We start from the raw sequence: 230,686 nt of genomic DNA, 5'->3' as shown, positions 1-230,686 counted from the left end.
TGCTACCTGTGGGTCACCCGTATCGCCGCCGCCGTTCATTGCCGGGTTTGCCAAGGTTGAAGTTGATCCGGAGACCGGCAGCGTTGATCTGATTGATTATGTTGCTGTAGTTGATTGTGGCACTGTGCTTAACGCCAATTTGGCCAAAATCCAGGTGGAGGGCGGTATTGCCCAGGGAATTGGCATGGCGCTATATGAGGATGTCCGTTACAACGAATATGGCAAAATGCAGACAAATTCCTTCATGCAGTACAAAATCCCCTGCCGGAAAGATGTGGGCAAAATTACAGTAGCCTTTGAGGCTAGCTATGAGCCCACTGGCCCGTTTGGTGCCAAATCCATTGGCGAGGTAGTTATCAATACACCGCCGCCGGCCATCGCCCATGCTGTCTATAATGCGGTAGGGGTCAGCGTAACGGCTTTGCCGATTACGCCGGAAAAAATATTCATGGGAAGTAAAAATTAACCTGTTTGGCAAAGCCGCTTACTGGCGTTGAGATATATTTTAAGGAGAGTATAAGGAGGAGAAATTGTGCAAAACAATCAACTGAAACATCCTGTTGATGAGATGTTGCCGTTAGGACAACTATTTACCTACGGACTGCAGCATGTCTTGGCAATGTATGCCGGGGCCGTAGCGGTGCCGCTCATTGTTGCCAATGCGCTTGGCTTGAGCCAAGAACAGCTCATCTACCTTATTAATGCTGATTTATTTACTTGTGGTCTTGCGACCTTGATTCAGACTCTTGGTTTTTGGAACATGGGTATTCGTATTCCTGTTATTCAAGGTGTAACTTTTGCAGCAGTAACCCCGATGATTATTATTGGTAAGACCCATGGTTTAACGGGTATTTACGGGGCGGTTATTGTTGCCGGTATTGTAACATATTTAATGAGTCCGTATTTTAGCAGGCTTATCCGCTTTTTCCCGCCGGTTGTAACCGGCACCATAATTACCGTTATTGGTGTTACTCTGATGCCGGTAGCTGTTCGCTGGGCGGCAGGCGGCAATCCGGCGGCCAAGGATTTTGCAGCTTTCCCTTATATCTGTATGGCCCTGGTAACGCTAGTCATTGTATTATTCTTTTATCGCAAGTTTACCGGCTTTTTAAGCAACATTGCCGTACTTTTGGGGCTTATCTGCGGCACGGTTATTGCTTATTTCTTTGGTATGGTTAATTTTTCCCAGGTCTCTACCGCCGCGTGGCTGGGAGTTACCACACCGTTTGCCTTCGGTATGCCAACCTTTGACCTGGCTTCGATTGCAGCGATGGTCCTTGTTATGCTGGTAGTTATGACCGAGACGACCGGCGATTGTATTGCGATTGGAGAAATTATCGACAAGCCGGTTACTCAGCAAGACCTGACCCGTGGTCTCAGGGCTGATGGATTTTCCACAATCCTGGGCGGAGTTTTGAATAGTTTCCCATACACTGCGTTCGCGCAAAATGTCGGCTTGGTTGGCCTGACCAGAGTTAAGAGCCGTTTTGTTGTGGCTGCAGCCGGCGCTATTCTTGTTATTTTGGGGCTTTTCCCCAAAGTGGCTGCCGTAATTGCGGCAATTCCTAATCCGGTTTTGGGCGGTGCCGGCATTGCGATGTTTGGCATGGTAGCGGCCAGCGGTATCAAAACCTTATCCAAGGTTTCGTTTGACGGTACGCATAATATCATGGTGGTAGCTATCAGCTTGGGAGTGGGTATGATTACCTTGGCAGTACCTAATTTTTATCATAACTTCCCCAGTTGGGCGCAAGTAATTCTTCACAGCGGTATTACGGCAGGCAGTGTGACTGCTATTCTACTCAACGCTGTTTTAAACGGTACGGACAAACCAGCTGAAGCCGCTATAGGCAAGCAGGAATATATTGGCTAAGTGGCGAAACCTAAAGGCGACAGCCGTGTAACGCGGTTGCCGCCTTTTTTCTTTTTAATTGGCATAATAATGGTAAACATGAGGACGATAAGTTGTGCAGGCCGCTTCTCATAAAGTTGCGGGCTATTGCCGGCGGAATTTTTGGAATAGTTGCGGAATTGGGGGTAGAAAAATGAACAGAGAAATTTTTGCTCAGTTAGCGGAGTTGTCTGCGCAGGCAAAGCCGGCGGAGTTTGTTACCTTAGTTTCAGCTCCGGACAGTCAGGCTGGGTACATTGGACAAATGTTATTGTTAACCGCTGGAAAGCACCTAGGACAGTTGGTTGATGAAGAATTTACCCGCCTGGTTATTGATAAAATAGCGAGTCTTGTGTGGAAAAAGCCAATAACTTTGGATTTAGAATATGAAGGAGCAAGTTACCGTTTCTTTTGGGATAGGCTGTCCAAGCGGCGTTCGGCGCTCATCCTGGGGGCAGGCCATATCAGTCAGCCACTGACGTCGCTGTTGGCCATGCTTGAGTATTCTGTTACTGTTGTAGATGACCGTCCGGATTTTGCCAATACAAGACGGTTTCCACAAGCTGAGACCGTAATTTGTAAGGAGTTTGGCCAAGCGCTGGCAGAACTGAATTTATCTAGTTTTGGTGCAATTATTGTTGTTACAAGAGGACACCGCTCAGATATGGAATGCCTGCGGGCCGTTATTGATCAGCCTGCGTTGTATGTCGGGATGATTGGCAGCCAGGGGCGGGTTAGAATTGTTATTAACACATTAATGGCTGAAGGCATTGATAAAGATGCTCTGGCACGCTTGCACGCACCCATTGGGCTGGACATCGGTGCCGAGACTCCCACTGAGATTGCTTTAAGTATTGCCGCCGAAGTTGTAGCTGTCAGCAGTGGCGCTAACTTTTTACCGTTGTCTTACAAATGGAGGTGTAAATAATGGACGAGGCTATGGTTAAGGCTATTTGCGCCGTGCAGCAGGAAGGCGGCCAGGCGGCGCTTGCCAGTATTATCGCTACCAGGGGTTCAACGCCGCGTAAAGCCGGTGCCAAGATGTTGGTTTACCGTGACGGACGGGTGTTTGGCACCATCGGCGGGGGGTGTGCTGAAGCCGAAGTTCGCCTGCAGGCTTTGACTGCGCTCGATGAAAACCGTTCGTTTACTTATAAAGTGTCGATGTCAGGCGATACGGCGGCGAATGAAGGTATGGCCTGCGGCGGCATAATGGAAGTATTAATTCAGGTTGTATAATATGCTTTGGTCTGCATTAGGGTTTGAACCTGCCGGTGTATTTGCCTGTGTAGGAGCCGGCGGCAAGACTTCGCTGATACAGTCGCTGGCGGCCGAGGCCGTCCGTAAGGAGCGGCCTGTGTTAGTAACGGCTACTACCAAAATGTTTTATGACCAGATTGCCGGTTATCGCCTGCTGCTTTCTCCTGTAGATACCGAAGGGACAGGTACTATAGCCCTAAATCTTCAACCAGGGGAGACGGCGGCGTGGTTTGCCGGGCAGGAGGGCAGCAAGGTGGTGGGTGTTTCACCCCAGGGCATTGACAAGGTGGCGGCTAGCGCTCCCAATGCCTGTATCTTGGTAGAAGCCGACGGCGCCCGCCGTTGTCTTATTAAAGCGCCGGCAGTCCATGAGCCGGTAATACCTGATAGTACGGTAATGACTATTGGCGTATTAAACCTTACTTCTCTTGGCCGGCCGCTAACGGAAGATAATACCCACCGTTTGGAGCTGGTGACTAAGATTGTTGGCAAGCAGGCTGGCGCGATCATTGAGTGGCAGGATCTAGCCAAATTAGCCATACACCGGCACGGTATTTTTCAACATGCCCGGGGAACCAAGGTTCTGCTGCTGAGCGGCGCGGCGAAAAGCGGCTGGGAAATCGCGGCAAGACAAGTGGCCGGGTATGTTAAGATAGCGGGAACTGCAATCGAGCGTGTTGTAATAACCGCAGGTTTTGGCAACTCAATGCAAGTGAATGAGGTATACCTATTATGAAACAAAGAATTGCGGCAGTTATCTTAGCGGCAGGGATGTCAAGCCGGATGGGTCAGCAAAAACTATTGCTGCCGTTAGGTGGCAAGCCGTTGCTTTCCTATGTGCTCAGTCTTGTGCACGACAAAATTTGGGCTGACAGTATAGTTATTATTGGCCAACCCGAAGACGAATTGGCTGAATTGTGCCGACACTACAATTTGCGATCTGTATATAATGCCAACAGGCAGAATGGGCAAGCTACGTCAATTGCTTTGGCGATGCAGCAACTGCAAGGTGAGTTTGATGGTTTCATGTTTTTTATGGGCGATCAGCCGCTGTTGTCACCGGCTTTGATTGAGGCTGTCCTGATTCAGTTTGCCCAGATGGCGGATAATAGGTATGTCATCGTACCTTGTTATCAGGGACAGCGTTACAGCCCGGTATTGTTCGGCAGTCACTGGCAAGCCGATTTAGCTGCCTTGGCAGGAGATACCGGCGGCAGGCAGATTATGCGGAAAAATCCAGAATGGGTGCATGAGCTGGCCTGGCCGGATGCCGGCCCTTTTTATGATGCCGATACCTGGGAAGAGTATCAAGAGATGCGTAAGCTAGTAGAAGAGTGAAGATAGAGGGGGAGGCCAATTATGAGTTTTATTGAAAAACTGGGGAAATCATTTGTTTTTTCTACAGAACTTGGCGGTATTAATGGGGTAGATATTGCGGAAAGTATAGCGAAAGCCCGGGAATACCGGGGGCTGGATGCTATCAACGTTCATGACTGCCCCAACGCCCGCCTGCGGATGAACTCGGTAATGGCGGCAGCAATCCTGCAGCGGGAACTGAACACTACCACAATTCCTCACTTTACGTGCCGGGACCGGAGCTTGCTGGGAACTCAGGCGGATTTGCTGGGAGCCTGCGCACTGGGAATCAGGGCTTTGCTGCCTACTACCGGTGACGGACCACAGCACGGCCCATATGCTTCGTCGGCTGTATATGATTACAATTCAGCAAGGTTGATGGAAATCATCCGTGGTCTCAACCAAGGACGCGACGCTGTCGGTGAGGAAATCAAAGGGCAGACACAGTTTACTATTGCCGCAACAGCCAGCCCGGCCGCTGTTAACCTCGAGGCGGAGCTGGGGAATATGACCCGCAAAATAGAAGCCGGCGCCGGCTTCTTCCAGACTCAGCCGATATATGACGCCGAGCAGGCGCTGACTTTTCTTGCTAGTGCCCGGAAACTAGGTAAGCCCATGTTACTAGGGATAATGCCGCTGAAAAGCCTGAAGATGGCCGAGTTTGTCAACAAAAACGTCGCTGGAATCACCGTGCCTGACGCAATACTCAGAGAGCTGGCGCAAGGCAAAACCGGCTTCGAAGTAGCCTGCGAATTTATCCAAAAGGTACACAAGGAAGCCGACGGCCTGCACATTTTTGCCATGGGCGACATTGCTGTGACCAATCGTATAGTAGAATTTACCCGGTCATTAAAGTAACGACAGGGAAGGGGTATTTTAAAGCCGGTTTAGTACGGAGATTATCCGACTAAACCGGCCTTTTCTAGATTAATACATCTATTGATTGAGATTTACTGCTATGTTTTTTTTGTTTTTCGTCTGGCGTTTCTTCAGGAACTGTATTACTTGTGTTAATAGATTCAGCATCCTGTTCTGATGCAATCTTATCAGAGTTATTAGGCACTTCAGGATTTTCTTCCTGGTCTTTTTTTACTTTGTTCTTATTCTCCCGCGATTTTTCTGCGTCGTGTATCCCAGTCTTAACAGAGTTTTTCAAGTCTCTTTGTATCTCGTCGGCCTTCTCACCCATATCTCTTGCAATTTTGGCAAGTTTGCCGTCGGTACTGCTGACAACATCTGACTGATATTTTGTACTGCCACCGCGGTGCCCTATGTTTATCTCAGCTTGGGCTACGTTTTTCTCTCCAATTAGTTTATTGCGTACTGCATGCAGACTATTAAACTCGGAGCTGCACTTATTGACTGAAAGTAATTTATTTAAACTAGAGGATAATATGACCCCCTGGTTCTCATCTTCTTTTTCTTGCTCACTTTTTTTCATTGCTTCTTTGGCAGCAGCTTTTTCCTGGGCTTCTTCCATCTCTCTTTTTCTTGCGTCTGTTTGCGCCTTCATGATCTGTTGATCGATTTCCGCTATTTGGGCATTTAGTTCAGCAATTGTTTTTGTTTTTGTTTTGGGATCCTGCTCGCTGGCCCGGACTGTCTCAATTTGTTTTTGTACATGTTCTTTTTGCTTTTGTAGTGATGCAACTAAACTATCACATTTGCCGCTGACAGCCATATTAGTACTTGCGGATGCTTTGGAAATATTCATATGACTCCCCTCCCGTAAATATATCGTAAATATTTCCAATTTTGTTAAGTGTTTGCCAAAAAAATGAAAAAGCAAAATAACATTTTGTGGTAATACTAGTTTTTTGGCAGAAAACGTTAAAGATGAACCGCAGGTATTCTATGATATGTCCGGGATGTCGCTGGCCATTTATGACCAAATTGGCAGGTAAGCGATTATGTCCTTGTTTCTGATTAACGTAGAATAAGAGCCTAAGGAAACTTGGGATTACTTTGGAATGTTTACGGTTAACTGTTTTTGCGATAATCTAGAAGGCTAAAAAAGCTTAACTTCCGGATGGGAGTTAAGCTTTTTATCTTCCGGGCTCTGGATCCATCAATTCAGTTGTTGTTAAATCGCTAAATTTTTCGGTTAATAACTACTGATGTTAGTGCACTTTAATCATTTTGTGGTAATACTGGCTTTTTGGTATAATATTATTATTGTTCATGGAGCTTGATAATTCATGGAGGGTTTAGTTTGGGACATATAGTAAATCAAGAACGCGAGTATCGACTGCTGCAGCAGCGTCTGGATAAAAATATTACCGGAGCACCTTATTCACCGGTATTTATACAAATATTAAAATTGTTGTTTGTCCCGGCCGAGGCGGCAATTGCCAGGCAAATTCCGCTAAGGCCCACTTCCATTACAGCGTTGTCGCGGAAAACCGGGGTTCCTTTGCCGGAACTTAAGGAAAAGATACTCTCCATGGCTAAAAAGGGTTTAGTATTTGATTTCGAGTATAAAGGCGAGTGTCATGTGGTGTTGGCACCTGTCGTTATTGGCTTTTTCGAGTTTGTGTTTATGCGAACCCGGGATAACTTGGACATGACTGAATTAGCACATTTGTTTCATCAATATATGCTTGAGGACGATAAATTTGCCCGTGATATTTTTCAGGAGTCTACTCAAATTGGCCGTGCTTTGGTCAGGGAGGAAGCAATTCCAGCCGGTGACTATTCCGAGGTGCTGGACTGGGAAAAGGCCAGTCAGGTCATTCAATCGGCAAAAACTATCGGTATCTCATTATGTGCCTGCCGCCACAAAGCCAGCCATTTGGGACAAGCATGCGATGCGCCGCTTAGAACCTGCCTGACCTTTGGCAGCGGGGCGCAAATGATGATAAGCAAAGGAATCGCCGAACTGTCGAATGTAAGTGAAGCAATGGCGGTGCTTGAACAGTGTAAGCAGGCAGGCTTGGCGCAAATTGCTGACAATGTAAAGCACACTGTAGGCTATATGTGTAATTGCTGCGGCTGTTGCTGTGGCATGTTTCAGGCTGTCCGGACCTTTAACATTCAAAACGCTATTGTAACTTCCAGTTGGGTCGTTCATACAGACACTGCTAAGTGTACAGGCTGTGGTTTGTGTGTTAAAGCCTGCCCGGTGGAAGCCTTTTCTTTAGAAAATGACAGCGTTACAGGTAAGCCGAAAGCCGTGTGCGATTCTGAATTATGCGTAGGCTGCGGCGTGTGTTATTCAGCTTGCCGGCGGGGCTGTATTGTTATGGAGAAGCGCGAGCAGCGAGTAATGGTTCCCGAAAATACTTTTGACCGGATGGTAAACATGGCTATCGAGCGGGGTAAACTTAGTAGCTTCCTGTTTGACGATCCGTCTCGGTTAAGTCACCGGGCGCTGGGGCGTGTTGCTTCCGCTATCGAAAAATCCGCTCCGGTTAAAGCACTGCTGGCGGTTAAACCGCTTCGTTCGGCTTTTCTCAGGACACTTGTCGCCGGCGCGCAAAAATATACTAAGTAACAGTTTGCACAATTTTTATTTATTGAAACTATTTGAATAAGGGGAGATAAATTTGTATTTTGACAATGCCGAAGGGCCTGTATTTCGTCCGCCTAGCGAGGCATATAGTTTTATTTTGCGGGTAACGATAGGGTGTTCTCATAATGCTTGTACCTACTGCAATATGTACAGGTCTATTTCCTTTCGCACCAGGCCGATGCCCGAAATTGTGGCACAAATTAATGCCGCTAAACCTTATGCCAACCATATTCGCCGTATATTCCTGGCAGATGGCAATGCTTTGGTGTTGGCAACAGACAAATTGCTGGAGATACTGAATTTATTATCTCGAACCTTTCCCCGGCTACAGCGGGTATCCTGTTATGCCGGCCCCAAAGATTTGCTGCGGAAAACTCCGGACGAGCTGGCTGCTTTGCGGGATGCTGGGCTCAAACTTGTCTATTATGGCTTGGAATCCGGTGATGACGAGGTATTAAGAAGGGTTAATAAAGGCGTGGGGGCAGCCGAAGCCATCGAAGCCGGACAACGTATAGTCGCTGCCGGTATTAAGTTGTCTGTTATGGTGATTGCCGGTCTTGGCGGCAAAGAGCATTCCCTAAACCATACCCGCAATACTGCCAAGGCTGTAAATGCTATCCGTCCTCACATGCTGAGTGCGTTAACGCTAATGTTGTATCGTGGCAGCGAGTTATTAGCGCAGTTTGAACGGGGAGAATTTGTACCGTTGGCGCCAGCTGAAATCATGGGTGAGCTTCATGAACTAATAAGCGGCGTCGAATTGCCGGCAAACAGTCATTGTCTGTTTAGAAGCAATCATATATCCAACCACATAGCCCTGGCAGCCACTTTGCCCAAAGACAAAGATAAACTTCTTGACGACATCCGGACTGCAAAAATCCAACTGGCGAAAGTAACTGATTGGGATCCTTATAATAACGTTGAATAGGAATTTTTTTGTTGTAAGTAAGGAAACAGGCTCAAATCTTTGATTTGGGTCTGTTTTTTATGGATATCTGTAGAACATTAAAAGAAAAGAGGAAAAAAAGTACAAATACGGAACTGTATATAGGAGGAAAATTCTAACGCGGTGTGTACGCCGTGTTTTCTTAATAACCACTTATTAGTTGTGTATAACTTAATTAATTGCCAGGAGGAAATGATATGCAAAATTTAATAAGAGTATTTGTTTTTTTACTGCTAACTTCTATAGGGGTTACCTGTAATGCTGCTTCCGCTCCACAGCCGGTAGTAAGATTTGAAAACATCATGTATTTAGATAACCCTATCGCTCAATTTGACAAAGATACTATTAAGTATGCGAAGGATCCATATCGGGATGAACTTTTACTCGATGTTTGGATAAAAACAATTCCTGATGCCAAGGGGAACTATAATATGAACCGCTATTGGTTTAGGCTCAAAGAACGGGAAATGATGCCTGTTATTGAATGTAACCTTGATGCTGAAGGGAATGTGGTATCTCAAAAAATGCATACTTATGATGTTGCGTTATGGAAGCCAATTCTGCCGGAAACGATGATTGAAAAATGGTATTCAGCTACATTAACTTATGCTCACACAAACAACAAGAAGCTAAAAAGGGATTTGAACAAACGCAGCGATTCTGATTATGAAGGAGCGTCCACAAAGTCCGTTAAGCCTAAGGCTAAGGCAAAACAGAGCTAATATCGTTTTAATGACAAAAGGGTTGCAGGATAACTTATCTCGAGTTTTCCTGTAGCCCTTTTCTAATAGGATTATGTGACGGTAACTCGCAGAAATTGAAACTGTCTTGATTGCGGATGCTTTTGAATTTTTAACAATTTTGATTTATTAAGAAAATGAAGGATTTGTGGCTAATTTTAACAAATATAATATCAATAGAACAAAACAAAAGTGTTATCGCCAGCAGAACCGGTGAATTTTACTTACAAATAGATATAATGCAGCTTTATCAAATTGGAATAAGCCAAAGTCTTCCTGAGATAGTTTGGGGTTCTTGGAAAATCGCGAATCTATGGTTTTAAGTAAATTAACGGAGATGATCTATATGCCAAAAAAATTAGCAATAATACAGGGCCTTTTAATTTTACTCATATCTTGCTTTTATTGCACGGGAAACATAGCCCATGCCGAAGTGAAGACTATAATTTCGGAAGGGACAGCCCGGGTTGGCGAAAATGAAACTGAAGTTCAAGCCAGGCAGCGTGCTTGGCTTGATGGAGAGCGGAAGGCGTTAGAAGAAGCCGGAGTAGTAATTGCCAGCAGTACAAATGTTACTAACTTTGAAGTTGTTGAAGATTGGATTCAAAGTACCGCTGTAGCGAGAGTTCAGACTAAATTACTGTCGGAGACCCGAAGCTTCGAAGACAACTTAGTTGTATTCCGGGTTACATTGGAATGCAAGGTGGATACAGATGATATTGCGCTGCTAAATAAAGAACTTCAGAATTTAATGACAAGCAAAAATAAAAAATATGCACCCGGTAATCCGACTCCTAAACCGACAACACCACTAGTCGAACAAGTAAGGGACTTAATTTTATCTGATGGCTCCGTTTACACGGGCACAATGCTAGAAGGCTTCCCGGACGGCCAGGGGGTAAAACGCTTCCCTGACGGCGGAAAATATGAAGGAGCTTTTCGCAAGGGATTACGCCAAGGCTCAGGCACTATGATTTGGCCTAATGGTGATTGCTATCGCGGGCATTGGCTAAGCGACATGCGGTCAGGCCGAGGTGAGTTTATAACTGCCAACGGTGAAAAACAGATTGGTCGCTGGTTGAATGATATTTTTTATGGGGAGTAAATGATTGGTAACACTGAAAAAATCCTGCCGAAATTTTAAAATTTGGCAGGATTTTTGTATGTTTACAGGAAAGTTAATCTATGGTAAGTTAGCGTTTTTAACAGGTCAAATTGCATACTGTATTAGGAGGAAAATTTATGAAAGTTAACAACCGGATTTTTGCGCTGACGTTTGCTCTTATGCTTTGTTTTACATCTATCGTATTTGCCGGCGCAGATGTTAGCAGCGAAGATGTCAAATGCATAAAGGTTAGCGTAATGGAGGGAGAAAGATACGGCTACATTTTACGCAGCAGCGGAAAATGGGTAATACCGCCCCAATTTTCTGCCGCGCGGGATTTTCAGCCCAATGGACTAGCTGTTGCAGGTGACGATAAGAAGGTAGGTCTCATTGATTTACAGGGACGGGCGGTTGGAGCGCAAGATTTCCAGTCCATTTCCCCCTTTGAAGACGGCTATGCTGTTGTCATGAAAAATGGCAAGTTTGGTGCTATTAATGAAAAGGGAGAAATAGTCTTAGCTCCCAAATATGACTATGGCAGTATCACTTTTAGTGAACAATTGGCAGCGGTAAGTGTAAATGGCAAGTACGGTTTTGTTAGCAACAAGGACCAGCTGGTTATTGCGCCAGAGTTCGATAAGGCTTTGCCTTTCCACGAAGGACTCGCCGCAGTAGCAGTACAAGGTAAGTTTGGGTTTATTGATGCAACAGGACGTTTTGTTATTAAACCGCAATATGAAACGGCAGGTTCCTTCTCAGAAGGTCTGGCTCAGGTCAGCTTGGGAGGCAAGGTCGGTTTTATTGATAAAGCGGGTACCGTTGTAATCCCTACGCAGTATCAAAGCGCTTCTGATTTTAAGGAAGGGTTGGCAGCAATAGAGAGTAAGGACGACTATGGTTACATTAACAAGGCCGGGAAAAAGGTTGTTGATCCCAAGTATGAAATGGCCTTGCCTTTTAAGAACGGCGTGGCTGCGGTTAGTATGAAAGATCAGTTTGGCTATAATCGGTATGGACTTATTAACAATCAGGGCTATGAAGTAGTACCTTACCAGTTTAATTATGAACCCGTATGGGAAGGCGACCTCATTAAAGTAAGAACGAGCAAAAAAACCGGGTATATGGATGCTAAAGGCAGATGGATTGTTAAGCCCGAACTCTTCTCAGGGGTTGTTTCGGACTACTGGCATAAGCAGGGAATTGTTGTCGCCAACGATGTGTACTATGATCGGCAAGGTAAGAAATTAAATTATTATCTCAATTACATACATGATGCTTATGATGAAATGAGACAAAACCACTATGACGCTGCCATGAATCTATTTATGATGGCTGCGGAAATTAACCCGAAAGATAAGGTTGCTGCCTGGGGTATGGCTTTGGCGACTGCGAACAAAGATGCCCGTAATCAATATAAACCGGCAGTACCTGGCGCGGCAAAGCAACAGGATGCGCAGCTTTCCAGCGATAAGGTCGTTCCCTTTCCGCTGATTACTGAAGACGGGACTAAGTTCGGTTATATGCAACTGGATACCGGCCGCTGGGTTATCCTCCCCCGTTTTGAAGAAGCTAAAAGCTTTAAAGACGGTTTGGCTCAAGTTAGGGAAAAAGAAAAATATGGGTTTATCCGCCTTGATGGCACATACGCTATTATGCCTGAATATGATTCGACCTGGTATGGTTTCGAAGAAGGGCTTTTAGCGGTAAAATCCCGCGGACAATACGGTTTTGTCGATAATACCGGAGCTATGATTATTAAACCGCAATTCACCTATGCCGGTCGTTTCAGCGAAGGCTTGGCACCAATTTATTTTAATGGTAATTACGGATATATCAACAAACAAGGTGTAGTTGTCATTTCTTCAAGCTATCAGTTTGCTTCTGATTTTGTTGACGGTATGGCAGCAGTTGAACTGGATAACAAATGGGGATTCATTAATAAATCCGGTCAATTGGTCATTCCCTGTCAATATGAGAATAGTCAGTCCCAGTTCTCTGAGGGTCTGGCGAGTGTCAAGCTTAATGGAAAATACGGGTTTGTTGATAAGAACGGCAAAATGGTTATCGTCCCGCAATATGATAATGCCGAAGCATTTCATGAGGGCCTAGCCGTTGTTCGAATCAATAATCAATATGGCGTGATTGATCGCGAAGGTCGATATGTAGTTAAACCTGGGTATGATAAGATTTCAGATTTTAATAAAGGTGTTGCCGAAGTCAAACTAAAAGGCCGTTTTGGCTACATCGACAAAAAAGGCCAAGTCGTTGTTCCTGTCCAATTTGAAAAAGTCGGCTACTCCCCGGAAGATGGCCTGATTGGCGTGTATGGCAACAGCCAATGGGGTGTTATGAATACAAGTGGTAAATGGGTTAATGCCCCTATAACACTTAATGCCCCGTTAGAAAAATATTGGCCGGTACAAAAAATCTTGGTGGCTGATGGCTATTATTACAGACAGGGTCAGGGTGCTTTAGTCCAGCTTGATCACTATCTTAACCACTTAAAGAACGGCTCCGTGTATTTACAACAGGGAGATGACCAGAAAGCAAAACGTTCGTTTGAAGCTGCTATTGCGATAAACCCCGGCGATGAAACAGCACTATGTGGATTAATCCAGATAATGGCGAAAGAAGTTTATTTGCAAAAAGGCTTAAATTAATAATTAATAAATAGTTTAAAGAGGTTACGAGAACCGTCAGTTCTTGTAACCTCTTTTTTGTGTGCCGAGGATATCTCAAAATGCTCTTTTTATAAAAAAATCAAAAAAATATTTTAAGACTATACTTTAGTATAGTGCGTTTTTTTACAAATTATGGTAAGATTATTTAAATGGAAATATAAGGAATTAATAGATTTAACGGTATTGGTGGGGGGATCACATTGTATTTCCAAAGAGCTGTAACGGCAGAAGATGATGCATTCTTATTCGGTTTGTATGCAAGCACCAGGCGAGAAGAACTTGCACAATGGGGCTGGGAAAAAGAACAACAACTAAAATTTTTGCGCATGCAATTTCAGTGTCAGTCGCGATCTTATCAAATGCAATATCCAAACTTAGAAACTAAAATTATTCTTACCGGTGATGCCAAAGTTGGACGTATTATCACAGCTAAAAACAATAGTGAAATGGTATTGGTGGATATTAGCTTGTTGCCGGAATTTTATAATCAAGGGTTCGGCACAGCTTTATTAAAAGACCTGCAGCAGAAGGCTCACACTGAAGGGATACCGCTTCGCTTGAGTGTATTGACAAATAATCCTGCTAAGCGGCTTTATGAAAGAATGGGCTTTAAGACCGTTGAAACAAAGGAAACTCATACAATCATGAGGTGGATAAAATAAAGTTTTAGGAGAGAGACGGATGGTTTTATCAAAGAGAATATCTAAGTTGTTATCAGTAATACTGTCTGTTTTAATGCTGCTAACAAATTCACTCTATATTTTGCCAGCTTATGCAGAAGAGATTAATAACTCTTCTGCACATTTAAGTGATAGCGAAAAGGTCAATCAATTTGTGAACCAACTTGTTCCGTATTTTTTTAAGAACGGAAAATCGCAGGGGCCGGAATGGCTAAAAACCACGGATTTTAATTTGACATTTACCGAAGACTACAAACCTATATATTCGCTGGAGACGATTCAGCCCTTCGGCAAAGTAAATGATAACGGCGAACTATGGTTTTGGCAGGGACGTTATGCCCATCAGTCTGATAACAACACTGCTAACCTCGGAATTGGTTGGCGCAAAATCTCGGCAGATAAAACCCGGATAGTTGGTGTGAACACTTTTTATGACTATGGATTTAAATATAATTTATCGCGGGTTGGCATCGGTACCGAATATTTTAAAAATCTGGCCGAATACCGGTTTAATTACTATCTTCCTCTGTCTGGTGATAAGCAGACAGACGTGAGCTATACAGATGCTGGTATCTTACGCTCTTATATTCGTGCAGTAGAAGGCTTTGATTATGAAGTGGGAACAGCTTTGAAAAACGCCCAATGGCTAAAATTTTATGCATCCGGATTTTATTATGATAATAAATATCATGAGGATGAGACTGGGTACCGGTTGCGGAACACTATGCAAATAACACCCCGGTTTTCCGTCGAGTTGGGCTATATCAAATCAAATCAAAACGGCGGAGATTTTTACGGCAAGTTTAGTTACCAACTGGCAGATAAACTTGGCCCTTCTTTGTATGGAACGAATAAAGAAAATAAAAAGCAGGATATCGACCTTTCCTACAAGTTGTTACAAAAGGTTGAACGGAATAATACCATTAAAACCGAAACATTCACTAAGCTAGAAGCCTATACAGGCAGTATAAAAGTTAGTGTTACTAACTCCGGTAATAAGGCTATTCAGGGAGTGCTTTTACAAGCCTATCAAAATGGCAGTCCGGTAGGGAGCGCAGTACGGACAGATGCTTCAGGTACAGGCGTACTCAGCGGTCTTTCCGTTGGTACATATACAGTAAGAGCTACCTACTTCAACAATATGGAAGATAAAACGGTTACTGTTCAAAAAGACCAGACGGCGAGTACTGAGTTTAAATTACCAATCGTTGGCGGCAGTATGGTAGTTAATGTTCTTAATGCTCAGGGGCAGCCTGTAGCCGGAGCAACAGTTACCGCTCATGTTGGTAGTGGGCTAATAGTACAAGCAGAGCGAAGCCTTTTTGACCGGCTCCTGGGTGTAAAAACCGCTTATGCAGCAGATTCAAGTTTTACATTGACAGGAACTTCCGGAGCTGACGGCAGAGTAATATTTACCGATATGCCTGCGGGAGACTATCGATTTACGGTTATGTTTAATAATCAAGCTGTACAAAGCAATCCAGTTAATGTGCCACCAAGCGGGGGTACGGGCAACGTTGACGTAATAGTAGATTCTGGCGCCGCAAATAACGGCTATGCCGTTATTTCGGTACAGGATGGAAGCGGTGTATTGAGCGGAGCAACAGTCAGTGTAAATGTAAACGGCAGTACACGAACAGCTACCACCGATTCAGCCGGTAAGGCAATTTTTAGCGATTTACCCGCCGGAAACTATACTTTTACTGCAAGTAAAACTTACTATAATAATAATTTCACTAAAGTAACAATACATAATAAAGAAACCGCAGTCGGTGCAATAACCTTAACTCCCAGCGGAGGTAGTGCTCAGGTGACTGTTGCAGTAATGGGAGGCGCGGGCATTATACCGAACTTCACGGTGGACGGTGCGGCCCGCACGGCGGAAGCGGTGAGCGGGAATGTATATATCTTCCGTAACCTAACGGCAGGCAACCATACTATTGACGCATGGTATACCGGGTATAGCGGCAGCGGTGCCAAGACGGTCAGTGTAGTGCAGGGGACAACGGTTGATGGTGGAACGATAACCCTGACCGCCGATACCGGCAGCGCCAAGGTGACGGTTGTCTTTGCGGGAGGCAGCGGCACGCCGAGCTTTACGGTTGATGGTGCGGCTCGAACACCGGATATGACGAGCGGCAACATCTACACTTTCAATAACCTAATAGTAGGCAGTCATAGCATTGATGCCACCTGCACAGGCTTTACCAGCAACGGCGCGAAAACGGTCAATGTGGCGAAGAACGGAACGAGCGACGGCGGGATCATCGCGCTGACTCGGGATACGGGCAGCGCTACGATAACGGTAAAAGACGGCAGCGGAGCGGCGGTAGCGGTAGCAACGGTCAGCATAGATGGCACAGCCCTAACAGCAACAACTGATGCTTCAGGAGTAGCAACGTTCAGCAACAACATACCAACCGGAACCTATACCTTCACTGCCATTAAGATTGGTTACACTGTCGGAAAAGTCAGCAATGTAACGGTAAGCAAGGGAGCGACGGCAACTCCGGCTATAACGATAACCCGGGATATGGGTAGTGCTGCGATAACAGTAAAAGACGGCAGCGGAGCGTTGGTAGAGGGAGCAACAGTCAGCATTGACGGCACAGGCCTAACAGCAACAACTAATGCTTCCGGAGTAGCAATGTTCAGCAACAACATACCAACCGGAACCTATACCTTTACTGCCAGCAAGACTGGTTACACTGCTGGAACAGTCAGCAATGTAGCGATAATCAAAGGAGCGACGGCAACGCCGCCGGCCATAGAGATAACTCGTGACACCGGCAGCGCCAGCATAACGGTAAAAGACGGCAGCGGAGCGGCGGTAGCGGTAGCAACGGTCAGCATAGATGGCACAGCCCTAACAGCAACAACTGATGCTTCAGGAGTAGCAACGTTCAGCAACAACATACCAACCGGAACCTATACCTTCACTGCCAACAAGACTGGCTACGCTGCCGGAACAGTCAGCAATGTAGCGATAAGCAAGGGAGCCATGGCAATGCCGCCGGCCATAGCGATAACCCGTGACACCGGCAGCATTGTGGTGACAATCGTAGGCGGCAGCGGCCCGGTGAGCTTCACGGTGGACGGGGTGCTCCGGATCCCGGATGCGGCAAGCGGGAACGTGTATACCTTCCATAATCTGACGACCGACAGCCATAGCATCAACGCTACCTGTGCCGACTATACCAGCGACGGGCCTAAGACGACCAATGTGATGAAAGATACGGCCGCAGGTGTCACTCTCAACTTCGTTCACGATACCGGCAGCGCTAAGATAACGGTTGCGCTGGTGGGAGTCACAGGCATCACCCCGAACTTTACAGTGGACGGGACGCCGCGGACCCCAGATGTAACGAGCGGAAACGTGTATACCTTCCATAATCTGATGACCGGCAGCCATAGTATTGCCGCGTCATATCCGAACTGCACCAACGATGGCGCGAAAAATATCAATGTAACGAAGGGGACAACGGTTGACGGCGGGACCATTACCCTGACCGCGGATGCCGGTAGCGCTAAGGTGACGGTATCGTTCGCGGGCGGCAGCGGTACGCCGAGTTTCCTGGTGGACGGTACGCCCCGGACAGCGGACTTGATAAGCGGCGGCACCTATACCTTCAATAACTTGATGGTAGGAAGTCATAGCATTGATGCCGCCTGTACGGGTTTTACCAGCGACGGAGCAAAAACGGTATGTGTGACGAAGAACGGGACGACTGATGGCGGGACCATTACCCTGACTCGCGACACAGGCAGCATCGCGGTGACAATCGTAGGCGGCAGTGGCCCGGTGAGCTTCACGGTGGACGGGGCGAATCGCGCACCGGATGCGACGAGCGGGAACGTGTACACCTTCCATAGCCTGCCGACCGGCAGCCATACTATCAATGCCACCTGTGTCGACTATACCAGCGACGGGCCTAAGACGACCAATGTGATGAAAGATACGGCCGCAGGTGTCACTCTCAGCTTCGTTCGCGATACCGGCAGCGCTAAGATAACGGTTGCGTTGGTGGGAGCCACGGGCATCACCCCGAACTTTACAGTGGATGGGACGACCAGCACGGCATATGTGAAAACCGGCGACGACTATATGTTCCATAACCTGACGACCGGCAACCATACCATCGCCGCATCGTATCCGGGCTTTACCAGCAGCGGGTCAGTGCCAGTAACTGTAAGCAAACCTACCCCTGGGACTGGAATCATCACCCTGACGCGTGATACCTTCAACGCAAAAATCACGGTGACGGACGGAAATAGCGTAGTGAAAGGGGCGACGGTGACCATAGATGGCATCGGGTCAACGACCACGGACAATTTGGGTGTGGCGACGTTCAGCGGCATACCGACGAACACAACGGCAAACCCGGCCTATATGGTTAGGGCAACTAAAGACGGTTATGGCCAAGTTAGCCAAGGGCTCAGTATGACTACCAAAGACGGGAATGTTAATCTAACGCTTGCAATGCCGGTAACTAAGGCCATTGTCACGGTAGCGGTATATATGGATGATACTTTGACCCAGTTGGATCTCGCTCCGAAGGCACTTACAATAACACGGGATGATAATAGTACTGTGGTGGCGAGCGGCACTACATCCAACGGCACATATACGTTCACGCTGGAGCCAGTGGCTACCTTCTATTGCGTTTATTTGGGTCCTATCAGTAATGGTTGTTATCATATAATCGCGGATGATATTAACACTCCTGCCGGACTTACCCCAGGAAATCACCCCGTATATAAGATATATCCCTATTGAGTTTTACTTGATTGTCATGCAGGCTTTTGCCGGCAATAAGTCTAGCGGCAAGAGTCTGCATAGCTGATAATAGTTAGAAAAAACAAACAGGAGGAGGAAGAAGATGTCAGAATGGTATTTAGGCGAGATTCGTATGTGGGCGGGAATACGCATTCCCGACGGATGGCATGTCTGCGACGGAATTGCGTTGCCGATTGCAGGGAACGATGCGCTTTATGCATTGCTTGGAACAACTTATGGCGGTGATGGCATAACCAATTTTGCGCTGCCCGATCTTAGGGGGCGGATAGCCGTCGGCCAGGGCGCGGGTCCCAATTTGACTCCGCGCGCAATTGGAAGTTCCGGCGGTAGTGAAACAGTAACGTTGAGTAGCAGCCAGATTCCTGCACATACACACGCAATTAAGGCTAGTACGGCTAACGGGACCACTAATGATCCGACCAATACTGTTTGGGCAAATACCGGCAGTACTGCTATAAAGCAATTCTCTACCACGGTAACAGATAGTACTTATGGCGCTATGGATGCTGCCGCGTTGAGTAACAATACCGGCGGCCAGCCGCATAATAATATGATGCCTTCACTGGCAATCAACTTTATTATTGCGTTGAACGGTATATTTCCTACACAGTCTTAAAGTATGAAGATGGATGGAGGAGGAACATATGAGTGATTGGTTTCTAGGGGAAATTCGGGTATTTCCCTATGGTTATGCGCCTAATTATTGGCTGGACTGTGATGGCCGGCTGTTGAAAATTAATCAGTACCAAGCCTTGTATTCTCTGCTTGGCAACACTTATGGCGGAAGTCAGGCAGCCGGTACGTTTGCCTTACCGGATTTACGGGGACGGGTTGCACTCCACCCTAATAATATAGCGGATACTACAAGAGTAACGCTTAACTCGGGGAACTTAATCGGGGAAGAAAATCACACCTTGACTACAGCTGAAGTTCCTAGTCATACTCATGTTCCGAGGGGAAACAATACTGCGGGTACGAAAAACACGCTGGCAGGCAACGTTTGGGCAGCAGGTGCAACTGGTCAGAACCTCTACGGTGCTTTTCCTGCGTCACCTGTTGCTATGAATACTGCTAGTGTTCAGCCTGCGGGGGATGGGCAAAGTCATCCCAGCATGCAGCCGTTTCAGGTTCTGAGATACTGTATTGCCGTAATGGGAGTATATCCCCCACGACCATAATAAAGGAGGTTGAAAACAATGGATGCATTTACTGGCGAAATTCGCTTGTTTGCGGGGCCGTTTGCTCCGCTGGATTGGTTGTTTTGTGACGGGCAATTACTGCCGGTTAACCAATATACAGCTTTATATTCGTTAATAGGAAATACCTATGGTGGTACTGCCAACGTTAATTTTAATCTACCTGATTTACGGGGCAGAGTACCAATGGGAACCGGAAATGGTCAGAACCTGACTCCCAGATATTTAGGCTCAGTGGCCGGAACTAATAGTGTTACCCTGACCAGTGGCCAGATGGCGGTACATACTCATACCGTTCAAGGGAAAGCAACCGGTGGTGTTGCTACTAATGACCCGGCAAGTAATACTTGGGCAAATGTTCCGCCAACTGTAAAAATCTATGCTGCTGATCCTAATATAAACATGAGTCCGCAAGCAGTTGAGCCGGCTGTAAGTGGTGGTTTGCCGCATACTAATATCCAGCCAAGTGTTGGTATAAATTACATAATATGTGTAAATGGATATTATCCAGCATTTCCCTAAATGGCAATTTTGGCCAGTGTAGTTAGTCTACTAAAGCATGAAAACAGTGAAATGACGCATTGTCGCCATTTCACTGTTTTCTTTTAAAAAGAGGGTCAGGCTTAAGTTATACCAATAATTGACTTAATTGTAATCGGAAACAGGTAGTCCGAGTTCTTGGGATTGACTGAACTACCCTTTGACGTTAGTTGAATCTGCAAGACGAGTTGTTACGTAGTTTTGGTTGCTGTTTTTACAAACGATTCCACGACAAATTCTTTAAAGCGTTTGGCTACGGGCGGAACATAACGGTTTTTATTCCAGCCAATGGCTATCGTACGAAAACACTTCGGAGCCGAAATCGGAATGAACACGATATTCGGATTGTTTAAGCCTCCGATATGAGGGATAAGTGCGACGCCAAGCTGGGCTTCGGCAAGACCGGCCACGGTCATGATTTCATCGCCTTCAAACGTGATATAAGGATGAATATCTGCGATCTGAAAATAACGGTCAGCTAAAATACGCAGTCCATAATCTTTCTTAAAGGTAATAATCGGTTCTGCCGCAATTTCATGGAGTTCAATCTGTGCCCGCGCAGCCAGCCGGTGATTGCGGGGTACACAGATAAACAGCTCTTCGGTGAACAGTTCTATCCATTCGATGAAGTCCGGACTCTTCATTGGCGAGCAAAGGCATAAGTCAATTTCGCCGGTGATCAGTTGATGCAATAAAAATGATGTGGCGTTTTGTGATAACTTAAAATCAATTTTAGGATACTGCTGGCGGAAGGTGCCTAGCAGGTGGGGGACAATGTTCGAACCCAACGAATGTAAAAAGGCTAACGAAACACTGCCGTATTCCGGATTGATTAAATCGAGGATCCTTTGCTTGCCGTTAGCGATCTCCAACAAAGCCCGTTCCACGTGGCCGAGAAAAATTTGCCCATGCGCATTTAAAGAAATTTTTTTCCCACAGCGTTCAAATAACGGAAAACCGAGTTCTTCTTCCAGTTTGGCAACAGAGCGGCTAAGCGCCGATTGGGAGATTGCCAGTTTTTTTGCTGCAAGCGTAAAGTGTTGCAGCTCGGCAACTGTTTTAAAATACTCCAGTTGATTCCACTCCATGTAACTACCCCTTTGGTATTGTAATAGTTAATTGTATGATAATGCATACGATGTATTATTGCAATGCTAATTATGCATTGGACGTATTAAGAATTATGTACTACTATAAAGGAAAGAGAGTTTTATATCACTTTCCTGGAGGAGTACCTGAATATGAATGATTATATACAGAAAGGAACAGGTCAGTTTTGGCGGGCTATTTCGGCCTTGTTTTTGGGGACACTGGCATCCTTTGGCATAATTTATTGTACCCAGCCCTTGATACCGGTATTTTCGCGAGAATTTCATTTAACGCCGGCAACCGCCAGCTTAGCCATGTCCTTTACCAGCGGCGGGATGGCAATATCGATGTTTGCCATTGCCTGTATGGCCGACTATTTAAACCGGAAATTAACCATGGTTATCTCGTTTCTTGGGGCGGCGCTATTTATGATTCCCATTGTTTACGGTAACGACTTTACCACTATTCTTGTCTGCCGGGCCGCTCAGGGGATATTGGTAGCGGGATTCCCGGCCATAGCCATGGCGTATATAAACGAAGAGTTCGCCCCGGAGATTAGAGGCTTGGTTATCGGAATATATATTAGCGGAACCTCAATTGGCGGCCTGTGTTCACGCTTGCTGGTTAGTACCGTTACGGATTATTTCACCTGGCACATTGCGTTAGCTTGTGTTGGTGTGTTGGGTTTTTTAATCAGCGGCTGGTTTTGTCTGGCTATCCCTAAATCCCAGCATTTCTTCTCTCAAAGGCATTCGCTGCGGACTATTGCGGGAGATTTGCTAGAGAACTTGCAGGATCAAACGATTATTCGGCTGTATATCATTGCCTTCGCTTTCATGGGCTGCTTTATGGCAATATATAACTATATCGGTTATCCGCTCATGGCTCCGCCCTACAACCTTAGCCAAACGGCGGTAGGCGGCTTATTCACCCTTTATTTAATCGGAACATTCAGTTCAACCTTTATGGGGGGAATGTGCGACAAGTACGGTAATGCCAAAATTCTGTCGCTCTCAATCTTCCTGATGCTTTGTGGCGCACTAATTACTCTGTTGCCGCTCCTGACACTTAAGATTATTGGTCTTGCAATATTTACTTTTGGTTTTTTCGCCAGCCACTCGTCTGCCTGCAGCTGGGTGGGTAAGGCTTGTCCTGGGGATAAGGCGCGGGCTGCTTCGCTGTATTTACTTTTCTACTACATTGGGGCCAGTGTTATTGGTACCTCCGGTGGAATATTTTTATCCGAATACGGCTGGCCTGGCGTAGTTTTCATTGTTGGAGTTATTTTGTCAGTCGCATTAGCGCTTTCCCATGTGCTATGGCCTGCTAAGGCGGCTGTGTTGAGTCAGTCACATTAATAAGAGAAAATACCCATTTCCATTAGCGGGATGGGTATTTTTTGTAATGATTGAAAAACAAAAATAGGTGAGTCAGAAGGGATCTGACTCACCTATTTAATTTAGTCAATATAGAATTGCAGGGGATACGCAAGATAGTGCACAGGCTCCATCTTTTCTACTGTGTAGAAACCGGCAGGGGCTTTGAGCACCGTTGGAATACGGTTAACAATAGTTGCGCAGGTATGCTCAACTGTCGCAGGTTTTTTTACAAAGAATTCAGTATTAGGCTCGCCGGTTATTTTCCAGTCGCACATATCGCCATCGTCCGGGCCGTATACTTTGCCAATGCATTGTGTTTCAATAATTGGTCCCTGGAACGTTTCTGTTGTAACGACTGCGCTCATACCAATGCAGTGGCCTTTAGGAATGGTTCTGCCGAGTGTTGATGAGTAAAGTTCAGTGTCATAAAAGTAGGGTACGCATTTTTGGGTCTGGGATTTGATTGTCCAACCCATTTTGGAGCAAAGGCCTTCGTTTGAATTCCAAACATATGAGGGTTCAAGAACTTCTGGGTGAGCGATTTGCTCTTCAAATTCCTCCGGCGTTAAGCCAACCCCATGGGCTTTGGCCAGGGCAAGACCATAGTCTTCGACATTGTAGCTGACAGCCCCTTCGATCTTTTGGATATTATGGATGCCGCCAGCAACGCAGTCAATCATATTGATCCAGTAAATATCCTGCATGCCTGAACCGGCTATTGTGCAGTTGTACTTTTTAGCGATCTTATCAAGCTTGTTGGTAATAGACGCGCCGGTTGTCCACGGATAAATAGCTTCTTCACAAGTGGTAATCACATTTATGCCGCGTTTTACAATTTTCTCAAAGTGTGGGTATACATCATTCATAAAACTAAAAAGGGTAACGACGGCAATATTGGCATCACACTCGTCAAGTACGGCATCGGCGTCACTTCTGATGGTTACGCCAAGCTTCACCCCTAACCCGGCCCAATCGCCGACATCCATGCCCACAACAGCAGGATTAACGTCAATTGCTCCAACAATTTCGGCACCTTTTTCATATAAATACCTGAGGGTGTATTTGGACATTTTGCCGCAACCATATTGTACTACACGGATTTTTTCTTTAAACATACCAACAACACCTCTTATTTTAATTGATAGAATCAAGTAGTAGATTCTTCAATTTTAGTGTACAGATTGTTATCGGTATAAGGTCAAGCGGTATTAACAAAATTTTATAGGAACTTGTAAACGTAAAAACATGCCCCGCTCGTTGCTTTCAAAAATGGGTAAGTCTGTTAAGACTTCGCAAATATAATCGCCGACAATTGTATAACCTCTTTCCATAGCCGTATCTAACAGGCGAGTAGCATATTCTTTTTCTTTATCGAACTTATTGCAGTATATACAAAGGTAGGTATTAGAAGGAAGCGTGTAAATAAGATTCTCGGCAATATCTTCGTTATCAACAAACACAAAAACTTCGGTAGAAATAAATTTACGGTTTTTGAAATTGTCCTGTCGTAAAATTGTACCGGCATTGCAAAAATAAATTTGTGGTAAGTTGTTGGTAATTAGGTTTTTCTTAAATTCGCGTAATATTTTTTCATATACTTCAATATCATAATCATAAAAATTGATGCCAACATCGACGGAATAGATAAAGCGTTTACTGATATATTCAACTAAGATGGTTCCGTCGGGCGGTGAGTTGGCATACCGGTCATAGCTTTCAATGGTACGCTGGATGGCGCGTTTTTGATAATTTAGCTCTTTAATTTGTGTATCAATGCTATCACTTTTTCTTGTTAAAATACTCTTGATAAGCGAAAAGTCAGTTTGGTCTAATTGCTCTTTAATGCTTTTAAGACTCATGCCCAGCGACTTCATATGTTGAATCATATCCAGCCGGGCGCTTTGTTTGATGTTATAATACCGGTACTTATTTTTTGTGTCTGTGAGGTAGGGTTGTAAAAGTCCCATTTTATCATAGAGTCGCAAGGTCTGCTCTGAAATGTGATTTAATTTCGCCATCTCCCCAATTGTTAGTTTTTCCATTGCAGCACCTCTTTCTATTTTTTCCTATATGTACAAGTCAAGAGTAAGGTAATGGCGACACAAACTTTATTGTAAGAATAAGGTTTGCGTCATCATTAGGTAATGACATTTTGCAATGGGAAATCAATTGCTTAGAAATATTTTTATCTCATTATCATTGCAATTCGACGTTATCTTCCGATTTCCTAGGAATTTTTTTGTTGTTTTAGTATGCAAAACAGACTGCACCAATATAGAGCAGTCTGTTTTATCTATGTCTATCAAATTATTTGGTGCCAAATCGTTTTATTCTATATACGAGCAGCAGTAATCAACAACTGTATTTACTTTGAGCTTGAACTTTGAGTTAGCAGGGACTTCGAATTGTTCACCGCTTTTATAAGTACGCCATTCTGATTGTCCGGGAAGCAGCACAGCCATTTCGCCTGCCAGCATTTCCATGACTTCAGCTGCGGCTGTACCGAATTCGTAGTCGCCAGGCAGCATGATTCCCAATGTTTTCCGGCTGCCATCGTTGAATAAGACGGTACGGCTTGTTACTTTGCCCTCAAAATATATATTAGCCTGTTTAATCACCGATACATTCTCAAAATTTTTCATAAAGAATTATCCTCCTAGCAATATTTTTGCTGACTTTTTGTTACCTGCGCAACAGTGGGATATGAGTAATTATCATTCGCCTAATTCTAGATTTTTCCTGCAAAACCGAAGGGTCAGGCTTGAGTTATACATTGAAATTGACTTATTTGCATATGTCACTACATTGTTGTTTAACAGGCGGAATATCGATATGTTCGAATATTTTGATGATTTTAACGCGGTTTGCCTGTATAATAATAGTACAAGTATACTGATATTTTTTGCCTGCAAGGGTCTTGATTACAGAGAAGCCAATCTGAGTTTGTCAGATTGCAGGCGTTGGGCGTAAAAATATCGAAGTAATTTTAAGGTACTGCATTTTTAATACTCTTGGTTTTACAAAAGGATCCTTATAGGTTCTGCAGGATCATTTTGATTTTACTATCGGACAAATAGTAAAGGAGTCTAACAATATGAAATTAATTAAAACTACCGAAGCAGTCGGGCATGTGCTCTGCCACGACATGACTCAGATTATACCGGGCATAGTGAAGGATGCCGTATTTCGTAAAGGGCATGTTGTCAGGGAAGAGGATATCCCGGTACTGCTGTCAATTGGCAAAGAACATTTATATATCTGGGAAAAAGATGATACCAAATACCATGAAAACGAAGCAGCAGAAATTCTGTGTGAAATATGCAAGAACGAATATATTGACGCTACCGAGGTTAAAGAAGGGAAAGTTGAGTTGATCGCGGCAGCAGACGGACTGCTAAAAATTGACGAGGACAAGGTTAATGCGATCAATGCTTTGGGGGAAATGATTATAGCCACCAGGCACGGTAATTTTCCTGTGAAAAAAGGAGACAAGCTTGCTGGAACCCGTATCGTTCCGCTAGTTATTGAAAAGGAAAAAATGGCAAAGGCCCAGGAGATTGCCGGCAGTACACCGTTATTAAAGATTTTGCCGCTCAGACATAAAAAAGTAGGTATCGTAACAACCGGTAATGAAGTCTATCACGGCAGAATTACCGACGCTTTTGGACCAGTCATCCGCGAAAAACTGGGCGAGTATGATACCGAAGTTTTGGGTCAAACGATCATGAATGATGACCCGCAAAATATTGCCAACGCGATTCAGGAGTATATTGACAAGGGTGCTGAAATGGTGGTTTGTACGGGCGGTATGAGTGTTGATCCGGATGATACCACACCTACAGCGATAAAGAGTACCGGAGCCGATTTGGTCTGCTACGGTGCGCCGGTACTTCCCGGCGCTATGTTCTTACTTGCTTATACAAAAAGCGGCATTCCGATTTTAGGATTGCCAGGGTGTGTTATGTATGCCAAACGGACAATTTTTGATTTGGTATTGCCAAGGGTATTGGCTGACGAACGGCTGACGGCAAAAGATGTAAGCACGCTTGGCATTGGCGGCTTATGCCTGAACTGTAATACCTGTACTTTTCCTAATTGCGGCTTCGGCAAATGATTCCCAGAACGTCGCTTGACGTCTGGGCCAAGAAAAAAATCGGGGCAGGCACTGCGTCTTTGACCCGTGAACTGATTAGCAGCTACCAATTGCATAAATTGCAGGAAATAGTCCGTTGGGCTTATTATCACAGTTCGTTTTATCGCAGATTATTAGCGGGTTTTGTTGAAACAGAAATGGTTTGTTTGGACGATCTGTGCCGGCTTCCATTTACGACTGACGATGATATAAAGCAGTATGGCTTACAATTCCTTTGTGTATCGCAAAGTGATATCAGCCGCGTCGTCACTTTGGAAAGCTCGGGTACGACAGGCCCGGCTAAACGTCTATATTTTACTCCCGCCGATCAGGAATTAACAGTTGAGTTCTTTCAATATGGTATGGCTACTTTTACCGCTGTTGGCGATAAGGTACTCATATTGCTCCCCGGCGAACGTCCCGGCGGTGTCGGAGCATTATTGGCGACTGCCGTTAGCCGGTTAAATGCTCAACCCATTCACTATGGTCTTGTCCATAGTATTCCGGAAACACTGGCACGCATAGAATGTGAAAAGATTGATTGTTTAGTAGGTATTCCGGTGCAAGTACTGGCATTAGCCCGTTATACCGGCGCTGACGCCTTACCATCTTTTCGGCCGAAGAACGTATTGTTAAGCACCGACTATGTTTCCAAACCAATTGTTGCGGAATTGAGAAATAGTTGGGGCTGTGAGGTTTTTGAACATTATGGAATGACCGAAATGGGGCTTGGCGGCGGAACCGGGTGTGCGGCGCACGCCGGTTATCACTTGCATGAAGCGGATTTTTATTTTGAAATCATTGACCCCTTAACCGGTCAGGTTGTGTCTGACGGACAGGAAGGCGAAGTTGTAATTACAACCTTAACCAGACAGGGGATGCCGCTCATCCGCTACCGCACCGGTGATATATCCCGCCTCTTGCTTGAACCCTGCAGCTGCGGATCGGTGCTGCGGCGGTTAGCGCCAATAACACGACGGAAAGAGGGCAGCATATCACTTGGCATATACGGACAGTTTACCATGGCGGATTTGGATGAAAATCTATTTGCCGTTGCTGAAGTTGTCAACTTCACGGCTGCCGTCGACTGTGCCCACAACGCAACAAGTTTGAAGATCGCCGCTTTGACAACAGGTCAACCTGGAACCAGTGTTGTAGAGAAAATTCATAGAGCCCTGGCGGCAGTTCCAGCGATATTTTTAGCACGGCAGAATGGTAACCTGACGGTGAATGTTAAGGCCGAGTGCTGCGGAGACTTGCTTACACCCAGTGCGGCGAAAAGAGCAATAACGGAGTGGAAGTAGCCATGGTAAACAGAACGGTATATTTGCTGCGTCATGGCAGAATTCAACTGCCGGATAGTCAACGGCGGTTTATTGGGCAAGTTGACTTGCCGCTGAATGAAGAAGGTATAAGACAGGCTTACTTATTGCAGCAGATATTTGATAAAGTCCATATTGATGCAGTATTTTGCAGTGATCTTACACGCTCATGCCAAATGGCAGAAATAATTGCCGCCAATAAAGATATACCCATTACCGCTTGGCGTGGTTTCCGGGAAATATCAGTTGGCGAGTGGGAAGGCTGCACTTTTGCTGATATTGCGCAGCGTTTTCCGGACGAGTTTAAAGCCAGAGGCGCAGATATTGCTAATTATCGTGTTCCTGGGGGGGAAAGTTTTGCCGAATGCGCCACGCGGGTAGTGGCGGCGTTTGACGAAATGCTGGAGGCTGCAAGCGGTGACATCCTGCTTAGTGGGCATGCCGGGATTAATCGGCTGCTGTTGTGTCATATACTGGGGATGCCTATTAGCAACCTGTTTCGGATAGATCAGGATTATGCGTGCATCAATGTCATTAAGTGTGCTAAGTCTGAGTATCATGTAAAAACACTAAATGCAAGTAACCATTTATCTAATTGAACTAATTTTATTTGGTATGTTTGCTAAGGAGGGGCGTTCAGTGGCTGATGAAACTATGCGCATTATGCAACTTCAGATGCAGGGGTTTAACTGCAGCCAGATACTGCTAACATTAGGTCTTGAGCAGCAGGGGAAAAGCAATCCTGATTTGGTGCGGGCTATGACCGGATTGGCCGGGGGATTGGGATTTACCGGGAAGATCTGCGGGGTATTGACCGGGGCTGTCTGCCTGCTTAGCTTGTACGCGGGCAGAGGAGAACTGGAGGAGCAGGAAGACCGGCAGTTAAACATTATGATCGAAGAACTAGTTATCTGGTTTGAGGAGAAGTTTGGCAAGGAGTACGGTGGCATTGATTGTCAGACCATCTTGAATGATGATCCCTGGAACCGCAAGCTTCGTTGTCCGACTATGGTGATTGAAACATATGCAATGGTTAAAGAACTTCTTGCAGATAAAGGCTATATCTCTCCGGCGGAAGAGGATATTTTTTAGAGACGATTTAGCATATAGTAATTGAGCCTCTGATAGGGGTACTTGTATAAGTATCCTTATCAGGGGCTTTGTATTGCTGATAGAAACAAAATCAAGGCACTCCAGATGTTTGGCAAGTAGTTTATTATTTGTAAGCATTTAATTTTATCTTTTTCATTTTATTTTCATAATTGATTGTTATAATCTTCTAGTATATAATGCAATAGTTATGGTCATTTACAGGAGGAGAGCTTTGATGAAGTGGAATAAGCATGTGTTTGGTCGATTTTCTTCGGCTATTTCGCTCGGTTTACTATGGGTTATTATAGGTATGTTTTTGCGCATACGGCTGGCGTTATTTTCTTACGGGCAGCTTACAATAACACCATGGGAAATAGTTAAGGTGTTTGCAGTCGGCAGTTTTTTTGATCTCATAGTTATTGGACAAGGATTGTTACCGTTAATACTTTATTTGGTACTTGTACCGCGTCGCTTTTTTGCCAGTAAAATTAACAAGGTTGCGATTACTGGTTTGATCTGGGTTTCCTCAGCGGTTTTGCTGTTGCTCACGGTTACTGAGTTTTATTTTTGGGATGAGTTCCAGGCGCGCTTTAATTTTATTGCCGTTGATTATCTTGTTTACTCCCAAGAGGTAGTGGGGATGATTCGCGAGGGTTACCCGCTTAAGCTGCTATTTAGTGGTATTAGCTTTGGTGCCAGTATCTTAACGTTTGGTATCTGGAAGAAAGGCTTGTGTTGGGATACAACGCTTTCATTCAAGCGCCGGTTAGGTGTAATAGGGCTAGCCTTGGTTTTCCCGGTTGCTGTGTTTTTTTCGGTCACCGGTAACATGAAGAATATTAGTACAAATGTTTTTAATAATGAATTGGCCGGTAATGGCGTATACGAATTTTTATCGGCGTTTCGGAATAATGAGCTTGATTATGTTCGCTATTATAAAACTATTCCTAATGACGAGCTTGAGCCTTCGCTCAGACGACTTCTGCAGGAACCAAATAGCCAATATGTTAGTGCAAATCCGGGAGAACTGACCAAACTTGTTACTGCATCAGGCCCGGAAAAGCATCCTAATATCGTATTTATTACTGTAGAAAGTCTGAGTGCTGATTATCTGGGGGCCTTTGGTAATCAACAGGGGCTAACGCCAAATTTAGATAAACTGGCAAAAGAATCGCTTTTTTTCACCAGGGTTTATGCAACAGGAACGCGGACTGTCAGGGGGTTAGAGGCTCTGACGTTATCCATTCCGCCGACACCTGGACAATCTATTGTGCGCCGGCCGGATAATGCCGACTTGTTTACTTTGGGTTCGGTACTAAACAGCCGTAATTATAAAAGCCGGTTTATTTACGGTGGCTATGGTTATTTCGATAATATGAATGATTTCTATGAAAAAAATAACTACCAGATTCTTGACCGTACCAGTATCCCAAAAGAAAAAATTATGACTGAAACCGTGTGGGGTGTGGCCGATGAGGTAATTTTTGGCGAGGCCGTAGAAAATCTTGACAAGGCTTATGCTAAGGGGGAGAAAGTATTTCAGATGATTATGACCACTTCTAATCATCGCCCCTATATTTATCCGGATGGCAGAATTGATATCCCTTCACCTGGCGGTGCCAGCGGTGCTGTAAAATACACGGATTGGGCCATCGGAAATTTTTTGGCTGAGGCCAAGAAACACCCTTGGTTTAACGATACCGTATTTGTTATTGTTGCCGATCATCAGGCTGCCAGCGCCGGAAAGACGGAAGTGCCTATCAAGAAATACCATATTCCGCTCATCGTCTATGCCCCCGAGCTAATTGCCCCAGGACGCGTTGATCGTCTAATGAGTCAAATTGATGTTGCACCAACGCTGTTGGGTTTACTTAATTTCTCTTATACTTCGCGGTTTATGGGCTATGATGTTATGAAGCTGCCTCAGGAAAAAGAACGTATTTTTATTAGTACCTATCAGAATATCGCTTATGCCAAAGGGGACAAACTGGTCATCTTAAAACCCAAAAAGCAGTTTTCTTTTTATCAAATTAACTATCAGACAGGGGAATATACGGCGCAGTCGCCTGATGATGATTTAGTAAAAGAGGCTATTAGCTGGTATCAGGGAGCCAGTATGTTGTATAAAGAGGGAAAGTACAGTTCTGTTAAGTGACCATAGGATAAGATTCTTTAATTAAATGGTGAGTTTGTATTCAAGGGGTGACGTTGCTGTGTGGTTTTTTCAAAAATATCGTGCTATTTTGGTGACAATGGCGTTATTTATTTTGAATTTGCTTGTTCTCCAGTACACTGATTTCGATTTATTTGTCCAAGACTATGCCTACAACTTTGAAACCGGTAAATGGCTGTTGGAAGACGTGCATGCCCACTATGGCTGGTTATTATATACAGGCATTAAAGTGGGGTTAGTAGTGTTTGCGATACTGCTTATAATTCTACTTGCATTATCGTATAAAGCGTCATTTGCTTTTCTGAAGCAATTTCGCCGTGCGCTGGCCTGCGTGCTCATTAGCATGATGGTTTGTCCGTTACTTATCGGTGCGGGTAAGCAGGTATCTAATGTCTATTGTCCTTACGAAATTGAGCGTTATGGCGGATCAATGCCCTATGTTAAACCTTTATCGCCGTATCCTGCTAGTTTTAAGCAGGAACACAGGGGGATGGGTTTTCCTGCCGGTCATGCGGCAGGTGGATTTGCTTTACTATCTTTGTTCTTTGTTTCAAGAGATAGAAAAATACAATTATTATTAGGTGGGGCTGGGCTCAGTGTCGGTGTTTTTATGGGCGTGTACCAAATCTTGCGGGGACAGCATTATATTGGGGATACGATGGTAACAGTGCTAGGCTGTCTACTATTTAATTTAATACTTTTCCGTGTGTTTCCGGGTAAACAACGCAGACCTACGTATTATAAGACAGTATAAAATTCTTGTTCTTTAGAGCATCTGTAAATTATGTTGTGGTTTGACAGATGCTCTCTCAGCTATTAAAAATAGTAGCCATAGATAAAGTGATATTTATTGACATATAATATTTAATGGCATAAATACCTAAAAAGGAGAATGGATAGCATATGTTGTTGTTTATTGCAATCGTTTTAGGAATTGTACAGGGCTTGGGTGAGTTTTTGCCCATATCCAGTTCGGCACACTTAATTATTGTGCGTTGGCTTTTTGGCTGGGATCCGATTATAGCTCAAGTCGGTGGGAATATTGATATTGCTCTGGATGTGGCGCTGCATGTCGGAACACTGCTGGCAGTACTTATTTATTTCTTTCAGGATTGGCTGGAGCTTGTTATTAACGGATTAACGAAAGGACTTAAATCTAAAGAGGGAAGAATGTTCTGGTATTTGGTGTTAGCTACAATTCCCGGCGGCGTTGCCGGATTGTTGTTTGAGTCGGTTATCGACAAGTATATTCGGTCAGAGCCCCTTATCATCGCGGGGGGGCTCGCTGTGATGGGTATTGTTCTTTACTATGTAGATAAAAATTCGCCTCAAAGAATAAAGTTTGAAAACATAACGTTCAAACAAACTATGTTGATTGGTTTTGCCCAGGCTCTGGCGCTGATTCCAGGGGTTTCCCGTTCTGGCATTACCATGACAACAGGCCGTTGGCTGGGACTTTCACGGGAAGCGTCCGCTAAATTTTCCTTTCTGCTGGCAACGCCAATTATTGCAGGTGCGGCGCTAAAACATACACCGGATATCATTCATAATGTGACCAGTCCTTTATTCATGGTCGGCACAATTACTTCCGCGATCGTAGGGCTTTTGTGCATTAGCTTATTGCTTAAGTATCTTCAAAGGAACAATTTTGCTATATTTGCGGTATATCGGATCCTGTTGGCAGTAGTTATTGTTTGCGTATACTTTGTCAGAGGTGCATAAAATTATCCAAAACCCTATCTCTTAACGAATAGGATGCTTCCTAAACTGGGAGTTTATATATGTAAGAGGTACGAACTATTACTTATGTTCGAAAGGGTTTTTATGCGTATACGATCAGTTTATTTATCACTCGGGGCGCTTATATGTTTTTTGCTTCTGTGTTTTGGTGTTTACAATATATATTTTTACTATCAGGAAAAACCTGAAGTAGGCCAATCATTACCGGAAATCTCATTTGTACCGGGACAGACCCGCCTGCTGGTTATTGCGCCGCACTGTGATGATGAAACTTTAGGGTGTGGGGGTATAATTCAGGAAGTAGTAGGTGCGGGTGGAGAAGTCATGGTCGTGGCGATGACCAATGGCGACGGTTTTACTTTTGCGGCTGAAGAACAGTTTCATCATCTTTTTCTTACGCAGGATGACTACATCAAATCGGGCTATTTACGCCAAAATGAATTTATATGGGCCTTACAAAGGCTGGGGGTAGCACAAAACCGAATTATATTCCTTGGTTACCCTGACCGGGGGCTTGGGTCTATTTGGGCGGAACATTGGGACAGCAACAGCCCTTATCAATCCCGTTATACAGGTAAAGCGTATTCCCCCTATAGCAATAGCTATAGGCTCAATACACCTTATTCTGGGAAAGCCGTTATGGATGACCTAGAATCAATTATACGCAAGTTTAAGCCCAGTCTGATTTTTTTGCCACACCCGGATGACGAACATATTGACCATGCAGCGACTTGGGCTTTCACATCGGCGGTTGTTATTAAGGTCGCTAATAACGGTATTTTACAAATACCAAGGTTATATACATATCTCGTTCACCGTGGCGGTTTTCCAATTCCTCATGGATATAGGCCGGAGGCGGCATTGCTGCCGCCCAAACCCATGTATCAGAAAAATAGTTGGCAATGGGAGCAGTTTACGTTAACTTCAGACCAGGAGTCTGTTAAAGAAGCTGCCCTTAATGAATATGTGAGCCAATTGCGGGTTCCAATCATGTCTAAACTCTTGCGCAGTTTTATCCGGAGAAACGAGCTGTTCGAACAAGTAGACATTCCACTTATCGTACCCCGGACTTCTGCAGTAAATTTAGCAGACGCTACTGCCTGGGAGACGCAGAAGCCGGAACTAGTTTATCCGAAAACGGTCAGTGCCCTTGGCGCTTTAGAACATAAAGCGAGGGTACGGGCGCTGGCCTGTGCCGTTCAGGATTCATCGTTATGGCTGCATTTTTACATACCTGATTTCTCAATGTACTTTAATCAATATCAGGTGTCTGTTATCGGCTTTCGGGAAAATCAAAATATGCTTAACCGTACGAGAAATATATTTTCGTTTAGTATGATTGGCGCTGATGTAGCACCTGAAAATATTAAGAGATTCAATGATGCTGTAATTATTAATGTTCCATTTTCGGAGCAAGGCCTGCCAGACTATTTTTTTATTAGAATACAGATGAAAGATAGATTTGGGGCAATGATTGACCATACGGCCTGGCAGCCGGTTAAGATTCAGCATGTGGCGAATAAATGAAAGATCCGCTTTCTGGCCTTTCGGCGAGAAAGCGGATTTTATTTTAAGATAAGAAAGTATAAGTTTTCAGAGGCTGAGGCGGGAGGAATGGCGCAGGTTTGAGGAATCTTACTTTTGGCAATTGACCCAAAAGTAACAAAAGGTCTAGGCCCGAAGCCTCCAAAAGCTGAAAAGCCAGGCGGTACTCCTAAAATCCGTAAACTCGCTGTGCTCAAACAGTACGGATTTCTTTACGGAATACCGCCTAGCTTTTCTCCTGCGGAACGCTTTCTCCGGCAAAGGGCCAGGGGTTACGGGAGTTGCCGGGGTTGTCGTGAACTCCGCAACTCCCCCAAAAAAAAGGGGTTAATGGATTTAAGTGCCTAATTTCGGATGGGAGCGCGTTAGCGGTTTTTCTTATTGAGCAACTTATGTTTTAATGGAGTGCTTGCGACTGACATTGACACCAAACAGGAAGGGGCTGGTCTAAGTGCCAAATTTCCGCGGCGTACTCTGAGAAGGTACGGTCGCCGGCGAACCAGCCGGAATTGGCGATGTTTAACAGGCACATTTGTTGCCAGAGAGACTTGCTAAGATAGGTTTCGCCTACTTGCTGCTGGGCGCTGACATAGGAAGAGAAATCTTTTAAGAGGAAGTATTCATCACCATGGTAGAGTAAGGCATCATGAATGGTACGGAATTCATTTTGATCAACAGGGAAAAATCCATTTACTAATTGGTCAACAACTGTTTTGATGCGGGGATCACTATTATAAACATCCCAGGGATTATAGCCGCCATGGCGATAGTAGTTAAGAACTTCTTCAGCAGATAACCCGAAAATAAAAATGTTGTCTGCATCGGCGGCTTCGCTGATTTCAATATTGGCACCATCCATTGTACCTAAGGTCAGTGCTCCGTTCATCATAAATTTCATATTGCCTGTGCCGGAGGCTTCCCGGCTGGCGGTAGAAATCTGTTCACTGACATCGGAGGCGGGGATAATGAGTTCGGCGAGGGAAACATTATAGTTTCCCAGAAAGAGAACTTTTAGTTTGCCATTAATGGTCTTATCTTTATTGATTTTATCGGCAAGGGTAGTAATCAGCTTGATAGTTTTTTTGGCTTTGTAGTAGCCCGGAGCTGCTTTTCCGCCAAAAATAAAGGTACGGGGTGTCATTTTGATATTGGGGTTTTCCCGTAACATGTTATAGAGGTGCATAATGTGCAAGGCATTCAGGCATTGCCGTTTATAAGCGTGGATGCGTTTAATGTGTGAGTCAAAAATGGAGTTTGTATCGACAATGACGTTATACTTGTGCTTAATGTATTTAGCTAAATTAAGCTTGTTTTGTAATTTGACCTTTGCCAAATCTTCCAAAAAAGCGGCATCTTTGGCAAAGGGCGTTAACTTGGTTAAATCGCAAGGATAATCAAGCCAACTGGGGCCAATCGCATCTGTGATAAGTTTTGCCAGCAGCGGGTTAGCCATTAACAACCAGCGCCTATGGGTAATTCCGTTGGTGACATTGGAAAATTTGTTCGGAGTGTGGGTATAGAAATTGTTCATAACCGAATTTTTGAGAATTTCGGTGTGAATTTTGGCTACTCCATTGACAGAATGGCTGCCGGCAATGGCAAGATGCGCCATATGGACCTGCCCGTCGGCAATTACGGCCATACTTCTGACGCGATCCCAGTCACCCGGATTTTTTGTCCAGATATCACGGCAATAGCGCTCATTAATCTCATGAATAATCATGTAAATACGCGGCAGAAGCTGTTCCAACATGCTGACAGGCCACTTTTCCAATGCTTCCGGCAGTACCGTATGGTTAGTATAAGATATGGTTTTAACCGTGATGCTCCATGCTTCTTCCCAGTCTAGGCTATAATCGTCGATAAGGATGCGCATAAGTTCGGGAATCGCCAGTGCGGGATGGGTATCGTTAATATGAATGGCGACTTTGTCGGGAAGTTCGCTTAGCTTGCTGTGATGAAGCCGGAAGGAGTGAATGATGTGCTGTAAACTGGCAGATACCAAAAAGTACTGCTGCTTGAGCCGCAGCACCCGGCCCTCATAATGGGAATCATCAGGATAGAGGATATCTGTCAACGACTCGGCACCATGTTTATAACTAATTACGTTGTTGCAGTCTTGACCGTATATACTGCAGGTATGGCTTGAGATATCTACTTCGGCACTCCACAATCGCAGGGTGTTAACGATTTCGTTTTTATAGCCAACAACTGGTACGTCGTAAGGAACGGCCCAAATGTGCTCGTAGTTTTCGTGAATAAACTTAGTTCGGCCGTTAGTATGGACCCGAACGGTACCGCCAAACCTAACAGAGGCTTTTTCTTCAGGGCGGCGGTATTCCCAGACATACGAACGATTCTTCAGCCAATTATCGGGATATTCATGCTGATAGCCGCCTACGATTTTTTGCTCGAACAGCCCGTAGCGGTAACGCAGGCCGCAGCCATGCCCGGCCAGGCCCAGCGCAGCCATTGAATCAAGATAACACGCGGCCAGGCGCCCCAGACCACCGTTACCCAGTCCGGCATCTTCTTCCTGGGCCAGTAGAGTATTAAGTTCGATACCTACTAGCGAAAGAGCTTCTGCACAAGTATCTCTGATACCAAGGTTAACAAGGTTGCTTTCCAAAAGACGCCCAAGAAGATACTCAATAGAGAGGTAGTATACTTGTTTAGGTTTATCATGGGCTCTTTGTTTTCTGGTTTCAATTAAATTTTTACTGATTATTTCTTTAGTTAATGCCGCCAGGGCAATAAACTTCTCCTGGTCCGTGCTTTCTGCCAGAGATTTGCCGTGCAGGTTTTGTAGTGTTGCAACAAAGGCATCACGGAAATCGACGACGCTAACATGTTCTGGTTTGGAAGACGGCATGGGAAAGCGGGTGGGACATTCCTGGTTAGTTTTAGTGAGCATACAAAATCTCCTTTGCGGGAACAAATTGCGTATAATCCGGAACGAATTCATCTAAATCAGGTGGAACACTAATTTTAGGTGATGCTGTGGCTGCTTTATAAACATGTTCTTCCATAAATAACGAATGATATAACTGCCGGTATTTTTTTGCAGAATTAGTCCAGCTATTGTCTGTCCGCATAACGCGTTGGACAAGCTTTTGCCAAAGTTGTTTGTCATGGTAAAAAATGAGGGCCCGCCTGATGGTATACAACATATCGTGGGCGTTATAGTTGGTAAAACTAAAACCATTTCCTTCGCCGGTAAATTCATTGTAGGATTGAATGGTGTCTTTCAGTCCGCCTGTTTCGTGGACAATTGGCAGGGCGCCGTAACGCATGGCAATTAGTTGACCGAGACCACATGGCTCGTACCGTGAAGGCATCAACAATAAGTCGGCGGCGGCAAACACTTTGCGGGAGAGACTTTCGCGGTAGGGAATGATTACTGAAAGGTTGTTATGATGAATCCAGGAAGCTTGCCACAAGGTATGATGATAGTCTTCGTCACCTTGCCCTAAAATAACCATTTGAACATCGCCGTCTAAAATTTCGTTTAGAACCCGTAATACGAGGTCGATGCCCTTACCTTCTACCAGCCTTGTGCACATGGCCAATAGCGGTTTGTTAATGTCAGGCGGTAATCCCAGCATCTTCTGCAGTTCCAGTTTATTTTTATTTTTGCGCTTAGCCGTCTTCCCGTCGTAATTAATGAATAAATTAGGGTCGGTAGCCGGATTATAGATCTCATAATCAATACCATTTATAATACCTGAAAGATCGTTATGACGGTTCGCCAGAACGCCTTCCAGTTTTTCGCCAAAGTAGGAGTGTTGAATTTCATTTGCATAGGAAGGACTAACTGTAGTGACTAAATCGGAGAAAGTAACGCCGCTTTTCATAAAGTTAATCTGATCGTAAAACTCAATGCCATTGACTGTGAAATAGTCCCAGTTTAAGTCAAGTAAGTTGATAAGTATGTCCTTAGGGAAAACTCCCTGATATTTGAGATTGTGGATGGTAAATATAGTCTTCATTCTTTCGTAAAAGGGATTACCCCGGTAATGAGCGTGAAGGAATACGCTAACCATTCCGCTGTGCCAATCGTGACAATGCAGGACGTGTGGCTGAAAATCTATATGGGGCAGTACTTCCAGCACGGCCCGGCAAAAAAAAGCGTACCGTTCGGCATCATCGTAATGACCATAGAAGCCGGCGCGTCTGAAGTAATATTCATTGTCGATAAAATAAAACGGAACACCATCGTGCTCAAGTTTTTCAACTCCACAGTATTGCAGGCGCCAGGATACGGGTACCTGGACTACTGTTTCCGGTAGTAGTCTTCGTTTGTACTCTTCGGAGATATCACTATATTTGGGAATTATGACTCTGGCGTCAAGTCCCTGGTTTCTAAGTTCTTTAGGCAGAGAAGCGATAACGTCACCGAGTCCGCCAGTTTTGGCAAATGGAGCCGCTTCGCCGGCAACAAACAGTACTTTGACCATTGCTAGAGCTCAATCCTTTCTATATGTACTACTAAAACTAAAGTATAGCCGCTTTCTCTAATTGCAATTCCTTGCAAATTTATCCGATGACTAATCTTCGGGTGGAGTTAAAACCCCATCTGAAGATTAGTCTGCTAGTTTGAGTAGTACAACCAAGGGTTGTGAAATATATTGAAATATAAGTGTTTCGAGGAATGAGGCGATCCGTTTGGAAGAGATTAAAAGTTTAATTGCGTCAATACAGCCTTTGAATTATAAGGCGATGGCCACAACGTTGAAACGGCTGGATGACTTGACAAAACCTGTCGGCAGTCTGGGAGGTTTGGAAAAGATGGCATGCCAACTGGCCGGTATCCGAGGAACTTTTCCACCGGCTTTACCCCGGAAAGCACTTGTTTTAATGGCTGCCGATCATGGTGTTACCGCTGAAGGCGTGGCTGCTTCTCCGCCTGCAGTTACCGAGCAAATGATATATAATTTTATTGGCGGCGGTGCGGCCATTAATGTTTTGTCACGACATGCCAATGCTGATTTAATCGTGGTTGATGTCGGTGTAAAGTGTGACTTTCCGCCGGATTTACCGATTATGCATTGCAAAATCAGGCGCGGTACTGACAATATGCGGCAGAAGGCAGCGATGTCGAGAACGGATGCTATAGCGGCAATCAAAGTCGGTATAACGATGGTTGAAACCTTAGCTTCCCAGGGTTACGCTGTTATAGGCCTTGGTGAAATGGGGATCGGCAATACTACGGCAAGCTCTGCTATAGCCAGTGTTCTTACGGGCAAACCCGTAAGCGAGGTAGTCGGAAAAGGGGGTGGCATCCCTAGTGAACGTGTCTCTCACAAGGTCCAAGTTGTCGAAGAGGCCATAGCTCATAATAAACCCAACCCCCAGGATGCAATTGACGTTCTGGCAAAAGTTGGTGGACTCGAAATTGCCGCTATGGCGGGGGTAGTGCTGGCTGCGGCCGCAAACCGGATTATGCTTGTTATCGACGGCTTTATTTCCTCCAGTGCGGTATTAGCAGCTTACAAGCTAAGCAATCGAATAAAGCCCTACTTGTTGGCCACACACTTATCGGAAGAGCCCGGCCATCAGGCGATACTTGATATAGTCGGTCTTACACCTTTCTTACAACTTAATATGTGTCTGGGTGAAGGTACAGGTGGTGTGCTTGGTATGACAGTACTGGATGCGGCGGTAAAAATACTGCACGAAATGGCAACCTTTGAAGAAGCCAAGGTGTTTCCGGTGAAGAGCAATCTATAGTTTTGCCGAATGGATCGGTGGTATTGAGCGGAATTCCTTGTTGGAGAATTCCGTTTTTGTTTTTCTAGAGTTAGGCATTTTAGTTGTCTATTTTAGATGTTTGTTGCTTTTTGTCGGATAGACAAGTAGACTTTGGATGCTAAAATTAAATTAGAATATGGATTCGTATGGGAGGAAAGGGAATGAAGCGATTCAAAAAGGCAATGGCTATCGTGCTCGCTGGATCATTAATGGGTGCATTACTGTCAGGTTGTGGTTCCAGTACCCCCGATAAACAAAAGGCAGCACAGGAAGAAAAAGTACTTACGGTCTATACGGCTCGCAGTGAAAGTCTCAATAATCTTGTTATACACAACTTTGAAAAGGATACCGGTATTAAGGTAGAAATGGTTGTTGCCGGAACCGGAGCCCTGCAGAAGCGGGTTGCTTCGGAGAAGAACAATCCATTGGGTGATATTTTGTGGGCTGCCGATCAGACTATGTTGGATTCCTCAAAAGATTTATTTATGGAATACGTTTCCACGGAAGATGCCAACATGGGTGACGCTTTTAAAAACAAGTCAGGATATTTTTCTCCGGCATTTGCTGATCCAACTGTAATTATTGTTAATAAGAATTTAACTGCGGATATCCCGGTGGAAACTTTTGATGATCTGCTTAATCCGGCGCTTAAAGGTAAAATTGCTTTCGGCGACCCGGCTAACTCCAGCTCGGCCTTTCAGTCGTTGTTGGCTATGCTGTATGCCAAGGGCAAAGATGGCGATCCGATGTCTGATGAAGCGTGGGTTTTTGTCGATAAATTGATCGCCAACCTTAACGGGAAGCTGATTAACAGTTCCGGTGCAGTACATAAGGGAGTAGCCGACGGTGAATATGCAGTTGGTTTGACCTGGGAAGATCCAGCCGCAAACTACGTTAAAAACGGAGCGCCGGTTCGGGTAGTCTTCCCGAAAGAAGGCGCAGTTTTCCCCGGTGAGTCGGTACAAATTATTAAAGGCTGCAAGCACCCTGAAAATGCCAAAAAATTCGTTGACTACATGCTTTCGAAAAAAATTCAGGAGCAAGTTGGCAAAGAGTTAACCGTTCGCCCGTTACGTAAAAATGTACAACTTGCCGATTATATGACGCCAACCGCGTCTATCAAATTATTCAGCAATTATGATGAGAGCTGGGTAGCCAAAAATAAAAATGCAATTACCGCCAGATTCAATGAACACTTGGAAAAGTCAATGAAATAGTTGTAACAGTAGAGTACAGGAAATAGCATGTGATGCTAATACAAAAGGGCCCCTTGCGACATACCCGTCATATAGCCGCAGAGGCCCTTTTGCCTATGAACATGGACAGCTAAGAAAGTCGGAGGGATTACAATGAGTGTTTCGATAAGCATTGAAGAAGTAGTTAAAAAATATGGCAATGATATTATAATCAATGAGCTATCGCTCCAGATAAAACCGGGTGAATTTTTTACTTTGCTGGGGCCGTCGGGCTGCGGAAAAACAACGCTATTACGCATGATTATCGGATTTAACTCGATTGAGGGTGGGCAGATCAAAGTTGACGATCGGGTGGTCAATGACATTCCTCCTAATAAACGCAACATGGGAATGGTGTTCCAAAATTACGCCATTTTTCCGCATATGTCGGTGAAGGAAAACGTTGCTTTTGGCCTTAAGATGCGCAAACTTCCTGAGAATCAGATAGAAAAGCAGGTTGATGAAATCTTGAAGATCGTCAAGATCGATCACTTAAAAGACCGGATGCCTGTAAAACTTTCCGGCGGACAGCAGCAACGGGTGGCGTTGGCGCGGGCTATTGTTATTCATCCTGAGGTTCTCTTAATGGATGAACCGCTTTCCAATTTGGATGCCAAACTGCGGGTAGAGATGCGTAATGCCATTAAGAATATCCAGCGGCAGATTAATATCACCACTGTATATGTTACGCACGATCAAGAAGAGGCTTTGGCAATATCTGACAGGATTGCAGTTATGCACAATGGTGTTATTCAACAGATTGATACGCCACAGAATATTTATCAGCGGCCTGTTAATACCTTTGTGTCTACCTTTATTGGCTTGTCTAATATTTTGGCTGCCGAGATTGATAAAGAGGATAGTTCGGTAGTTGTTTTTGAAGGTGGCTACCGGGTGCGCATGGAAAACCTACGAGATACCGTTAAAGCCGGACAGAAGATGCTGGTGTCTGTACGGCCGGAAGAGTTTACTGTCAAGACTGCCGGTGAAGGCCTAAAAGCGACTATCATGAGCAGTGTGTTCCTGGGGCTGACGACTCATTATTTCGTCAAACTTGCGAATGGTCAGGAAGCTCAGGTTATTCAAGACCCTGATGTCAAAGATATAATTCCGGATGGTACTGAAATCGTTCTTGGTGTAAAGACCGAGAAGATCAACGTGTTTGACCACGAAAGCAAGGCTACGGTAATCAGAGGTGGTAAACAATGAACTGTGCCGGGGAAAAACGCTTTTCTGTATGGACATCCTTCAGTCTGATAATCCTAGCTATTTTTGCAGTATTTATCATATATCCGTTGCTTTTGGTTTTGTGTAAGAGTGTGATTGACCCGCATTCGGGCAATTTTACTTTAAATTATTTAACTAAATTTTTCACCAGGAAATTTTATTGGATTACCCTTGTAAACAGCCTGCAAGTTACTGCTTGCTCCACACTACTGGCGGCGGCGCTTGGCCTGCCCATGGCCTACGTCATGCGCAGTGTTAAAATCAAGGGAAGCAACTGGCTGGATATCCTGATAGTTATTTCCTACCTGTCACCGCCCTTTATCGGCGCTTACGCCTGGATTCAGCTGTTAGGGCGCAACGGTGTGGTGACCCAGTGGATTAATGCTGCCTTTAATATTAAGTTTGACGGTATTTACGGTTTCGCCGGTATAGTGCTGGTATTTACCCTGCAGTCATTTCCACTGGTATATATGTATGTTTCGGGTGCGCTCAAGAATCTTGACAATTCGCTTAATGAAGCGGCAGAAAGCCTGGGTTGCTCCAGCTTTGGGCGGATAACTAAAATTGTTGTTCCGTTAGTAATGCCAACGTTGCTGGCCAGCTCACTCTTAGTCTTCATGCGGGTATTCGCCGACTTTGGTACGCCAATGCTGATTGGTGAAGGCTTCAAGACCATTCCGGTACTCATCTATACCCAGTTTATGAGTGAGGTAGGCGGGGATGATGGTTTTGCCGCCGCCTTGTGTGTTATCGTTATAATGTTGACTATTCTGCTGTTTTTCGTGCAGCGTTTTTTTGCCGATCGCAGCACCTATGCGATGACGGCGCTTAAGCCGATGGCCGCCCAGCAGCTGTCAGGCATAAAAAAAATTTTGTCCCATGCCTTTGTTTATCTAACGGTAGGATTGGCCATCCTACCGCAAGTTATTGTTATTTATACTTCATTCCTGAAGAGCAATGGCGGACAGGTATTTACGGGCGGTTTTGCGCTGCAAAGCTATGAGGCCACATTATTTACCAAAAATAATGACTGTCTGTGGAATACCTATGTGCTTGGGCTTGTAGCCATTAGTATAATTGTGGTTCTGGGTATTCTGATTTCTTATCTCACTGTGCGAAAAAGAAATCTCCTAAACAGTACACTAGATACCATTACGATGTTTCCCTACATTATCCCCGGATCAGTACTGGGCATTTCTTTTCTCTTTGCCTTTAATCATCCGCCCCTGCTTTTAAGCGGCACGGCGTTAATTATGATTATTGCTTTTGCTATCCGCCGGATGCCGTATACTGTCAGGTCAAGTACAGCAATTATTGGACAAATTAGTCCAAGTGTGGAAGAAGCGGCTATTTCGCTGGGCGCTTCGGAAATGAAGTCGTTCACCAAGGTGACGGTGCCGATGATGATGCCAGGAGTCCTGGCCGGTGCGATTATGAGCTGGGTAACAGTCATAAGTGAATTAAGCTCTTCCATCATTCTCTATACAAACAGCACACAGACGCTGACCATTTCTATCTATACCGAGGTTATTCGCGGCAACTACGGCAATGCGTCCGCTTATTCGACTATACTTACTCTGACTTCGATTCTGTCCTTGCTGTTATTCTTTAAACTTACCGGTAAGCGTGACATTAGTATTTGATAAGTAAAGCTAACAGGGTTCCCATTCGTTGGAACCCTGTTTTATAATGTAATTAAGACAGTAATCTTCTACTTGGTATTGCATGCGGGGAAAGAGGCGTAAAATGGGTAAAGCTGCAACTTTTAAAGATTATATGAAGCGTCTGTTTGTTGGGTACACAATTGCACTAATCCTGGTGATGTTTATTTTGTTTATCCTTTTGCTGTTTTTTAATTTCCGGTTATTTATTATGAAAGCCAACGAGGACTGCAATCAGACAGTGAGCAGCTTTATCAGCAGACATTATGCTGGTTATCAAAAGAGCATTGAAGATCTTTCTCAAAACGAGGAAGTCAAGGAAGTACTGCTGGATCGGGGCAATCTTCGCAAAGTAAATAATTTGCTATATGAGTCCTGTCTTGGACAAGAATTTAAAGCTAACTTTGTTTTGCTGAAAAGTGATGGCAGTATTGTTTCGACTAACTTATATAAGACGAATCAAATCCTATTTTCGGCTAATAGTGCAATAAAGGACGTGCTGGTCCGGTTACAAAGTGATTCCTCTGCGACCTACAGCGGCGCAGTCCGTCTTCCTTATGATAATGGTCAAAAGGCAGATTTACTGTTTGCCAGAGCCGTTTTATCGAATAGCGGACAGCTTCTGGGATACCTGTTTTTCGGCTTGCAGGAGGAAAGTCTCAGTGCCTTTTTGCGCAACCGGGATGCGGATATTATTGTTGTGACTGACCGCTTTAACAATGTCATTTTTTCTACCGACAGCCTGGTAATTGATACTTTGGGCAAATACAAACCGGAAAACGAAGGCCAACTGACGGCGGTGATCGATCAGAAACCTTATTATGTTACTACCGGAGTTTTGCCGGAAGGCGGCGTTAAGATTATTACGATGACTTCTGTTGCCAAACAACAGCAGTTTATTAAATTTGGTGTGATTTTTCTGTGCGGTATGAGTTTTTTCTTACTTATACTTGTAAAAGTACTGGCAGATAAGGTGACAGCTCGCAATCTCCGGTCTATTGATGAAATGCTTTATGCTGTTAGCGAGTGTAGAAAAGGCAATATAAATTATCGGATTAAGTCCCGGACTTTTGCTGAGTTCCAGACAGTGTACGATGAACTAAACAACATGATGATCAAACTTCAGCAGTTGATAAAAAATAACAATGAGCTTGCTGAACGCAAGCGTTTGATGGAGGTCAAACATCTCGAAGGGCAGTTTAACCCCCATTTTGTGTTCAATGTTATGGAAACGCTGCGGTATGAAATTATGATTAATCCGGAGCAGGCGGCGCAAATGGTAGTGTCCTTTGCCAACCTAATGCGCTATAGCATTAACTACGGCAGTATGCAGGTGCCGTTAAAAACGGACATCGGTTATGTTCAGGATTATCTTATGTTGCAAAAAATGCGGTACAATCAGCGATTGGCGTACACTATTGAGATTGAGGAGGCTCTTTTACACTGTCCTGTGCCGAAGCTTTTGATTCAGCCGATTGTCGAAAATAGTATTGTGCATGGGATGGAACACACCAGGAAACTGACCATACATATTACCGGACAGGCGTATGAAGACTGTTTGGCTCTTTGCGTGGAGGATGACGGACCGGGAATGAGTGCGGAGCAATTAGCTAAACTTAAGAGGTTGCTTGCCGACGAAAATGCCATGCCTAAACATATTGGTTTGTACAATGTCCACCGGGCGGCGCAGCTCTTATATGGCAAAGAATACGGCCTGACCATTGAGAGCCGTTCTGGTCAGGGGATGCGGGTTGTATTGAAGATACCGGTTATGCTGGAGGAAGAACATGTATAAAATCTTGATTGTCGAAGATGAGGACACTATCCGTAAAGGCTTACTGTTTATGGTAGATTGGCTCAAAGTAAACTGTGTTGTGGCCGGAGAGGCCGTCGACGGCGAAGAAGGCTTGGAGAAAATTAAGGAAATCCGGCCGGACATTGTGATAACAGATGTTAAAATGCCGTTTAAGGATGGACTGCAAATGCTGGAAGAAAGTATTGCAGAGTACGGGTATGAGGCAATCATTATTTCCGGTTTTAGTGAATTCGAGTATGCGAAAAAGGCAATTACGCTTAATGTTACCGAATATCTGTTAAAACCCATCGATTTTGGACATCTCTATCAGACTATTGAAAAGCTAACTGACAAGATTGAAGCCAACCGCAAAATGCGCGAATACATGGAATCACGGGAACTGGCATCTTCTGAATCTGTACTTGCCCCACAACTTCTTACAACCACTAAGAGTAAATATGTCAGCAACATGCTGGAGTATATCAAAGCCCATTACAATCAAAAAATTTCCCTGAACAGTTTAAGTAAGGAATACGGCTTTTCAACAACCTATTTGAATGCCAAATTTAAACAAGAAACCAATTACACCTTTAATGACTTTTTGAATCGTTACCGTGTATTACAGGCGGTTGAATTATTAAAGCACGATAAGATGAAGGTATATGAAATTGCCAAAGAAGTCGGTTTCCAGGATTATAAATACTTCATATTGGTATTTAAAAAGTACATTGGTTGTTCACCCAGTAAGTTTTTAAATGCACAAGGGATTAGTGAGACCGCGGGTTTATCAGATGACTAATCTTCATAGCCTAAGCTTTTGTAAGTTGAAAGCTTGGTACCAGGGGGTAAACAGACAGTAAATTTGTAGTTTGGGTATTTTTGTATTAGAATGTTATTATAAGAGAAGATGTATCTCTGGTGAATTAGGAGGCAGTGTTTTGTTATTTGATACACATATACATACACGGTATTCGAGCGATTCCCATATGACGATAGAAACAGCTATGCAGCGGGCGGATGAGCTAGGTATCGGCATGATTCTCACCGAGCATATGGATTGGGCCTGTCCGGAGCCGGATTTTACCTTCGATATCGAGCAATATTTTAAAGACTATACAAAATATCGAAGTGATAAACTGCTGCTAGGGATTGAGGTTGGCATGCAGCCCGTGTGTCTCGAGGAAAACAGGCGGCTCGTACAGGAACATCCTTTCGATTATGTTATAGGTTCTATTCATTTTGTTGACAATGAGGATGTCTATGCCGAGTCATTTTATCGTTCCCGCACTAAGCGTGAAGCCTATGACCGCTACTTTAATGCCATGCTGAATTGCATGAAGTCATATGATTTTGTAGACAGTTTGGGACATATTGATTATATCGCCCGATATGCCAGGTACGAAGATACTGAGGTCTATTACCACGAATTTAGCGACTGGATTGATGAAATACTGAAAACGGTGGCTCAAAAGGAAAAGGCCATGGAGATTAATACCCGCCGTCTGATCGATTCGGAAGCAGTAGCCAGATTGCTGCCTATCTACAAGCGGTTCTATGAACTGGGAGGGCAGATGGTGACACTTGGCTCAGATGCCCATCATCCTGAGCATGTTGGCCGCCGGCTGGATGTCGCGAGGGAGATGGCGGAGGCCTGCAAGTTGAAAGTGGTATACTTTAAAGAGCGTAAACCTGAATGGGGGAGATAGTAATATGAAAATAAAACGGATAGATGCTACAATTGGCACTGAAAAACTGGTAGAATCCAAGGAGTTTTACTGTAAGCATTTTGGGTTTGAATTAGTGTATGAAAGCGACTGGTATATTGAGTTAATCGCCCCAGATATGCCAGCGGGTATTAGTTTCATCAAGCCGCAGCGTGATGCCGGGGAGTTTTTCGGCGGCTCAGGCATTATTGTTTCGTTCGAAGTTGACGATGCCGATGCCGAATTCCGGCGGCTTACCGGCGAAGGCGTTGAGATTTGTCAGGACCTCCAGGATAAGCCGTGGGGAGAACGGAGCTTTGTTGTAAATGACCCGAATGGAGTTCATGTCTATGTCTATAAATCAATCCCGCCGACACCGGAATATAAGGCTGTTTACGATTCATTTAAAAAAGTTTAATAAAATTTCCCAATTTCCCATTGTCAGGAAAAATGATTGTGATATAATCATTCCGAAAGCATAATTTTTTATATACTGGAGGAATGATAATTGGAGGAGAAAGACACTGAGAGACAATTAAACCGGGGTCTTAAAAACCGCCATTTGCAGATGATTGCCTTGGGTGGAATTATCGGCAGCGGCTATTTTTTAGGCAGCGGTTATGTGGTTGGCAAGGCTGGCCCGGCGTCAGTGCTGGCATATTTGCTGGGAGGCCTGATTGTCTATGCAGTTATGGTGTGTTTAGGGGAGCTGGCTGTCGCCCGGCCAATCGCCGGTTCGTTTATCAGCTACACCCGTGACTATATATCACCGGCCTGGGCCTGCGGTGTGGGCTGGTGTTACTGGTTAACCTGGGTAACCTATGTCCCCTCAGAAATGATTGCAGCCGGGATCATCATGAACGATTTCTTTCCGCAGGTAAGTGCCATGTGGTGGGCCGTTCTGTTTGGTCTGGCAATTACAGTAATTAATTTGTCCCGGGTACATTTGTTCGGGGAAATGGAGTTCTGGCTGGCCCTGTTTAAAATTTCCGCCCTTATTATGTTTTGCGCCTTGGCTATAATGATTTTCTTTGGCGCCATCGGCGGCGGCGAGGTTCTTGGCACCAGTGTGCTGCTGTCAAGAGGCGGCTTTGCACCGGAAGGGTACTGGTCAGTGCTGTTGACTATGGTTATTATTCTGGTAAATTTCCAGGGATCGGAAATCATCGGATTGGCCGCCGGGGAAAGTAAGGAGCCGGCGAAAACTATTCCAGCCACTATTCGGCAGATTACGATTCGCATTATCGCGCTGTATATTATCCCCATGTTGCTCTTAGTGACGATTTTTCCCTGGGATAAAGCCAGCCTGGCAAGCAGTGTGTTCGCGGCGGCGTTGAGCGCATATGGTTTGGAATGGGCGGGTGCGATTTTCTCCTTTGTTGTTTTAACGGCGGCGATATCCTGTTCCAACTCAGGCCTGTACGGTTGCACCCGCGCCTTATATGCACTGGCACAGGAGGGGATGGCACCAAGTTGGTTGGGGCGTTTAAATAGCCATGGCGTGCCTCACAATGCCACGACAGGGTCTATTGTGGTGTGCTGGCTGGTTGTCGTGTTATACACTCTTGACCAGGATAAAAACATTTATACTTATTTGCTGGCATTGTCCGGATTTGCCGGCGCTATTGCCTGGATATCGATTTGTTGGAGCCAGCTTAACTTCCGTCGGCAGCTAAGCCCGAAAGAAGTTTCTGAATTAAAATATAAAGCTCCTCTGTTTCCGTATATTACCTATTTCGGGATATGGGTCCAGGTGGCGTGCCTGTTTATGGTCGCTTTTACGGAAGAATTACGAATTTCGTTTTACATCGGAGTTCCGCTCCTGGTAATGCCCATTATTATCTACCGGTGGTTGGGTATGCGCAAACAGCCGGCTATCGAACAGTAAATACGTAATAGCAGCATGTCGGCCAGGTAAATGCCGGCATGCTTTTTTATTTTTCTTATGTAAAAGTTTTGGACGTACTTTTCCAAGGAGCAAAGTGGAACTCTGCGCGGGCAAACAATTCGATCCTCTTCTCTTGGTGGCATTTAAGCATGTTTCATTATGTTAAAGTAGATTAACGTAATTAAATATTGTTAAGCGGGAGAATCTAGTAGTAGATTCTCTTTATTTATTTTTGCAGGAAAACTGTCCCATTTTGCCGAAAGCCAAACTAAGGCTAGTTATTTACTGAGCATGCGGTAGATAACCGCCTATTAACTTTCTGGCATGGCACTACATAGGATAAATAAATTTTAAAAAAGAGAGGTAAACATATGTCCTTTAAGGTTGGTCAAACAGTTCATGGTTTTAAGTTGCTTGACGCGAGAAACGTAGCTGAGATTAACTCCGATGCCAAGCTTTTTTTACATGAACAAAGCGGCGCCCGGTTGTTATACTTGGGAAACGACGATGATAATAAAGTGTTTTCCATTACCTTCCGTACCCCACCGGAGGATTCTACCGGGGTACCGCATATTGTAGAGCATTCCGTACTTTGTGGTTCGCGTAAATTTCCCATCAAAGAACCGTTCGTAGAACTTGTTAAGGGTTCGCTTAATACATTTCTTAATGCCATGACTTTTCCCGATAAAACCATGTATCCTGTTGCTAGTCGTAATGATAAAGATTTTCGCAATCTAATGGATGTTTATCTAGACGCAGTGCTATATCCCGTTATGTTGGAGACGCCCGAAATTCTAATGCAGGAAGGCTGGCATTATGAGCTGCCGGATAAAAAAGCCGAACTTACTTTTAAAGGTGTCGTCTATAATGAAATGAAAGGCGTTTTTTCCTCTCCCGACGCACTGTTGGAACATCAAATTTTTGCCGCGCTTTTCCCTGATACTACGTATGGCGTAGAGTCCGGTGGCGACCCTGAATATATCCCGGATCTTACGCAAGAACAGTTTGTGGCTTTTCACAAAAAATACTATCACCCATCCAATAGCTATATCTTCCTTTATGGCGACATGGACTTAGAAGATAATCTTAAATTTATCCATGAAGAATACCTGAAAGATTTTACCGCCAGCAAAGTTGATTCCGAGATTCCGCTGCAACAACCGTTTACTGAAACTGTGGTGAAAATTGTTGATTACCCGGTATCGCCTGACGAGTCCAAGAAAGATAAAACATTTATTACCCTCAATATTGCCGCAGGTAAGGCTGTTGATCCGGAAAGCTATCTGGGGCTAATGATACTCGAACATATTCTTTTGGAAACACCGGCTGCGCCGCTTAAAAAGGCCCTTCTGGATGCCGGGTTGGGTAAAGAGGTTTTCGGCAGCTACAGTAAGAGCATTCTGCAGCCAACAATGACTTTTGGCGTAAGCGGTGCGAACCCCGACCAGGTAGAAACTTTTAAAACTACAATTGATGCTGAATTGAAAAAGCTGGCTAACGAGGGTTTGGATAAAAAACTGGTCGAATCGTCTGTTAATATTTTTGAATTCCACTTAAGGGAAGCCAACTATGGCAACCGCCCTAAAGGGCTTGTCTATAACATGAAATGTTTAGACAGCTGGCTGTACGATGAAGATCCTTTAATTCACTTGGCCTATGAACCCGTGCTTGACAAAATAAAGCGCAATTTCAAAAAAGGGTATTTTGAAAAACTAATCAAGACTTGTCTTTTGGATAACCCTCACCAAGCGTTGGTGGCGTTACAGCCCAATGGTGAGATCGGCGGGCAAAAAGCGGTTGAACTCAAGGATAAACTGGCTAAGTATAAAGCCAGCCTCAGCAAGGAGGAGCTTGGGATACTTATTAAACAGACCCAGGCACTTAAAACGCGTCAGGAAACTCCGGATGCTCCGGAAAAGCTGGAGTTAATTCCTCTTCTGGATTTAAAAGATATTGATCCCAAAACGGAAGAATTGGTAATAAGCGAGCAGAAAGAACAAGGACTGCCCGTACTTCTGCATCCTATGTTTACCAACCAAATTGCCTATGTAAACCTATACTTTAATACCGGTGCGATATCCGAATCCGATTTACCCTATCTGTTTTTACTTGCCGATATCTTAGGTAAGGTTGATACCGAAACATACCCATATACCGAGTTAGCTAAGGAAATTAATATTCACACAGGCGGCTTTAACTATGATGTTTTAGCTTTCTCCGAAAGCGGCGACGACCAAACGTTTACACCGATGTTTAGGGTCAAAGCCAAAGCACTTGTTAAGAAACTGCCGGAAATGTTTAGCTTGCTCGGCGATATAACCGGCGGCAGCTTGTTTAAGGATGCCGGACGTCTCAAGGAAATCATCCGTGAACTCAAAGCGGTTTGGGATACGGCTATATTCCGCCGTGGTCAGCAGGTAGTCGCCAGCAGACTGTTATCCTATATTTCTCCCGTTGCCAAGTTTAACGAAGTCGGTCAACTGACGTACTATAAATTTATTGCCGAACTCGAGCAAGACCTCGATGCTAAGGTACGGGAGATTGGCCGGAACTTAGCGACTGTGGCCCAAACCGTGTTCAACCGCGATAACTTGCTTGTCGGTATAACCTGCGATGAAAAGGAGTATAAAACCTTTGCGCAGAGCTTCCCAAAATTGTTAGAAAAATTGGGAACAAGACAGTTTAAACCGGTAAAATACAGCTTTCAGCCCGATATCCGTAATGAGGCTCTGTTGACTTCCGGCAAAGTGCAGTATGTTGCCAAAGGTGGTAATTTCCGCCGGCTAGGCTTTGATTTTCACGGCAGTATGAAAGTGCTTGAGACTATTTTGCGGTATGACTATCTCTGGAATCGAATCCGGGTGCAGGGCGGAGCGTATGGTGCGTTCGCTCAGTTTGACCGCAGCGGCAATGTGGTATTTGGCTCCTACCGGGATCCCAATCTGGCAGATACAATTAAGGTATATGATGAAACGGTTGACTATCTGAACGACTTCACTAACCAGAATGTAAGTAAACGGGAAATGACCAAATATATCATTGGCACTATGAGTAGCATGGATACGCCGTTAACACCCCAGATGAAAGGCGAGCGCGCCGATGTCGCATATATTCGCAATATCAGTCAAGCCGATCTGCAGCAAGAACGCGATGAAATTTTGGCAACCAAGCAAAAGGATATTAAGAAACTGGCTGATATTGTCGAGGCTGTTATGAAGGCCAATTGTCTGTGTGTGATGGGCGGAGAACAAAAAATTAAAGCCAACAAAGATTTGTTTGGTAAGCTAATTACTGTAATTGATTAACTAAGAAATAAACAATTGCCACGCAAACCTGCGTTAACGAGAATTTTCGTTATTGCAAAACGGCGTGGCAATTGTTGTTCGCATGAGGGGACAGGCAGTCCGTACGACTTACTCCGCAGTCAATAGTCCTTGTGTTGCCAGAGATTCATCGCTTTCCCAAGACTCTACAATTGCTTTTGCGGTACGATAATCAAATCCCATACCCATTAAATAGGTTATAAGCGCAAGCTCGGTCATGGCGTGACGAGGACTGGTTTCTTCGATTTCTTTCAGTCCCTGCCGGATGGCTGGCTCAACTTGGATCAGAAAATAACATGGAGATAGCGTCTGTCCGGGAACAAATTGAATTATTGGGGCTTGCCGTTTCTGGCGGTTGGAGAGCATTTGTTGAAAACTGGCCATTACGTTGCCTCCTTTTGGGTTTTACTATAGTTTATGTATTGTCTGGATATTGTGTGTTATGTTAAGGTTAAATAATGAGTAAACGTAAAAGTAATAGTTGTAGCAGGAAAGCTGCTGGAAGAGCGGAATAATAGCAATAATGGAGATTCTGTGTATACCTGGAAAGGGAGGACGAAATAACCATGGATGTTAAACCAATCGTTGCAACTGGCAATACTTCGGCAGTAACGCCACAAAATACAGAGACGGGGGAAACTCAGCCTATAATCCAGCCTGCGGTCCAGGCGGACAATCAGGCGGCCGCTCAAACGGACAATCAAGCAGCCACTCCGCAACCTGCTAGACCGGCCCAGACCGCGGGAAGTCAAAGCAATGCCGCGACTCAGGCCGTGCTGGTTGCCCTGGAAGGAGCTATTAGCAGTGAGCTGAGTGAGCTTGCCAAAATGCTTGCTAACCGGACTGAACTTGTGAACAAGTTGCCAACTGAAATAAAAGAAATGGTTAAAATGATTTTTACCCAGGTGCAGGAGACGCAAGTTGCGTTGCCTGCCGGTTTAGCTGAGCTATTGAAATCGCCCAAGGCAACAACTGAAAAATTGGATCTATTGGCCTCTCTGTTAGAAGAAGCCGCAGGTTTACCTACCAAGGATAAACAAACTACCGTAATGACAGCGGGTAAACAGCAGATTCCTAAAGACCTTATTGATATTTGGCGCAATAACCAGCCTGAGGAGCTAAAAACGGCGGTTAAAGTCTTGCAGGAATTGGTACAGTCAGCCTCCCGGCCAACTGCCTCGGATCCGGAAGTCCGGGATGTACCTGGTGCTGCTAAGAACGGTCAAACAGCAATTGTGCCGGAGGATGTTCAGGCGTCTCAGCCAGGGCAGAATGCCGGACAGAAAGGCATGCCGGCAGCAACGCCACAGATGGAGGCCGGCACAAATGAAAATCCGACTGCTCAGGCGGCATCTAAGCAGCTAGTGGAAGAAGGAGGACAGCAGGAAGCAAACACTGCTGGATCTGTCAATAATAAACCAATTAATCAATCAGAGGCTAAACAAGCCGCCGGCCAGCAACCACCGGTTGCTGGGGCGGAGGGTAAAGACCAGGTTGTCGCTAAAGCTGCGGTAGATAAGCAACAGCAGGAAGGCTCCGCTGCCAAGCCTCAAAACCAGTCTGAATCTGCCGTTAGACCAAGCAGTACTATGGTTAGCGAGCAGGATCGCACAATGTTGTTGAAAACTATGGCCAGCAGGCCGGATTTAGTAAAAAGTTTGCCGCCCGAGATCAAAGAGATGATTCAAGCAATCTTGCGGCAGCAGCCAAATCCGAAGGAAACTGCCAATTTACCGGAACCTTTGGCTAGGTTTATTTCAGCGCAGCAACCGGCGTCCGAGAAACTTATCTTACTTGCCACCGTGTTAACAGAGGCTGCCTCGCAGCCACGGACAGGACGGCAGCAAGGTGGCCAGCAGGAGCAGGCGTTAGCTGAAATTATTAACCTGTTGCAAAACAAAAATCATGAAGATGTTAAATTGGTGGCCAGGGTAGTTCGCGAGTTGGCTGACACCATGCCCAAACCGGGCGGTATGGTGGCGGAACGCCAGGATAGCCAGAGCATTTTGTCTTTTACGCTGCCCTTATCATTCGGCGATGGGCAAACGGTTTATCCTGCGCATATTCATGTATATCATCAACAAGAAGAAGATAAAAAAAATCCCGGACAGCATGTTACCGAGACTTGGCTTAGGGTTTGTTTGGAAACTGAGAATATCGGCATAGTGGAAACGGCGTTTCATTTGTATGACGGCGAGAACCTTGATGTCAAAGTGCGGTTTGCCGACCAAGAAGCAGCAGATGGATTTGCCGAAAGCGTGGATGAGGTAAAAGCGCAACTGGAACAACTGCCGTTTACCTTAGGTGAGTTTTTGGTGCGGTAGCGATAAGGTTTGTTTTGGTGTAAGGGATTTTTTTCAATTATGTGGAAAATACTATTAAGTGCTGATAATAGCGTTACTTATTTACGGCAGTAACGTTAAATATTATGTACAGACAAAGTGTGGTGACAAGGATTGCCTCAAGACGAAAACCGTATAATTGCGAAAGCCAAGGCGGGGGACCGGGAAGCGCTTAATGAATTAGTTACAAGCCATTGGGCGTACATCTACCGGCTGGCATTAGCGAAAACCGGCAATCCGGACGATGCGCAGGAAATTGCCCAGGACACATTTGTGAAAGCGCTGGCCGCACTGCCTCGATATAAAGAAACCAATGCCACATTTAAAACTTATTTATCACGAATCGCCCTTAATCTGATTATTGACTATTATCGTAAACGCGGCCGCGCACCGCAAGTCGTGGACATTACTGAGTATACAGAGCCTATTGTTGATAAAAGCATCAGCCCCGACCAAACGGTTGTTCAGGCCGAACGGCGGGAAGAGGTTGCCAAAATGCTGGCGCTGCTGCCGGAAGAACAGCGGCAAGTTGTGGAACTGCGTATAGTTCAAGGGTTGGCGGTTGCCGATACCGCCCGCATAATGGGTAAAAGCGCTGCTGCCGTTAAAATGCTGCAGCAGCGGGCTTTGAAAAAATTAAAAGATTTGTTTGAGGAAAACGGCATTACAGGAGGTGAAGCAGGTGCAGGATAATACCAATATAGAAAAAAGACAAGCGGAAGTGTTGTCAGATGCTATTGATGCTCTTAATAAAGGAGAGCAGCCGGAAAAAAGTCAGGACGCGGCATTAGCCGAGCTTATTCGTACGGCAAATATAGTGAAAAATGCCGCTCAGCCGCAGATTGTACCACCTCCGGCAATTCTTGACGATATTGTTACTCAGGCAGCCGCTAATATACACCAAAACAAGAAGAAAAAACGCCTGACTTGGGGATTTGCGAGTTTGTCAGGAGCTGCTGCTGCGGTATTGTTGTTTTTCTTTATCCATGCTTTTCACCCTGGTGCCCCGGAGCAGCAACTAGCTAAAACACCTGAGCCTGTACCCGCTCCTGTTACAGAAGCGCCGCAGCCGCCGACTATCGCGAAAGCCCCGCCAGACTTAATCACACCACAGGAAAAGACCAGATTGCCCGCCCCTTCTGTCAAGGAGAGACGGGAGAGAGCTAATAATGTTGGTCAGCCGGAAACTGGCGCTCCCAGTCAGGAACCGCTTGGGGCGCTTGTGCCGCCAACTTCTACTGTTCCGGCCGACAGTGGTACAATGCTGGCGTTACGTGACCGAAAGGCCGATGTTGTTACTATTGATGCTGCTAGTAAAATTATCCGGCAAGTCTACCATCAGGGTGCTCCTGATGAAATTATTATCACTCAAGCCCCTAAACGGCAGACTTTTGCCCGCGCTGCCATGCCCAAGCAGGCCGCAACACAGTTCAAAGCATCTGCCAAGTCGGCTAATGAATCCAGCGACATAAAGCCACCTAACCGCAATAAAGTGACAGTCACGGTTGAGGATTCTGAAGTTACCCTGGAAGGTTCGGCTTCGGAAGATGAACTTCTCAATCTTGCCAAGACAATGACTAAGGTCAGTGTTGCTAAGTGAATAAAATAAGGTTATCTGACAGGCTGTGCAAAAACGTAACAGGTTTTTGCACAGCCTGTTTTTTGTGTCATAGACAAATGCATTGTTTAGTAAACGCAGTAGGTTTGTTTTCCTGATAGAAAGTATAACTTTCGCCTGGATAAGGGCAACATCGGCCTCCGCTTTCGCCAAAGGCTCGGCGCAAGCCGTGTTTTCTTTATCATTTTTTACCACTAAAAATAGCGTTACTTTTGCGATATGGACACGTTTAAGTATATGAATGACTTAACAGTCAGTTGACATAGATTTTTAACATAGAAAAGAGGAGCAACAATGAATACTCACAAGAAACAAACTAAGTTTATCTCAGCAGTTACCGGCATAGCAGTATTGACAGCAGCCACCGCTTTTGCCGCCTTGCCGGATGAAGCTTCTGCCAAGTGGTTAAATTGGACAAGACCTGCGGTAACGCAAACCGAGGTTGAAGCAAGCCAAACCCAAGCCGCTGCTTCCAACGTTGCACCCGAAGCTAAACCTGTCATCAACGGCGACCTGGAAATAGCCCCTGATGCCCCAGCAAAAGCACTAAGTAGTATAATCACTGTGGGAGCAGAACCGGCGGCGAATAATGATAAACCGGTAATAGAGCTTGAAGATACGGCTAGCAAGGCGGGTGTCATTGGGACGGTTGTCAGCAGCAAGGTTGTTATCGGCAGCTCTCGCACACCCTATCATAATATTGACGTTGGCCCAGGGGTGGAAGGCTTAGATTATGCTAAAGTCATCAAATGGCAGCAAAATGTTGACGCCGGCTATGAACGCTGGCGGCTTGACCCCATGCAGGTCGCCCGCAAAGAAGGCAAAAACTACGGCTTTACCGATAAAGATACTTTTACCATCGTTAAGCGCTTAGAAAAGAGCAGCCTCTCACGGCATGGCGAGATTCATATCAAAGTTAACCATAACGATAAAGAATATACGATGATCCTGGTTAAACCGTTTGGTGGCGGCGATGCCATTTGGACAACCTATAAGGTGATTGGTCAGTATAAACCAGTGCCACCGGTTGAAACAGAAGGCAAAACTATATTTGCGACCGACAAATTTAATGGCTGGAAATGGTACAATAATCGTTATTTCAAAGATATGGCTTTTGCTACCATTGTTAATTATGACGCACAGCTCAAACAAGACTCGCGCATCCCGGAAAATGTTTTAAACAGGGTTAAAGATGTAGACTATAATAAGAAGGTAGTTTTATTCGCTTATCTTGGTACTGCCCCTACAGGCGGTTATGGTGTTGGAATTGAAAAGGTGACCATGAATGCAAATAAAATGACAGTTACTGTTCACACCCGGAGTCCGCAGCCCGGTGCGCCGGTTACGCTGGCGATGACCCAGCCGTCCGATTATTTGGTAATCGACAGAGTAATTGTTGATATCTGGGGTGGGGTAGATATCACTTTTATCGACCAAAAAGGACAAGTTTTAAGCAAAAACAAGCTGACAATTATCCATAGAAGCTAACAGCAAAAAAAAGAGAGATGGCCGGTTTTGTCCAGGCCATCTCTCCTTTGTTACTTAGATTCCAGCAGAAAATCTCTGGCTACAGCCAGGGCTTGCCGGATGCCAGCAATATTAGAGCCGCCGCCCTGGGCAGCTTGAGGGCTGCCGCCGCCTTTGCCATTGATATGGGGCAGGGCGACTTTGAGGGCTGCATTCATATTAACGTCAGTAAGGGTGGGATTGGCGCCAAAAACTAAATGCGCCTTGGTATTATCAGCATTACTCCCGGCTAATAGTGCAACAGCAGCAGGATGTGTTATTAGTTCCCGGGCCAAGTCGTTAAGTGCGGCGGGAGAGATATTGGTTTGCGTATAGGTGATAATGTGCCAGTCGCCGGACACTTGGGACTGGGAGTAGAGTTTATGCGCCAAATGTTGGGTTAACTCCTTTTGTGCTGCGGTTAATTCTTTATTAAGTGTATCCAGCCGGGCCGCCTGTTTATCGTAGGCGGAGCTTAATTCAGCCGGAGGAACGGATAATTTGCCTGAGAGATCTTTTACTGTTTCGTTCTTTTCCTGATAATCGGCTAAGGCCCGTAAGCCACAGACAAAATCAATGCGAATACCGCTTTTCTTGCGTTCCCAGCTGCGGATTTTAATTAGGCCGATTTCTCCTGTTGAGGCAACGTGAGTGCCGCCGCAGGGGCAGCAATCAAAATCTGGGACTTCAATCAAGCGCAGGTTATCGTAATGCTTGGTAGGCTGCTTACGCAAAGGGAATTTGTTTAAACCCGAAGAATCTATAAAATGAATGTGGATAGGCGTATTCTTAAACACTATAGTATTGGCGGCACGTTCTACCTCGGCTGCTTGTTCGGCAGTAAGGACTTCGATATCCAGATCAATTTGACTGGACGTTTGCCCTAAATGAAAGCCTATATTGCTGGCATTCAAAACTTTGCCAAAAGCACCTGTTAGTACATGTTCGCCGCTGTGCTGCTGCATGTGGTCAAACCGTCGGGCCCAGTCAACAGTTCCGGTCACTTTCTCTTCTTTAGGGCAAGTGTCTAAGATATGCAGTATTTCGCCGTTTTTTTCCTGTACGTCCAGTACCCGGAACCCATCAATTAGTCCGGTGTCGGCCGGTTGGCCGCCGCTTTCAGGATAAAAGGCGGTACGATCTAAGATTACGGCAGATTGGCCTGATGGCAAAGCGACGGAGGAAACAATTCGAGCCGTAAAATTTGTTACATAGGAATCAGAATAATATAGTTTATCGGTGGGCAAAGTAATCCCCCTTTTTTATCTGCGAAAAGAAATAATGTATAATGAAGTTAATCATTTCGGTAATTTAGCACTCAAATGTAATACTTCATCCGGTGTGAAAATTTTATTAATAAAGAGAGTCAGCTCTTTAGTTAAATCAATTTCCCGTCCGTTGGTCAAATGATATCCATTTTCATCAAAGATAATTCGTAACGTTGGTCTCGTCTGCAATCCGGGGAGGACTTTTACTACGATAGCAATTTCGCCGGTATTAAGTTGGACAATGCTCTCTAACGGATATATAGCAATCTGATTGAGGAATAGTCGCAGAATAAACGGATCAAAATGAGTATTAGCAAGCGACATCATGATTTCGTATGCTTCGTACGGTAAATTGGCTTCCTTGTACGGCCTGTCCGAAGTAATGGCATCATAGACATCAGCAATAGCGACAATTCGGGCATACTCGTGGATATCGGCTCCGCCAAGATTGCGGTTATAGCCACTACCGTCAAATTTTTCATGGTGCTGAAACGCAATATGCGCAGAAACCAGGGGGATTTCCTCTTGCCGGCGGAGAATATCAAAACCGAAGTCTGGATGTTGTTCCATAATTTGTCGTTCTTCAGCGGTCAGCGGCCCTGGTTTTAGCAAAATATCTTTAGGAACAAGCATCTTGCCGGTATCGTGCAGAAGAGCACCGAGGGCCAGTTCCCGCAGCTTAAACATATCATAGCCTAGCTTCATTCCGGTTAAGGTAGAAAGTACACAGACATTTACCGAGTGGCCAAAGGTATAGCCGTCACGGGCGCGCAGATCTGTTAAATGAATCATGGCGCCACGATTCTCAATGATTTCTTTGATAAGAAATTCAGCTGTTTCTTTAAAAGGCTGTGTATCAAGCTCTCGGTTGATTACAAAATTCTGAAATGCGGAATGTACAACTTGTACAGCTTGTACCCGTGTTTCCTCACGGACGACTTCCGGGATAGTATCAAACAGATCGTTAGCGGTTACGTGGTCCGTAAATGGATTTTTTATGTAAACGCTCGTTAAGTCAAACTGCTGCAATCGTTCAATATGCGCAGGGGCCAGCACAGTATCCGCGCTTAGCAACAGTACACCATCTGTACTGTAAATATTGCGGGCAACTGCCATTCCTGGTTGTAAATGAATTGCTGCAACTTTTTGCATGTTGTCAATGCCTCCAGACGTTTTACCAGGAGGAATTATTCGACATTTCATGCTGTAAATTCCTTCAGACAGAAAGCAATCTATAAAAAAAATTCCCGTGTTTTAAAAATATAGTTGGGGGGTATCGAAAAATGTCTGTTTTTACTGTTGGAATTTGTCAAATGGGGGTTGTTACTGATAAACAAGCCAATATTGATAAAGCCCGCCGCATGATTGGAGAAACTGCGGCGAGTGGCAGCAGGCTTGTAGTTTTGCCGGAAATGTTCAACTGTCCCTATCAATCAGAATTGTTTCCGCAATATGCCGAGAGCCGTCCGGATGGGCCGACAATTGCTATGCTTAGCGAATGTGCCGCTAAACATAACATCATCCTTGTCGGTGGTTCTATTCCTGAGCGTGACGCTGCCGGCAATATCTATAATACCAGCTTTATTTTTGACGAAACAGGAAAACTAATTGGTCATCATCGCAAAATACATCTGTTTGACGTTAATATCAAAGGTGGCACGGTGTTTCAGGAATCTAAAACCTTAGCAGCAGGTAACAGCATGACTGTGGTAAATACCTCATTGGGCACGTTGGGAATAGGGATTTGCTATGATGTCCGCTTTCCGGAGTTGGCAAGATCTATGGCGCTTAAGGGAGCGCAAATTCTTATTTATCCGGCAGCGTTTGGGCCGGTGACCGGTCCGGCGCATTGGGAACTGTTATTGCGGTCTCGGGCAGTTGATAATCAGGTATACGTGATTGGCGCTGCGCCGGCGTTAAATGCCGCCGCTGAGTATAAGGCGTACGGACATTCCATGCTTGTTGACCCCTGGTCAAGGGTACTGACAGTAGCTAATGCAGAGGAAACGATAATTACAGGCAAAATTGATTTAAGAACCTTAGTAAGAGTGCGGGAGGAACTGCCGCTCTTGCAGCATAGAAAGCCTGAAGTGTATTAAGGTAGGGAGGCACGTTCATCATTAATGGAACCATTTATTCACGGATTTATTTTAGCGTTTGGATTAATATTACCCCTTGGTGTGCAAAATTTATTTGTGTTTACGCAGGGCGCGGTACAAGCCAGCTTATGGCACGCAATGCCGGCTGTAGTAACAGCAGGCATTTGTGATACTTTGCTTATTTTGGCGGCAGTATTAGGTGTTTCGCTTGTCATACTTAGTTTCGCCTGGTTGAAGATGGCTTTACTGGCTACAGGGTTTGTTTTTTTAGCATACATGGGCTGGGTGTCATGGAACAGCGATCCTTTAAACGGGCAGGAATTTGGTGCCGCTGGTATGACGGCAGGTAAGCAGGCCATGTTTGCGGCGTCGGTTTCATTGCTAAACCCACACGCGATTTTGGATACTATTGGTGTTATTGGCACAAGTTCGTTACAATATACAGGCAATGGCAAAATATTGTTTACCCTCGCCTGTATCCTTGTATCATGGGTGTGGTTTTTTGGTCTGGCCTATGCCGGGCGGCTGCTTGGAAATTTAGATGCATCAGGTCGCTGGCTTTCATTATTGGGTAAATTTTCAGCTGTCTTCATTTGGGGCGCTGCTGCCTATCTAGGTTATGGCATTGTGGTTGGACTATAAAGTGAGACTTGATTCAGGTGGAGTTTTTAACTCCATCTGAATCCTAGTCGAACTAATCCAGGGACTTAGCCGCTCTTAACTCCCACCTTGAAGAAGATGGGAGTCTTAGAGCGGCTTAGTCATCGGATAACAGTCCAGCCACCTTTTTTTGTGTGTATGAAGGATAAATAGCTACTGTAGAGAATGTAATTCTACATAATTCGCCATTATTCGCAAGAAAGGAGGCGATAATTGGTGTCGTTATGTGGAAAAAGTTTTGTGATTATTGGTCTTACTCTGTTTTTTCTGTTATTTAGTTTATTTCTTACTACTAACTCCATTTTAAACAACGGATATACTCAGTTGGAAAGAAGCGATATGGAACGTAACATCAAAAGGGCGGTCAAGGCGATAGAGAATGAAAACAATTCTTTGGAGAACATAGTTAGAGACTGGGGGCAGTGGGACGACAGTTACAACTTTATGGTGACAGGCAGTAAAGAGTATATAAATGCTAACTTGGACGATATGACTTTTACGTATCAGCACCTCAATGTTGTTTTGTACACTGATTTGGATGGTCAGATTGTCTATACACGCGCTTATGACTGGGACAACCGGAAAGAGATTTCCCTAAGCAATGAGACCGTACATAAACTAACTGCCATTAGGCCGTTGATCAGTCCTGGCAAATATGCCGTTACCAAGGGGATACTTACCTTGCCGGAAGGAAAGATGCTGGTGGCCGCCGGAGCTGTTACTGACAGTCAGGGGATGGCTTCGTCACGGGGGGTAATATTAGCAGGACGATTTATTACTGACGTAGAAAAAGAGATTATTTCCGAGATGGTGCAACTGCCCATTGACTTTATCGGTTGGAATTGCCAGTTGTCGCCGGAATTTGCTGACGCCCGGACGTACATGACCTCTCCGGCAGACATGTATGTTAAGACCTTGAATGATGACTATGTAGCAGGCTATACAGTATTACAGGATATCTATGGACAGCCTGCCCTTATTTTGCGCATCCTGGGCCCCCGGACTATTACACAGCAGGCGCAGCATATTTTGAACTATTTTATAGTTATGCTGATAGCTGCCGGCCTCGTATTTGGAATAGTTATTTTGGCTTTGCTGGAGTGGAGTGTGTTGACACGGCTTGCCAGCATAAGCAATGTCGTTAAAAAAATTGCCCAGCAGAAAGATTTATCGATTCGATTGGCGGTTAGTGGTCATGATGAACTGACAGAGTTAACCGAAAACATTAACAATATGCTTGGCAGTTTGGAAAAGGCGCAGACAAGATTAAGATATATAGGACGCCATGATGCACTGACCGGCCTTTACAATCGGACGATATTTGAGGAATTTTTAGCAAAGAGTAATTGTTCTAACGAGAGCGTTCAAATTATAGTGGCCGATGTTGATGGTCTTAAATTAATTAATGATACATTGGGGCATGCGAGTGGGGATGCGTTATTGCGCAAAGCCGCTGAAGTGTTAAAACAAATGTGTCCGCCTGATGCTATAGTCGCGCGTTGTGGCGGTGACGAATTTGCCGTACTGCTTAAGAATCACCCCGCCGAGGCTGTGGCTGACTTGTGCCGGGCCATAAAAGCAGCGGCCGCTGAGGCCGAGTTTGATACTCCGGGACTGACTCTGAGTATGTCAATCGGTTATGCAGTGGGTACGAAACATACCGATACAGCAGCCGAACTTTTAAAAGAAGCCGATAACCATATGTACCGTGATAAATTACTACGTAATCGCAGTACCCGGAGCGCAATTGTTCAAACACTTAAAAAAGCCCTGGAAGCCAGAGATTTTATTACAGAGGGGCATGCCGACAGGATGCAGGAAGTGGTGCGACTGCTGGGGGTAGAGCTTGGTTTGCCTGATGCCAAGTTAGCTGAACTGCAGTTATTTGCACAGTTTCACGATATTGGTAAGGTGGGCATACCGGATGGGATTCTATTTAAGCCAGGTCGCCTTACTGCCGAGGAACTGGTGGTTATGCATAGCCATTCCGAAATCGGTTATCGTATTGCGCGGTCAGCGTCAGATCTGGTATTTATTGCCGATTGGATACTAAAACATCATGAGGCGTGGAATGGCAGCGGCTATCCGCTGGGTCTCAAAGGGGTGGAAATTCCACTGGAATGCCGTATCCTGGCTATTGCCGATGCCTACGATGCCATGACCAACAAACGGCCATACCGGCTGCCGGTGCCAAAAGAAAAAGCAGTTGAAGAAATTAGGGAAAATGCCGGTGTTCAGTTCGATCCCGAACTGGTAAAAGTATTTATCGAGATATTGCCAAAGTTGCCTTAGAAAGCTTGCACGCTATTGTCCTATGTGCTATAATTATCACGCGTAATTCAAAGTGGCTCTATAAAGTGAGGTGCAAGACATGCAAGAAAAAATTCATCCTAATTATGGTGAAGCCAAAGTAGTTTGCGGCTGTGGCAATACATTTATGACTGGTTCGGTTAAAAAGGACCTTCGTGTAGATGTGTGCTCAAAATGCCATCCGTTCTATACCGGTCAGCAGCGTCAAATAGCAGCAGGTGGCCGTGTTGAAAGATTTAATAAGCGTTATGGCAGTACGCAAGGCTAATTAGCAAGCAGCAGAGCAGCGATGCTCTGCTGTTACACTATAATGATATAGACTGAACTTAGCCAATGGCTATAAAAACTGCAGCAGAGCAGAATGCTCTGCTACAATTATATTGAAAAGGGGGCGGTAGCGTGAGTGAGAAGAAACCTTTTGTCGGTGGGCAGGCTGTCATCGAAGGGGTTATGATGCGCGGACCGGAGTATATTGCTACGGCCGTTCGCGAACCGTCCGGTACGATTACTGTCCAAAAGGAACGGTTAGAATCGATTGCTGATCGCTATCCTATATTGAAAAGGCCGATGCTGCGCGGTGTTGTGTCTTTGGTCGAATCACTGGTATACGGGCTAAAAGCGTTGTCGTTTTCCGCTCAGGCGGCAGGCGAAGAGGAAGAAGAGACTCTCTCCAATAAAGAAATTGCCATAACTATGGTATTCTCGTTGGGGCTGGCCATACTGTTGTTTGTCGTAATACCCACTTATGCGGCCAAGTATATTCACAGCGCTGTTACTGATTCCCGCTTACTCAACACCTTTGAGGGGATTTTACGGCTGGTTATTTTTTTCTTATATATTTTAGGAATATCGCTCATGAAAGACATTCAGCGCGTGTTTCAGTACCATGGCGCCGAGCATAAAACTATTCACGCCTACGAAGCCGGGGAAGAACTCACCGTTGAAAACATCCGCAAATACAGTCGGCTGCATCCACGATGCGGCACAAATTTTCTGCTCATAGTTATGGTAGTAAGCATTGTTATGTTTGCTTTCTTGGGCTGGCCTGATTTATGGCTGAGAATTGTTTCACGGGTGATATTGCTGCCGCTAGTGGCAGGTATTGCTTATGAGATAATCCGTTTTGCAGGCCGCAGTAAAGCCGGATGGGTAGCCTGTGCCATTACTCCCGGTCTGTGGCTGCAGCAGTTAACAACCCGTGAACCGAGTGATGATCAAATAGAAGTAGCGATTGCGGCTTTAAACGCCGTGCGACCTGACCAAGATGTTGAGGTGAGAACAGATGCTGGATAAATTACAGGCGCTCGAAGATAAATATCTGGAACTGGAAGGCCGAATCAGTGACCCTTCAGTTATGGCTGATATGGGCGAGTGGCAAAAACTGACTAAAGCCCATAGTAAAATGATAGCGGTTGTTGAAAAGTTCCGGGAGTATAAAAAAACCTTGCAGGCGATTGACGATGCCCGGGAAATGCTCAAAGATAAGCTTGATGATGAGTTCAAAGAGATGGTAGAGGCCGAGTATACCGAAGCCAAAAGTAAAGTCGGAGTACTGGAAGATGAACTCAGGATTCTCCTCTTACCTAAGGATCCCAATGATGAAAAGAACGTTATTGTGGAAATCCGGGGCGGCGCCGGCGGGGACGAAGCTGCTTTATTTGCCGGCGATTTATTCCGGATGTATACACGCTACGCTGAAAACCAGGGTTGGCGGGTGGAAATGCTTGATGCGAATGCCCCTGACCTGGGCGGTTTTAAAGAAGTTGTTTTCTCGATCGAAGGCGATGGTGCTTATTCCAAACTCAAGTATGAGAGTGGCGTGCACCGGGTGCAACGGGTACCGACAACAGAGTCAAGCGGCCGTATCCACACCTCGACAGTTACTGTAGCGGTCTTACCCGAAGCAGAAGATGTCGATATTGACGTAAATCCCAATGATCTTAGAATTGATACCTATTGTGCCAGCGGTGCCGGTGGTCAGCACGTTAACAAAACTGAATCGGCTGTGCGTATTACTCATTTGCCCACAGGTGTTGTCGTTCAATGTCAGGATGAAAAGTCACAATTAAAAAATAAAGATAAGGCTATGCGGGTATTAAGAGCCAAGATTCTGGAATTGGCGGAAGCGGAGCAAGCGGCGGAACTCGCCGAAAACCGTAAGAGCCAAGTCGGTACCGGGGATCGCAGTGAGCGGATTCGAACCTACAATTTCCCGCAGGGACGGGTTACAGACCACCGTATCGGCCTAACCCTGCATAAACTGGATTTTGTTTTGAACGGGGACTTGGATGAACTTATTTCTGCGCTGGTAACGGCCGGGCAGAGTGAGAAACTTAAGGAAGTAGAGTAACATGACCGAACAGTGGACGATTAGTTCAATTTTAAATTGGACTAGGCAGTACTTCAGCTCCAAGGGGATTGATAATCCCCGTCTGGATGCTGAGGTGCTGCTTTCCCATATCCTAGGGAAAGAACGGTTATATTTATATACTAATTTTGACCAGCCGCTGACGGCAGAAGAATTAGCACAATATCGTGAAGCCGTCAAAAAACGGGTGATGCGCGCACCGGTAGCGTATATTACCGGTAGTAAAGAATTTATGGGACTGAATTTTGCCGTTAGCCCGGCTGTGCTTATACCGCGGCCTGATACTGAAATTTTAGTTGAAGAAGCGATTGCCAGGCTGGCCGCTAATACTCAACCGGTTGTTGCCGATTTGGGAACAGGCAGTGGCGCTATTATTGTCAGTGTCCTGGCTAAATTGCCGGCTGGGAAAGGTGTGGCTGTTGATATTTCGGCTGAGGCACTGGCTGTTGCCAGGGAAAATGCCCGGCGGCAAGGAGTAGTTGACCGTGTGGAGTTTTGTCAGGGAGATATGATGAAGTGGGTGTCTGACGATAAGTTTGATGCCATTCTGTCAAATCCCCCCTATATTCCCGACAGCCATATTGCCGGCCTAAGTGCCGAAGTACGCCAAGAACCTTGCCTGGCTTTGGCCGGTGGTGCTGACGGTTTAAATTTTTACCGGCGTATAGTCGGCTTCGGTGCCGAACATCTTAAGCCTAATGGTTTTATTGCTGTGGAAGTTGGCATTAACCAAGCAGATCAAGTAGCGGCACTGGCCGATACAGCCTCCCGGCTTGCGGCTCAGGCTATTATCAAAGATTATGCCGGAATTGAGCGGGTAGTTGTATTTTCATTGAGACCATAGACAGGAAGAAGTGACCGAACCAATGCAAACAAAGTACTATAAGCTTGATGCCAACAAACCTGACCAGGTTGTCCTGGCAGAAGCGGCGCAGCTATTACAGCAAGGAAAGCTAGTGGCATTTCCTACCGAAACAGTATACGGACTTGGCGCCAACGGCCTGGATGCAGAGGCTGTTGCCGGCATATTTAGGGCCAAAGGAAGACCGTCTGACAATCCCCTTATTTTACATATTGATGCCGCTGATAAATTACACCAATTGGCGGCTGTGGTGCCGGCAAGTGCCAAAGCACTGACCGAACGTTACTGGCCGGGACCGCTAACTGTTGTAGTTGAGCGTCAGCCACAGGTTCCTGATATTGTGACTGCCGGACTAAATACTGTGGCGGTACGTCTGCCATCGTCCTTAGTTGCCCGGGAATTAATCCGTCTGGCCGGAGTGCCGATAGCTGCCCCCAGCGCGAACACTTCCGGCAGGCCAAGTCCCACAACAGCCGAAGATGTGCTTACTGACTTAGATGGCAAAATTGCGGCAATTATCGACGCCGGAGCGTGCCGTATCGGTGTGGAATCTACGGTGGTTGACTGTACTACCCCTGTACCCACACTGTTACGGCCAGGTGGTATTACTTACGAAATGCTTATGGAAGTCCTGGGCGAAGTTGAAATTGACCCGGCGCTCGGCGGGGCATCCGTTATCCCTAAGTCACCAGGGATGAAATATACGCACTATGCCCCTATTGCCCCTATGTTTCTTATCGAGGCCGAACCTCAATTAGCCGGTGAGCTTTTACGGCGTGAAATTACGCAGGCATTAGCCGGCGGGAAAAAAGTAGGGGCAGTGGTATCGTCGGAACTTATTGACAGCTTGCCGCCGCAGGTAATAAGGACGGGGTATGGCTCGCGCACAGATGCCGCCGAAATTGCCGCTAATTTATATACGGCACTCAGAAGCTTTGATAATGCGGAAGTTGACGTTATATACGCTGAGGGCATTAGAGAGCAAGGGTTAGGGCTGGCCGTTATGAACCGCTTGCGCAAAGCGGCAGGGTATCGCATTATCAGGAACTAAGTTAGTATTTAATCAATTTTAGCGGGAGTATTGCTACATATTGCCCCCTGTTGGCACATATACATTACAGCGGGGGTGGGAATATGAGCATGTTAGAACTGTTTGTCCTGAGTGGAGCGTTAGGAACCGATCTATTTTCAGTGGCTGTGCCGATAGGTATGAACAAAGTCCGCCGGCTGGTTATTTTACAATCCGCTGTCGTGTTTGCACTATTCCACATAGTTATGATTCTTGCCGGTTATTATATAGGCCATTGGCTGGGCACACTTGTGGAACATATCGGGGCCTATCATATTGATTCGCCTGCGGCCAGTGTACAAAACTTTGCTACTATTATCGGTGCAGTGATATTGGCCGGATTGGGTATTAATATGATTAAGGACAATATAAGTGCCCATGATGACGCACCGGCAAATCCTTTGCGGGGGGCAGCTCTATTAGTATTAGCCGCTAGTGTCAGCATTGATGCCCTGGCTGCCGGTTTTAGCCTGGGGATGCTTGATGTGGACTTATTGCAGCTAAGCATAATCTTAGGAGCGGTAATTTTTTTGATTGCGCTGGTAGGGCTTGGACTTGGCCGTAAACTGGGACAGTATATTGGGAACCGGGCCGAATTAGTAGGCGGTGTTGTGCTAATGTTGTTAGGTATACATATTTTATGGTCGACAATATATTAATTTTCACCAATAGTAGGGATTATGTCAGTTAGGTATGATATAATTTTTCTGGACACAAAATAGGAGGGGTTGAACGAATTTGTTCAAAATTTTACTTGTGTGTACTGGGAATACCTGTCGTAGTCCGATGGCAGCCGCCCTTCTTGCCAATATAGTTACTCAAGCCGGTTTAACCGACCAGATTACAGTCGAGTCGGCTGGTATTGCTGCCTGGCAGCAACCGGCTTCTGCTCATGCCCGGACGGTAATGCGGCAGGCAGGCCTGAGTGTGGACGAGCATTGTTCAAGGCAGCTTACGCCGGTACGGCTTGGCGATGTTGATTTGGTACTGACTATGACTAAGTCACATAAACAGGTTGTAGTTAACCTTGCGCCGGAAATGGCGGAAAAAATGTATACACTGGGCGAATTTGCCGGTGAGAACGGAGACGTTGGTGATCCGTTCGGCGGCAGTGAGGCCGATTATCGTCGCTGTGCCGAACAAATTCACCGCTTGCTTACCTTAAGCTGGGAAAAAATTGTCAGTATGGCAGGAAAAAAGTAGCATAGCGTGGAAAACGTGTAAAGACTCTAAATATGAGGCATAGGATGTGTTAGTGTCATGAAAGTTGCAATAGGTAGTGATCATGGCGGTTTTCGCCTGAAAGAAGAAATTAAGAATTTGTTAGCCGAGCTTAAAGTAGATAGTCATGATTTTGGTACTTATACAATTGAATCGGTTGATTACCCCGACATTTCCCGCCAGGTTGCCGAGGCTGTAGCTAAGGGCGAGTATGAGAGGGGCATTATTGTTTGCGGAACAGGTATTGGTGTGAGTATTGCTGCCAACAAAATAAAAGGTATTCGGGCGGCACTTTGTAATGACGTGTTTTCGGCGCAAATGTCGCGTGAACATAATAATGCAAATATCTTAACCTTAGGAGAGCGGGTGATTGGCTGCGGTCTTGCCCGAATGATAGTTGAAGTTTGGCTTAAAACCGAATTTGCCGGTGGACGTCATGCCGTCCGGGTGGACAAGATTACGGCGCTGGAAAAAGCGTAGGGAGTGAGGACAGGTGGATACAGACTTGGCAACAATAGGCCGTCAGACAATCCAGGCGGCGGAAGAACTCATAAAGACGGCTGAGTTAAAACCGGGACAGGTCTTGGTAGTAGGGTGTAGTACCAGCGAAGTGCAAGGAGCCCGTATTGGTTCTTATGGCTCCGAAGTGGTAGCTGCTCGAATTTTATCGAGTCTTTTAAAAGTGTGTGCATGGCATCAGGTTTCACTGGCCATACAGTGCTGTGAGCACCTAAACCGGGCGCTTGTTGTTGAACGGGATGTAGCCGAAAAATATAATCTTGACGAAGTAACTGTAATCCCGGTTGCTAAAGCCGGCGGCTCAATGGCCGCGGAGGCTATGCGTACCTTTTCTAATCCGGCGGTTGTCGAGGAAATTTCCGCTCACGCGGGGCTGGATATCGGCAGCACGCTTATAGGTATGCATATTAAGAGAGTTGCTGTCCCGGTGCGTTTGACCGAAAAGTATATCGGGCAAGCTTGTCTGACAGCCGCTCGCTCGAGACCTAAGCTTATTGGCGGCGCACGCGCCGTATATGAAATGCTTTAAATTTTACTTATGGAATCTGGAGGAGGAATACCTATGAAAATTCTTGCAGGAATAGACCCGGAAGTAGCAAAGGCTATAGACCTTGAGCGCACCCGTCAGCAAAACAAACTTGAACTGATTGCATCAGAGAACTTTGTCAGTAAAGCAGTAATGGAGGCTCAAGGTTCGGTATTGACCAATAAGTACGCGGAAGGCTATCCTAATCACCGTTATTACGGCGGTTGTGAGTATGTGGATATTGTTGAACAACTGGCCATTGACCGGGCAAAAGAATTGTTTGGTGCCGAACATGCCAACGTCCAGCCGCATTCCGGAGCACAGGCCAATACTGCCGTATATTTTGCCTTTCTAAAGCCGGGAGATACCATTTTGGGCATGAACCTTGCTCACGGCGGTCATCTGACTCACGGCAGTCCGGTTAATATTTCCGGCCAATATTTCAATATTGTGCCTTACGGCGTTGACCCGGAGACTCATCGTATAGACTATGACCAAGTTGCCGAATTGGCTGCCAAACACAAACCTAAGATGCTGGTAGCTGGTGCCAGTGCCTATGCCCGGGTTATTGATTTTGAACGTTTGGGCAAGATTGCCCGTGATTGTGGTGCTATGTTTATGGTAGACATGGCTCATATCGCCGGTTTGGTTGCCGCTGGTTTTCACCCCAGTCCGGTGCCGCATGCCGATATTGTTACAACTACTACTCATAAAACGCTGCGTGGTCCCCGCGGCGGCATGATTCTATGCCGTACTGAATACGCTAAAGCAATCGATAAAGCTATTTTCCCTGGCATCCAGGGCGGTCCCCTGATGCATGTTATTGCAGCTAAAGCCGTTGCTTTCAAAGAAGCGCTTAGCGAAGAATTCCGCGTATATCAAGGACAAATTATAAAAAATGCGCAAGCTTTGGCTGAGCGCCTTAAACAAAAGGGCTTTACCCTGGTATCCGGCGGAACCGATAACCACTTGGTCCTTGTTGACATGCGTAGCCAAAACCTTACCGGTAAAGAGGCCGAACACCTTCTGGACGAAGTTGGTGTTACTGTAAATAAAAATGCCATTCCGAATGATCCGGCCAGCCCGCTCATTACCAGCGGTATCCGTATTGGTGTTCCTGCGGTTACTTCCCGGGGAATGGTTGAAGAAGACATGGTAGTTATCGGTGACATTATCGCCTTGACTCTGACTAAACCGGAAGACGGCGCCACTCAGGAAAAAGTCCGGGCAATGGTAGCTGAATTATGCCGTAAGTATCCGTTATACGCTTAACGAGTTAAGTTGATATAGGTAATGTTAAAGGAGATGAATCTATGCAAGTAAAAATAATCGACCATCCGTTGATTCAACACAAATTATCGCTTATTCGCGACGTAAAAACCGGAACTAAAGAATTCCGTGAACTTCTGGAAGAGATTTCGATGCTCATGGCATTTGAGTTAACTCGCAATCTGCCGCTGGAAGAAACTCCAATTGAAACTCCGCTTACAACCTGCACCTGCAAGATGTTGTCAGGCAAAAAGATTGGCGTAATACCTATCTTGCGGGCGGGCCTTGGAATGGTCAACGGTATTGTAAAATTGATTCCTGCCGCTAAAGTGGGGCACGTTGGCGTATACCGTGACCATGAAACGCTACAACCTGTTGAATATTTTTGTAAATTACCAACAGATGTGGCTGAACGTGAACTCATTGTTACAGATCCCATGCTGGCAACTGGCGGCTCCGCGGTAGCAGCTATTGATATGCTGAAAGCCCGCGGCGCAAAACATATCAAATTGATGTGTCTTGTAGCGGCACCTGAAGGGGTTAAACATGTCAATGACCATCATCCTGATGTGGAAGTCTATGTTGCCTGTGTTGACAGCCATCTTAATGAGCACGGTTATATTGTTCCGGGCTTGGGCGATGCCGGCGACCGGATTTTCGGCACCAAGTAAGTTGAAGTAATGTTATACCTAGGCCATGAATATACTAGTAATACACCGTTTTGGCCAAGGGGGTAAAAAGTGTGAGTGAGAACAAAGAATTTGTCCGGCCATCGTGGGACGAATATTTTATGGATATCACCAAAGTGGTTGCAACACGTTCAACGTGTATCCGGCGGCAAATAGGCGCGGTTATTGTCAAAGACCAGCGGCTGTTAAGCAGTGGCTACAACGGTGCGCCCAGCGGCTTGCCTCACTGTGGTCAAATCGGCTGTGTTCGTGCTGCCAACCAAGTACCGTCAGGCGAACGCCAGGAATTGTGCAGGGGACTTCACGCCGAACAAAGTGCTGTCGTTCAGGCGGCCATGTATGGTGTTCCCATCTGTGGGGCAACCATTTACTCTACACATCAACCATGCTCGGCCTGTACCAAAATACTTATTAATGCAGGTATCAAGCGCATTGTTTACCAGTACAGCTATCCGGACAAACTGGCTGAACAATTAATTGCTGAAGCAGGAATAGAATACGTTTGTTTTGGATAAAACCAAGAGAAGCTGCCTAACATAGTATAGGCAGTTTTTTCTTTACCCTAATAGACAAGTGGTATTCATAAGGAGTGGAAAGGAGTAGGAAATATGAGTTCAATAATCCGGGCTGTTGTTGTAATTGCTGTGGGTATTATTATCTGGTTGGTACCGGTGCCTGCCGGCGTTAAACCCGCCGCCTGGAATTTATTCGCTGTATTTGTAGCTACTATTCTTGGATTTATTCTACAGCCGCTGCCGATTGGCGCACTGGCTTTCGCCAGCATCACTTTTACGGTAGTGGCGGGTATCCTAAAACCGGCTGAAGCGTTATCTGGTTTTGCCAATACGACTATCTGGCTTATTGTGTCGGCGTTTTTATTTGCCCAAGGTTTTATCAAAACAGGTCTCGGGCGTCGTATCGCTTTTGTACTGATCAAAGCAATCGGCGATAATACGCTCAAACTCGGATATACGCTGGCCTTGAGTGACCTGATCATTAGCCCGGCAACACCTTCTAATACCGCCAGAGCCGGCGGCATTCTTTATCCGGTGGTTCGCAGTCTTTGTGCGGCATTTCATTCCGAACCAGGTCCTACGGCGCGTAAGGTGGGGGCGTATTTAATGCAAACAGTCTATCAGGCCAACACGATTACGTCAGCGATGTTTTTGACCTCAATGGCCGGAAACCCACTAGTAGCCGAGCTGGCTGCCAAGACGTTACATATTAAAATTTCCTGGGGACTATGGGCCATGGCCGCGATTGTGCCTGGACTGGTTTCACTTGTGGTGGTGCCATATTTTCTATACAAATTTTACCCACCGGAAATAACAAGAACTCCGGAAGCTAAGACTTTGGCAGTATCCGAACTAAATAAAATGGGAGCAATGAGCCGCGGCGAAATGATAGTAACTTTAATATTCATTGGCGCTTTGTTTTTATGGAGTACTTCACAATATACCAGGCTTGATGCCACTATTGTGGCTATGCTGGCAGTTTCGGCAATGTTAATAACCCGGGTTATAAGCTGGCAAGACGTAATTGAAGAAAAAGGTGCTTGGGACACGCTGATATGGATGGGCAGTCTTGTGGCGTTGGCGGATTATTTATCTAAACTGGGGTTTATTCCCTGGTTCGCCAAAACCGTTAGTGCAGCTATTGCCGGGGTTCCCTGGCTGCAGGCATTCCTTGTGCTTATCGTGGTGTATATGTATGCCCATTATGGCTTTGCCAGCCTGACAGCTCACATTACTGCCATGTATGCTGCTTTTGCCTCTGTCGCTGTGGCTGCGGGTGCACCAGTGTATTTAGTCGCGTTAGCGTTTGGGTTTATGTCCAATTTGTGCATGTCTCTGACTCATTATGCCGCCGGTCCGGCTCCTATTTACTTTGGCGCCGGCTATGTCGAACAGGGAACCTGGTGGAAGCTGGGACTAATGGTCTCAGTAATTAATATGCTAATATGGGTGGGTCTCGGAGCGTTTTGGTGGAAAATTCTCGGTCTATGGTAAAATAAAGGAGGATTTAGCGTATTGATGGCGAAATTAAGCTATAACTGCAAGGCTGGTTTGGCTCTCGACTGCCGAGATGCCGGACCTGCTTTTATTTAGGGAGTTATGTATGCTGGAAGCCATTTATCTGCCAAAATTAAATAATCTTAAGCCAACGCTTGATTCTACTCTGCTCAAAGCTATGGAGGAAGCTGGAGAATTAGCACGGGCTGTATTGAAATTTATCCCTTGGGATAAATTAAGTCCGGCGGAACTTGCGAAGCAGCCGGCAGCCATCCTTCTGCTTAACGATGTCAAAGAAGAACTTTTAGATGTGGCGCAAACTTGCGTTACGATGATTTTTGTTATGGAAGATAACTTCGGCATAGATGCCGACAGCTTGATAGGGGAACACCTTGCCAAGCTTGCTGAAAAACAATATGCATACGATAATAACCAGAGCTACCAGATTGCAACAGTCAAAAATAACTATGGCGGGAATTATAAGTCGATCAGTCTGCCACATTTGAACTTAAACGAAGTTACCCTGCTTACCACTGTGTGCAAAATTCAGGAAGAATTAGGCGAACTTACTCAATTCCTCGGCAAACATGCCGCTGCATCTGGCGAGCGTTCCTGCCTGACTGCCGATGCAGTCAATCGGGGAGCTGCCTTAGAACTATTGGATGTGGCTCAATGCTGTTTCACTATGATGTATATTTTGGCTGAGCGGTATGCCGTAAACATTCCGGAACTGGTTGCTTCCCATGTAGACAAGCTTAAACGAAAAGGGTATTGCAAATAATACGTTTTTAGGCGCAGTAAGGCGACAAAATGAGTAATACTAAAGGTATTGGACGCATATAGTTATTGGTAATGAAAATAATAACCATACAGGACTATAGGACTACTTAACGCTAATTGACAACTTTTATAGAGTTGAGGTACAATGAGTGTTGCGTAGAAAAGAGGTGTTAGTATATGCAATCATATTTAGTGGCTTTTACTGTTGCCTTGGCAGCAGCTTACTTTATCACCCCGCGTGTTAAGGAATTGGCCATCAAGGCGGGAGCGCTGGATGCTCCTGACGCTCGCAAGGTGCATACTATTCCAACCCCCCGTATGGGCGGCTTAGCGATATATTTTGGCTTTGTACTGGCTGTGTTTTCCAGTATGCATATCAGCCATGAAATTATGGGTCTGTTATTAGGTGGTACTGTTATTTTGGCTGTCGGTGTAATTGACGATATTAAACAATTATCAGCCAAAACAAAATTACTCGGACAAATTGTGGCTGCCGCTGTGCTTATTCTTTTTGATATTCGTATCGAGTGGCTGACAAATCCGTTCGGGGATATGATTTATGTAAATTATTTATCAATACCGCTTACAATTATGTGGGTGGTTAGCCTGACAAATACCGTTAACCTGATTGACGGACTGGACGGGCTGGCAGCCGGTGTATCGACAATTGCTTCGGTTACCATCCTGCTGGTGGCTCTGCAACAGAATTTCTGGACTGTAGCTATTCTAACAGCGGCGTTGGCAGGCAGTGCGCTCGGATTCCTTCAGCATAACTTTAATCCGGCTAAAATCTTCATGGGAGATACCGGCAGCATGTTTTTAGGTTATATGCTGGCAGCGGTCTCCATATTGGGAACGGTTAAGAGCGCGGCTACCATAGCGCTGGTAGTGCCGATAGTCGCGTTGGGATTACCGATCATGGATACGGCTTTCGCTATTATTCGCCGTTATATGAGCGGCCGCCCGATTTTCAAACCGGACAAAGGTCATTTACATCACCGGCTTCTGGCCATGGGTTTAACGCAAAAACAAGCAGTGCTCTTGATGTATGTTATTAGCGGTTGCTTAGGCGTCAGCGCTATTGCACTGACAGAGGTGAGCAGACTGTATGCTGCTTTCATTTTGTTGGCAATTATTGCCGTAGCCTTATTTGGCGCTAGAAAAATCGGTGTATTGAGTAATAATGACGGTGTATTGAAAAGCAGTGATTCGGTTAAAACCCATTGATTTTGATGGTCGATTATAGGCAATTCTTTTGTTAGTGACGGGCGGGCAATTTTTGCCCGCCTTGTATTTATCAGGTGAAAAACGGAAAATTACCATGATTGCCAATGAAAGGAGCAGTTTTCTAATGTCCCGCATTAAAGTTATGACTGTCTTCGGCACGAGGCCTGAAGCAATAAAAATGGCACCAGTAGTTCTGGAACTGACTAAATATCCTGAATACATAACGCCGGTGGTGGCGGTTACTGCCCAGCACCGGGAGATGCTTGACCAAGTACTCAATCTGTTTAAGATTACACCTGACTATGATCTTGATATTATGAGTCAGGGGCAAACACTATTTGATATCACCTGCCGGGCGATGCAAGGGTTAAATCAAGTGCTGGCGCAAGAAAAGCCAGATATTGTTTTTGTCCATGGTGATACTACAACTACGTTCGCCGGGGCCTTGGCCGCCTATTATCATCAGATAGCCGTCGGTCACGTCGAAGCAGGTCTCAGAACCGGCAATAAACTATCGCCGTTTCCGGAAGAAATGAATCGCAAGCTGACAGGGGCATTAACCGATATCCATTTTGCGCCAACTGCTACAGCTAAGCAAAACCTGCTTAAGGAAAATAATGACCTGGCATCAATCTTTGTTACCGGCAATACCGTAATAGATGCACTGAAAGTTACGGTAGATGACGGGTATGAGTTTACTGATCCATTACTGAGAAACATTGACTATAAAAACCGCAAGGTTATTTTAGTCACCACACATCGCCGGGAAAATCTGGGCGAACCTATGCGGCATGTCTATCAGGCACTGAAAGACGTAGTTACAAATTTTGCTGAGGTTGAGATCGTATTCCCCGTGCATAAGAATCCGTTGGTGCGCCAAGTCGTAAAAGCGGAATTAGGGGGACTGGATCGCGTGCATCTCATTGACCCGCTGGATTACCAGCCGTTTGCTAATCTGATGGCGAGATCATATTTAATACTGACTGATTCGGGCGGCATTCAGGAAGAAGCCCCTGCGCTCGGTAAGCCGGTTTTAGTGTTGCGTGATACGACAGAACGGCCTGAAGCGGTGGCTGCCGGTACAGTTAAGCTGATTGGTACTGACCGCGAACGTGTTTATAGTGAGACAAAAGAATTATTGGTTAATAAAGCAGAGTATGACCGCATAGCCAATGCTGTAAATCCTTATGGAGATGGCAAAGCGTCTAAACGGATTGTTGAAGCTACTTTATATAAATACGGGTTATACCTTACACGGCCAAATGAGTTTTTAACAGGGAATTCTTAACAAAAACTTTACAAATTGTACAATTTATTAAATTCTTTGATGTTTTCTGTAGCATTAGAAGGATTTTACTCTTCGTCATAGAATATCTCCCAAATATCGACTTTTTTCAACGCCCATGAGTGGGGTAACAGCAGAATCCCTACTGTCTTTTAGGGCTTGATTTTTACTTTCTTAAATAATATCTCGTAGTCTATTGGTTATAATAGCAAGTATGGCTATTTGGCGTTATACGAGGTGAGTTTATGCCTAAGAAAGAAGACGGGGTATGGTCAGCCTTTAGCTTGGCAGGAACGATTGGCCTGAACATGGCTGCAACGGTAGCTGTGGGGTTATTCATAGGACGCTTTGCTGACAATTATTTAGGTTCTGCGCCATGGTTTACCATAGTAGGTATTGTACTTGGCATGCTCGCGGGCTTGTGGTCTACCTACAAAAAAATAGTTAGTAATAAAGGATAGTATTGTGTTTAAAGCTGGTTTTGCTGATAATTACGTCGGCCAAGTGCAAAAGACGTTACTTCACCTGTTAGCGTTAGGGGTGTTTTTGACCATTAGCGCTTTCCTATCAGACAAAGTGTTCTTTATCCCCGGCTTGTTAGTAGGCTGGACAAGCAGTGTATTATACTTCTTGCTCCTATGCCGCCGGGTAAAAAAAAGCGCCGAACTGCCGCCAGACAAAGCTTTGGCTTCTATGCGCGCAGGCTGGGTGCTTCGCTTTGGTTTTATGATAGCTATGCTTGTATTATCGGTGAAAGTGCCCGGTATTGATTTTTGGGCGGCAGTAGTGGGACTATTCTCACTTCACATAGTATTAGTGCTAAATGCCGTGTATTTTGTGGTTTTCGAACTAATATCAAATTTAGGCAACCAAAACTAACTAAAGAAAGGAAGTGAAAATGAAAGTATGGGACATGGTGGAGGAGGCCATGAGATTGGTAGTCATAAGCTGGCGCATTTGGCCGGACTGACCTTCAATCTCGACACTTTATATATGACATGGCTGAGTATGGCAATTGTTATTTTCCTGGCAATCCTTGCTACTCGCCGGGTTGAAATAGTACCTCGTGGCTGGCAGAATTTCCTGGAGATGGCAGTAACCGCCTTGTTGGACCAGATTGATAATACCATGGGGCCGAAGGGACGAAAATTAGCGCCTTTAATCATTACGCTGTTCTTGTTCCTTGTTGTGGGCAACGAATTGGGTCTGGTGCCGGGATTTACCTCACCGACCAATGATATTAACACAACATTAGGCCTGGCTTTGATGGTGGTTATCCTGGTACATATTCTCGGCATGATGAATAAGGGACCTGTAAGGTATCTGAAGCATTTTTTTGAACCATACATCCCATTTGTCATCATTAATATTATCGAAGAATTGGCCAAGCCGATTACCCTATCTTTCCGTTTATTCGGCAATATTCTGGCAGGGGAAATCCTGCTGATTATTTTGGGTATGCTTGTGCCGTATGTTGTACCCACCGCGTGGTTGGCCTTTAGCGTGTTTGTCGGCGTTGTACAGGCATTTATATTTACCATGCTGTCCATGTCGTATTTATCTAACTCGGTAAAGGACGATCATCACTAAACTTTTTTGAAAAATCAGTTACTCATTATTGAACAGAATTAAAGGAGGAGTTTTTTGTGGAACAAGCTATTATTATTGCAGCCTCTGCGATTGGAGCCGGTTTGGCGATTGGACTCGCCGCTATTGGTGCCGGTATTGGTGACGGTGCCGTAACCGGTAAAGCAATTGAGGGTATGGCAAGACAGCCGGAAGCAAAGGGAACTATACTTGTTAACATGCTTATTTCGGTAGGCTTGATCGAGTCGATTCCTATTATCGCTGCGGTTATTGCTATCGTTCTTGTATTTGCCAATCCGTTCATTAAGTAATCTACGCGTTATCGGGCGACTGGCAGGACAAGCTATTTTCTGCCAGCGCTCCCCTTATACGCCGGAAAGAGGAGGGGCCCTCAATTGGTTGAATTGAATGCGACGCTTATAGCGCAAATTATAAATTTCCTTATACTTGTTGCTATCTTAACTAAAGTAGCATACAAACCGCTAATGCAGGCGCTGGCTGACCGGCAGGCCAAAATCGCTGACAGTCTGGAAACTGCTGAACAGGAAAAGCAAGCTGCTGAGAAACTCAAGCAGGAATACCTTGCCCAACTGGCCGATGCCCGTGCCCAGGCCCAAGCTATTGTTGAAAAGGCCGCCAAGCTGGCTGAACAAACCAAGGAAGAAATTATGAAAGAGGCCCGTGAAGAAAGTGCACGGCTCTTAAAAGCCACCCAGGAAGAAATTGCGCGGGAGCGTGAGCGGGCTGTGGCCGAGCTTAAAGGCGAAGTTGTCACCCTGGCTGTTGCCGCTGCTTCAAAAATAATTGCCCAGAACATCGACGAACAGGCTAATGCCAAGATTGTAGATGAATTCATCGGTAATTTGGATGGCAAGAAAATAGGTGGTCTGCCATGCTAACAAATCAGTTAGCGCTGAAATATGCTCAGGCCATATACGAGATTGCTACTGAAAAAGCTATGCTGGACACAGTGGAACAGCAGCTTAAACTGGTAGAAACAACAATTGCCGGCCATGAGGATTTGGCTACTCTTATGTATCACCCATTGGTACCGGCGCCAGCAAAAAAGGAAACGGTCAAGCAAATTTTTGCCGAAGACCTGGATGAGTTTGTCCTGAATTTTTTACAGCTTCTCATTGATAAACGGCGTGAGCCAGCACTTCCGGCCATAATCCGCGAGTATATACATCTGGCAAACGAAGCCAGAAATATTGCTGAGGCCGAAGTATTTACCGCAAAGGAGCTTAGTGCAGCGCAGCTAGAGTCTTTGGCGGCCAAACTAAGCCAAGTTACCGGTAAAAATATTGTCTTGAAGACAACTATAGACCAAGAACTGCTTGGCGGTGTTGTTGTCAAAATTGGCGATAAACTGATTGACGGCAGCGTATCCCGGCAGCTTAAAGCGCTGAAAACCGCGCTTTTGACTAACCAAGCCACTGCTGTGTAGTCTCAGTATTTTACGTATAGACGGCTTATCTGTAAGACGTCTGCTGTAGACTTTATCCGATGACTAACCTGCTCTAAAACTCCTACTTAGATAAGTAGGAGTTAAGACCAGCTAAGTCCCTGGATAAGGGCGACTAACCTTCAGCTGTGGTTGTCACCACACCTGAAGCTAAGTCTACTCTATGATTGGGGTGAAAAACGAAGTATGAAAATGAGGCCAGAAGAAATAACAGCCATCATTAAACAACAGATTGAGCATTATCAGGTAGACCTCAATGTTGATGATGTTGGTACTGTTATTGAAGTAGGCGACGGTATCGCCCGGATCCACGGCTTGGAAAAAGCTATGGCCGGCGAATTATTAGAATTTCCACATGAAGTATTTGGTATGGTTCTGAATCTTGAAGAAGACAATGTCGGCGCAGTTTTACTAGGCGGCGAGATTGAAATCAAGGAAGGCGACACAGTGCGCCGTACAGGCCGTATCATGCAGGTTCCTGTCGGCGAAGCCATGGTTGGACGCGTTGTTAACGCCATTGGCCAGCCGATTGACGGCAAAGGACCAATTAACACCACCGAGTTCCGGCCGGTTGAATACCGTGCACCGGGGATTGCTGACAGACAGTCAGTTAAAGAGCCGCTGCAAACCGGTATCAAGGCTATTGACTCCATGGTGCCGATCGGCCGTGGTCAGCGCGAGCTGATTATCGGTGACCGCGGTACCGGTAAAACAGCAATTGCTGTTGATACCATCATCAACCAAAAAGGCCAGGGCGTAATTTGTATTTACGTAGCTATCGGCCAAAAAGCATCTACAGTAGCCCGGGTAGTTAAGACACTGGAAGAAGCAGGCGCTATGGAATATACCATTGTTGTTGCTGCAACCGCTTCCGACAGTGCTCCGCTGCAGTACCTGGCACCTTACGCCGGCGTATCCATGGGCGAATACTTTATGTATAAAGGCGGCGCCGTACTGTGCGTGTATGACGACTTGTCCAAACACGCCATGGCCTACCGCGCCATGTCGCTTTTACTTCGCCGTCCTCCCGGACGTGAAGCATATCCAGGCGACGTATTCTACTTACATTCCCGTCTGTTAGAACGGGCAGCCAAAATATCGAGTGAATTGGGTGGCGGTTCCATTACCGCACTGCCGATTATTGAGACTTTGGCAGGCGACGTATCTGCGTATATTCCAACAAACGTTATTTCCATTACTGATGGACAGATATTCCTGGAAGGCGAGTTATTCTATTCAGGTATTCGTCCGGCTATTAATGCTGGTTTGTCCGTATCCCGCGTAGGCGGCTCGGCACAAATCAAGGCCATGAAACAGGTTGCAGGCCGTCTGCGTCTTGATCTTGCTCAATACCGTGAGCTGGCAGCTTTCGCCCAGTTCGGTTCTGATCTTGATAAAGCAACCAAAGCCCAGCTTGACCGTGGTCAACGCATGATGGAAATCTTAAAGCAACCGCAATATGTACCAATGCCTGTTGAAGAGCAAGTTATCGTTATCTTCAGCGGTATTAACGGCTATCTTGATGATGTGGCAATTGAGGACGTAACCAAGTTTGAGCAGGATCTCTTGAAGTTCATGCGCAGCAATTACGCCGAAGTGGCTAAAACCATCAGAGAAAAGAAAAATATTGATAGTGAGACAGAAGCGGCTCTTAAAAAAGCCATTAAAGAATTTAAAGACACTTTTGTCAAAGTTGAAGCGGCGAGGTGATAATACATGGCTAGCGCCAGGGATATCCGCCGTCGTATAAGAAGCGTAAAAAACATTCAACAGATAACTAAGGCTATGAAGATGGTAGCGGCTGCCCGGCTGCGCCGTGCGCAGGAACGGGCTATTGCCAGCAAGCCTTATACCGGAAAGATTCGTGAGGTTTTGGCAAGTGTCGCAGCCAATGCCCGTGACGCTTCTCACCCATTACTGGAAGTACGGGAAGTAAAGCAGGTAGGTTATCTTGTACTTAGTGCTGACAAAGGTTTGGCCGGAGCCTATTCGTCTAACCTGATAAAAGAAGTTTTGCCGCTGATACGCGGTAAAGATAATGCCCGCTTAGTTACAGTCGGGCGAAAGGCCCGGGATTATTTCAAACGGCGGGGCTATACAATTGACGATGAATACACCGGCTTTTCTGAAAAGCCGGCCTATCAGGATGCTGTTATGCTGGCAGAACTGATGGCCAATAAGTTTGCTGCCGGTGATTATGATGAAATCTATCTGACATATACTCACTTTTATTCGCCAATTAATCAAAAGCCGACAACGATTAAATTGCTGCCGGTAGCCGGAATGGGTGAAGGGGAAGATACTCCTCAAACTGAGTATATATTTGAGCCGTCAGCTAATGAAGTATTGAGTCTCTTACTGCCGCGCTATCTGGAAACCGTCATCTATGGTGCACTATTGCAGTCGGCTGCCAGTGAACTGGGTGCCAGAATGACTGCTATGGGCTCGGCCACGGATAATGCGCAAGAACTCATTTCCAAACTGACCTTAAACTACAACAAAGTTCGTCAGGCCACCATTACCCGGGAAATATCCGAGATTGTGGGCGGCGCCGAGGCGCTTAAGTAGAAAGGGTTCAAGAAGTTAAGGAGGGGAAACCCCGTGAATATCGGTAGAATTATTCAAGTTATCGGTCCTGTTATTGACGTTGAGTTCCCCCCGGAAAAACTGCCTGCCATTTATAATGCTGTTACAGTGGATGAAACAGTCGCTGACGTTCATGTTAAGCTGACTGCAGAAGTAATGCAACATCTTGGTGACAACACTGTTCGTTGTGTTGCCATGTCCTCCACTGACGGTCTTACTCGCGGCATGAAGGCAGTTGATACCGGGGCGCCTATTAAAATTCCTGTTGGTAAAGGTACACTAGGCCGGGTATTCAATGTGCTAGGAGAAGCTGTTGACAATAATCCTGAGGCGGTTAAAGCAGAAGAGTTTTGGCCAATCCATCGTCCGGCTCCTGCCTTTGAAGACCAGTCAACATCAACGCAAATTTTGGAAACTGGCATCAAGGTTGTAGACTTGATTGCACCTTACGCTCTTGGCGGTAAAATCGGCTTGTTCGGCGGCGCCGGCGTAGGTAAAACCGTATTAATTATGGAATTAATACGTAACATTGCCACCGAGCATGGCGGCTACTCGGTATTTGCCGGTGTAGGCGAACGTACTCGTGAAGGTAATGACTTATGGAACGAAATGATTGAATCAGGCGTTATCGATAAGACCGCGCTTGTTTATGGTCAAATGAATGAACCGCCCGGAGCACGTATGCGCGTAGGTCTTACCGGCCTCACAATGGCTGAGTATTTCCGTGATGTTGGCGGTCAGGACGTACTGTTGTTCGTTGATAACATTTTTCGTTTTATCCAGGCCGGTTCCGAGGTTTCGGCACTGTTAGGCCGGATGCCTTCCGCGGTTGGTTATCAGCCGACGCTGAGCACTGACGTTGGTGCTCTGCAGGAACGTATTACCTCTACTAAAAAAGGTTCTATCACTTCAGTTCAGGCCGTATATGTGCCTGCCGACGATTTGACTGACCCGGCTCCGGCAGCAACATTTGCTCACTTGGATGCCACTACGGTTCTGTCCCGTCAGATTTCCGAGCTTGGTATTTACCCAGCGGTGGATCCACTGGATTCAACTTCACGGATTCTTGATCCGCATGTTCTTGGGGAAGAGCACTACCAAGTAGCCCGTGGCGTTCAGGAAGTTCTTCAGCGTTATAAAGAACTTCAGGACATTATCGCCATTTTAGGTATGGAAGAATTGTCTGATGAAGATAAGCTGACAGTTTCCCGCGCCCGTAAAATTCAAAGATTCTTGAGCCAGCCATTCTTCGTAGCGGAAGCCTTTACCGGTACTCCTGGTAAATATGTGTCGCTCAAGGAAACGATCCGCGGCTTTAAAGAGATTTTAAGCGGCAAACATGACGAACTGCCGGAAACGGCCTTCTATATGGTAGGAACTATTGACGAGGCAGTGGAAAAGGCTCAACAGATGAAGGGGGAATAATATATGGCCAATAAAATTCGGCTAGATATTGTTACTCCTGATCGGATGGTGTATTCCGAAGATGTCAATATGGTGATTGCCAGAGCTACTGACGGCGATCTGGGCATTCTTCCCGGTCATGCTCCATTGATTGCCGGTTTGGATATTTGGCCGCTCCGCATCATGAAAGATGAGGGGGAGCAGCAGTTATCCCTGTGTGGCGGTTTTATTGAAGTACGCCCGCAAAAGATCACGATATTGGCAAGCTGTGCAGAAAAGCCGGAAGAAATTGATGTTAAACGCGCCGCAGCAGCCAAAGAACGGGCCGAGGGTCGTTTAAAAGGCAGTACACCTGAAATTGATGTAGAACGTGCAGAAGTAGCCTTAAAACGGGCAATGATGCGCCTTAAGGTTTCTGAACACAAAATGTAATTATAGAGCAGCAGGCTTTTGCCTGCTGCTTTTACTTTTAAGATAAGTAAGTATAAGTTTTCTGAGGATGAGGCAGGAGGAATATTACGGGTTTGCGGAAATAGAGCAGTATGAAAAAGAACATATATTGCCAGTATAAAGCCGGGAAAAAAAGGTTAATGGATTTGAGTGCCGAATTTCGGATGTATTCAATACCAAAGGACCGCGTTAGCTGGTTTTCTTATTTAACAAATAGTATTACTTGAATAAGGAATGATAAATAAAGTCGTTTGCTGCTGCTATGGCTCAGTTGAAAAATATTTTTGTATAAAAAAATATTATTTTTTGTGTATTTTCTTGTATCACCATAATTTACATTGAATAACGTGCCTAAATACTGGCAAAAATGAACATAACGGCTTTATTTAATGATATTATAGGTATTAGGGCTCTTGCTTAGCTACCACGGTAATGATAAACTATTCTAGGAAAAATGTGCATGAAACTTACCGCTGTGGTGGGAGGAAATTTTGTGGAAAAATTAATTGTTCGAGGGGGCAACCGTCTTTTTGGCACAGTAAAAGTCAGTGGCGCCAAGAATGCTGTATTGCCGGTTATTACGGCAACACTGCTGGGCACAACTCCCAGCACCCTGGAAGAGATACCAGATTTAGAGGATGTCCGCACAATAGCCGAGGTGCTTGAGCATTTAGGTGCAGCGGTAAAAATTGAACCCGGAACGTTATATGTTGACAGCAGCAAGATAACGTCCTGTGAGGCTCCGTATGAACTCGTACGGAAAATGCGGGCGTCATTTTTGGTCATGGGACCGCTTTTGGCCCGTGAAGGCTGTTCTAAGATTTCTCTGCCCGGCGGCTGCGCCATTGGCACACGACCAATTGATTTGCACTTAAAGGGCTTTGAAGCGTTAGGTGCGGAAATTATTATGGGGCATGGTTTTATTGAAGCCAGAGCGCCTCACGGTCTGAAGGGAGCCAGAATTTATCTGGATTTTCCAAGTGTTGGGGCAACCGAAAACATCATGATGGCAGCAAGTATGGCTAACGGTCAGACAATTATCGAAAACCCGGCCGAAGAGCCAGAGATTGTTGATTTGGCTAATATGCTTAATCACATGGGTGCTAATATTCGTGGTGCCGGTACAAAGATGATCAGAATTGAAGGCGTAAAAGAACTGAAGGGTGCTTCTCATTGCGTTATTCCAGACCGAATTGAGGCAGGGACTTATATGGTAGCTGCTGCCATGACTGGTGGAGACGTTTATGTAGAGAACGCTCTCACGGAACATCTAAAGCCGGTTATTGCCAAGTTAAAAGAAGCCGGCGTTATTATTGAAGAAGATATCAATGGCGTTCGGGTACGCGGCACTGGTATAGTCAAGTCGGTTGATATCAAAACACTGCCATATCCTGGTTTTCCGACAGATATGCAGGCTCAGTTTATGGCTCTGATGACAATTGCTCAGGGGACAAGCATTGTAAGTGAAACCGTATTTGAGAATCGGTTTATGCATGTTGATGAGCTAAAACGGATGGGTGCCTCAATCAAGATTGACGGGCGCAGTGCTGTGGTAGAAGGGGTAGCAACACTTACCGGTTGTCCGGTCAAAGCTACCGATTTGAGAGCTGGCGCGGCGTTAGTACTTGCTGGTCTGGTAGCAGAGGGGCAAACCGAAATTGGCTATATTCATCATATTGATCGCGGCTATGACCGTTTAGTAGAAAAGTTCCGTGGTATTGGTGCAGATATCGAACGCGTAGGTTGAACTAATAATTAAAGTAACTATAGGTTTAATACGCCACAAAATAACATATACTTATGCTGCGGAGAATAAGCGGGATTGTTTGACTTAGTAGTATTGAATGTTTGCAAGATCAATACTACTAAGTCTGGCAATCCCGCTTCCTATTTCTGTATTTTGGGGCTGGTACTGTTTCAATCATATACCAGGGCTTGTTCGCATAGTATGAATTATAACTTTGGCATATTGGCACAGAGTGTGCAGGCAAGAGGTGAGATTGTGAGATACGTAATACTGTACGGTATAATAGTAGTAATAGCGGCGGTTATTGCTATTCCATCAGCAGTAATACTGGGTATTTACGATTGGAAACGGGAGCCTGTGGTTATTAACGGGTCGGAAGTACATCGTGGTGAAGATATTACAATTAAAGTGTATATGCATGAAATAAATCAGATTGTTTCAATGAATCTGGAAGATTATATCAAGGGGGTTGTTGCCGCCGAAATGCCTGCCGAATTCGAACTGGAAGCCTTAAAAGCGCAAGCCGTGGCGGCTCGTACCTATGCTGTAAAACATATGGCTGTATTTGGCGGTACCGGTTCTGCCGAGCATCCTGGTGCGGATGTGTCTACCGATCATAACGATAGCCAGGCCTGGCTGGATGAAACAAAGTTAAAAATAAAATGGGGCGAAAATTACGCCAAATACTGGAGTAAAGTCAGCCGTGCTGTTGATCAGACCCGTGGTCTAATTCTTACCTACAATGGAGAGCCAATTAACGCTGTATTTCATTCTACGAGCGGTGAACGGACAGCCAGTGCAAAAGAAGTTTGGGGTTTTGATTATCCCTATTTAATCAGTGTGTCGTGTTCTTGGGATAAAAAATCGCCCCGCTATCAGGATACCAAAGAGATAACACTGACAGAGCTGGAAGCCCGCCTGGGAGATGACGCCGGAATTGTGGCAGCCGCACAGAGCGGTAGTGGTGCGGGGATTACGAGTATTATCGATTATACTGACTCGGGGCGTGTAAATAAAGTGCGCATAGGGTCCAAAACAATGACCGGCCTTGAAGTCAGGCAAAAATTAGAACTGCGTTCTGCTAATTTCCAGATCGAATCTGCCGGAGATAAATTGATATTTAAAACCATCGGCTATGGGCATGGGGTAGGTTTATGCCAATACGGCGCTAATGGTCAAGCGAAAGAGAATCGCAATTTTCGCCAAATATTGACCCACTACTATACTGGTGTGGCCATCAAGAATCTGTTTGGTTCCTAGCTTCCGGGCAATGTATAGTAAGTAGACTTAGCCATTCGCCTGTACCCGCCGGGGTATAACTCCCGCTTGCTATTTACCCTTTTGGAGTGTTTAGAAAGTTGGCATTTCTGGGCATACTTCTTCATGAGGTGATACTATGCTCGGAAAATTTTGGTTTAGAAGAATACGCCCAGGTTATTGGGGACAGGTAATGACGGCCGGAGCACTGTTAGCAGTGGTTTCCTTCCTGCTGTTTTCAGTTGTAAGCACCCTGGAAGTAGCGAAAAAACCTCCTGTTCTTAAAACAACACCTGCTGTTGAACCAGTACCGGTGGCAGAACAAGCTGCAGTAAATAAGTATCCTAACGCAAATGACGGTTTAAATAGTGGACAGAAACAGGCACCCGGACCACAGATTACAGTTGTGCCTGCGTCAACAGCAACAGTTGATAGTAATATAAAGGCCGACAATCAAACGATACAAGAGCTATGGAGTGGCACAAAAATACAAGGATTTGGCTGGGAGTTTCATCCGGTTTATCGGGATTGGCGATATCATAATGGTATTGACATCAGCGGTAGTGAGGGACAAATTGTGCCGGCTGTTGCCAGCGGCGAAATTGTAGATATTTATACTGATAAACAGTATGGCCTGACAGTAGTTGTGGCAAGCGGAAAATACATTATCTACTATGGTTCACTAGCGAGTATTGTAGTACAGAAGAACAACATGATTACGTCAGGAAGTCCAATAGGGTCCATGGGAATTAGCGCCAATGAACTGGAACCCCACTTGCATTTGGCTGTCAAAAACAGCAGCAGTAAAGAATTTATTGATCCCAGAGAGGCGTTTTTGAATATTCCAAATTAAATAAGCCATCATTGTATTAATGACCTTTTTGCAGGGTCATTTTTTCTTTTACCTCGCATATACATGTTAGCAAAGGGTTAAAAGGACGGGCGCGAGGGGGAAGAGATTGGATGAAAGAATATATTCGCAAGAGGGTGTTGGATATATGCAATCACATCATGGAAACAAAACAAACAGTACGTCAGACTGCTGCTGTTTTTGGAGTAAGTAAAAGTACAGTTCACAAAGATATGATTGAACGCTTACCGGAAATTAATAAGCGGTTGGCAAGCAAAGTAAAAAATATTTTGGAATTAAACAAAGCTGAGCGTCATATTCGCGGTGGTGAGGCTACTAGAAAAAAATATAAAGAAGAAAAAGAAGAAGAATAACAACAAATTAGAATAAAAAAGAAAATAGGGTTATTTAGAGAAGGCGAAAAATAAAGGACTTTTTACTTATTTGTAGAATTGTTAATTTACTTGTGATTATCTTATTGCTCCCTCCTTTTTCTTTATGAAAAAATTGGACAGGCCCGAGGGACAAGAAGCGAGATTTGAAAGGGGACTATGATTCTACATGTTCGGAACGATGGATATTGGCGTCGATTTGGGAACAGCCAACGTTTTAGTATATATAAAAGGCAAAGGTATTGTCTTAAGGGAACCGTCGGTAGTGGCAATTGACCGCGATAGTAACCGCATTTTGGCTATCGGTGAAGAAGCTCGCCGCATGCTAGGCCGGACTCCAGGCAATATTATTGCTATTCGTCCCTTACGCGAAGGGGTAATTGCTGACTATGACACTACTGAAAGCATGCTAAGACACTTTATTCAAAAAGTGGCCGGCAAGAGCTTTTTCTTTAAACCTAGAATTATGGTATGTATTCCTTCCGGTGTCACTACTGTTGAGAAACGTGCTGTTTTAGAAGCGGCTATGCAAGCCGGCGCTCGCAAAACCTATCTGATTGAGGAACCACTCGCTGCAGCACTTGGCGCTGGACTCGAAATATCTGAACCATGTGGTTCGATGGTAGTTGATATTGGTGGTGGTACCACCGATGTTGCAGTTCTTAGCCTTGGCGGCATTGTCGTCAGCGAATCGTTAAGAATTGGCGGCGATAAATTTGACGAAGCGCTTATCCGCCATGTTAAAAAGGAACATAACATTTTGATTGGTGAGCGCACTGCCGAAGAAATCAAGGTCGCTATTGCTACCGCTTATCCCAACGGCCGGAATGAAACAATGGAAATACGCGGCCGGGACTTGGTATCCGGCTTGCCGAAAACCATGCGCATAAGTTCAACTGAAACTCGGGAAGCTTTAAGTGAACCAGTATCACTCATAGTTGAATGTGTTAAATCTGTACTGGAAAAGACACCGCCCGAACTGGCAGCAGATATTGTTGACCGGGGAATTGTTATGACGGGCGGCGGTGCGCTTATTCATGGACTGGACAAGCTGATTAATCAGGAAACAGGCATCCCTACATATTTAGCCGAAGATCCGCTGTCATGTGTGGCATTGGGAACCGGTAAAGCCTTGGATTCCCTTGAAAGTCTGCAGGACACTCTGACAACACTTAAAAAGACCAACCTTGCAGGATAATTGTGCTAGAAAAAAATAACACTGGGTGTTTATCCCAAATAGTGTTAAGAAAAATAACAATGTTCACGATAATATAGAGAGGTGAGACTATGATTCGTGGAATTTATACATCAGCTTCCGGCATGCTCGCGGAAACCACCAGGGCAGATACCATTGCCAATAACCTGGCAAACGGCAATACGGCAGGCTATAAAAAAGATATTGCCGTATCTAAAGATTTTGCCAGCTTGCTAATCCGTCGTATTAATGACGGGCAAGACGCGCCTAACATCGGGACTTTGGGGATTGGTGCTATGATTGACGAAATAGCTACCATCCACACAACCGGATCGGTGCGGCCGACTGACAATCCGCTGGATCTTGCCATTGAGGGCAAAGGTTTTTTTGCTGTTGAGACACCCGCGGGAATACGTTTCACAAGAAACGGTTCCTTTACACGCAGTGCCCAGGGAGAATTGGTAACCGCCGAAGGCCACCGGGTACTTGGAAAAAATGGTGCCATTCGCCTGCCGGCAGGCAAACTTTCTGTTGATGATACCGGAGTAATGAAGGTAGACGGCGTTGAGATCGGGCAACTCAGAGTAGACGAATTTGCGAATGAACGCCAACTGGTAAAAGAAGGATCAAGCTTATACCGTGCTCCTAATAACGGACAACCGGCAACAGGGCGGGTAGTACAGGGCTCATTAGAAATGTCAAACGTTAATATCGTATCCGAAATGGTAAATATGATTAGCGGCTACCGGGCCTATGAAGTAAATTCGAAAACAATCCAAACTCATGATCAATTGTTGGATAAAGCCGTTAATGAAGTGGGACGCGTCTAATTATTGAGTGTAATACATAATGGGCTGGACCCAAAGGGAGAGCCCTCACACTGCTGAGCGACTGATGCAGTGCACTATAATTATGGGGGAATGACCAATGATTCGATCTTTATGGACTGCGGGAACCGGTATGGTTGCCCAACAAGCCAATCTCGATGTAATATCTAATAACCTGGCTAACGTAAATACAACCGGCTTTAAGAAAAGCCGTAGTGATTTTCAAGACCTTATGTATCAGACTATGAGGCAGCCGGGCGCTGCAACCGGTCCGGATACTCAATTGCCGACAGGCATTCAGATTGGCCACGGCGTACGCCAGGTAGCTACCCAAAAAATGTATGGGGAAGGCAATTTTCAAAATACCGGCAATCCATTTGACGTTGCTATTGAAGGAGACGGATTCTTTCAGATTACTATGCCTGACGGCAATATCGCCTATACGCGTGATGGCGCCTTTAAAAAGGATTCTCAAGGCCGTCTTACAACTTCTGAAGGTTATCCGCTGGAACCACAGATTACTATTCCGGAAAAATCCACCAACCTGACAATATCTTCTGACGGGCGTGTTAGTGTGAAGAACTCTGCGGGAGCCACAGAAGAAATAGGACAACTTACCATTGCGCGTTTTATTAATCCGGCAGGATTAGAGAGCATTGGCCGTAACTTAGTCAAAGAAACGGAAGCATCAGGTACTGCATCTGTTGGTAATCCTGGTGAAGACGGTGCAGGTACGCTGGTAAATCAGTATTTGGAAATGTCTAACGTCCAAGTTGTTGAAGAAATGGTAAATATGATTGTAGCCCAACGGGCATATGAAGTTAACTCCAAGGCTGTCCAAACCTCGGATGATATGCTGGAAAGAGCAGCCAACCTGAAACGGTAGGTATAATTCATGAAGAATAATTTATACCGGCTTACCATGGTAATCCTATGTGTTGCCGGTATATTATTTACTGTCAGCACAGTAAACGCACAGGCCTTAACAATTGTAGTAGCTGCTGAATCACAAGTTAAGGGCTCGTATTTTACTCTTGGCGATATTGCCAGCATCAGTGGTGACGATTCTAACAGGATAGCTGAACTAAGCCAAATTAAATTGGGCAGTACCCCTTTGCCTGGAAGAAGTTACATATTTACGGTGGAGTTATTAAATACGCGGCTAAGCGCCGCTAATGCTGATTTGACGAATATTGCCTGGCAGGTTCCCCAACAGTTCAAGGTTACGGCTTTATCCCAACAAATTGACGGACAGCGTCTTGTCGCGGATGCCGAGAAGTTTTTAAAGAACAAGCTTAATGGATCGGATGTTTTGATTACGTCATTAAGCCAGCCTCAGGACATTTTTGTTCCGCCGGGTACGGTTGATTTCAACTTGGAATTGCCTTATGGCATAAGATATAACTCTCCCACCAATGTAAGTATCGGCGTACAGGTATCCGGCAGGATGTTTACCATTGCCAAACTTAGATTTGATGTAAAAAAGTATGAACAGGTTGCGGTTACCAGCCGGCCAATTGCCGCCAACGAAACGATAACTCCTGACGCCATAATTTTTGAACGACGGGATATTGGACGTATGCCGCCGGGTTATTTTACCGACTTAAATAAAATACTGGGACTGACTGTAAAACGCCAACTTGGGCCCGGTCTGGTTTTGAACGACAGCATGGTGGCAAAACCGATAGTAATTAAGCGGGGGCAGGCAGTAAACATTACTGCCAAAGTTGGCGATATTGAGGTAAGCACATCTGGCGTTGCTCTGCAAAATGGCAGCATAGGCCAATTTATCCGGGTTCAAAATATAAATTCGAAAAAGGTAGTTAACGGCCGAATTATCGATGAGTCAACTGTTCAGACTCAAATATAACGGAAAGTCAGGTGATACGATGCGCAAACTGGTTGGGGTCGTTTTGCTGATGATATGTCTTATAGCGCCTGTTTCTTCTGTACAGGCTGATTCGCTTTGGGTAGATTCTTCATCAGCCGCCAACTTATTCACGGATCACCGTGCCCATGCAGTCGGTGATGTTATCACAATTCTTATCAGTGAAGCTTCCAGTGCGAGCCGTACTGGTGATGCTTCAAACCAAAAGCAAAGCAAGGTAAGTGTAGATGCCGGGGCCGGTTTGTTTACTTTTGTTGAACCGGTTAGTGCCGGTAATTCAGATAGCTTCAAGTCCAGTGGCAGTATTAATAACAAAAATAATGTCTCAGGACGAATTACTGTTAAAGTAACAGAAGTCCAGCCGAACGGGCAACTGGTCATTTCCGGCACGCAAACTATTAAGCAAAATAGTGATATACAGAAAATTACTATATCGGGCGTTATCCGCGCAGAAGATGTGCGCAGCGATAATACCGTATTATCAAGTGCTGTAGCAGATGCTCAGCTTAAGGTCGAAGGTAAAGGGCCATTGTCCAGAAAACAACGGCAGGGTCTTCTTACCCAAGTGTTCAATTTTGTTTTCTAAGAGGCTATTTGATGCAATCTGATTTTTACTAAACACATGCGGAGGAAATATGCGCAAATTAATTGCAACGCTTCTGGTTGCCGCGCTGGCTGTAAGTATGACGGTTCCTGTCATGGCCGCGCCCCAGGCCAGCGCCAGAATTAAAGATGTAGCCAAGGTACAGGGGGTACGGAGTAACCAATTAGTAGGCTATGGCCTGGTAGTTGGTCTTGCCGGTACCGGCGACAGTGATAAGAGCACATTTACCATCCAGTCTATTGTCAATATGCTTAAGTCGTTCGGAGTTATGATCGGCCCCTCGCAGCTTAAGCCCAAAAATATAGCTGCTGTTATGATAACGGCAAATCTGCCGCCTTATGCAAAGTCCGGCGATGCTATTGATATTACCGTATCTTCGATGGGAGATGCGAAGAGTCTGCAGGGAGGTACCTTGCTGCAAACCCCGCTTCGTGCCGCTAATGGTCAAGTGTATGCTGTTGGTCAGGGGCCTATATCCACTGGTGGTTTTTCCGCTAGCGCCGGTGGTGCCAGTCAGCAGAAAAATTTTCCGACGGTTGGCAATATCCCCAGCGGAGCCCTGGTTGAAAGGGAAGTACCTATGCCGTTTACGGATAAAGGTCAGACCAGGATTACTTTGTCACTCAATCAACCTGACTTCACAACAGCTACCCGGATCAGCGAAGCGATTGATTCCCGTTTCGGCCAAATAACAACAGCCAAAGATCCGGGATCAGTCGTTGTCAATATTCCTTATTATTACAATGATAATGTTGTTTCCTTTATTGCCGCCGTTGAAGAGTTGCCTATAATACCGGATACTGTCGCCAAAGTCGTAATTAATGAACGCACAGGCACGGTTGTCATTGGCAGCAATGTAACGATTGATCAGGTTGCGGTCGCCCAGGGCGGTCTTACAATCAAGATTGGCCGGACGACAGATGTTTCACAACCACCGCCCTTTTCCAACGGCAGCACAGTTGTTACAACTAATACTTCGGTAGACGCTAAGGAACAGCCCGCCGGACTTATTGTACTGCCGGCATCGTCCAGCGTAGGTGATGTAGTTGCTGCTCTTAATGCCGTAGGCGCGACTCCCCGTGACGTTATTTCCATCCTGCAAGCCATCAAAGCCGCAGGGGCGCTGCATGCCGAACTTCAAATAATGTAGGCAGGTGATTTGATGCGTATCAATTCTAATAATCTTATACAAACTAACACTGTGGCTGCCAATGGCGACGCAGTTCTGCCCGACCAGGGAGCGGACTTTGCCGCGAAACTGGAAAAAGCCGTTGCGGCATCTACGAAAGCAGGAAAAGGAAAAGAATCTGCTGCCGATGCGATAGCCAAGCGCAAAGAGGATGCAAAACTCAAAACTGCTTGCAAAGACATGGAAGCTGTGTTCCTGAATATGATGCTTACGCAAATGCGGGCGACTGTACCTAAAGGTAATCTTATAGGGGAAAGTTCCGGAGAAAAAATTATGCAATCGCTTTTAGATACTGAACTAACCAAAAATATGTCACAAGCCGGTGGAATTGGTCTTGCCGACATGTTATACCGTCAATTGAGCAAAAGCACAGTTAAGGGCCAGGCTGTTCGTTAGCCTGGCTTTCCCTCTACAAAAATAAAGATTGCACCAGCGCGTTAGAAAGTAAGTAACGCTGGTAGCAATATTATTTTTTTTAGTTACCCTAGTCTTCCCCAAAGGAGTGTGTATCCCAATGCCTAATTTCTTTCGGCGCTGTTTAGTCGCCGTTATGTTCATCATGCTGGTTTTACAAAGCACCGTATTGGCAGCTTCCAGCACTGTTATTAGCAAGGTGCGGACAAGCCAGACTGTCGAAACGGTACGGGTGGTTCTTGATGTTGACGTCTTACCGGAATATACAGTCACAACACTGGAGGCGCCAAACCGGCTGGTACTTGATATGCCTGGTGCAGTCAACAAGGCAGCAGGTCAGTATAGTTTTAATGATCCGACCGTTGACAAAGTCAGGTTGTCGGAAGTTGAACCGGGAAAACTGAGAGCTGTCATTGACCTTAAGACAGCCTACATGTATAAAGTATTTACTTTGAAAAATCCTAACCGCGTAGTTATTGATATAATCAAACAGTACGACCAAAAGCTAGTAGAAGAGGTGGCTCCGGGAATAACTTATACTTCCTGGCTCCGGCATGCCGCCAAGGGTCCGGTATGGGCTCATATTCTCACCATTGACCCCAAAGCCGGGGCGACTCTCAAACCGGTATTATCAAATGGTGCCGTGCAAGGGTTGGAACCGCTGCTGCCGATGGTAGAACGCAGCCATGCCGTTGCCGGGATTAACGGCTCCTACTTTGGGCTGGACGGTACCATTATTGGTTTACTAAAAATGGATAACGAAATTGTCAGCACACCTGAGCTGCCTCGCACCGTATTAGGTATTATGCCTGACGGAAAAATGCTTATTGACCAGGTTGATTACGAGGGAAAAGTTGAGCTGCCTGATGGCCAGACAGTACCAATTAATGCTGTTAACCGGGAACGGGGAGAAAACGAGCTGATACTGTATACTGGCTTATATGCACCTCAAACCGGCAGCAACAGTTATGGCATAGAATATGTTGTCGTAAATGGCAAAGTGACTGCTATCAATCCAAACAACTCGCCAATACCCGAGGGCGGTGTGGTGCTGTCAGCGCACGGTGCAGCCGCAAAACTGCTATCGTTTCTTAAAGTAGGTGATGCAGTTAAAATACAGCAAACTCTTGGCCCTGAATGGGACAAGACCCAGCATGCGATTGGCGCAGGACCAACGCTTGTAAAAAACAAAAGCATCTTTCTTACAACCAAAGTGGAAGAATTCGGTTCTGATGTAGCTGGCGGACGTGCGCCGCGGACTGCTATTGGCATTAGGCCTGACGGACAGATTTTGGCGGTTGTTGTAGATGGCCGCCAAGAAAATAGTATCGGTATGTCACTGTTGGAGTTAGCTCTGTTTATGCAGGAGTTAGGTGCGCAGGATGCTATGAACTTTGACGGTGGCGGTTCCAGTGAAATGGTGGTTAAAGGCCGGGTTGTCAATAAACCATCAGATGGCCGGGAACGCCGGGTGGGGGATGCATTAGTTGTTTTACCCCGTAACTAGCCCCACTTGCAGCAACTAAGGTTGCTTTATTTTCTCATGTTGCTAATTAACAAAAATAAGTTATAATTAAAGTAGATAGAGCCTTATCAATTTAAGCAAAAAAGGTAGGTGTGAGGTATGGCTCATAAGAAGAGTATAATATTACTTACAGTATTGCTGGTGATTGGCGTAGTAGCTTGGTGTCTGGCTGCAGGGCAGACAGTAGACCAACGCGGTGTGCTTTCAGGAACTGTATCGGCGAATGGCTTGGTTTCGCCTGGTGCGATAGCACGGGAGGGCGACATTCTGGTTTATGTCGAGACATTGACAGGCCCGGCTGTGGCCGTGCGTGCTAATGTCGACGGCGTTGTCAGGGAAGTTCTTGTCCGGCCGGGGGATAAAGTCAGAACCGGTGATGTATTAGTAAGAATCGAATCTAAAAGGTAGTTTCGGGAAGGATGAATATATTGTTGAGGATAATGAGGCGCTGTCTGGCAGCGCTGCTAGCAGTATGTTTTATGCTGCCGATAGCTTACGTCCAGGCTGCGCCTGATTTTTTGCCAGTAGATCAGATCACTAAAGGGATGCACGGTATCGCTAAAACCGTTGTGTCAGGCAAAGAGATTGAAGAGTTTGGCGTAGAAGTATTAGGCGTTATGAAACAAAAAGGTCCTGCCGGGGATCTTATTCTGGTTCGTACTTATGGTGATGTGATTGACCGTACCGGTGGTATTGCGCAAGGAATGAGCGGCAGTCCGGTTTATATTAACGGTAAATTAGTTGGCGCCATTGCGTATGGCTGGTCGTTGACCGACCATAGGATTGGTATGGTGACTCCGATTGCCGATATGCTCAAATTATGGGAAATAAACGATCGCCAGGCACCGCTTGAGTCTAAACAATTCCAAGAGGAACCAGCAGAGCCGGTCGCAACGCCGCTTATGGCAACCGGTTTTGGCGAGCAGGCATTAAAAATGCTGACCGATAAACTTAAACCATATAACCTAGTGCCGTATGCCGTTGGTGGCAGTATGTCTGATGACAATAACGGTATTGCCTACAGAACAGTAGAACCTGGCAGCACTGTCGGCGTTCAGCTGGTGCGCGGCGATTTTAGTTTAGGCGCGTTGGGCACGGTTACCTATGTTGAAGGGGACAAGATATTAGCGTTTGGGCATCCTTTTCTTAAACGGGGAAAGGCCAACTATTTCTTAACAGATACTGAAGTGTATACCACTCTCAGCGGACTGGAAAACTCCTTTAAAGTAGGAACATCTACCGAGGCTATTGGAATGATCAACCAGGACAGAGGGGCCGGTATTGCCGGCCAGCTTGGCCAATTTCCCGGTATAATACCGCTTAGAATAACTGTTACTGATAAAAACCTCGGACGAACCAATGAGCTGTGGGCTCAGGTAGTACAAAACGAGGAAATGGGACCGACACTTTCAGCGGTAAGTGTTTTTAATGCTATAGAAAAAACAACCGACAGGCTAGGCTCCGGAACGGCTAAAGTTGGATTTGAAATTAGTGCGGCCGGTATACCTGGTGAAAGTTTAAAAAGAGAAAACATGTTTTATACCCAAGGAAATATTGGTGAACTGGCGGTAGCTGAAATTCATGAGGCGCTGACACTATTGGCAGGCAATCAGTATAATTCTGTCGATATCATGGATGTTAAAGTTAATGTTACTATCGACAGTGAGCGTCGAACCGCAACCATACTTGAAGCAAAAGCCGGAGCCACTGACGTTAAGCCCGGAGATACAATTGATATAGCCGTAAAAATAAAACCATACCGGAGTGAGCCGGTAACAAGACATATTTCCTATACCGTACCCCAGGACCAGCAGGAAGGTACACTGATGTTGGCGGTGCGTGGTGGTGGTATGATTTCGGTAGCGCAATTGATGGGGAAAAGGCAAGTCGGTGAAGACGATATTAGTAAGCTGTTTATCCCCAAAGTTCGTCCCAAATCCCTGGAAGATGCGGTCAAAGATCTGGTAAACCGGGACCGCAACAACGATATTGTTGTTGAAGCTGTTGATATGGCGGGATTTGACGGAGCTTTCGGCAATGAAGGAAAAGGTACCAGGCCGGTAACTGATAAATTTGAAACAACTCCCAGTCCGGCATTAAAGGAACCGACTGTAAAAAAATCGGCCAAATCCAGTAGTTCACAAAACAAAAATATCAAAAATACTAAAAGCGATGAAGACAAACGAAAAGTATATATTACTACAGACTATATAATTGATGGCGATACTCAGCTCGTATTGAATGTAGTGAAGTAGATGCAGTAGTTTTAATCAGTCTTTAACTCCTTGCCGAAGGATAGTCGCACACCAGAATAGTAAAGTTGTTATAGGAGCCGCGTTATGCGGCTTTTTCTTTTGCAACGGTTCTTGGCGGTTTATACCGTCGGAAAATAGCGGAAATTTAAAATAAGCGTCATTCAGCAGGGAATTTACAAATTGCATGGAATATTACTAGATATTATCCGATGACCAAGTTGCTCTAAGACTCCCGCTTCTACAAGCGGGAGTTATACCCCTACGGGCACAGGCAAGCAACTAAGTCCCTGGATAAGTTCGGCTAAACTTCAAGTGGGTTAAAACTCCACCTGAAGCTAAGTCTCACTTTATCTAACCTACATCTAAGGCGGTTTAAGGAGCAGATTTATGCTTATTGAACTTTGTGCCCGTGTCGGAAGATCGGTTATCAGCTTCCTGGAACACACGGGGCAAATCTTGATTTTAATTGGACAAGCTGTTGTTCAGCTGCGCAAGTTAAATACTACCCTGCTGGTGCGGCAGATGGCTCACTTAGGAGCAGACTCACTGCCAATAGTTCTTTTGACTATGATCTTTACCGGTATGGTTATGACAGTGCAAACCGCGCACGAATTTGTAAAATACGGGGCGCAGTCCTCTGTCGGCGGTCTGGTTGCCGTGGCTATGGGCCGGGAACTGTCGCCGGTTTTGACCGGAGTGGTATTTGCCGGACGGGTGGGCGCTGCTATTACGGCCGAAATCGGTTCAATGAAGGTTACTGAGCAAATTGACGCTTTGCGGGTTATGGCTGTTAACCCGGTTGCCTATCTGGTAGTACCGCGAATGATTGCCTGTATGCTGATGATGCCGGTACTGGTTGTTTTCGCCGACGTTATCGGCACGATTGGCAGTTACCTTATTGCGACGTCCTATGCAGACATTACGTCGTTTACGTTTTTAAACTCGATTAAGGTTTTTGCTGTACCACACGATATTATCGGTGGCTTGATAAAAGCGATGTTTTTTGGAATTATTGTTGCTATTATTGGATGTTATAAAGGCTTGACAACCGCCGAGGGAGCCGAGGGGGTCGGCAAGGCTACAACCGGTTCGGTGGTTTTGGCGATAATCTTAATTTTTGTCAGCAATTACTTTTTATCTGTACTATTATACCGTTAGGAAAGCCAAGATGGGGGACCGTCATGATTGAACTAAAAAATGTTAATATGAATTTTCGCGGCAATCAGACGCTCAAAGATATTAACCTGACAATTGAGCAAGGCGAAATTATGGTGATCATCGGGCCGAGCGGCTCAGGTAAAAGCACGCTGCTCAGAATGATAATCGGTCTCCTGAAGCCAACCTCCGGCGAGGTCTGGGTTAATAACCGGGAAATCACCCAAATGCCGGAAGACGAACTTAATAAGATCCGGCTGGAAATGGGGATGGTATTCCAGTATTCGGCACTGTTCGATTCTATGACAGTTGGTGAAAACGTTGCCTTTGGCCTTAGACAGCATAGTGATATGCCGGAAGAGGAAATTTGGCGGACAGTGCGCCGCAAGCTGCGAATGGTAGGACTGCGTGGCAAGGAGAATGCTATGCCGAACGAACTGTCGGGCGGGATGAAAAAGCGGGTTAGTTTAGCTCGCGCGATTGCCATTGATCCGCATATTGTTTTATATGACGAGCCGACCGCCGGCCTGGATCCTATTATGTCCAATACCATTGACAGACTGATTGTCAGTACCCGGCGCATGATTCGTGCTACTTCGGTCGTTGTTACGCATGATATGTCCAGTGCCTTCAGTATTGCCGACAGGATTGCCATGATTTATGGCGGCAGTATTATTGAAATAGGTACACCGGATGTAATAAAACAGTCAGAGAACCCGATTGTAGCCAAATTTATCCGGGGAGCGACAGCCTTGCCGGAAAGTAAAGGGAGGTCGAGAGCATGAATACCGAAGCTAAAGTTGGAGCAGTAACACTTGCCGGCCTTATTTTACTGGGTGGGATGATCGTCTACCTTAGCGGTTTTAGTTTTGGTGAAAAGGGTTCCCCGATTAAAGCGGTATTCGGGCAGGTAAGTGGTTTGAAGTCCGGTAATATTGTACGTTATGCCGGTGTCGAAATTGGTAAAGTCGCCAATGTGCGGGTAGTGCCGGAAGGCGTCACCGCGGAAATTATTCTGAATCCCGGCATAAAGGTGCCTAAAGGCTCCAGATTTACTATTGGTTCTGACGGCTTATTGGGGGAAAAGTACATAAATATTGTGCCACCACGGGAAGTCGATGGCTTTCTGGCCCCAAATGAACAGGTCTATGGCGAGAATCCGCAGGGACTTGATGAACTAATGGTATCGGCTAATCAAGTCTTGGCTGAAGTTCAAACTTTGGTTAAAGCCCTGAATGATGTAATTGGCGATGAAAAGGTACGTGCCGCTCTCAAAGAATCGGCATTCAATACGCGGGACATCACGGCTAACCTTAAAAGCCTGACAGCGACACTGGCCGATCTGGCTAGCGAAAATCAGGGGGATGTGACGGCCATAGTTGCCAATCTCAAGGCGATGTCGGTTAGTCTTAAGGATACGGCTGCCAGAGTGGATACGATGATTGCCGACGTCGGCAACAATGGGCAAACGGCCAAAGATTTGCGGGAAACGATTGGCGCGATCAAGCAAACAAGCAGTCGGGTTGAAAAAATGGCCGCTTCGCTGGAAGGCGTGGTTACAGACCCGGAAACTGCGAAAAATCTTAGAGAAACATTACGAAATACCCGGGATGCTTCAGCCAAGGCAAACAAAATGCTGGATAAGGTAGGTAGCATTAAAACCGAAGCTAGTGTAGAAACTCTTTACAGCTCAGATACGGATAAATATCGCAACAGTGCCAGTGTGAAGGTAAATACTTCCCCCACTGATTTTGCCATTATCGGTGTTAACGATATTGGTGAATCCAGTAAGACTAACTTTCAGTTAGGTAAAAGCAACGCCAACATCGACCAGCGGTATGGCATTATTGACAATAAGGTTGGCATTGGTGTCGATGCTAAGCTAGGCAGTCAACTCCGAATGTCCCTGGATGTCTATGATCCCAACGATGTACAGGTTAAACTTAGAACCCAATATCAAGTTGCCCCTAACACTTTTATTGTTGGCGAATCCGATAACGTCAACAAACGGGATGAAAGAACTTCTTTTTTCGGAGTTAGAAAAGCCTTCTAATTTTACCAATTTTCATTGACACCAGGCAAAACATGGACATATAATTATAAGTGCCTGACTGAGCAGTCAGACCTTGAAAAAGATAATCAAGGAGGTCAACTGATTACATGCCACATTTAACATTATCTGGCAGCATAGCCAAACGCCTGTCTGCTCTTGTAGCGGGCGGTATGCTGATGGCCGTCGCCATCCCTGGTTTCGCTGCTGCACCACTGGAGCTTACACTGGATGATACCATTGCCATGGCTCTTAAGAACAATCATTCCATTAAGGTTGCTGAATCTGAGGCTGAAAAAGCCGATTGGGATATAAGCGCCGCCAAAACCGGTAAAGAACCGTCAATATCTTTGTCACATAATTCCATGAGATCAAAAAGCGCTGCTTCGGCTGCTATTGGGTATGACAGCATCACCAAAGAACCAGTCAAAATACCGATTTCTTCAAGTACCGACAATAAATTCACCAACAGCATTGACTTGACGTATCCGTTATACACAGGCGGCAAGGTTGAAGGTACTATCGAAAAGGCCAAATTAGGATCGAAAGTGGCAGAGCTTGGTATAACCAAAACCCAACAGCAAGTTAAACTTGACGCCACTACCGGTTATTACAGTATTTTGCAAACCCGCAACATTGTGAAACTCAGTGAAGAGTCGTTAGACCGTCTTAATGCCCACCTCAAAAACGTTGAGGCACAATACGGCGCCGGTACCGTAGCTAAGTCGGATGTACTGCGTTCTGAAGTGGAAAAAGCCAAAGCCGAGCAAAGCTTAATTAAAGCGAATAACTCGTATGAACTGGCAGTGTCGAGTCTGAATAATGTAATCGGCATGCCGTTAGATACTAAGATTGCGGTTAAAGAAGAATTAAAATACGAGAAATATGATAAGACGCTCGAAGATTGTATAAAGGTTGCCTTGGCTGACCGTCCTGATCTGGAGCAAGCCGCTACCAGTGTGGATATGGCCAAAGCCGATATCAAAGTGGCCAAAAGCGGCAACAAATTAACGATTAATGCGGTTGCATCCGAAAAATGGAGCGATAAGGATTTTCCCGGAACGGATAACAATACCTGGTCCATCGGTATAAGCGCCAACTATAATCTGTTTGACTCCGGGCTTACCCGATCCAAAGTAAGGGGAACTGAAACCACACTGAATAAAGCTGCTACACAACTGCTGCAAGCGCGTGACGCCGCTCAATTGGAAGTCCGTCAGGCTTACCTTAATATGCAAGAGGCGGAAAAGCGCATTGAAACAAGTCAGGTTGCTGTAGTCAAAGCGGAAGAAGATTATAAAATTGCACAGGTACGTTACAGCGCTGGCGTAGGCACCAACCTTGACGTCATGGATTCCCAGGTTGCCCTAACATCAGCTAAAACTGATTATGTACAAGCCTTGTACGATTACAATACCAGCCGGGCTAAATTAGACAAAGCAATGGGTATTGCAGTCAAATAATTAACTTCACTAAACAGGCAGAACTAGTCTATCTAGGTCTGCCTGTCGCTTTGCCAAGGACTTGGGTAAATCCAGCCAGTAATGAAATACCAGGAATATCTTAAAGGAAGATACCTCTACTATGTCGAATATGACGAAGTAGTTTGTTACCCCAAGGCCAAGGAGGCGCATCCATGCGAACAAAAGTCTTTGCTGCAGCTGTTATATTGTTTGTGCTTGGCATGGCCGCCTTTAGCTGGTGGTCGGCCCAGAGCCGGATGGTTTTTGCCCAAGTGGAAACTTCCCTGGCGGATGAATTGACGCAAACGTTCGGGACCGAGATTACCGTTGGTCAGTTGCAAGCAGCTGGTTTAACAGCGGCAACCGTCGCTGATGTAAAAATATTTGATAAAAAGAGCCGGCAGTTAGCCGATATTAAGCAAGTTACCGTCGAGTATAGCTTGTTTAGCCTGCTGCGCGGCCAAACAGCAGTAGACGCAATAAAGAAAGTTATTCTGACTAACCCGAAGATCATCTTGGTGGAAGAAACGGACGGCACCTGGAACTTCGACTGCTTAAGGCAGGAAGCAAAACCGGGAAGCCCCAGCTTTAACGGCAAGGTTGTCTTGGCGCAGGGCGACATTAAGGTTTACTCGCCAAAAGGCGAGTGGGAATTCGGCCAGGCGGAAGGCGAGCTTGACGTGAAAGGCAGCCAAACGATTGCCATAAATGTGTCTGCCAATCATAATGGTTCACCGTTAAGTGTTCAAGGGTTTATTAACAATGCGAAAAAAGATTTGTCACTAACTGTCAAAGCCAGCCAACTGAATCCGGCAGTTTATGAAAATTTACTGCCTGCCGGTACCCAGCTTACTTTTAGCGCCGGTAGTCTAAAAGAGGTCGAGGTTATGGCTTCCGGAAATCCAGGTAAGCTGAAGTTTGCCGGTGAATTTGTGCTTGATGATATTGCCGCCCAGGCCGGCGGGGTAAAGGTGGAACAGGCTCGTGGCCGGGTAACATTTACCAATAACAATATTTACATATTTGGAGGCAGCGCGTTAGTAGCCAGTCAACCAATAACCGTACGGGGGAAAATTGGGATCGAGGGTGACCAGCCTGTATTTGATCTGGCACTGACTTCTACAGGATTTGATCCAACCGTGCTTAACAGCAGTCTGCCCTTTACCGGAAAACTAGCCTTTGATGCAAAGTTCGCCGGAACGCTGCAAGATCCGGTGGTGACGGCTAAACTTACAGCCGCCCAGGCCTCTTTACAGGATTTCTCATTAGAAAATGCGGCCGCCAGTGTTACATATGCTAATAATGTAGTACAGATAGAGTCAGTTTCTGCAAGCATGCTGGGGGGGCAAATAACAGGCCGGGGATCAGTTGATGTCAGTAGTCAACAGTATCAAATTGAGCTTGCTGCCAAGAATATTGCAGTGGGTGCTATTAAAGGCTTGCCTGTTGAACTAACCGGTCAGGGCGAAATTCATGCATCCGTAAACGGTCGGGGCAGCAATTGGCAGGCAGCCGCCGGTGTTGCTAGCTTTACCTTACATTCAGGGGAGATTCAGGGTGTACCCTATAAGCAAATAGCCGGACTGGTTGAACGTAGTAATAACAGAACCAACATAGAATATTTTAATGTTACGCTGCCGTCAGGTCTTGTTGCTGTCAGCGGTGTAATACAAGGCGATAGTCTTGCACTCAAATTGAACGGTCAAAGTATAGAGTTAAATGATATAACTCCTACCTACTCTAAGAATATAAGCATTACCGGCACGGCGTCTATGGACGGAGAGATTACCGGTACTACAGCAGAGCCCATGCTAAATCTTGGTTTTACTGTTGCCGGGTTAAAAGTGAAAGAGCAGTTGTTGGGTAACGCGGCAGGCAAAGTAAAAGGCACGCCAAGTCAGCTTGGATTTGAGCAAGTTACCATTACCGACGGTACTGCCCGGCATGAGCTTACCGGTACCGTACTACTTACGAAGGCTGAGCCGGAACTGAATTTGCATCTTACTACCCATGCTGCCAGGGCAGAAACCTTTGCCGGAATACTTGCGCCCGAATGTAAGCTCACAGGCAATCTCGACCATGAACTTATCCTCACAGGCCGGATGTCCAATCCGGATATGCAGGGAAAAATACATCTTACTGACGGCAGCCTGTACGGTTATCTCATTGCCAGTGCGACAGGCACATATGAACGGAAAGACAACGCCATTGTTGTTAACAATGTGGATATAGTTTCTTTAAATACTAAAATAAAGCTGTCGGGAACAGTAGCTCCGGATAACAGTTTAAACTTTGGTGTCACTGCCGAAGGAATTGACATCTCCCGTTTACGGCTAGAGTATCCATATCCGGTATCAGGCAAAGTTAATGCAGCCGGCCAGGTTACCGGTTCTATTAGTAATCCGGTAGTAACCGGACAACTGGAAGCACCGGGAATTATGCTTAACGGTCAGGAAATCAAGAATATTTTTGCCCGGTTAAGCTATGAAGACACTCATGCCGATATTAGAGAATTGAACTTTACCCAAGGAACAGGACACTACGCGTTCAGCGGTGCTGCTGATCTAAAAACCAAGGGTGTTGACGGCATACTTCGGGTAGAGGGCGGTGAACTGGCCGGTATTCTGGCTATTGCCAACGTACCGGACAAAGGAATTCGCGGCAAACTGAACGGGGAAATAGTGCTAAACGGCACTGTGGATAATCCCAATGTAATGGTAAGGGGAGCAATAACCAACGGAAGTATCAAAAATTACCCGCTTGACAGTATTGATATTGACGCCGAACTTAACAACAAAATAATTACCATTAACAAGTTTATTGGCAAACAAGGGGTTAACGGCATATTAGCAGCCCGGGGGCAAGCTAATTTGAACGGGGCTATTGATATGGAGTTTGGCGGACGGGATATTGAGACCGGAATTATCACCGCATTATTTGATACAACCGTTGAAACCAAAGGCAGCTTCAGTTTTAACGCGCAGGCCAGCGGCGCAACTGCTGATCCCAATGTGGCCATGTCGTTAGAAATTAAAAACGGCAGTGTAGCGAATGCCGAATTTGATAATCTATATGGCTTGTTTATTTATAATCAGGGCAGTATCCATGTCAATCAGTTGTATCTGGCGCGTGGGCCTTATAAAGCCAGTGCCTACGGTGTTGTTCCGCTAAAAGCGTTAAACAGGCAAGGCCGCAGTCAGGCAGATATTACTGACAGGATGGATTTAAAGGTGCGTCTTGATCATGCTGATTTACGCATACTACCTATGCTTACTAAGGAAGTTGCCTGGGCTTCAGGGCCAACTGCCGGTGAAATAACCATAGGCGGCACATTGGCACAGCCAACACTCAACGGTCATGTGTCGGTGGCCAAGGGAGCTATCAAACTGAAAGCACTTTCAGAACCTATCCAGAATGTAGGGGTTGATATTCAGTTTGAAGATGATAAAATAAATATAAATACTTTTAGTGGTGAAATGGGCGGCGGCTCGTATGCCGTAGCCGGGTCGGCCAGACTGAATGGTTTGGCACTTGATCAATATAATGTAGCGCTTACACTTCAGCATTTAGGTATTAAACACAAATACTTTACAGGACCGCTTGATGGTGTGCTATCATTAACAAGTGTGAATGGCAAACCGCATTTATCCGGGAAGCTGACTGTCGAGGATGCAACTGTCAATATTCCGGCAGTGCCTGACAGCGGTGACTTCAACCTGGATGCCGGGCTTGATGTGGAACTGGTTGTTGGCAATAAAGTTAGAATGTATAATCCTTACCTGTATGATTTCCGGGCCGAGGGCAAGGTCAAGTTTTCCGGAACCTTGCAGAAACCGGCGGCATCAGGTCGCATAGAAGCACAGCGCGGCACGGTAAAATATCTGACAAACCTATTTACCATTGAAAGTGCCAGTGCGGAATTTACCCAATTCGACTCCATTGAACCGATAATTAAGCTAAAGGCTAAAACCAGGCTGGATCAAATGACCGTTTATTTAGATATTCATGGCCCGGTAACGGCTATGAATATGAAGCTGACGTCACAGCCGGCAATGAGTCAAGAAGAAATCATGTCTATTTTGACTTTACGCAGCAGTTATTTTTCTGATAATAACCACCAGTCTCATACTGACAGCGTATTAGGGCGTGACGAGTTGATTAGTCTGTTGGATGCCGGCTTACAGATGCGGTTTATTGCCGAAGTTGAAAACACCATGCAAAAGGCACTTGGTGTGGACAGATTCCGGTTGGTAAAGTCTTCGCTATTCGATACCGATCGCAAGAAAAGAGCTAGTGAAGACCAGCCGGGCGGTCAGTTGCAAAGTTATAATCTGGAAATTAGCAAATATCTTACTGATAAACTTATGGTGAGTTATAGTATAGGGCTTGACCAAAAAGACAGCAGCATAAGTTTACAATATGAGTTGAATAATCGTATTTCGATCGGCGGTGCCTTTGGGGGTACCAAACGTGAATTGTATACAATAGAGACACGATTTAATTTTTAAAAGGGATGGATACCATGTTTCTTAGTCAATACATGGCTGAACTGAAAAATGTCCGCACGCTGGCTCCGGCGGAAGAGGCGGTATTGTGGCGGGGGTATAAAGAAGGATGCGACCTGGAATGCAGGCGTCGCCTTATTGAAAGCTATCAGCCGCTTGTTTTTAAAACTGCCATGCGCTGGCGATTGCCTGAACCGGTAATGCTTGATTTGATTCAAGAAGGTACAGTGGGACTTATAGAAGCCGTTGAAAATTACGATCATACGCGTGGGGTGGCATTTAGCCTGTTTGCCGTGCACCGGATCAAAGGCCGGATGCTAAATCACCTTAACTGTGAAGATGACAGCCTGGTGCATATTGATAGTCCCTGCGACGAGAACCGCAGCCAGGCAACAATCGCCGATTTGCTTGTTGATACGCAGGCTGAAGTCGTTACTCAGGTAGAACACAATTACCTTGTCGAACAGCTCAGAACCGCTATGGATCGTCTCCCGGCGAAGGAACAGCAGGTATTACACGGTGTGTATTTGAATGACTGTGAGCCCAAGGAATTGGCGGCAAGTATGGAGTTAAGTATATCGCATATTTACCGTTTGCAGAAGCAAGGCATTCGGAGGTTGCGGGGAATGATGTCCAAATTAATGGGCAACTGGTAGGCAACGGGCGATAAACGCCCACCTGCTTCGTTTCTCCTGCGGGTTGCTTGTTTGCGTACGAACCCAGTACGCGGCACTGCGCAATCCTCGTCGTGCCTCGCATCTGGACATTTCTCGCCCGTTGCGGACATTAAGGTAGCGTGTTTGGCAACACGCCGAGTATCAGTAAAAATAGAGGAAATGAGTCAAAAATACTCGAATTAACTACTATTAACGGGCTAATCTCAAAAATTGCCCGTTTTTGCATATTTGTCAATGACCAGAATCTGGCCTCTTCCCAGGATTATATTTAGTGTTATAATATAGGGGTGGTGAATATGGCGGATTGTAAACAAAATATTAACCGGCATTTGAATTCAGCCCAACAGTGGTTGTCTGAGGCCGAGGATGCCTTTGATAAAGACAAAGATATTCGCGGTGAGCTTAACTTATTCTTAGCTCAGGCTGAACTCGCACACGTCCGGGAAGCTAACCGCTCTCAACAGTGGCGCTACAAATATCCGATGCTTAGGCATTGCTTGGCATTGGGCCTGGCATTCGTTGTAGCTGTCGGTGGTGTAGGAGTCAGTTACTGGTGGGGGGTTAGCCGCCATACAGTCCAGTCTGTAACAGGCACCAGCCAAGCAGTCTCTGCAACGGAAAACAGTTCCAGGCAGGTAACTTTAGAGCCTAAGGTAGCCAATCAGGCAGTCGCTCCGGTAGCAGCGCCGCCGGTTCCGGTTGCCAGCCAGTCTGTGCCAAACCGGGAAGAGCCTGGTTCTTATCAGCAGCCGGCAAAGGCCGAAAGGGGTTCAGCGCCGCTTGAACAGACCAAATCAGTTTCTGCGGAAGACCCAAGTAAAGAGGTGCCGTTGACGAACGATGAGATCAACAAACTTATCAGGTCAGCCGGAAAATCGTTACGTGGACAATAAAAAATAAATAGGAGGTAATAGATGAAGACCGATCTACGCTGCAAGATTTTTATAGTTGCCGCGCTCGTGTTGAGTATGGCTGCAGGCTTAGTCCTACCTGCTTATGCGGCTGATATCCAAGGCAAAACGGTTGCAGCCGTAACTGTTACCGGCATCAATAATGTTGATGAAGCTACCGTTAAAGGCGTGATTAAGCTCCAGCCGGGTGATACTTTGACTGCCGATAAGGTCAAGCAAGACTTGCAGGCCATCCACGATCTAGGCTACTTCTTTGATGTTGTTGCCAATTTTGCTGAGGTACCTGAAGGTGTCAAAGTGATATATACCGTTATGGAAAATCCGCAGTTAAAAGACATTATTGTTAAGGGCAACACCAAAGTTTCCAGTGATAAAATTAAAGAACTGGTGACTGCCGGCAAGGGCAACATACTCAATACCCGGACCCTTAACACCAATGTGCGGGCCGTTGAGCAGTATTACCACGATCAAGGCTATATCCTGGCGAAAGTAAGCGATATAGCGATGAGCCCGGGCGGAGAATTGACACTGACGATTAGTGAGGGCTCTCTGGAGGGCATTGTTGTTAAAGGCAACGAAAAAACTAAAACCAATGTTATTACCCGCGAAATGAAAGTTAAGCCGGGTGAACCGTTTAACGTAAAAGACGCTAAACGCAGTATGCAAAAAGTGTACAACCTCGGCTACTTTGAAGACGTTAACATGAAGCTGAATCCTGGTAAAGAGCCTAACGCTGTTGAACTGGAAACCAGTGTTGTTGAACAAAAAACAGGTATGTTTTCCATTGGCGGCGGCTATAGCAAAGCCGATGGTATGGTAGGTATTATTGAAGTCGGTGACAACAACTTCCGGGGTACCGGTGACAGGGTTAAACTTCATTGGGAATTTGGCGGTGTCGATAACAAAAACTATGAAGTAAGTTATACTCGTCCATGGCTTGACAGCAAGCAAACATCGTTAAGTTTCAGTTTTTACAACATGACGAATGAGTATACCGATTACTATGATGACACAAATAATAAAAAATCAACCTATGATAAAAACCGTAAAGGCTTTGATATTACGCTAGGTCGTCCGGCAGGTGAATATATTCATAACTATATCACCTTCAAAAATCGTAAGGACACCTATGAAGAATATAAAAGCGGACCTGAAGATTATTCAGATGCTAGTCACCAGCAATATCTCAAAGATAACTTTGGTGAGACTCGCAGTGTTACCTTAATGCGTGTGTTTGACTCACGTGATAACGTGTTTGCTCCGACAGAAGGAGCCCGTTACTCCTTGTCGGCTGAATTCGCCGGTAAGGCTTTAGGCGGCGACTTCAATTTCAATAAGTATACTGCCGAGGGTCGTAAATATTTCAAAGTAGGCTCTGATCATGTAATTGCCACTCGTCTTACTGTCGGTTATGCGGAAGGAAATATTTCCGATACAAACCGGTTTGAAGTCGGTGGTAGCGATACTCTCCGCGGTTATGAGGATGATCAATTTAAAGGCGACAAAATGATTGCCGGTTCTGTTGAATATCGCTTCCCGGTCGTTAATAAGATTCAGGGTGTAGTTTTCACAGATGTCGGTAATGCATGGAAATCGAAAGGATATACCCTTAACGATCTTAAGTCAAGTGTCGGTGTTGGTATCCGAATGTCAACTCCGCTTGGCCCGGTACGTATTGACTATGCTAAAGGTGAAGAAGGTGGACGTACTCACTTCAGTTTTGGCGGTCAATTCTAACTTGAAATGATTCCAACTTTACGAGTCAGGCCAAGGCCTGACTCGTTTGCTAGAAGGAGGAGGTGGCGGGTTATTTTTGCTAAACGCTCGTATGTAAGCTGGGGCATTAGCTTAGTGATCTGTGTATTGCTATTGTGGCCGGCAACAACGTACGCCTCAGGTGAAACGGTTGAAAAAGTTACGGTCAAAGTAATGGCTGCCGAGCCGCCGCCCGAAAGAATTGCCAAACGCATGAACAATAGTGTTGCCACGGTTGGAGAACAAATGCTGACAGGGCGGACCCTGGAAGATGTCAAAGGAAATCAAGCAGGATATGAGAAACTTATTCGTGAAATATTTGACCGGGTTCTTGTAGGCTACTCAGTCGAAAATGTTATCATTACCCCTGGCGAAACAACGAATATTGTGGTGTCGATCACGCCCTGGGGCGATGTGGTTCGTGATGTTGCACTGGAAATAGAGGTTAATGGATTGTCGCCGGAATTAACGGCGATAATCAAAAAGGATATAGGTAAAATCGATGACCAGGTAAGTAATGTTCTTGTCGGTTTACCTGTCGACGCGGTCGATTGGGCCGGTGGTGTATCCAAAACCGTCATCCGGGAAATGTTGGCCGATAAGTTGCCGGAGTTTCGCAGCAATTTAGAGATTACTACCGGTCAGCATACCTTGGTAAAGGTATCGCTTATTCCTCAAGGACCGCTTATTACCGACGTTAACCTATCCTTACGCTCGCGTACTATTCCCAATATTCTGTTAGCCGAGGCAAAACCTGCAGCTCAGGAAGCGGCAAATATGCTGCGTGGTTTACCGGTAGCTTTCGTGGAACGCCACAAAGATTATTTTACGAATACAATAACCACTGCTGCCGCCAATCATCCCATAGCCAAACAATACGGACTTACGCTTGCCCCGGTAATCAACCCGGGTTCAGAAACCAGTATTGTTTTAAATGCGGAAACGAATAAGTATAAAATAAGTCTGGAAGGTAGTTTGGATATTGGCCGTGACGAAGACAATGCGTCTGCCAAGCTGCATGTAGGCAAGTATTTCAATAAACGTGACGAAGCTTTTATGGAAGTTAGGTTTATTCCTTCTAGCGTTTCCTGGAAGTTCGAACCTGGCTGGGCCCATAAATTTACGGAGACAACATTTGCCGGCGTACGGTATAATTTTACCGACGACCAGAGCATTCTGTGGCTCAATCATTATGTGGGTTCCAACTGGACGATACGATTGGAACGTACTCCCGAAACAAACTATAATGAGTTTGGTGTAAAATACAAAATGCATGAATTCCTCAGCGCTGAGTATGTCATTACCAAGAAAGAAAATTGGCTCAGACTTGTAGCCAATCTGTAATGACCTTGCCGCTTGTTTCTATTGAAGAATAGAGGACTGCCTGTTATAATTGGTAGGTGAGGAGAAATTTATTGCCAATGGCAGAAAGAAGGTTAAAAATGTTTAAAGACAAAAAAATGGCAAAAATGGTTGCCATTGCTGTAGTTGCGGTATTTGTGCTAGGTGTATTTGGAATCGCTGTTTCGCAAAGTGGCACAGGGTATGCAGCTGCTGCGGGGACGGCATCTAATGTTGGCAAGGTAAATTATCAGCGTCTCTGGAATGAAAGCCCGGAAGTCGCTAAACTGACTGAAACCATGAAAAGTGAATATGCTCAAGCCCAAAAGGACTTTGAAGAAAAAACTAAGACTATGAATGACAAAGAAAAAGAAGCTTATGCCAACCAATTGCGTGAGCGTCTGACTTTAAAAGAACAAGAACTCAAAGTGCCGGTATTAAGCAATATTGATGCTGCCGTCAAAGCGGTCGCTGATTCCAAAGGTCTTGCTGTAGTGCTTGACGTTAACAATATTGTTTATGGTGGACAAGACATCACCGACGATGTTGTCAAAAAACTTACCGGTAAATAAGTCCGGTCTTTTAGTAAGCCGAGCCGATTCAGTCTGTGCTCGGCTTTGCTTACCTTAATAGAGATTAAACTTGTTAAATAAGACTCCTTTATAACGCAGAGAGCGTTGAGAACGAGTCGCTAGAAAGGGTGATTTGGTGTTTAAATTACTTCGACCAACACCAAGACGGTTTCTGGCAATCCTGGCTCTTGGCGCTGTCTTGTTGACAGGCTGCTCCCGTTCAACACCTGAAACCAAGCAGCCCGAAGTGCCGCAGATAGGCGTAATTGATATGGATAAAGCCATTCAGGCTCATCCCAAATACCAAGACTGGCAAAAACTTAAACAACAGGCTGCTACTCTGAATCAGCGGCTAGCTGCTAAGTCTGGTGCAGCAACTGCTGCCACTGACCAGCAAATGGCGGGAATGAATTTGACAGGTAGTGCCATAGATGGCTTAAAATCAGCTGCCGAGCAAGAATTTAACGCCAAAATGTCAGCAAAGCAGAAAGAACTCCAAGAAAAACTAGCGGAAAAGGCCAACAAGGCTCACGATGAACTTTCGACTAAGCTAAAGGCTTATGCTGAAGAGCTGGATAAAGAATATCAGCCGCAGATTTTTAACCTGCAGTTAAAGCTGCAAACAGTGCAACTGGGTGAAAAAGAAGCTGCCGAAGTCAAAAAAAAGCTGGATGACTTAAAGGCCGAGCAAGAAGGAAAAGTAGCCGCGCGAGAAAAAGAGTTAGCGCAAAATATGGATAATACTCTTGCGCCGGAAAGAGCAGCTATGGAACAGGAATTGACTGCGTATGCAAAACAATTGGATGCGGAGTTGAGTAATAAACTAAATGCGCAATCTGCTGACCTAGCCGGAAAGATTGCTGAGTCAGCTCAATCTCCGGCACTGACACCAACTGCACCGGATGGCCTTGAACTGGAACAGCAGCTTCAGATGAAACAACAGGAAATTGATGTTCTGGAAGGATATATTCTGGACGATATTCGTGACAAAGCGGCTAAAGTAGCGTCTGAACGACAGTTGGATGCGGTACTGACCGGCTACAGGGTGAATATTAGTGCCGTAGATATTACCGATGCGGTTATTGCTGCGGTTAAGAAATAAAATGCTTGCATATACTATGAAAGCAATGTTAAGGATACCCTGCGAGCAGCTGTTTTGCTTTAACAGTTAGCTTATGGGTTCCGAAGGATGGAGGATTCATGATGAACAAACAAGTTAGAGTGGCACTAGTGATGGTACTGGTTTTCGTGGCCGGTTTAGCACTGGCTGGCTGTAACGCTGGTCAGGCAACCGTGGGGGTGCTTGACGTAAACAAAGTTATGTCCGACAGTCCTAAGGTGAAGGGGTTCCAGGATCAGCTTAATGCCAAAGGCAAAGAGTTGAGCGATCAGTTGGAAAAAGACAAACCGAGTATTTCTGCTGAAGAATTCCAAAAACGCCAGGAAGCAGCTTATGGCGAGTTCCTCAAAACGAAGCAAGACTTAGAGAGTCAAATTGACACTACTATCAAACAGGCGATTGAACAAGTAAGTAAAGATAAGAAGCTTAGTGTAGTACTGTATAAAAACAGTGTAGCGCAAGGCGGTACTGATATTACCGATGCAGTAATTCAAAAAATGCAATAATCAGGGGGCATTCTGGTGAAAAAGACTTTAGCTGAGATTGCCGCCTTGATTAATGGTACAATTATTGGTTCCGCTGAACTAAACATAACCGGCATAACGAATATTGAAGATGCCGGTCCGGGCGATATTACCTTTGCCGTGCCGCCTCACATAGAGAAAGCGGCCAAATGTACTGCTGCGGCTGTAGTTATTCCCGACACTGTCGAAGAGTTTCCTAAGCCGGCTATCCGGGTGAATAATCCCCGGGTGGCCTTTACCACTTTGTTGGCCTTATTTACACCTAAACCCGATATTAAGCCAGGTGTTAATGAAACGGCCGTATTAGGCACAAATGTAAAACTAGGGGCAAATGTTGCTGTTATGGCTCACGTAGTTATTGACGATAATGCTGTAATTGGCGATAATGCGATTCTCTATCCTCATACCTACATTGGCCGGGATGTTACGATTGGTAGCGACACCCTTATTTATCCCAATGTTACGATCCGTGAGAACTGCCAAATTGGCAGCCGGGTTATTATTCAAAGCGGCGCCGTTATTGGCAGCGACGGTTTTGGTTTTATAACCGTAAACGGCAGCCATCAGAAAGTGCCACAGGTTGGCAACGTAATTATTGAAGATGATGTGGAAATTGGTGCTAACTCTTGTTTGGACAGGGCTACCACCGGCAGCACAGTGGTAAAGAGGGGCACCAAAATCGATAATTTCGTGCACCTGGGCCATAATGTAGTTGTTGGCGAAAACTGCTTTTTAGTTGCCCAGACAGGGATTGCCGGCAGCGCTAAAATTGGCAACAATGTAACTTTTGCTGGTCAATCGGGCAGCGCCGGCCATCTGACTATTGGCGATAATTGTGTATTTGCCGCCAGAACGGCACCCATTAATGACGTTCCCGCAAATTCATTTTATGCCGGTTTTCCGGCTCGTCCTCATAATGAATGGCTTCGTTCAGAAGCCGCCATTGGCCGTTTGCCTGAGTTAATTAAAAAGGTCAGAGAATTGGAGCGACGGTTAAATAAAATAGAAAAATAAACAAAGGTGACAAGGGGCAATAGTCTCTTGTCTCTTTATTTGTCCCTGATAGATAGTATAACTTTAGTCTGGATAAGGGCAACATCGTCTTATCGCTAGTATAGAGCTGTGAGAAAGGGGGGGGCTTACTTTTGTCATTGCCACAAAAGTAACAAAAGGTCTAGGCCCAAAGCCTCCAAAAGCTAAAAAGCCAGGCGGTACTCCTAAAATCTGTAAAATCGCTGCGCTCAAACAGTACAGATTTTTTAACGGAATACCGCCTGGCTTTTCTCCTGCGGAACGCTTTTTCCGGCAAAGGGCCAGGGGTTACGGGAGTTGCCGGGGTTGTCGTGGACTCCGTGAGTTCCCCAAAAGGGGTTAATGGATTTGAGTACCGAATTTTCGGATGTACTCAATACCAAAGAACCGCGTTAGCGGTTTTTCTTATATCATGCCTGGTTCCAGGATTTACTTTCGCTAAAAAAGCAGGATTTTGTAATGATGTGGGGGAATAAATATTAATTCGTAGCGTAAAGCTGCGCATCTAGTAAGGAGAAACAGACTATGAATAAGATTCTATTAGCAGCAACAGTTTTCATGATGACAACGGTATCGGCGTTCGCCGCTCCGTCGGTACAAGGATCCACCGGTATCATTAATACTCCTTCTGCCGATGTAATGCAAGAAGGACAGTTTTCCTTGGGGTATTATCATCTAAAAGATGGCGGTGTAGGTACCTTCAACACGAACATAACGGGAAAATTGGAACTGGGAGTAGCCGGTTTTCGCTATGACAGCCAAGCTAACCAGCAAAATCATACCTATGTAAATGCAAAATACGGTGTACTGCCCGAAACTGTTCTGACACCGGGACTAGCCATTGGCGTGGAAGACATTGCAAACTTAGATAAGCGCACTTTCTATGCGGCTGCCAGCAAAGCATTGCCGTTTGGATTTAGAATTCATGCCGGTATAGGTAATGGCAGGTATGATGGTATGTTTGCTGCTCTTGAGAAGACAATTAATCCGGTGGGAATCATTACCGGCAATAATGTTTTTCCGGCAACAAGCCTAATTGCTGAATGGGATGGCAAGAATATGAATTATGGCGCTCGCATGGCGGTAGTTCCCGGACTCAAAGTCGATGTTGGCCGCCGTGACCATCAGACGTACTTTGGAGCAAGCTTCACATACTAAGATCCGACCAAGGAAGTGACATGTTATGATGTACTACCTAGTAAAGCTAATCAGCAATATAGTATGTATAATGCCGTTGTCGCTGCGGCGGGGATTGGGCAGTCTAATTGGTAACCTCTGCTGGCCGGTAGTACCGGCTAAACGCAAGCGGATGGCTATTGACAATATTAGACGCAGTTTGGGGTTAAGTGAAGAACAGGCCTCCTCTATCGCTAAAGCGAGTGGCATCAGGTTTGGCCCTATGTTTATGGAAGTGCTCCATATGCCCCGGTTGAACGCAAGTAACATTAAACAACAGGTAGCGTTGACCGGTGGTGAGAATCTCGAAGCAGCGCTTAGCATGGGACGGGGGGCGGTACTTGCTACCGCGCACAGCGGCAACTGGGAACTCCTCGGAGCAGCATTGGCGATGCATGGTTTTCCACTGGTAGCTGTTGTCCAAAAACAAACCAATCAGGCTATGGACAGATTTATCAATGAATACCGAACCAATGCCGGGATGCACGTTACCTATAAACAAGGTGTCCGGGAAATGGTAAAGCTGCTTGGCACGGGGAAAATTATTGGACTTTTGATGGATCAGGATAACCACGTAGATGGGGTGTTTGTCGAGTTCTTTGGACGAATGGCGTCTACTCCGCAAGGCGCGGCCGCTCTAGCCCGCCTCAATAATGCCCCGATCATACCGGCGTTCATTACTGAAAATCCCGACGGCACCCATACCGCAATAATTCATCCGCCGGTAATGGTCGAAAAAACATCTGACCGCGAATATGATATCCGCAGCACGACGCAGCAATTGACCGGAATTATCGAACAGCATATCAGACAACATCCGCACGAATGGTTTTGGCTGCATAACCGATGGAAAACGGCACCGCCAAAAACAACAGATATTGTAGACAGTAAATAGTAAATAGAAAATAGCAAAGCGAGATTGATCACCTGCAATGGTTAAAGAGCAGTGTGACCAATCTCGCTTTTTTGTAAGATAAGAAAGTATAAGTTTTGCGAATTGCTGAGGCTGTATAAAACAAAGGGTGCCAGGTACAAAGCCCGGTTTGTGCCAGGAGACGGTGACTCCGTCAACCCTGGTAACTTCCGTACCCCTCTGGCCTTTGCCGGAAAAAGCGTTCCGCAGGAGAAAAGCCAGGCGGTATTCCGTTAAAAAATTCGTATTGTTTGAGCGTTGCGAGTTTACGAATTTTAGGAATATCGCCTGGCTTTTCAGCTTTTGGAGGCTTCGGGCCTAGACCTTTTGTTTACTTTTGTGGCAATGACAAAAGTAAAACTCCGCCCCTTGTATTCCAGAATCATCTGACGTGTGCAAAGCAAAAGGACCGTGTTAACGGTTTTTCTTATGGTTACATCTAAGTTTTTTCGTTGTTGCATAACGAACACGATAAGTATATACGATTATAATATTTTTTGATATACATATAGACATAAAAGTGATATACATGTTATAATGTACTCCAGGAAATGAGGTGAATAAATCCTATGCTGCAAAAAAGAATAAGAATAATAAACACAATCAAAAGTATATTTAAAAATTCAATCGAACGGGATATTGTAGCACTACTTGTAGTAAGTATAATTATTGGCTCACTGGTGGCCAGCTCGGTCTCGATGGCCGCAAATTCCTACTTTTCGAAAACTCTGGCCAGCCTTGTGGGTGATTATGGCGAATATGACTTAGTAATTCAAGTCAGGGAAGAGATGAAAGATGATACTGCCGCAGAGGTTAACAAAATTGTTAACGATGTGTTTCCTGGGGGGAAGGTAAGCCAGGGACCGACAGTAACCGGCAAATCATATATCTATGTTACTCTGCCTGACCAATATAAAACCAAGCAAGTTTATGAAGACTTGCCGAAGACCTTCGGCAGCATCCCAGGCGGCGCCAGTGTTGGTATGATGACAGAGCCGCGTCTTAATATCCGCGGTGTACCGGAAGGTGCAAAGAACATGCTGATTGAGCGCATCATGGAAATGGATGGAGTGCGCTTTGCTTTCCGTGACGGTAGCAGTATCGGCGTAATTCTCAGTTCGCTGGACAAGTCTAATGCTGTAAGCAACAATATCAAGAACATTTTAAAAGACTATCAGGTTATCGAAATTACTTTTCCTGTTGGCAGTGAGCCGGCTAACCCCGTGCGTATGGGGGAAGCTATCTCAGATGCCATGCAGAAAAATCTGCGCCTGGAATACGCGCAAAACGTATCCGTTGATGGCAAAAATGATGATATGACCTACATGGTTAGCACCATGATAGAACTTAAACGATTCCTTACGGCGTATGCATCGCAAGTGACTCTGACCCCGGCAGCGGGAACGGTCCTGGCCAAAGGGGATATTGTTGTCTTTCAGGGAACGGCGGCTCAGCCGCCTCAGGCCGGTCAGGCGCCTGGCAAAGGCAATGTTCTTGTCGAGATCACGGCCGTTAGTGCGGCAGGCACAGCCGAAGGACGTATTACCCAGGGGGATGCTTCCCAGTTGACCAACGCGTCAGGATATAAACTGGAAAAAGACGTTATCGGCGGCCATGCAGTGGCAGCCGCTTATAAAAATCCGCGTCAGGAATTGGGCAATGCTTTGGGTGAGACCGGTAAAATTGTTGGTCAAATTCCCGGCTTTGCTCAAGATGCCAAGAATCTAAGCGGTGTTGCGTTAGGGGCTCTGGATAACTATAACGGCAGTGTTGCCGCTTTTGAGGCAACCTTAACCGGTTTGCAGACGGCTGGCGGCACGATCCAGGCAGCTACCAGCGCACTGGCCGGTATTGACACAAGTGGTATCCGCTATCAGCTTGACACCTCATCTCGTAACATTGGCGGCCTGGTTAACAGCTTACAGGTATTGAAAATAGTAGGCGGTGATACCAACTCGACTATTAGCACCCTGTCAGGTGCCCAACAGAATCTGAGCAGTCTTAGTTCAAATCTGGCCTCCCTTGACAGTGTGGCCGCCAATGCCCGTCGTGCTAAGTCAACGATTGACGGCATTGTCAACAATGGACAAACTGCTCTGGGTACGTTAAAAGCCTTCGACGTTCAAGGGGCTAGAACAAATCTGATAGATGCCAATAATCACTTGAATGGACTGCAGGAAGTCAATGTACCTGCGATCACAGCCCAGGTACAATACTTGGCAAGTGCGGTGCCGAATCTTAAAGACGAAGAAATTAACCATTCTGTCAATTTATTAGATAAATTTATTGCCGGACAAGTCATTCCGGGCGCCCGGATTCAAATTCTGACTACAAGTAATATTAGTACAGATGCGGTGGCACCGATTGTGTATGCCCAAGCGGGCAATAACAATGTATCCGTATATTCCACTGCGCTGGGCGTAATTGAACCGAATGCCCGTGGCGAATTATATCAAGTGCTAAATGAAGTAAAAGGAATACTCGCAGGTATGACTGCGATCATTGTTACCATACTATTCCTTGGACTTGATCATACGGCTATTATGACAGTAATCCGCCGCAAGCGGTTGGCGAAAAAGGTGCCGCGTACCGGCTGGCGCAGGATTGCTGAGCGCATGACAATAGGATTTACTGCTCCGGAGCGCCGTTATGGCATGGGCGTAGGCGCGATTATGCTGACAGCCATGTTCATTATTTCCGGCGGCGGTATACCTTATCTGCCGTGGATCGGAGTGCCGGTTATCGGTGCCGTACTTGGACTGATAGTTGCCGCCTACACGGAAAAGATCAGCCCGATTGCCGCTGAAGAGATTATGGCTGGGGAAGCTTTAGGCTTGTCTTTGGACGAAATTATGCGTGAGATTGTTATCCCGAGTGGTCGTCCGGGACTTATGCAGAAGCTTAACCAACGCAAAGTTAAGTTTAAATAAGATAATAGAGGAGGTGAGCAGTATGCTCCACATCCAAAACCTGTATAAACAATTCGGCAGTCTTGTTGCTGTCAACAACTTAAGCTTGGACGTGGCCCCAGGGGAAACTGTTGTTATCATGGGACCGTCAGGCTGCGGCAAATCAACAACTATCCGCCAAATCAACCGCTTGATTGAACCAGACCATGGTTCCATTGTATTTGATGGGGTTGAGATTACTAAACTTAATGACGATGAGCTGCGTAATATGCGTAAGCGTATTGGCTATGTATTCCAGCACTTTAACCTTATAAATCGTCTAAGCGCGATAGAAAATGTTATGCTGGGACTGGTTATGGGCGGTCAAAACAAAGAAGAAGCCTATGACAAGGCCATGGCAGCTATGACGAAGGTAGGTATGGAACATCTTAAAGACCACAAGCCTTCAGAGTTGTCAGGCGGTCAGCAGCAGCGGGTGGGTATCGCCCGGGCTCTGGCTTTTGAGCCTGAGCTGATGCTGTGGGATGAACCTACTGCTTCGCTTGACCCTATGTTAGTTAGAGAAGTACTTGTGGTTATGGAAGAACTGGCGAAATACCGGGCTGCCACTATGTTGGTAGTTACTCACGAAATTGCTTTTGCCCTGCACGTGGCAGACCGCATTGTGCTTATGGAAAAAGGCACAATCGTTGAGTCCGGTATTCCAAGTGAAGTATTTGTGAATCCGGCTTCCCACGTTGGCTGTCAGTATAAGGAACTGATTGAGTATCAGCTCAATAACAGTGCCCGGACACTGGCCGGCAAACGTATAGCATAAAGTAGATTTCAGCCTCCTTATTTTCAACTCGTACTTGCGCAATTTCTCAAATTCCTGTAAAATTAATTGGAATTAGATACTTCAGGAGGAACCTTAATGGATTGCCAAACCACAGTAGCATCGCGTGTAACTTATACCGGCATTGGCTTGCACTCGGGGCAGGATGTAACCATTGCGCTCAATCCAGCTCCTGCTGGCAGCGGCATTATTTTTGCCCGGACAGACCTTCCCGGTTGTCCTAAAGTGTCGGCGAAAGCCGCCAATGTAACTAACACAATGCGGGCTACTACCCTAGAGCAAGGAGAAGCCAAAGTTTTTACCGTCGAACACCTTTTGGCCGCTTTATTTGCTATGGGTGTTGATAATTGCCTAGTGGAAATTTCGTCAGTTGAGCCGCCGGTAGCCGATGGCAGCTCGCTGCCTTTTCTCAAACTAATTGAGTCAGCCGGTGTTACCAATCTGTCTGAACTGCGCCCTTCGCCATTCGTTGTGAAAAAGGCCATAGCTGTGAGGTATCCCGACAAGTTTATTACTATTTTACCTTATGACGGTTTTCGCATTACTTTTACTTCGACAAATCCCCACCCCTTGCTAGGTGTTCAGTTTGGTGACTACGAAATTACTCCTGAAACCTTTGCCCGGGAACTGGCTCCAGCCCGTACCATCGGCTTTATGCACGAAGTGGAAGCACTTCAGTCACAAGGCCTGGCATTGGGTGGCAGTCTGGAAAATGCAGTAGTATATGATGATGAAAAATGTTTAACGCCGCTTAGGTTCCCCGATGAACTGGTCCGGCATAAAATTTTAGATGTAATTGGCGATTTGGCACTGGCTGGACGTATTGCCGGCCATGTTATTGCCGTAAAGTCAAGCCATGCGCTAAATACGGCGCTGGCCAAAGAGATTGTACATGCAAGTATGTGATTTATGAGGAGGGGCTTTTCCTAATGAATTTATCTGCTACCGAGATTCAAGAAATTATTCCGCATCGTTACCCGATGCTGCTTGTTGACCGCATTATTGAACTTGAGCCAATGAAACGGGCTGTTGGTATAAAAAACGTATCCATTAACGAACACTTTTTCTTAGGACATTTTCCTGGAAAACCGGTTATGCCGGGCGTTCTTATTCTGGAAGCTATGGCCCAGGTTGGCGGTGTAGCTATGCTGCAGCCGGAAGAATACCGGGGTAAGCTGGCTCTTTTTGCCGGTATGGACCGGGTTAAATTCAGGAAACCGGTTACTCCTGGCGATCAACTTCATATGGTTGCCGAAATTATTAAATTACGGGGCTCTATCGGCAAGGTATGGGCGGAAGCTTTTGTTGACGGTCAAGTGGTTGCGGAAGCTGAATTTTTATTTGCGTTAGCATCAAACTAAATAGCAAAAAAGATGTATCTACTGAAACTTGGTTGATAAATGGTAATAATGTATGAATTCGGTTAATTTGGGTTATTTTTGCCCGAATTTCGCCTGTCATTTTTCGACTGCCCAGTCGGAATATATATAACAATAAACGACACAAGAAACCTGCTTATACAGTTCTAATTTAGTGGGGAGTTGATTTTAAAATATGAAACCGGAATCGGTAGTAATACCATTACGCAAAATACATGAAACTGCAGTTGTTCACCCCAACGCACGCATTGGTAAAGATGTAGAAATCGGGCCATATGCCGTTATTGGTGAGAATGTCCTTATTGGTGACGGTACACAGATTGGTGCCCATGTTGTTATAGACGGCTGGACCAGCATTGGCAAAAACTGCGTTCTCTATCCTAGTGCGTCCATTGGCGCTGAGCCGCAGGATTTGAAATTTCGTGGCGAAAAGAGTTATGTATTTATTGGCGATAATACCAAGATACGTGAATTTGCGACAGTTAACCGCGCTACCGGCGAGGGAGAAGAGACCCGTGTTGGTTCTAACTGCCTGTTAATGGCGTACACGCATGTTGCCCATAACTGTATCGTCGGCAATCATGTAGTTATGTCCAATGCGGCAACGTTAGCCGGACATGTCGTGGTGGAAGACCGTGCTGTAATTGGCGGCTTAGCCGGTGTGCATCAATTTGTAAAAATTGGCCGCAATGCTATGGTAGGCGGTGCTTCTAAAGTCGTTCAGGATATCCCGCCGTTTGTCATTGTTGACGGACATCCGGCCAGAGTGTGCGGATTAAACAGTGTAGGTATTTCGCGTGCCGGTGTGAGCCCTGTTGCTCGCCGGAATCTTAAGAAAGCATATAAAACGTTGTACCGTTCAGGTCTCAGTTTAGCGCAAGCCATTGCTGTGATGGAACAGGAATTAGATTCTTGTGAAGAAATCGAACACATGCTGCGTTTCCTCAGGAATGCTGAACGCGGAATTTGCCGCGGACGCCGTGATGTAGATGAATAACGTATAGGTAGAAGGTTGTTAGCAAAACCTATATCAACGACTATAGCGCTTGACGCGGTGTCGCCGCGTCAGCTACATAAGGTGGGAAACCATTATGAATATAATCGGACTTATTGCCGGCATTGGTCGGTTACCTGTAGAATTTGCCCGTGCCGCTCGCGGCATGGGCTTTGACGTGATAGCCATAGCTGTGGCGCCAGGAGTTGATGAAGAACTGGCAGCGGCAGCTTCTAAATTTTATACGGTAGGTCTAGGCGAACTGGACAAACTTATTAAAACTTTGCAGCAAGAAACTGTCGGGCAAGTTACTATGCTGGGCAAAGTAACCAAAGAACATCTGTTTAGCGGTGCTGCGCGTCCTGATGACCGGATGCAGCAGTTATTGGCTGGTCTCAAAGACTTGAATGATGATACCGTAATGCTGGCATTAGTGCGTGAATTTGCCGGTGCCGGTATTGGCGTTCTTGATCAGACGGCTTTGCTGCGCCGGCTTATGCCGGCTCCTGGCATACTTACCAGCCGGACGCCTACGCCTATAGAACAAGCTGATATGGAATACGGATTAAATATGGCCCGGCACATTGGCGGCCTGGATATTGGACAAACTGTTATTGTTAAAAATAAAGCGGTTATGGCTGTGGAAGCAATTGAAGGTACTGATGCCTGCATTCGGCGCGGCGGTGAACTGGGTCGCGGCGGTGTTGTAGTTGCTAAAGCTGCCAAGCCCAATCAGGATGTGCGATTTGATGTTCCCAGTGTAGGTCCGGATACGCTAAAAGCTATGATAGCGGCCGGAGCAACCGCTTTGGTTATGGAAGCGGGAAAAACGCTGCTGGTTGATAAACAGCAAGTAATCGATTTAGCCGATAAGAACGGGATAACCATTGTTGCAGCTGAATAAATAAATTCTTTTCTTAATTCACATTCCGGAGGATTGGTTCATGAAAATCATGCTCTCAGTCGGTGAAGCGTCTGGTGATATGCATGGCGCCAGCGTAGCCAACGCATTAAAAATTCTACAACCTGATATTGAACTTTTTGGCATGGGCGGCAAGGCTATGCGATCTGCCGGAGTAAGAGTGGATTATGATATTACCACACAGGGAATTATGGGAATTGTTGAAGTGATAAAGAATTTAGGCAAACTTTTTAAACTGCGGGACGATTTGGTCGCACTTATGGAGAAGGAACGGCCTGACGCGCTGGTTGTGATTGATTATCCGGATTTTAATATGCGTTTAGCTAAAATTGCAAAGGCAAAAGGAATCCCGGTGGTGTCGTATATCAGTCCCTCTGCTTGGGCCTGGCGGCGTGGCCGGGCCAAAGACGTGGCCGGGACGGTTGATAAAGTTGCGGCCATTTTTCCCTTTGAGGCCGAAGTATACCAGGAAGCGGGAGCCGATGTTACCTTTGTGGGACATCCGCTTCTAGATATCGTGCAACCGGCTTTGACGAAGGAAGAAGCATATCGCCATTTTACTGCTGATCCCACGCGGCCTGTTATCTTGTTGATGCCGGGCAGCAGACAGCAGGAAATAATGAAATTATTGCCCTCCATGCTGGGAGCCTGTCAGGAAATTAGTAGAACGCTTCCGGACTGCCAATTTTTTTTACCGGTAGCTTCGACAATTTCCCGGGAAATTTTGCAAAATATTATTGACAGCTATCAGATTCCGGTTAATTTGACTAGCGAATATACGTATGATTTGATGGGAATTGCCGATGTGGCGATTGCGGCATCCGGTACCGCTACTTTGGAAACCTCACTTATGGGAACACCAACAGTGATTATTTACAAAACGGCGGCATTAACCTACTTATTAGGTAAGTTATTAGTAAAAATCCCCAATATTGGGTTGCCAAACATTATTGCCGGGCGCCGGATCGTACCTGAACTTCTCCAGAATGATGCAAATCCGCAGGCTATCGCCAGGGAAACATTGACATTGCTTATGGATAAACAAGCACAGGATACGGTAAAGGCAGGTCTGGCCGAGGTTAAAGAGAGCTTGGGCCGGACAGGCGCGGTTCAGCGTGTGGCTGAAGTTATCTTGGAAGTAGCATCCACCGCTAAAATAATTGCGAGGTAATTACATGGAAATCTATTTGCGTCTTCTAAGCTATATACGGCCGTATATGCCAAGACTGTCGCTTGCTATAGTATGTATACTGGTTGCATCTGCTGCCAATCTTTATGTTCCTTGGATTATTAAAGATGTTATTGACGGCGTGCTTGCTTCCAAAGATATGGCAATGCTTAACAAAATTGCGGCAGGTATCGTAATAATATATTTAGTTCGCGGCGTTTTCTTTTACGGACAAACTTATCTAATGTCCTATATTGGACAAAAAGTAATTATTGATATCCGGGAAGCCGTTTACCGGCACTTGCAGCGCCTATCCTTATCTTACTATGAAAAACGTCAGACCGGGGCAATCATGAGCCATATTACTAATGACGTTGCCGCGTTGCAAAACGCCTTGGTAGAAAGTGTAATAGAACTGGTTACTGAGTCAACAGTGCTGATTGGTTCTATGGGTACTATGTTTTACCTTCACTGGAAACTCTCGTTATTGACATTTATTGCTTTACCGCTAGTAGCGCAGGCAATTAATATATTTGGTAAGCGTCTAAGAATAGCCAGCCGTATAATGCAGGAACGGGCGGCAGATATTACCTCCGTTTTGCAGGAAACCATCTCGGCAGTGCGGGTCATTAAATCTTTTGTGCGTGAAGACTATGAGATAGAACGCTTTAACAAGGAGAACTACTCTAACTTCAGAGCGCAAATGAAGACGGCGCAGTTAATGGCTACGCTTACACCGGTTATTGAATTCTTAGCGGCTATAGGTATTACGGTAATTATCTGGTACGGCGGCCGGGAAGTTATAAGCGGCAGTTTGACGTCAGGAGCGCTAATTGCCTTTTTGATCTATGCTGTTAACATCAGTAATCCGATTAAACGCTTAAGCCGTGTATACGGTAATATCCAACGGGCGCTGGCGGCAGCGCAGCGCGTATTCGAAGTGCTTGACACCGAACCGGAAATTAAGGATATGCCCGGCGCTGTGGAGTTGCCTTCCATTGATGGACGCGTAACTTTTGAAAATGTTTCTTTTTCTTACAAGCCTGGTGAGACAGCCTTAAACAACATTTCACTGATTGCCGAACCCGGCCAGATGATAGCAATTGTAGGGCCAAGTGGGGCAGGGAAAACTACCATTGCTAACCTTATTCCCAGGTTTTATGATCCGGAAAACGGTAGGATTGTTATTGACGGGTATGATATTAAAGCAGTTACTCTGAAATCATTACGCGAGCAAATAGGCATCGTACCACAGGAAACAATCCTTTTTAATGGGTCAGCATACGAAAATATATTATACGGGAATCTGAATGCAGATAAAGATCAGATTATTGCTGCTGCTAAGGCGGCTAATGCTCATGAATTCATTCAGGCTATGCCGGAAGGATATGATACTCAGATTGGGGAACGCGGTTCCAAACTTTCCGGCGGCCAGCGCCAAAGGGTAGCTATTGCTAGAGCCATTTTGAAAGATCCCCGGGTGCTTATACTTGATGAAGCAACTTCCGCTCTTGATACCGAAAGCGAAAAACTTGTTCAGGAGGCGCTCGACAAGCTAATGGTTGGCAGAACCTCCTTTGTAATTGCTCACCGCTTGTCAACGGTCCAACGCGCTGATGTCATTTTAGTTATGGAAAAAGGAAAAATACTCGAGGCAGGGTCCCATAACAAACTGCTTGAAGCAGGTGGATTATACAGCAAGTTATACCAAGTACAGTTTTCTGATAAGTAAGACGTTAATGGGGTATCGACATGTATTTTATCTACAACATTTTAGCCGTAATCCTGCTCATTCTGGCATTGCCGGTATTTGTGGTGAGGACTATTCGGGAACGGGGATTTGCCGAGCGTTTTAAACAAAGTTTTGGCAGATTGCCGGAAGAGACCTTGGACAAAGTGGCAGGCAAAGACGCCATCTGGGTCCATGCAGCATCTGTTGGCGAAATTGTGGCAACAAGTCCGATAGTCAAGGAAATAAAGCGCGAGCTGCCTGACATACCTATTGTGGTATCGGTTGTTACTGCCAGCGGGTATGATATGGCTAAACGCATCATTCCCGAGGCTTCCGGTATTATCTTTTTTCCACTCGATTTACCGTATCTTACCTATTCGGTAGCAGCCAAAATCAGACCACAGGCGTTTTTAATGGTAGAGACCGAGTTATGGCCTAATTTCTTAAAAACTGCCAGGGAGCTTAACATTCCGGCGATGATGGTAAACGGTAGAATCAGTGATAAAAGTGTTAACCGCTATGCCTATTTTCGCAGTGTGCTTAATGATATGCTCAATACGATCGTTAAGTTTTGCATGCAGTCGGAAATTGATGCCGAGTACATCATCCGCTTAGGTGCCGATCCGTCCCGGGTGGTAGTAACCGGTAATACCAAATTTGATCAGAATTATACCGAACTTACTCCGGTGGAAAGGGAGCAACTGACTCTATCCCTGGGGCTGGAGTATGCTGAACATGTAATTGTAGCAGGCAGCACACACCGGGGTGAAGAAGAACTCTTGTATTCAGCTTTTCGCCAAATCCGGGAACATTCTCCCCAGACACAGCTCATTGTAGCGCCGCGTGATACTATGCGTGCGGACGAACTGGTTGAATTAGCTGTGCAGCATGGATTTACAGCAGTCAGACGTACCAAACTATCGGTGCAAAAGCCTGTTACCAGGCAAGATATTGTTATTATTGATACTATCGGTGAATTAGGAAAAATTTATGGCCTCGGGGACATTGTCTATGTCGGTGGCAGTCTTGTTCCTAAGGGTGGACATAATATTTTAGAGCCGGCAGCTCATGGTAAACCTATTTTAGTTGGACCGCATATGTTTAACTTTAAAGACAGCTATGCGCTGCTTTCCAAACACGGCGTATGCCTTACCGTTCATAATGGTGCTGAACTGGCTGAAATATTGCTCAACCTGCTTAATAATAAGGAGTTGAGGCAGAAGCTAGGCCGGGATGCTCTAAATGTAATAAATGAAAACCGCGGCGCTTCTCATAAAAGCGCCCTATATGTAAAAGAAATGTTGCACCAGCGGCAGACGGCAACAAACCAAGAGTAGAAAAGGCGGAAGAACCATATGATGAATCAGCGAGAAGCGCTTCAAGTATATTTATATAAATTAGTGCATGGTGGACAACGGGGATTATTGGCTTCCGTGCTTCTTGGCGTGCTTCGCGTAATGTCATTAATTTACGGCTGGGGCGTGCAGTTTAAACTTAGCCTATACCGATGGGGAATATTAAAACGTCATAAACTGCCCTGTAAAGTGATTAGTCTTGGCAACATAACCGTCGGCGGCACCGGTAAAACCCCCACAGCCCAGCGTTTGGCTGCTTTCATCAGAGATATGGGTTACCGGGTGGTTATTCTAAATAGAGGTTACCGGGCCGGCTGGAAGGGACAAGTAGGGGTAGTATCTGACGGAGCTAAAATATATATGACTGTTGACGAAGCCGGCGATGAAGCCTATCTGCTTGCCAAGAGTCTGCCGGGGGTACCGGTAATTATTGGACGCAACCGTGCCATTACCGGCGAATATGCGGTGCGCAATCTTAATGCACAAGTTATTATTATGGATGATGCCTATCAGCACTGGCAAGTGGAAAGAGATTTGGATATTGTACTTGTCGATACTCTCAATATTTTTGGCAACAACTTTCTGTTGCCCCGGGGAACGCTGCGCGAACCGCTTACAAATCTTGAAAGGGCCCATGCTTTTTTGCTGACCAAAGTGGATCAGTCAACAAGTATTACCAGGGATGCTATTAAAAGAACCTTAACCCAATATAACGATCAGGCGTTAATAGTAGAAAGTACCCATACGCCACAGTGCTTTATTGAAATTGAGGAATGGTATAAAGGGGTCCGACCGGAAACAGTACCTCTTGAGGCGATAAAAAATTGTTCTGTGCTTCCTTTCTCAGCTATTGGCAACCCGTCGTCCTTTGAACAAACCATAACTGACTTGGGTGGCAAGGTAGTAAATGCCGTACGCTATCCCGACCATCACGATTACACAATGGCCGAAATGCAGTTCATAATGCAAAAAGCAGTGGACAATAACGTCTGGGCGCTGATAACCACAGATAAAGATGCAGTTAAAATTCCTTCGGAATTTATTCACTCGGAACGGCCCTTGCCGGTATATGTGCTGTCCATTGAAGTCAGGTTTCACGACGGCTATGAAGAACTCATGGAATTAATAAAAGAAGGTCCTAAGAAGAAGCAGGAGTAAGGTAGTTTTCCATAGGGGAGGTAAACCATGAACATACTTTGTGTAATTCCTGCTCGCTATTCATCGACCAGGCTGCCGGGAAAGCCATTGGCAATGATTGCGGGTAAGCCGATGATCGAGCGTGTATACGAACGGGCAAAACAAGCGAAACGCCCAAATTCTGTCCTGGTGGCAACCGACCATGAACTAGTGTATGATGCGGTAAAAAAGTTTGGCGGCAACGTAATGATGACCTCGCCGGATCATCCGACAGGCACCGACCGCCTAGCGGAAGTAGCTAGAAAATATAGTGACGCTGATATCATTATTAATGTTCAAGGTGATGAACCGCTTATTGCCCCGGAAATCATTGATTTACTGGCCAGTGCCTTTGATGAGGATTCCGAACTCAATATGGCTACTCTTATGACAGAAATGGACAAAAGTGAACATAACTTACCAAGCGCTGTCAAGGTAGTGACAAGTCTTAACGGCTACGCCCTGTACTTTTCCCGGTCGCTTATTCCTTATCCGCGGTCAAAAGCAGGGGAGAGTCAGCCGCCGGTACACAAGCATATCGGTATTTATGCATACCGGCGTGAGTTTTTACTTACCTATGCCGCACTAACACCAACACCGCTCGAATTGACCGAATCGCTGGAACAACTCAGAGCCTTGGAACATGGTTATAAAATAAAAGTGTTGAAAACAGAGTTTAAATCAATAGGTGTTGATACTCCGGAAGACCTGGAAAAAGTAAATGCCTATTTCTTAGCTGGTAATTAAAATAATTAGGAGGCGGATTTATGAACACAGTAAAGATTCAAAATATTACCCTTGGCGGGCAAAATCCCATTGCTCTTATTGCCGGGCCTTGTGTCATTGAGGATCCCGATCGCACCTTGCGTATTGGACGAGCGATCAAAGCCATTGCCGATCAATTGAATATACCGTATATTTTTAAAGCCTCTTACGATAAAGCCAACCGGTCGTCCAACAACTCGTTTCGTGGTCCCGGCCTTAAGGAAGGGCTTAAGATTTTAGCCGATATAAAAAAAGAACTAAATGTGCCGGTTCTGAGCGATATTCACTGCGTTACTCACATTGAACCTGCTGCCGAGGTGCTCGATATTTTGCAGATTCCGGCATTTCTCTGCCGCCAGACCGATCTGGTGTATGAGGCTGCTCGTTCAGGTAAAGTCATTAACGTAAAAAAAGGGCAATTTTTGGCTCCTTTAGATATGAAAAATGTCATTGTCAAAATGGAAGAGGCCGGCAATAAAAACATCCTGCTTACGGAACGCGGCGCTAGCTTTGGCTACAATAACCTGGTGGCCGACTTCCGCGCCCTGCCCATCATGCGGTCTTTAGGTTATCCGGTTGTTTTTGACGCTACTCACAGTGTGCAATTACCCGGCGGAGCCGGTACCACTTCCAGCGGACAGCGCGAATTTGTGCCGTATCTTACGCGGGCCGCAGTGGCTACAGGGGTAGATGTCTTGTTTATGGAAGTACATGATAATCCACCAGAAGCCAAATCAGACGGACCTAACATGCTCTATATTGACCAGTTGGAAGAAGTACTAAAAGACGTACTGGCTATTGACAATGTAGTACGTAAACATAAATAAACACAGGGAGGTATTCCTATGCCGATTGAACACGCTCGCGCCTGTTTAGAACTCGAGGCCGAAGCCATTCGCGCGTTAATTCCTCGCATCAATGATCAATTTTCTGCCGCTATGGACATGATTCTGAATTGCCAGGGCCGGGTTGTCGTAACCGGTATGGGCAAATCAGGCATTATTGGTAAAAAGATAGCTGCTACTTTGGCCAGCACAGGTACGCCGGCCTTTTTTCTTCATCCAGCCGAAGGTATCCATGGTGACTTGGGCATGGTTACCGCCTACGATGTAGTTATTGCTATATCGAATAGCGGCGAAACCAACGAAATTATTGGCATCTTGCCGACAATTAAGCGAATTGGTGCGCCAATTATAGCCATGACCGGCCGTGATAAATCAACATTGCAACAAAATGCGGATGTTTTTCTGAATGTAGCCGTGGAAAAAGAGGCTTGTCCGCTGGGGTTAGCCCCGACGGCAAGCACTACAGCCACGCTGGCGATGGGCGATGCGTTAGCAATTGCGCTGTTGTCAGCCCGGCATTTTACACCGGAAGAATTTGCTTTATATCATCCTGGCGGTTCGCTGGGACGCAAGCTGCTGCTGACGGTAGCGAACGTTATGCACAGTGACGAGGACTTACCGGTAGTAACACCAAACAAAACCGTTAAAGAAGCTCTGTTTGTTATTACCGCCAAGGGGCTGGGCGCGGTACTTGTTGTAGAAACAATGGACAATATGCGGCTAGTGGGGCTCTTAACCGACGGCGATATCCGGCGCAGCCTCGAAAAAGGGCACGAGTTTCTGGATAAGCCGGTGGCTGAACTCATGACCAAAATGCCGCGTACCATAACCAAAGAAAAACTCGCTGCTCAGGCGCTTAATGCTATGGAAAAAAATAAACCCCGCCCTATTACGTTGCTGCCAGTAGTTGACAGCGAAAATCGGGCGATTGGTATTATTCACCTTACTGACTTATTACGTCAAGGAGTGGTATAATGGATAGTGTCCCATATGCCAAAAAGGTTAAGCTTATCATTTTTGACGTAGATGGAGTTCTGACCGGCGGTCATATTATTTTTGGTCAAACCGGTGAGGAGTTAAAAGCTTTCCACTGCCAGGACGGGATGGGAATATCGCTTGCGCATAGAGCCGGTTTAAAGACGGCCATAATTACCGGTCGTGACAGCCAAATAGTACGCCGGCGTGGTGATGAGCTTAAGATCGCCGATATTCATCAGGGCGTAGCTGATAAGCTTATTGCGCTGGGGCAGCTAATGGAGAAACACAGTCTGACGTTAGATCAAATTGCTTATGTTGGCGATGACATAAACGACTTACCGGTTATGGTGCAAGTCGGACTGCCCTGTGCGGTGGCTAATGCCGTACCTGAAGTAAAGACGGTTGCCAGGTATATCTCGAACCGGCAAGGCGGCAGCGGCGGCGTACGGGATATTATTGAGTTTATTTTGAAGGCCCAGGAAAAATGGGATACAATTATTGCAGAATATCTGAATAGAGATAAGTTTAGGCTAACACAGTAGAAACATTTCTTACTTGACGATTAGAGGAAAGGAGCAGGCACGTGTCAAATAACTGGCAATATCATATATTCAAACTTGCAAGCCGCTTCGTGTGCCTGCTGCCACGTTCAGCCATACTATCTGTTGGCAAAATATTAGGATGTATATACTATCGGGTAGCTGCCAAACAGCGAGAACGTGCCCTAAGACAAATTCGTGAACGGCTGGGGCTAACAGCAACTGCCGCCGAAATGACAATTAAAAACTCATTTATTAAACTGGCGCAAATGTTTTTAGAAGTACTATATTCACCGGCGTTAACCAAAGACAAGCTGGAGACCTATGTGACTATTGAAAACAAGCATTACCTTACCGAGGCCCTGTCCGAGCAAAAAGGTATTGTCTTTGTTACAGGACATCTCGGCAACTGGGAATGGTTTGGCGCAGCGTTGGCCATGGCAGGATTTCCTGTTACTGACATTGTTAAACGACAGCCCAATGATCAGCATACCCGCCTTTTAAATGAGTACCGGCAACTGTTTGGTATTGAGGTTTACGCCAGTGGTACAAGTGAAATCATTGGAGCGGCTAAGGCCTTAAAAAAGGGTAAACTGCTTGCCTTTTTTGCTGATGGGGATGCCGGTAATGAAGGTGTATTTGTAGAGTTTTTGGGGAAACCGGCATCAACACATTTAGGTCCGGCTATTTTTGCCCGAAAATTTAAATCCCCGGTAGTACCCGGCTTTATAACCCGTAATCCGGATGGGACTCACCGGATTATAATTGGGCCGCCGTTTTACTTCGAAGACACCGGCAATTCAGAAGCCGATCTATATAAATTTACTGAACGCATAACCAGAATCATTGAAGAGGCTGTCAAAGCCAATCCTGATGAATGGGTCTGGTTTAAAAAGCGCTGGAATACTGAGGTGAAGGCTCCTTGAATAAAACGGCATACTTGAGTATTGCCTGTATCTTACTGCTTCTTACCGGGGGACTTTATTATTTTTTCCGGGAAGAGCCGCCTCTGCCGAATATTACTCCGGCAAACCAACAGGCAGCGGCACCGACATCGTCGAACCTAACCTTTGCCGGGTCTTCCATTGTTGAAGAAAAAAACGGTAAAAAGGTATGGGAGTTGAATGCCGAATCCATTGAGGCCGATCCCGCCGGCAAGATAGTATATCTTAAAAAAATTAAAGGTGTTTTTTATCAGGATAAAGGCGACACCTTAGATATTGTTGCCCAGGAAGGTGTTCTTGATACCAAGACACATGATATAACCCTACAAGGAGATATCAAAGCCACCTCCAGTGATGGTGCAGTATTTACTGCTCCACAGGGTATATATAATGAACAGAGTAAAATCTTCACCGGAACAGGCGGGATAACTCTGACAAAGGGTGATACCGTTATTTCGGGTGATAAGATTGACGCCGATGCGAGCATGGAAAAAGTAAAAATCCAAGGTAATGCAAAGGTAGTAACAGGAGGTAAAAATTAATGAAGAAATGTGTCCTATACCGGCAGGCACTGCTTGTCATGGTTACAGCCATAACTATTACTACCGGTAGTTTTTACGCTTTTGCTGCCGCACCGCAGGCGCAACCGAAAAAGCCTGTTGAACTTGTTGCTGATACGATTGATTATGATGCCAAACAGGGTATTATTAATGCTACCGGTACTGTACGCATAACCCAGGGTGAGGCAGTGATTACAGGTGCCAAAGCCGAATATAACACCAAGAGTCAGGAAGGACGAATTACTGGCGGTGTTACCGCTGTTAACCAGGATGCTACCCTGACAGCGGCAGAGGTGCAAACTTATAAGAATAATACCTACCTTGTCGCTTTGGGCGATGCGGTATTGACCAAAGGCGAAAACCGTGTAACCGGTCCTAAGGTAGAGTATTTTTCCGATACCCAGTACGCATTAGTTCCCCAGGACGGCAGAGTGGAAATGCCTGATGGCACCATGACAGCGGATAAAATTGAGGCCTTCCTCAAAGAAAATAGCGCTACAGGCACCGGCTCCGTGCATTTAGTCAGCCCTACCCGTAAATTGGACGCTACTTCCGATACGGCTACCTATTATGGCGAACCTAAAGGGCAAAGCAAAGTCATCTTACATGGCAATGCCCGTGCCATTCAGGACGGTAATGTTCTTACCGGCGAAACGTTGACTTTACGTCTGGATGAAAAGGCCATAGATTCCAAGGGCGGTCGCAGTAAGCTAGTGATAACTCCGCAATAAACTCAACTTAAAATATAGCGAGGATGTTTGCTATGTATATCGAAACACGTGATTTAGTAAAAACCTTCAAAAACCGTAATGTAGTTGACGGCGTCAGCCTGCGTGTCGATCAAGGTCAAATTGTCGGCTTGCTCGGCGCCAACGGCGCCGGTAAGACAACGACCTTTTATATGATCGTTGGCTTAGAAACACCGAACAGCGGTAAAATTTATATTAACGGCGAAGACATAACCGGTTTGCCGATGTACAAGCGTTCTCAGTACGGAATCGGGTATTTGCCGCAGGAAGCATCGATTTTCCGCAAACTATCGGTAGAAGACAACTTGATGGCGATTCTGGAGACGACCAGGCTGAATCCGGCTGAACGCAAAGACAAAATGAACAGTCTACTGGAAGAATTCCACGTAACGCATGTGCGTCAGCGTAAAGGCTCGGAACTGTCAGGGGGCGAACGCCGGCGGGTAGAAATTGCCAGAGCACTGGCAACAGATCCGGCTTTTATCCTGTTGGACGAGCCGTTTGCCGGGGTAGATCCAATTGCGGTTGCCGATATCCAAGCCATAATTGCCTATCTTAAAGAACGCGGGATAGGGATCTTGATTACCGACCACAATGTCCGTGAAACCCTGAGTATTGTAGATAAAGCCTATATTCTTAATGAAGGACAAATTCTCATCGACGGTGATAGTGCTACCATTGCCAACAGCGAAATTGCCAAGAAGAATTACCTGGGTCAGAACTTTACAATGTAACTACTACAAAGTAGGAGAAATTAATGCGCATACTTGACAAATATATTCTTAAAGAGATGTTAGGGCCGTTTCTATTTGGTGTTGCCGCTTTCTCCAGCCTGTTTATCGGCACAAACATTCTTTTTACGCTGACAAAATTTATAACACAACAGGGTGCAGCAACAATTACTATCGCCAAATTGTTTTTTTATAGTCTGCCCAGGGTTATTGTAGTAACCTTTCCGATGGCGATGCTGCTGGCTTCCCTTTTGGCCTTTAGCCGCTTGTCAGGTAACAGTGAGATAACGGCCATGAGATCAGGCGGGCAGAGTTTTTACCGTCTGGCTGTTCCGGTGTTTATTGCCGCGTTTATGGTTAGTGCGGTGGCCGTTGTTTTTAACGAAACAGTTGTGCCTGCTTCTCATTCTGCCTATACTCAAATTGTGCGCTACGAGATCGAAAAAAATACACAATCAGTAGAACAAAAGAACATTGTTATCAAAGAAATTAAACAGGGCGAAATGGAACGGCTGACATATGCGCAGAACTTTATCCAGGATGCTAATGTTATGAATAAAGTGGCCGTACAGGAGTTTCAAGAAGGGCAGCTGGTGCGTGTACAAAACGCAGAAAAAGCTGTTTGGGAAAATGGGCACTGGAAAATGTATGATGGTACGATTACTAATCTTACTCCCGATGGAAAAGTAGAACGCACCATAAATTTCGCCGAAGAAATTCTGCCTGTTGAAAAAAATCCTGAAAGCATCGCACGGGAACAAAAAGATGAGAATGATATGACGATGCGAGAACTCAGACAGCATATTGCCGTACTCAAACGGGAATATGTGTCGGCAGAATTTTATGAGGTCGAACTTTATCAGCGGGTTGCCATACCCATGGCCAGCTTTGTTTTTGCCATGATCGGTACTCCCCTGGGTTTGGCGCCGCATCGTTCCAGTTCTTCTATCGGCTTGGGATTAAGTATCATTATCATCTTTATTTACTATATTTTGTTGACAATAACAACAGCATTAGGGCAGGGGGGAGCTGTTCCCCCGCTGCTAGCCGCCTGGATGCCTAACATAATTGGTGTTATAGCCGGCATATATTTAGTGTACAGGGCTTCACGCTAGAAGGGAGGGAGAACTTCTATGGATGGCTTGGCGCTTCTTGCTATTCTTGCAATTATGGGCGGGGCCATTGCCTATATTGGTGATAAACTGGGAACCAAAGTAGGTAAAAAAAAGCTTAGCATATTTGGGCTTCGGCCTAAACATACGTCCATTATTGTCACCATTGTAACAGGAATTCTTATTTCTGCTACAACACTCGGCATTATGACGGCGGTTTCCTGGGATGTGCGAACCGCACTATTCGGTATGGAAGAGCTCAAAGCGGAACTGTTATCCCTGAATAATGAAGTTAAATCAAAGACTACCGAACTGGAAGCAAGTCGCGCTGCATTGGAAACTAAAAACGCCGAATATGCTGCAATCAGTGCCAAAATAAAAGAAACCTCTGAACGTTTAGCACGTAGTGTAGCTGAACTTAACGAAGTAATAGCCGAGCGGGATCGCACAGTTGCCGCGTTAAGCGAGTTGCAACTTAATTATTCTCAGGCTCAACAAGATCTGGCAAAGTACCAGGCCGATATTAGGACCCTCCAAAAAACGAAAGCAGAACTTGATAAAAGAATTACCGGGCTTAACAGCCAGATCAGCGAATTAACTACTGCCAAGGCGACTCTTCAAAGCGACGTTGACCGCCTAAACGAATTGACTGCCAACTTAAAAAAAGGTCTGCAAATAGTCAAAGAGGGTACCGTAATTCTCCGCACAGGTGAAGTACTATCTACTTCGGTGGTACATGGTGGACGCTCTACTGTAGAGACTACGAAGGAACTATCGCAGGTAATCTATAATACCAACCAAAGTATACTTGATAAACTGCAGGTAACAGATAAAAAACTGGAAATACTTTGGATTGCCCAATCCGAATTCGATCAAGCGGTAAACTTGATTTCCGGAACCAATCAAGAAGTTATTGTCCGCATATCAACAGTGGGTAATACCGTCTATGGTGAGCCGGTTATTGGCCGGATAGAATTATTTCCTAACTATCTTGTGTACAATAAAGGTGATGTTATATACAGCGAAACCTTTACCCTGCCCAGGGATGGATCCGATGCTGAGCCAACGGTTATTGGTTTCCTGCAAAAAGTAAATACCGCCGCCGTATCCCAAGGCATTTTGCCTGACCCCATTCAAGGCACAGTAGGCAGCATGAGTATGGCGCAGCTGTCTGATACAATCAATAAGGTTAGACGGCAGTCCGGTAAAGTAGAGTTAATTGCGGTCGCGAGTGACGATACTTTTACTGCCGGACCACTGAAAATTGAGATACGAATAAAAGGTCCAAATGATTAGTAATATAACACCTAAGAATCCTGTTTTTGCAGCAGGATTCTTTTTTTTATTCAAATAATACCAAAATTGGTAAAACATTATGTTAATAAAATAATCGATCGTCTATATGAATATTAATATATAAATAATCTAGTAAAATAAGGGGTTTATGGCAAAAAGTACATAGGGAAAAAGGGCGAAAAATGCTTGTAGCTGGAACATAATTATGTTAACATAAGAGTGCGGAATGCGGCAGGTGCGTATCGAGAGAAGCCCTGCAGAGAGGAAGGAAAGATGAGGAAACGTGGCAACTCACTCAGTACCTTCCCCCTTGAACGGGTAAACTTCCGGTGCACCGGTAGCAACCCGCGAAATTAAAAATTTTCAAGGGGGATATCTTTAATGAACAAGAGACTTCTTAAAGTTGCTGTAACTACTGCTCTTACTGTAGCTTTTGCTGTTCCGGCATTTGCTAACCCTTTCACCGACGTTCCCGCTAAACACTGGGCTTATGACGCTGTAAATAAACTGGCTCAAGCCGGTGTGGTAAGCGGCTTTGGTGATGGCACTTTCAAAGGTGACAAAACTGTTTCCCGTTACGAAATGGCTTCCATAGTTGCTGCTGCAATGCAAAAAAACCTTAACAACGACCAAAAACAACTCGTTGACCAATTATCCAAAGAGTTTGCCACAGAATTGAACAGCATGGGCATCAAAGTGGATGATCTTAACAAAAAAGTTGACAACATGGTTAAAATCTCCGGTGACGCTCGTGTACGTTATTTCAATGCTGATGATCAGAAAGACTATACCGACTACCGCGCTCGTGTAAGCTTTGATGGCAAAATAAACGACAATATGAAATTCAATGCTCGTCTCTCGAGTGGTAGTGCATTAACTGACGACAAAGCTGCCTCCATTTCTATGGATACTGCCAATGTTACCTTTAATGCTCTCGGTTTGAGCAACACCATTGGTCGTCAGGATGTTAAACTTGGTTCCGGTTATCTGTTAGATGCTCAAATGAACGGTGTTGCCACCAATGTTAGCGGCCTGAAATTATTTGCTGGTAATGCATCTTCCAACGCAAAAGTTGATACTACCAGTGCTTATGCTAATGGTAATACTGCTGCTGCCACTGTATGGAATAAAGTATATGGCGCTGAATACAGCACTAACATTATGGGCGCTAAATTAACTGCTGATTACCTAAAAGATAATACCAGCCAAGATCAATTCTATGGCGCTAACGCTGGTTTCAAACTCGTGGATGGTGTAACTGCTAACGTTGAATACTTCAAAAATAACGGCGATAACAAAAACGATGCTGCTGCTAAAGCCTATGGCATCAAACTCAACAAACTTGGTCTGGCTGCAACCTATCGTGATGTAGACGCTAACGCTGTTACTCCATTCAGCACTATGTTTACAAGCACTAACGGTCAATACTCCGAACTGAAAGACGGCTTCAAAGGTATGGAGTATCAATATGACAAAGCTCTTGATAAAAATGCTGTTCTTACTGTTAAATATCAAGACTTTGAAACAAAAGACGGCACTAAACTTCCTGCACGCACTAGCGCCGCTGTTAACGTTAAATTCTAAAGCCTCATTCCGCAATTGTAAGGACGCCTTCGGGCGTCCTTTTTGTTTTTAACCTCGTGCGGCAAGAAGTCTCCCCCCCTCTTTAGGTGGGGGATGAATTGCCGCTATTTGTTTTGTTCTTGTCTCCAGAATATTGCCATGATATAATCAGTAATATAGTTATACATGGCGGTGAATACTATGGAATTAGACAATAATAATCATTCAGTCTTCTTAATGTACTATCACCTCGTTTTTGTTGTAAAATATCGCCGAAAAGTAATTGATGATAAAATTTCCAACCGTCTCAAAGAAATATTTGAGTATATTGAACCAACTTACAACATTACTTTGCAGGAATGGAACCACGACAGAGACCACGTACATATTCTGTTCAAAGCGCAACCAAACAGTGAACTATCAAAGTTCATCAATGCCTATAAAAGCGCATCCTCGCGTCTAATCAAGAAAGAATATCCTGTAATCAAAAGATCCTTATGGAAAGAATATTTCTGGTCGAGAAGTTTTTGTCTGCTTACAACAGGTGGCGCACCGATTGAAGTTGTCAAGCGTTACATCGAAAGTCAAGGTGAGAAGATATGAATAAGGCTTACAAGTACCGCATATACCCTGCCCCTGAACAGGAAATTCTTATCAATAAAACCTTTGGATGTGTGCGGTTTATCTATAACAAGATGCTTGCAAATCGCAAAGAGGTTTATGAGCAATTCAAAGATGATAAAGAAGCTATGAAACAGCAGAAGTATTTACTTCCAGCGGACTTCAAGAAAGAATTTGAGTGGCTAAAAGAAGTCGATAGTCTGGCTTTAGCTAATGCTCAGCTAAATTTGCAGACCGCCTACAAGAAATTCTTTAGGGATAAGTCAGTAGGCTTTCCGAAATTCAAAAGCAAACACTATAACAGAAAATCATATACCACGAACAATCAAAACGGTACAATTCGACTTATTGACAGCAAAACAATACGATTCCCAAAACTAAAGGATGTACGGATTAAGCTTCACCGTCAACTACCGAAGGAAGCAGTTATAAAGTCTGCAACCATCAGCAAAACACCTACAGGCAAATATTATATTTCCATACTAGTTGAGTATGAGTCCGACATAGAGCCAGTAATACCAACGCCAGAAGCGGTACTTGGTTTGGATTATTCATCAAAATCATTGTTTGTCGATAGCCAAGCAAACAATGCCGATTATCCAAAGTTCTACCGCAAGGCGGAGGAAAGGCTAAAGAAAGCACAGCGCAAACTATCCAAACGTCAAAAAGGTAGCAAAAATCGTGATAAGCAACGCCGTAAAGTGGCTAAACTCCACGAAAAAGTAGCCAATCAGCGAAAAGACTTCTTGCATAAACTGTCTAGGCAGATAGCCAATGCCCATACAGCCGTTGCAGTCGAAGACTTAAATATGCGAGGTATGGCACAAAGTCTCAATCTGGCAAAGTCCACTAATGACAACGGCTTTGGCATGTTCAAAACATTTCTGGCGTACAAGCTTACAGAACGAGGAAAACAGCTAGTCACGATAAACAAGTGGTTTCCGTCTAGTAAAAAGTGTAGGTTCTGCAACAATGAAAACAAAGAACTGACCCTATCAGATAGAACGTGGACTTGTAGTTATTGCGGAGCAGAATTAGACCGCGATATAAACGCCGCTATCAATATCAGAAATGAAGGCTGTCGAATACTCGGCATAGCCTAATAAATGCATAGAACCGTTGGGCAAACGGAGATAGCTTGGTAATTATACTGGCGTTAGCTGGTACGTCCCAAGAAGCCCCCATCTCTAAGCGTTAGTGTAGGTGGTGGGAGTATGTCACCCTATAAATGTGATATCCTTTAAGTAAGAAATCTTTCTAGTGTAAGGAGAAGCTGAGAGGAGAGGTCAAAGTGCGGGAAGAGATTGTTGTAGCAATCGACCCAGGCCGGGAAAAATGCGGTATCGCCGTAGTACATAGAGCACGAGGGGTAATGGATAAAACTATCATTGCAACCGCTGAGTTAGTTAAGGTTGTTACTTCTCTTGTTACGACCTACAAGGTAACTACTGCCGTAATTGGGGATCGCACTACCTCCCATACCGCCCAGACTGCTCTTGCCGGAATCAAGCTAAACGGAGAAAATATAGCGATCATTCCTGTCAATGAACACCGCTCTACTGACGAAGCCCGTAAACGTTATTGGAATGAGCATCCGCCTACCGGTTTAAAACGGTTGATTCCTACTACTATGCAAGTTCCACCAGGTCCTGTAGATGATTATGTCGCCGTGATCCTGGCGGAACGCTATTTTGCCGGACAATGAAATGATTGATATAAGCGCCAAATTAAAAATAAGCCGCTAATTATTGTAGTGGCATACTTCCGACACTTTAAGGACGCCGTAGGGCGTTCTTTTTGTATTTTCATATGCAGCGATTTTAAAAAGTGGAACCTTTTATGGGGATCCGGCATATAGTTAGAGTGTTGGAAGAAATTTTGTCACCTTATCCAAAATAAGCATAAAATTTGCCGAAAAGAATAGATATGTAGAGGCATAAGACTACAAGTTCGCTAAAATATGCAATCTTTTACGCCTTAAATACAATAGGCGTTAAGATATGAGCGGCGAACCCGGGAAGAGGATTTGAGGAAACATGGCCACTCAGATAGTCTCTTCTTAGGTAAGTGCTCAAAAAACAAAAACCTAAGGGGGAAAAACACAATGAAAAAGCAAACATCTTTGGCTCTGGCAGCGGTATTTGCTATGAGCGTAGCAGGAACTGCCCTGGCTGCTCCTGCCAATCCTTTCGTTGACGTACCTGCAAAGCACTGGGCCTATGACTCCATTAACAAACTTGCTCAGGCCGGTGTAATCTCCGGCTATGGCGACGGCAGCTTTAAAGGCGACAAAACGCTTACCCGTTATGAAGCTGCCGTACTAGTAGGCAAAGCTATGGCTAACAGCGACAAAGCTGATGCTGAAACCAAGAAAACCATCGAAGCTCTGAAGGCTGAATTCGGTTCCGAACTGTCTAATCTCGGTGTTCGTGTCGACAACCTGGAGAAAAACGCGTCCAAAATTAAATTTACCGGCGAAGTCCGGGTTCGCTATGATTACCAGGACAAGAAAGATAATGACAAATTTGATGGCACGAACGAGCGCACTCGCCTGCGTTTAAACATGGATGCTAAAGTTGCTGATAACGTTAACTTCCATGGCCGTTATGAAGCCGAATCGCAGTTTGGTAATAGCGACAATGCCAATGAATCCCGCCTGACTCAAGCTTATATTGATGGTAAAATCGGCGAAGTTGGCTATAGCCTCGGCCGTCAGCCTGTTTGGCTGGGGCAAGGCATGATTGCCGATATTTCCGGTAATTCCGACGGCCTGTTTTTAAATGGCGGTAATAAGGTCAAAATTGGTGCAGGTGCTTTTAAAAGGAGCGGAGATGATTACGAGAATAAACACTATGATTTGAACTTTGTCGCCGGCAACATCTCGGCAGATCTAAATAAGAATTTCAACCTAACTGCATCTTACCTTAAGGATGACGCAGATAAAACTATTTATAAGACAACTGCATTTGGTGTGAAGTATAAAGGAATCAAAAATCTCACCGTAACCGGTGAATATGCTTCAAATGACTCTGATTATGCCAAGAATAGTGACTATCACGCCGGTGATGCAGCCAAAGCCTGGATGGCTCAGCTTAAATATCGCGGTGCCAAGCAGGATAACATCGGATCCTATGGGGTATGGCTGGGTTACAGAAATGCAGATCAATATTTTGATCCTGGGGAGCTGACTACTCTTACCAGTGGCAGATTCGCTGATAGAAGCTATGGCATGCTTGACAATGTTAAGGGGCCTGAATTCGGGGTTGAGTATACACTCTTTAAAAACGGAATTCTGACAGTTCAGTATAATGATCTGGAACTGAAAGATTCAAAACCCGATGCTAACAAAGATAAGAAAAGTCTCGTTGGTTATTTAACCTATACTTTCTAAATATATTGTGTAACAAGCACGGACGTCTTCGGACGTCCTTTTTTTATCCTGTAGAAAGTATAACTTTCGCCTGGATAAGGGCAACATCGACTTCCGCTTTCGCCAAAGGCTCGGCGCAAGCCGTGTTTTCTTTATGAATTTTAAATATGCGATGTGATCATTTTATGGGCCGTAAAATTGGATGTGTGATTCCATTTTATTAAAAATTTATCTTTTTTGTTAAAAAAATTTAATCCAAAAGAAGGATATTGGTTGCAAATATAGAATAGACTATATAGTCAACAAGAAAATATTGTTAAATTAATGGTCTTTACGCCAGCTTCACAGGCAGGCGCTAAGATATATGAGTACATACCAAGGAAGAGATTTTGAGGAAACATGGTCACTCAGATCGACTCTTCTTAGGTAAATGCTCAAAAAACAAAAACCTAAGGGGGAAAAACACAATGAAAAGACAAACAGCTATGGCTCTGGCAGCAGTATTTGCTATGAGCGTAGCAGGAACTGCTCTGGCTGCTCCTGCTAATCCTTTCGTCGACGTGCCTGCAAAACACTGGGCGTATGACTCCATCAACAAGCTCGCTCAGGCTGGCGTAATCTCCGGCTATGGCGACGGCACCTTCAAAGGCGACAAAACCCTTACCCGTTATGAAGTTGCTGTATTAGTAGGTAAAGCAATGGCTAACAGCGACAAAGCTGACGCTGAAGCTAAGAAAACTATCGAAGCTCTAAAAGCTGAATTCGGTTCCGAACTGAACAACCTTGGCGTTCGTGTTGACAACCTTGAGAAAAACGCTTCAAAAATTAAATTTACCGGTGAAGTTCGTGAGCGTTATGAGCTTTCTAAAGATAAAGCTTCAGGCGATAAAAACTACGACCAGTTGCGCGTTCGCTTGTTCATGACTGCACCTGTTGCTGATAATGTAACATTTAAAGGCCGTTTACAAAGCCAGTCGCAATGGGGTACTAGTGCAGGTACTGCTGCTGCTCCTGATTTTCAGTCAAAAGATACAAATGAAGCTAAACTTGATCAAGCTTACATCTTTGGTAAGGTTGCAGGCTTAGATTACAGCTTTGGTCGTCAGCCTATTTGGCTCGGTCAAGGTTTAATTGCTGATACCTCAGCTAACAACGATGGTTTACTGCTTACTGCCGGTAAAGATGTTAGAGTTACTGCAGGTGCTTTCAAAAAAGGCGATCTTAATTTTACATTAGGCAATATTGGCTTCAAGTTATCTGATAACCTAAATGTAACTGCTTCTTACCTCGCAGACGATAAAGACGGTACTGCTAACCTATATGACACTACTGCTGCTGGTTTAAAATATACTGGTCTGAAGAATTTTACTATCAGCGGTGAATACGGCAAAAACGATTCTGACTATGCTAAAGCACAAAATTCAAACGACGCATCAAAAGCTTGGATGGGCAAGATAAAATACCGTGGTGCTAATGGTCAAAAAGCTAACTCCTACGGCCTTTGGGTTGGCTACAGAAGCGCAGAAGCTGGCTTTGACAATAAATCTCTGAGTACTCTCGACATCACCGATCAGGCAGATACCAACCTGAAGAGACTGGACAATATTAAAGGTATGGAATATGGCTTTGACTATGCATTGTTCAAAAATGGCATATTGACTCTTCAGTACAACGATATGGAATCAAAAGACGGAGCTAAAACCGATAAGAAAAACTTCATTGCTCAGTTGGTTTACTCATTCTAATTAAAAGTAACGAAATCCCGCTAACATAGTTAGCGGGATTTTTTTTGAGTGGGCCAGAAGTAGCTTCTTTATGAGTCAATATGAGTCAAGAGGCGGTTCCTTGCTCATTCATTCAAACATTGAAATAGTTTCTTGTACTCGAAAAAATTCAATGTGTCTAGTACACTCTTTAGGCAGGATAATCAATCCTCCTTGAAGAATTATTCCAATAGTATAACTCGTCAAGGAGGATTCTAAATGTTCAACAAAAAAACTACAGCGCTAATCATAAGCATGATTTTGATGATTTCGGCATTTGCCGTTCCGGTTTCAGCCCAATCAGCCAATGACCTTACCGTAATCGGCAAGCTGGGGGTAGTTGAGAAAGCCATTTATGGAGTAGCGCAAACAGGGGCATTAACGGATAGAGTAACCAGAGTTGAGGAAGACGTATATGGAAATGCAACCCATGAAGCTTTATTACCGCGGGTGGATAAGCTTTATACATATGTTCTTGAAACAACAGAACAAGCACCATCGGTAATTACAAAACTTAACGCAGTTGAATGGTCACTAACCCATAGGGTAAGTGATAGCGCGATAAAAGCCAGAGTCGAGAATCTTGAAAAAGCCATGAGTGGTAATCCGTCAACAGGTTCCTTAAATGAGCGGTTGGGAAAACTGCTGGAGCTCGCATATTCCGGAGGACAGATTGAAGTAGTCAGCTCAGTCATTACCAAGGATTCTCTTATTAAAATTAAGACCCTTTCTACCTTGAACAGTAAACAAAGCCGGGTAGGAGATAGTGTAGCCTTGGGAGTAGCCGAGGATGTTTATATTGGTGGAGTACTTGTTCTTCCAAAAGGCGCAACCGGGACAGGTAAGATTGTAAAAGTAACTCCTGCAAAAAACTTTGGCCGTGATGCCAAATTGGAGATATCGTTTGATAATGTTATTGCTACTGATGGTACAACAGTAAATACTTTTATGGGTGAAAAAGCAAAACAAGAAACCCAGTCTATGGCCAAAGCAGCCGGAGCTAGTGTTGCCGGTATGGTGGTACTTGGACCTGTAGGTGTCATTGGTGGTGCTTTCGTTAGCGGTAAAGATGTTAATATTCCTATTGGCAGCCAGATGTACATACAAACCAAAGAAGATGTTGAAGTTTATGGGATTAGAGTAAAATAATTAGGGAAAATCATAGAAGAAGCCGCTGTTGCGGCTTTTTCTACTTTTTACCGAGAAAAACATGCAGGAAAGAAGGATATGTTGTAGAATATTTTATGATACCCGTAATGGGCGAATTTTAAGTTGGAACTAAAACTTCCTAGCAGGAGAATATAAAATACAATGGTTAATAATAATAAAATTATTCTAGGACTGCTGGCATTTGCCATTGTTTTTGGAAATGTTAGCGCCGGTCAGGCCCAGGGAACGAAAGAACAGCAGACTCAAGTCAAGACTGCAGCCAAGCAGACTAAACTACCTATTGTCATCGAAGCTGATCAACTTTCCTTTAGTGATGAGACAGGTGATATTTTTGCCAATGGCAAAGTGGTAATCACAAACCAAGGGCAGCGAGTAGAAGCGGAACATATCGATGGCAATACAAAATTAAACGAGGTATGGATTAACGACAAAGCGACTTTTTCTATGCAAGGGACTACGCCTAGAGACTCCACGGAACTTACCGGCAGTCATACGCTGTACAACTACAAGATCAAGACCGGTAGTATGGAACAAGCCAAAGGCAAGGTCGAGCACAACTATGTATCAGGGCAAAATATCAGCATTTTTCCTGATAAATATATTATTAATAATGGGACCACAACACAATGTCCTGCTAAAATCCCGGATTATCATATAAGTGCTGATAAAATAGAAATTTGGCCCGGCGATCATATGATTGCCTATAATGCTAAATTCTGGATAGGAAACACAGTGATTTTTACTATGCCCAAATATAGAGTAGGGCTTAAACCGGGTGAGGGTAAAAGCGAGTTTCCACGGATAGGTTACGACAGTGATAATGGTGTATATATAATGCAGCATATCGAATATCCGGTGAATAATAAACTTTCTGCCTACGCTAACCTCGACTACTATACCAAGGTAGACTTTAAACCAAGTGTTGGCCTTATTCAACGCGAATCAAATTACTCTGTCAGTGTTGAGCAGGGTAACTTTCAGGATAATGACAGTAACTGGATAAAAAAAGAACCTGAATTTAAATTTTCCTACTATCCCCACAAATTAGGAAATCTGCCAATTAACTACACCTTTACAGCCAGTTATGGTAAATGGACCGATGCCAATAAAACAAGCTGGCATCAGGATTATAACCTATACTTTACGCACGACCCCATCAAATTAAATCGTACGATGAATTTGTATTTGGGAACTGGTTTTGAACGTATTCAAGAAAGCTACGACAACTCAGCCCAAAATATTTTTAAATATGATGTTACTGTTGATAAAAAGTGGTCTGACCGGTTTAGTAGTTGGGTAGGCTATCATTACACCCAAAACAATAAGAGCTTGTTTTCCTATGGCAGCGATAATCTGGACCGTAAGCTTAATGCTGGGGTTACCTATAAAATTGACAAAATGAACTCCATCGGTATAACTCGAAACTATAATATGGTCACCCAAAAAGTTGATGACTTAGATTATATTTGGTACCGTAACCTTCACTGCTGGCAGGCCACAATAACCTATAAGTCCAAAGAAAGTAAAATTAAATTTGATATTAGCACTATGCGGTGGTAATCTCCCTTTTACGAAAGGAGTCTATCTTTTGTTTCAGAACCTAATTCAGCTTATCGATAAAATACAAAACAAAAAAATTATGGTGATCGGCGATATGGTTGCCGATGTGTATCTCGAAGGGAAGATTTCACGGATATCAAGGGAAGCGCCGGTGCTTATTCTTGAACACTCTGGTGAAAACGTTGTACCCGGTGGTGCGGCTAACGCCGTTCACAATGCAGCGACCTTAGGGGGGCAGGTGTACGCTGTTGGCGTTATTGGCGACGATAATGCCGGGCAGCAGCTTACGCAAATATTGAATAGTAAAACAGTCAACACTCAAGGGTTTATTGTTGATGCCTCCCGCCCGACTATCACGAAAACTCGTGTAATGGCTGGTGGCCAGGCCACTGTGCGCCAGCAGGTTGTCCGTATTGACCGTGAGAGTAAACAGGCGCTGGCGGGTAGCGTAGAAAAGAGACTACTTGGTTACGTTGAGGATAATATTCGGCATATGGACGCTGTAGTAATTAGTGATTATGGTGGTTTATCTATTCCTGAGACGCTTAAAAAAATTGTCATTGATGCTTGTAACAAAGCGAATATACCCTCAATGGTTGATTCCCGCTATAATGTTATGGACTATACCGGCATTAAACTTGTTAAGCAAAATGAGTCTGAAGCCGCTAATGCTGTTGGTTTAGAGGTTCTTGATCAAAACACCTTAATTCAAGCTGGAAAAACCATTCTTGAACAACTTGCGGCAGAAGCCGTATTAATTACCCAAGGTCCTGATGGGATGACCCTGTTTGAGCGTTCAGGGTCTGTCGCCCATATACCGGTAAGCAATAAAAGTGAAGTGTATGACGTAACCGGCGCAGGAGATACTGTAGTTGTTACGATGATGCTGGTGCTTGCCGCCGGCGCTTCCTATTATGATGCTGCCCGTTTAGCCAACCTTGCCGCCGGTGTTGTCGTTCGCAAACCGGGGACAGCTACAGCCTCTCCGGCAGAACTTAAAACAGCAATTGGAGAGTATTACCAATGAAAATCATAGCCAGAGCTGATATTGCAGATATTGTCAGGAATATAAAAGCAGCCGGTAAAAACCTTGTTTTTACTAACGGCTGCTTTGACATACTTCACGCCGGACATGTCCGCTACTTAGCAGGAGCCCGTGCCTTGGGCGATTGCTTAATTGTTGGTCTTAACAGTGATAAGTCGGTACGTGGTCTGAAAGGGCCTGCTCGTCCAATTAACGGACAGGATGACAGAGCAGAAGTATTGGCTGCTTTGGCAGCCGTTGACTATGTAGTTATATTTGAAGAAACAACTGCGGAAAATTTAATAAACGAGATAAAACCTGATATTTATGCCAAAGGCGGCGACTATACGGTCGAAAAACTACCGGAAAGTAAAATAGTAGCTGCTCACGGTGGCCGGATTGTTCTGGTGCCTGAGGTACCAGGACGATCATCAAGTAATATCATTAGTAAAATAAACAGCCAAGCTGATTCTAAATAATTATCGAAAGGCGATCTTGCCCCAGGAGGTATCCTTTGAAATACCGTAATATCCTTATCGTAAAATTAAGTGCTATCGGTGATGTCATTCATGCATTGCCTGTAGCGTCAGCTCTCAAACAACAGTTTCCCGAAGCCCGCATCACATGGGTTGTCGAGAAGCCGGCCTATGACATTTTGCATAATAACCCGTACATAGATGAAATCATTATTTTCAATAAAGTTAACTTCAAAACAGTAGCTGGCTTTATAAAAAATGCCCCCGGATTTACAACTGCACTGCGCCAACACCGCTTTGACTTAGCCATTGATTTGCAAGGACTATTTAAAAGTGCAGCAATAGCTTTTCTCAGCGGCGCTTCCAAACGCCTGGTGTACTGCAATGCTCGCGAGCTAAGTCATTTGGTTAGTAAGCAAATATGTGGGCCAAATCAAGATGGTCATGTGGTGGATCGATACCTTGATGTTGTGCGAGCCTTAGGATGTTTGGCAGATAATCCGGAATTTGTTATCCACATTACCAATAAAGAAGCTGAACTGGCAGTGGCCAAGCTAAAACAAGCCGGCATGGAGATAGACAGGCCATATATAGTTTTAATTCCCGGTACGAATTGGCCAAATAAATGCTGGCCTACGAAGCACTTTGCTCAATTAGCGGATAAGCTTTATGATGAAAATATTATACCTGTTATAGTGGGAAGTCCCGCTGATACAGCATTAGCGCGGGATATAATTGCTAAAACCAAAATTCCTCCCGTTGATTTAACGGGTAAAACTTCGCTGAAAGAGCTTTCCTATATCTTGAAGAATGCTCAGAAGGTGGTTGCTGGGGATACCGGCCCCATGCATTTAGCTGCTGCGCTGCAAACTCCGGTAATCGCCTTATTTGGCCCCACCGACCCAAAGCGAAACGGCCCATACGGTACTGGTCACCTGGTACTGACAACAAACCATTCATGTCAGGGCTGCTGGCAGCGCCAATGCCCGGAAGGAAGAGACTGCTTAGACAATATTGAAGTTAATGAGGTATTCGAGGCTGTATTGAGTTCTGTGGACGAGTAGCTAGCTTTAGCGAATAATATATGTTAAAATTATTAGCGTAATTTGTAAAGAAATGGATAGCACTTGATGATTAACCCCTTTTCTTTTCGCTAAGTTGATAAGAAAAGCTATAAGTGTGGAGGAAACGTCTTGAATATACTATTAGTTGTACCACGCTTAAATATTGGCGGTGCGGAGACCTATGTAGTAACGACTGCAATTGCGTTGCAACAGCTTGGTTTTACTGTTTCGGTTGCCTCAGGCGGAGGAATGTTGGCTAAGCATCTGAGCGAGCGAGGAATCAAACATTACTTTGTTCCCATTCGCTTTAATACCAGTTTTGCCGCTTATCTACTGGAACGGATCATAAGGAAAAATAATATACAAATTGTACATGCTAATTCGGCTGCTGCCGGAATTGCAGCGGTTAAAGTGAAACAACGGGTTAACGCAGCAGTAGTTTATACGGCACATGGAGTGTTTGGACATAATGCCCAAGAAATGACCCTTAATCAATGTGATAAGATTATTTGTGTAAGTGAATTTGTACGAAACTATGCAATGGAAAAAGGGTTTGCAGCAGATAAGTTAGTTACTGCTTATAGTGGCATTGATTTAGATAAATTTAAGCCGGACAAAAAAAAGGCAGTCGTCATTCGCAAAAACCTCGGTATTCCAGAGGATGCATTTACCATTTCTATTGTATCAAGAATAAAAAATTTACGTAACAAGGGTCATTCGGATATTCTGAAAGTACTTGAGCACTATAGTGGTGCACAAAATTGGCACTTGATGGTTATTGGCAAGGGTAAAGGTCTTTGGAAGCTGAAATATCATATTTGGAAAAATAAGCTAAGCAACCGTGTTCATTGTTTAGGTCACATGGCAAATGTCCAAGAAGTATTAGATGGTGCGGATGTTATGGTGTTGCCTTCTAATTTTGAAACCTTTGGTTTAGTACTAGCAGAAGCAATGGCCATGGAGAAACCTGTAGTGACCTATGCAGTAGGCGGTACGCCGGAAGTGATTGATCATGAACGTACCGGTTTCTTAGTAGAAAAAAACAATCTGGCTGAATTGTATCATCGGCTATGTATGCTTGCTGATAACAAAAAACTGCGTTTGATAATGGGGCAACAAGGTCGAAAATGGGTAGAAAACCATTTTGACAGTAAAGAAATGATAAACAAACTTGTTGACATTTACCAAAGAGTAGGAAGATAAAATATATGCATGATACAGAAAGATTAGATAAATAGATATACCTTCGCAATATGGCAAGCCTATTGCAATTTTTTTTGTAATAATATTTTTTTTAATGCTCATTAGTCCTGATTTATCTGCTGTAATAGATAGATTTTGGCGATTTTCAGTTTATTCGAAAAACCAACGCAACTGGATAAGCGAGGGGCTGAAGAATTTTGTTATATGATAAACTTTTTATAGAAGCAATTGATGAGCGCAGTTTGTTTGCAGGCAGGGAACGTACAATTCCAGATCTTGAGGAAATACATATCGGATATGGAATCGATGATAACTATGTACGTTGTATGGGTACCTCAATTGCTTCTATATGTCTTAATAACCGGGAAAGTAATTTAGTGTTTCATGTTTTGGCAAGTGGGCTCAAGAGCGAAAGCATGATGAAGCTTGAGCAGTTGGCCTACGATTTTAATATTAATATTCATGTCTATGCCATTAATAACAGGGCTTTTTCCCAACTACCTGTACAGGTGCACTTTCCGGCATCAATATATTATAGATTTATCCTTCCGGCTATTTTATCAGTTCCAAAAGTGCTTTATCTTGATGCTGATATCATTTGTTTGCGGAATATACAGGCATTGTTTACAGTGGATCTAGAGGACAGGGTTGTGGCAGCCGTACCTGATTTAGAACCTCTTGCGAGTAAGCGAAATAGCATATTAGGTTTAGATAAGCACACGTATTTTAACTCAGGAGTCTTATTAATTGATATAAATAATTGGAATAGTTATGATGTGGCAAATAAGGCTTTAGCGCTCTTAGCACAAGATCCACAGAAATTCCGGTATCCTGACCAGGATGTGTTGAATGTTACTTTAACAGGCAAAGTACAATACCTGGGGAGGGAATGGAACCAAATCAATACTCCGCAAATGGTGGATGACGGTATTCAATTGTTGCATTTTGCGGCCCATCCGAAGCCATGGAGTATTGCCTGGAACCTGAGCGACCTATGTAATGATTTCACCGGGAATATATATAGTAAGTATGAGAACTTATCGCCATGGAAAAATTCCCAACCTACCCTACCACAAAACTATAAAGAAATAAAAAACTACGCCCGGTGTTTGTTAAAAGCCAGCGAATATAAAGAAGGCCTCTATTGGTATGGTCGATATATAAAAACCAAAATTACTACAAAACTTGCAGGTAACAGCAAATGAAAAAGTTTTTAGTCATTAATACTTCCTATTTTGGTGATGTATTATTAACAGATACTTTATGCCAAAATATCAAGCTAGAATACCCTGATGCCAGGGTTATCTTTATGGTAAACAAACCTTTTTATGAGGTAGCTAAATATATGGAGGGTGTAGACGAGGTTCTATGCTATGAAAAAGCAGGAACACATAAAGGAATTGCTGGCATTTTTAAATTTCTTAATGAGCACCGTGAAAGCCTTAAAGATAGCATAGATATTGCCTTTGTTCTCTATGGCAATGAACGTGGTATTGTTATAGCAAAAGCTTTAGGTGTAAACACCATTATCAGTGATAATCGCGGCATTTTTCATTATCTTTTTTCAACTATAAGCGTAGAGAAAAACCACTTAGGATCAGTTCAGCAGGAAAACGCAAGTTTATTAACAAGCCTAACAAAAAAAGACGTAGTTGATCTTCCTATCAAATATACGCCACCTTTAGTTGCTGAAACCTATGTACAGAAGCTACTCAGCCAGTTAGGTATAAAACTCGAAGATGAGCTGGTTGGACTGTGTACAACCAGCAAAAAACTAGAAAAAGATATGCCGGTGTCTACGGCTGTACAGGTGATTGCCGATCTCAATAAGGCTGGCAAAAAGGTTGTTTATCTAGGGGCAGGTTCTAGGGCGGCAGAGTATGTAACTGAGCTACATGCTCATGGCTGTAAATCCTTCATTGATCTAACAGATAAGACAAGCATAGCACAGCTTGCAGCCGTTATTCAGAAATGTACCGCCGTGATTAGCGTCGACACAGGTACATTGCACCTTACTTGTGCGTTAGGCGTTCCTTTGGTAGCCTTGTTTTATATCAATGACCGCAAGCATCTGGAAAAATGGGCGCCGGCGAAATACTACCCGCATGTGTTGTTGACGGGGAATATAGTGGCGGGGGATATTTTGAATAGTTTGCAGACTTTACTGGTTAGTGAGGGTACACTATGAAAAACAAAAACTTATTCATTGTAAATACACCGTTTCATTTATTGACATCCTTTATTTTATCAAAAGGACGCTTCGACTGCGATGATAATTATCTGGCACTGATTCATCCCCACGGCTTCGGGAAATGGCAGGATAGTCCAATCATGCGGCATATATCCTCTGCCGATTGCGGTTGGCAGCAGGTCTTTCCACTCGGAAACTGGCTAAGCAGCAGGCATAAAACCAAAAGCTACAAACAACAGGTGGCAGAGGTCAGAGATACAATTGGTAAAATTGGAATAGATACTATTTTTTTAGGCAGTGATATTGATGTTCAGAATCAATTACTTGTTGGAGCACTAAATATAGATAACTTCTGTCGTTATGAGGACGGCCTTTATTCGTATTACAATGAGGACAGAAGAAGGCCTCCTGCCCGTAGTTTCTTTCATAAATGTAAGATTGGTATTTTGAAAACCATGGCAGGCATTACCGGAAAGGTCAGCATTAATACTATAACTGCTGGAGATAATCCGTCAGGCGTTTGTGATTTTATGTACAAACCTGAACTGTTACAGAGGTTTTCTCCGTGTACATATGAAATTGACCAATCCATGATTGGGCAAGCATTAGATCATATTAACAAACAAGGGTTACTCACCCCGGTAATGAAACAGAATAGTATTTTGTTTCTGAGTCAACCACTGGTGGAACAAAAGAAATTCACCATTGAAGAAGAAAAAAAAGTGCTGCAAGAAATTCTCCGGAATGTAAATAGTAAAGGCTGTCTGCTGTACAAGCCGCATCCTAATGACAGTGCCTACAAAATTGATTATTATCGAAAGAGCTTGCCTGAGATGGTCATTTATAACTCAATTGAACCGGTAGAGTTAACTTTTGCCTATGAAGAAAACCTACAGGCTGTAATTAGCTATCAATCCTCTGCCTTGATATTTACTGATAAGTTCGCCAAGCAGACAATTAAAGCTATAAGCCTTGTCAATTTTTATAAAGAACCAATACATCCTGCTTATATCGAAATCATGCGTAAGGCTGGAGTTTGCTTCCCCAGAGATTTAAACGAAGTTGCAAGTTTTTTAAATGTATAAATCTTAGAAAACAAGCATAACCATGTGTGTCAGATTGTAGAAGAAGATTGCTTCAATAGCTACTATCACGATGTCCCTTGGTTTCCCGTCGTTGCGAGGACCAACAGGACGTGGCAATCTTCTTCACATAAACGAAGAGTCTGTAATAACTTAATGGCGGGAGAATCGAAAATGTTAGTCACCTTACTCAGTATCGCTACACTTATTTTAGTGTTTCTTATAAGATTTAATAATCGAATTCCCATTCTAATGTATCACCGAATCGCCACTGTTCCAGGTGAAAGAAATTCACTTCCCCCTGAAAAATTTAAAGAACAACTTGATTACTTGAAGAAACATGGTTATAACACAATAACGCTTAATGATTTATATAATCACTATTCGCTACAAGCACCACTTCCACCAAAGCCTGTAATTTTGACCTTTGACGATGGCTATGAAGATAATTTTTTGATAGCACTTCCCATGTTGAAAGAAAGGAATATGAAAGCAACTGTATTTCTTATAGCCAACTGGGTAGGGAAAGAGAATAAATGGGAAAATTTTAACCACCAACTAACACGAACCATGAAATGGGAGCAGCTTCAGCAATGGAAGGCCGCCGGAATGGAGATAGGTTCACATACACTTGAGCATCCTTTTCTTACCCAATGTGATGAGGTGCGTTTACTAGAAGAGCTAATGGAGAGTAAAAGAGTATTAGAAGAAAAATTGGCTGTGAAAATCGAATTTCTTTGTTATCCTTACGGATTTTTCGATGATAAAACGATCAGTACGGTTAAGCAATGCGACTACAAAGGCGCACTAGCTATTTTTGCTAATGCGCCTTTGTGGAAGCAGGATATGTATGCACTACCCAGAATACCAGTGCCTTCTAGGCAGCCTTTATGGGAATTCGTAATCAAAGTTAGCCGGTGGCATATTATTTTTATTATGCTACGAAAGTTAGAACGCGGTGTGAAATATTTGATACGTAAGTGAACGAGTTTATATTAGGGTTTTACAAACAATTGCTTCCGTCAACATCAAATACATACCAAAGATAAACCAATAAACCCTTGTAATAAAAAAACTGCTGTTATCATTTTTAGGAAGCACCGGGACAGGTTACTTCCTGTTTAGAGCGGAACATTTGTAATAATCAATCATGCCTACACAAAAACCCGCCTCAAGCATGCAAAATACCATAATCGACTGGTTTTTTAATGTATAATCTACCATGCCATGTAATACTACAGTTAATAAGGCTGTCGCACAGCCCAATGCAAATATGTAGTAGAAAGTATCTGGTATATATCGGATATTTGTTACTATGTACCATGCGAGGAAACCTACAAAACATGAGAATGAAATAGCTGAAAGAATTCCCGCATCTGCAGCAATGCCTAGAAAGAGATTGTGAGGATGAATTAATACTTCTTTCGCATCGGGAAGCATATAGGCAGGATAATAGTACTTAAAGTTATTGAACCCCATGCCAAGTGGAAAATCCATTATCATTTTAGGAGTTACCAACCAGCCATTTAGCCTTTCAATATTCTGACCATTAGAAGCAGATGACATTGTCGAAATGCGGCCTGCTATTGTATTGTATTGGATACAGGCAAATACCCCTACAGTAGTCACTCCAGCAAGGATTCCACGCCAACCTTTTACACAAAAAAGCAGTATTCCTAAAGCTATGACCGCACTAATCCAGGCACCACGTGTTTGTGTTATCAATAAAGCAAGAAGATTGATGGCAATCCCTCCGTAAAGCAACCATTTGGGAATACCTTTTATAGATTTATTGAAAGCCAGAGACACAAGGACTGGTAAACTTAGTTCCAGCATTTGCGCTGTAAAATTCACGTTTGAAAACAGGCCCTGTGGCCTTGAGATTCCGGTTACCACATGATGGTAAATCATATGTATACTGCTTGCAGTAACATATGCTATTTGCAGCAAGATTGCTGTGTTTACAATCTTGCATCTTTGTGCTTGAATAGTAATGTAGGCTCCGAAAAAAACCAAAATGCCAGCTAAATAGATCTGAAAACCATGATGTGCAATCAGAACAGCTGGAATACTGCTTAACAAGAAAAAAATAAGAGAAATATAAATCGGTTTAGCCATTCTACTAATATACCACATAAGTCTATCCTCTCTGTCAATTACTCCCTAGTCTTTTTGTCCTGCAGCACGGTCTCCAGGTTATCCCCTAACTTTTTTAGGCCTGCTTGTATGCCCCAATACATTGCTTTTAAATAACGTCCTTCATTATAACAAGCAGATGCCATCATTTTCATTTCACGATATTTTTTAGGCGCTTCTAGCCAAGATATTTCGCTCCATAAAGATTTTTGTAAAACATCTTTAAAATATTCAGCCAAAGGATGATAGCACCAACGATGCCAGGGCTTATTAAAACCAATATAATGTATAATAACTGTATCTTCAGGTACTTGCACAATATTTTTGAATTCCTTATTCCCTGTATTGCATAAATAGTTCCATTTCGGGGAAATATATTTAACTTGATCCTCTAAAATAATATTTAATGCATCTTGATCAAAGCAAGCAAATTCAAAAGAACGCTGTTCGAGAAGTTCTAGACATTTCTCAGAAATTTTCATATCGTTCCATTTTTTTACGTCTATATATAACATACCAGAATTAAAGTATAAATTCCCTTTTAAATTCAAATGAGGTGAATCTTCTTTTGTTACTTTATGATCCTCCACCACACAGACTATTTTGTCATCAAAATTCAAATCAGTCATTTCGTCTAATTTATGAATGCAGATCATATCCGCATCTAAATAAAGAAACTTATCAGCTTTATCTTCTATGGCTTTAGGGATTAGGAAACGGTAGTATGCCGCTATTGTAAACTGTGCTTTATTAAGATCAAAAAAGACTTCATTTTGAATAAAATATAAAATAATCCTACTATGATATGTTTTCGAAAATTGCTCCAAACGTTCAATATCTTTTTTTTCTATTTCATCCAAAAAAATATGTATCGAAACCTTTATCTCTTTATTTTGATCAAGCAAAGATGTAAGTAGCACTCCCATAGGGGCAACGAATTTTTTATTTACTCCAAAAGCTATATGCAACTCTGGGTAATTGACATTAGGATCAAAATTGTCGAACACTATTTGGTTAAAGACTGCATTCTTAATTTTTTCACTATATTTATTCATATGTTTTGGTTTTTCTTCCTTTTTTTGTTTACCTTGATTATAAATTAAAGATTATTTAAAAATTTTTCACAAGAGAAGACTACATTATCTACAGAAATCGTTAATAAACATTTTGGTTCAGAACACTTTATTTTTGTTCCGTCACAAGGATGACACGGATAATCAGGAACTAGCGTAATTGCATTTTCAGAATATGGACCCCATTTCTTAGGAGATGTACCGCCGTAAACAGCAACCATTGGTATGCCTAGTGCTGCGGCCATATGCGCAGAGCCTGTATCTACCGTCAGGAAAAAATCAGATCTTCTCAGAATACAGGCTAGTTCGACTAAACCTGTTTTTCCACATAGAATACTAAGTGGAACGCGAAGCATTTTGTTTAGTTTTTCGGCAGTTTCTATGTCTGCCGGAGAACCTATGACATAAAACGCTGCATTATACTTAGTGGCAATGCGTTCTATAGTCGCGGCAAATCGTTCAATCGGCCAGTCCTTGGTCGCTACGCCGCTTCGGATACAAAGGGCAATTTTGAGACAAGTTTGAGATTCTTTACCCTGCGATTTTAAGACCTGCGATATTAAAATATCCGCTTTAGCACGGTTTTCTTCCGTACTTTCCGGCAAAATCATTTTTGCTGTATTATTTTTGCCGGTAAAACGATTAATAAATATTTCGTGATTTCTGGCCTGTAGAGTGCATTGTGCATCATAATCAATCTTAAGTATATCTGTATAAAAAAGTTTAAGATAAATATTACGAAATTCAATTCTTTCAAAACCAACACGTCTGCGAACTCCTGCCAGCCAGGTAATCAGTGCCGAACGTGGTTTATTATCGGCAACGATACATAAATCAAAATTCCTTCGCTTGATCTCGGCGGCAATCTGTCTGATTTCATGAAAACTGGCTTTATGCGAATAATTATATAATATAACCTCGTCGATAACAGGATTATTTGTCACAATTTCTTTCGTCAAGGGCTTAACCATCATGGTAATCTTGGCATTCGGGTAAGCTTGTTTTAATAAATACGGTACACTTGTCGCAATTATGGCATCGCCAATTTTTCTTAAACAAACTACAAGAATATTTTTATAGGATTGACTCATATGTATTTAATTCCGCCCTTTTGACTATCTAAAATAGGGTGTCCTTATAGCCCTTTACTCACACATTACCATTATAGTCACAATTAAGTCAAGCCTATTTCGGATTCACGTTTGAAGCTGTTTGGAAGTCAGCTAAGGCTTTTTTATTGAAAAATGAAGTGATAGAGCCGCCTAACCGAAAAGCATGCTTCGGTATTGTCCACGAAATCGGCATTTTATCCGATGAGAAACTACCCTTGCTTTGCAGATGGCTGACGACCGAATCTATCCGTTCATACTACAATGAGCCGTTAGCTGTGAAAATTCATCATCGTTTTCAACAAGATTACGTTATCGGCAAGAATATTGACAGATATTGGAACTAAAGGAGCGTTGAATTTGTTTTGATAGCAATTATATAAGTTTATATGCAATTTTGGCAGGAATTAAGCTGCTGGTGTCGAAAAAAATATTGTTCTAACAGCAAAGAACAGACCGATATCAAAGATTGGGTGTGGTATAACAATGCCCCGGAAATTTATACTAGTACTTCTAGTAATGTTTGATGCACTAGTCGTAGCTATGACTCCTTATCTGGGATTACTGATTAGGTTCGAAGGGAATGTAGACAGCCAGTATTACCAGATGCTTTCAAGTTATATACCAGTTATTATTATAGTTCCATTAGTAGTCTTTTACTTTTTCAAATTATATCATCGCTTATGGCGTTATGCCGGAATTAGTGAGTTGCTGGCGATTGTTGGTGCTAATACGGTATCCTCTGTTATGTTATTTTCTCTTATATACCTATCAATGCCAGGCTTGCCAAGAACCATGTATTTTCTTTCCTGGGCATTTAATATTTTTATAATTGGGATGAGCAGAGTAGGGGTACGGGTTCTTTATTACTGGAACCAGAACACAAAGCGTAATACGGACAATATTCTAATTGTTGGTGCCGGGGATGCTGGCGCGATGATAGCCCGTGAAATCAAACATCGTTACTATGAAACCAAAAAACTAATTGGTTTCATTGATGATGCACGATACAAGCAGAATCAACTGTTATTTGGCGCAAAGGTGTTAGGTACTTGTAAAGAAATCAGAGAAGTAGTAGTAAAATACAAAGTAAATGAAATCATAATTGCAATGCCTTCTGCCGGTGGCAGTGTTATAAGAGAAATAGTTCACGAGTGTAAAAAAACAAAATGCTCGGTTAAAATTGTACCTGGGATTTTTGAGCTAATAGACAGCAAGGTATCTTTTCAACAACTTCGTAATGTTGATTTGGAAGATTTACTACGGCGTGATCCTGTTGAACTAGATATGAAACAGGTTGCTTCCTATATTTGTGGTAAGCGTGTATTAGTTACCGGTGCAGGAGGATCTATTGGATCAGAGTTATGCCGCCAGATAGCCAAGATGTCTCCTAAAACATTAATTCTTTTGGGTAAAGGTGAAAATAGTATTTTTGAGATTCATCAGGAATTACGTATAAAACATCCTGATTTGCCCATCGAACCAATCATTGCCGATGTACGTGACAGGGAAAGGATAGATGCTATATTTTCCGAACTTAAGCCGCGGGTTGTATTCCACTCGGCAGCCCATAAGCATGTTCCGTTAATGGAAAAGCAACCGGCAGAGGCTGTCCGCAATAATATCTTTGGCACTAAAAACGTGGCAGAGGCAGCCGACAGAGCTGGTTCTGAAGCTTTTGTTATGATTTCCACGGATAAGGCGGTTAATCCAACCAGTGTTATGGGAGCAACGAAGCGAGTTGCCGAACTCATTGTCCAAAACATGAGTACAAAAAGCGCAACAAAGTTTGTTGCAGTAAGGTTCGGTAATGTCTTAGGCAGCAGAGGCAGCGTCATTCCTCTGTTTAAGAAACAAATTGCCATGGGCGGACCAATTACAGTTACTCATCCCGATATGCAACGTTACTTTATGACAATTCCAGAAGCTGCTCAATTAGTATTACAGGCAGGTGCACTTGCAAAAGGCGGAGAAGTTTTTGTGCTTGATATGGGTAAGCCTGTTAAAATTGTAGACATGGCGAGAGATTTAATTGAGTTATCCGGTCTTAATCCTGATAAGGATATTAAAATTAAATTTACCGGCCTAAGGCCTGGAGAAAAGTTGTTCGAGGAATTATTAACTGCTGAAGAAGGTACTACAAGTACTAAACATGAGAAAATTTATATTGCAAACTTAAAATCAGTAAATAAAGAGAATTTACTCAAAGCTATGAATAAATTAGACAGTGCTACACTTGAACCTGAAGAAGTTGTTAGGCTATTACAAGGGCTTGTTTTGACCTATAAACCTAATTTACTTACTAATAAAATGTTAGAGCAAAAGTTTGGTCCAAAGGAACATAACAACCAAAATTATCAATCTGATGCATTATTATCTTCGTTAAACTTATAGGGAGTGGTAGGGTGAAAAGGTTTATTGATATAATTTCTTCATTAATTGCACTTATATTGTTACTTCCTCTTTTTACGATAATTAGTACTTGTATAAAATTGGAATCGAAAGGGCCAATATTCTTTTCGCAAAGAAGAGTAGGAATAAATGATCGGGAATTTACAATGTATAAATTTCGATCGATGCTAGTCGGCACTCCCGAGGTAGCCACTGATAAATTAACTAATAGCCAAATGTACATTACCAGAATTGGGCATGTTTTACGAAAGTATAGCTTAGACGAACTACCGCAACTTATAAATATTATTAATGGAGATATGTCAATTATTGGTCCAAGGCCAGCTTTATTTAATCAGTACGATCTACGTGAACTTCGGAATAAACATAGGATATCTAGAGTAAGACCCGGATTGTCCGGTTGGGCGCAAGTAAATGGACGCGATGAAATATCTTTGGAAGAGAAGGTAAAATTAGATTTGTACTATGTTGAACATCAGTCAACATTACTTGATTTAAGGATAATTATACTTACCCTACTAAGTATAATAAGCGGTGATGGTAACAAGGTTAGAAATGCGGGAAAGAGTGTTTCATTATAGTTAGAATTCAATATTTTATGTAGTTCCTGCTTTGAGAGGATTAACTATGGATTTCCAGCAAAAAAACGGAGCACACGAACAACGAATGTATAGTTCTGTAGATTATAAATAGCAATAAAGAGTTAAATAAAAAATTGGATTGTTATTTATTATTATTACTATTATCTCGCCCATAATTTCGGGCATTTATTATTTTTATCGGCTCCGATTTATGAGAGTACAGCTATTATAAAGGTTGGGTATTCGACTAACTCATTGCAGACAGAGAACCGATTTATTTCTGATGACCTCGTTTTTTGAAAGTTCAACTACTTTAATATGGAAATTAAAGAAAAATATAGTGTGTCTGAGAATTCAGATGCTAATCAACGAGGAATTTGTGTTGCTACAGACGTTGATAAATCTTTACCAAATGATCAAATTATAATTAATGTTACTTCAGATTCGGCAACAAAGTCATATACTTATGCAGACTTAATTACAAATGAACTTTGAACGAACATCTTTTTTTGTATATGAAATTAGCAAAAGCTCAAAATAAGAGGACCAATTTATTAAGAGATCGTCTTGCATTAATAGAAAGTCAGTAAATTATATGATTATCCAGAACATCAGCTGTATTTGAAAAGGCTAAACTACAAACTATCAATTATTGGATACTAGCCTTTCAAGTACAATAAGACAAAAGAAAATGAATACTTGATAATTACTTTTGCTTGTTTTATTTCAGGAGTTTTATGACTCTTGTAAAAAGTATGCTTTAGGCTGTCGTTGCTTTTTATTATATTGCATAGATATCGGAAGGAATTTACAAAATAGTGATTATATAAGTGTAGAAATGAGGCTACAATGCTAACATCGTGGATCAAGCAATTTACAAGCAAAATCGGACAAAAAGTTTTTTCTTCTATGATGATTGTTGGGGGATTAAGTTTTGTAGTTAAGATAATTGCGTTTATAAAGGAGCGTTTTATCGCCCAACAATTTGGTATTGGTGATTCTCTAGATGCATTTTATTTAGCCTATTTACTTCCGGCGTTTGCTGTTACTGTTGTACCAGCTTCATTTAGTACCGCTTTGATTCCTACATATCTGGATTCTAAAAAGACAGATTCTAAAAACGCAAGTCAAATAGCATCAGGTATTTTACTTTTTAGTATTGTTTTTTCAACTCTTTTTAGTCTCCTACTGGTTTTAGGATCGTATTATTTATTCCCTAAGATTGCAAATGGTTTTACGAGCAATAAAATTGATCTTGCTTTTTCTTTGACATTAATTATGATACCAATTATCGTTATAAGCAGTTGCAATAATATATGGAGTGCTATAATAAATGCGAATGGTTTTTTTAGTCTAGTATCTATAACTCCACTTGCATCGTCGATTAGTATAATCGTAGTTTTAGCAACAATAGGCCAAGAATATGGTGTATATTCCTTAGCATTGGGAACTCTTTTCGGTTGTATTGCTGAATCGATTCTGTTAGTTTTATTTATGAGGGAGCATGACTTCGTAATACTTCCAAAGTGGTATGTGAATAGTCCAGAAATTAGAAAAATAGCAAATCAACTTTTACCTATTGCACTAGGCACACTTATTCTTAGCAGTACTTCTGTAATTGATCAATCTACAGCCTCTATGCTAGATCCAGGGGCTATTTCTATTTTGAACTATTCTAATAAACTTGTTGGTTCTATTATAAGTTTGGGTTCAATTAGTATAGCATCAGTTTTCTTACCACACTTTTCACATATGGTAGTGGCGAATAGATGGGAAGATATAAAACAAACTCTTATCACTTATTCTGTACTAATATTACTTGTGACCGCAATCTTAATAGTATTCCTACTTTATTTTTCCCATACTATTATTGTTTATCTATTTCAAGGGGGAGCTTTTACTCCCGAAGATGTAGTATCAGTTAGTATGGTTCAATCAGTATTTATTTGGGGTATTCCTGGATCTTTTCTAGGTATTTTGTTTGTTCGCTTCATTTCATCGGTTAATGAAAATAGCGTTTTAACTATATCTGCAGTCATTAGTCTATGTTTAAAACTTGTTCTCAATTATCTTTTAGTAAAAATAATGGGTATAAAGGGAATAGCTTTGTCTACCGTTATAGTTTTTATTGTTTCTTGTGTGTATTTAGGATTTAAATCTTTCAGAATCATATCTAGGAGGAATTTAGCTAATGAAGATTGTAACAGCCGTAAAAATGATAGTTAAGAGTTTAATAAAAAAGGATGAATATGCTCAGTTTGTTTTAGCTGAAAAGATTTCCGAAAGAATATATCCCCAATATAAGTTCAGTGAATTTGGAAGACTATACCTATATGATAAAGAATTTCTCAAGTATTATGAACGATTTGAGGGAACAAAAAACTATCACTCTTTAGATAGAAAATATGTATTAAATCAAATAATGAAATTGACTTATAACGTGGATGGAGATACTGCGGAGTGTGGCGCATTTGCTGGAGCATCGTCTTTTTTAATGTGTAATCATTTATTAAGTACACATAAAAAGCATTGTATTTTTGATTCATTTGAAGGCCTTTCTAATCCTAGTGGAGAAGATGGCGAGTATTGGCATCAGGGTGACTTATCCAGTTCTGAAGAAATAATTCGCCTAAATCTGCGGAATTTTAATAATGTAGAAATCTATAAAGGGTGGATACCGGAACGTTTTTCAGAAGTTAGTTCAAGGAAATTCTCTTTTGTACATCTGGATGTAGATCTTTTTCAGCCAACTTTTGATTCTCTAGAATTTTTCTATCCGCGAATGAATCAGGGAGGAATTATTCTTTGCGATGATTACGGATTTACTACATGCCCTGGTGCGAAAAAGGCTGTCGACGAGTTCTTCAGTGATAAAAAGGAACCCGTAATTTGTCTTCCAACAGGACAAGCTTTTATGGTAAGGAGATAAAATGCGTCAGGATATACTTTGGAATTATTATCAGAACGAAAAGCCAGAGAGCTTTTCAGGGAGTATAGCACGTCTTAGGTACATTGCGAAAAGAATTCCTAAGGGGAGTAATGTGCTTAATATCGGCGTAGGTGGCGGAGTATTTGAGAAATTAGCATTAGAGCGCGGATTAGAGGTTTATGCTCTCGATCCGGATGAAGCTACAATTTCTAATCTTAGAAACCGTCTTTTCCTGGCTGAAAGAGCTAAGGTAGGATATATTGAGAATATCCCATTTACTGAAAATAGCTTTGATTATGTAGTAGTTTCTGAGGTATTAGAGCATCTTTCCGATAATCAATTAAAAGAAGCTATAGAGGATATTCATCGAGTATTAGTTCCAGGAGGTTTTCTAATTGGCACGGTTCCCTCCCGCGAAAAATTAGAAGAACTAGTTTCAGTATGCCCAGAATGTGGACACATTTCTCATAGGTGGGGGCATGTCCAAAGTTTTTCTTCTTCTAATTTGTCTGATCTTCTGTCCAAATTATTCACAGTAAGTGAAATAACAGAGTGCTATTTCGTTGCATGGAATTCCTTAAACTGGAAAGGTAAAATTTTAGATTTTTGTAAAGTTCTATTATTTAAGATAGGAATACACGGTTCAGGGGAAACGCTATTTTTTTTAGCGCGCAAATCATAAAAAGGACCGTTAAATCTGGAGGACTATTGTGTTGGATTTTAAAACGCGTTTTGTCAACTATCAGGAGATGTGGTTCGGGATGGAAAATGTGGGTGAAACGCTAGACTTTATTAGGCTTTTTCAAAGCAATTGTCCAATTAATAAAAGTTATTGGTATCCATTCTATACACTTATTATTAATTTAAACGATCAACTAGAGAACCTTTTTTCGGAAATAAAGAAGGGTACCAGATACGAAATAAAAAGGGCCCAAACAAGCGATAATCTTCGGTATGCATTTTGGTGTGGTAGTGATGTCTTAATGGTAATGGACGAATTTTTCGACTTCTATGATGATTTCTCTAAACAAAAAGGTCTAATTTCAATTAATCGTGAGTGGGCTAGAAAATATGCGAAGGAAGGATTTCTTAACATTTCACGAGTTAGCGATTGTGATGATAGAAACCTAGTGTGGCATACTTATTACGCAGATAAAAAACGAGCCAGATTGTTACACTCTGCTTCTTTATTTAGAAATTTTAATGATGCCAGGGAGAGACAGCTTGTCGGAAGGGCAAACAGGTTTCACCATTGGCAAGACATTCTAACACTTAAGGAGATGAACTATTCATTATATGATTTTGGTGGTTGGTATCATGGAGAAGAAGATACGGCGAAACTGCAAATAAACCGCTTTAAAGAAGAATTTGGCGGGAAACTAGTTCAAAACTATAATTGTGACATCGGTCTTTCGATGAAGGGGAAATTGTATCTATTTCTGCGTAATGTAATAAAGCATACGGATAGGTGATACAATGCATATTGCCTTAATAATATCGTCCTTATCTTGTGGCGGAGCCGAACGTGTAATGAGTCTTATGGCAAATTTTTGGGCGGAGAGAGGAACGAACATAACTCTTATTACTTTGGATTCTGGTGAAGATTTCTATCCAACTCGTCCTGAGGTAAAAAGAATTTCCTTAAATGTAATAAAAATATCCGAAACAATTATTGGGTCATTAAATAACAATTTTATTAGGCTAAAGGTGATACGACGACAGTTGAAGGAACTTAAACCGGATGTTGTAATTAGTTTTATGGATCGAACTAATATTTTGGTATTGATCGCAACTGCAGGTCTTGGAATACCAGTAATTATATCTGAAAGAACTGACCCATCACAAAGAAATATAGGTGCGGTCTGGCACCTTCTAAGAAAACTAACTTATCGACATGCAAATGCTATAGTAGTACAAACTGAAAGTGTTTGTGAATGGGTTAGAAATAATATTGGTATTCGGTGCTTTGTACAAACAATACCTAATCCAATAAATAGTTCTTTTTACATGCTTCCCCAGTGTAATCAGGTAAGAAAGCTGCACGAAAATAGATATATCTGTGCAATGGGACGCCTGATTGAATCAAAAGGTTTTAAATACTTGATAATGGCTTTTAAGAAACTATCTTGTAAATTTTTAGACTGGAATTTGACTATTATGGGTGAGGGCGAAAAGCGTGAAGAACTACAAAGCTTAATTGCAGAACTTGCATTATCAGATCGGGTTGTTTTGATGGGCAAAGTGAAAAGGCCTGCATCAATATTATTCTCATCAGATATATTTGTGCTATCATCAATTTATGAGGGATTTCCAAACGCTTTACTCGAAGCAATGGCATGCGGATTACCTTCCGTAAGTTTTGATTGTCCTAGTGGTCCCAATACAATAATTAGAAATGGTTATGACGGTATACTCGTACCCAAGGCAGATATTGATAGCTTAGCAAGCGCATTAGAAAAACTAATAAATAGTGAAGAATTAAGACGGAGTATTGGAACGAGAGCGCTGGAGGTTAGACAGCGGTATAGTATAGAAAAGGTGATGGATATGTGGGACTCTGTGATAACGACTGTGAGAATAAAATGAAAGCTAACTACCTTATACGATTTGATGATATTTGCCCCACGATGAATTGGACTGTGTGGGATGAGATAGAAGAGATTTTATATGCGGAAAAAATACGCCCAATTTTAGCGGTAATTCCCGATAATAAAGATAATAAACTCATATTTACGAAGCCATATAAAGAATTTTGGAACAGGGTTAGAAGTTGGCAAGATAGTGGCTGGGGGATTGCCCTACACGGATATCAACATCTATATTCAACTACAAATGCGGGATTGATGGGGATAAACAAAAGAAGTGAGTTTGCTGGGCTGTCTTACCAGATACAAGAATATAAGATTAAAAAGGCACTAGAAGTATTTGAGAATGAAGGAGTCAATTGCAATCTTTGGATTGCACCTGCACATTCATTTGATAGAAATACAATTAAAGTTCTAAGTAAAGCCGGAATTCAAAATATTAGTGATGGTTTTGCTCTTTTTCCATATTTCAAATATAATATGTTTTGGATTCCGCAACAATTATGGGACTTCATTCCGATGCATTTCGGTACATGGACGGTGTGTTATCATCATAATAACTGGAAACCCAGAGATATAAGGCAGTTTAGATTCCATTTAAAGGAGTATAAGGATGCGATAACATGCATTGATAATATTTGCAAGTTATATGGCTCTAGACAATATCAGTGGTGGGATTCATATTTATACAACATATATTTTTATTATAAACGCATTCGTTTAAAAATTCGTTCTTGGATAGGAAGTAATGAGGTTTTTGATGTCTGAAGGATTAATTAATGATAATTTTAGTTTGTGCCCATTATTTTTCCGGCAACCTATTGTACGTTCTTATTTGTTAAAAGAATTAAATTACTCAGTGCAATATTGTAGTATTTTAGTATCTTCTTTTTAATGCATTGGTTCATTGTGGTGTGGTCCTCTTTTTGCCAGTTTTAAAGGTATCCTTATTATAGCTCTAAGTTGTTTGAGCTTTTATCTTAAAATGAATTCGTTTTTATTGGTCTGCTTTATATTGTTAGCTGCAATGTTGTGGATTTTGCTTGTAATAAACAAAGTAATGTTTCAGGACCGGTGCTCATAACAGTAATAGAACTTCTTCTATTCCTTATACCTTGGGACACTAGATATTCAACTGATTATTAAAAACCAGAACAATTAATAATAGGGAGTTTAAGGTTTCTTTTGACGCCACAGACTTGGAGTGTCGAATCAAGTTATTCCTTTTTGTTTATTCCTTCTATTGCTCACTGGATTTTTTTTCTACCATCTTTGGCAATGGCGGTTCGCACTTGGCAGTTTAATACAAAAGCACGCATACTATTATTATATTTATTAATAGTTATAGGTTTTTATGGCATCTTTCCAGAACTTCAGGGTCCTCGCCATAGAGTACAAGTTGTGTTTATTATTGCTTGGATGCAATTTGACTTCTTATGGTACTTATTAGTTAGGATAACTAGAAATTATACATCTCGAACAGAGCTAGGGTGAACTAATGTATAAAATAATTTTTTTAATAAGGTCTCTTGAGATCGGCGGTTCTGAAAGACAATTGACAGAGCTTGCCACACGGTTACAGTTGTCTGGATTCGAAGTCCTAGTTCTCACTTTCTATCCTGACAATATACTCGGTCAACAACTGGAGGAGAGCGGAGTGCGAATACTGTCACTCCACAAAAAGGGAAGATGGGATATATTTGCGCCGTTAATTCGATTATTAAAAATTATCCATAATGAAAAGCCAGATATATTACATAGTTATTTAGGTATATCTAATATTTTATCTGCATTAGTAAAGGTTATTTATAAAGATATAAATGTAGTATGGGGAGTTAGGTGTTCGGCAGCTTTTGCCCCAAATTGGCTAGATAAAATTTTATATTATCTTGAGAAAAAGCTATCAGCTATGGCGGACTTAATCATTTCTAACTCTTTTGCCGGTCGTGATTATGCAATACAAAAGGGCTTTGTATCTGATAAGTTTGTAGTAATTCCAAACGGTATTGATGTAGATAAGTTTTGCCCGAATGTGTTGGCAAAAAAGCGACTGCGAAACGAATTGGGAATTAATGATGATGTCAAAGTAGTTGGTGTTGTTGCAAGGTTGGATCCGATTAAAAATCATAAAATGTTTCTTAAGGCAGCAAAGATCATATCTCATAATCGAAAGAATCTAAGATTTTTGTGTATTGGCGATGGACCATCAGAATATCGAAAGGCACTTGAAGACCTTTCGGTTGAATTAGGGTTAAAGGATAAAGTTTTATGGGTAGGTGCACGTAGTGACATGCCCGATGTTTACAATGCGTTAGACCTACTATGTTTAGCATCATATGCGGAAGGGTTTCCAAATGTTATAGCTGAGGCTATGGCATGTGGCTTGCCTGTAGTTGTAACCAGTGCGGGAGATGCGCCCTTGATTGTAGGAAAAGCTGGGATAGTAGTTCAGCAAGGAGATGCGCAAGCTTTTGCAAATGCAATCGGACAAGTATTGGCTGAGAGAGAAAAGTTTTCAGCATTAGAACTAACTAGAAAAGTGGTTGTGGACAACTTTAGTACAGAAAAGCTGGTATCGACAACATCAAAAGTAATAAGAGAACTGTTAATGCCACAAGCAACTAGAAAGAAGATTGATGGAAATGAATAGGCAACTAAAGATAAAACACATCATAACAGGATTATCGGTTGGTGGTGCGGAGATGATGTTATATAAGCTACTAGCCTATTCGAAAGAACTTCGGGAAAATGCCGAAGTAATTTCACTAACAACTTCTGGCCCCATAGGAGAGCGAATTAAAGAACTTGGTGTTCCGGTTAGAAGCCTTAATATGAAACAAGGGAAGCTTTCATTTTTACCAATACTCAAATTAATTCGTTGCTTATATAGAGACAAACCAGATTTAGTCCAAACATGGATGTATCATTCGGATCTAATCGGAGGATTAGCTGCCAAGCTGGCAGGCAGAATCCCCGTAATTTGGGGGATACGTCACAGCAGCCTTAAGAAGCCACCCTATGAGAAACCTAATACACTTAGGGTTGCAAAGTTTTGTGCGTATTTGTCAAACCAAATACCCGCAAAAATAATTTGTTGTTCGACATCTTCAATGAAATCTCATATAGAATTTGGATACAAAGATAGTAGGATTGTTGTAATCCCAAATGGATTTGATACTTTGTTATTTGATATTGATATACAATCTCGAGTAAATGTTCGGAGAAACTTCGGGATAGGGGATGATGAAATCGTTATTGGAATGGTTGCCCGTTATCATCCCTTAAAAGATTATGAAAATCTTCTGTTAGCATCAGAAATTGTACTAAATCGTGGTAGATGTTTTCGACTGGTACTTTGTGGTGATGGGGTTGATTCAAACAATCAAGAGTTGAATTCACGGATAAAAGATCTAAACCTACATCGAAATGTTATTCTTTTAGGAAGACAGAAGGAAGTAGAAAAAATACTACCGGCTTTTGATATATTTGTACTTTCTTCATGTGGTGAAGGCTTTCCTAATGTAGTTGGAGAAGCGATGTCGTGCGGATTGCCTTGTGTTGTAACAGATGTAGGGGACGCTGCCCTCATTGTTGGAGATACCGGTTTAATCGTACCACCTAAAAGCCCTATTGCGCTTGCAGAAGGACTTGAACAGCTAATACTTATGAGTAGTGAACAAAGGAAGGAAAAGGGGTTATTAGCGAGGAAACGGATTAAGGAACTGTTTAGCCTAACTAAAACCATTGCTGAATACGAAGAAATTTATAAGGAGGTGGCCAGCCATGTGCGGAATAGCAGGATTTATTGATTGTGGCCATCGGATAGATAACAACGACCTAAGTTCAATAATCCAAAGTATGAATGATAAGCTATTACATCGTGGGCCTGACACTTCTGGATACTGGATTGACAGAGAAATCGGATTAGCGTTGGGGCATAGGCGGCTGTCTATTATAGATTTATCGCCTGAGGGTAATCAGCCTATGAAGTCATCATCAGGTCGATATATAATAGTGTTTAATGGGGAGATTTATAATTATCAAGACTTGCGTAAAGAACTCGAAGTTCTCGGACATCAATTTAACGGGAATTCGGATACCGAGATAATGCTAAGTTCGATCGAGCAATGGGGAATAGAAAAAGCAATAAAAAGTTTCACGGGGATGTTTGCCTTTGCTTTGTGGGATAGAGCAGAGAGAATTCTATATTTAGGTAGAGACCGATTAGGTGAGAAGCCTTTATATTATTGTATTATGGGTCAAACCGTAATGTTTGCTTCTGAATTAAAATCATTGAAATGTCATCCGCACTTTAAACCAGAGATAGACAAAGATGTACTCGCGCTATACTTTCGACATAATTACATTCCGTCGCCTTATTCAATTTATACAGGTGTATATAAGCTTAATCCAGGCTCAATTTTAAGTTTTAAGCCAGAGAGTCAAGCTTATTTTAATTCACCACAAGTATATTGGAGTACAAAAAGCATTATTGATTCTGACATGAATAAGTGGAAGAATTTCACTGAGAATGAATTAATAGATGAGCTAGAAAATTTACTCACTAAGGCTGTTCAAGGTCAGATGGTAGCTGATGTACCTGTTGGGGCCTTTTTGTCAGGGGGCATTGATTCAACAACAATTGTGGCGATAATGCAAGCTGTCAGCAGTCGTCCAGTTAAAACATTTAGTATTGGTTTTCATGAAGATTCTTATAATGAAGCTAATCATGCAAAAGAGATTGCTAACTATTTAAGCACTGACCACACTGAATTATACATTACTCATGAAGATATAATTGATGTAATTCCACGCATTCCTAGAATCTATGATGAACCTTTTTCTGATCCATCTCAATTACCCACTTTTCTTGTAGCGCAGTTAGCACGTAAGCATGTGACGGTGTGCCTATCCGGAGACGGAGGGGACGAGTTGTTTGGCGGCTACTCAAGATATATGACAGCTCAAAAGATTTGGGGAAAAGTTGGGTGGATTCCATGTAACGTCAGAAAAGTGTTTCGTAGCGCCTTATTAGCAGGAAGCGGCTTAGTATATCCATCATCATGTGTTCCTATTAGCAATGCTTTGAGAAAAATATCTCCAAGTAGGATAGGCACAATAGCAGAACTGCTTGCATCTGAAAATCCTGAAGCTTTATATAGAGGACTTATATCTCATATAAAAAGGCCTAATATGATGTTTGTAAATAAGGTTCAGGAACCGGAAACAGTATTTAGTAATCCGACTACATGGATAAAAGAAGATAGCTTTCTAACTAAAATGATGTATTTTGATTTAAATACTTACCTTCCAGATGATATATTAGTCAAAGTAGATAGAGCATGTATGGCGAATAGTTTAGAGTCTAGAATTCCTTTGTTAGATCGCAATGTGGTCGAATTTGCTTGCAAGTTGCCTGTATCTCTTAAGGTCAGGGATGAACAAGGGAAATGGATACTACGTCAAGTTTTATATAAATATGTACCTGAACGTCTGGTTAATCGCCCTAAGAAAGGATTTGGGATTCCAATCGGAATGTGGTTAAAGGGGCCATTAAGAGAGTGGGCTGAGTATTTACTTGATAACAAGCGAATCGCTGAGGACGGTTTGTTTGATGTGGATTTTCTAAGTAAAGTTTGGCAAGAGCATAAGACTGGTAAAGATGATTGGTCTAGGCTATTATGGGTAGTTTTAATGTATCAGGCTTGGTCACGCGCTGATTAAGTTTGTAATAACCACTTTGTTAGAGGGTGGGGATACTATAATAAATCAATTTTTAATAACTAGTAATAGAACAAATAGAGGTTGGGATCGTATATCCCTATCCAGTACGTTCAGGAGTATGCTAGCTAGAAATAGAAATCTATTAAAAGCAGTTTAGTTGATTATATAGAGTTTGCTAAGAAGTATAGCTGGAAAAAGAGACTTGGACTTAGGTAGGGGCCCCGGTCAATATAGATTTGCTGGTATCATTGCGTTAATGATGTGAGGTTTGCACTTATATATAATTAAAAAAATGGATTCAGATATATTGACTGCCATAATTCATCTTATGGTAAGCTGTCTGGAATACGAGGAGTCTTACAATGTCTATATGAAAAGTACAATCTGAAAATAGGGCATTTGTATCCTCAACGTGGTGTTATTGAGCAATTATTAGCTGCGTATAATGTTAAACACATTATTGCTGATTATTCTTCTCCAAACAATGACAAAATTACTTTTGAAAAATAAACAGATAGAATCTGGGAGGGGGAGGGGCATACGTCTGCAAAGTATATTTGGAGATTAGATGATATTTCGCCAGGGATGGATTGGGGAAAATTCTGGACATGCATGGAGTTATTTAAAACACACAAAGTTAAACCATTACTTGGTATTGTACCTGATAATAAAGATCATAAATTAGATATTCAGGCGCCGCATCCTGGGTTTTGGGATATTATGCGTGGATTGGGAAAAGAAAATCTTGTTGAATATGCTCAGCATGGATATCAACATCTATATGAGACAAACTCTAGTGGTCTGTTTGGAAAGTATGGGATTAAGGCGCAATCTGAATTTGCCGGCTTATCCTATGAAAAGCAATATTCGAAACTAAAACTGGGTCTTGATATTTTACAACGTGAAAGAGTAAACACAAGAGTATGGATGGCCCCATCTCATTCATTTGATAAGATAACAATAAAGGCTTTGAGAGATCTTGGTTTTCTAGCTATTACTGATGGATTTGGTCTTTATCCAACTACTATTGAAAACTTAGTGTTTGTGCCTCAACAAGTTTGGCGTCCAAGAGTATTTCCGTTTGGATTTATAACAATATGTTTACACCCTAACACCTTAGATGTTTGTCAAATTACGGAGATATCAGACTTTCTTAAAATGGGCCTTTCAAATATTTCTTTTAGTGAAGCTATAAACTATCGTATGAAGATTACAGATATACCAGTTAATAGCCTATTTAAAATTATATATCGTGGCGCCAGAACCTTAAAAAAATATATATAAATATATTGTTGCTAAAAAAGGAGAGCTAATAATGGTTAATAAAATAGTGGTCGTAGGATTGGGATATGTTGGGTTACCTCTTGCAATTGCATTTGCACAAAAATTCCCTGAGGTTATAGGGTTTGATGTAAATGAGAAAAAAATCCAAGAACTAACAATGGGTATTGATCGTACTGGAGAGGTTACAGAGGATGATTTAAGGAATACGCGGTTAATAATAACATCAGACATTGATAAGTTACGGGGAGCGGACTTTTTTGTAGTAGCTGTGCCTACCCCAATCGATAAGGCACACACTCCAGACTTGACTGCTGTTACTAAGGCATCTGAAACTGTTGGAAAGGTAATACAGCAAGGTGCAATTGTAGTATTTGAATCGACTGTCTATCCTGGAATAACTGAAAAACTATGTGGTGATACAATAGCTCGAGTGTCTGGTCTAAGAAAAGGAGTAGATTTTAAGCTTGGTTATTCACCGGAACGTATAAACCCGGGTGATAAAAACCATCGTCTGGAAACAATTGTAAAGGTGGTTTCTGGTGAGGATTCCAAAACACTCGATATTGTGGCAAATACTTACGGAGAAATTATAGACGCTGGTGTTTACCGTGCATCTAGTATAAAGGTGGCAGAGGCTGCTAAAGTGATTGAAAATACTCAGCGTGATTTAAACATTGCCTTGATGAACGAATTGGCTATCATTTTTGACAAGATGGATATTCGAACTGCAGATGTCTTAGAAGCGGCCAATACGAAATGGAACTTTTTGCCTTTCAGGCCCGGTCTCGTTGGAGGCCATTGTATAGGTGTCGACCCGTATTATTTAACCTACAAGGCCGAAGAATTAGGTTATCAACCACAAGTAATTCTAGCTGGTCGCCGAATTAATGATGGGATGGGGAAATTTATTGCAGAACAGACTATCAAGAAGCTGGCACAATCAGGAAAAAATGTATATGGTGCAAGAATCGGAATATTAGGATTAACATTTAAAGAAAATGTACCCGATCTGAGAAATAGTAGGGTACCAGATATTATAAGCGAACTTCGTGAATATGGGACAGAAATTATTGTTGTTGATCCTGTGGCCGACGAAGAGGAGGCATATCAGGAGTATGGAATCTCGCTGGAAGCTGAAGATAAATTGCAAAAATTAGATGCTGTGATACTTGCAGTAGCCCACGATCAGTACATACAATTTGGAGCACAAAAGATTGCTGAAATGTTAAATAATAAGAGTGGCGTAATTATTGACGTTAAATCAATTTTCGGGGGTTCTGATTTTGGAACTTGTGTGAGGTATTGGAGTTTATGATTCATTATATATTAACTAAAGAAGAACTATTAAGCAAGCCGCGGCGTTGGCTTATTACTGGAGTTGCAGGATTTATAGGCTCTAACCTGCTAGAACAACTACTAAAGTTAAATCAGATTGTTATAGGACTTGACAATTTTTCAACTGGAAAAAAGGCTAATTTGGATGAAGTATTAAATCAAGTTTTGCCAGAGCAAGCAGAAAGATTTACATTTATTAACGGGGATATTAGGGACTTAACTACATGTAGAAACTGCTGTACTAATGTTGATATAGTATTGCACCAAGCCGCTTTAGGTTCTGTTCCTAGGTCGTTAAATGATCCGATCACTTCGAATCAAGTAAATATAGATGGTTTTTTGAATATGATTATTGCTGCTCGTGACGCTTCAGTGAAACGTTTTGTTTATGCTGCTTCAAGCTCTACTTATGGAGATCACCCTGGTTTACCAAAAGTGGAGGACACTATCGGAAAACCGTTATCTCCCTATGCAGTTACCAAATATGTCAACGAACTCTACGCAAGCGTATTTGGACTTCATTATGGCTTGAATTCTATTGGTCTTCGTTACTTTAATGTCTTTGGGCGCCGTCAGGATCCAGACGGTGCTTACGCCGCGGTAATTCCGAAATGGTTTAATGGATTGTTAAATAGTGAAGCAATTTATATTAACGGAGATGGGGAAACCAGTCGAGATTTTTGTTATATTGACAATGTAGTCCAAGCGAATATACTTGCCGGAGTAACGGAAGATCAAAATGCGGTTAACCAAGTTTATAATATAGCAGTTGGGCAACGAACTACTCTTAATCAACTTTTTTCAATGATAAGAGAGAATGTGGTGCAAGCTAGTACGTCGAAACAGGCCAACGAGAATTTACCAATCTATCGAGAACAGAGAGCGGGAGATGTTAGACACTCATTGGCAGATATCTCGAAAGCTAAATCACTATTAGGTTATGTTCCAACACATACCGTTGCTCAGGGCCTGGAGGAAGCAACTGAGTGGTATGTTAGGCATGCGAATAGTTGCTGAAAGGACGTAACATGAAGCCTATAAGGATTCTTCAAATTTGTGCAGTAGATTTTACTGTTACTAACTTACTTCAACCCTTAATTAATAAATTGGCTAGTGACGGCATGGATGTAAAAGTGGTATGTTCCGACGGTCCAGATGTGCCTAGTTTGCGAGCCAAGGGTTACGATATAAAAACTATTGAAATTTCGCGCAAGATTTCACTGATCAATCATCTATTTGCAATCTTTAAACTATTTTGGTTTATAAGAGATTCAAAATTTGATGTTGTTCATGTTCATACCCCGATAGCAAGCATTATTGGGAGAATTGCTGCCAAACTTGCCGGAGTACCATTAATTATTTATACAGCGCATGGATTTTACTTTCATGATGGAATGCGTGAATGGAAACGTAAATTAGTTATAGGTATTGAAAAACTTATGGGTAGGTTTTTTACTGATATTATTTTTTGTCAGAGCCTTGAAGACACGATTACTGCCATAAATGTAGGGATAATTGATAAGTCACGAATATATCATATCGGGAATGGCGTTGATATAAGCCATTTTGATCCTTCAAGTATAGATCAAGATAGACAGATAATAATGATGGAAGAAATGTCATTAGACAAAAGTAATAAGATTATTGGATTTATTGGGAGACTTGTTAGAGAAAAAGGTATTTTGGACTTAATTGAAGCATTTGTTCTAATACTACGCAAGTTTCCAAATGCTAAGTTGCTTATTATCGGAGATAACCGAGCTAAAGACAGGGCCAACGTTGTGGACGAAATTAACAACCTAGTCGTATCTAATAATTTACAATCCAATGTGATTTTTACCGGGCATAGAACAGATATTAAGGAGCTTTTAGCAATAATGAACCTCTATGTTTTACCTTCTTATCGTGAAGGTATGCCACGTTCAATAATTGAGGCTATGGCTATGGGGAAACCAGTTGTCGCAACTAATATTAGAGGATGCCGCGAAGAAGTAATTGACGGTAAAAACGGATATCTAGTTTCAGTAGGGAATCCTGTAGAAATTGCTGAGGCAATTTCTAAAATTTTAGAAGCCGAAGAACTAGCATTATCTATGGGAAAAGCAGGGATTGACCGGGCTAAATTGAAGTTTGATGAAAGCCAAGTGTTGAGTAAACAAAGTTTAATTATTTTTGAAGAGATAGAAATGATACGGAGGAAACATGATTCTAGTAACAGGAATAACTGGCCTGACAGGAAGATTTCTTTATCAAAAATTTTTGGAAACAGGCAAAATTAAACAACTATCATGTTTAATCCGAAATTCAAGTGATGTTTCCTGGATGAAAGAGAAACCAGTTTTATGTTACGGTGATGTGAATAATGTACAAGATATTGTTGCTGCTATGAAAGATGTATCTGTTGTACTTCATCTCTACAATATTAGGCATTCGCCGAATATTATACAGGCATGTAATTTGATAGGAATAAAAAGAGTGATTTTTGTTAATACAACAGGGATGTATAGCAAATTTCAACAGTATGCAAATCTCTATAAGAAGTTAGAAAAAAATATACTTGAGTCTGGGCTGGATTATACTATTATAAGACCAACGATGATTTACGGAAATCAACAAGATAAGAATATTAGCAAGTTAGTGAAAATAGCATCTAGATTGCGCGTATTTCCAATTATTGGGGAAGGTAAATCATTATTGCAACCGATTTTTGCTGGTGATTTAGCGGAAGCTATTTACCAAGCCTCCCAAAGGGATGTTTCTATACACAAAACATATAATGTTGCAGGAAGCGAGCCTTTATCGTATGAAGTAATAATTAAAGCAATTTACTATGCAATGAATAAAGAGGTCCGATTCATTCATATTCCTTATAAATTAGCTTTGGTTGCAGGCAAAATAGGAGATATTTTGCCTAATGGGCTTATTAGTACGGAACGGCTGTTAAGGTTGTCAGAAGATAAGTGCTTTAATTATTCGAATGCAACTGAAGATTTAGGGTTTATTCCGAAATCATTTTATGAGGGAATACGATTAGAAGTAGAATGCATTAAGGCAGCAAATATTATTTGATAAGTGGTAGAATAAGACAACAGTTTTATGATGGTTGATAGATTGGGGGAACGGTGATGATATCCACTGCAGTTGTTATGGGTACAGTTTTTATGGATTGTAAAGGCTTTGCGGGGCAAGATTATAATCCGATAGGCCGAAATTTAGGATCTATAAAATTTGTACATGGTGGTGTAGGGCGAAATGTAGCCGAAAACTTAGCTAACTTACAAGTGCCAACTGCCTTTATAGCCACTGTAGATAATTCTGCTATAGGTCAGGAAGTTATTTGTAGATTGCAAAATGTTGGTATAGATACCAAATATATGGTCGAGGTAGACCGTGGTATGGGCTTCTGGTTGGCTGTACTAAATGAAAAGGGTGATTTAGTTGGTTCAATTTCTCAGATGCCGGAACTTACTGCGATGGAAGAACTTATATGGGAAAAAGGGCTGGAAATAGTACAGCACTCAACCCATGTTATATTGGAATTAGATCTCAACATTGATTTAACTCAAAGAATTGTCTTTTTAGCTAAAGAACATGGACGCCCGGTTTATGGAATACCTGGTAATCTTGAAGTGGTTTTATCAAATCGCAAAATTCTAAGGGAGCTGGAGTGCTTTATCTGTAATGATATTGAAGCAGAGCGGCTTCTAGGAGTACCATTGCAAGGACGTCCCGTTGAAGAAATGCGAAGGGAACTTGCCGCATTTACTATGAGTAATGGACTTGGTTCAATGGTTATTACGCTTGGCAGTAAAGGATCTATATATTTTGATGCTAGAAATGGACAAAGTGGTTTTCAACCGGTATTCCCAGTAGAAGTAGTTGATTCCTCTGGTGCTGGTGATGCGTTTTTCTCAGGAACGGTTATGGGATTGATACGGCAAAATTCTTTGGCTGAGGCGGTACGACATGGAACTAAAGTAGCTGCCTGGACTATTGAGTCTAGTGAAAACACATGCACGGATTTGGCAAAAAAAATTAAGACAGATGAATTTTTTTATAAAGCTGCTTATCAGACTCGCTCACCTGAAGAAAAAAACATTTGCTAATATAGGTTGAATACGTAGGCAAAGAAGATATATAGTGGCCAGGGACTTGTCCCTTTGTAATAGATAGTACAAAAAGGTTATTTATTTTGTACCAAAAAACTCCGAATATACATTTAGCGATCGGCTATGATGAATAATAGTCTGGTTTTTATGTCGAATGCATTCATGGAAAATTTGTTATTTTCTAGCGGTCTTCTCAATCTTACCGACTTTTAAATTTTTAAGCCCTAATTTCAAACAGGGCTTTTGTTAGTTTTAAGATAAATAGAGAGTAAGCGTCTAAAAAGGCAGTGGATAGAAACGCAAACTTGATTATGGGATAATAACTCTAAAAGTGATATTGGAGTTTTTAAAGTAAGTCGAAAAACTCTCAAGGAGGTTTAGAGTTGGATACCCAAGAAGTAAAACGGCAACACCGACTGAAGCAATGGATCGAAATCGTCCGCCAGTGCCGCAGCAGCGGTCAGACAGTATCTACCTGGTGTGCCGAAAATAATATCAATCCCAAACGATACTACTATTGGTTGCGATGTGTGCGTATGGCGGCCTGTGAACTTTTGCCGACGAGTGGAAGCCATGAAACAAGCATTGTGCCGATCCCACTACCCAGTTCGCTGCTTAAAACAGATGCGGCTGTTCCGGTCATTAGCGGATCGCCTGCACCACTCATTCTTCGCATAGGCTCGGCCACCATAGAACTTCGTAATGGCGCATCAGCGGAACTGATTGCCCATACACTACAGGCCCTTTCCCATGTTCGGTGACATTACCCAAGCCAACCAAATCTATATTGCTTGCGGGTACACCGATATGCGAAAATCCATTGACGGGCTGGTGATGATCATCAAACAGCACTGGGAACTCAATCCATTCCAAAACAGCCTATTTTTATTCTGCGGCCGTAGGCGCGATCGAATGAAGGCGCTGCTATGGGAAGGTGATGGGTTCGTCCTATTATACAAGCGCCTGGAAAAAGGCCGTTTCCAGTGGCCAACCAGTGCAGAAGCAGTCCGAACCATTACTTCGCAACAGCTTCGCTGGCTAGTAGAAGGTTTATGCATGGATCCACCCAAGGCGGTACAAAAACTAGATACTTCGGCCTGGATCTAGGTGAAAAAAAGCTATTTAAGCCTTACATTTCCTAGGCTTAGTACGTTTTTTATGGTATACTAATATAGTAGAAAAAACGTACCGAGGAATCGATAATATGCTGTTGTCAGACCAGATGAAAGCTTTTGAAAAACACATAACCGAGCTTGAACAAGAGAACAAACGGCTGCACGATACAGTAGCTTATTTAACGAAACAACTCTTTGGCAAGCGTTCAGAGAAGACATCGTCCTTATCCAAGGAGCAGGTGTCTCTTTTTGATGAGTTGCCGCCGGTCTTTGATGAGGCAGAAACGGAAGCAGCTGCGAAAGTGCCTGAGCCGGATTTACAAGAAGAGGCTGCTAAATTTGCTAAGAAACGGTACAAAGGCCAACGGAAAGATCAAATCAGCCATTTGGAACATGTGAAAAAAATCTATCATCGGACTGACGGGGATCGCTCCTGCGATACCTGCGGCACAGAACTGGTTGCAGTGGGTGAAGAATTTGTCCGATCCGAGCTGGAATTTATTCCGGCTCAAGTCCGGGTCATTGATTATTATCGCGAAACCTTGGAATGCCGGAATTGCCGAAAAAATGACCGGCCCTATATGGAAAAAGCAGAGCTGCCGAATCCGGTGATTCTGCACTCGTTAGCCTCTCCGTCAACACTCGCCTGGATCATGCACCAGAAGTTCGTGAACGCTATTCCCCTCTATCGGCAGGAAGCAGAATGGCAGCTGCTCGGCGTTAGCTTGAGCCGGGCTACTATGTCGAACTGGCTGATGGTGGCGGCGCGTGATTGGCTGCTGCCGGTCGTAGATCGCCTGCATCAGGAGCTGGTCAAAGAAACTTACTTGCATGTGGACGAGACACCCATTCAAGTGTTACAGGAAGAAGGCCGGAAAAATACGAGCGACTCATACATGTGGGTTTACAGCACAGGGCAATACGGGACACATCCTATTCGGCTTTTTGAATACCAGCCGGGGCGCGGAGGCAATTATCCGAAAAAATTCCTGAAAGGATTTCAAGGATATTTACATACCGATGCGTACCGCGGCTATGACAAGGTCGAGAGGATAGTCCGCTGCTACTGTTGGGCCCACGTGCGAAGAAAATTTGTTGATGTGCTGCCGAAAGATGTGAAATCGCCGGAAGCAACGATGGCTGCACAGGGCATACAGTTTTGCAATGAGCTATTTGCTATGGAAAAGGCTTTGACCTCTAGCTCGGCAAAAGAACGGTATCAGGAGCGTCTAACAAAGCAACTACCTGCGTTAGAGGCTTTTTGGTCATGGGCGGATTCTGCCCTACACACCCTGCCGCCCAAAAGCAAAACCAGTGAAGCCATACAATATGCCGTAAACCACAAAGCCGGGTTGATGAATTATCTCAAAGACGGAAACTGCTCGATTTCAAACAATCTGGCAGAAAACAGCATTCGACCATTTACGATTGGACGAAAAAACTGGTTATTTAGCGGCAGCCCCAGAGGGGCAGCCGCCAGTGCTGCGATCTACAGTTTGATTGAGACGGCTAAAGCCAATGGGTTAAGCCCGCACCGTTATTTAGAATATATTTTGGGCGATTTACCAGGCGTGCCTTTTCGGCAGTACCCTGAAAGTTTAGATGACTACCTTCCATGGAATCCAGACATTCAGAAGAAGTGCTCTTCAAGCAAAACCGGCAAATGAGGATGTCGGTTTTGTTTTTTTGTCTATCCACTATCTTATTGGACGGTTCTTTCCAACTTTAGTTGATTTTATAGTATAAAAGCAATAAAATTAATTTAAAATTAAAGTTGGAGATTATAAAATATGAATGATTTTATAGCAATGCTTGATCCAAATTTAATATATATTGCGCATAAAATAAAAGAAGATAAGATAATTATTCAAGTTGCTTCGTCGCGAACCATTGTCCTATGTCCCTACTGTAAAACCTATTCAACAAAAGTACATTCTACATATCAAAGGGAGTTTCAGGATTTACCGATAATGAACAAAAAGGTCATCATTCTCTTGAATAACCGGAAAATGTTTTGTACAAATCCTGAATGTAAACACAAAACATTTGCTGAGCGATTTGATTTTTTAGCTGTTAATGCCCGTAAAACAGAAAGATTGATAGATAATATTTTAAAGGTTTCTTCCAATGTAAGTTCTCTTACCGCTGCCTCTTTATTATCAGATAATACTGCGACGATTGGAAAAAGCAGCATTTGTAGATTGCTTAAAAAAAATGCCTCAGAATATAGATAAAAAGGCCATAGTCAACGCTTGTATAGATGATTTCGCATTGAAAAAACGCTATACATATGGAACCATCTTGATTGATATGGATACACATCGAGTTGTTGATTTGTTAGATTCACGTGAGAAGGACGATGTTTCAGAATGGTTAATGCAATATCCTAATATTTCGGTTGTATCAAGAGATGGATCCCCTGCCTATTCTGCCGCAATAACACAGGCACATCCGAATGCAGTACAAGTTTGTGATCGATTTCATCTTATTAAAAATCTTTCAGAAGCGGTCGAAAAGTATATGTACCGTTTATATCCAGCACGCATAGAAATACCAGCAACTATAGTAACACAAAGCCTGGAAATGCAGGCGCTATTAAATACTAGAAATCGCCATGAAAGAATTATGTTTTCCAGGACGAAATATGTAGAAGGTTATACACAGTCTGAAATTGCTTTGCTTTTACATTCGTCGGTTTCAACGATATCCAAATATTTAAAAATGGAAGAAAAGGATATCCCGTATCCTTCTATTTCTGCACGAGAGAGGCAGCACCGGCTGGAAATGGAAAGAAAACAAGCTAGAGTTAATCATGTACAAGAGTTATTTAAACAAGGAAAACCAGTCGAAGAAATAGGTCGTATTACAGGACATACTTACCAGACTATTATGAAGTATGTTTCTGGTAAGTATACACTGGTAAATGGTCATTATGATAATCGTAGGCCAGGAAAACTACAAGAGTATGAAGCAGAAGTAGTAGAACTACGTTCGAAAGGAATGACTTATAAAAAGATAACAGAAATCATTCGTAAAAAAGGATATACGGGAACCGTTGATGCATTGAGGGTATTTATGCAAAAAGAACGGGAACATCAGAAAAATATAGAAAACCAAAAAACGAATACGGCAAATGAATATGTTGCGCGTAAGTGGATGGTTCAGCTTATCTATCGTAAGATCGAATCCATCAAGGGAATTACCAATGAGCAGTATGAAGCCATCATAAAAAAATATCCGGTTTTGGGACAGATATATGAATTGCTCCGAAAGTTTCATGAACTTGTATTTTCTAAAAAAGTTGATTTATTAGATAGCTGGATGCTCCAAGCGGAAAAATTAGATATATCTGAAATCAGTTCCTATGTATCTGGATTAAATAATGATATATCTGCGGTCAAAAATGCAATAAGGCTAAAATTTAGCAATGGCTTAGCAGAAGGTAGTGTCAATAAATTAAAAGTGATTAAAAGAATTATGTATGGTCGTTGCAGTTTCAAATTACTAAAATCTAAATTATTAAGATTAGAATTGCAGAAAATCAACTAAAGTTGGAAAGAACCTATTGGACGCTTACAAAAAAAGGACATGTTTGCAGTCCAATGGAAGAATGAAGTCACCACAACAACCATTCACCGAAAGGAGCACTGCAAACATGTCCAAGAAAATTATACAGTTGAACGAGGAAATCATCAAGGGAGAGCTAAAAGAGCTCGTCCGTAGCAGCGTGGAAGAAACGCTGAACAATCTTCTGGATCAGGAAGCCAAACAGGCAGCTAAATACGAACGCACAGAGGCACGGCAAGGGTACCGAGCCGGTCATTATGACAGGAACCTGACAACTACCTCCGGCAATGTAACCTTGAAAGTACCTAAGCTTAAGGGAATTCCCTTTGAAACGGCTATCATCGAACGATATCGTCGCCGAGAAAGCTCAGTAGAAGAAGCTCTCATTGAAATGTATTTGGCCGGTGTCTCTGTCCGGCGAGTCGAAGACATTACGGAGGCTTTATGGGGTACCAAGGTCTCCCCATCCACAATTAGCGAACTCAATAAAAAAGCCTATGTTCACATTGAGCAGTGGCGAAATCGTCCTCTGCAGAGCGGTAAATATCCATATATCTACGTGGATGGAATCTATCTACGGCGCAATTGGGGCGGCGAATATGAGAATGTGAGCGTATTGGTGGCGATAGCCGTCAATGAGGACGGTTATCGCGAAGCTCTGGGCGCTGCGGAAGGCATGAAAGAAGATAAGGCCAGCTGGAAGGAGTTTTTCCTGTGGCTGAAAAGCCGTGGCCTCAGTGGGGCGAAGCTGGTAATAGGAGATAAATGCCTAGGGATGCTGGAGGCAGTGGGAGAAGTATTTCCCGAAGCCAAATACCAACGCTGTACTGTGCATTTCTACCGGAATGTATTCTCGGTTGTTCCCCGTTCCAAAGTCAAACTGGTTGCGAAGATGCTTAAGGCTATTCATGCCCAGGAAGGTAAACCCGCTGCGAAAGAGAAGGCCAAGCAGGTAGCCCAGAGCTTACGGGAAATGAAACTCCCGGAAGCAGCCAGTAAAATAGAAACCGGTATCGAAGAAACACTCACCTACATGAACTTCCCCTTTGAACATTGGACGAGGATTCGCACCAACAATGTGATTGAGCGATTGAACCGGGAAATACGGCGTCGGACCAGGGTAGTCGGCACGTTTCCCGACGGCAATTCTGCCCTAATGTTAGTCTGTGCCCGTTTGCGGCATGTGGCCGGCACTCAATGGGGCAGCAAGAAGTATATGAATATGAAGCACCTGGAAAACACCGGCCTTGAGTCGGATTTTCTGGTTAGCTGACTTCCGTTTTCAACGGACTGCAAACTAATTTGCGAAACTATCTTGACGGTACCATTTTATCTTTGTTCCGTTGCACGGATGGCATGGATAATCGGGAGCCAATGTAATTGCGTTATCAGAATAGGGCCCCCATTTTTTTGGGGAGGTACCTCCATAAATAGCAACCATCGGTATACCTGTTGCTGCAGCAATATGGGCAGAGCCGGTATCTATTGTCAGGAAAAAATCGGACCTTTTTAAGAGACAAGATAGCTCGACTAAGCTGGTTTTTCCACACAAAATACTAAGTGGAACAGTAAGCATTTTTTTTAGCTTTTCAGCAGTTTCAATATCTGCTTGCGACCCTATTACGTAAAATGCGGCATTATATTTAGCGGCAAGTCTTTGAATAGTTTCAGCAAAACGTTCCAGCGGCCAGTCTTTTGTTACTACACCACTACGAATGCAAAGTGCAATCTTTAAACATGATTGATTTTCTTTTTCTTGTTTTTTTAATACCTGCGCCAATAAAGCATCAGCTTTGGCTTTATTTTCGGCTGTGCCTTTAGGCATTATCATTCTGGCTTTAGCATTTTTACCGGTAAAACGATTAATAAAGATCTCATGATTTTTAGCCTGCAGAGTATGCTGGGCATCATAATCAATCTTAATAATATCCGTATAAAAAAGTTTCAGATAAATATTTCGGAATTCAATTTTTTCGAAACCGACCCGTTTAGGGACTCCAGCTAGCCAAGCAAGCATAGCGGAACGGGGTTTATTATCGGCAACGATGCTTAAATCAAAAATTCTTTTTTTGATTTTGTTGGCAACCTGTTGCAGTTCACCTAGCGTTGCCTTATGGGTATAATCGTATAGCATAACCTCATCTACAACTGGATTATTTGTTACAATTTCCTTGGTTAATGGCTTCACCATCATGGTGATTTTTGCATCAGGATAAGCCTGTTTTAATAAATAGGGCACGCTTGTTGCAATTACCGCATCACCAATTTTTCTTAGACAAAAAACTAAAATGCTTTTATAGGATTGACTCATTCTTTTTAAACCTCGCCCCTTTGGTGTTCAACATTATAGCAAAGAATCACATCCATGGCATAACGCTATATCATAGCGGCCTTTGGCTAGTTTTTCCCTAATTTCGCAATATTTTTCCCCATGCCAAATATCGCCGATAAACTCTTTTGTCAAATCGCCTAAGGTCATTGTTCCCAGGGCGTCATTACAGCATAAGCTTATTTTACCATCCGGGCGGACGACCATTTGCCGGAAGGGTAACAAGCAGCTGCAGCTTAAGGTCGTAATCTGTTCTTCTTTGCGGTTGGGTGCTTGTCCACCTCTGGTAGACAACACATCATGTAGTTTCCTTAGCCGAATACGTACCTTATCTAAATACACTTTGTTTTTTTGACAGTAATCATGAATTACTTTTGTCGGAAGATTTAATTTTAAATTGTCATTGTAATTATCAATATACATTCTATCAAGGTATTTCATAATTCCGGTGAATTTTTCTAATGTCAATAATGTTCCATTGGTATATAGATAAAGGTGATTGTCAGGAAGCTGCTCTTTCGCGAGTCTAGCCAGTTCAACAATTCGTTCATCTAAAAAGGGCTCATTATTGGAATATAGGCCAATTGAGCCAGAATAGTTTAGTTCTTTTAACTGTTTTATGATTGATACGAAAAGTTCCAGATCCATAACTTTAAAATCACGAGTGTCTGCATGCTTATTGACAGGACAAAAAGAACAAGTACTATTACAACGGTTAATTGTTTCAATTTCAATTGTTTGAAACAGTGGATAATGTCCTTCTGTCTTATATCTATTGCTGTAGTCAGTGACAATCTGACGGACTCTTTTTTCATATTTCTTTTGCTTTCTATTTTCTCTCCATCTATGTATTTTAGGAAAGTTACTTTTGAAATAATACTTGATAATATTTTCATAATTAATAAGCATTGGCTGAATCCCCCTCAGGAACCGAAATAAATAGACAATATCTTAATTGTAACACTTTACCAGTAAAAAAAGCTATAGAGTTTATACCCAATACGTTTTATAATTAATAAGTGTTTGTAATATATGGGAGAGGAATGTTGTTAATTTTGTCTAGATGGGAAATATTTTTTAGAAATATACAGCAGGATTTAAAATTGTATGTTTTTATACTGGGGCTATTATGTATTTTGCGTGTGGGATTTATTGCAATTTTATATTCATATATAAATGCGCAGTCGACAATATCAGATATTTTAATTTCGTTGTTTTATGGATTGAGGATTAGTTTAAAAAGTGCTGCTGTTGTTGCATTATTTTCTTTTGTTTTCAGCACATTGCTTTGTTCCCTTCTTCGATCTCAAAAGTTTGAGAAGATAAGAATGGTGTTGGGAAGTATCTATGTCACTTTACTTATCACTTTATTTCATGCCCGTATCCCTTTTTATCAAGAATTCCACACAGGCTTTAACCAGATGATCTTTAACACGCTTAATGATGATATTGTGGCATTATTCTACACTTTAGTTGCCGATTACAATTTGCCGGTTCTTTTAATTAGTACTGCAGTTATTTCATATATTTTCTGCCGTATTTTAACGAAAATCCTGGCTACAGGCACGTTTACCGCGCCGCGGTTTTCGCAAGGATATCAGAAGATGATGTTCCGTTTAGGGGTAGTTGTTATAGTCTTTTTATTTATGGTGTTTACCCGTTTTGGCGGGAGCTTAACCTATGCGCATTCGTTGCATTGGGAAAATGCAACTGTCTCAAAGGACGACTTTCTAAATGAAGCCATAATTGATGATATTCAAGCCTTAAATCGTGCCTATGGTATCCAGAAACGTGTAAGTGAAGGCACAGGCATCAAAGTTGATGCTGGAAAAATCCGCATCTACGGGGCTCAACTCAAAGGGAGCGCATTAACTACTAACGAAGTAGACGAAGTTTTTAGTAAGCACGCGGAAGGTGCTAGAATACCTAAGCCTAAGCATATTTTTGTAATTATTGGCGAAAGTTTTGCTCAATGGCCGCTAAGGGAAGAGTACAGCAGTCTGCATATCGCCGATGGTGTTAAAGGCATTATTGCCCGGGAGAATGCTATCCATATTCCTGCGTTTGTACCTAACGGTGCGTTTACCCCTATGGCGGTAACGGCAGTGGTAAGTGGTTTATCTGATGTAAGTTTGTATCCTAATTATCACCCTGAATCGTATAAAGGACTTTATTCAACAGCCATTGCACCACAAATGAGAAAATTGGGGTATAAAACAAATTTCTGGTATGGTGGTGCCAGCTCCTGGGAGCGGATTAAAGCGTTTACGTTGGCCCAGGGGTTTGACAATTTCTATGGGATGGGGGATTTTGTTAGCAAGTCTGGCAATGTATGGGGGAGTGATGATCGCTATTTGTTTGATGCGATCGCTGCATCTCTCGATAGTGATGTCCCGACGCTTAACGTTATTTTAACCGTTTCTAACCATGCCCCGTATTCGGTAGACCTGGCTCAGGAAGGATTTAATGAAAGTCAGGTTATTGCCGCATTGCCGGCAGATGGAAAAGAGGACAAGGATCTAATCAAACGGCTGGGTCACTATTGGTATACAGATCAACAGATTGCTAAGTTTGTTCTAAAAATGCAGGAGCAATATCCTGATAGCCTATTTGTTATAACCGGGGATCATGCGGATCGGACCAATATCTCGAAAACGCCAACTACCTTTGACCGGTATACCATTCCGTTGCTGCTTTACGGTAAGGGGATAAATAAGCAAATTATTCCGCAGAATGTAGCAGGCAGTCATATTAATATTGCGCCGACTCTTATAGAATTAATTGCGCCTCTGGGATTTGAATACTACGCGGAAGGGAAGAGTCTTACCCGCGGCAGTGATATTGGTTTTAGTCATAATGTATGGATTACTCCTAATGCCATAGGGAAGATACAGGGAGAAGCGGCCGAGTCGTTCACTGGTGGGGTTGAAACAGGCGTTGATCGTGCTTCGGTGCAACAGTCAGTGGAGGCTATGCGTGCTCTTGCGTGGTGGCGAATAGAAAAGGGAAAAATGATAAAGTAGGAAAAAAACTGACAGCGGTCTGCTGTCGGTTTTTTTGTCCTGTAGGAAAGTATAACTTTCCGCCTGGATAAGGGCAACATCGGCTTCTGCTTTCGCCAAAGGCTCGGCACAAGCCGTGTTTTCTTTACAAGCTCAACTAAATAGGTAAAAATCCTGTCTGTTGGGTTTTAGTTTACTTGCAATTTGTTTGAAATGAGCTATAATTAGAAATAGGTGGAAATTAAAAAGTCGCCGTGACCCGGAAGTGTTGACGCACTCCCGCGGCACGCGCAGGTGAACCAGCACCTACACGTAACAGTCAAACTGTCCACGACGACATTTCTATTATACAACGCCGTCCGTTTGAACACAAGCGAGGCACAGCGTGTAACGGAGATGCCGGCAGGGTGGAAGACTGTGCGACTTCATGCAGCAGATGATGAGCCTATCCTTAATAAACCATCCACGGAAAGGCAAGCGTTCGCTTACATATTTTCTGACCGCTTTTCTGTTGAGGGCCAGGTTGTGACCTGGCTTGTTGGTATTGGGATTTAGCAGACAACGAAGTCAAGCGCATGTGTAGGGTTAAAAGCCTCGCATGCGCTTTTTAATTTCCCCCTATAAAAAAAGCTGACGGCAGCGCTAACTTGTGTGCCGCAGCCCAAGTATAGGGGGTTTTGGAGTGTTAAACAGTATTTTAACCCAGGCGTTTGACCAGTATGTCTTCGACAGAGTGAATAATATTCTTGCTATAGCCGGTGTAGCTGATGCAAAATACCGGAAAGCATTGAAAGAGGGCGAGTCCGTACTAGCACAGCTTATGGAAATTGCCCATGAATTGGAAACACAGCATCCGGAACTGCTTCATCTGGTTATGGAGTATGAGGCCGCCGCCAGCCTTGAATTCGGACTGGCAGTTGAAATTGTATATCGGGAAGGTATTCGGGATAGCTGCAGCGTATGTCAAGAATTCGCTAATTTTATGCGGAAGCAGTAAAACGGCAACGTAAAAATTACAATAAGGCACTTGGTGTGGTATAATTAAAGTAAGAATTTGTGGGCTAATAACTGGTGAAATGAGGCGAGGATCTATGAGTGAGGAACGTTTTGACCATATTGAAAAAATGATGGCTCAGCTTATCCAAATGGTAGGTCATAATAATGCCGTTACCGAGGAATTGCGCCAGGATGTCAGTGTCTTAAAACAGGATGTCAATGTGTTGAAGCAGGATATAGCAATTCTTGACGCTAAAATGGAAAAAGGTTTTGCCGATATGGTGACTATAGTTAACGTACTTGGCGAAAAAGTTGACAAAATTGAAATAACACAAGCTCATCATTCCGATGTGCTTGACGTATTAGCAACGCGTACAACTCGTCAGGAAGCTGAAATTCAAGGTTTGAAGCGGGCAAAGTAACTAAAATGGGAATGTAAAAAAACAAACAATTAAGGTATGGATTAATTGTTATATTAGGAGAGTATAGGTATATGAAACTCATCATTCTAGCTGGCGGCGGCGGTACGCGCTTATTTCCATTATCCCGTACCTGTTTGCCAAAGCAGTTTTTAAAACTCGGTAATTCAGACTCGCTTTTAACGCAAACTGTCAAGCGTTTTCTGCCCTTACTCAAGCCGGCGGATATTATTGTGGTAACCAACAAGGAATATACTCATCACGTGAAGACTGAACTGGCGACCTGCGGAGCAGGCGGCGCACATATTTTATTGGAACCCGTAGCTCGTAATACAGCTCCGGCTATCGCGCTGGCAACAAGGTTCTGCCAGGATAAATTAGGAACTTCCGGCGAGGAAGTTTTATTTGTAACTCCGGCCGACCATATTGTTCACCCGGTAGATATTTTTATTAAAAATGTACGGCAGGCTGTTGAACTTGCTGAGCAAAATAAGGTTGTTACCCTCGGCATTAAGCCGGATAAGCCCGAAACAGGCTATGGCTACATCCAGGCCGGTAAATCCTTTGGCAGCGGTTACAAGGTAGAATCCTTCCGTGAAAAGCCTGATAAAGACACCGCCGAACAATATCTTGCGGATGGCAACTATTACTGGAATTCCGGGATGTTTGCCTTTACTGCGGGTTGCATTATGGAAGAGTTTAGTGCCCATATGCCGGAAATCTATCAGCTTGCGTCCGCACCGTTGACTGAGGTCGTTAGTAACTTTGAGGCAATGCCCAATATTTCTATCGACTACGCGGTGGCTGAGAAATCGGACCGGGTTGTTATGGCGCCGCTAACCGCCTACTGGAACGATATTGGCTCGTGGGATGCCATTTATGATGTTTTGGACAAAGATCATTCCGGTAATGCGATAAACGGTGACTGCCTGCCGATTGACTGCTCCAATACCCTTATGTTAGGGCGAAACCGCTTAATTGCCGGTGTAGGTTTGGAAGATGTGCTGGTTGTCGAAACTGATGACGTTATCGTGGTTGCCAAGCGCGGCGAATCCCAGAAGGTGAAAGACGTCGTTAACGAACTCAAAGCCCGTGGCCGGCGTGAGGTTGATGAGCATACCACCATGTACCGTCCCTGGGGCAGTTATACTGTGCTGAACGAAGGACCCGGTTATAAGATGAAGAAAATTGTCGTTACACCTGGAGAGCGGCTTAGCCTTCAACTGCACTATCACCGCAGTGAGCATTGGATTGTTATTGGCGGCACCGCAAGAGTTACTATCGGTGACCAGGATAAGATGGTGCATGTCAACGAAAGTGTCTATATTCCGCCGTCTACCAAACACCGTCTGGAGAATCCCGGCAAGCTGCCACTGGAAATCATTGAAGTGCAAAACGGCAGTTATCTTGAGGAAGATGATATTGTCCGCTTTGACGATGAGTACGGACGGGCATAGGAGTCTGGATTAATGATGTCAAAAGGGCTGACCTAATCATTTAGGTCAGCCCTTTAAGGTTACGTGGGTGGGTACCCACCCAAGATTAGTATAGTATGCAGTTAACTTACTTTTGCCCGTTTGAGTAAGGTGATTTCCGCATCATGTTGAGCGGTATCGGCGGCGAGGGTGCGAATCATTTCAGCATGTAAAGCTTGAGCGGTATCAATTTTGACTACTTTATCACCAAGAACGCTAATCATCTGAATAATATCAGTAAAACCTTTTTCAGTTTCCGTCTCCAGGCTAGTTACCCTGGTCTCGAGTTTATCGACCTTAGTTTCGAGCTTATCAACTTTGGTTTCAAGCCGGTCCATCCGCTGCACTAGTTCTTCGGTTACAGCGTTATTGTGGCCTACCATTGTAACAAGCTGTTCCATCATTGTCTGCATTTGATTAAGTTGCTCTCTAAGCTTCACATTGCTTCACCCCATCCCGATCAATTTACGAAAAATTGTTCCTTTATTAATTGTATACGAAGATAAAAAAAAAATAAACAGCAAAGAGGCTGAAAAAACACTAAATATTCCTGGAAGCCACTGGCTATACAGGAATATTTTTATTTTACGTAGTATATAGTATATGGTTGTGACGATACATAGTTTGTGATAGGGATAGAGGAGCGTGGAACTATGGAGATTAAACGTAATGCATTTAAAGCCTATGATATTCGTGGTAAGATTCCTGAAGAACTAAACGAAGAAATGGCCTATCGTATTGGGCGGGCCTATGTGGATATTTTTAAAGCAAAAAAAGTAGCTGTGGGGCACGATATTAGGCTTTCCGGTCCCGCGCTTCAGCGTGCGTTAGTCAAGGGGCTGACCGAATCCGGTTGCAGTGTTGTTGATATTGGTACATGTGGTACCGAACAAATCTATTTCGCTACTTTCCACTTGAAATTGGACGGCGGCATCATGATTACCGCCAGTCACAATCCGCAAGATTACAACGGCATGAAGCTGGTACGGGAAGAATCGCGCCCTATTAGCGGTGACAGCGGCTTAAAGGAAATCGAGGAAAAGGTAGTGACAGGTGACTTTGCGCCCGTCAGCCCGGATATAACTCCTGGTACTGTAACCCAGGTGGATATCCTGTCAGACTATATTCAACATTTGCTAACCTATGTGGATAAAACGGCGCTGAAACCGCTTAAAGTAGTGGTTAATGCCGGTAATGGTGCAGCCGGTGCAGTTATTGACGCATTAGAGAAACAGTTACCGTTTGAATTTGTTAAAGTCAATCATGAACCGGACGGCAGCTTCCCGAACGGTGTCCCTAATCCCTTATTAGTAGAAAACCGTGATGTTACGGCTAAGGTAGTGCGTGATACTAAGGCTGACGTTGGTATCGCCTGGGACGGCGATTTTGACCGGTGCTTTTTATTTGATGAGCAGGGAAATTTTATCGAAGGATATTATCTTGTCGGCTTTTTAGCCCAAGCTTTTCTCCGGCGCTTCCCCGGTGGCAAGATTATCTATGATCCACGGTTAACCTGGAATACGATCGAGTTAGTAGAACAAGCGGGCGGGATTTCGGTTCTCTGCAAGAGCGGTCATGCTTTTATCAAAGAACGGATGCGCAAAGAGGATGCGGTTTATGGCGGCGAAATGTCAGCCCATCACTATTTCAAAGAGTTTTCCTATTGCGACAGCGGGATGATTCCGTGGCTATTGGTACTTGAAATTATGGGCCGGGAAGGCAAGCCTTTATCGGAATTACTGCAGGAAAGAACTGCCTGCTATCCGGTAAGTGGCGAAATCAACAGCACCGTAGCCGATGCCAAGGCTGTTATCAAAAAGATTGAAGAGAAGTATACCGCTGGCGCGCGGCATATCGAACGCATAGATGGTCTGAGCGTAGAGTATGACAACTGGCGGTTTAATGTCCGTATGTCTAATACTGAACCGGTGCTAAGGCTAAATGTTGAGTCCAAATGTGATAGTAAGCTAATGGAAGAAAAGACCGAGGAACTGTTGGCGGTTATACGTTCTTAAGTATCAGGAGATTGTGAGAGAGGATTGAACTACATGCCTAAGACTTCAAGGAAAATAAAAAAGGCCGTTATTCCTGCCGCTGGTCTTGGTACCCGCTTTTTACCGGCGACCAAGGCCCAGCCTAAGGAAATGCTGCCTATTGTAGATAAACCTGCGATTCAGTTTATTATTGAAGAAGCAATCCAATCCGGGATTGAGGAAATCCTCATTATTACCGGCCGCAATAAGCGGGCCATTGAGGATCATTTTGACCGGGCGATTGAACTTGAGATGACACTCAAGGCCCAGGGTAAATATGATCTCTTGGGCTTAGTGGAGGAGTTGTCGGAAGTAACTATCCACTATGTCCGGCAGAAAGAAGCTAAGGGTTTGGGACACGCTGTACTGTGTGCCAAGCAGTTTGTCGGCAATGAGCCGTTTGCCGTCCTCCTGGGGGATGATATTATCGATGCCAATGTGCCTTGCCTCCGGCAATTGATGGATGCGTATGACGACTGCCAAGGCAGTATTCTTGGGGTGCAGGAAGTTCCCAGGGATAAAGTATCGAGTTACGGTATTGTTAAACCTGAGCCGGTTAAGGATAATGTCTGGCGGGCTGTTGACTTAGTAGAAAAGCCGCCGGTTGAAGAAGCTCCCTCCCAACTTGCCGTACTAGGACGGTATATTATTGAACCTGAGATTTTTTATCTGTTAGAAGACACTCCGCCAGGACGTGGCGGCGAAATACAGTTGACAGACGCCCTGCGGAAACTGGCTGCGTTTAAGCCCGTATATGCCTATAATTTTGACGGGCGCCGTTATGATATTGGCGATAAACAGGGGTATCTGGAGGCAACGGTTGAGTTTGCCTTGAAACGCCCTGACCTGAGGGATAAGTTTTTGCGTTACTTGCTTAAAACTGTGGGGCCGTTGGGCAAAGAGGCGGCGGAGGCCAACACCAAGGGTTAAGTAGAGAAGGAGCTGAGCTGATTGTCTAACCAAGAGGCAATTCTTACGTTGTCATCAGGTTTTTCTTTTGATTATAATAATCTTTATGGTCAGGGCTTCGTGACGCGAGCGGATATTGAAAATATAGCCGATCGTCTGACTGCTGCGCATAAGGCCGTTAACCATATGCGGGCAACCGGCGAGGTACGCGGACACTTATCAAAAGACGGCGTCCCGGAAAAGGTATTATTCAGCCAACTGCCATATGTAGAGCCGGGCAATCTTAATACTCCGTCGTCAATTGCCAGACTTAAAGAATTCGGTCAATCACTAAAAAACAAGGTGGACGCGGTAATTTCCTTTGGCATCGGCGGCTCTTACTTAGGTAATAAAGTATTGTTTGACGTGCATTGTGGCGAGTTTTGGAATAGTAAAAGTAAGGAACAGCGGCAGGGCTATCCCAAGCTATATTTTAGTGGTAATAACATTGATCCGCGCAGGACGACCGAACTGGTTGCGCTTATTTTGCATGAGGCCAACAGCAAAACCGTACATGCGGATGCCTGCAAGGCTAAGACTACGTCCGAACCCTATAAAGTACTGCTTATTGTAATCTCTAAATCAGGCTCAACCCTCGATACTATGTCTAACTTTATGGTAGCCTATGACGCTCTAAAAAAAGAAGCGCCGGCGATTGCGGTTGAGGTGGTTGCCGTTACCGATCCGGCGGAGAAAGCTAACGAGACCTTGCTGCATAAGCTGGCAGCACAAGAAGGCTGGCCTATGTTCAGCGTACCTGACGGGGTCGGTGGCCGGTTTAGTGTATTTTCGGAAGTTGGATTGGTTACCGCCGCGTGCATTGGGTTTGACATCGATGCCTTCCTGGCGGGAGCGCAGGCTATGGATAAGGTTTGCCAGACGGAGGATATCTGGCAAAACCCGGCTATGCTAAATGCAGCGCTCAAATATCTGGCGGCGGAAAACTATGGCCGGGATATTGAAGTGTTCATGCCGTACGGCGATTACCTAAAATCGGTGGCCGAATGGTATATTCAACTGTTGGCCGAATCGCTGGGCAAGCGGACAGACCGTGAGGGGCGCGAAGTATTTTATGGCCGTACTCCGATCGTGGCCGTAGGTACCACTGACATGCACGCCCAGACCCAGCAGCATCAGGATGGCAAAAAAAATAAGGTTGTCCAGTTTGTCAAAGTGGGTAAATGGGCAACAGACCCGGTAATACCTGATGTATTTCCATCTGCTGCAAAGCTCTCTCAAATCTCCGGCTTTCCATTAAGTCAAGCGCTTGATGCCGCTCGTGAAGCCAATGCGGCAGCACTAAAAAACGACGGGCGGTTTAATGCTACCTTTGTTTTACCGGAGATGAACGCCTACCATTTGGGTGAATTACTGTATCTGTTGGCATTGTCAGTCGCCTACGAAGGTGAATTAGCCAATGTCGATGCGTTTGATCAGCCGGGAGTAGAAGCGTATAAACGGCTGTTGGGACCCCTGTTGAGAAGTCTGAAGTAGTTCATTTTTAAGGTTTTAAAAGCCACTCCTGCGAGTGGCTTTTTTTTGGCAAAATTATATTATGGCACAACCACGGCAGCACAGGCTGCATGAACCTTACAATTTGACTGTTGGTGAGATTGTTAAATTTCCCGGTTAGTCAATTACCAATTTTTTTTATTGGCAAGGAATTATAAAAAAAATGTCGAATAAACACTAAATATGTAAGTTTAATGTTTTTTTGTCTAAACAATAAAAGGTCTAAATGGTAAAAAATCATTTTTGCTGGAAGGGTTGAGAACTAGGCAAGCAGAGAGTTAGTACGAATGGTGAAGTGTACACGTCAAAAGATAGTTTTTATGTTAACTGAACAATTTGCAGGAAAATCTCGAATTGTAGCGAATAATAGACATATTGATGAACTTTTTCCTTACTTTTTATATATTTTACATAACCCGCCAGGAGGTGGTTTTTTTGCCGATTAGAATTGTTATCGCAGATGACCATGCCCTGCTTAGGCAGGGGATAAAAAATGTTCTCTCGTTGGAGCCGGATTTTGATGTTATTGGCGAAGCTGCCGATGGGGCTGAAGCCATATATAAGGTAGATAACTTAAAACCGGATATACTTTTGCTTGATGTAAATATGCCGCGATTGAATGGGCTGGAAGTAACCAAGCAGCTGAAACAGGCGAGTGCACCGGTTAAGGTTATTATTCTTACCATGCATGATGATGAGAGCTATGTATTAGAAGTGATTAAGTCCGGGGCAGTTGGTTATCTTTTAAAAGATATTGAACCGGGAATGCTGGTAAAGGCCATTCGTATTGTTTTTGCCGGACAATCATTTATCTATCCTACATTGGCGCAGCGCTTATTTGGTGAGCTTTCGCGCCAGGAAGAAAAACGTCTGGAAGTTCCGCAAATGCTGGAACGGCGTAAAGAAGAGCGGTTGACCTACCGGGAAGTGGAAGTTTTGCAACTGATCGGCCAGGGTATGAGCAATCAGGAGATCGCCAAAAAACTGTATTTAAGTGAAAAGACCGTTAAAAACCATTTAACAAATATTTTTCGCAAGATCAATGTTGTTGACCGGACACAAGCTGTGTTGTATGCAATTAAGCATAAAATTGTAGTGCTTGACTAATTAAGTATATAATCAACCTCAAGTAACGTTTTTTATAGACTGTGCATATACTATCCTATCCCAAAGCGAAGGGGGTAGGATAGTTTTGTTTTTATCATATACGGCAAGTATTGTCTTGCTCTCGTTGGCGTTGTATGGTTTGTGGTACGTCATAAAAGATATCTGGAATTGGATTCATACGCTGGAGTTTGTACGGCCGCCTGATGTCAGTTTTGTTATATTAGTGCGTAACATGGAGCATGAGATAGAGGATTTGATGCGGTATTTGGTCAAAGAGATAGTGGACGGTGGCCACGAATGTGACGCTGTTATTGTAGATTGCGGCTCTGATGATCTAACTCCGATTATTTTAAAAAGGTTAGCCACCGAAATGGATACTATCACTTTTGTAACAGGAACAAGCGTGGCTCGCCCTGTTGCCGAAGTAATGCCTTTATGCCGCGGGGCGGTGGTACATATACTTGATTTGACCAGCAGGCTGAATGTTGAGCAGTTTATGGTGGTGGTTTCCTCTCTGTTACGGCAGAATAAACATGAGGTGGCAGTTAAGAGTAGGGCTGACGCTTGATAGCCAGTATTTCATTAAATACATCAACAAGCTTTACCGCCAGCGTCAACAGTTCCGGTGAATAACCGGCGAAACTTTCCTGGAAAGAGCGAGCAGGTAAAGCGTTTAGTGAGTAAGGTGTGGAACTGACCGCCAGCCGGGTTAAAGCAAGTTGACGGTTAATAGTAACTGATGTCCAAAGAACCGGGACTTCAGCCTTACCTGACAACGTAATTGTTGCCTGGTAAGGTTTATTTGTGCTGGTACGTACGGCGGTAACAGCGTGGAAATTAATGTAGCCGGTGGTAGTGTCACCATTTATGCGGGGTTTACGCACTTTAACCGGAACAAGAACAAGTCCTGGCGCTATGGGCAATGGTTCCAGATTTTTTCGTCCGGTTGCCGCTTTAGTTCTATTTTTCAGTGCTGTAAGATCAACAGCACGGCTTTTGGCTAATCGTTGAATAACGGTGCGGACTTTTGTGTTTAGAGTGGTAGTACTGCCATCGTCAGCGATTATTAGCGTACTGTCGCCGGCAGTGGTGTAACAGGGAAGAATGGCGGTAATACGCGCATAGGCAGGTAAAAGATTGGTCATAACATACCTCCGTCTTTACCGAACATATGTTCGATGATATGGATCCATAATAACAGAAAAGTAATATATTGGCAAGGGGGGGGGCAATTGTAGCAGCAAAAAGCGACGGTACTTGTGCATAGGCCTGGGAATCGTTACAATAGTAAGGGAAAGACAGGGAGGTACATATGAGTTTACTGGAAGTTCGCGGCCTGAGTAAGGCCTATGGCATACAAACAATTTTTTCTGATATTAATTTTCAAATTCGCCGGGGAGAAAAGGTTGGTTTAATCGGACCCAACGGTGCAGGCAAAACTACCTTGGTGCGCTGCCTGTTAGGCTTTGAAAAACCTGACAGTGGGCAGGTAACTTTGGCTGTGGAAGAGCGTGTCGGGTATGTAGAACAGGATACCGGGGTGGGCAGCGCTACCTTATATGACGAACTGGTTGCGGCATACGGTGATGTTTTGGGCTGGCAGCAGGAAATGCGGCGACTGGAAGCCGGTATTGCCAGTGAAAAGGATCAGGGCAAACTTGAAAGATTAATGAAAGAGTACGCGCAAGCCGTCGAGCGGTTTGAACGGGGCGGCGGCTATGAATATGAGAACACCGTTAGACGAGTGGCATTCGGTTTGGGCTTTACGGCAGAGGACTTAACCCGGCCTGCCAATGAATTTTCCGGCGGCCAGAAAACACGGATTTGCTTGGCGCGGGCTCTTATCAGGCAGCCTGATTTTCTGTTTTTGGACGAGCCGACAAACCATTTGGATTTGGGTATGGTTGAGTGGCTTGAGGAATTTTTAATAAACTATTCGGGGGCTGTGCTGGTTATATCCCATGACCGCTATTTTCTTGACAATGTAGCAGGCAGAATTCTGGCCATTGAAAATAGTACGATTGCTGATTACAGTGGCAATTACAGCGAATACCTAGAGAAAAAAGCCGAAAAATTTGCTGCCCAGGACAAGGCATATGCCAAACAGCAGGCGTTTATTGCCAAGACGGAAGCCTATATTGACCGTTACCGGGCCGGAATCAAATCCAAACAGGCCCGGGGGCGGCAGAGTCAGCTTGCCCGGTTGGAGAGACTGGCGCGACCTGAGGATATGACCGGGTTTGATTTTTTTGCGTTTAACCCGCCGGCTGAGTGTGCCGAGCGTGTTGCTGAGCTGGGAGAAGTAACGGCCGGTTACGGGGACAAGACAATACTTAACGAAGTGTCACTGCTCGTCCGGCGCGGTGATGGTGTGGCGCTGGTAGGACCCAATGGCGCAGGGAAGACCACGCTGTTAAAGCTATTGACAGGCGATCTTGAGGCCAACCGTGGCAAGGTTAAGCTGGGCAGCCGGGTGCGGCTGGGGTATTTTGCTCAGGAGCATGAAACACTGACAGAGACCAATAGTGTGCTTGAGGAAGTCATGCGTGAATTTGCGTTCAGTGAAGAGCGAAGCCGCCATTATCTTGGTTCTTTCCTCTTCCGCGGTGATGACGTGTACAAACGGGTAGGTGATTTGTCCGGCGGGGAAAAGGCCAGGCTGGCGCTGCTAAAGCTTATGCTGGCAGGAGCTAATTTCCTTATCCTGGACGAACCGACAAACCATCTGGACATTGCGGCGCGGGAGGCCGTGGAAGAAGCCATTATGAACTTCCCCGGTACCTTTTTGACCGTGTCCCATGACCGGTATTTCCTGGATAAGGTGGCTAACCGGATGGTAGAGATGGATAATGGACAGCTGACAGAATACGCCGGCAACTACAGCTATTACCGTGACAAAAAAACGGCGGCGGAAAAGGCTGCTGCTCAGGCGGCCAGCCAGGCCAGTGCTATTGAAAAGAAGCAAAACGGTAAAGCGGCCACTGCGCAGGGCCAGCCTAACAGTGGTAAATCCGCCAACAAGCGCAAACCGGATACCGCCAAACAAGCCAAAAAGCTGGAAGAAGAGATTGCCATGCTGGAACATGAACTGACCGCACTTGAAGTTAGACTAAATGATCCTGAAAGTCATGCAGATGCTTCATTAAGCCGGGAATTGGCAGATGAGTATGCGGCAAAACAGGCTGAGTTGGAGGAAAAGTACGGAACTTGGCTTGAATTAACAAGCGAAGAAGAAGAGTAACTGAATAAAATAAATTATTTTCTATATTGGTTTTAGCCTTAATCAGGGTATTTTTGCTGGCAAATAAATGTTGTCTTGATAGTAAATAGAATTTAGCTGGCCTGGCTCAAGCATTGACTTGAGCCAGGCCGGCTTTTGTTTTTTAGCAGGCTGGGGTGCTACCCTGTAGGCAAGCGCTAATATAGAGGAACCGGTTCCTCGCCGACAGGTGAGGAAATGAGTTTAGAACAGCTAGTTCTTGAAGTTCAGGCAGGCAATACGGGAGAGTCTGCGTTTGCTGAGATTTGCCAACGTTTTACCGGACTGGTGAAAAAGTACGCTAATCAACCGCATGTGGCGGTAATTAAAGAGGAAGCCCTAGCCGAAGGCTGGCTGGCCGTAGCCGCGGCAGTGCGGACCTATGACCCGGCGGCCGGCGTCCGCTTTGCCGGTTATGTCGAGAGCAAGGTCAAATACGCGGTCTGGAATTTATTTAAACGGGAACGCCGGCACTGGCAGCAGGAAATGCTGTTTGACAATGGTTGTACGAACGATACGGATGATGAGCCGCTAAATTTCATTGAGATGTTAGCAGCCGACGAACAGGTGGAGAATGAGGTGGAAACCCATTTTACTAATCAGATCATTAACGATGCGTTGCTGAAGCTACCTGAAAAACAGCGCCTGACGATCGTCAAGACGCTATTAGGTGAAGCGCAGTTAGCAGATATAGCAGCTGAACTTGAGGTTACGCCGCAAGCTGTGTATGGATTACGGCAGCGTGGATTAGTCCGGTTAAGGAAAGAATTGGCGAAAAATATCTTTTAAAAAAACTCTGGAAGGGGTATAATAAACATAGGATAAATAAGAACGCCCCTGCTGGTAACAGGAGCGTTCGGAAGAATACCGGAGGTTAGCGGAATAGTTCGGCAATGATACGCAGTATCATTCTGAACAATCCGTCTGAGACTGTGAGTTTAAAGTGTTTAGTCTCAAGGCGCATGGCAATCACCTCCTGTATTCAATTAGGGACGAGCTGGGAACTCGTCCCTTATCCATGATTATAGCAGGAAAATCTATCCTATTGCTTGGATAGATTTATTTTTTTTACCCTGTTTAAAAATCCCTTTACCCAGAATGTATATGAGTGTAAAGGGGGTGAGCAGCATGGCAGTGGTAAAATTACCGCAAAACGGTAAATTATCTCTCAAAGTGCAGACTGGGGTAAGTGCTACCGGTAACCCGGTGTACCGTCTCAGAGCATTTGCCAACATTAGAGCCGGAGCAACTGACAGCGATGTTCTCGCAGTGGCCGAAGGCTTGGCAAATCTGCAAAAACACAAGCTGGCGGACATTATCCGTCAGGACGTAAACAACCTCGCTAATCAATAATTCAGTAAGTCCCAGTTAAGTAATAAAGGAAAGGAGGAGCGGCTATGAGTAAGACTTTGGAACTGGTATTTCGCACCAGCGCGGGTAAGGAAACTACCATTAGTGTTCCCGACCCCAAAGACGATCTGACATTAGTGCAGGCGCAAGCGGTTATGAAGGACATCATCGACAAAAATATCTTTTCCGTTAAAGGCAATGCCCTGACGGAAAAGGTAGAGGCTCGTATTCGCAACCGCGAAACGGTAGCTTTGGTGTAGCTGTTTGCTGACCGCGAAAGGAGTAATTCTATGGAACAAATGCTCAACTATATTTCCAGTTATGGTTTTCCGATGGTAGTGGCAGTATATCTGCTAGTACGAATTGAAGGCAGGCTGGAAGTCTTAGCTGCCAGCATAAACGATTTGGCAAAAATCATCGCCCAGCGGCTGTAAAAAAAAGTAAAGACCGAATTACCTGCAATAGGCAGGTAATTCGGTCTTTTGCTTTTAATATAAAGTAATTATCTGATGGTAACGGCTAGAAGATAAACACTGGAAAGCAGAAGTATCAGGGGAAAGACGAAGTTGCCGACACGGGATGGACGATTAATGGTGCGGTTTTGGTAATAATGGTAGGTATACATATCCTCTTTCATGCTACGCGCCTCACAATTTGCAAATTATTGTAACAAATACAAGTTTCCTGTATAATTAATACTCTCATTTATTCCAAAATCCTTCCAGCTTAATAAAAAAAAAGCAGGATTTTGGTATAATTGTTGCGAATAGAATAAGAACTTATGTTTGGGTAAGGTATATCGATCCTAATCACTAGGGGTAAATGTAGTGGATAACATATTAGAAGGCATTGTTGAAAATATAACCTTTCAGGCCGCTGATGGCAGTTTCACTGTGTTTCGCCTGAAACCAACTAATGAGAACACTGCGGTAGCTGTAACCGGCAATTTTCCCGCGCCCTTGGTTGGAGAACACGTAAACGTAACCGGCGTCTGGATAGAACATAGCCGCTATGGGCGCCAGTTTAAAGCAGCTGTTTGCCGGCGGGTTGCGCCTACTTCCGAGCGGGGGATTGAGCGCTTTCTGGCATCCGGTGCCGTAAAAGGTATCGGGCCGGCCATGGCGGCCCGGCTGGTGAAGCATTTTGGTGTGCGGACACTGGAAATAATGGAGCTTTACCCGCATCGCTTAGCCGAGGTAGAAGGTATTGGCAGCAAAAAACTGGAACAGATTCGTAAATCCTATGCGGAGCAAGCTGAGTTAAAAGAACTAATGTTGTTTTTGGAGATGCATGGAGTTACCGGAGCCTATGCGGCGAGGATTTTTGCGTGCTATAGTTCAGATTCGGTGAACGTATTGCAGAGAGAGCCATATCGGCTGGCGGAAGAAGTCAAAGGCATCGGTTTTCGTATTGCCGATCAAATTGCGATGGCAGTAGGTTTTGAACGGGAGCATCCTTCGCGGTTGGTCGCCGGTGTCCAGTTTGCTTTGTTACAAACCGGGCAGGCCGGTCACTGCTGTGTGCCGGAACAGGTATTAACCCAGGAAACAGCCAAACTATTGGCACTTGACCCGGTAGAGATTGCAAACGTTGTCAGTGGGCTGATTCAACAAGGCAAGCTTTATACCGAAGATTTTCATGGCGTGACTTTAATTTATCCGCGCTACTTATACCGGGCGGAAAAATGTGTAGCAGAAAGGCTGCTTATGCTTAAACAGGAGGCCAAACTACTAACCGGTGTTGATAATGAGGTGCAGGCGCTGGTTGATGAGTGGGAAGCGGCAGCCGGAGTTACGCTGGCTGCTGCTCAGCGCGAGGCGTTAAGTGCTGCGCTCACCCATGGAGTACTGGTACTGACCGGCGGCCCGGGAACAGGCAAGACAACAACCGTTAAAGGGATCTTAGCCTTATTAGAGCAGCAAGGCTGTAAAATTGTCTTAGGTGCGCCTACCGGCCGGGCAGCCAAACGTTTGGCTGAAACAACCGGACGGGAAGCGATGACTATTCATCGTTTGCTTGAGGCCGGGGGCGGGGCTGAGGAGGAACCGATGTTTGCCCGGGGCGAGTATAATCCGCTGGATGCCGATGTCGTCATTATTGATGAAACCTCCATGATGGATATGGTGTTGATGAGCTGCTTTTTGCAAGCGGTGCCGGACGGTTGCCGGGTAGTGCTGGTTGGAGATGTCGACCAGCTGCCGGCCGTTGGCCCTGGTTCCGTACTTAAGGATATTATCCGTTCCCAGGTAGTGCCGGTGGTGAGACTGACAGAAGTATTTCGCCAAACCGGCGAAAGTATGATCGTACTCAATGCACACCGTATTAACCGGGCGCTATTGCCCGAATGCGGCAGCGCGGATTTTCAGTTCCGGGAGATGGCGGACAGTGAAACGGCAGCCGAGGCTATCGTAACCTTATGTAAAATTGAACTGGCCGAGGAAGGCTTTGATATCTGGCGGGATGTGCAGGTTTTATCGCCCATGCACCGGCAACCCTGCGGGGTCGAGAACCTCAATCGCCTGCTGCAGGCGGCGCTCAATCCTCCGGTAGAAGGCAAGGACTATCTGCAAAGCGTCAATCAAGTACTGCGTGAAGGTGACAAAGTGATGCAAATCCGCAACAACTACACCAAACGGGTATTTAACGGTGATATCGGTTATATTCTGGCGATCGCCGACGGCAAAGTACTTGTACGCTATCCGGAAGATGATGTTGTGTACGAAAAGGGCGAACATGATGAATTGACCCTGGCTTATGCCATGAGTGTTCACAAAAGCCAGGGCAGTGAGTATCCGGTTGTTGTTATGCCGCTTACACCAGGACATCACATTATGCTGCAGCGCAATTTATTATATACCGCCGTCACCAGGGCAAAAGAACGGGTTATTCTGCTGGGCACGAAAGCGGCGTTAAACACGGCGGTAACCAGTGACCGTACAAGACGGCGCTACTCGCTTTTGGCCGAGCGGCTAAGAGGCGAAAGCTTATGCTGAACGATTGGCTGGAGGCCTTAGTAAGTATTCTCTTTCCCCAGCGCTGCCCGGTCTGCCGCCAATGGGCAGATGCTAAGGGCTGGTGTCAGGCGTGCCTTACAAGAACTGCTAAGATCAGGCAGATATCGTTGCCACTACATAACTTAGTTTGGCTGGATGCCTGTCTGACTGTTGCCGACTATTCCGGACCGGTGCAGCGCCTAATTCGGGACATGAAATTTCGTCGTATTACCAGGCATACGGTCAGACTTAGGCAGCTGCTCCACCATGCAGTCAAGCCACAAAAGGTTCAGGGAATGGATGCTGTTGTGCCTGTGCCGCTTCATGCTGCCCGCCTGCGGGAACGTGGTTTTAATCAGACCGCGCTGATCTTTAGGCCTTGGGCGGCCCGGCAAGGAATTATTTGGTTAGAAGCTTTGACTCGGACCAGAGCCACCGAACCGCAATGGGAACTTGATCTAAAACAACGCCGAAAAAATATAAAAGGCGCGTTTGCTGTAACGCGCCCCGAATTGATAGTCGGAAAAAACATATTATTAGTTGACGATATATTTACCAGCGGCTTAACTATGGAGGAATGTGCCCGGGTACTAAAACGAGCCGGAGCAGCAAAGGTACAGGGCTTAGCGCTGACCAGTGGCGCGCGCTAGTTTATCCTAAGGCATCAATGAAGGCCCGGACTACCTCGGGATCGAATGCCATGCCGGAAAGACTGAGAAGTTCCCGAACGGCCTCGTCCTTTGTTTTTACCCAGTTTTGCGTGCAGGGATTGATAAACCGGTCATAGTAATTGGCTACGGCGATAATGCGTGCACCGAGCGGGATGTTTACGCCTTTTAACCGCTTGGGATAACCTGTTCCGTCAAAACGTTCATGGTGAAAACGGATATACGGAATAAGCTCCTGGCAGGACGGGATGTTTTCTAACATGCAGCTGCCGGCGTTACAATGATTTTTAAACACACTCATCTCACGGGTAGATAGATAAGGTACTTTCGCCAGTACCTGATTAGGCACTGTGAGATGACCTACATCATGCAAGAGCGCCGCTAAACGGATACGCTCAATTTCTTCCCGGGGTAACCGCATTTTTGCGGCAACACTAACCGCATAATTGGCTACTTGATGGCTGTGCAAAAAAAGTTTGGCATTTTTTAGTTGAATAAGCTGCAAAAAATTGGCGATTATACCGTGAACCGTTTCGGTGCCGGCATAAACTTCAGGGTCCTGCATCAGCGTTAGCATATTCACGATAAACTGCCTTTCATAGGAGACCAGTTGTTTGGTTTCCATAATAACTATAACTATCTCATTAAGGGCTAAAAACCTACAAAATAAGCAATATTTTTAATTAGCCATAAATCGTCATTATCCTGCTTGATTTTTTAAAAAAAATGTATAATTTTTTATAAATGAGTCTTAAGGCCTAGCTAGGCTAGTGCGAAGAAATAATATATAATGAATTTACAGATTAAAAGGAGGGCAGCTCATGGGATTAGCTAATTGTCCTGAATGTGGCAAACTTTACGTGGAAAACGCGGCTAGGGTTTGTCCGGAGTGCTACCGCAAGCAAGAAGATGATGCGGAGAAAGTAGTGGAATATTTACGTGACGTAGACAAAGCTACCTTGGAAGAAATTCACGAGGCAACCGGGGTTAAACACAAAATCATCTTACGCTTGCTTCGCAGCGGTCGGATTATGGGCAGTACCATTTCCTACCCGTGCGAAACCTGTGGCACGCTTATTGAAGAAGGTCGCCTGTGTACTCAATGCAGTAGAAATATTCTAGATCAAATTAAGATGGATGAGATACACGCGGAGCATGAACGAAACGAATTAGACATCTCCAAAAAAATACGCTCCCGTATGTATGGAAAAGCATTGGATGATAAATAACGTTGATATATTGAGCAATATGCCGAAATAATAAGATACAAACAGATAATTTAACCTAATTGCTTGTGGCGGGGATTAATAACCCCGCCATTTTTGCCGATATTATAAATAGGAATTCCCGAGTTGTGAGGTGCTCATTATGAATATAAAAAATATCCCAAACATTACTAAAGCTTATGGTGAACAAACCAAAGTATCGAAAAGTTCAAAAATGCAGAGTTTGAGTTCGGCCCAGCGCCCGGACGAAGTCATCTTATCGAGTCATGCGCAAGAAGTCAGTCCGCATCTTCGGGCATTACGGGGAATGTCTGAAGTTCGGGAATCCAAAGTAAAAGAACTGTCCGAAAAGATAGCTAACGGCGAGTATAAAGTGGACTCGCGGGAACTTGCAGAAAGAATTATTGCTTATTCTAAGAACGAGCGTCTGTACTAGAAAAGGAGGCTGTTTTGAGTGGCAGCTATGTGGGAAAAACTAGTTATTCTTTTGAACCATACTCTCCAAATATATCAGGCGCTTTTACAATTAAGCCGGAAAAAACGTGAAATCCTGGTAGAGGCTAAGCCGCAGGAACTTGAACTGCTTACTAAACAAGAAGAAAGGTTTATTATTGAGGCAGGTAAGTTGGAAAAGCTGAGGCTTTCAACCATACAGGAACTTGCGGCAGCATTGGGTATAGCTCCTGAACGGGCCGTATTATCGGAACTTGTTGAACATGCTGACAGTGATACTGCCGCTGAGTTAAAGAAGATCGGCCAACAATTTTCCGGGTTGGCGGGTGAACTTACACAGCTTAATGAGCTGAACGAAAAACTAATCCAGCAATCCTTGGAATTTGTGAACTATAACATCAATGTTCTGAGTCAGGCTACGGCAGAATCCACTTATGCGCCAAAGGGCCAACCCGAAACGACCCGGCCAGGACGTTCACTTTTAGATACTAAGGTATGACAGTATGATATTCGTAACATATGTAACGGAGGCGTAAAATGAGATCAACATTTGCTGGTTTGAATACAGTGGTATTAGGGCTTGCCGCCCAAAAACTGTCTCTTGATACAGTGGGACATAATGTTGCCAATGCTAATACAGACGGCTACTCCCGGCAGAGGGTTAACCTTGTTACTTCTTATCCCCAATCGATCTACACCGGTGCAGGCAGATCGCAAATTGGTACCGGTGTTCTTGGTCAGTCTATTACCCGGATTAGAGACACATTTATGGATCAACAAATGTGGAAAGAGTCATCCACGTTAGGTTACGGGGAGACCTTGCTGGGCAACTTAAATAAAATTCAAGGCGTGTTTAGCGATCCGAATACAGATACCGGTATGCAGAGTGTGCTGGATAGCTTTTGGAAGTCCTGGAACAGTCTGGCGGAAGACGGCTCGAATAATGGTGCCCGGAAAGTTGTGCGGGAGCGTGGCGTTGAGCTGGTTGATGCTATTCAACATGCCAGCACCCAATTGCAGAATATGGTTTCTGATATTAATTCAGTTCTTAAAATTCGGGTTGATACTGTTAATCAAATAACCTCAGAGATGCTTTCTCTAAACAAACAGATAATGCAAGTAGAAGCCAGCGGTACTGATCATGCGAATGATCTTCGCGACCGGCGGGATCTCCTTGTTGACCAATTATCAAAAATGATGAATGTACGGGTAACGGAAGAAAAAAATGGTACATATACAGTTCAATCTTCTGGCGTTACGTTGGTGGACGCCAATAATATAACTAAGCTTGTGACAAAATCAAAAAAGGATCCTGATTATGGGTATGAGGTAGTAAACATTTATACTGAGCAGGATCAAAAGGATGACACTAAACCGCCCATCAACTTTACCGATGGTGAAATCAAGGGACTTATCGACTCACGGGATAAAACGGCTGACAGCACTACAGGTAATTCACGGGAAAGTGACATTAGCGCCAAAGCCTATTTGAACAAGTTGTCCAAAATGAGTCAATTTTTGCTGCAGGAGTTTAACTCTGTGCACCGGGATGGATACGGGTTAAGTGATGATGATACTGGATATAACTTTTTCGGTGTTAGTAAGCCAAACCCCCCGGCTGTAGACAATACTGACTATAGCAATTCCACCAATTTTACTGCACTATTCGGACATGAGCCGACAGCAAAAGACTGGATCGATCAATTACGGGTTAATGAGGATATGTTTAATTCAGTTAATGGTTTAAACCATATTGCTGCTAAGACGAAGGTGGGAAGTTTGACGGTATCGCAGAGCGATCCTTCTGCTCCTAAGATTAGACTTGGCGGGGACTACCCTGCCGGAGTATCCTTGCCTGCTAATTATACGGTTACAGTAAATAGAAATGCTGATGGAACCATCTCTAATGTTAGCTACAGTTATAAAGATAGTAAAGGGGTAGATAGTGGGGCTATCAACGTAACACCACCATTTTCCGAATCGGCAAACGGAACCACAAAAATTAGTCTAGGTTCTTTATCTATTACCGTAGATACGAAAAATACAAAAGGTACGGCCTGTACGTATACCTTTACCACTCTCAAAGAAGCGCAAAACAATGCGGCCGGTGATAATGCCACTAATATGTACAACCGGTTAAAACAAGATATTTCAGCTACACTGGAAAGTTCTTCCCTGGATACCTTTTATGGCTCTGTGATTGGCGCTCTTGGTGTACAGACGCAAAATATCGGTCGTTTGAAAACAAACCAGACGACATTAGTAAATCAGATCACTAACTGGCGGTCCTCGGTATCAGGCGTTAATCTTGATGAAGACTTGAGTGACATGATTCGCTTTCAGAAAGGGTATAATTCCGCCGCCAGGATTTTGACCGCGATGGACGAAATGCTTGATAAATTAATTAATGGCACAGGCGCTGTAGGAAGGTAGGGACTGAAAAAATGCGCGTAAGCACAAACATGTTGAGCTACAACTTCATGACAAGTTTAAATAGTGCATTGGAACGGCAAAATAACCTGCAGGAAAAACTAGCTGACGGAAAGGACCTGCATCGTCCGTCCGATGACCCTGTTAAAACCATCAGGAGTCTTAGATTTAATATTAATCTAAGAGAAAATGAACAATATACACAAAATGTTAAAGATGCTTTGTCCTGGATGGAAACAACTGACGGGGCAATGAGTGATTTGAGTTCGCTCACTATTAAAGCGAAAGAACTTGTCACTAACGCAATCGCTCCTAATCCTAACATGGCGTTGGATGCAATTGCGAAGGAACTTGATGGTATCATTAACCAAATGGTACAGATCGGCAATACCAGAATTGGCGACAGATATATATTTGCGGGACAGAAGGACAAAACGGAACCATTTAAGCGCGAAATTTTGGAAGATGCCAATGGAAATAAAATCGAAACGGTTACTTACTCTGGTGACAGTAACAAAATATCAATGCGTATCCAACCGGGGAGTATGACCCCTTCACAAGACAGTGTTAACCTTACCGGCGAAGAAGTCTTTGGCTCACTCAAGACGGTCACTACTAAGGATGGTACTCAGCTCAAAACAGCTGACTTGTTTAATAACCTGTTAGCGATAAAAAGATCTTTGGAAGGAAAACAGAGTCAAAGCAATCCTACCGGTGGACAGTTAACGTTAGACAGTGGTAGTCCTGGTAGCCCCGACAAGGCATTTATTTTAAAAATCGATAATGTTGCCGGTGGATTGCCGCAAAGTCCTGTATCCTATTCAATTGACGGCGGAGAAACGTGGAATAATGCGGCGATTGACGCGACGGGGCAAATTACCTTTCCTGCCGGCACTTTAAATAAGACGTCCGCCGTTGTATATAATGTAGCCAGTTCACCTAATACGGCAAAAGGTGATACATACACTATTCCGACCACTGCTGATGGGGGAGCCTCCTGCAGCTCCAACTTGAAATGGTTATCGAATGTCGGCATGGATTTAGTAGATAAAGTGCATGATCAAATTCTCAACACCCAAACGGAGATAGGTGCCAGGATGTCTATGTACGAACAAGCCCAGTCTCTTCTAGAGAGGGATAATGTTGTTATCACGGGCGATGTGTCTGCCAATGAAGACCTGGACATACCTAAAGCGATGGTGGATTTCAAAACAAGTGAAAGTATATATCGTACTGCACTATCAATTGGTGCCCGACTCATGCCGCCTTCACTGGCCGATTTCCTAAAATAGTAGGGGGCGATTACAATGCTCACCCTCAATATTTCTCAGCAATATGCCAAAATCAGTATATCAACTACCCGGGCGGAAATGAACCTATCCACCACTCGACCTCAACTTAGTATGGAAAATGAGCCGGCCAAAGTCGAAATCAGCCAGCCTAAAGGGGAACTGGATATTGACTGGGATCCATTCCGGGCGTCTTATGGCATCAAGACTTGTAGCCAAGTTTCACGGGATTATGCTGAGCTAGGCAGGCAGGCGGCCCTTGAAGGTATTGGCCGCATTGCCGAAGAAGGTAATAGAATGGCCAAGATAGAATCAAAAGAAGACCCGATGGTGGCTATGGCTGCTGAATCCACCTTGCCGCCGGAACCTGAAATCACATGGTCTTGGTTAGAGCCTCCCTCTATTCGTTACACGGCACATCCAGTGAAATTTAAACCATCACCGGGGCATCTTACTGTTAAATTTACTCCAGGCACCGTTGATATGAACTACAAACCCGCTAATGTTGATATTCGAATGGCTCAGTATCCTAGTGTAAAAATGTGGGTAACCGATAATTCGGTAGATATTAATATATAAAAATAAGCCTTGTTTATCTGACATAAAATGGTTATAATATAAGCAAAACATCAACCGCCTTTGTTGGCGTATAGTAATACTTCCTGTATTTAAGTATGGGCAGAGGGCGAATCTCTGCCCAATATTTATTATGTATATGGCTATGTTCTTTTGCGAAAAAAAGGAGGTTACCCATGCTAATTCAATCTACTCGTTTTGGACAAATAGAAATTGTTGATAGTGAACTTATTCATTTTCCTCATGCTCTTCCTGGTTTCCAGGCGGAAAAAACATTTGCGTACCTTCCCTACCAGCCGGAAAGTCCCTTTGCCTTTCTTCAATCAATTAACGAACCTGACCTGGCCTTTGTTATTGTTGAACCGTTTGCTTTTTTTAAAGAGTATAGTTTTCATCTCGATGATGCTATCGCTTCCGAATTAGGTTTATCCGACGACAATAAGCCGCGAATCTTTAATATTGTTCGTATTCCCGAAAAAACGGAAGAAATGACAGCAAATCTGTTAGCGCCCATCATCATAAACTGGAATACCCGGCAGGCCATGCAGATTGTGTTGGAAAAATCCCCCTATACCGTGCGTCATCGTCTTTTCCCGCAAGGGTTTCCGGAACAAAAAGAAAAAGGGGGTAAGTAGCATGCTGGCGCTTACCCGTAAAATCGGCGAACGTATCGTTATTGGCGACAACATTACTGTGACAATTGTAGATATTAAGGGTGACAGCATCCGGATTGGTGTAGATGCTCCTAAAGAAGTGAAAATTTACCGCGGGGAAATCTACGATGCGATTGTTGCTGAAAATAAACAGTCGGCAAAATCGATCGACTTGTCTGCGATCGATGTACTAAAGGGAATAAAATTGCCTTGATATATCAAAAAAATCTAAAGGTTTTTCCTTTTTATCCGATAACATATATAGAATAGTAATGCTGAGGTGGTAGCATGGATATTAATACGGGTAATTCAATAAATGTTTCTTCTACCTACACTCCAGTCAAAGCAGCTAATATTGCAGTTAATAGTGAAATAAAACCGGAACTAGCTAAAGAAGAAAATATGCAGCAAGGGGTAAAAGCCCAGGAAATGTCCCGTGGGGACATTGATAAGTCCATGGGAGATTTGAATAAGATCATGCAATTAGTAAATGCTGATCTCAGATTTACCTTACATGAAGAAACACAGCGTCTTATCGTGCAACTTGTTGATTCCAAGGATCAAAAAGTTCTGAAAGAGTTCCCGCCGCACGAGCTCTTAGATACCCTTGCGGCGATAAGAAATTATATTGGTGTGTTATTAGACAAAAAGGCTTAGATTCGAGGAGGGAATGAAATGGCACTAAGAACATATGGCCTTAGTGGATCAGGCATGGATGTTGACCAAATGGTCAAAGATATGATGAAAGCGCAACGGGCTCGTTATGATACCCTGGTTCAGAAGAAAACCAAGGTAGAGTGGAAAAAGGAAGACTTTAATACTATGTATACTACTATTAAAGGCTTCCGCGATACAGTATCAACTTATAAATTGAGCAATATGGTGTCGCCGAAAAGTGTTTCTTCCAATGATGAGAAAGTAATTCAGGCAACTGCTAATGCGGATGCTGCCAATATTACCCATAGTCTTGAAGTTAAACAACTAGCAAAGGGCGTATCCTTGACAAGTGCAGGTGCAAATGCCAGTCCGGCTGCAGCTACCGATACGATTACTACCGGAGCTAGCAAAGACACGCTTGCCAATCAATTTACTGGCTTGACCGGCACATTTAAGATAAAAATAGCCAACGGCAAATTGTCAAAAGAAATAACTATTGATACCAGCAAAAGTATATATCAGGCAGTTAGTGATATTAATAATGCCGGAATCAATGTTAAAGCAAATTATGATGCGTCTCTTGACCGCTTTTTCTTGTCAACAACCGACACCGGCGCTAATACGACATTGGATTTCACGGGCAGTGACGCTAAAGGTAAAGACTTCCTGCAAAACAATCTTAAACTTTGTGTAGATCCTACAAAAAATAAGGGGCAGGATGCCACTATTATTTTGGACAATGTTGAGATAAATCAGCCCAACAATTCTTTTACCATTTCCGATGTTACTTATAATCTCAAAGGCGAAGGAAAAGCAAATGTTGCCGTCGCTCCGGACAATGCTAAAACTCTTGCAAATGTAAAAGCGTTTGTTGATGCATATAACGGTATCTTAGACAAGATTAATTCCGAACTAAAAGAAGATCGCTATAAGGATTATTTGCCGCTAACTGACGAACAAAAGAAACAATTGAGCGAATCACAAATCAAGGCTTGGGAAACAAAGGCCAGAAGCGGAATACTGCGCCGTGACCCGATATTGCAGCAATCGGTTAATCAGATGAGAAACGCTGTTTACAGCCCTGTTTCGGGTGTGTCGGGTAAGTATACCAGTCTCGCATCAATTGGTATAACTACAGGTCTTTATACTGAGGGTGGCAAACTCCATATTGATGATGAAAACAAGCTGAAAAAAGCGATTGAAGAAGACCCGGATGTTATCAACAAGTTATTTACGGCAAATGGCAGCACCAGCAGCACACAAGGGGTTGCTTACCGTTTGTACGATTCGCTTAAAGGAGCTATGGACAAAATCGGCAGAGAAGCCGGTTATTCTGCCGGTATTAGTGATGATACCAAAAGTACGTTGGCTAACGAAATCAGAGATTATAATAGTCAGATAAACACACTGAGTAAACGGCTTGCTACGATGGAAGATAATTATTACAGAAAATTTAATGCCATGGAAGTAGCCCTAGGCAAGATAGGTAAACAAAGTAGCTGGTTAACTTCGCAACTAGGGGGCTAAGCTTGCTAAGTCTATGGAATTGAGGAGGATTACAGATGAACGCTGCCAATATGGCTAATGCCTATAAACATCAGCAGATTATGACTGCGTCGCCTGAAGAGTTGACTCTTATGCTGTATAATGGGGCTATCCGGTTTATCGCTGAAAGCATTCAGGCCATTGAACATAGCGACTTACAGAAAGCTCATAATTCCAATTTACGGGCTCAAGCGATTGTGCGCGAATTTATGCTTACCTTAGATATGCAATATGAAATATCCGAGGGTTATAATAAACTCTATGACTACATTGAGTATCGCTTAATTCAGGCCAATCTTAAAAAAGACATTGCTCAGTTAGAAGAAGCTAAAAACCTGCTCCAAGAACTACGAGACGGCTGGGTACAAGCCATGAAAGCAGTTAAAATCGAGCGAGCAGCGGTTGCTCGATAATGGCAGCTACAGCGCAAGCGGGGCAGGAAGCCAGTAGACTTTGGCAGGATTATGCATTTTTAACTAGAGAAATGGCCAAATTACTTGTAACCCAGGATTTAGAACTATTTTTAGAACTCATGAATCAGCGGGAAAAAATACAGGATGCTGTTTCCAATCTAACTGCGGATGATTATAAAACAACAACGGAAGGCAAGGAATTACTCGCAGCAATAAATAAGCAGAACAGTGCAATTGCCGCTGATTTACAGCGCATGTATAATAAAAGTAAGAATCGTAACCAGATTGCGAAAGCTTACGAGAGCCTCGGGATGGGATATTCCGGTGCGAGAATGGATAGTCAAAGCTAATTTAATATATATCTAAATTAAATCGGGCATATTGCCCGGTTTTTCTTTCTGTAGATACGAATTAAGGGTTGCCGGCGGTAGCCCTTTTTATGTTTATAAGTATGAAACAATTGAAATGTAACAAATATAATACGACTCAATTATTTTTGGTAAACCTTACACAAAAAAAATAAATATTAGCAATAAATGACAAAATAAATAAAAAATCGACATTTAATATTAAGTTATTTCGACAAAATTCGATAATATTATTGAACAAGTCAGTGGCTACTTATTGCACGATCGTAAAGGAAAAAAAGATTCTCCGAAGTGGGGTTCTTCCTCGCTGATTCTTGAAACATTGCGGCAATAAGAAGTTATATCGGATTGTTGTTAAAACAAAAAAGGCTTGCGATTTGAGGAGGGAATGAAATGTCAGTAAGAACTTACGGCCTTAGCGGGTCGGGGATGGACATTGATCAAATGGTCAAAAGTATGATGAAATCTCCACAGATGCGTTATGATAGTCTGATTCAGAAGAAGACCCAGCTGGAGTGGAAAAAGGCAGACTATAATACTATGTATACGGCTGTTAGCGATTTTCAGAAGACAGTATTCAATTATAAAATGAGCAGTATGGTGTCTCCCAAAGTAGTATCTTCCAATGATGAGAAGATCGTTCAAGCAACTGCTAATGCAGATGCGGTTAATATTACTCATTCTCTTACAGTTAATAAACTGGCAAAAGGTGTATCTTTGATAAGCGCTGGTGCGAATGCCAATCCGCCGGCTGGAAGCGATACGATTACTACCGGGGCCGCCAAAGATACTCTTGCCGATCAATTTACTGCTTTAAACGGTACGTTCACAATAAAAATTGCCAATGGCGGGTCATCAAAAGAGATAACCGTTGACACCAGTAAAAGTATATATCAGTTAGTTAGTGACATTAATAGTGCAGGAATTAATGTGAAAGCAAATTATGATACGACGTTGGATCGATTTTTTCTGTCAACAACAAATACCGGCGCTAAGACGACCCTGGACTTCACGGGTAGTGATGCTGCGGGTATGAGTTTTTTACAAAACAACCTCAAACTTTGTGTTGATCCAGCCCAAAATCAGGGGCAAGATGCTGATATTACCTTGGATAATGTACAGATAAAACAGTCTAATAATAATTTTACCATCTCCGGCATTACCTATAATCTTACGAGTGAAGGCGAAGCAAATGTGTCAGTTGCGCCTGATAATGACAAAATATTTACGAACGTAAAGGCGTTTGTTGATACCTACAACAATATGTTAGACAAGCTTAATTCTAAACTCAAAGAAGCAAAATATAGTGACTATTTGCCGCTAACTGACGATCAGAAGAAAGAAATGAGTGACTCGCAAATTACAGCTTGGGAAGCAAAGGCCAAAAGTGGTTTACTGCACAATGATTCTGTCTTGCGGGACATTGTTGATAAGATGCGCAGTGCGGTTAGCAGTCCTGTTTCGGGTTTGTCCGGTAAGTATACCAGCTTTGCGGCAATTGGTATAACTACAGGTGACTACTCTGAGAATGGTAAACTTCATATTGACGAAAACAAACTAAAAGACGCAATTAAAGATGATCCCGATGTTATTAATAATTTATTTGATACAAATGGCAGTACCAGTAGCAAACAAGGTATTGTTGTCCGTTTAAGTGATTCACTTAAGAACGGTATGGGGGAAATTGCCAGGGAAGCCGGTTATTCAGCCGATATTACAGATGATACCAAGAGTGCGTTGGCTAATGAAATCAGGGATTATAATAATCAGGTAAGCACACTGGGTAAACGACTCACTGAGATGGAAGATAATTACTACAATAGATTTAATGCCATGGAAGAAGCTCTAAATAAGATAAATCAACAAAGCAACTGGTTGACCTCGCAATTAAAAGGATAGTATTACTAAGCCTGTGGGATAAAATAGTTTACTGAATGAATGTTATTTTGGGATCCATATTTTAGTTAACAATGTCATAAATTGATAAATATCGACAAAAAATATAAAAAATACTATTTTTTTTACAAAACCACTTAAGTTATTTCGACAAAATTCGATAATATTATTGAACAAGTCAGTAATTAATTATCGTATCGGCCGAACGAAAAGGGTTACTGAATTAAAATTGCCGGGCAAGGATGTCCGGTGAAAAAAATCATGGAGGAGAAAACATATGATTATTAATCACAACATGTCTGCATTGAACACTCTACGCCAAATGGACACCAACCAAAAGGCAACTACCAGTTCATTAGAAAAACTGTCTTCCGGTCTTCGCATCAACAAAGCCGGTGATGATGCTGCTGGGTTGGCCATTTCCGAAAAAATGCGTGGTCAGATCCGTGGCTTGGATCAAGCTTCCCGTAACGCTCAAGACTCGATCTCCATGATCCAAACAGCTGAAGGCGGTCTGAACGAAACCCACAGTATTCTCCAACGGATGCGCGAACTTGCTGTTCAAGCTTCAACAGATACTAACACTACTACTGACAGAAACGCGCTGCAAGATGAAATGAAGCAGTTGACCAATGAGATTGACCGGATTGCCAACACTACTGAGTTCAATACTAAGAAACTATTGAATGGTGATCTAAAAGGCACTAATAACCAAATTAATGGATCAGGCGCTCTCGAATCTACTTTTGGTAATGGTTCAGTTAAACTGAGCAATATAGGTAATATCTCCATTAATGGAAAAACTGATGTTATTCATATCAATATTATTAGCTCAGCTAAAGTTTCTACAAGTGGTATTTCTGCAGCTACAATCTCAACCTCCACAGTTCTCGGTAACATTACTAAAATTTCCATAGCTGCTGGTAAAATTACTATTAGTACTACTACTATTACCGGTGGTGCAACTTCGTTAACTATCAATCTGACTCAAGACAAGAACATTCGTGCTGGAGATACCATCACAATTTCTATGCAAAAAGGTGCTCTTGCTGACAATGGCAATAAAGCAGCTGTTGCTCAGATTGGTGCCAACGCAGGCCAAGTTCTGAAAATCGGTATTAACGCTATGGATTCTACTTCTATTGGCGTTCGGGATACCAAAGGTAATGCATTAGACCTTACCACTCAGAAAAATGCTGATGGTGCAATTTACCTTGTAAATAATGCGATTGAAAAAGTATCTACCGAGCGTTCTAAATTAGGTGCTCTTCAAAACAGATTAGAACACACTATTAACAACCTCGGAACCTCTTCTGAAAACGTTACTGCAGCTGAGTCTCGTATTCGCGACGTAGACATGGCTAAAGAAATGACTAATTTCCAGAAAAACAACATTCTTAACCAAGCTGCTCAAGCTATGCTGGCACAAGCTAACCAACAACCGCAAGGCGTTCTCCAATTACTCCGGTAATTCGACTGGTAAAAGATTAAGAATGGCTGACCTTAATTGGTCGGCCATTTTTGTTTGTCAGGAGTTTCGCTATAGTAAATGTAAGGTATAGCTACTAAAAAAAATATTAGAAAAATATTAGAAAATTGGTATTGGATGCTTAAGATATTATGAATAATTTACGATAATAAAGATGAAACTCAGTAATCACCGTCGCCGCGGCCGGGTGATGATGGCACTGGAAATAAAAAAATGCCGGGCAAGGATGCCAGGTATGAAATTCAAGGAGGAGAAATTACAATGATTATTAATCACAATATGTCGGCTTTAAACACCCTTCGCCAAATGGGTAACAATCAAAAGGCAACTACTGGTTCACTGGAGAAACTTTCTTCCGGTCTTCGCATCAATAGAGCCGGTGATGATGCCGCAGGTTTAGCTATCTCTGAAAAGATGCGCGGTCAGATCCGTGGTTTGGATCAAGCCTCTCGTAACGCGCAAGACTCTATCTCCATGATTCAAACAGCAGAAGGTGGTTTGAACGAAACCCACAGCATCCTCCAACGGATGCGCGAACTTGCTGTTCAAGCTTCCACAGATACCAACACTACTACAGATAGAAACGCTCTTCAAGATGAAATGAAGCAGCTTACCCAAGAGATTGACCGTATTGCTAACACTACTGAGTTTAATACCAAGAAACTTTTAAATGGCGATCTGAAAGGCACTAACGATAGAATCAACGGTTCGGGAGCCATTGAATCTACTTTTGGTAACGGGTCGGTTAAACTAGGCAATATTATTAGTGTTGGTGTTAATGGACAAACTGATGTTATTCACATCAATATTATTAGCTCAGCTAAAGTTTCCACAAGTGGTATTTCAGCAGCTAACATTTCAAAATCCACTGTACTTGGCAACATTAATGTTGGTAAAATTTCCATAGCTGGTGGTAAAATTACCATTAGTACCACTGCTTTTAGCAGCGGTGCTGCAACTTCGTTAGTAATAAACCTGACTAATGATAAATCCATTCGTGCCGGAGATACCATCACTATTTCGCTGCAAAAAGGTGCTCTTGCCAACAACGGTAATAAAGAAGCTGTTGCACAAATTGGTGCTAACTCGGGCCAAGTTCTGAAAATTGGTATTAACGCTATGGATTCCAGTTCTCTTGGCGTTCGTGATACCAAGGGTAATGCATTAGATCTTACTACTCAGAAAAATGCTGATGGCGCTATTTACTTTGTAAATAACGCACTTGAAAAAGTATCTACCGAGCGTTCCAAACTGGGTGCTCTTCAAAACAGATTAGAGCATACCATTAACAACCTCGGAACTTCTTCGGAAAATCTGACTGCAGCTGAGTCCCGTATTCGCGACGTAGACATGGCTAAAGAAATGACTACCTTCCAGAAGAACAATATCCTCAACCAAGCTGCACAAGCTATGTTGGCACAAGCTAACCAACAACCGCAAGGTGTTCTCCAATTACTCCGGTAATTCAATTGGTTCAAGATTAATAAATGGCTGACCTTAAATGGTCGGCCATTTTTATTTGTCACAGGTTCGTTACAATAAATGTAATGTATAGCAACTAAAAATGTTGGAAAAATATTAGAAATTTGGTAGTTACTGCTTAAGGTATTGTGAATATTTTACGATAATAAAAATGAAATTCAGTAGCCATCTTTGCCGCGGCCGGGTGATGATGGCGCTGAAAATAAAATTGCCGGGCAAGGATGCCAGGTATGAAAATCAAGGAGGAAAAAACACTATGATTATTAACCACAATATGTCTGCTTTAAACACCCTTCGCCAAATGGGTAACAATCAAAAGGCAACTACCAGTTCGCTAGAGAAACTGTCTTCGGGTCTTCGCATCAACCGCGCTGGTGATGATGCCGCTGGCTTAGCAATCTCTGAAAAAATGCGCGGTCAGATCCGTGGTTTGGATCAAGCTTCCCGTAATGCTCAAGATTCCATTTCCATGATTCAAACAGCTGAAGGTGGTTTAAACGAAACTCACAGCATCCTCCAGCGGATGCGCGAATTGGCTGTTCAAGCTTCCACAGATACCAACACTACTACAGACAGAAACGCTCTTCAAGACGAAATGAAGCAGCTTACCCAAGAGATTGATCGTATTGCCAACACTACTGAGTTTAACACCAAAAAGCTGTTAAACGGTGATTTAAAAGGTACGAACGATAAGATCAACGGTTCAGGAGCTGTTGAATCTACTTTTGGTAATGGATCAGTTAAAGTAAAAACAAGTATGGCAAAATTTTCGCAAATTGGCGCAACTGATGTAATTCATATCAATGTTGTTAGCTCAGCTGCTATTACAAGCGGCTTGAACAAAGCTGTAATTTCAACATCTACAGTTCTGGGGAATATTGGCCCTGCTAAAGTTGCAATAAGTGGTTCTAAAATAATTATTAGTACAACCTTTATTTCCGGCACAGGTAATCTAGTACTTACCTTCAACATCACCAATGCTACTAGTATGCGTGCCGGGGATACTATTACTATCTCACTACAAAAAGGTGCTCTTGCAAGCAACGGTAATAAAGAAGCAGTTGCTCAAATTGGCGCTAATTCAGGCCAAGTGCTGAAAATTGGTATTAATGCTATGGATTCTACTGCCCTCGGTGTTCGAGATACCAAAGGGAATGCATTAGATCTTACTACCCAGAAAAATGCTGATGGCGCTATTTACTTTGTAAATAACGCACTTGAAAAAGTATCTACCGAGCGTTCCAAACTGGGTGCTCTTCAAAACAGATTAGAGCATACCATTAACAACCTCGGAACTTCTTCTGAAAATCTGACAGCAGCTGAGTCTCGTATTCGTGACGTAGACATGGCTAAAGAAATGACTACCTTCCAGAAGAATAACATCCTCAACCAGGCTGCTCAAGCTATGTTGGCACAAGCTAATCAACAGCCGCAAGGCGTTCTCCAATTACTTCGGTAATTAATTGTTTTGTAAATAATAATAAATGGCTGACCGTTACTGGTCAGCCATTTTAATTATATTTAATTAAATACCTCAAAAGCATAAATGTTGGAGAAATGTTAAGAAAGTTATTATTTTCTACTTAAGGTATTATTATTGTTTTACGATATTATAAATGAAAAATAAGTGGTCATTAACGCAGAACGAATGTAATCTAGTGCTGTCGTTAACAGTACCCAATGCTATCAGCATTCGTGTTGGAGATACCACACTATTTCTCAGCAAAAAGGTGTCTTGCCAACACAACCAGGCTCTCAAGCTATGTTGGTACAAGCTAACCAATAGCCGCAAGGCGTTTTCCAATTACTCGGGTGATTGATGCAAATTATTGACAAGATGGCTGATCTTAACCGGTCAGCCATTTTATACTATGTAGTAAAAATTGTATAAATTTTCTTGTGAGTATTTCTGATTTCAAAAAGATTTGCTTGTTATTCCGTCTTAGTAGGACGAAAATTTTTTGATATGAGAAATGCTTGAAAAGAATTTTCACTATAAAAAGGAGTAATTTATGATAAAAAATATATTACAAAAGAATCTTGAAACAATTGCGGAAACTACCCCGTTCCTATTAAATGAACTACTTCAACTTGATTTTTCGCAAATGGATAGCGGTGTAGTTGAGGAAATTGCTAGCAATGGCAGTCGGGATATTTATTTCTGTCATGGCAATAACAAATTTTTGCTGCATAGTAGCTACGACCCAATTGCAGAAGCACAGCGCATTGCCTGTGGTGTAAATAAAACCAAAGACTACTTATTCGTTGTATTTGGTCTGGGACTGGGATTTCATTTATTCGAACTGAAGAAACAAATATCAACAGCTACCAAAGTTGTTATTGTTGAGCATAATTTAGATGTTTTAAAATATGTGCTTACTCATTTTGATTTATCGGAAATTTTTAAGAGTGGTCAGTTTATTTTACTTTTTGGTGATGAGCAGCAAATTGGGAAAATGTCCTTATACCTGGCAGCATTGAATTTTTACAATTTAGCTCATAACATTCAGGTGTTGACATTGCCAAACTATTACGTTTATGCCAACGAAAATAAGAATGCTTTGCAGCATATTTCGAAGACTATGCTTAATACCGTTATTTCTTTTGGAAATTCTTTAGACGACCAGTTCGTAGGTTTTGCAAATATGTGTTATAACACTGATGCTATTATGCGAAGCAATTCCATTGATGAGCTAAAAGGCAAATATAAAGATGTTCCGGCTATCATAGTAGCTGCGGGGCCATCTTTGGACAAAAACATCCAGTATTTGAAAGAGGCTAATGACAAAGCACTGATTATTGCCTGTGATGCCAGTATGAGGGCATGCGAAAAGCATGACGTTCAGCCTGATGCCATCGCAAGTATTGAACGAGATGAACCTACCTATACATTTTATTATAAGGACAGAAAGTTTCCTAAAGACTTGGTACTGCTTGCGCCTGGTTCAATATGGCCTAAAATTTATGATGAATATGAAGGTAAAACAGTCATTATGGCGCGCAATGATAAAGGCTTTGAAAAAATATGGACATCAACCTTCGAACAGTTTGAGTATGTTAGTCTTGGTCATTCTTGTGCGACAGTAGCCTTTGCGGCAGCCAGAGAGGCTGGTTGTAATCCAATTATTCTTATCGGACAGGATCTGGCTTATACAAGTGGTAAAAAGCATAGCAATCTGACACATACAGAATTTGAAGGCGAAAACGACGACAGGGATTCCACAGGCGTATATTTGGAAGACCATGAAGGTAATCTGCTGAAATCACATCTTGTTTATAAAATATTTAAAGAATGGTACGAAATGCAGATTGTAGGTAACCGCAATTTACAGGTTATTAATGCAACTGAAGGCGGAGCTTATATTAAAGGCACAACGCGCATGACGTTGCAAGAGGCTATTGACCGATACTGTCAAAAACCTATTGGTAAACGGCTTGTCGAGTACTTGTCGGTAAAAGATAAAAGTGAAACTAGATTGGAAAAATATGATAAATTGATTAAAAATTTTACCAATGATTTGAAATTATTAAAGAGAATTCAAAAATCGGCAACAGAACATATGGAAATGCTGATTGACGTGGAGAGAACTCTTATTGACGGGTGCAGCGATCGCCAATTGGAAAAGGTTGTACTGAAAATGCAGCGCGGTGATAAGATTATCCGAAGTATTGTTAATGCGGATTCAATTGAATCTTATTTCGCCCCCATTATTGTTCCGACAATTATGCAGGTCAAAAAAATTGGTAATGAATTAACTTTGGAAAATGTACAACGCAATCGGTTATTGCAGCATAATTTAATGTTTATGATTGTCAATAGTATGGACTTGATTATAAAGGAATATAGCAAAGGTAAAACAATTTTAGAGGAAAAGAGACAACTGATAATCCCTGAATAGGAGGGTTCCGAGTGCATCATCCATTTTTAGCAACCAATAGAATCTACTTACGGAGACTAGAACAGAAAGATATTGACGGAAGTTATTTCCAATGGCTTAATGACCAAAATATTACGCGGTGGATGCGGCATGGCATATTTCCCAATAGCTATGAAGCCATGAAGGGTTTTTATGATAGCCAAGCTATAAGTAGAACTGATGTTGTTTTTGCAATTGTGTTGCAAGATAAAGACAGGCATATTGGCAATATTGGTCTGCATGCTATTAACTATGTCTTTCGCTCTGCGGAGATTGGAATTATCATTGGAGAGACTGACTGCTGGGGGAAAGGATATGCTGCTGAAGCAATTTCCTTACTAGCTAGCCATTGTTTTAACCGTCTAAATTTGAATCGTCTGTCGGCAGGTGCAGTTGATAAAAACATTGGGTCGGTACGTGCTTTTGAAAAGGCTGGTTTCTGTAGAGAAGGAATTTCACGCCAAGCTTACTTTTGTGAAGGGGACTATCATGACTGTGTTAATTTAAGTTTATTACGCAGTGAATGGTTAAAGAAAGATCATGAGCAATTATAAGGCAGCTGTTATCGGCTTAGGTAAGATCGGTCTGACCTATGACCTGGATCCTAAGCGGGAGCGTCCCTCTTCACATGTTTTAGCATATGAGTTCAATCCAGCTATTAAACTTGTTGCTGCAACCGATAAAATAAAGGAGCAGGAGCTGACACTTCACAAACTAGCACCTGAAGTTAAGTTTTACCAGAGTGTGTCAGAGCTCTTGCAAAATAATGAAATAGATGTTATTAGTATTTGCACTCCGCCCAGTCATCATTTGTCTGCAATCCAACAAGTATTACAGAATTCAGCAGCTAAAATTATCTTTTGTGAAAAGCCTTTGGTTGGCTCACTTGAGGAAGTAACTAAATTAAAACAGTTACTCCAGGATACGGGGTGCCATCTCATTCCAAATCTGTCGCGCCGTTGGAATAGTGGAATGAAACGTGTTAAAGATACTATATCTTCTGGACAATACGGTGAATTACAGAAGATACACGTAAGATATACCAGGGGTATTTTCAATACAGGTGCGCATTTGTTTGATTTATTGCATTGGTGGGTCGGTAAAATTGACAGGGTTCGGATTCTTAATAGAATTGAGACATCGGCTGATAGCGACAATGATCCCTCTTTCTCGTTTATCTTCAAAATCGGTGATGCAGTAACCGGTTTTGCTGAGGCATTTAATGACAGCCAATATTATTTAGTCGAAATTGATTTATATTTTTCCAAAGGGAAGATTTCCTTCCGAAATAGTGGTGATGATGTTTTATATTATCGTGTTGGGGAGCATCATTTATTTTCAGGGTTTAAAAGCTTGCTGTTAGACAGACACGAAAATAAGTTGTTAGCAGAGTCAAATTTAGCAAATGCTGTTGACAATATTGTGAAAGTATTAGAAGGTACTGAATCGCCGATGTGCACAATGGATGATAGTATATATCCTCTATATGTTGCACAATCATTATTACAATCATATAACAATGATTCTTCTGAAGAAAGGGTTGGTCGGTATGAGTAAATTGACTTTATTAGGAGGAACTCCGGTTAGAAATGCGGCAATACCCTGGACTAACACAATGGGGGAAGAAGAAAAGGCTGCTGTTGTTAAAGTTATGGAATCGGGAACTCTTTCAGCCTTTTTAGCGAAGGCCGGAGCTGCTTTTCTTGGCGGCCCCAAAGTAAAAGAAATTGAAAAAGATTTTTCAGATAGATTTGGGGCTAAATACGGAATTGCGGTTAACTCGGCAACTACGGCACTACATACAGCGGTTGCGGCCTGTGAAATTGGTCCTGGTGATGAAGTCCTGGTAACACCTTATACCATGTGTGCTACTGCATCTGCTATTTTAATGAATAATGCTGTACCTGTCTTTGTCGATATTTGCTCCGACACATACAATTTGAATCCT

General features: G+C 43.7%; 213 protein-coding genes (2 of these 213 running past the window's edge). 194 read left to right on the top strand and 19 right to left on the bottom strand.

Annotation, left to right across the window (positions count from 1 at the left end):
• From SRRS_RS20855 to SRRS_RS20825, 7 genes are all read left to right on the top strand, one after another.
• Positions 1–466: the end of a xanthine dehydrogenase family protein molybdopterin-binding subunit gene (locus tag SRRS_RS20855; RefSeq protein ID WP_371363244.1), read on the top strand. 1,811 nt of this gene lie to the left of the window's left edge; the window shows 466 of its 2,277 coding nt (coding positions 1,812–2,277); its start codon lies beyond the left edge, outside the window; the stop codon is at positions 464–466.
• Positions 467–568: 102 nt separating this feature from the next.
• Entirely contained in the window at positions 569–1,873 is a 1,305-nt protein-coding gene (locus SRRS_RS20850; protein WP_371369902.1) for a nucleobase:cation symporter-2 family protein, read from the top strand.
• Positions 1,874–2,045: 172 nt separating this feature from the next.
• The gene (locus tag SRRS_RS20845; RefSeq protein WP_371363243.1) at positions 2,046–2,819 is read left to right on the top strand and encodes an XdhC family protein; all 774 of its coding nucleotides are present in this window, start codon (positions 2,046–2,048) and stop codon (positions 2,817–2,819) included.
• Positions 2,819–3,130, top strand: coding sequence for an XdhC family protein (locus SRRS_RS20840; protein ID WP_371363241.1), 312 nt, complete (start codon positions 2,819–2,821; stop codon positions 3,128–3,130). Before SRRS_RS20845 ends, SRRS_RS20840 begins: the two co-directional genes overlap by 1 nt.
• A 1-nt stretch (position 3,131) precedes the next feature.
• Positions 3,132–3,887: a selenium cofactor biosynthesis protein YqeC gene (yqeC, locus tag SRRS_RS20835; protein WP_371363240.1), complete on the top strand. Its 756-nt coding sequence runs from the start codon at positions 3,132–3,134 to the stop codon at positions 3,885–3,887.
• On the top strand, positions 3,884–4,489 hold the full coding sequence (locus SRRS_RS20830; protein WP_371363239.1) for an NTP transferase domain-containing protein: 606 nt from the start codon (positions 3,884–3,886) through the stop codon (positions 4,487–4,489). Before yqeC ends, SRRS_RS20830 begins: the two co-directional genes overlap by 4 nt.
• A 21-nt stretch (positions 4,490–4,510) precedes the next feature.
• Positions 4,511–5,365, top strand: a complete 855-nt coding sequence (locus SRRS_RS20825; RefSeq protein ID WP_371363237.1) for a methylenetetrahydrofolate reductase — start codon at positions 4,511–4,513, stop codon at positions 5,363–5,365.
• A gap of 64 nt (positions 5,366–5,429) precedes the next feature.
• Here SRRS_RS20825 and SRRS_RS20820 read toward each other — a convergent pair whose 3' ends face one another.
• On the bottom strand, positions 5,430–6,221 hold the full coding sequence (locus SRRS_RS20820) for a FlxA-like family protein (RefSeq protein ID WP_371363236.1): 792 nt from the start codon (positions 6,219–6,221) through the stop codon (positions 5,430–5,432).
• Between the two features lie 498 nt (positions 6,222–6,719).
• On the opposite strand from SRRS_RS20820, the gene SRRS_RS20815 reads away from it, so the two are divergent.
• From SRRS_RS20815 to SRRS_RS20770, 10 genes are all read left to right on the top strand, one after another.
• Complete coding sequence (locus tag SRRS_RS20815; protein WP_371363235.1) at positions 6,720–8,000, top strand: indolepyruvate ferredoxin oxidoreductase subunit alpha; 1,281 nt, start codon at positions 6,720–6,722, stop codon at positions 7,998–8,000.
• Positions 8,001–8,052: 52 nt separating this feature from the next.
• Positions 8,053–8,946: a radical SAM protein gene (locus tag SRRS_RS20810; RefSeq protein WP_371363233.1), complete on the top strand. Its 894-nt coding sequence runs from the start codon at positions 8,053–8,055 to the stop codon at positions 8,944–8,946.
• 215 nt (positions 8,947–9,161) lie between these two features.
• Positions 9,162–9,686: a hypothetical protein gene (locus SRRS_RS20805; protein ID WP_371363232.1), complete on the top strand. Its 525-nt coding sequence runs from the start codon at positions 9,162–9,164 to the stop codon at positions 9,684–9,686.
• Positions 9,687–10,050: 364 nt separating this feature from the next.
• The gene (locus tag SRRS_RS20800; RefSeq protein ID WP_371363231.1) at positions 10,051–10,809 is read left to right on the top strand and encodes an MORN repeat-containing protein; all 759 of its coding nucleotides are present in this window, start codon (positions 10,051–10,053) and stop codon (positions 10,807–10,809) included.
• 137 nt (positions 10,810–10,946) lie between these two features.
• On the top strand, positions 10,947–13,469 hold the full coding sequence (locus SRRS_RS20795) for a WG repeat-containing protein (protein WP_371363230.1): 2,523 nt from the start codon (positions 10,947–10,949) through the stop codon (positions 13,467–13,469).
• Positions 13,470–13,690: 221 nt separating this feature from the next.
• A complete protein-coding gene (locus SRRS_RS20790; RefSeq protein ID WP_371363229.1) occupies positions 13,691–14,152 on the top strand; it encodes a GNAT family N-acetyltransferase in 462 nt (153 codons plus the stop codon).
• A gap of 19 nt (positions 14,153–14,171) precedes the next feature.
• Positions 14,172–18,947, top strand: a complete 4,776-nt coding sequence (locus tag SRRS_RS20785; RefSeq protein ID WP_371363227.1) for a carboxypeptidase regulatory-like domain-containing protein — start codon at positions 14,172–14,174, stop codon at positions 18,945–18,947.
• 103 nt (positions 18,948–19,050) lie between these two features.
• Entirely contained in the window at positions 19,051–19,584 is a 534-nt protein-coding gene (locus SRRS_RS20780; RefSeq protein ID WP_371363226.1) for a phage tail protein, read from the top strand.
• 28 nt (positions 19,585–19,612) lie between these two features.
• Positions 19,613–20,146, top strand: a complete 534-nt coding sequence (locus SRRS_RS20775) for a phage tail protein (protein WP_371363225.1) — start codon at positions 19,613–19,615, stop codon at positions 20,144–20,146.
• 18 nt (positions 20,147–20,164) lie between these two features.
• Complete coding sequence (locus tag SRRS_RS20770) at positions 20,165–20,686, top strand: phage tail protein (protein WP_371363223.1); 522 nt, start codon at positions 20,165–20,167, stop codon at positions 20,684–20,686.
• A 209-nt stretch (positions 20,687–20,895) separates the two neighbouring features.
• Here the strand turns inward: SRRS_RS20770 and SRRS_RS20765 are convergent, their stop codons facing one another.
• Entirely contained in the window at positions 20,896–21,792 is an 897-nt protein-coding gene (locus SRRS_RS20765) for a LysR family transcriptional regulator (protein WP_371363222.1), read from the bottom strand.
• A gap of 153 nt (positions 21,793–21,945) precedes the next feature.
• Here SRRS_RS20765 and SRRS_RS20760 point away from each other — a divergent pair, with 153 nt between their 5' ends.
• A complete protein-coding gene (locus tag SRRS_RS20760) occupies positions 21,946–23,151 on the top strand; it encodes an MFS transporter (protein ID WP_371363220.1) in 1,206 nt (401 codons plus the stop codon).
• Between the two features lie 101 nt (positions 23,152–23,252).
• Here SRRS_RS20760 and SRRS_RS20755 read toward each other — a convergent pair whose 3' ends face one another.
• The 3 genes from SRRS_RS20755 to SRRS_RS20745 all read right to left on the bottom strand — a co-directional run bounded on the left by SRRS_RS20755 (position 23,253) and on the right by SRRS_RS20745 (position 25,814).
• Positions 23,253–24,287, bottom strand: coding sequence for a dihydrodipicolinate reductase (locus tag SRRS_RS20755; protein WP_371363219.1), 1,035 nt, complete (start codon positions 24,285–24,287; stop codon positions 23,253–23,255).
• 93 nt (positions 24,288–24,380) lie between these two features.
• On the bottom strand, positions 24,381–25,214 hold the full coding sequence (locus SRRS_RS20750; RefSeq protein ID WP_371363217.1) for a helix-turn-helix domain-containing protein: 834 nt from the start codon (positions 25,212–25,214) through the stop codon (positions 24,381–24,383).
• 285 nt (positions 25,215–25,499) lie between these two features.
• On the bottom strand, positions 25,500–25,814 hold the full coding sequence (locus tag SRRS_RS20745; RefSeq protein ID WP_371363216.1) for a pyrimidine/purine nucleoside phosphorylase: 315 nt from the start codon (positions 25,812–25,814) through the stop codon (positions 25,500–25,502).
• A gap of 452 nt (positions 25,815–26,266) precedes the next feature.
• Between SRRS_RS20745 and SRRS_RS20740 the strand changes: the two genes are divergently transcribed.
• The 8 genes from SRRS_RS20740 to SRRS_RS20705 all read left to right on the top strand — a co-directional run bounded on the left by SRRS_RS20740 (position 26,267) and on the right by SRRS_RS20705 (position 35,158).
• Entirely contained in the window at positions 26,267–27,286 is a 1,020-nt protein-coding gene (locus SRRS_RS20740; protein WP_371363214.1) for a molybdopterin-binding protein, read from the top strand.
• Complete coding sequence (locus SRRS_RS20735; RefSeq protein WP_371363213.1) at positions 27,283–28,608, top strand: DVU_1553 family AMP-dependent CoA ligase; 1,326 nt, start codon at positions 27,283–27,285, stop codon at positions 28,606–28,608. The genes SRRS_RS20740 and SRRS_RS20735 overlap by 4 nt, the downstream gene beginning before the upstream one ends.
• A gap of 2 nt (positions 28,609–28,610) precedes the next feature.
• Entirely contained in the window at positions 28,611–29,225 is a 615-nt protein-coding gene (gene cobC, locus SRRS_RS20730) for an alpha-ribazole phosphatase (protein ID WP_371363211.1), read from the top strand.
• A 40-nt stretch (positions 29,226–29,265) separates the two neighbouring features.
• Entirely contained in the window at positions 29,266–29,718 is a 453-nt protein-coding gene (locus SRRS_RS20725; RefSeq protein ID WP_371363210.1) for a DVU_1555 family C-GCAxxG-C-C protein, read from the top strand.
• 235 nt (positions 29,719–29,953) lie between these two features.
• Entirely contained in the window at positions 29,954–31,873 is a 1,920-nt protein-coding gene (locus SRRS_RS20720) for an LTA synthase family protein (RefSeq protein ID WP_371363209.1), read from the top strand.
• A 58-nt stretch (positions 31,874–31,931) separates the two neighbouring features.
• Complete coding sequence (locus SRRS_RS20715; RefSeq protein ID WP_371363208.1) at positions 31,932–32,645, top strand: phosphatase PAP2 family protein; 714 nt, start codon at positions 31,932–31,934, stop codon at positions 32,643–32,645.
• Between the two features lie 149 nt (positions 32,646–32,794).
• A complete protein-coding gene (gene uppP / locus SRRS_RS20710) occupies positions 32,795–33,613 on the top strand; it encodes an undecaprenyl-diphosphatase UppP (RefSeq protein ID WP_371363206.1) in 819 nt (272 codons plus the stop codon).
• A gap of 102 nt (positions 33,614–33,715) precedes the next feature.
• Positions 33,716–35,158, top strand: coding sequence for a PIG-L deacetylase family protein (locus tag SRRS_RS20705; RefSeq protein ID WP_371363205.1), 1,443 nt, complete (start codon positions 33,716–33,718; stop codon positions 35,156–35,158).
• A gap of 415 nt (positions 35,159–35,573) precedes the next feature.
• Here SRRS_RS20705 and SRRS_RS20700 read toward each other — a convergent pair whose 3' ends face one another.
• Complete coding sequence (locus SRRS_RS20700; RefSeq protein ID WP_371369901.1) at positions 35,574–38,048, bottom strand: glycogen/starch/alpha-glucan phosphorylase; 2,475 nt, start codon at positions 38,046–38,048, stop codon at positions 35,574–35,576.
• A 31-nt stretch (positions 38,049–38,079) separates the two neighbouring features.
• Complete coding sequence (glgA, locus tag SRRS_RS20695) at positions 38,080–39,633, bottom strand: glycogen synthase GlgA (RefSeq protein ID WP_371363204.1); 1,554 nt, start codon at positions 39,631–39,633, stop codon at positions 38,080–38,082.
• Positions 39,634–39,841: 208 nt separating this feature from the next.
• On the opposite strand from glgA, the gene cobT reads away from it, so the two are divergent.
• The 10 genes from cobT to SRRS_RS20645 all read left to right on the top strand — a co-directional run bounded on the left by cobT (position 39,842) and on the right by SRRS_RS20645 (position 53,741).
• A complete protein-coding gene (gene cobT / locus SRRS_RS20690; RefSeq protein WP_371363203.1) occupies positions 39,842–40,906 on the top strand; it encodes a nicotinate-nucleotide--dimethylbenzimidazole phosphoribosyltransferase in 1,065 nt (354 codons plus the stop codon).
• Between the two features lie 182 nt (positions 40,907–41,088).
• Positions 41,089–42,144, top strand: coding sequence for an extracellular solute-binding protein (locus SRRS_RS20685; protein ID WP_371363202.1), 1,056 nt, complete (start codon positions 41,089–41,091; stop codon positions 42,142–42,144).
• Positions 42,145–42,276: 132 nt separating this feature from the next.
• Positions 42,277–43,371 carry an ABC transporter ATP-binding protein gene (locus tag SRRS_RS20680; RefSeq protein WP_371363201.1) on the top strand — a complete coding sequence of 365 codons (1,095 nt, stop codon included), beginning with the start codon at positions 42,277–42,279 and terminating at the stop codon, positions 43,369–43,371.
• Positions 43,368–45,032, top strand: a complete 1,665-nt coding sequence (locus SRRS_RS20675) for an ABC transporter permease (RefSeq protein WP_371363200.1) — start codon at positions 43,368–43,370, stop codon at positions 45,030–45,032. The genes SRRS_RS20680 and SRRS_RS20675 overlap by 4 nt, the downstream gene beginning before the upstream one ends.
• Positions 45,033–45,135: 103 nt before the next feature.
• Entirely contained in the window at positions 45,136–46,845 is a 1,710-nt protein-coding gene (locus tag SRRS_RS20670) for a histidine kinase (RefSeq protein ID WP_371363199.1), read from the top strand.
• Positions 46,838–47,644, top strand: coding sequence for a helix-turn-helix domain-containing protein (locus SRRS_RS20665; protein ID WP_371363197.1), 807 nt, complete (start codon positions 46,838–46,840; stop codon positions 47,642–47,644). Before SRRS_RS20670 ends, SRRS_RS20665 begins: the two co-directional genes overlap by 8 nt.
• A 139-nt stretch (positions 47,645–47,783) precedes the next feature.
• Positions 47,784–48,551: a histidinol phosphate phosphatase gene (locus SRRS_RS20660; protein ID WP_371363196.1), complete on the top strand. Its 768-nt coding sequence runs from the start codon at positions 47,784–47,786 to the stop codon at positions 48,549–48,551.
• A gap of 4 nt (positions 48,552–48,555) precedes the next feature.
• On the top strand, positions 48,556–48,966 hold the full coding sequence (locus SRRS_RS20655; RefSeq protein WP_371363195.1) for a VOC family protein: 411 nt from the start codon (positions 48,556–48,558) through the stop codon (positions 48,964–48,966).
• Positions 48,967–49,116: 150 nt separating this feature from the next.
• Complete coding sequence (locus SRRS_RS20650; protein WP_371369900.1) at positions 49,117–50,436, top strand: amino acid permease; 1,320 nt, start codon at positions 49,117–49,119, stop codon at positions 50,434–50,436.
• 371 nt (positions 50,437–50,807) lie between these two features.
• Positions 50,808–53,741, top strand: a complete 2,934-nt coding sequence (locus SRRS_RS20645) for an insulinase family protein (protein WP_371363194.1) — start codon at positions 50,808–50,810, stop codon at positions 53,739–53,741.
• A 108-nt stretch (positions 53,742–53,849) separates the two neighbouring features.
• Here SRRS_RS20645 and SRRS_RS20640 read toward each other — a convergent pair whose 3' ends face one another.
• Positions 53,850–54,143: a hypothetical protein gene (locus tag SRRS_RS20640; RefSeq protein ID WP_371363192.1), complete on the bottom strand. Its 294-nt coding sequence runs from the start codon at positions 54,141–54,143 to the stop codon at positions 53,850–53,852.
• A 182-nt stretch (positions 54,144–54,325) separates the two neighbouring features.
• Between SRRS_RS20640 and SRRS_RS20635 the strand changes: the two genes are divergently transcribed.
• The 4 genes from SRRS_RS20635 (at position 54,326) to SRRS_RS20620 (ending at position 59,207) form a co-directional block, all read left to right on the top strand.
• The gene (locus tag SRRS_RS20635; protein ID WP_371363190.1) at positions 54,326–56,083 is read left to right on the top strand and encodes a hypothetical protein; all 1,758 of its coding nucleotides are present in this window, start codon (positions 54,326–54,328) and stop codon (positions 56,081–56,083) included.
• Between the two features lie 132 nt (positions 56,084–56,215).
• Positions 56,216–56,794, top strand: a complete 579-nt coding sequence (locus SRRS_RS20630; RefSeq protein ID WP_371363188.1) for an RNA polymerase sigma factor — start codon at positions 56,216–56,218, stop codon at positions 56,792–56,794.
• Complete coding sequence (locus tag SRRS_RS20625; protein ID WP_371363187.1) at positions 56,784–57,701, top strand: hypothetical protein; 918 nt, start codon at positions 56,784–56,786, stop codon at positions 57,699–57,701. Before SRRS_RS20630 ends, SRRS_RS20625 begins: the two co-directional genes overlap by 11 nt.
• Positions 57,702–58,013: 312 nt before the next feature.
• Positions 58,014–59,207 carry a protease complex subunit PrcB family protein gene (locus tag SRRS_RS20620; protein WP_371363186.1) on the top strand — a complete coding sequence of 398 codons (1,194 nt, stop codon included), beginning with the start codon at positions 58,014–58,016 and terminating at the stop codon, positions 59,205–59,207.
• A 50-nt stretch (positions 59,208–59,257) separates the two neighbouring features.
• Here SRRS_RS20620 and SRRS_RS20615 read toward each other — a convergent pair whose 3' ends face one another.
• Together SRRS_RS20615 and SRRS_RS20610 are read right to left on the bottom strand one after the other, a co-directional pair.
• Positions 59,258–60,472, bottom strand: a complete 1,215-nt coding sequence (locus SRRS_RS20615; RefSeq protein ID WP_371363185.1) for a DHHA1 domain-containing protein — start codon at positions 60,470–60,472, stop codon at positions 59,258–59,260.
• 51 nt (positions 60,473–60,523) lie between these two features.
• On the bottom strand, positions 60,524–61,645 hold the full coding sequence (locus SRRS_RS20610) for an HD-GYP domain-containing protein (protein WP_371363184.1): 1,122 nt from the start codon (positions 61,643–61,645) through the stop codon (positions 60,524–60,526).
• Positions 61,646–61,776: 131 nt separating this feature from the next.
• Between SRRS_RS20610 and SRRS_RS20605 the strand changes: the two genes are divergently transcribed.
• From SRRS_RS20605 to SRRS_RS20140, 94 genes are all read left to right on the top strand, one after another.
• The gene (locus SRRS_RS20605) at positions 61,777–62,592 is read left to right on the top strand and encodes a carbon-nitrogen hydrolase family protein (RefSeq protein ID WP_371363183.1); all 816 of its coding nucleotides are present in this window, start codon (positions 61,777–61,779) and stop codon (positions 62,590–62,592) included.
• Positions 62,593–62,616: 24 nt separating this feature from the next.
• Complete coding sequence (locus tag SRRS_RS20600) at positions 62,617–63,234, top strand: LysE/ArgO family amino acid transporter (protein WP_371363182.1); 618 nt, start codon at positions 62,617–62,619, stop codon at positions 63,232–63,234.
• Between the two features lie 234 nt (positions 63,235–63,468).
• Positions 63,469–65,544 carry an HD domain-containing phosphohydrolase gene (locus SRRS_RS20595; RefSeq protein WP_371363180.1) on the top strand — a complete coding sequence of 692 codons (2,076 nt, stop codon included), beginning with the start codon at positions 63,469–63,471 and terminating at the stop codon, positions 65,542–65,544.
• A gap of 79 nt (positions 65,545–65,623) precedes the next feature.
• Positions 65,624–65,830, top strand: a complete 207-nt coding sequence (gene rpmE, locus SRRS_RS20590) for a 50S ribosomal protein L31 (RefSeq protein ID WP_371363179.1) — start codon at positions 65,624–65,626, stop codon at positions 65,828–65,830.
• Positions 65,831–66,012: 182 nt separating this feature from the next.
• On the top strand, positions 66,013–66,855 hold the full coding sequence (locus SRRS_RS20585; RefSeq protein WP_371369899.1) for a DUF1385 domain-containing protein: 843 nt from the start codon (positions 66,013–66,015) through the stop codon (positions 66,853–66,855).
• Positions 66,845–67,912 (top strand): peptide chain release factor 1, encoded by a 1,068-nt coding sequence (gene prfA, locus SRRS_RS20580; protein ID WP_371363178.1) that lies wholly within the window; start codon positions 66,845–66,847, stop codon positions 67,910–67,912. Before SRRS_RS20585 ends, prfA begins: the two co-directional genes overlap by 11 nt.
• 1 nt (position 67,913) lies before the next feature.
• Entirely contained in the window at positions 67,914–68,774 is an 861-nt protein-coding gene (gene prmC / locus SRRS_RS20575) for a peptide chain release factor N(5)-glutamine methyltransferase (protein ID WP_371363177.1), read from the top strand.
• A gap of 22 nt (positions 68,775–68,796) precedes the next feature.
• Positions 68,797–69,843, top strand: a complete 1,047-nt coding sequence (locus SRRS_RS20570) for an L-threonylcarbamoyladenylate synthase (protein WP_371363176.1) — start codon at positions 68,797–68,799, stop codon at positions 69,841–69,843.
• A gap of 83 nt (positions 69,844–69,926) precedes the next feature.
• Positions 69,927–70,520, top strand: a complete 594-nt coding sequence (locus SRRS_RS20565) for a manganese efflux pump MntP family protein (RefSeq protein ID WP_371363174.1) — start codon at positions 69,927–69,929, stop codon at positions 70,518–70,520.
• 79 nt (positions 70,521–70,599) lie between these two features.
• On the top strand, positions 70,600–71,064 hold the full coding sequence (locus SRRS_RS20560; RefSeq protein WP_371363173.1) for a low molecular weight protein arginine phosphatase: 465 nt from the start codon (positions 70,600–70,602) through the stop codon (positions 71,062–71,064).
• A gap of 57 nt (positions 71,065–71,121) precedes the next feature.
• Positions 71,122–71,562, top strand: a complete 441-nt coding sequence (rpiB, locus tag SRRS_RS20555) for a ribose 5-phosphate isomerase B (protein ID WP_371363172.1) — start codon at positions 71,122–71,124, stop codon at positions 71,560–71,562.
• A 13-nt stretch (positions 71,563–71,575) separates the two neighbouring features.
• Positions 71,576–72,130, top strand: a complete 555-nt coding sequence (locus SRRS_RS20550) for a TIGR01440 family protein (RefSeq protein WP_371363170.1) — start codon at positions 71,576–71,578, stop codon at positions 72,128–72,130.
• Between the two features lie 33 nt (positions 72,131–72,163).
• A complete protein-coding gene (gene glyA / locus SRRS_RS20545) occupies positions 72,164–73,399 on the top strand; it encodes a serine hydroxymethyltransferase (RefSeq protein WP_371363169.1) in 1,236 nt (411 codons plus the stop codon).
• Positions 73,400–73,440: 41 nt separating this feature from the next.
• Positions 73,441–74,067, top strand: a complete 627-nt coding sequence (upp, locus tag SRRS_RS20540; RefSeq protein WP_371363168.1) for a uracil phosphoribosyltransferase — start codon at positions 73,441–73,443, stop codon at positions 74,065–74,067.
• Between the two features lie 71 nt (positions 74,068–74,138).
• Positions 74,139–74,600: a cytidine/deoxycytidylate deaminase family protein gene (locus SRRS_RS20535; RefSeq protein ID WP_371363167.1), complete on the top strand. Its 462-nt coding sequence runs from the start codon at positions 74,139–74,141 to the stop codon at positions 74,598–74,600.
• 93 nt (positions 74,601–74,693) lie between these two features.
• Positions 74,694–76,094, top strand: a complete 1,401-nt coding sequence (locus tag SRRS_RS20530) for an anion permease (RefSeq protein ID WP_371363166.1) — start codon at positions 74,694–74,696, stop codon at positions 76,092–76,094.
• 109 nt (positions 76,095–76,203) lie between these two features.
• On the top strand, positions 76,204–76,878 hold the full coding sequence (locus SRRS_RS20525) for a nucleotide pyrophosphohydrolase (protein ID WP_371363164.1): 675 nt from the start codon (positions 76,204–76,206) through the stop codon (positions 76,876–76,878).
• A 176-nt stretch (positions 76,879–77,054) separates the two neighbouring features.
• The gene (locus tag SRRS_RS20520; protein ID WP_371363163.1) at positions 77,055–78,104 is read left to right on the top strand and encodes a glycosyltransferase family 4 protein; all 1,050 of its coding nucleotides are present in this window, start codon (positions 77,055–77,057) and stop codon (positions 78,102–78,104) included.
• Positions 78,105–78,228: 124 nt separating this feature from the next.
• Positions 78,229–79,392 carry a non-hydrolyzing UDP-N-acetylglucosamine 2-epimerase gene (gene wecB / locus SRRS_RS20515; RefSeq protein ID WP_371363162.1) on the top strand — a complete coding sequence of 388 codons (1,164 nt, stop codon included), beginning with the start codon at positions 78,229–78,231 and terminating at the stop codon, positions 79,390–79,392.
• A gap of 242 nt (positions 79,393–79,634) precedes the next feature.
• On the top strand, positions 79,635–79,850 hold the full coding sequence (locus tag SRRS_RS20510; RefSeq protein WP_371363160.1) for an AtpZ/AtpI family protein: 216 nt from the start codon (positions 79,635–79,637) through the stop codon (positions 79,848–79,850).
• Between the two features lie 4 nt (positions 79,851–79,854).
• On the top strand, positions 79,855–80,268 hold the full coding sequence (locus SRRS_RS20505) for an ATP synthase subunit I (protein ID WP_371363159.1): 414 nt from the start codon (positions 79,855–79,857) through the stop codon (positions 80,266–80,268).
• A gap of 27 nt (positions 80,269–80,295) precedes the next feature.
• A complete protein-coding gene (gene atpB / locus SRRS_RS20500; protein ID WP_371363158.1) occupies positions 80,296–80,979 on the top strand; it encodes a F0F1 ATP synthase subunit A in 684 nt (227 codons plus the stop codon).
• A gap of 56 nt (positions 80,980–81,035) precedes the next feature.
• Positions 81,036–81,287, top strand: a complete 252-nt coding sequence (atpE, locus tag SRRS_RS20495) for a F0F1 ATP synthase subunit C (protein WP_371363157.1) — start codon at positions 81,036–81,038, stop codon at positions 81,285–81,287.
• 84 nt (positions 81,288–81,371) lie between these two features.
• Positions 81,372–81,875 (top strand): F0F1 ATP synthase subunit B, encoded by a 504-nt coding sequence (gene atpF, locus SRRS_RS20490; RefSeq protein ID WP_371363156.1) that lies wholly within the window; start codon positions 81,372–81,374, stop codon positions 81,873–81,875.
• Positions 81,869–82,423, top strand: a complete 555-nt coding sequence (gene atpH / locus SRRS_RS20485; protein ID WP_371363155.1) for an ATP synthase F1 subunit delta — start codon at positions 81,869–81,871, stop codon at positions 82,421–82,423. Before atpF ends, atpH begins: the two co-directional genes overlap by 7 nt.
• 204 nt (positions 82,424–82,627) lie before the next feature.
• Positions 82,628–84,151, top strand: coding sequence for a F0F1 ATP synthase subunit alpha (atpA, locus tag SRRS_RS20480; RefSeq protein WP_371363154.1), 1,524 nt, complete (start codon positions 82,628–82,630; stop codon positions 84,149–84,151).
• Between the two features lie 6 nt (positions 84,152–84,157).
• Entirely contained in the window at positions 84,158–85,009 is an 852-nt protein-coding gene (gene atpG, locus SRRS_RS20475) for an ATP synthase F1 subunit gamma (RefSeq protein ID WP_371363153.1), read from the top strand.
• Positions 85,010–85,042: 33 nt separating this feature from the next.
• Entirely contained in the window at positions 85,043–86,452 is a 1,410-nt protein-coding gene (gene atpD, locus SRRS_RS20470) for a F0F1 ATP synthase subunit beta (RefSeq protein WP_371363151.1), read from the top strand.
• A gap of 3 nt (positions 86,453–86,455) precedes the next feature.
• Positions 86,456–86,863 carry a F0F1 ATP synthase subunit epsilon gene (locus tag SRRS_RS20465; RefSeq protein WP_371363150.1) on the top strand — a complete coding sequence of 136 codons (408 nt, stop codon included), beginning with the start codon at positions 86,456–86,458 and terminating at the stop codon, positions 86,861–86,863.
• 511 nt (positions 86,864–87,374) lie between these two features.
• Positions 87,375–88,628 carry a UDP-N-acetylglucosamine 1-carboxyvinyltransferase gene (murA, locus tag SRRS_RS20460; RefSeq protein ID WP_371363149.1) on the top strand — a complete coding sequence of 418 codons (1,254 nt, stop codon included), beginning with the start codon at positions 87,375–87,377 and terminating at the stop codon, positions 88,626–88,628.
• Between the two features lie 255 nt (positions 88,629–88,883).
• A complete protein-coding gene (gene spoIID / locus SRRS_RS20455; protein ID WP_371363148.1) occupies positions 88,884–89,888 on the top strand; it encodes a stage II sporulation protein D in 1,005 nt (334 codons plus the stop codon).
• A gap of 136 nt (positions 89,889–90,024) precedes the next feature.
• Positions 90,025–90,738: a peptidoglycan DD-metalloendopeptidase family protein gene (locus tag SRRS_RS20450; protein ID WP_371363147.1), complete on the top strand. Its 714-nt coding sequence runs from the start codon at positions 90,025–90,027 to the stop codon at positions 90,736–90,738.
• Positions 90,739–90,848: 110 nt separating this feature from the next.
• Positions 90,849–91,109, top strand: a complete 261-nt coding sequence (spoIIID, locus tag SRRS_RS20445) for a sporulation transcriptional regulator SpoIIID (protein WP_371363146.1) — start codon at positions 90,849–90,851, stop codon at positions 91,107–91,109.
• 187 nt (positions 91,110–91,296) lie between these two features.
• Positions 91,297–92,325: a rod shape-determining protein gene (locus SRRS_RS20440; protein ID WP_371363144.1), complete on the top strand. Its 1,029-nt coding sequence runs from the start codon at positions 91,297–91,299 to the stop codon at positions 92,323–92,325.
• Between the two features lie 89 nt (positions 92,326–92,414).
• The gene (gene flgF / locus SRRS_RS20435; RefSeq protein ID WP_371363143.1) at positions 92,415–93,152 is read left to right on the top strand and encodes a flagellar basal-body rod protein FlgF; all 738 of its coding nucleotides are present in this window, start codon (positions 92,415–92,417) and stop codon (positions 93,150–93,152) included.
• Positions 93,153–93,249: 97 nt separating this feature from the next.
• Positions 93,250–94,035: a flagellar basal-body rod protein FlgG gene (gene flgG, locus SRRS_RS20430; RefSeq protein ID WP_371363141.1), complete on the top strand. Its 786-nt coding sequence runs from the start codon at positions 93,250–93,252 to the stop codon at positions 94,033–94,035.
• Positions 94,036–94,044: 9 nt separating this feature from the next.
• Positions 94,045–95,019 carry a flagellar basal body P-ring formation chaperone FlgA gene (gene flgA, locus SRRS_RS20425; protein ID WP_371363140.1) on the top strand — a complete coding sequence of 325 codons (975 nt, stop codon included), beginning with the start codon at positions 94,045–94,047 and terminating at the stop codon, positions 95,017–95,019.
• A 19-nt stretch (positions 95,020–95,038) separates the two neighbouring features.
• Positions 95,039–95,623 carry a flagellar basal body L-ring protein FlgH gene (locus tag SRRS_RS20420; protein WP_371363139.1) on the top strand — a complete coding sequence of 195 codons (585 nt, stop codon included), beginning with the start codon at positions 95,039–95,041 and terminating at the stop codon, positions 95,621–95,623.
• A 49-nt stretch (positions 95,624–95,672) separates the two neighbouring features.
• Positions 95,673–96,791, top strand: a complete 1,119-nt coding sequence (locus SRRS_RS20415; protein ID WP_371363138.1) for a flagellar basal body P-ring protein FlgI — start codon at positions 95,673–95,675, stop codon at positions 96,789–96,791.
• Positions 96,792–96,803: 12 nt separating this feature from the next.
• Entirely contained in the window at positions 96,804–97,226 is a 423-nt protein-coding gene (locus tag SRRS_RS20410) for a rod-binding protein (protein WP_371363136.1), read from the top strand.
• Positions 97,227–97,344: 118 nt separating this feature from the next.
• Positions 97,345–98,751 carry a phosphodiester glycosidase family protein gene (locus SRRS_RS20405; RefSeq protein WP_371363135.1) on the top strand — a complete coding sequence of 469 codons (1,407 nt, stop codon included), beginning with the start codon at positions 97,345–97,347 and terminating at the stop codon, positions 98,749–98,751.
• A 117-nt stretch (positions 98,752–98,868) separates the two neighbouring features.
• Positions 98,869–99,177, top strand: a complete 309-nt coding sequence (locus tag SRRS_RS20400) for a biotin/lipoyl-binding protein (RefSeq protein WP_371363133.1) — start codon at positions 98,869–98,871, stop codon at positions 99,175–99,177.
• A gap of 32 nt (positions 99,178–99,209) precedes the next feature.
• The gene (locus tag SRRS_RS20395) at positions 99,210–101,024 is read left to right on the top strand and encodes a SpoIVB peptidase S55 domain-containing protein (protein WP_371369898.1); all 1,815 of its coding nucleotides are present in this window, start codon (positions 99,210–99,212) and stop codon (positions 101,022–101,024) included.
• Positions 101,025–101,411: 387 nt separating this feature from the next.
• Entirely contained in the window at positions 101,412–102,182 is a 771-nt protein-coding gene (locus SRRS_RS20390) for an MlaE family ABC transporter permease (protein ID WP_371363132.1), read from the top strand.
• A 23-nt stretch (positions 102,183–102,205) separates the two neighbouring features.
• Positions 102,206–102,964 carry an ABC transporter ATP-binding protein gene (locus SRRS_RS20385; RefSeq protein WP_371363131.1) on the top strand — a complete coding sequence of 253 codons (759 nt, stop codon included), beginning with the start codon at positions 102,206–102,208 and terminating at the stop codon, positions 102,962–102,964.
• Entirely contained in the window at positions 102,961–104,232 is a 1,272-nt protein-coding gene (locus tag SRRS_RS20380; RefSeq protein ID WP_371363129.1) for an MlaD family protein, read from the top strand. The genes SRRS_RS20385 and SRRS_RS20380 overlap by 4 nt, the downstream gene beginning before the upstream one ends.
• Before the next feature lie 107 nt (positions 104,233–104,339).
• The gene (locus tag SRRS_RS20375; RefSeq protein WP_371363128.1) at positions 104,340–105,692 is read left to right on the top strand and encodes a TolC family protein; all 1,353 of its coding nucleotides are present in this window, start codon (positions 104,340–104,342) and stop codon (positions 105,690–105,692) included.
• 173 nt (positions 105,693–105,865) lie between these two features.
• Complete coding sequence (locus SRRS_RS20370; RefSeq protein ID WP_371363126.1) at positions 105,866–110,200, top strand: translocation/assembly module TamB domain-containing protein; 4,335 nt, start codon at positions 105,866–105,868, stop codon at positions 110,198–110,200.
• A gap of 14 nt (positions 110,201–110,214) precedes the next feature.
• Positions 110,215–110,853: a sigma-70 family RNA polymerase sigma factor gene (locus SRRS_RS20365; protein WP_371363124.1), complete on the top strand. Its 639-nt coding sequence runs from the start codon at positions 110,215–110,217 to the stop codon at positions 110,851–110,853.
• A gap of 317 nt (positions 110,854–111,170) precedes the next feature.
• The gene (locus SRRS_RS20360) at positions 111,171–111,767 is read left to right on the top strand and encodes a hypothetical protein (RefSeq protein WP_371363123.1); all 597 of its coding nucleotides are present in this window, start codon (positions 111,171–111,173) and stop codon (positions 111,765–111,767) included.
• Between the two features lie 75 nt (positions 111,768–111,842).
• The gene (locus SRRS_RS20355; protein WP_371369897.1) at positions 111,843–113,522 is read left to right on the top strand and encodes an outer membrane protein assembly factor; all 1,680 of its coding nucleotides are present in this window, start codon (positions 111,843–111,845) and stop codon (positions 113,520–113,522) included.
• 114 nt (positions 113,523–113,636) lie between these two features.
• Positions 113,637–114,884, top strand: coding sequence for a hypothetical protein (locus SRRS_RS20350; RefSeq protein ID WP_371363122.1), 1,248 nt, complete (start codon positions 113,637–113,639; stop codon positions 114,882–114,884).
• A 98-nt stretch (positions 114,885–114,982) separates the two neighbouring features.
• Entirely contained in the window at positions 114,983–115,453 is a 471-nt protein-coding gene (locus SRRS_RS20345; protein WP_371363121.1) for an OmpH family outer membrane protein, read from the top strand.
• Between the two features lie 136 nt (positions 115,454–115,589).
• Positions 115,590–116,555 carry a molecular chaperone Skp gene (locus SRRS_RS20340; RefSeq protein ID WP_371363120.1) on the top strand — a complete coding sequence of 322 codons (966 nt, stop codon included), beginning with the start codon at positions 115,590–115,592 and terminating at the stop codon, positions 116,553–116,555.
• A gap of 98 nt (positions 116,556–116,653) precedes the next feature.
• Positions 116,654–117,079, top strand: coding sequence for an OmpH family outer membrane protein (locus tag SRRS_RS20335; RefSeq protein ID WP_371363119.1), 426 nt, complete (start codon positions 116,654–116,656; stop codon positions 117,077–117,079).
• A 15-nt stretch (positions 117,080–117,094) separates the two neighbouring features.
• A complete protein-coding gene (gene lpxD, locus SRRS_RS20330) occupies positions 117,095–118,111 on the top strand; it encodes a UDP-3-O-(3-hydroxymyristoyl)glucosamine N-acyltransferase (protein ID WP_371363117.1) in 1,017 nt (338 codons plus the stop codon).
• 543 nt (positions 118,112–118,654) lie between these two features.
• The gene (locus SRRS_RS20325; protein WP_371363115.1) at positions 118,655–119,287 is read left to right on the top strand and encodes a YjbH domain-containing protein; all 633 of its coding nucleotides are present in this window, start codon (positions 118,655–118,657) and stop codon (positions 119,285–119,287) included.
• Between the two features lie 25 nt (positions 119,288–119,312).
• The gene (locus SRRS_RS20320) at positions 119,313–120,200 is read left to right on the top strand and encodes a lysophospholipid acyltransferase family protein (RefSeq protein ID WP_371363114.1); all 888 of its coding nucleotides are present in this window, start codon (positions 119,313–119,315) and stop codon (positions 120,198–120,200) included.
• Positions 120,201–120,787: 587 nt separating this feature from the next.
• Positions 120,788–123,148 carry a hypothetical protein gene (locus SRRS_RS20315; RefSeq protein WP_371363112.1) on the top strand — a complete coding sequence of 787 codons (2,361 nt, stop codon included), beginning with the start codon at positions 120,788–120,790 and terminating at the stop codon, positions 123,146–123,148.
• A gap of 22 nt (positions 123,149–123,170) precedes the next feature.
• On the top strand, positions 123,171–123,944 hold the full coding sequence (locus SRRS_RS20310; protein ID WP_371363110.1) for an amino acid ABC transporter ATP-binding protein: 774 nt from the start codon (positions 123,171–123,173) through the stop codon (positions 123,942–123,944).
• 96 nt (positions 123,945–124,040) lie between these two features.
• Positions 124,041–124,868 (top strand): UDP-3-O-acyl-N-acetylglucosamine deacetylase, encoded by an 828-nt coding sequence (gene lpxC / locus SRRS_RS20305; protein WP_371363109.1) that lies wholly within the window; start codon positions 124,041–124,043, stop codon positions 124,866–124,868.
• Positions 124,869–124,891: 23 nt separating this feature from the next.
• A complete protein-coding gene (gene fabZ / locus SRRS_RS20300; RefSeq protein ID WP_371363107.1) occupies positions 124,892–125,323 on the top strand; it encodes a 3-hydroxyacyl-ACP dehydratase FabZ in 432 nt (143 codons plus the stop codon).
• Between the two features lie 193 nt (positions 125,324–125,516).
• Positions 125,517–126,338 (top strand): acyl-ACP--UDP-N-acetylglucosamine O-acyltransferase, encoded by an 822-nt coding sequence (gene lpxA, locus SRRS_RS20295; protein ID WP_371363105.1) that lies wholly within the window; start codon positions 125,517–125,519, stop codon positions 126,336–126,338.
• 94 nt (positions 126,339–126,432) lie between these two features.
• Positions 126,433–127,239, top strand: coding sequence for an LpxI family protein (locus SRRS_RS20290; RefSeq protein WP_371363104.1), 807 nt, complete (start codon positions 126,433–126,435; stop codon positions 127,237–127,239).
• A gap of 40 nt (positions 127,240–127,279) precedes the next feature.
• Positions 127,280–128,428 (top strand): lipid-A-disaccharide synthase, encoded by a 1,149-nt coding sequence (gene lpxB / locus SRRS_RS20285; protein WP_371363102.1) that lies wholly within the window; start codon positions 127,280–127,282, stop codon positions 128,426–128,428.
• Positions 128,429–128,432: 4 nt separating this feature from the next.
• Positions 128,433–130,157: a lipid A export permease/ATP-binding protein MsbA gene (gene msbA / locus SRRS_RS20280; protein WP_371363101.1), complete on the top strand. Its 1,725-nt coding sequence runs from the start codon at positions 128,433–128,435 to the stop codon at positions 130,155–130,157.
• Between the two features lie 20 nt (positions 130,158–130,177).
• Positions 130,178–131,494, top strand: a complete 1,317-nt coding sequence (locus SRRS_RS20275) for a 3-deoxy-D-manno-octulosonic acid transferase (protein WP_371363099.1) — start codon at positions 130,178–130,180, stop codon at positions 131,492–131,494.
• 18 nt (positions 131,495–131,512) lie between these two features.
• The gene (gene lpxK / locus SRRS_RS20270; protein ID WP_371363097.1) at positions 131,513–132,670 is read left to right on the top strand and encodes a tetraacyldisaccharide 4'-kinase; all 1,158 of its coding nucleotides are present in this window, start codon (positions 131,513–131,515) and stop codon (positions 132,668–132,670) included.
• Positions 132,671–132,697: 27 nt separating this feature from the next.
• Positions 132,698–133,435, top strand: coding sequence for a 3-deoxy-manno-octulosonate cytidylyltransferase (gene kdsB / locus SRRS_RS20265; RefSeq protein WP_371363095.1), 738 nt, complete (start codon positions 132,698–132,700; stop codon positions 133,433–133,435).
• 20 nt (positions 133,436–133,455) lie between these two features.
• The gene (gene kdsA, locus SRRS_RS20260; RefSeq protein ID WP_371363093.1) at positions 133,456–134,280 is read left to right on the top strand and encodes a 3-deoxy-8-phosphooctulonate synthase; all 825 of its coding nucleotides are present in this window, start codon (positions 133,456–133,458) and stop codon (positions 134,278–134,280) included.
• Between the two features lie 18 nt (positions 134,281–134,298).
• Positions 134,299–135,273, top strand: coding sequence for an SIS domain-containing protein (locus SRRS_RS20255; protein WP_371363091.1), 975 nt, complete (start codon positions 134,299–134,301; stop codon positions 135,271–135,273).
• The gene (locus tag SRRS_RS20250) at positions 135,273–135,818 is read left to right on the top strand and encodes a KdsC family phosphatase (RefSeq protein WP_371363090.1); all 546 of its coding nucleotides are present in this window, start codon (positions 135,273–135,275) and stop codon (positions 135,816–135,818) included. Before SRRS_RS20255 ends, SRRS_RS20250 begins: the two co-directional genes overlap by 1 nt.
• Positions 135,819–135,859: 41 nt before the next feature.
• Positions 135,860–136,741 (top strand): lysophospholipid acyltransferase family protein, encoded by an 882-nt coding sequence (locus SRRS_RS20245; RefSeq protein ID WP_371363088.1) that lies wholly within the window; start codon positions 135,860–135,862, stop codon positions 136,739–136,741.
• Entirely contained in the window at positions 136,738–137,301 is a 564-nt protein-coding gene (gene lptC, locus SRRS_RS20240; RefSeq protein WP_371363086.1) for an LPS export ABC transporter periplasmic protein LptC, read from the top strand. The genes SRRS_RS20245 and lptC overlap by 4 nt, the downstream gene beginning before the upstream one ends.
• Positions 137,301–138,050: an LptA/OstA family protein gene (locus tag SRRS_RS20235; RefSeq protein WP_371363085.1), complete on the top strand. Its 750-nt coding sequence runs from the start codon at positions 137,301–137,303 to the stop codon at positions 138,048–138,050. Before lptC ends, SRRS_RS20235 begins: the two co-directional genes overlap by 1 nt.
• A 32-nt stretch (positions 138,051–138,082) precedes the next feature.
• On the top strand, positions 138,083–138,802 hold the full coding sequence (gene lptB / locus SRRS_RS20230) for an LPS export ABC transporter ATP-binding protein (RefSeq protein ID WP_371363083.1): 720 nt from the start codon (positions 138,083–138,085) through the stop codon (positions 138,800–138,802).
• Between the two features lie 23 nt (positions 138,803–138,825).
• Complete coding sequence (locus SRRS_RS20225; protein WP_371363081.1) at positions 138,826–139,914, top strand: LptF/LptG family permease; 1,089 nt, start codon at positions 138,826–138,828, stop codon at positions 139,912–139,914.
• Between the two features lie 18 nt (positions 139,915–139,932).
• On the top strand, positions 139,933–141,207 hold the full coding sequence (locus SRRS_RS20220) for a DUF3084 domain-containing protein (protein WP_371363079.1): 1,275 nt from the start codon (positions 139,933–139,935) through the stop codon (positions 141,205–141,207).
• A 381-nt stretch (positions 141,208–141,588) separates the two neighbouring features.
• Positions 141,589–142,791 (top strand): S-layer homology domain-containing protein, encoded by a 1,203-nt coding sequence (locus tag SRRS_RS20215; RefSeq protein ID WP_371363077.1) that lies wholly within the window; start codon positions 141,589–141,591, stop codon positions 142,789–142,791.
• A 180-nt stretch (positions 142,792–142,971) separates the two neighbouring features.
• Complete coding sequence (tnpA, locus tag SRRS_RS20210) at positions 142,972–143,373, top strand: IS200/IS605 family transposase (protein ID WP_371363075.1); 402 nt, start codon at positions 142,972–142,974, stop codon at positions 143,371–143,373.
• Positions 143,370–144,494 carry an RNA-guided endonuclease TnpB family protein gene (locus tag SRRS_RS20205; RefSeq protein WP_371363074.1) on the top strand — a complete coding sequence of 375 codons (1,125 nt, stop codon included), beginning with the start codon at positions 143,370–143,372 and terminating at the stop codon, positions 144,492–144,494. The genes tnpA and SRRS_RS20205 overlap by 4 nt, the downstream gene beginning before the upstream one ends.
• 188 nt (positions 144,495–144,682) lie before the next feature.
• On the top strand, positions 144,683–145,096 hold the full coding sequence (locus SRRS_RS20200) for a pre-16S rRNA-processing nuclease YqgF (RefSeq protein WP_371363072.1): 414 nt from the start codon (positions 144,683–144,685) through the stop codon (positions 145,094–145,096).
• A gap of 399 nt (positions 145,097–145,495) precedes the next feature.
• Entirely contained in the window at positions 145,496–146,782 is a 1,287-nt protein-coding gene (locus SRRS_RS20195; RefSeq protein ID WP_371363071.1) for an S-layer homology domain-containing protein, read from the top strand.
• Between the two features lie 446 nt (positions 146,783–147,228).
• On the top strand, positions 147,229–148,506 hold the full coding sequence (locus SRRS_RS20190) for an S-layer homology domain-containing protein (RefSeq protein ID WP_371363069.1): 1,278 nt from the start codon (positions 147,229–147,231) through the stop codon (positions 148,504–148,506).
• 237 nt (positions 148,507–148,743) lie between these two features.
• Positions 148,744–149,673, top strand: a complete 930-nt coding sequence (locus SRRS_RS20185) for a hypothetical protein (protein ID WP_371363068.1) — start codon at positions 148,744–148,746, stop codon at positions 149,671–149,673.
• Positions 149,674–149,835: 162 nt separating this feature from the next.
• The gene (locus SRRS_RS20180; protein ID WP_371363067.1) at positions 149,836–151,254 is read left to right on the top strand and encodes an LPS-assembly protein LptD; all 1,419 of its coding nucleotides are present in this window, start codon (positions 149,836–149,838) and stop codon (positions 151,252–151,254) included.
• 28 nt (positions 151,255–151,282) lie between these two features.
• Positions 151,283–152,281 (top strand): bifunctional heptose 7-phosphate kinase/heptose 1-phosphate adenyltransferase, encoded by a 999-nt coding sequence (locus SRRS_RS20175; RefSeq protein ID WP_371363066.1) that lies wholly within the window; start codon positions 151,283–151,285, stop codon positions 152,279–152,281.
• On the top strand, positions 152,278–152,757 hold the full coding sequence (rfaE2, locus tag SRRS_RS20170; protein ID WP_371363065.1) for a D-glycero-beta-D-manno-heptose 1-phosphate adenylyltransferase: 480 nt from the start codon (positions 152,278–152,280) through the stop codon (positions 152,755–152,757). Before SRRS_RS20175 ends, rfaE2 begins: the two co-directional genes overlap by 4 nt.
• Positions 152,758–152,792: 35 nt before the next feature.
• Positions 152,793–153,818 (top strand): lipopolysaccharide heptosyltransferase I, encoded by a 1,026-nt coding sequence (gene waaC / locus SRRS_RS20165; protein WP_371363063.1) that lies wholly within the window; start codon positions 152,793–152,795, stop codon positions 153,816–153,818.
• A 129-nt stretch (positions 153,819–153,947) separates the two neighbouring features.
• Entirely contained in the window at positions 153,948–155,021 is a 1,074-nt protein-coding gene (locus SRRS_RS20160) for a glycosyltransferase family 4 protein (protein ID WP_371363062.1), read from the top strand.
• A gap of 197 nt (positions 155,022–155,218) precedes the next feature.
• Positions 155,219–156,226 (top strand): glycosyltransferase family 8 protein, encoded by a 1,008-nt coding sequence (locus SRRS_RS20155; protein WP_371363060.1) that lies wholly within the window; start codon positions 155,219–155,221, stop codon positions 156,224–156,226.
• Positions 156,223–157,209, top strand: coding sequence for a glycosyltransferase family 9 protein (locus SRRS_RS20150; protein ID WP_371363059.1), 987 nt, complete (start codon positions 156,223–156,225; stop codon positions 157,207–157,209). Before SRRS_RS20155 ends, SRRS_RS20150 begins: the two co-directional genes overlap by 4 nt.
• Positions 157,206–158,297, top strand: coding sequence for a polysialyltransferase family glycosyltransferase (locus SRRS_RS20145; protein WP_371363058.1), 1,092 nt, complete (start codon positions 157,206–157,208; stop codon positions 158,295–158,297). Before SRRS_RS20150 ends, SRRS_RS20145 begins: the two co-directional genes overlap by 4 nt.
• Before the next feature lie 171 nt (positions 158,298–158,468).
• The gene (locus tag SRRS_RS20140) at positions 158,469–159,278 is read left to right on the top strand and encodes a polysaccharide deacetylase family protein (protein WP_371363056.1); all 810 of its coding nucleotides are present in this window, start codon (positions 158,469–158,471) and stop codon (positions 159,276–159,278) included.
• A 126-nt stretch (positions 159,279–159,404) separates the two neighbouring features.
• Here the strand turns inward: SRRS_RS20140 and SRRS_RS20135 are convergent, their stop codons facing one another.
• Genes SRRS_RS20135 through waaF form a run of 3 tightly spaced genes read right to left on the bottom strand, consistent with a single transcriptional unit; the run spans position 159,405 to position 162,594 of the window.
• Entirely contained in the window at positions 159,405–160,412 is a 1,008-nt protein-coding gene (locus SRRS_RS20135) for an O-antigen ligase family protein (protein ID WP_371363055.1), read from the bottom strand.
• Positions 160,413–160,450: 38 nt separating this feature from the next.
• Positions 160,451–161,485 carry a glycosyltransferase family 8 protein gene (locus tag SRRS_RS20130; RefSeq protein WP_371363053.1) on the bottom strand — a complete coding sequence of 345 codons (1,035 nt, stop codon included), beginning with the start codon at positions 161,483–161,485 and terminating at the stop codon, positions 160,451–160,453.
• A 44-nt stretch (positions 161,486–161,529) separates the two neighbouring features.
• Positions 161,530–162,594 (bottom strand): lipopolysaccharide heptosyltransferase II, encoded by a 1,065-nt coding sequence (gene waaF / locus SRRS_RS20125; protein WP_371363052.1) that lies wholly within the window; start codon positions 162,592–162,594, stop codon positions 161,530–161,532.
• A gap of 504 nt (positions 162,595–163,098) precedes the next feature.
• On the opposite strand from waaF, the gene SRRS_RS20120 reads away from it, so the two are divergent.
• The 23 genes from SRRS_RS20120 to SRRS_RS20010 all read left to right on the top strand — a co-directional run bounded on the left by SRRS_RS20120 (position 163,099) and on the right by SRRS_RS20010 (position 189,526).
• Entirely contained in the window at positions 163,099–165,006 is a 1,908-nt protein-coding gene (locus SRRS_RS20120) for a polysaccharide biosynthesis protein (RefSeq protein ID WP_371363051.1), read from the top strand.
• Positions 165,007–165,017: 11 nt separating this feature from the next.
• Positions 165,018–165,605 carry a sugar transferase gene (locus tag SRRS_RS20115; protein ID WP_371363049.1) on the top strand — a complete coding sequence of 196 codons (588 nt, stop codon included), beginning with the start codon at positions 165,018–165,020 and terminating at the stop codon, positions 165,603–165,605.
• Positions 165,606–166,454: 849 nt separating this feature from the next.
• The gene (gene murJ, locus SRRS_RS20110; protein ID WP_371363047.1) at positions 166,455–167,831 is read left to right on the top strand and encodes a murein biosynthesis integral membrane protein MurJ; all 1,377 of its coding nucleotides are present in this window, start codon (positions 166,455–166,457) and stop codon (positions 167,829–167,831) included.
• Positions 167,797–168,534, top strand: coding sequence for a TylF/MycF/NovP-related O-methyltransferase (locus SRRS_RS20105; RefSeq protein ID WP_371363046.1), 738 nt, complete (start codon positions 167,797–167,799; stop codon positions 168,532–168,534). Before murJ ends, SRRS_RS20105 begins: the two co-directional genes overlap by 35 nt.
• A 1-nt stretch (position 168,535) precedes the next feature.
• On the top strand, positions 168,536–169,216 hold the full coding sequence (locus SRRS_RS20100; protein ID WP_371363045.1) for a class I SAM-dependent methyltransferase: 681 nt from the start codon (positions 168,536–168,538) through the stop codon (positions 169,214–169,216).
• Between the two features lie 28 nt (positions 169,217–169,244).
• Positions 169,245–170,006 carry a hypothetical protein gene (locus tag SRRS_RS20095; RefSeq protein ID WP_371363043.1) on the top strand — a complete coding sequence of 254 codons (762 nt, stop codon included), beginning with the start codon at positions 169,245–169,247 and terminating at the stop codon, positions 170,004–170,006.
• Positions 170,007–170,010: 4 nt separating this feature from the next.
• Positions 170,011–171,120: a glycosyltransferase family 4 protein gene (locus SRRS_RS20090; protein WP_371363042.1), complete on the top strand. Its 1,110-nt coding sequence runs from the start codon at positions 170,011–170,013 to the stop codon at positions 171,118–171,120.
• On the top strand, positions 171,117–171,887 hold the full coding sequence (locus SRRS_RS20085; protein ID WP_371363041.1) for a DUF2334 domain-containing protein: 771 nt from the start codon (positions 171,117–171,119) through the stop codon (positions 171,885–171,887). The genes SRRS_RS20090 and SRRS_RS20085 overlap by 4 nt, the downstream gene beginning before the upstream one ends.
• A 730-nt stretch (positions 171,888–172,617) precedes the next feature.
• Positions 172,618–173,769: a glycosyltransferase gene (locus SRRS_RS20080; RefSeq protein ID WP_371363039.1), complete on the top strand. Its 1,152-nt coding sequence runs from the start codon at positions 172,618–172,620 to the stop codon at positions 173,767–173,769.
• Positions 173,762–174,928 (top strand): glycosyltransferase family 4 protein, encoded by a 1,167-nt coding sequence (locus SRRS_RS20075; RefSeq protein WP_371363038.1) that lies wholly within the window; start codon positions 173,762–173,764, stop codon positions 174,926–174,928. The genes SRRS_RS20080 and SRRS_RS20075 overlap by 8 nt, the downstream gene beginning before the upstream one ends.
• The gene (asnB, locus tag SRRS_RS20070; RefSeq protein ID WP_371363036.1) at positions 174,903–176,843 is read left to right on the top strand and encodes an asparagine synthase (glutamine-hydrolyzing); all 1,941 of its coding nucleotides are present in this window, start codon (positions 174,903–174,905) and stop codon (positions 176,841–176,843) included. Before SRRS_RS20075 ends, asnB begins: the two co-directional genes overlap by 26 nt.
• Positions 176,844–177,362: 519 nt before the next feature.
• Positions 177,363–178,127 carry a DUF2334 domain-containing protein gene (locus tag SRRS_RS20065; RefSeq protein ID WP_371369895.1) on the top strand — a complete coding sequence of 255 codons (765 nt, stop codon included), beginning with the start codon at positions 177,363–177,365 and terminating at the stop codon, positions 178,125–178,127.
• 31 nt (positions 178,128–178,158) lie between these two features.
• Positions 178,159–179,442, top strand: coding sequence for a nucleotide sugar dehydrogenase (locus SRRS_RS20060; RefSeq protein ID WP_371363035.1), 1,284 nt, complete (start codon positions 178,159–178,161; stop codon positions 179,440–179,442).
• Positions 179,439–180,479, top strand: coding sequence for an NAD-dependent epimerase/dehydratase family protein (locus SRRS_RS20055; protein WP_371363033.1), 1,041 nt, complete (start codon positions 179,439–179,441; stop codon positions 180,477–180,479). Before SRRS_RS20060 ends, SRRS_RS20055 begins: the two co-directional genes overlap by 4 nt.
• An 11-nt stretch (positions 180,480–180,490) precedes the next feature.
• On the top strand, positions 180,491–181,741 hold the full coding sequence (locus SRRS_RS20050; RefSeq protein WP_371363032.1) for a glycosyltransferase family 4 protein: 1,251 nt from the start codon (positions 180,491–180,493) through the stop codon (positions 181,739–181,741).
• Positions 181,665–182,531 carry an NAD-dependent epimerase/dehydratase family protein gene (locus SRRS_RS20045; RefSeq protein ID WP_371363031.1) on the top strand — a complete coding sequence of 289 codons (867 nt, stop codon included), beginning with the start codon at positions 181,665–181,667 and terminating at the stop codon, positions 182,529–182,531. The genes SRRS_RS20050 and SRRS_RS20045 overlap by 77 nt, the downstream gene beginning before the upstream one ends.
• Positions 182,532–182,587: 56 nt before the next feature.
• Entirely contained in the window at positions 182,588–183,568 is a 981-nt protein-coding gene (locus SRRS_RS20040; protein ID WP_371363030.1) for a carbohydrate kinase family protein, read from the top strand.
• A gap of 386 nt (positions 183,569–183,954) precedes the next feature.
• Complete coding sequence (locus tag SRRS_RS20035; RefSeq protein WP_371363029.1) at positions 183,955–184,332, top strand: IS66 family insertion sequence element accessory protein TnpB; 378 nt, start codon at positions 183,955–183,957, stop codon at positions 184,330–184,332.
• Positions 184,322–184,678, top strand: coding sequence for an IS66 family insertion sequence element accessory protein TnpB (gene tnpB / locus SRRS_RS20030; protein WP_371363028.1), 357 nt, complete (start codon positions 184,322–184,324; stop codon positions 184,676–184,678). The genes SRRS_RS20035 and tnpB overlap by 11 nt, the downstream gene beginning before the upstream one ends.
• Positions 184,679–184,775: 97 nt before the next feature.
• Positions 184,776–186,353 carry an IS66 family transposase gene (locus SRRS_RS20025; RefSeq protein ID WP_371363026.1) on the top strand — a complete coding sequence of 526 codons (1,578 nt, stop codon included), beginning with the start codon at positions 184,776–184,778 and terminating at the stop codon, positions 186,351–186,353.
• Between the two features lie 123 nt (positions 186,354–186,476).
• A complete protein-coding gene (locus SRRS_RS20020; RefSeq protein ID WP_371363025.1) occupies positions 186,477–186,920 on the top strand; it encodes a transposase family protein in 444 nt (147 codons plus the stop codon).
• Positions 186,865–188,235, top strand: coding sequence for an ISL3 family transposase (locus SRRS_RS20015; RefSeq protein WP_371363023.1), 1,371 nt, complete (start codon positions 186,865–186,867; stop codon positions 188,233–188,235). The genes SRRS_RS20020 and SRRS_RS20015 overlap by 56 nt, the downstream gene beginning before the upstream one ends.
• A gap of 106 nt (positions 188,236–188,341) precedes the next feature.
• Positions 188,342–189,526, top strand: coding sequence for an IS256 family transposase (locus SRRS_RS20010; RefSeq protein ID WP_371363022.1), 1,185 nt, complete (start codon positions 188,342–188,344; stop codon positions 189,524–189,526).
• Between the two features lie 24 nt (positions 189,527–189,550).
• Here SRRS_RS20010 and SRRS_RS20005 read toward each other — a convergent pair whose 3' ends face one another.
• Together SRRS_RS20005 and SRRS_RS20000 are read right to left on the bottom strand one after the other, a co-directional pair.
• Positions 189,551–190,564: a glycosyltransferase family 9 protein gene (locus SRRS_RS20005; RefSeq protein WP_371363021.1), complete on the bottom strand. Its 1,014-nt coding sequence runs from the start codon at positions 190,562–190,564 to the stop codon at positions 189,551–189,553.
• 33 nt (positions 190,565–190,597) lie between these two features.
• The gene (locus SRRS_RS20000; RefSeq protein ID WP_371363020.1) at positions 190,598–191,491 is read right to left on the bottom strand and encodes a radical SAM/SPASM domain-containing protein; all 894 of its coding nucleotides are present in this window, start codon (positions 191,489–191,491) and stop codon (positions 190,598–190,600) included.
• Positions 191,492–191,910: 419 nt separating this feature from the next.
• Between SRRS_RS20000 and SRRS_RS19995 the strand changes: the two genes are divergently transcribed.
• From SRRS_RS19995 to SRRS_RS19975, 5 genes are all read left to right on the top strand, one after another.
• Complete coding sequence (locus SRRS_RS19995) at positions 191,911–193,605, top strand: LTA synthase family protein (RefSeq protein ID WP_371363019.1); 1,695 nt, start codon at positions 191,911–191,913, stop codon at positions 193,603–193,605.
• A gap of 396 nt (positions 193,606–194,001) precedes the next feature.
• Positions 194,002–194,139: a hypothetical protein gene (locus SRRS_RS19990; protein WP_371363017.1), complete on the top strand. Its 138-nt coding sequence runs from the start codon at positions 194,002–194,004 to the stop codon at positions 194,137–194,139.
• A 127-nt stretch (positions 194,140–194,266) separates the two neighbouring features.
• Entirely contained in the window at positions 194,267–194,581 is a 315-nt protein-coding gene (locus SRRS_RS19985; RefSeq protein WP_371363016.1) for a hypothetical protein, read from the top strand.
• A 94-nt stretch (positions 194,582–194,675) separates the two neighbouring features.
• Positions 194,676–195,002 carry a hypothetical protein gene (locus SRRS_RS19980; RefSeq protein ID WP_371363014.1) on the top strand — a complete coding sequence of 109 codons (327 nt, stop codon included), beginning with the start codon at positions 194,676–194,678 and terminating at the stop codon, positions 195,000–195,002.
• 71 nt (positions 195,003–195,073) lie between these two features.
• Positions 195,074–196,456 (top strand): mannose-1-phosphate guanylyltransferase/mannose-6-phosphate isomerase, encoded by a 1,383-nt coding sequence (locus SRRS_RS19975; RefSeq protein WP_371363013.1) that lies wholly within the window; start codon positions 195,074–195,076, stop codon positions 196,454–196,456.
• A 101-nt stretch (positions 196,457–196,557) separates the two neighbouring features.
• Here SRRS_RS19975 and SRRS_RS19970 read toward each other — a convergent pair whose 3' ends face one another.
• Positions 196,558–196,914, bottom strand: a complete 357-nt coding sequence (locus SRRS_RS19970; protein ID WP_371363011.1) for a hypothetical protein — start codon at positions 196,912–196,914, stop codon at positions 196,558–196,560.
• A 213-nt stretch (positions 196,915–197,127) separates the two neighbouring features.
• On the opposite strand from SRRS_RS19970, the gene SRRS_RS19965 reads away from it, so the two are divergent.
• The 5 genes from SRRS_RS19965 to SRRS_RS19945 all read left to right on the top strand — a co-directional run bounded on the left by SRRS_RS19965 (position 197,128) and on the right by SRRS_RS19945 (position 202,642).
• Positions 197,128–198,489: a phosphomannomutase gene (locus SRRS_RS19965; protein WP_371363010.1), complete on the top strand. Its 1,362-nt coding sequence runs from the start codon at positions 197,128–197,130 to the stop codon at positions 198,487–198,489.
• A gap of 33 nt (positions 198,490–198,522) precedes the next feature.
• Entirely contained in the window at positions 198,523–199,437 is a 915-nt protein-coding gene (gene galU, locus SRRS_RS19960; RefSeq protein ID WP_371363009.1) for a UTP--glucose-1-phosphate uridylyltransferase GalU, read from the top strand.
• Between the two features lie 21 nt (positions 199,438–199,458).
• Positions 199,459–200,949: a glucose-6-phosphate isomerase gene (locus SRRS_RS19955; protein WP_371363008.1), complete on the top strand. Its 1,491-nt coding sequence runs from the start codon at positions 199,459–199,461 to the stop codon at positions 200,947–200,949.
• Positions 200,950–201,402: 453 nt separating this feature from the next.
• Complete coding sequence (locus tag SRRS_RS19950; protein WP_371363006.1) at positions 201,403–202,074, top strand: response regulator; 672 nt, start codon at positions 201,403–201,405, stop codon at positions 202,072–202,074.
• A gap of 85 nt (positions 202,075–202,159) precedes the next feature.
• On the top strand, positions 202,160–202,642 hold the full coding sequence (locus SRRS_RS19945) for a hypothetical protein (protein WP_371363004.1): 483 nt from the start codon (positions 202,160–202,162) through the stop codon (positions 202,640–202,642).
• Here SRRS_RS19945 and SRRS_RS19940 read toward each other — a convergent pair.
• The gene (locus SRRS_RS19940) at positions 202,620–203,219 is read right to left on the bottom strand and encodes a hypothetical protein (protein WP_371363003.1); all 600 of its coding nucleotides are present in this window, start codon (positions 203,217–203,219) and stop codon (positions 202,620–202,622) included. The genes SRRS_RS19945 and SRRS_RS19940 overlap by 23 nt on opposite strands.
• 167 nt (positions 203,220–203,386) lie before the next feature.
• Here SRRS_RS19940 and SRRS_RS19935 point away from each other — a divergent pair, with 167 nt between their 5' ends.
• The 5 genes from SRRS_RS19935 to SRRS_RS19915 all read left to right on the top strand — a co-directional run bounded on the left by SRRS_RS19935 (position 203,387) and on the right by SRRS_RS19915 (position 207,117).
• Positions 203,387–205,315, top strand: a complete 1,929-nt coding sequence (locus tag SRRS_RS19935; RefSeq protein ID WP_371363002.1) for an ABC-F family ATP-binding cassette domain-containing protein — start codon at positions 203,387–203,389, stop codon at positions 205,313–205,315.
• 216 nt (positions 205,316–205,531) lie between these two features.
• Positions 205,532–206,122 carry an RNA polymerase sigma factor gene (locus SRRS_RS19930; RefSeq protein ID WP_371363000.1) on the top strand — a complete coding sequence of 197 codons (591 nt, stop codon included), beginning with the start codon at positions 205,532–205,534 and terminating at the stop codon, positions 206,120–206,122.
• Between the two features lie 339 nt (positions 206,123–206,461).
• A complete protein-coding gene (locus tag SRRS_RS19925; protein WP_371362999.1) occupies positions 206,462–206,686 on the top strand; it encodes a DUF1659 domain-containing protein in 225 nt (74 codons plus the stop codon).
• Positions 206,687–206,730: 44 nt separating this feature from the next.
• The gene (locus SRRS_RS19920; protein WP_371362997.1) at positions 206,731–206,943 is read left to right on the top strand and encodes a DUF2922 domain-containing protein; all 213 of its coding nucleotides are present in this window, start codon (positions 206,731–206,733) and stop codon (positions 206,941–206,943) included.
• Positions 206,944–206,973: 30 nt separating this feature from the next.
• Positions 206,974–207,117, top strand: a complete 144-nt coding sequence (locus SRRS_RS19915) for a YvrJ family protein (RefSeq protein WP_371362996.1) — start codon at positions 206,974–206,976, stop codon at positions 207,115–207,117.
• Positions 207,118–207,185: 68 nt separating this feature from the next.
• On the opposite strand, the gene SRRS_RS19910 is transcribed toward SRRS_RS19915, so the two are convergent.
• Complete coding sequence (locus SRRS_RS19910) at positions 207,186–207,320, bottom strand: hypothetical protein (protein ID WP_371362995.1); 135 nt, start codon at positions 207,318–207,320, stop codon at positions 207,186–207,188.
• Between the two features lie 190 nt (positions 207,321–207,510).
• Here SRRS_RS19910 and SRRS_RS19905 point away from each other — a divergent pair, with 190 nt between their 5' ends.
• Together SRRS_RS19905 and SRRS_RS19900 are read left to right on the top strand one after the other, a co-directional pair.
• Positions 207,511–209,676 carry an ATP-dependent RecD-like DNA helicase gene (locus SRRS_RS19905; protein ID WP_371362994.1) on the top strand — a complete coding sequence of 722 codons (2,166 nt, stop codon included), beginning with the start codon at positions 207,511–207,513 and terminating at the stop codon, positions 209,674–209,676.
• Complete coding sequence (locus SRRS_RS19900; protein ID WP_371362993.1) at positions 209,670–210,326, top strand: ComF family protein; 657 nt, start codon at positions 209,670–209,672, stop codon at positions 210,324–210,326. The genes SRRS_RS19905 and SRRS_RS19900 overlap by 7 nt, the downstream gene beginning before the upstream one ends.
• Position 210,327: 1 nt before the next feature.
• Here SRRS_RS19900 and SRRS_RS19895 read toward each other — a convergent pair whose 3' ends face one another.
• The gene (locus tag SRRS_RS19895; protein ID WP_371369894.1) at positions 210,328–210,927 is read right to left on the bottom strand and encodes an HD-GYP domain-containing protein; all 600 of its coding nucleotides are present in this window, start codon (positions 210,925–210,927) and stop codon (positions 210,328–210,330) included.
• A 238-nt stretch (positions 210,928–211,165) separates the two neighbouring features.
• Between SRRS_RS19895 and SRRS_RS19890 the strand changes: the two genes are divergently transcribed.
• The 20 genes from SRRS_RS19890 to SRRS_RS19795 all read left to right on the top strand — a co-directional run.
• Positions 211,166–211,573: a flagellar protein gene (locus tag SRRS_RS19890; RefSeq protein ID WP_371362992.1), complete on the top strand. Its 408-nt coding sequence runs from the start codon at positions 211,166–211,168 to the stop codon at positions 211,571–211,573.
• A gap of 139 nt (positions 211,574–211,712) precedes the next feature.
• Positions 211,713–212,006 (top strand): flagellar biosynthesis anti-sigma factor FlgM, encoded by a 294-nt coding sequence (flgM, locus tag SRRS_RS19885; protein WP_371362991.1) that lies wholly within the window; start codon positions 211,713–211,715, stop codon positions 212,004–212,006.
• A gap of 27 nt (positions 212,007–212,033) precedes the next feature.
• On the top strand, positions 212,034–212,522 hold the full coding sequence (locus SRRS_RS19880; RefSeq protein WP_371369892.1) for a flagellar protein FlgN: 489 nt from the start codon (positions 212,034–212,036) through the stop codon (positions 212,520–212,522).
• 38 nt (positions 212,523–212,560) lie between these two features.
• Positions 212,561–214,456 (top strand): flagellar hook-associated protein FlgK, encoded by a 1,896-nt coding sequence (gene flgK, locus SRRS_RS19875; RefSeq protein ID WP_371362990.1) that lies wholly within the window; start codon positions 212,561–212,563, stop codon positions 214,454–214,456.
• 11 nt (positions 214,457–214,467) lie between these two features.
• Positions 214,468–215,745 carry a flagellar hook-associated protein FlgL gene (flgL, locus tag SRRS_RS19870; RefSeq protein WP_371362988.1) on the top strand — a complete coding sequence of 426 codons (1,278 nt, stop codon included), beginning with the start codon at positions 214,468–214,470 and terminating at the stop codon, positions 215,743–215,745.
• A 15-nt stretch (positions 215,746–215,760) separates the two neighbouring features.
• Entirely contained in the window at positions 215,761–216,321 is a 561-nt protein-coding gene (locus SRRS_RS19865; protein WP_371362987.1) for a DUF6470 family protein, read from the top strand.
• Positions 216,322–216,494: 173 nt separating this feature from the next.
• Positions 216,495–216,953: a flagellar assembly protein FliW gene (gene fliW / locus SRRS_RS19860; protein ID WP_371362985.1), complete on the top strand. Its 459-nt coding sequence runs from the start codon at positions 216,495–216,497 to the stop codon at positions 216,951–216,953.
• 1 nt (position 216,954) lies between these two features.
• A complete protein-coding gene (csrA, locus tag SRRS_RS19855; RefSeq protein ID WP_371362984.1) occupies positions 216,955–217,185 on the top strand; it encodes a carbon storage regulator CsrA in 231 nt (76 codons plus the stop codon).
• Positions 217,186–217,259: 74 nt separating this feature from the next.
• The gene (locus SRRS_RS19850) at positions 217,260–217,628 is read left to right on the top strand and encodes a flagellar protein FlaG (RefSeq protein WP_371362983.1); all 369 of its coding nucleotides are present in this window, start codon (positions 217,260–217,262) and stop codon (positions 217,626–217,628) included.
• An 18-nt stretch (positions 217,629–217,646) separates the two neighbouring features.
• Positions 217,647–219,155 carry a flagellar filament capping protein FliD gene (fliD, locus tag SRRS_RS19845; RefSeq protein WP_371362981.1) on the top strand — a complete coding sequence of 503 codons (1,509 nt, stop codon included), beginning with the start codon at positions 217,647–217,649 and terminating at the stop codon, positions 219,153–219,155.
• 35 nt (positions 219,156–219,190) lie between these two features.
• On the top strand, positions 219,191–219,586 hold the full coding sequence (gene fliS, locus SRRS_RS19840) for a flagellar export chaperone FliS (protein ID WP_371362979.1): 396 nt from the start codon (positions 219,191–219,193) through the stop codon (positions 219,584–219,586).
• Positions 219,586–219,936, top strand: a complete 351-nt coding sequence (locus SRRS_RS19835; protein WP_371362977.1) for a hypothetical protein — start codon at positions 219,586–219,588, stop codon at positions 219,934–219,936. The genes fliS and SRRS_RS19835 overlap by 1 nt, the downstream gene beginning before the upstream one ends.
• Positions 219,937–220,347: 411 nt before the next feature.
• Positions 220,348–221,853 (top strand): flagellar filament capping protein FliD, encoded by a 1,506-nt coding sequence (fliD, locus tag SRRS_RS19830; protein ID WP_371362975.1) that lies wholly within the window; start codon positions 220,348–220,350, stop codon positions 221,851–221,853.
• A gap of 292 nt (positions 221,854–222,145) precedes the next feature.
• Positions 222,146–223,321 carry a flagellin gene (locus SRRS_RS19825; RefSeq protein WP_371362974.1) on the top strand — a complete coding sequence of 392 codons (1,176 nt, stop codon included), beginning with the start codon at positions 222,146–222,148 and terminating at the stop codon, positions 223,319–223,321.
• A gap of 279 nt (positions 223,322–223,600) precedes the next feature.
• Positions 223,601–224,803 carry a flagellin gene (locus SRRS_RS19820; RefSeq protein WP_371362972.1) on the top strand — a complete coding sequence of 401 codons (1,203 nt, stop codon included), beginning with the start codon at positions 223,601–223,603 and terminating at the stop codon, positions 224,801–224,803.
• A 169-nt stretch (positions 224,804–224,972) separates the two neighbouring features.
• Positions 224,973–226,280, top strand: coding sequence for a flagellin (locus SRRS_RS19815; protein ID WP_371362970.1), 1,308 nt, complete (start codon positions 224,973–224,975; stop codon positions 226,278–226,280).
• Positions 226,281–226,833: 553 nt separating this feature from the next.
• Complete coding sequence (locus SRRS_RS19810; protein WP_371362968.1) at positions 226,834–228,720, top strand: motility associated factor glycosyltransferase family protein; 1,887 nt, start codon at positions 226,834–226,836, stop codon at positions 228,718–228,720.
• A gap of 11 nt (positions 228,721–228,731) precedes the next feature.
• A complete protein-coding gene (locus SRRS_RS19805) occupies positions 228,732–229,292 on the top strand; it encodes a GNAT family N-acetyltransferase (RefSeq protein WP_371362966.1) in 561 nt (186 codons plus the stop codon).
• Positions 229,279–230,295: a Gfo/Idh/MocA family protein gene (locus SRRS_RS19800; protein WP_371362964.1), complete on the top strand. Its 1,017-nt coding sequence runs from the start codon at positions 229,279–229,281 to the stop codon at positions 230,293–230,295. The genes SRRS_RS19805 and SRRS_RS19800 overlap by 14 nt, the downstream gene beginning before the upstream one ends.
• Positions 230,288–230,686: the 5' portion of a DegT/DnrJ/EryC1/StrS family aminotransferase gene (locus tag SRRS_RS19795; protein WP_371362963.1), read on the top strand. The gene runs 900 nt beyond the window's last position; the window shows 399 of its 1,299 coding nt (coding positions 1–399); its start codon is at positions 230,288–230,290; the stop codon falls past the right edge of the window. Before SRRS_RS19800 ends, SRRS_RS19795 begins: the two co-directional genes overlap by 8 nt.

This window comes from Sporomusa rhizae, assembly GCF_041428845.1.
Taxonomy (GTDB): domain Bacteria; phylum Bacillota; class Negativicutes; order Sporomusales; family Sporomusaceae; genus Sporomusa; species Sporomusa rhizae.
This window is presented reverse-complemented; position numbering and strand designations above follow the sequence as displayed.

Excerpts from the sequence above, each read along its gene's own strand:
- SRRS_RS20465 (WP_371363150.1), top strand. The coding sequence starts at position 86,456 with ATGGCCAATAAAATTCGGCTAGATATTGTTACTCCTGATCGGATGGTG.
- SRRS_RS20570 (WP_371363176.1), top strand. The coding sequence starts at position 68,797 with ATGCAAACAAAGTACTATAAGCTTGATGCCAACAAACCTGACCAGGTT.
- SRRS_RS19880 (WP_371369892.1), top strand. The coding sequence starts at position 212,034 with ATGTGGGAAAAACTAGTTATTCTTTTGAACCATACTCTCCAAATATAT.
- SRRS_RS20825 (WP_371363237.1), top strand. The coding sequence starts at position 4,511 with ATGAGTTTTATTGAAAAACTGGGGAAATCATTTGTTTTTTCTACAGAA.
- SRRS_RS20785 (WP_371363227.1), top strand. The coding sequence starts at position 14,172 with ATGGTTTTATCAAAGAGAATATCTAAGTTGTTATCAGTAATACTGTCT.
- SRRS_RS20195 (WP_371363071.1), top strand. The coding sequence starts at position 145,496 with ATGAAAAAGCAAACATCTTTGGCTCTGGCAGCGGTATTTGCTATGAGC.
- SRRS_RS20105 (WP_371363046.1), top strand. The coding sequence starts at position 167,797 with ATGAAGATTGTAACAGCCGTAAAAATGATAGTTAAGAGTTTAATAAAA.
- SRRS_RS19825 (WP_371362974.1), top strand. The coding sequence starts at position 222,146 with ATGTCTGCATTGAACACTCTACGCCAAATGGACACCAACCAAAAGGCA.
- SRRS_RS20410 (WP_371363136.1), top strand. The coding sequence starts at position 96,804 with ATGCGTATCAATTCTAATAATCTTATACAAACTAACACTGTGGCTGCC.
- SRRS_RS20045 (WP_371363031.1), top strand. The coding sequence starts at position 181,665 with ATGATTCTAGTAACAGGAATAACTGGCCTGACAGGAAGATTTCTTTAT.
- SRRS_RS19900 (WP_371362993.1), top strand. The coding sequence starts at position 209,670 with ATGCTGAACGATTGGCTGGAGGCCTTAGTAAGTATTCTCTTTCCCCAG.
- SRRS_RS20415 (WP_371363138.1), top strand. The coding sequence starts at position 95,673 with ATGCGCAAATTAATTGCAACGCTTCTGGTTGCCGCGCTGGCTGTAAGT.
- lpxA (WP_371363105.1), top strand. The coding sequence starts at position 125,517 with ATGAAACCGGAATCGGTAGTAATACCATTACGCAAAATACATGAAACT.
- yqeC (WP_371363240.1), top strand. The coding sequence starts at position 3,132 with ATGCTTTGGTCTGCATTAGGGTTTGAACCTGCCGGTGTATTTGCCTGT.
- SRRS_RS20050 (WP_371363032.1), top strand. The coding sequence starts at position 180,491 with ATGAAGCCTATAAGGATTCTTCAAATTTGTGCAGTAGATTTTACTGTT.
- SRRS_RS20180 (WP_371363067.1), top strand. The coding sequence starts at position 149,836 with ATGGTTAATAATAATAAAATTATTCTAGGACTGCTGGCATTTGCCATT.
- SRRS_RS20745 (WP_371363216.1), bottom strand. The coding sequence starts at position 25,814 with ATGAAAAATTTTGAGAATGTATCGGTGATTAAACAGGCTAATATATAT.
- SRRS_RS20215 (WP_371363077.1), top strand. The coding sequence starts at position 141,589 with ATGAACAAGAGACTTCTTAAAGTTGCTGTAACTACTGCTCTTACTGTA.
- glyA (WP_371363169.1), top strand. The coding sequence starts at position 72,164 with ATGAAAATTCTTGCAGGAATAGACCCGGAAGTAGCAAAGGCTATAGAC.
- fliD (WP_371362981.1), top strand. The coding sequence starts at position 217,647 with ATGGCACTAAGAACATATGGCCTTAGTGGATCAGGCATGGATGTTGAC.
- SRRS_RS20355 (WP_371369897.1), top strand. The coding sequence starts at position 111,843 with ATGGCTGCAGGCTTAGTCCTACCTGCTTATGCGGCTGATATCCAAGGC.
- cobC (WP_371363211.1), top strand. The coding sequence starts at position 28,611 with ATGGTAAACAGAACGGTATATTTGCTGCGTCATGGCAGAATTCAACTG.
- SRRS_RS20040 (WP_371363030.1), top strand. The coding sequence starts at position 182,588 with ATGATATCCACTGCAGTTGTTATGGGTACAGTTTTTATGGATTGTAAA.
- csrA (WP_371362984.1), top strand. The coding sequence starts at position 216,955 with ATGCTGGCGCTTACCCGTAAAATCGGCGAACGTATCGTTATTGGCGAC.
- SRRS_RS19965 (WP_371363010.1), top strand. The coding sequence starts at position 197,128 with ATGGAGATTAAACGTAATGCATTTAAAGCCTATGATATTCGTGGTAAG.
- kdsA (WP_371363093.1), top strand. The coding sequence starts at position 133,456 with ATGAACACAGTAAAGATTCAAAATATTACCCTTGGCGGGCAAAATCCC.
- SRRS_RS20085 (WP_371363041.1), top strand. The coding sequence starts at position 171,117 with ATGAAAGCTAACTACCTTATACGATTTGATGATATTTGCCCCACGATG.
- SRRS_RS20150 (WP_371363059.1), top strand. The coding sequence starts at position 156,223 with ATGAAAAAGTTTTTAGTCATTAATACTTCCTATTTTGGTGATGTATTA.
- SRRS_RS20520 (WP_371363163.1), top strand. The coding sequence starts at position 77,055 with ATGCAATCATATTTAGTGGCTTTTACTGTTGCCTTGGCAGCAGCTTAC.
- SRRS_RS20390 (WP_371363132.1), top strand. The coding sequence starts at position 101,412 with ATGCTTATTGAACTTTGTGCCCGTGTCGGAAGATCGGTTATCAGCTTC.
- SRRS_RS20025 (WP_371363026.1), top strand. The coding sequence starts at position 184,776 with ATGCTGTTGTCAGACCAGATGAAAGCTTTTGAAAAACACATAACCGAG.
- prfA (WP_371363178.1), top strand. The coding sequence starts at position 66,845 with ATGCTGGATAAATTACAGGCGCTCGAAGATAAATATCTGGAACTGGAA.
- SRRS_RS20220 (WP_371363079.1), top strand. The coding sequence starts at position 139,933 with ATGGATGGCTTGGCGCTTCTTGCTATTCTTGCAATTATGGGCGGGGCC.
- fliS (WP_371362979.1), top strand. The coding sequence starts at position 219,191 with ATGAACGCTGCCAATATGGCTAATGCCTATAAACATCAGCAGATTATG.
- SRRS_RS20675 (WP_371363200.1), top strand. The coding sequence starts at position 43,368 with ATGAACTGTGCCGGGGAAAAACGCTTTTCTGTATGGACATCCTTCAGT.
- SRRS_RS20185 (WP_371363068.1), top strand. The coding sequence starts at position 148,744 with ATGTTCAACAAAAAAACTACAGCGCTAATCATAAGCATGATTTTGATG.
- SRRS_RS19890 (WP_371362992.1), top strand. The coding sequence starts at position 211,166 with ATGGGATTAGCTAATTGTCCTGAATGTGGCAAACTTTACGTGGAAAAC.
- atpB (WP_371363158.1), top strand. The coding sequence starts at position 80,296 with ATGGGACATGGTGGAGGAGGCCATGAGATTGGTAGTCATAAGCTGGCG.
- SRRS_RS20585 (WP_371369899.1), top strand. The coding sequence starts at position 66,013 with ATGATGCGCGGACCGGAGTATATTGCTACGGCCGTTCGCGAACCGTCC.
- flgA (WP_371363140.1), top strand. The coding sequence starts at position 94,045 with ATGAAGAATAATTTATACCGGCTTACCATGGTAATCCTATGTGTTGCC.
- SRRS_RS20620 (WP_371363186.1), top strand. The coding sequence starts at position 58,014 with ATGAATACTCACAAGAAACAAACTAAGTTTATCTCAGCAGTTACCGGC.
- SRRS_RS20750 (WP_371363217.1), bottom strand. The coding sequence starts at position 25,214 with ATGGAAAAACTAACAATTGGGGAGATGGCGAAATTAAATCACATTTCA.
- SRRS_RS20080 (WP_371363039.1), top strand. The coding sequence starts at position 172,618 with ATGTATAAAATAATTTTTTTAATAAGGTCTCTTGAGATCGGCGGTTCT.
- SRRS_RS19835 (WP_371362977.1), top strand. The coding sequence starts at position 219,586 with ATGGCAGCTACAGCGCAAGCGGGGCAGGAAGCCAGTAGACTTTGGCAG.
- flgL (WP_371362988.1), top strand. The coding sequence starts at position 214,468 with ATGCGCGTAAGCACAAACATGTTGAGCTACAACTTCATGACAAGTTTA.
- tnpA (WP_371363075.1), top strand. The coding sequence starts at position 142,972 with ATGGAATTAGACAATAATAATCATTCAGTCTTCTTAATGTACTATCAC.
- SRRS_RS20205 (WP_371363074.1), top strand. The coding sequence starts at position 143,370 with ATGAATAAGGCTTACAAGTACCGCATATACCCTGCCCCTGAACAGGAA.
- SRRS_RS19975 (WP_371363013.1), top strand. The coding sequence starts at position 195,074 with ATGAAACTCATCATTCTAGCTGGCGGCGGCGGTACGCGCTTATTTCCA.
- asnB (WP_371363036.1), top strand. The coding sequence starts at position 174,903 with ATGTGCGGAATAGCAGGATTTATTGATTGTGGCCATCGGATAGATAAC.
- SRRS_RS20735 (WP_371363213.1), top strand. The coding sequence starts at position 27,283 with ATGATTCCCAGAACGTCGCTTGACGTCTGGGCCAAGAAAAAAATCGGG.
- galU (WP_371363009.1), top strand. The coding sequence starts at position 198,523 with ATGCCTAAGACTTCAAGGAAAATAAAAAAGGCCGTTATTCCTGCCGCT.
- uppP (WP_371363206.1), top strand. The coding sequence starts at position 32,795 with ATGTTGTTGTTTATTGCAATCGTTTTAGGAATTGTACAGGGCTTGGGT.
- SRRS_RS20190 (WP_371363069.1), top strand. The coding sequence starts at position 147,229 with ATGAAAAGACAAACAGCTATGGCTCTGGCAGCAGTATTTGCTATGAGC.
- murJ (WP_371363047.1), top strand. The coding sequence starts at position 166,455 with ATGCTAACATCGTGGATCAAGCAATTTACAAGCAAAATCGGACAAAAA.
- SRRS_RS20225 (WP_371363081.1), top strand. The coding sequence starts at position 138,826 with ATGCGCATACTTGACAAATATATTCTTAAAGAGATGTTAGGGCCGTTT.
- SRRS_RS20405 (WP_371363135.1), top strand. The coding sequence starts at position 97,345 with ATGCCTAATTTCTTTCGGCGCTGTTTAGTCGCCGTTATGTTCATCATG.
- fliD (WP_371362975.1), top strand. The coding sequence starts at position 220,348 with ATGTCAGTAAGAACTTACGGCCTTAGCGGGTCGGGGATGGACATTGAT.
- SRRS_RS19800 (WP_371362964.1), top strand. The coding sequence starts at position 229,279 with ATGAGCAATTATAAGGCAGCTGTTATCGGCTTAGGTAAGATCGGTCTG.
- SRRS_RS20800 (WP_371363231.1), top strand. The coding sequence starts at position 10,051 with ATGCCAAAAAAATTAGCAATAATACAGGGCCTTTTAATTTTACTCATA.
- SRRS_RS20325 (WP_371363115.1), top strand. The coding sequence starts at position 118,655 with ATGAATAAGATTCTATTAGCAGCAACAGTTTTCATGATGACAACGGTA.
- SRRS_RS20650 (WP_371369900.1), top strand. The coding sequence starts at position 49,117 with ATGATTGCCTTGGGTGGAATTATCGGCAGCGGCTATTTTTTAGGCAGC.
- atpG (WP_371363153.1), top strand. The coding sequence starts at position 84,158 with ATGGCTAGCGCCAGGGATATCCGCCGTCGTATAAGAAGCGTAAAAAAC.
- SRRS_RS20090 (WP_371363042.1), top strand. The coding sequence starts at position 170,011 with ATGCATATTGCCTTAATAATATCGTCCTTATCTTGTGGCGGAGCCGAA.
- upp (WP_371363168.1), top strand. The coding sequence starts at position 73,441 with ATGCAAGTAAAAATAATCGACCATCCGTTGATTCAACACAAATTATCG.
- SRRS_RS19815 (WP_371362970.1), top strand. The coding sequence starts at position 224,973 with ATGAAATTCAGTAGCCATCTTTGCCGCGGCCGGGTGATGATGGCGCTG.
- SRRS_RS19980 (WP_371363014.1), top strand. The coding sequence starts at position 194,676 with ATGAGTGAGGAACGTTTTGACCATATTGAAAAAATGATGGCTCAGCTT.
- spoIIID (WP_371363146.1), top strand. The coding sequence starts at position 90,849 with ATGAAAGAATATATTCGCAAGAGGGTGTTGGATATATGCAATCACATC.
- SRRS_RS20360 (WP_371363123.1), top strand. The coding sequence starts at position 111,171 with ATGGCGGATTGTAAACAAAATATTAACCGGCATTTGAATTCAGCCCAA.
- SRRS_RS20780 (WP_371363226.1), top strand. The coding sequence starts at position 19,051 with ATGTCAGAATGGTATTTAGGCGAGATTCGTATGTGGGCGGGAATACGC.
- SRRS_RS20335 (WP_371363119.1), top strand. The coding sequence starts at position 116,654 with ATGATGAACAAACAAGTTAGAGTGGCACTAGTGATGGTACTGGTTTTC.
- SRRS_RS20020 (WP_371363025.1), top strand. The coding sequence starts at position 186,477 with ATGAATGATTTTATAGCAATGCTTGATCCAAATTTAATATATATTGCG.
- SRRS_RS20760 (WP_371363220.1), top strand. The coding sequence starts at position 21,946 with ATGAATGATTATATACAGAAAGGAACAGGTCAGTTTTGGCGGGCTATT.
- SRRS_RS20100 (WP_371363045.1), top strand. The coding sequence starts at position 168,536 with ATGCGTCAGGATATACTTTGGAATTATTATCAGAACGAAAAGCCAGAG.
- SRRS_RS19850 (WP_371362983.1), top strand. The coding sequence starts at position 217,260 with ATGGATATTAATACGGGTAATTCAATAAATGTTTCTTCTACCTACACT.
- SRRS_RS20365 (WP_371363124.1), top strand. The coding sequence starts at position 110,215 with ATGTTTCTTAGTCAATACATGGCTGAACTGAAAAATGTCCGCACGCTG.
- SRRS_RS20315 (WP_371363112.1), top strand. The coding sequence starts at position 120,788 with ATGCTGCAAAAAAGAATAAGAATAATAAACACAATCAAAAGTATATTT.
- SRRS_RS20605 (WP_371363183.1), top strand. The coding sequence starts at position 61,777 with ATGTCTGTTTTTACTGTTGGAATTTGTCAAATGGGGGTTGTTACTGAT.
- wecB (WP_371363162.1), top strand. The coding sequence starts at position 78,229 with ATGTCCCGCATTAAAGTTATGACTGTCTTCGGCACGAGGCCTGAAGCA.
- SRRS_RS20290 (WP_371363104.1), top strand. The coding sequence starts at position 126,433 with ATGAATATAATCGGACTTATTGCCGGCATTGGTCGGTTACCTGTAGAA.
- SRRS_RS20840 (WP_371363241.1), top strand. The coding sequence starts at position 2,819 with ATGGACGAGGCTATGGTTAAGGCTATTTGCGCCGTGCAGCAGGAAGGC.
- SRRS_RS20375 (WP_371363128.1), top strand. The coding sequence starts at position 104,340 with ATGCCACATTTAACATTATCTGGCAGCATAGCCAAACGCCTGTCTGCT.
- SRRS_RS20440 (WP_371363144.1), top strand. The coding sequence starts at position 91,297 with ATGTTCGGAACGATGGATATTGGCGTCGATTTGGGAACAGCCAACGTT.
- SRRS_RS20830 (WP_371363239.1), top strand. The coding sequence starts at position 3,884 with ATGAAACAAAGAATTGCGGCAGTTATCTTAGCGGCAGGGATGTCAAGC.
- SRRS_RS20370 (WP_371363126.1), top strand. The coding sequence starts at position 105,866 with ATGCGAACAAAAGTCTTTGCTGCAGCTGTTATATTGTTTGTGCTTGGC.
- flgF (WP_371363143.1), top strand. The coding sequence starts at position 92,415 with ATGATTCGTGGAATTTATACATCAGCTTCCGGCATGCTCGCGGAAACC.
- SRRS_RS20775 (WP_371363225.1), top strand. The coding sequence starts at position 19,613 with ATGAGTGATTGGTTTCTAGGGGAAATTCGGGTATTTCCCTATGGTTAT.
- SRRS_RS20005 (WP_371363021.1), bottom strand. The coding sequence starts at position 190,564 with ATGAGTCAATCCTATAAAAGCATTTTAGTTTTTTGTCTAAGAAAAATT.
- fliW (WP_371362985.1), top strand. The coding sequence starts at position 216,495 with ATGCTAATTCAATCTACTCGTTTTGGACAAATAGAAATTGTTGATAGT.
- lpxC (WP_371363109.1), top strand. The coding sequence starts at position 124,041 with ATGGATTGCCAAACCACAGTAGCATCGCGTGTAACTTATACCGGCATT.
- SRRS_RS20055 (WP_371363033.1), top strand. The coding sequence starts at position 179,439 with ATGATTCATTATATATTAACTAAAGAAGAACTATTAAGCAAGCCGCGG.
- SRRS_RS20805 (WP_371363232.1), top strand. The coding sequence starts at position 9,162 with ATGCAAAATTTAATAAGAGTATTTGTTTTTTTACTGCTAACTTCTATA.
- SRRS_RS20060 (WP_371363035.1), top strand. The coding sequence starts at position 178,159 with ATGGTTAATAAAATAGTGGTCGTAGGATTGGGATATGTTGGGTTACCT.
- SRRS_RS20640 (WP_371363192.1), bottom strand. The coding sequence starts at position 54,143 with ATGGCCAGTTTTCAACAAATGCTCTCCAACCGCCAGAAACGGCAAGCC.
- SRRS_RS20395 (WP_371369898.1), top strand. The coding sequence starts at position 99,210 with ATGAGGCGCTGTCTGGCAGCGCTGCTAGCAGTATGTTTTATGCTGCCG.
- SRRS_RS19910 (WP_371362995.1), bottom strand. The coding sequence starts at position 207,320 with ATGAAAGAGGATATGTATACCTACCATTATTACCAAAACCGCACCATT.
- SRRS_RS20075 (WP_371363038.1), top strand. The coding sequence starts at position 173,762 with ATGAATAGGCAACTAAAGATAAAACACATCATAACAGGATTATCGGTT.
- flgG (WP_371363141.1), top strand. The coding sequence starts at position 93,250 with ATGATTCGATCTTTATGGACTGCGGGAACCGGTATGGTTGCCCAACAA.
- kdsB (WP_371363095.1), top strand. The coding sequence starts at position 132,698 with ATGAACATACTTTGTGTAATTCCTGCTCGCTATTCATCGACCAGGCTG.
- SRRS_RS20680 (WP_371363201.1), top strand. The coding sequence starts at position 42,277 with ATGAGTGTTTCGATAAGCATTGAAGAAGTAGTTAAAAAATATGGCAAT.
- SRRS_RS20530 (WP_371363166.1), top strand. The coding sequence starts at position 74,694 with ATGAGTTCAATAATCCGGGCTGTTGTTGTAATTGCTGTGGGTATTATT.
- SRRS_RS20525 (WP_371363164.1), top strand. The coding sequence starts at position 76,204 with ATGCTGGAAGCCATTTATCTGCCAAAATTAAATAATCTTAAGCCAACG.
- lpxB (WP_371363102.1), top strand. The coding sequence starts at position 127,280 with ATGAAAATCATGCTCTCAGTCGGTGAAGCGTCTGGTGATATGCATGGC.
- SRRS_RS20765 (WP_371363222.1), bottom strand. The coding sequence starts at position 21,792 with ATGGAGTGGAATCAACTGGAGTATTTTAAAACAGTTGCCGAGCTGCAA.
- SRRS_RS20510 (WP_371363160.1), top strand. The coding sequence starts at position 79,635 with ATGCCTAAGAAAGAAGACGGGGTATGGTCAGCCTTTAGCTTGGCAGGA.
- SRRS_RS19995 (WP_371363019.1), top strand. The coding sequence starts at position 191,911 with ATGGTGTTGGGAAGTATCTATGTCACTTTACTTATCACTTTATTTCAT.
- atpA (WP_371363154.1), top strand. The coding sequence starts at position 82,628 with ATGAAAATGAGGCCAGAAGAAATAACAGCCATCATTAAACAACAGATT.
- SRRS_RS20135 (WP_371363055.1), bottom strand. The coding sequence starts at position 160,412 with ATGGCTAAACCGATTTATATTTCTCTTATTTTTTTCTTGTTAAGCAGT.
- SRRS_RS20670 (WP_371363199.1), top strand. The coding sequence starts at position 45,136 with ATGGGTAAAGCTGCAACTTTTAAAGATTATATGAAGCGTCTGTTTGTT.
- SRRS_RS19925 (WP_371362999.1), top strand. The coding sequence starts at position 206,462 with ATGGCAGTGGTAAAATTACCGCAAAACGGTAAATTATCTCTCAAAGTG.
- SRRS_RS20385 (WP_371363131.1), top strand. The coding sequence starts at position 102,206 with ATGATTGAACTAAAAAATGTTAATATGAATTTTCGCGGCAATCAGACG.
- SRRS_RS20820 (WP_371363236.1), bottom strand. The coding sequence starts at position 6,221 with ATGAATATTTCCAAAGCATCCGCAAGTACTAATATGGCTGTCAGCGGC.
- SRRS_RS20450 (WP_371363147.1), top strand. The coding sequence starts at position 90,025 with ATGCTCGGAAAATTTTGGTTTAGAAGAATACGCCCAGGTTATTGGGGA.
- atpH (WP_371363155.1), top strand. The coding sequence starts at position 81,869 with ATGCTAACAAATCAGTTAGCGCTGAAATATGCTCAGGCCATATACGAG.
- SRRS_RS19930 (WP_371363000.1), top strand. The coding sequence starts at position 205,532 with ATGAGTTTAGAACAGCTAGTTCTTGAAGTTCAGGCAGGCAATACGGGA.
- msbA (WP_371363101.1), top strand. The coding sequence starts at position 128,433 with ATGGAAATCTATTTGCGTCTTCTAAGCTATATACGGCCGTATATGCCA.
- SRRS_RS20705 (WP_371363205.1), top strand. The coding sequence starts at position 33,716 with ATGCGTATACGATCAGTTTATTTATCACTCGGGGCGCTTATATGTTTT.
- SRRS_RS20720 (WP_371363209.1), top strand. The coding sequence starts at position 29,954 with ATGAAGTGGAATAAGCATGTGTTTGGTCGATTTTCTTCGGCTATTTCG.
- SRRS_RS19940 (WP_371363003.1), bottom strand. The coding sequence starts at position 203,219 with ATGACCAATCTTTTACCTGCCTATGCGCGTATTACCGCCATTCTTCCC.
- SRRS_RS20665 (WP_371363197.1), top strand. The coding sequence starts at position 46,838 with ATGTATAAAATCTTGATTGTCGAAGATGAGGACACTATCCGTAAAGGC.
- SRRS_RS20795 (WP_371363230.1), top strand. The coding sequence starts at position 10,947 with ATGAAAGTTAACAACCGGATTTTTGCGCTGACGTTTGCTCTTATGCTT.
- SRRS_RS20275 (WP_371363099.1), top strand. The coding sequence starts at position 130,178 with ATGTATTTTATCTACAACATTTTAGCCGTAATCCTGCTCATTCTGGCA.
- SRRS_RS19915 (WP_371362996.1), top strand. The coding sequence starts at position 206,974 with ATGGAACAAATGCTCAACTATATTTCCAGTTATGGTTTTCCGATGGTA.
- prmC (WP_371363177.1), top strand. The coding sequence starts at position 67,914 with ATGACCGAACAGTGGACGATTAGTTCAATTTTAAATTGGACTAGGCAG.
- SRRS_RS20130 (WP_371363053.1), bottom strand. The coding sequence starts at position 161,485 with ATGAATAAATATAGTGAAAAAATTAAGAATGCAGTCTTTAACCAAATA.
- SRRS_RS19935 (WP_371363002.1), top strand. The coding sequence starts at position 203,387 with ATGAGTTTACTGGAAGTTCGCGGCCTGAGTAAGGCCTATGGCATACAA.
- SRRS_RS20380 (WP_371363129.1), top strand. The coding sequence starts at position 102,961 with ATGAATACCGAAGCTAAAGTTGGAGCAGTAACACTTGCCGGCCTTATT.
- SRRS_RS20345 (WP_371363121.1), top strand. The coding sequence starts at position 114,983 with ATGTTTAAAGACAAAAAAATGGCAAAAATGGTTGCCATTGCTGTAGTT.
- SRRS_RS20600 (WP_371363182.1), top strand. The coding sequence starts at position 62,617 with ATGGAACCATTTATTCACGGATTTATTTTAGCGTTTGGATTAATATTA.
- SRRS_RS20145 (WP_371363058.1), top strand. The coding sequence starts at position 157,206 with ATGAAAAACAAAAACTTATTCATTGTAAATACACCGTTTCATTTATTG.
- SRRS_RS20310 (WP_371363110.1), top strand. The coding sequence starts at position 123,171 with ATGCTCCACATCCAAAACCTGTATAAACAATTCGGCAGTCTTGTTGCT.
- SRRS_RS20000 (WP_371363020.1), bottom strand. The coding sequence starts at position 191,491 with ATGCTTATTAATTATGAAAATATTATCAAGTATTATTTCAAAAGTAAC.
- SRRS_RS20400 (WP_371363133.1), top strand. The coding sequence starts at position 98,869 with ATGGCTCATAAGAAGAGTATAATATTACTTACAGTATTGCTGGTGATT.
- SRRS_RS20250 (WP_371363090.1), top strand. The coding sequence starts at position 135,273 with ATGGATAGTGTCCCATATGCCAAAAAGGTTAAGCTTATCATTTTTGAC.
- SRRS_RS20420 (WP_371363139.1), top strand. The coding sequence starts at position 95,039 with ATGCGCAAACTGGTTGGGGTCGTTTTGCTGATGATATGTCTTATAGCG.
- SRRS_RS20685 (WP_371363202.1), top strand. The coding sequence starts at position 41,089 with ATGAAGCGATTCAAAAAGGCAATGGCTATCGTGCTCGCTGGATCATTA.
- SRRS_RS20255 (WP_371363091.1), top strand. The coding sequence starts at position 134,299 with ATGCCGATTGAACACGCTCGCGCCTGTTTAGAACTCGAGGCCGAAGCC.
- lptB (WP_371363083.1), top strand. The coding sequence starts at position 138,083 with ATGTATATCGAAACACGTGATTTAGTAAAAACCTTCAAAAACCGTAAT.
- SRRS_RS19920 (WP_371362997.1), top strand. The coding sequence starts at position 206,731 with ATGAGTAAGACTTTGGAACTGGTATTTCGCACCAGCGCGGGTAAGGAA.
- SRRS_RS20770 (WP_371363223.1), top strand. The coding sequence starts at position 20,165 with ATGGATGCATTTACTGGCGAAATTCGCTTGTTTGCGGGGCCGTTTGCT.
- SRRS_RS20010 (WP_371363022.1), top strand. The coding sequence starts at position 188,342 with ATGTCCAAGAAAATTATACAGTTGAACGAGGAAATCATCAAGGGAGAG.
- waaF (WP_371363052.1), bottom strand. The coding sequence starts at position 162,594 with ATGAGTCAATCCTATAAAAATATTCTTGTAGTTTGTTTAAGAAAAATT.
- rfaE2 (WP_371363065.1), top strand. The coding sequence starts at position 152,278 with ATGAAAATCATAGCCAGAGCTGATATTGCAGATATTGTCAGGAATATA.
- SRRS_RS20645 (WP_371363194.1), top strand. The coding sequence starts at position 50,808 with ATGTCCTTTAAGGTTGGTCAAACAGTTCATGGTTTTAAGTTGCTTGAC.
- SRRS_RS20235 (WP_371363085.1), top strand. The coding sequence starts at position 137,301 with ATGAAGAAATGTGTCCTATACCGGCAGGCACTGCTTGTCATGGTTACA.
- fabZ (WP_371363107.1), top strand. The coding sequence starts at position 124,892 with ATGAATTTATCTGCTACCGAGATTCAAGAAATTATTCCGCATCGTTAC.
- lpxK (WP_371363097.1), top strand. The coding sequence starts at position 131,513 with ATGATGAATCAGCGAGAAGCGCTTCAAGTATATTTATATAAATTAGTG.
- tnpB (WP_371363028.1), top strand. The coding sequence starts at position 184,322 with ATGTTCGGTGACATTACCCAAGCCAACCAAATCTATATTGCTTGCGGG.
- SRRS_RS20740 (WP_371363214.1), top strand. The coding sequence starts at position 26,267 with ATGAAATTAATTAAAACTACCGAAGCAGTCGGGCATGTGCTCTGCCAC.
- SRRS_RS20635 (WP_371363190.1), top strand. The coding sequence starts at position 54,326 with ATGGATGTTAAACCAATCGTTGCAACTGGCAATACTTCGGCAGTAACG.
- SRRS_RS20845 (WP_371363243.1), top strand. The coding sequence starts at position 2,046 with ATGAACAGAGAAATTTTTGCTCAGTTAGCGGAGTTGTCTGCGCAGGCA.
- SRRS_RS20850 (WP_371369902.1), top strand. The coding sequence starts at position 569 with ATGTTGCCGTTAGGACAACTATTTACCTACGGACTGCAGCATGTCTTG.
- SRRS_RS20320 (WP_371363114.1), top strand. The coding sequence starts at position 119,313 with ATGATGTACTACCTAGTAAAGCTAATCAGCAATATAGTATGTATAATG.
- SRRS_RS20120 (WP_371363051.1), top strand. The coding sequence starts at position 163,099 with ATGCCCCGGAAATTTATACTAGTACTTCTAGTAATGTTTGATGCACTA.
- rpiB (WP_371363172.1), top strand. The coding sequence starts at position 71,122 with ATGAAAGTTGCAATAGGTAGTGATCATGGCGGTTTTCGCCTGAAAGAA.
- flgM (WP_371362991.1), top strand. The coding sequence starts at position 211,713 with ATGAATATAAAAAATATCCCAAACATTACTAAAGCTTATGGTGAACAA.
- glgA (WP_371363204.1), bottom strand. The coding sequence starts at position 39,633 with ATGGTCAAAGTACTGTTTGTTGCCGGCGAAGCGGCTCCATTTGCCAAA.
- SRRS_RS20755 (WP_371363219.1), bottom strand. The coding sequence starts at position 24,287 with ATGTTTAAAGAAAAAATCCGTGTAGTACAATATGGTTGCGGCAAAATG.
- SRRS_RS20140 (WP_371363056.1), top strand. The coding sequence starts at position 158,469 with ATGTTAGTCACCTTACTCAGTATCGCTACACTTATTTTAGTGTTTCTT.
- SRRS_RS20700 (WP_371369901.1), bottom strand. The coding sequence starts at position 38,048 with ATGCCGTCTTCCAAACCAGAACATGTTAGCGTCGTCGATTTCCGTGAT.
- SRRS_RS19810 (WP_371362968.1), top strand. The coding sequence starts at position 226,834 with ATGATAAAAAATATATTACAAAAGAATCTTGAAACAATTGCGGAAACT.
- SRRS_RS19865 (WP_371362987.1), top strand. The coding sequence starts at position 215,761 with ATGCTCACCCTCAATATTTCTCAGCAATATGCCAAAATCAGTATATCA.
- SRRS_RS19820 (WP_371362972.1), top strand. The coding sequence starts at position 223,601 with ATGATTATTAATCACAATATGTCGGCTTTAAACACCCTTCGCCAAATG.
- rpmE (WP_371363179.1), top strand. The coding sequence starts at position 65,624 with ATGCAAGAAAAAATTCATCCTAATTATGGTGAAGCCAAAGTAGTTTGC.
- SRRS_RS20565 (WP_371363174.1), top strand. The coding sequence starts at position 69,927 with ATGAGCATGTTAGAACTGTTTGTCCTGAGTGGAGCGTTAGGAACCGAT.
- flgK (WP_371362990.1), top strand. The coding sequence starts at position 212,561 with ATGAGATCAACATTTGCTGGTTTGAATACAGTGGTATTAGGGCTTGCC.
- SRRS_RS20610 (WP_371363184.1), bottom strand. The coding sequence starts at position 61,645 with ATGCAAAAAGTTGCAGCAATTCATTTACAACCAGGAATGGCAGTTGCC.
- SRRS_RS20655 (WP_371363195.1), top strand. The coding sequence starts at position 48,556 with ATGAAAATAAAACGGATAGATGCTACAATTGGCACTGAAAAACTGGTA.